Raw genomic sequence first — 226,994 nt, 5'->3', positions numbered from 1 at the left:
GCTGGTGCTGACGCCGTCGAATCCGTGAACGCGGCAGCCTGTTCGGCAAGCGCTGGCCCTTGCCCGCCGGTAAACCCATTCCCGCGCATTTTAACGAATTTTGCTCGGCAAAACTGATCTGCCGACTTTACTGGATTCTCGCGTTTGATCTCTAGTGTCGGTTCCCAGAGGAATTCGGCGTCCTGCCAGCACAAGCAGGATGGCTAACCAAGAACTGGGGTAACGAGATGAACGGGGCGAAATCGCTTCTGCAGGATCTGGACGACGCGATCGCGCGCGGCACCGACGAGAGCCGGGCGAAGGCGTTGTGGCATGCGACCGACATCCTGATCACCGGCCGCTACAGCGACGACGAGATCAGCATGTTCGGCGAGGTCATCGGGCGGCTCGCCGACGAGATCGAGGTCGCCGCGCGGGCGCAGCTCTCCGAGCTGATGTCGGCCTGCGACCACGCTCCGCTCAATGTCATCGAAAAGCTCGCCCTCGACGACGAGATCGACGTGGCCGGTCCGGTGCTGCGCGACTCCAGCCGTATCGACGAGAAGATGCTGGTCGAGAGCGCCATGACCAAGGGCCAGGCGCATCTGCTTGCGATCGCCCAGCGCAGGTCGATCGGCGAAGCCGTCACCGACGTGCTGGTCAAGCGCGGCGACCAGGAGGTCGTGACCTCCGTCGCCAAAAACGAGGGCGCGCGCTTCTCCGGCTCGGGCCTGCTGCACATGGTCCGGCGCGCCGAGGGTGACTCGATCCTCGCCGAGCAGCTCGGCCTGCGCAAGGACGTCCCGCGCCACATCTTCCAGCAGCTCATTTCCAAGGCGTCGGAAGACGTCCGCCGCCGCCTCGCGAGCGAGCGGCCCGAAATGATGTCGCAGATCCAGAGCTCGGTGACCGACGTCACCGGCGATCTCCAGTCCAAGTTCGGTCCGTCCTCGCGCAGCTATTTCGTCGCCAAGCGCGTGGTGACGACGCAGTACCGCCAGGGCAACCTCAACCAGGACTCGATCTCGAACTATGCGCGCCAGCACCGTTTCGACGAGGTGCAGATCGGCCTGTCGCTGTTGTCGTCGCTTCCGGTCGACGTGATCGAGCGCGCGATGATGGACCGCAATCGCGAGATACTTCTGGTGCTGTGCAAGGCGCTCGACTTCTCGTGGGACACGACCATGTCGCTGCTGTTCCTCGGCGCCAAGGATCATCTGATCACGGCGCGCGAGCTCCATGACAGCGAGCGCGAGTTCGGCAAGCTCAAGATCGAGACGTCGCGCAGCATTCTGAAGTTCTACCAGTCGCGCAAGACCGGCGCGGGTGCCGATACGGGCCGTCAGCCCGAACTCCAGGTGCACTGAGCGAGAGGGGAGTATTTGCAATGTTGCCTCAATTCGGCACCGCAATTCGCAAGAACAAGAGCCTGCCCGTCGATGCCGGCGGTTCGGCTCCCGAGAAGGCTTCCGTCGACGCCGCCTGGCTCGTGCTCGAAGCCGCCAACGATCTCGGCGATCACGCCGCGATCGCGGCCTGCCGCCGCGTCATCGACGCCGAACTCAACGGCACCGTGGCGGGCAGCGCGGATATCGATCTCGTGCTCGGTTATTTCAGGTAGCGACGATCACCCGCGTCTAGTGCGCCATCGCGATTTCGCCGGACACTTGCTCGCGCCTTGCATCGATGCGTAGCAGCACGACTACGACTGCGCCCACCAGCGCGCAACCCGCCAGCAACAGAAGACCTGCGGTAAAACTGCCGGTTAAATCCTTCAGGTAGCCCATTGCGTAAGGACCGGCGAAACCGGAAAGATTTCCAAGCGAGTTGATCGCGGCGATGCCGGCGGCAGCCGATGCTCCCGTTAGAAAGCTCGCCGGCAGCGGCCAAAACATCGGGGGGACCGCGGAGACGCCGATCTGTGCGAAGCAAAGCAATGCCATGACAAGGACGGAGTTGGAAACGAGACCTGCCACTCCGATCCCCACCGCTGCCATCAACAGTGCCGCGGCGACGTGACCCTTTCGTTCCATGGTCCGATCGGAATGACGACCAAGCAGCACCATGCCCGCGGCCCCGAAAATAAAGGGCAGCGCTGCGAGCAGGCCGGTCTGGGTATCGCTGACGCCAAAACCCTTGATGATGGTTGGCAGGAAGAACGCCACGCCATAACTTGCAGCATTCAGGCAGAAGTACACCAGAGCGCACAACAAAATGCGGTAATCGGTGAGCGCCTGCCCCAATGACAGGTGTTCGACCTTCTCCTTGTTCCGCTTCTCGGTGGCCTGCACGTCTTCCAGCCAGGCAATCTCGTCTTGTTGCAGCCAGCGGGCCTGGCGCGGAAAATCGGTCAGATAGAGCAGGACGCAGATGCCTACCACGACCGAGGGCAGCGCCTCGAGAATGAACAGCCACTGCCAGCCTTCCAATCCCCAACCGGTCACGCCGAGCAGAAGCCCGGAGATGGGCGATCCGATGATGGACGAAATCGGGATCGCCAGCATGAACAGGCTGATGACCCGAGCCCGGTAAACCGCCGGGAACCACAGGGTCAGATAGAAGATGATGCCTGGAAAGAATCCCGCCTCGCAGGCGCCGAGCAGCAAACGAAGAGAGTAGAAGACGCCCGTTGTCGGTAGTCCCGTTGCTGCCGATATCGATGGGATGAATGCGAAGGCCGCCGAGACGATTCCCCACGTAATCATGATGCGGGCGATCCAGACGCGCGCGCCGACTCGTTCCAGGAAGATGTTGGAGGGGACTTCAAACAGGAAATACCCGACGAAGAACAAGCCCGCGCCCAGTCCGAACGCTGCTTCACTTAAACCCAGCGCCTGGTTCATGTGCAGCTTGGCAAAGCCGACATTGACGCGGTCAAGATAGGCCACGAAATAGCAGACGATCAGGAACGGTATAAGCCGCCACATAACCTTGCCAATGACACGCTTCTCGACGTCTTGCATGGCAAGGCCTCCCGTTTGATCACCGGAACCCGCTCAACATCCGGGCGGCGTTGCGAAACAATGACGGGTACGAACGATGAGTGCAAACGGCATTTTGACGTTCAAGCCAAAGTGACAGTCGTGCTGTCATGCTCGAAGCTGGACGAGGGACGAAGCACGCGACACGCTCCATCTAACGCTCGCGGGGCGGCCGAGGCATCGGCCGCCCGCCATGATGATCGCGAACATCATCTTATTTTGCCATCGCAGTCATCGCCAGCTTCTCGACCTCCTGTTGGACGAACACCAAGCGCCGGAATGTCTACGCGTTCGCGCCGCCGTCGACGGTCAAGGTCGAGCCGGTGATGTATTTTGCCTTCGCGCTCGCCAGGAACGCCACCGCGTTCGCGATGTCATCCGTCGCGCCGTACCGGCCGAGCGCCATGAACTGCTTCAATGTCTCGGCGGTCGGGCCGTGCGCCGGATTCATGTCGGTGTCGATCGAGCCCGGTGCCACGAGGTTGACCGTGACGTCCCTCGGGCCAAGCTCCCGCGCCAGCGCCTTCGTGAATGCGGTTAGCGCCGACTTCGACGCCGCGTACACGCCGAGCGCCGGCGAGGGCACGCGGTCCGCGAAATAGCTGCCGATGGTGATGATGCGGCCGCCCTTGCCAAGGTGCGGCAGCGCCGCCTTGCTCGCGGCGATCGGCGAACGCACGTTGACGTTCAGCATCGCGTCGATGTCGGCGAGCGAGATGTCGTTGAGGCCGCCCAATCGCAGAATGCCGGCATTGTTGACCAGGATGTCGAGCCCGCCCAGCTCCTTGACGGTCTTGTCGACCGAAGCCTGAACGGCAGCGACATCGGCGCTGTCGGCCTGGATCGCTACGGCTTTCCGGCCCGTCGCCTTGATCGCGTCCACGACCTTGGCGGCGATCTCCGCCGACTTCTCGTAAGTAATCGCGACATCGGCGCCTTCCGCGGCGAGCGCCTTCGCGATGGCCGCACCGATACCCCTGCTTGCGCCCGTCACCAGGGCCCGTTTTCCTGCCAGTGTCATGTGATCTCTCCAATTCTGTAATGATCGACACAGAATATGTGGAGTCTTGATTGCCGCGGTCAAGTGAATTATGTGTTGATCATTACAGAAAGACGGGCGATGGCAGGTCGGCCACGGGAATTTGATCGCGACGCGGCGTTGGAGGCCGCCATGCTGCTGTTTTGGCGCAAGGGCTTTGCGGCAGCCTCGATGCACGACCTCTGCCACGCCATGGGCGTCAGCTCGCCCAGCCTCTATGCGGCCTTCGAAAGCAAGGAGGCACTCTACCTTGCCGCGATCGAGCATTACGTCGAGACCCAGGGCCAGCCGGTCTGGGACCGGCTTGCGGAAGGCGCGACCGCGCGCGCCGGCATCGAGAATCTGCTGATCGGGGCGGCCGAGACCCTGCCGAAATCCCGGAGAGCGCCGGCCGGCTGCATGGCCGTGCTGGGCGCCGTCAGCGACGAATGGCCGGCCACCATTGCCCGCGAGATCAAGAAGGTCCGGCTCGACATGCTTGGCAATTTGCGCGGGCGGCTGGAGGCTGCGGTCGCGAGCGGCGAACTGCCTGCCGCAACCGACATCGATGCGCTGAGCCGGTTCTACCTCAGCGTCTTCGAAGGCATGGCGATCCAGGCCAAGGACGACGCGACGCCTGAGGAGTTGAGAGGCGTAGCGAAGGCGGCCATGGCGATGTGGCCGGGCGAGCGGTAGCTCGCGGCCTGTACGATGGGTAGAGCGCAGCGAGACCCATCGTTCCATCCAGGCGTGTTGATGGGTTTCGCTCCGCTCTATCCATCGTACGAGCTGGGTCGAGAGATTGATCTATCTCAAGACCGCATCCGAAACGCGGGCCCAGCTTACATTCGGAAGGCAGCGATACGTCCAGACAGGCGGGAGGTGAAGCATGTACCGGCATATTCTCATTCCGACAGATGGGTCGGAGCTAGCGGAGCACGGAGTGGCGCATGGGTTGGCGCTGGCGAAATCCCTTGGAGCCAAGGTATCTCTAATCTTCGTTGTGGAGCCGTTTTCAGAAATGACAGGGCGGTTCCGTGAAGCAGTCGCAACATATGCCGAGCTGCGCAAGGAACAGGCCACGAGCGCGTTGGATCGCGCGGCAAATGCGGCCAAGGAGGCCGGCGTTTCCTGCGAACCGATTCAAGTGGAGAACGGGCAACCCCATCAAGCCATCATCGCAGCAGCCGAGAATAAAGGTTGCGATCTCATCGTGATGTCATCCCATGGCCGCAGCGGACTCTCCATGCTTCTCATCGGTAGCGTGACAAACAAGGTGCTGGCACAGGCGAAAACTCCCGTACTGATTTGTCCGTGAATGTGCGGATCTGCTGACAGAGTTCTCGCTCGCCGCGAGGACTAGAAAACTCAACGGCCGCATAAACCGCCTTGTCTGCTTTCGTCATCTGCGGGCCTTACCTGCCGGTCAGGCCTTGTCGGCCCGGCACCCGGGTAGCCGGTGACAGTGCACTTAACTCGAAGCAGGAGACCCCGTGCGCATCAATTGAATGCACTGTCATCGCAATTGCGGCGACGGCTAGAGCCTGTCGATCCGAAATGCGCGAGTCTCGACCGTGGCGCGGACACGCGCATTGCACGCAGCTGTGATCGTGGAACCCCGCCGCGGATGTAACGACGGACGCTCCCCTCCGAATAGCCCGTAGCGGACGCTTCGTTCGCCAATAGATGGATGCGCAATCCGGGGAGAAATCGTCGCATGATGGGATTCAACGTCGCGGAGAATGGTGGAGGCTCTTATCGTCCGCTCGCCATTCTGCGCTGGGTCATGGTGGTCATATTCGTATCGTTTGGAATGCAGAAATTCACACTGCAATCCGCACAGGGTATCGCCCAGTTCATCAGCCACAGCCCGTTCATCTCCTGGCTGTCGGTATTCGGCCTGAGGGGAGAGGCCTATGTTCTCGGTGTCGCCGAATTCGTGATCGCGGCGCTGCTCGTGGCCGGCAGCTTCAGTCCGGTCTTGTCGGCGCTGGGTTCGTTCATGGGCATGATGACCTTCGCGATCACGTGGTCGTTCTTCTTCACGACGCCGGGCGTCGTCACATGGAGCCTGTCAACCGATCCGATGGCGTGGAATCTGGCCGGCGAGTTCCTGTTCAAGGACATCGTCCTGCTGTGTGTGTGCGTTGTGCTGTTTCTCGCTTCGTTGCCGCAGTCGGTTGTCCGGCTCCGCACCGGCGGAGCCTAAAGCGGCTTTGCGATAGCCCGTAGGACGGGGAGAGCACAGCGAAACCCATCACGCTTCAACGCGCCCGGAAGCAAGGATGGGTTTCGCTTCGCTCTACCCATCCTGCGAGACGCATCTCACCGCCGAGCGCGGTAAATCACGACATCATTGCCATGACGCGTCGTACTCTTCTCGAGGATGTAATTGGCCTTCTCCAGCACGCGGCGGGATGCGCCGTTGCTGACATAGACAAGGCCGATGAGAGACGGCAGTTCGTGGTGCGACAGCCCAATGTCCGTCAGCGCGATTGCGACCTCGCTCGCAAATCCGCGGCCCCAGAACTCGCGCTTGAATGCGTAGGCAATCTCGATCTCGTCGATTTCGTCCACGAGGATGTGCCGGATGCCCGCTCGCCCGGCGAAGGCGCCGTCCTTCGTTCGCAGCACCCACAGCCCAAAACCGTGCTGGTCCCAATGCGCCATGTTGGTCGCGAGATAGGTCTTGGTGACCTCGGGTGCACGCACGCCGCCGAGATAGCGGGACACCTCGGCATCGAGATGCAGCGTGACGAGGTCGTCGAGGTGGTCTTCGCGAAGCCTCTCGGCGGTCAATCTGTCGGTGCTGAAGCGGTCCATGGAGACTGATAGCCGCTTTGGCGGCCGGTCGTCGATCGCTTTCGCGATGCGACACCGCACGCGTCAGCAGCGGCTGGACCGCTTGGACTCCATGTCGCGCCCGGGTTCTGCCTTTGCCGCGCTGAGCGCCGCGGCCAGCTCGTCGATATGGTAGGGTTTCGGCAGAATCTGCAGACCCGCCAATTCGGCGTCGTGAACTGCGGCTTCGGAGTATCCGCTGGTCAGAAGCACGGGTATGTCGCTTCGCCTTCTCTTGATCTCCCGCGCCAGCTCGACCCCATTCATGCCACCGGGCATCATGACATCGGAAAAGACGAGGTCGACGGCGCGGCCGTCGGCCAGGGCACCGAGCGCGGCCGCGCCACTCGCCGCGTGCGTGACCTCGTAACCGAGCTGGCCCAGCATCTCGCTCACCAGCGCGGCAACCTCGTCATCGTCTTCGACCAGAAGGATGCGGCCATGATTGCTCTTCTTCGGCCGCACCATGTTGAGATCGATCAGGTGTCGCTCCCTGGAAGGAGTGCTGAGCGATCGCGGCAAATAGAGTTCGATGCTGGAGCCTCGGCCGACTTCCGATCGAATGCGGACCGTCCCCCGCGACTGCGTCGCGAATCCATGGACCTGGGCGAGCCCGAGCCCCGAGCCCTTTCCGACCTCCTTGGTCGTGAAGAATGGTTCGAAAACGCGTGACAGGATCTCCGGACTCATGCCGACACCGGTATCGACGACGGACAGGCGCACATAGTCTCCGGCGATCTGCTCGTCATTCAGATCGGGCAGATTTTCCCCGCGCACGAGAATCGTGCCGCCATTGGGCATGGCGTCGCGGGCGTTGACGGCGAGGTTGAGGATCACGAGTTCGAGCTCGCCGGGATCGACCTCCACCGGCCAGAGCGTGTCCGGAAAATCGAACTCGACATGGACGTCGCCTCTCAGGCTTCGATCGAGCAGTTCGCGCATGCCGCCCATCTGCGAGGCGACGTCGACGGGCTCCGGCCGGAGCGTCTGCCGGCGGGAGAACGCGAGAAGCTGCCTGGTCAGGCTGGCCCCGCGCTGGGCGGCCTGGACCATCCCGTCCATGAGCCGGCGGCGACGGTCCGGATCGGTCTGGCGGTCGAGCATGTCGAGGCCGCCGGAGATCACCATCAGCAGATTGTTGAAGTCGTGCGCCACCCCGCCGGTCAGCTGTCCGATGGCTTCGATCTTCTGGGCTTGCCGAAGCGTCTCCTCGACCCGGGCACGCTCGTCCATCTCGACGCGCAATTGCTCGACGGCTTCCGCAAGGGCCCGCGTGCGCTCGACCACCAGCGTCTCGAGCTCCTGAGCCGCCTGTTCGCGCGCCGCGAACAGAGCCCGGATTTCGTATTGGCGCCGCCGCGCGCGCAGTGCCGATTGAACGGCGCTGGTCAGCGTCATTGGCTGAACCGGCCGCTCGAGCAGCGAGACGTTACGGAGAAGCGCGACAATGCTGCGGCGCCAGGCAAGGACGGCCGGCTGCTCGCGATGGCTGGTCAGGACGACGAAGGGCAGGTCGGACCAGGGCGGTTGGCTCTCGATCCATTGTGCCAGCGGCGAGGTGTCTTTCCCGAACAGAGCTTCCTCGGCAACGAAAACGGCGCCGACGCCGGCTGCCATCTCGCTGACGAGTTCGGGCAGACTGCGGCAGCTGGTCGCTTCCAGGTGCGAACTCCGGAACAGCTCGGCGGAGGCAAGTCCGTCGCGCCCGATCGGAGCAAAGACGAGAACATGGTGATCTCGCTCAACGCTCATTCAACCGACCCTTCGGGCTTAGGTGCCCCGGTATAATGCGGATTGCCGGAAAAGATGCCGCTGAACTCCCTCAGGGGCGGGCCGAGCGTGATGCCGGCGCTGCTAAGCCGAAATTCCCGGATGGTATGCTCGTGTCGGCCGCTGCGCTTCTTGACGACAGACAGAGCGCGCCGCACCGTTCCGCCGACCTCGAAATAGCGCAGCATGACCACGGAATCGCTGAGATAGCTGATGTCGAGAGGCGTATCCATCGGACCGACGAGGCCATGCTGGGCGAGGACCAGGATGGTCAGCACACCCTGCTGCCCCAGGTAGCTCAAGAGTTCGTGCATCTGCAGGATGAGAAATCGCTCGTCGGGCATCGCGGCCAGATAGCCGTTCAGACTGTCGATGATGACGAGACGGGCATTGTCGGCCTCGACGCTCTTTCGCACGTTTGCGGCGAACTCACCCGGCGACAGCTCGGCGGGATCGATCTGCTGAAACCGGACAAGCCCCGAATCGACGTGTTCTTGCAGGTGCAGGCCAAGTGTCCGGGCGCGCGCTTCGACCGTGCCGCGGCCTTCATCGAACGCGAAGAACACCGCGTGCTCGCCACGTTCGGCCGCCGCGATCGCGTAGGTGAGCGCAACCGATGATTTGCCCACGCCGGCGGCGCCGATGAGCAGCGCATTGGTGCCGCGCTCGAGGCCGCCTCCCAGGAGCTGGTCGAGCTCGGCGTTGCCGCTCGGGGTGAAGTCGCCGACGAAGGTCTTGTGATGTTCGGCCGCCACCAGGCGGGGGAATATCTGCAGGCCGCCTCGCTCGATCGTGAAATCGTGAAACCCGCCGCGAAACCGGATGCCGCGCATCTTGATCACGCGGAGCCGGCGCCGCTCGGCGCCGTAATCGATCGCGACCTGTTCGAGCATCACCACGCCGTGCGCAATGGAATGGAGCTGCAAATCGTCCTGAGATGACGAAAGATCGTCGAGCAGGACCACTGTGCAATTGCGGTTGGTGAAAAAATGTTTCAGGGCCAGCACCTGGCGCCTGTAACGAAGCGGGTTCTGGGCAAGCAGGCGCAGTTCGGACAGGCTGTCGAGCACGACGCGGTTGGGATTGACCCGCTCGACTTCCCTGAAGATCAGGCCGGTCGTCTCGCTCAGCTCCATTTCGGCGGGATGAAACACCGTGAGCTCGCGCTCCGGATCGAGCGTCGTCTCCGGCGGAACCAGTTCGAAGATGTCGATGCCGTCCAGCGTCCAGCCGTGCCGCTGCGCCACGACGTCCAGCTCGCGCTTGGTTTCGGACAGCGAAATATAGAGCACGCGCTCTCCGTCCCGCACCCCCCTCAGCAGGAACTGAAGCGCGATGGTGGTCTTGCCCGTGCCGGGCTGCCCCTCGTAGAGATACATCCGGTTGGCGTCGAAGCCGCCACCCAGGATGTCGTCCAGCCCGGCGCTGCCGGTCGATATTCTGGACAGCTCTCGGGGCGCACTGTCCGTAACAGTGCTGGATGGACTGCTCATTGATCCCCTTTGACGCTTCGAGAGAAGGGCGCCACCGCCCCTGCGCGAGTCCCAGGGCTCGCGCCCGGTTAAGCCGAACGGCCTTGGAACGAACTCTCAGATCGGCGCCGGGTTCCCTGCTGATGGGGTGGCGGTCGGCCCTGATCACGGCGCCGATCCAGCCCGAAGACGGTATCGCATCGCCATTCGCGGGACGGAGAAGGTCGGGAGCCGGATGTCACTGAAGCCGATGATGCCATCGTGCTCCTGTGTTGCCCGACGGGTCAACCGACCCTCAGTTCGCGACCCGGCGCGTCAAGCGTTCGCAGTCAAGTCGCTGCTTGATCTGAATCAAACAGGCGGATGACAGCCGCACCACAACGCGAGTCCAGGGACTGGTGACATGTTGGTGTGCGCAATGAGTCCGACCTGGTACGTCACCTTCGAAGTGCAACGGCGAGGCGTTCTGCCGAGACAACGAAGTCCGCGCGAGACGAAGACCTTCGCGACTGAGCATGAAGCCAAGCTGTTTGCGCGCGCCAAGCGCGATGAGGGACTTTCCGTCTTTGCAGGCACGATCAACCCGCACCTGCCGAAGCGGGTGATCCCATCCTCCGGCATCGGCGCGTGGCTTGCTGACGAACAGGACGGTGCTGGAGCGCACGGCACTTCAAAGACTGACTAAGCACTCTTCTGTGCACAGCGATGGCGTTTGAGTGTTGCCATTTTGGTACGGGCCAGGAATCCCCTCGCGCATAGACTTCAGGCTGTTCGCAGCACTTATGCACGCCAGCCTGCATAAGGGCTCGCTTTTATGACGGACGAGATTTGAGCAAAGGGGATGAGACGATGAAAAAGCTTTCGATCGCGGCGATCGGCTTCGCGGCGCTGAGCATGGCGCCTCCGGCCATGGCGGCCGATATGGCCGTCAAGGCGCCGCCGCCGGCACCGATGATGGCGGTTTACAATTGGACCGGGTTCTACATCGGCGCCAACGGAGGATGGGGGCAGAGCCACGGTTGCGTCGATTTGATAACGCCCGCAGGCAACGTCGCAAGTGGTTGCGCCGATCGCTCCGGAGGCCTCGTCGGCGGACAGATCGGGTATCGCTGGCAGACCAATCAGTTCGTGCTCGGCCTGGAAGCGCAGGGCGATTGGGCCGAGATCAAGAACACGCGCGTCAGTTTGATCGATCCGTTGATCTCGACCACGGGCAAGACCGATGCCATCGGGCTGTTCACGGCCCAGCTTGGTTGGGCATGGAACGCCTCACTGCTCTACGTGAAGGGCGGCGCCGCCGTGACGCGCAATCGCTTTGACATCTTCAACAATGTCACCGGCGTCGGCCTCGCCTCGGCGGGTCACACGCGCTGGGGCGGTGCTCTGGGTGTCGGCTGGGAGTATGGCTTCACCCCGAACTGGACGGTCGGTGTCGAATACGACCACCTCTGGATGGGGCGTGACAACACCTCCTTCGCAGGCGTGGTCACACCCGGTGGGTTCACCCTCACGGGCAGCGGAGTCACCCAGGATATCGACATGGTCACGGTTCGGGTGAACTATCGCTTCGGCGGTTACGGCGCGCCGCGCTATTGATCCAAAGTCCTCCCAGTGAACTCAGGCCCCGGCATCGACCGGGGCCTTTTTCATGGGGAGCGACCTATGGCTACAGTAGATAGTCCGATTATGCCGCGCGCAACGGCATCGGCTGCACGCCAGGCGCGCTCGTCAAGGGCGGCGACGGCATCATGTATGTTTGCCAGTAATGATGATGCACCGGAGGCGGCCTCGTGCCGCCTCCATTTGATTTGTTGATTTTGGTTCGGACCGAACGCGTCCAGTCGTGTGGTGGCGCAGTCGAGGTGGCAATCCCGGGAGGATGCCATCATCCTCCTGTTTTGCCCGACGGCGCAACCGGCACGCCGTAGTCCGTAGCCCGGATGGAGCGAAGCGCAATCCGGGAATCCTCGATCGGATGCGCTTTCCCGGATTTCGCTGCGCTCCATCCGGGCTACGTCTGTTTCCTTGGACGTATCAACGACTTCACCGGGCGCTGGCGCGGTAAACGCCGTCTACTGTGCATGGGGTTGTTCTCGCAATTTTAGTTTAGAGAGGGCGCTACCCCGCGCCGAGTGCGACCGCGACGTTGTAGGTCAGAAGGCTCGCGGCATAAGCCAGCACCAGCATGTAGAAGAAGGTCACGGCCATCCAGGTCCAGCTTCCGGTCTCGCGCCGGATCACGGCGAGCGTGGATGCGCATTGCGGGGCGAAGATGTACCAGGCCAGCATCGACAGCGCGGTCGCGAGCGACCATTTCGTCGCCAGCACCTGGCCGATCTGCTCGGCGGCTTCCTTGCCGCCTTCGATCGCGTAGACGGTGCCGAGGGCTGCGACCGCGACCTCGCGCGCCGCCATGCCCGGGATCAGCGCGACCGCGATCTGCCAGTTGAAGCCGACGGGGGCGAGCAGCGGCTCGAGCGCCTTGCCGATGATCGCGGCCAGGCTGAAGTCGATCGCGGGTTCGGTGGCGCCCGCGGGCGGTTGCGGGAACGAGGCCAGAAACCAGATCAGCACCATCATCGAGAAGATCGTGGTGCCGGCGCGATGCAGGAACATTTTCGCCCGCGTGTAGACGCCGATCGCGATCGATTTCAGCCGCGGCATCTTGTAGTCCGGCAGCTCCAGCATGAACGGTGCCGGCGCATAGTCGCGCAGCATGAAGAATTTGATCAGGAACGAGACGACCAGCGCGCTGGTGATGCCGGCGGCGTAGAGGCCGAACATCACGAGGCCCTGGAGGTTGATGAAGCCCCAGACGTCCCTGGCCGGAATGAATGCGGAGATGATCAGCGTATAGACGGGAATGCGCGCCGAGCAGGTCATCAGCGGCGCGATCAGGATCGTGGTCAGCCGGTCGCGCTTGTTGTCGATCACGCGCGTCGCCATGATGCCGGGAATGGCGCAGGCAAAGCTCGACAGCAGCGGAATGAAGGCGCGGCCGTGCAGGCCGGCGCCACCCATGATGCGGTCCATCAGGAACGCGGCGCGCGCCATGTAGCCGAAGTCTTCCAGCAGCAGGATGAACAGGAAGATGATGATGATCTGCGGCAGGAACACGATGACGCTGCCGACGCCTGATATCACGCCGTTCTGAAGGAAGCTCTGCAAGAGGCCGGCGGGCAGGGTGGCGTGCACGAATTCGCCGAGCGCGTCGAAGCCGTTGTTGAGCAGGTCCATCAGCGGCTGCGCCCAGGCGAACACCGCCTGGAACATCACGAACAGGATGAGAGCGAGCACGATCAGGCCGCCGACCGGATGCAGCACAACGGCATCGATCCGCGCGGTCCAGGTGTCGGGCCGGCTTGGCAGGCTGACGCAGTCGGCGATGATGCGGTCGGCCTCGCGCTGGGTGGCGCGCAGCTCGGCGACGCTGAGCGCGCGCCAGCTGTTCTCCCGCGGCTCCGCGGCGAGTTTCGCCGAGATCTCGTCCGTCAGCGCCAACAGGTCGGCCGTGCCGCTCTTGCGCACCGCGATCGAGGTGACCACGGGCACGCCGAGCTCCTTGGCGAGCCGCTCCACGTCGACGGTGATGCCGCGCCGGCTCGCGATGTCGAACATGTTGAGCACGAGGATCATCGGCCGGCCGGTGCGCTTCAGCTCCAGCAGCAGGCGGATGGTCAGGCGCAGATTGGTCGAGTCGGCCACGCACAGCACGAGGTCGGGCACGGTCTCGCCGGACGCCTTGCCGAGCACGAAGTCGCGGGTGATCTCCTCGTCCGGGCTGCGGCCGCGCAGCGAGTAGGTGCCGGGCAGGTCGACCACCGAGACCTGGCGTCCCAGGGGCGTGACGAAGAAGCCTTCCTTGCGCTCGACGGTGACGCCGGGATAGTTCGCGACCTTCTGTCGGCTGCCGGTCAGCGCGTTGAACAGCGATGTCTTGCCGCTGTTCGGCGTGCCCACCAGGGCGAGATGCAGCAGAGGAGCTTCCATGGGATCAGATTTCCGGTCGCTATCTAGGCGACAATGATGGCCATGGCTTCACGACGGCGGACCGCGATCGTGATGTTGTCGACACGGACGGCGATCGGGTCGCGCCCGACCAGGCCCTCGTGCAGGACCTCGACCCGGGCGCCCTCGACGAAGCCGAGCTCGATCAGCCGGCTCTCGAGCTCGATGTCCGAGAGCGCCGAGCCCGCATCCCCGGCGGAAAGATGTTGGATGACGCCGATATAGCCGCGCTGGGCCAGGCCCAGCGGCATCCGCGAACGCGTGTCATTGGTGTCGGTCATGCCCTGTATTTTCAACGCAGGGCAGTGAGGTCAAGCGCGCGGGTCGGCTGAAACTGCACCTTAGAGTGATTTTAAAGTGCAGAACCGTGAGGCGCCGTTGGGGGACGCCCAACGGCTACTGGGCCGGGACCTTTTCCGGCTGGATGGCGGCCATGGCGCGGCTCTTGAAGTAGTCGAGGACGAACAGGCGGATCGCCGAGGACAGATTGCCCTGCTGGCGGTTGCCGTCGATCTCGCCGACCAGCTCGGACAGCGTCATGTTGCGCAGGCCCGAGATCTCCTTCATGCCGTTCCAGAACGCCTCTTCCAGGCTGACGCTGGTCTTGTGGCCGGCGACCACGATCGACCGTTTCACCACGGGCGACTTCATGACTGATCCTCGCGATCGATCTGATGCTGGTCCAGATGCGCCTTCGCCTGGTCCGCGCGCGTCTCCTCCGCCGACCGCTCCGCCTTCGTGCGGCCGAACTTCGCTCGATTGGTGTCCGCCTGCTTCGCCGATGCTTCCCGCTCGGCGCGCTTCCTGAAACGATTCAGGTTGATGACGTTCCCCATGCCGCGTCTCCATCATCCGCTCCTCTTCTGGCAGGATGAAACATTCAGAAACTGGGTGCCGTGTTGCGCCCTATGAGACTTGATCGCCATTCGCTCGTCCTCGTCAATTGGCCCCTTGGGCCATCAAACGATGAATTAGCCCCGTCAAAGGGCAGAGAGGCCTGCGTAGCACGCCGCCTCGCCACAACATTGACGGTAATCAAATCCCGGCCCTTAAGCCTTATATTTATGAGCCCCAAGGCACCGTATCATTACGGATGACTATCGGAATTCGGAATTCATCCAGGCCGCGTCATTTTCTCCGGCTGCACCAGCCGGTCGAACTCGTCGGCCGAGACGAAGCCGAGCCGCAGCGCCTCCTCCTTCAGCGTGGTGCCGTTGGCATGCGCGGTCTTCGCCACCTTGGCGGCGTTGTCATAGCCGATCTTCGGGGCGAGCGCGGTCACCAGCATCAGCGAGCGCTGCATCAGCTCCCTGATGCGCTTTTCGTCGGCGCGGATGCCGCTGACGCAATGTTCGGTGAAGGAGCGCGCGGCGTCCGCCATCAGCCGGATCGAGTGCAGCATGTTGTAGGCGAGCACGGGCTTGTAGACGTTGAGCTCGAAATGGCCTTGGCTGCCGGCGACTGTGATCGCAGTGTGATTGCCGAACACCTGGCAGCACACCATCGTCATCGCCTCGCACTGCGTCGGGTTGACCTTGCCGGGCATGATCGAGGAGCCCGGCTCGTTCTCCGGCAGGATCAGCTCGCCGAGGCCCGAGCGCGGGCCCGATCCGAGCAGGCGGATGTCGTTGGCGATCTTGAACAGGCCTGTCGCGACGGAATTGATGGCGCCGTGCGCCAGCACATAGGCGTCGTTCGAGGCCAGCGCCTCGAATTTGTTGGCGGCGCTGGTGAAGGGCAGCTTCGTAATCCCGGTAACGTGCTTTGCGAACAGTCTTGCGAAGCGCGGCTTGGAGTTGAGGCCGGTGCCGACGGCGGTGCCGCCCTGGGCCAGCGGATAGAGGTCCTTCACCGCGACCTTGAGGCGGGCGATGCCGCTTTCGACCTGTGCGGCGTAGCCCGAAAATTCCTGACCGAGCGTCAGCGGTGTCGCATCCTGGGTGTGTGTCCGCCCGATCTTGACGATCTTTGCGAACTCCTTCTCCTTCTTGCGGAGCGCGCGCAGCAGCTCGCCGAGGGCAGGGACGAGATCGGCATTGATGCGGCTTGCGGCCGCGATGTGCATCGCGGTCGGGAATGAGTCGTTCGACGACTGGCTCATGTTGACGTGATCGTTGGGATGCACCGGCTTCTTGGTGCCGAGCTCGCCGCCGAGCAGCTCATTGGCGCGGTTGGCGATGACCTCGTTGAGGTTCATGTTGCTCTGCGTGCCCGAGCCGGTCTGCCACACGACCAGCGGGAAATGATCGTCCAGCTTGCCCTCGATCACCTCGCGCGCGGCGCGGATGATGGCGTTGGCCCGGCGCTGGTCGAGCAGGCCGAGCGCGAGGTTGGATTGTGCGGCGGCGAGCTTGACGATGCCGAGCGCATGCACAAGCTCGATCGGCATGCGGTCGATGCCGATACGGAAATTCTGGCGCGAACGTTCAGTCTGCGCCCCCCAATAGCGATCAGCGGGGACCTCGATGGGACCGAAACTGTCGGTCTCGGTGCGGCTGGCGGGGCGGGCAGTCTTCGAGCGAGCAGTCTTGGCCATGAGCACATCCATTCTGCGGCACGGAATGCCGTGCGGCCTCTTCATGTGCTCTTCTATATCGGCAGTTTGGCCGGGCGCGACCGTTTCGCGCCCAACCTAGATCATTTCTTGCGGAAACGATCGAGCCGCACCACCTCGGCGCCGCCCTGGTTCGGGGCGGTCGGCTCTTCGGCGCTTTCCGCCGGCTCACTGGCAGGCGCAGGCACCGCGACGGCCGACGGCGCGGGAGCGGCCGGCAATGTCTCGGATGAGACCTCGGCGACATCGGAGGTGTCGAACTGGAGGCCGAACTTCACGGACGGATCGAGGAAGCTCTTGATCGCGCTGAACGGCACGATCAGCCGCTCCGGAATGCCGCCGAAGGACAGGCCGACCTCGAAGCGGTCCTCGAGCACGGTCAGATCCCAGAACTGGTGCTGGAGGATGATCGTCATCTCTTCCGGGTATTGCGCCAGGAGCCGCGACGACAGCTTCACGCCCTCGGCCTTCGACACGAAGGTGATGAAGAAATGGTGCTCGCCCGGCAGTCCATGGGACGCGGCATCGGTCAGCACCTTCCGCAGCACGCCGCGCAGCGCGTCGCGAGCCAGCACATCGTATCGGATATGATCGGTCGCCATGGTGGTCCTGTTGCATTCCAGGAGTTGGGCCCTGCCGGCCCGACTCGCCAAGCCGCAATAGTACCGCGCCTGACGGGTCAGCAGGAGTCCCCGCCGGGAAGGAAATAAGAGGTAAGTGGAGGCTTCTGTTGCCAGGTGCCTCCGAACCCCGCCTAACGGAGCTTAACCCGTTAGGACTTTAAGATGGTCTTTCAAACTGCGTTACGCAGCCTGAGCAACCGGAGCAAAGTTGTCGTTGGCAACTATTGCAGTAGCCCGATAACGGCGGAACAATACCGGGAAAAAGCACGCCCTTTACGCCCTCGTCGATCCTATTTCGCCCCCGCCAAAACCCGCTCTGGGTGAGCCCGCTGGTGGGCTTTGGTGGAGGCGCCGGGTACCGCCCCCGGGTCCGAATGGTTTATTGCGACGACCGTTTATTTCCATAGCCGGCGAACCGGCACCCCCAATATAGGGGGCAAAGGTTTCAAATGACAGGTGTTTCGAGCGGCGATCCCACGGTTCCCTTTGGATAGGTCCCGGGCGGGCCTCGGTATGATCTTGGCCCTGGGACGGCCAGCGTTCTAAGCTCCTGACATGTCCACGGATTCAGCACCGGCCGCCCAAGAGTCGGACCATCCCGCCGCCCACGCTCCTCCGCCCGGCCTCGTTGCGCTGTTCCTGGCCTTCGCCCGGATGTCGCTGGCCGGTTTCGGCGGGGTCCTGGTGTTTGCCCGCCACGCCATCGTCGATCAGCACCGCTGGATGACGGCGGACGAGTTCAACGAGACCTTTGCGCTCTGCCATTTCCTGCCAGGGCCCAACATCGTCAACCTGTCGATGGTGTTCGGGTCGCGGCTGCGCGGCATCGCCGGCGGCGTTGCCGCCTTTACCGGGCTGCTGCTGCCGCCGACGGTGATCATGACCGTGCTTGCGATCATCTACGCCCGGTTCGGCGATGTGGAGGTGCTGCGCCGGATCCTCGCGGGCATCTCCTGCGCGGCGGTCGGGCTGCTGATCGCGGTGGTCTTCCGCATGATGATGCCATTGCTCAAGCGGATGGACGTCGTCGTGCTCATTCTCATGCTCGGCGTGTTCGTTGCGATCGGCGTGCTTCGCCTGCCGCTCCAGGCGGTGCTGCTGGTCGCGATCCCCGTCAGTATCGGCGTCACATATTGGGTGCGGCGGAAGGTAGCAGCGTGAACAGCGAAAACCCGATCTGGGCGCTGATCTCCACCTTTGGTCTAATGTCGCTGTTCGCAGTCGGCGGCGCTGCGGCGGCGGTACCGGAGATGCACCGCATCGCGGTCGACGTGCATCACTGGATGACCGAGAAGCAGTTCGCCGACGCCTATGCGATCGCGCAGCTCTCGCCAGGTCCGAACGTACTTATCGTCACGTTAATCGGCTATGCCGTCGCCGGCATCCCCGGCGCGCTGGCGGCAACGCTGGCGATGTGCCTGCCGACGGCGCTGCTTGCCTATTATGTCAGCCGTCTGCTGAGCCGGCCCAGCCAATCGCGCTGGCCCGCCTTGATTCAGACTGCACTGGTTCCGCTATCGATTGGATTGATGGCAGCCAGCGCCCTGATCCTGGCCCAGTCGACCGATCGCACCTTTGCTGCGCTGCTTCTGACCGCGGCGGTTGCAGTGCTCGCGTCCGTCTCGCGCATCAATCCACTCTGGCTTCTGCTCGCCGGAGGCCTGATTGGTTTTGCTGGCATTGTGTAATGAAAATCGCTAGGCAGTGATCCGGGCGGGGGATCCTTTTCCAGCCGATTAGAACAACAGTGCTCGTGACTTAGGAGTCGCGGAGGAGACAAGCATGGCCGACACGATGGGCCACTCGGCGACTGCCACCCGAAACACCTCGGTGGCGATTGGCTTCTGCCTGCTGGCGATCGCGCCGCAGATTTTCGAATTCATCTGGTCGATCGGGACGATCTTCGGCTGGGGTGCCGGGCGCGGCCCACTGCAGGTCGTAACCGGCCATGCGACCGCGCTGCTCGCCGGCGCGCCCAGTGCCATATTCGGATCGTTCGGTGGCGGCGCCAAGAAGGCGTCATCTGATGTGCTGCTGGCGCTGATCTACTCCTATCCGCTGTTTGCGGTGGCGATCCTCACGCTGTTCATGACGATCCGGTCGGCGCAGGACTATGTCGGCGGCGTCATCCTGATGGCGCTCGCCCTGTTCGCGCTGTGGGCGTCGAGCGATCTGCAGGGCATGCGCGGCTTCTCCTTCGGCGCCGGCACGGCACCGCGGATGTTCGGTGGATTGCTGGTGGCCTTGTCGGCCGGCATCGCCTTGACCGGCCTTCTGACCGATGGGCCGGCGATGGCCCATTATTCCTGGCGCGGGCCTCTGTTCGTGATGGTCGCGATCCTGTTTTTCGCGCTGGCGATCCGGCCGCTCGGCCTCGTGGTCACGGCCTTCGTGAGCTTCATGATTGCAGCGCTGGGCTCGCATGAGACGCGCTGGCTGGAGGCCGCCATCGTCGGCGCCTGCCTGACGCTCGGCTGCGCAATCCTGTTCCCGTACGTGCTCGGATTGCCGATGCCGATGTTCCCGCGTTTCCTGGTTCAGTGAGGGTGTAATGGAGCTCTTTGCCAACCTCGCTCACGGTTTTGCCGTCGCGTTCTCTCCGATCAACCTGCTGATGTGCCTGATCGGCGCCCTCGTGGGTACGCTGGTCGGCGTGTTGCCGGGCATCGGCACCATCGCGACGGTCGCGATGCTGCTGCCGATCACTTTCGGCCTGCCGCCGGTCGGCGCGCTGATTATGCTCGCCGGCATCTATTATGGCGCCCAGTACGGCGGCTCGACCACGTCGATCCTGGTCAACATACCCGGTGAGGCGACATCGGTCGTCACCGCCATCGACGGCCACCAGATGGCCAAGCAGGGCCGCGCCGGCCCGGCGCTGGCGATCGCCGCGATCGGCTCGTTCTTCGCCGGCTGCGTTGCGACCGTTTTGATCGCCGTCCTCGGCGCGCCGCTCACGAAGCTCGCGCTGGCGTTCGGTCCGGCCGAGTATTTCTCGCTGATGGTGCTCGGCCTGATCTTCGCGGTGGTGCTTGCCAAAGGCTCGGTGCTGAAGGCGATCGCGATGATCGTGTTCGGCCTGCTGCTCTCGATCGTCGGCTCTGACATCGAGACCGGCGCCTCGCGCATGGCCTTCAACATTCCGGAGCTCGCCGACGGCCTTGGCTTCGCGACGGTGGCGATGGGTGTATTCGGCTTCGCCGAGATCATCCGTAACCTCGACGCCGGCGCCGAGATGAACCGCGATCTGGTGCAGCAGAAGATCACCGGCCTGATGCCGACCAGGAAAGACCTGGTCGATTCGGCGCCTGCGATCCTGCGCGGCACGGTGCTCGGCTCGATCCTCGGCATCCTGCCCGGCGGCGGCGCGGTCATCGCGTCGTTTGCGGCCTATACGCTCGAGAAGAAGCTCGCCAAGAACCCGTCGCGGTTTGGCCGCGGCGCGATCGAGGGCGTGGCGGGGCCGGAAAGCGCCAACAACGCTGCGGCGCAGACATCGTTCATTCCGCTGCTGACGCTCGGCATCCCGCCGAACGCGGTGATGGCGCTGATGGTCGGCGCGATGACCATCCACGGCATCGTGCCGGGCCCGCAGGTCATGCAGAAGCAGCCGGATCTGGTCTGGGGCATGATCGCCTCGATGTGGATCGGCAATCTGATGCTGATCATCATCAACCTGCCGCTCGTCGGAATCTGGGTGCGGCTGCTGCGCGTGCCTTACCGGCTGATGTTCCCCTCGATCGTGATCTTCTGCGCGATCGGCATCTACTCGGTGAACAACGCACCGGTCGACGTCATTCTCGCGGGCGTCTTCGGTCTGGTCGGCTACTGGCTGATCAAGCACGATTTCGAGCCGGCGCCGCTGCTGCTCGGCATGGTGCTCGGACCGCTGATGGAAGAGAACCTGCGTCGTGCGCTGCTGATCTCGCGCGGCGACTGGAGCGTGTTCCTGACGCGTCCGTTGTCGGCGGTGCTGCTGGCGATCGCGGCGTTTCTGCTGATCCTCACGGTCCTGCCCGTGCTGCGCGCCAAGCGCGACGAGGTGTTCACCGAATCCGAGAACTGACCGCGCCTGCGTCGTCGCGGCGCCCTGCGTCCGCACGCCGCATTCGGAAGTCGAATCGACTTGTGTGACCGCTTCGTGAAATGAAAATGCCGGCCCTGTGGCCGGCATTTTTGTTTTACGTCCGAGGGGATCGAGATGACTTCCATTCGCGCGCTTGCGGGCGCATGTGCTGCGGCGTTCGCATCGTTGTGCGGCTTTGTCGCACCGGCGGAGGCGCAGACCTATCCGACGCGCAGCATCACCATGATCGTGCCGTTCGCGGCCGGCGGCCCGACCGACGTGATTTCGCGCATCGTCACCGGGCACATGGCGCAGACGCTCGGACAGAGCATCATCATCGAGAACGTGGTCGGCGCCGGCGGCACCACCGCGACCACGCGCGCTGCGCGCGCGGCCAATGACGGCTATACGCTCATTACCGGGCATATGGGCACGCATGCCGCCTCCGTCCCGCTCTATCCGAAACTCGCCTACCACCCGGAAAAGGATTTTGAGCCGGTCGCGCTGCTCGCGGGCACGCCGATCCTGATCCTGGCGCGCAAGGACTTTCCGCCGAAAGACCTCAAGGAGTTCGTCGCCTACGTGAAAGCGAACGCCGAGAAGGTCAATGCCGCGCATGCCGGCGTCGGCTCGGTCTCGCACGTCTCCTGCGAGCTCCTGCACTCGATCCTCGACATCAAGCCGGTCGGCGTGCCCTTCAACGGCACGGGCCCCGCGATGAATGCGCTGGTGGCCGGACAGGTCGACTACATGTGCGACCAGATCGTCAATGCGGTGCCGCAGATCAATGCCGGCACCATCAAGGCCTATGCGATCGCGACGGCCGAGCGCAATCCGTCGCTGCCGAACGTGCCGACGACGGCGGAGGCCGGCCTGCCTGCATTCCAGGCCCAGGCCTGGAACGCGATGTTCGCGCCGAAGGGAACTTCGCCCGCGATCATTGCGAGCCTGAATGCCGCCGCCATCAAGGCGCTCGACGACGAGACCGTGAAGAAGCGCCTGCTCGAGCTCGGCAGCGTCATTCCGGGTCCCAAGGACCGGACGCCGGAGGCGCTGGCGACCCTCGTCAAGAACGAGATCGCGAAGTGGACCCCGGTGCTCAAGCCGGCAACTTAACGAGCACTTTCAAGTCGATAGGCGAGGGGCGGGACGCAAGTTCCGCCCCTTGTTGTTTGCACCGGGAACAGTCACTTTTCGGGGTATAATGGGCTTAAACAGCGAATCGCTGCTGTCGTAGCGCGGGGCGCGCCGTTAAGTTCGCCGCCTCCCCAAAGGCTGCCGTCTTCTCAAAGGTTTTTGGCACATGCACCAGTATCAGGACCTGCTCGAGCGGATTCTTTCAGACGGCGCCGAGAAGACCGACCGGACCGGCACCGGCACGCTGTCGGTGTTCGGCCATCAGATGCGCTTCAACCTGTCTGCCGGCTTCCCGATGCTGACCACCAAGCGGCTGCCGCTGAAGGCGATCGTGCATGAGCTGTTGTGGTTCCTGAAGGGCGACACCAACATCAAATATCTGCGCGACAACGGCGTCACCATCTGGGACGAATGGGCCGATGCCAATGGCGATCTCGGACCGGTCTATGGCCATCAATGGCGTTCCTGGCCCACGGCCGACGGGCGCAGCATCGACCAGATCGCCAATGTCATCGACATGATCAAGCGCACCCCGGATTCGCGCCGGCTGATCGTCACCGCCTGGAATCCCGCCGACGTCGAAAAGATGGCGCTGCCGCCCTGCCACCTGCTGTTCCAGTTCTATGTCGCCAACGGCAAATTATCCTGCCAGCTCTATCAGCGCTCGGCCGACGTCTTCCTCGGCGTGCCCTTCAACATCGCGTCCTATGCGCTGCTGACGATGATGGTCGCGCAGGTCACGGGATTGAAGCCCGGCGACTTCGTGCATTCGCTCGGCGACACCCATCTCTATTCCAATCACCTGGAGCAGGCGCGGCTCCAGCTCACGCGTGCGCCGCGGACGCTGCCGGTGATGCGGATCAATCCCGATGTGAAGGACATCTTCTCATTCCGCTACGAGGATTTCGAGCTCGTCGGCTACGATCCGCATCCGCACATCAAGGCGGAAGTCGCGGTCTAGCGCAGATGTCGCTGACCATCCGCCGCGTGCGCGCCGGTGAAGCCGGGCTCGTTCTTGCCTTCATCCGCGAGCTTGCCGAATACGAAAAGCTTTCGCACGAGGTCGAGGCGACCGAGGCGATGATTGCGGAAGCGCTGTTCGGCGAGCGTCCGCAGCTCTATTGCGCCATTGCCGAGTGGAACGGCGAGCCCGTCGGCTTTGCGGTCTGGTTCGTCAATTTCTCCACTTTCAGCGGCCGTCACGGCATCTATCTCGAAGATCTCTATGTGCGGCCGTCGCATCGGGGCAAGGGCCTCGGCAAGGCGCTGCTGGTCTATCTCGCCAGGGAGTGCGTCGACAACGGCTGGTCGCGGCTGCAATGGGCGGTGCTCGACTGGAACGCGCCGTCGATCGCGTTCTACAAATCGCTCGGCGCCGTCATGATGGACGATTGGACGCTGTGCCGCGTTACCGGCCCTGCGCTGACACGGCTTGCAGGGGGCGCGTCCTGATGGAGATCGTCTTCGTCGTAGCGATCGCGGAGAACGGCGTCATCGGCGCCGGCAACGGGTTCCCGTGGCGATTGAAATCCGACATGGCGCGCTTCAAGGCGCTCACGATCGGCAAGCCCGTGATCATGGGCCGCAAGACCTTCGAAACCCTGCGCCGGCCGCTTCCTGGCCGTACCAACATCGTCATCACGCGCGATGCGGATTATCGCGCCAATGGCGCCATCGTCACGACATCGGCTGCCGATGCGGGCGCGGTTGCGCTTGGCGATGCCCTGCGGCGTTCGGTCGCCGAGATCGCGGTGATCGGTGGCGCCGAGATCTATCGGCAATGGCTCGATCGCGCCGATCGCCTCGAAATCACCGAAGTGCACGCGCGTCCCGAAGGCGACACGCATTTCGACATCGACAAGGCAGAGTGGGATGAGGTTGAGCGCATCCGGCATCCTGCCGGACCCGACGACAGCGCCGACTACTCCTATGTGACATATCGTCGGCGGGCGGGCAATTAACCGCATTCGTCAATGTTTACATTGACTTTTTCGTGCCCGAGCATAGCTCGAAGGACAGCCCGGGCCGCGTTGTAAGGGACTTGCCTGTCCCCTATAAAGCCGGACCGGACAAAGCGGGCGGGGGCGATTTTCACCTGCCGAGGAGAGCGTCGAATGCCGTGGAAGAATCAGGGCGGTGGCCCATGGGGCTCGGGTCCGAAGGGACCATGGGGCAACGGCCCGCAACCGGTCGGGCCAAGGCCGCCGGATCTGGAAGACCTTCTGCGGCGCGGCCAGGACCGCCTCCAGCAGATCATGCCGGGCGGCTATTTCTCCGGCATCGGCATCACGCTGATCGTCCTGCTCATCATCGCGTTCTGGCTGCTGTCGGGCTTCTTCCGGGTGCAATCCGAAGAGCTCGGCGTCGTGCTGCGCTTCGGCAAGCATGTCCGCACCGTGCAGCCGGGTCTGAACTATCATCTGCCCTATCCGATCGAAACCGTGCTGCTGCCGAAGGCGTTGCGCGTCAACACGATCTCCATAGGCATGACGCTGATCGACGATCCGGCGCGGCGCGGCCGCTCCATTCGTGACGTGCCGGAAGAGAGCCTGATGCTGACCGGCGACGAGAATATCGTCGACGTCGACTTCACCGTGCTCTGGCGCATCAAGCCGGACGGCGTCGGCGACTTCCTCTTCAACATCCAGAATCCCGAAGGCACCGTGAAGGCGGTCTCCGAGAGCGCGATGCGCGAGGTGATCGGCCGCTCGCAGATCCAGCCGATCCTGACCGGTGCGCGCAACGTTACCGAACAGGGCGTGCAGGAGTTGATCCAGAGGACCCTGGACAGCTACGGCGCCGGTATTCTCATCAGCCAGGTGCAGATGCAGAAGGTCGACCCGCCGGCGCAGGTGATCGACGCGTTCCGCGACGTCCAGGCGGCGCGCGCCAATCTCGAGCAGCTGCAGAACGAGGCGCAGACCTACGCCAACCAGGTCGTGCCGCAGGCCCGCGGACGTGCGGCGCAGATCACGCAGGCTGCCGAAGGCTACAGGGAGCAGACGGTCGCCGAGGCCAAGGGCCAGAGCTCCCGCTTCCTGAAGGTTTACGAAGAATACAAGAAGGCGCCCGACGTGACGCGTGAACGGATCTATCTGGAGACGATGGAGCGCGTGCTCGGCGGCGCCGACAAGCTCGTCTATGACGGCGGCCCCTCGGGCCAGGGCGTCGTGCCCTATCTGCCGCTCAGTGAGTTGACGACCAAGCGGCCGCCTACCACCGGTCAGCAGTCGAGCGGAGGCAACCGATGAGGTCTCCGGTCACAGGTATCGTCACGCTGCTCGCCCTCCTGCTCGTCGTGATCGTCGGCTACATGTCGCTGTTCACGGTGCAACAGACCGAGCAGACCATCGTGCTGCAGTTCGGCCGTCCCGTCGACGTCGTCACCGCGCCCGGCCTGCACTTCAAGGCGCCGTGGAATTCGGTGATCAACATCGACAAGCGGATCCTCGATCTGGAGAACCCGTCGCAGGAAGCGATCGCGTCCGACCAGAAGCGGCTCGTGGTCGACGCCTTCGCGCGTTACCGCATCAAGGACGCGCTGCGCTTCTACCAGAGCGTCGGCTCGATCCAGGCTGCCAACATCCAGCTCACCACGCTCCTGAACGCGGCGCTGCGCCGCGTGCTCGGCGAGGTCACCTTCATCAACGTGGTGCGCGACGACCGCGAGAAGCTGATGCAGCGCATCCGCGACCAGCTCGATCGCGAGGCCGACGGCTACGGTATCCAGGTCGTCGACGTCCGGATCCGCCGCGCCGACCTGCCGGAGCAGAACAGCCAGGCGGTCTACCAGCGCATGAAGACCGAGCGCGAGCGCGAAGCCGCCGAGTTCCGTGCGCAGGGCGGCCAGAAGGCACAGGAGATCCGCTCCAAGGCCGACCGCGAGGCGACCGTGATCGAGGCGGAAGCCAAATCGCAGGCCGAGCAGATCCGCGGCGTCGGCGACGCCGAGCGCAACCGCCTGTTCGCGGAAGCCTACGGCAAGGACGCCGACTTCTTCGCCTTCTACCGGTCGATGACAGCCTATGAGAACGGGCTGCGCGCGAACGACACCCGCTTCCTGCTGCGGCCGGACTCGGATTTCTTCCGGTTCTTTGGTAACCCGTCCGGCAAGACGGCGACCGAGACGCCGGCGAAGCCGTGAGCTAGACAGAGGGCGGCAGTTCTGCCGCCCTTCGTCCAGACAAGAACAGCACTACGGGAGGTTCCATTCCGATGAGGTCCATTGCGTTCGCCGACTTCCTCATCGGCTTAGGCATCCTGTTCGTGCTGGAAGGCTTGATGTTCGCGGCAAGTCCGAACTGGATGCGCAAGGCCATGAAAAGCGCCATCGCCACGCCGGACAATATCCTGCGGGCGGTTGGGATCGGTTCGGCCGTGGCCGGCCTGGTCTTGATCTGGGTTATGCGCCGTCCGATTTAGGCGTCACGCCAACGCCAAAGTGAAGGCGAGAGACTGGTTTTCGCCGTATTATCCGGGTCTTGAGGCCCGTTAAGCTCCGCGCTTGCGCCGTCCCCCCGTTCGAGCGCAGTCTTGGAGGCGAATCCTTGGGGCCTGATCCTTTTCTCTGGAGATACCAATGACCGCTGCCACCATTGCCCCGACCCGCTTGCGCTTAGGGCTGGCCGCGCTCGCCGTCAGTGCATTCAGCGCGTTCGGCACGCCGGCCCTTGCCCGTGGCCCGGACGGGATCGCCGACGTCGCCGAGAAGGTGATCGACGCGGTCGTCAACATCTCGACCTCGCAGACCGTCGAAGCCAAGGGCGGCGGCGGCGGCAGCAACACCATGCCGCAACTGCCGCCCGGCTCGCCCTTCGAGGAGTTCTTCGACGACTTCTTCAAGAACCGCCGCGGCCCCGGCGGCGGCAGCAAGGGCGGCGAGCGCGGTGACAACCCGCCCCGCAAGACCAACTCGCTCGGCTCCGGCTTCATCATCGACACCGCTGGCGTCGTCGTCACCAACAACCACGTCATCGCGGACGCCGACGAGATCAACGTCATCCTCAACGACGGCACCAAGATCAAGGCCGACCTGGTTGGCGTTGACAAGAAGACCGACCTCGCCGTGCTGAAGATCAAGCCGCCGAAGCCGCTGGTGGCCGTAAAGTTCGGCGACTCCGACAAGCTGCGCCTCGGCGACTGGGTGATCGCGATCGGCAATCCGTTCAGCCTCGGCGGCACGGTGACGGCCGGTATCGTCTCGGCCAAGAACCGCGACATCTCCTCGGGGCCGTATGACAGCTATATCCAGACCGACGCCTCCATCAACCGTGGCAATTCCGGTGGTCCGCTGTTCAACCTCGATGGCGACGTCATCGGCGTCAACACGCTGATCATCTCGCCCTCCGGCGGCTCGATCGGCATCGGCTTTGCCGTGCCCTCGAAGACGGTTGTCGCCGTGGTCGACCAGCTCCGCCAGTTCGGCGAACTGCGCCGCGGCTGGCTCGGCGTGCGCATCCAGAGCGTCACCGACGAGATCGCCGAGAGCCTCAACATCAAGCCCGCGCGCGGCGCGCTGGTCGCCGGCGTCGATGACAAGGGCCCGGCCAAGCCCGCCGGCATCGAGCCCGGCGACGTCGTCGTCAAGTTCGACGGCAAGGACGTCAAGGATCCCAAGGATCTCTCCCGCGTCGTCGCCGACACGGCGGTCGGCAAGGAAGTGGATGTCGTCGTCATCCGCAAGGGCCAGGAGGAGACCAAGAAGGTCACGCTCGGCCGTCTCCAGGATCCCGACAAGGTGCAGGCCGCGGTGAAGACCGACGAGCCGGCGCCCGAGAAGACGGTGACGCAGAAGGCGCTCGGTCTCGATCTTGCGGTGCTCAGCAAGGATTTGCGCACGCGCTACAAGATCAAGGACAGCGTCAAGGGCGTGGTCGTCACCAATGTCGACGCCAATTCGGACGCTGCCGAGAAGCGCCTCTCCGCCGGCGACGTCATCGTCGAGGTTGCGCAGGAGGCCGTCTCCAGCGGCGCCGACATCCAGAAGCGGATCGACCAGCTCAAGAAGGACGGCAAGAAGTCCGTGCTGCTGCTCGTCTCCAACGCCGACGGTGAGCTGCGGTTTGTGGCGCTGAGCGTGCAGTAGTCGCGGTTCAATCCAGTAGGGTGGGCAAAGCGAAGCGTGCCCACCATCTTTCCACCAGCGCAAGTGCGCCTTTGCCCACCCTACGGCCGCTGGGCGTGCCGCAAGTGCTGACGACGGGAGAGGCTAAGCCTCCACGAACTCGTCCCGCCGATACCCCTGCGCGTAGAGCAGCGCGGTGAGATCGCCATGGTCGATCCGCGCGGCAGCCGCAGCCGCGACCGCCGGCTTGGCGTGATACGCCACGCCCAGGCCCGCAGCCTGGATCATCGCGAGATCGTTGGCGCCATCGCCGACCACGACGGAATCGATGTCGTCGAGATCGAACGACTCCATCAGATCCACCAGCGTCGCAAGCTTTGCCGCGCGGCCCAAAATCGGCTCCTTGACCTCACCGGTGAACTTGCCGTCGCGGACGACGAGCTCGTTGGCGCGGTTCTCCTGGAAGCCGATCTTGGCGGCGACCGCGCGCGTGAACAGCGTGAAGCCGCCGGAGACGAGACAGGTATAGGCGCCATGGGCGCGCATGGTCGCGACCAGTTCGCGGCCGCCCGGCGTCAACGTGATGCGCTTGGCCAGCACCTCGTCGACCACGCCGGCGGGAAGGTCCTTCAGCAGCGCGACGCGCTCGCGCAGCGCCGGCTCGAACTCGATCTCGCCGCGCATCGCGCGTTCCGTAATCGCCGCCACGTGGGCCTTCATCCCGACGAGATCGGCGAGCTCGTCGATGCATTCCTGGCCGATCATGGTGGAATCCATGTCGGCGAGAAAAAGCTTCTTGCGCCGGAAGCCGACTGGCTGCACCACGATGTCGATGGGAAGGTCGCCGCGAAGCTCGCGCAACCGCTGTTCGATGGCGTGACGGTCGCCTTGGAGGTTATCCTGCGCGCCGAAGGGAATGTCGACCGCAACCCCGTCGAACAGCCAGTGCGCAGGTTGCGCCTGGGGCAGCACGGCGCGGGCGCCGTCGACGATGGTGCTGTCGAGCGCGGGATTGTCGGGATTGCAGATCAGCGTGGCGACGAGGGACATTTGAGGTTTTCGTGAGCGAGGGACAAGTCAGCAGAAGACACGTTGGCAAGGCCGTGCTTATCGCAGGCCCGACCGCCAGCGGCAAGTCGGCGCTGGCGCTCGAGCTTGCCCTGAGTACGGGCGGAATCGTCATCAATGCCGATTCCATGCAGGTCTATCGTGACCTCCGCATCATCACCGCGCGCCCCACACATGGCGAGGAAGGACGCGCGCCGCACCGTCTCTACGGCCACGTCGATGCGGCCGTGAATTTCTCGGCCGGCGCATGGGTGGTCGACGCGACGAAGGCGCTGGAAGAGGCGAAAGCCGAGGGCCGGTTGCCGATCTTCATCGGCGGCACCGGGCTCTATTTCAAGGCGCTGACGGCGGGCCTCTCGGTGGTGCCGCCGATCCCCGCCGAAGTCCGCGACGACGTGCGCGCGCGGCTGGAGCGGAACGGCGTCGAGGCGCTGCATGAGGAACTTGCACGCCGTGATCCGCGCGCCGCCGAACGATTGAACTTGCGCGACCGCACCCGGATCGCGCGCGCGCTCGAAGTGGTCGAAGCGACGGGCCGTTCGCTGCTCGACTGGCACCATGAAGGCCAGCCGCCGCTGCTGCCCAAGGACAGTTTTCGCGCGGTGTTTCTCGCCCCCGAGCGCGACGAGCTCTATGCCCGCATCGATGCCCGTTTCGATGCCATGCTCGGTGCCGGCGCGTTGAGGGAGGTGGAGTGGCTCGCCGCCAGACATCTCGATCCGCTGCTGCCGGCGATGAAAGCCCATGGCGTGCCGGCCCTGATCCGGCATCTGCGCGGTGAGATCGGCCTGGACGAGGCGGCCACGATCGGTCGTGCCGACACCCGCCACTACGCCAAGCGGCAATTCACCTGGTTCCGGCACCAACTGCCCGAGTTCGAATGGGTAAAGCCGGAGGAGGCGAGGGGGTGGCTTGCCGCCATCGTGAATGCGGCCCGAGACCCCGGCTGACGCGCTTTTGTACCCGGGTTCCCGAATTTACCTCTCGCCGAACCCTGGGAACACCGCTACATTGCCAAAATCGCGCGGGAACGGTCGCATTGCCTTGACATCCGGGCTTTGACCGTTATGTTTCGCGCAACCTTTGGGAAGGCGGGCACCTGCCATGCGTAACATTATTACCAAACTCCTTATCGCCGTCGTACCCAGGCACACCGCCGGGGGTGGCTAGCTGCCATCCACAAGACAGGCGGTGTGCATGGGCCCTCTTCGGGGCCTTTTTTATTTCCCGAACCCGACACGAACGAAGCCGCTGACAACAGCGCATCCGGAGCAAGACAATGAGCGACAAGAGCCACGATCCGAACCAGATGACCGGCGCCGCGATGATCGTTCGCGCGCTCATCGATCATGGCGTGACCGACATTTTCGGCTATCCCGGTGGCGCCGTGCTTCCGATCTATGACGAGATCTTCCAGCAGAGCGAGGTCCAGCACATCCTGGTCCGCCACGAGCAGGGCGCGGGCCACGCCGCCGAGGGCTATGCGCGCTCGACCGGCAAGCCGGGCGTTGCGCTGGTGACCTCCGGTCCCGGCGCCACCAACATGGTGACGCCGCTGACCGACGCGCTGATGGACTCGATCCCGCTGGTCTGCATCTCCGGCCAGGTGCCGACGCATCTGATCGGCAACGACGCGTTCCAGGAGTGCGACACGGTCGGTATCACGCGGCCCTGCACCAAGCACAATTGGCTGGTGCGCGACGTCAACGATCTCGCCAAGGTGCTGCACGAGGCCTTCTATGTCGCGACCTCCGGCCGTCCCGGCCCGGTGCTCGTCGACGTGCCCAAGGACGTGCAGTTCGCGACCGGCACCTATCATCCGCCGCGCAAGTCGGACGTGCACCGCTCGTACGCGCCGCGCGTGAAGGGCGACGCGACGCAGATCCGCAAGGCCGTGTCGCTGCTCGCCAACGCCAAGCGCCCGGTGATCTACAGCGGTGGCGGCGTGATCAATTCCGGCCCCGAGGCGACCAAGCTCCTGCGCGAACTGGTCGAGGTCACCGGCTTCCCGATCACCTCCACGCTGATGGGCCTGGGTGCCTATCCGGCGTCGGGCAAGAACTGGCTCGGCATGCTCGGCATGCACGGCACCTATGAAGCCAACATGACCATGCATGATTGCGACGTCATGCTGTGCGTCGGCGCGCGCTTCGACGACCGCATCACCGGCCGCGTCGATGCGTTCTCGCCGGGCTCGAAGAAGATCCACATCGACATCGATCCGTCCTCGATCAACAAGAACATCCGTGTCGACGTGCCGATCATCGGCGACTGCGGCAACATCCTCGGCGATATCCTCCAGGTGTTCAAGGCGGAAGCGAAGAAGCCCGACATCAAGGCCTGGTGGCAGCAGATCGCGCAGTGGCGCGCCCGCAACTCGCTCTATTACAAGAAGAGCAACGACGTGATCCTGCCGCAACACGCGATCCAGAGCCTGTTCGAGGCGACACGCGGCAAGGACACCTACATCACGACGGAAGTCGGCCAGCACCAGATGTGGGCGGCGCAGTTCTTCGGCTTCGAGGAGCCGCATCGCTGGATGACGTCGGGCGGTCTCGGCACCATGGGCTACGGCCTGCCGGCCGCGGTCGGCGTGCAGGTTGCCCATCCGGACAGCCTCGTCATCGACATCGCGGGCGATGCCTCGGTGCAGATGACGATGCAGGAGATGTCGACGGCGGTTCAGTACGAATTGCCGATCAAGATATTCATCCTGAACAACCAGTACATGGGCATGGTGCGGCAATGGCAGCAGCTGCTGCACGGCAACCGGCTGTCGCATTCCTATTCGGAGGCGCTGCCGGATTTCGTCAAGCTCGCGGAAGCCTATGGCGGCGTCGGCATCCAGGTGCACAAGCCCTCTGATCTCGACGGCGCCATCCAGGAGATGATCTCGGTCAAGCGCCCGGTGCTGTTCGATTGCCGCGTCGCGGCGCTCGAAAACTGCTTCCCGATGATCCCCTCCGGCAAGGCGCACAACGAGATGCTGTTGCCCGAGCAGGCGAACGACGAGGCCACGGCAAAGGCGTTCGCCGGCGGCAAGGCGCTGGTGTGACGTCATGTTCGACCTGACGGAGCTCGAGCGCGCACATGCGATCGTGGGGCAGGCGGTGCCGGCGACGCCGGCACGCGGCTGGCCGCTGCTCGCCGAGCGCCTCGGGACGCAGGTCATCGTCAAGCACGAGAACCACACGCCGATCGGCGCCTTCAAGGTGCGCGGCGGTCTCGTCTATCTCGAACGGCTGAAGCGCGAGCGGCCGAACATTCCGGGCATCATCTCGGCGACGCGCGGCAATCACGGCCAGAGCCTGGCCTTTGCCGCGAGCCGTCACGGCGTGCCGGCAGTGATCTACGTGCCGCGCGGCAACTCGGTCGAGAAGAACCGGGCGATGAAGGCGTTTGGCGCCGAGCTCGTCGAGTATGGCGAGGACTTTCAGGCGGCCGCCGAAGAGGCGCAGCGGCGCGCCCAATTTACCGGCCTGCACATGGTGCCGTCGTTCCATCCGGATCTCGTGCTCGGCGTCGCCACCTATGCGCTCGAACTGTTCCGGACGGCGCCGGATCTCGATGTTCTCTATGTGCCGATCGGGCAGGGCTCTGGAATCTCCGGCTGCATCATGGCGCGCGATCTCCTGGGCCTGAAGACCGAGATCGTCGGGGTGCAATCGACCGAAGCCCCGTCCTACGCGCTGTCGTTCGCGGCCGGCAAGGTCGTGACGACGAAGACCAGCAACACGCTGGCCGACGGCATGGCAACGCGCATTCCCGATGCAGACGCGTTCGCGTTGATCTGGAAGGGTGCCGCGCGCATCGTGCAGGTTTCCGACGACGAGGTCGCCGCCGCGATCCGCGCCTACTGGACCGACACGCACAATCTCGCCGAAGGCGCCGGCGCAGCCTCGCTCGCCGCGGCGCTTCAGGAGAAGACCAAGCTGTCAGGCAAGCGCGTCGGTCTCGTGCTGTCCGGCGGCAATATCGATTTCGATCTGTTCCGCAGTTGGGTCGGGGCAGAGGCGCCAGCGATGGCGTGACGGAGAGACAAGAGGGGACGACCATGAACCAGCCGGCATCCGCCTATTTCATCGAGGACCGCCACGATCCCAACGAGACGCATACGCTCTCGGTGCTCGTGCAGAACGAGCCGGGCGTGCTCGCGCGCGTCATCGGGCTGTTCTCCGGGCGCGGCTACAACATCGAAAGTCTCACCGTCTCGGAGACCGAGAGCCAGAAGCACCTGTCGCGCATCACCATCGTCACCACGGGCACGCCGATGGTGATCGAGCAGATCAAGCACCAACTCGACCGCATGATCCCGGTCTATCGCGTCGTCGACATGACCCTGACCAAGCGCTCGATCGAGCGCGAGCTTGCGATGGTGAAGGTGCGCGGGCAGGGCGAGCATCGTGTCGAGGCGCTGCGGCTGGCGGATGCGTTCCGCGCCCGCGTGATCGACGCCACCACCGAGAGCTTTGTGTTCGAGATCACAGGCAATACGGACAAGATCAACCAGTTTATCGACCTGATGCGCCCGCTCGGCCTTGTCGAGGTGTCGCGCACCGGCGTTGCCGCGATTGGCCGCGGGCCTGAGGGGATGTGAGCCATGCTGGCGCGCGACTGGTACTATAACGAGCGCAACCGGATGGGGATCGAGCCCGCAGTGGCTTCGATCTACGACGCCCATGACGATGCCGATCTGCGGGCGCGCGCCGCGCTGAAAATGCTCGGGGTACAGCGCGGCTGGCGCATCGCGGATATCGGCTGCGGCAACGGCGTGCTCGCGACCGAAGCGGCGCTGATGGGTGCCGAGGTGGACGCCATCGATATCTCGCCGGCGATGCTGGCGCTCGCCGAGATCTACGCCCGCGACCGCAAGGCGCCGGTGCGCACGCAGTCCGCCGGCTTGCTCAGCTTCGCCTACCGCCCGGAATCCTACGACCTGATCGTCAGCGAGTTCACGCTGCACCATCTGCCGGATTTCTGGAAGGCGGTGGCGATGTCGCGGATCTACCGTGCACTGAAGCCGGGCGCGAGCTTCTATCTGCGCGACATCGTCTACGCCTCGATGCCCGACGCCATCGAGCGCGACGTCGAGCAATGGGCCGACTTCCATATCAAGAACCACGATTTTTCGCGCGAAAGCGTCGTCACGCACATGCGTGACGAATATTCCACCTTCGGCTGGGTGATGGAGCGGATGCTGACCGATGTCGGCTTCACGCTGGTCTCGGTCGACTACCACGCGCCCATGCACGGCACTTATCTGCTGCGGAAACCGAAAGCCGGCGAGCAAGGCTAGAACAGAACAACAAACAGGGCTGCACGACAAAGCAGAACCGAGAACAACAATGAAGCCGGCCGATATCCTCATCGCCATTCTGGTGGCGGTCATCTGGGGGCTTGCCTTCGTGGCGAGCCGGATCGCGCTCGACGAATTTTCGCCGGAGCTGATGACGGCGATGCGCTTCACCATTGCCGCGGTGCCTTGCCTGTTCATTCCCAAGCCGAAGATCGCCTGGTCGCTGCTGATCGCGATCAGCTTCACGCTGTTCCTCGGCCAGTTCCTGAGCCAGGCCTATGGCATCGCGCACGGTGTGCCGGTGGGGCTCACCAGCGTCGTCGTGCAGAGCCAGGCGCTGTTCACCATCGGCTTTGCCGCGATCGCATTCGGCGAGCGGCCGACGCCGGCGCAGACGCTTGGCATCGTCGTCGCCGCAGTCGGCCTGCTCTTGATCTGCGGTACCGTCGGTTACGATTTCAGCGTTGGTGCCTTCGCGGTGCTGATGATCGCCCCGATTTGCTTTGCCGTCGGCAATCTCCTGCTGCGCGGCGCCCGTGGCGCGCCGATGTTCGACCTGTTCGCCTGGCTCTGCCTCACCGCCGCCGTGCCGCTGTTCGCGCTGGCGCTGGTCGTCAACGGGCCGGCGCCGACCTTCCAGTCGCTGATCCATATGTCGCCGACTGGCCTCGTCTGCCTGCTGGTGATCGGCGCCATCTCGACCAGCATCGCCTATTGGCTGTGGGGCCGGCTGCTGCGTGATTATCCAGCCGCTCAAGTGGTGCCGTTCGCGCTGCTGGTGCCGTTCGTCGGCTCGGCTGCTTCCAGCATCGTGTTTGGCGAGAAGTTCGGACCGTTGCGGCTGGCCGGGATGCTGACGGTCATCGGCGGCATCGCGGTGATGGTGCTGGCGAGACGCCCGCAGCCGCTGCCGAAGACCGCGTGAGGTGAGCATGTCCCAGTCGCTGCTCTATGCCTTCATCATCTTCGCCCTCGTGATGTTCTTCACGCCGGGGCCGAACAACATCATGCTGCTGTCGTCGGGACTGACTTACGGCTTCCGCCGCACCATCCCGCATATCGCCGGCATCACGATCGGCTTCGCCTTCATGGTCGGCGCCGTCGGCCTCGGGCTCGGCACGGTGTTTCTGGCCTATCCGATCCTCCAGACCATCCTGAAATATGCCGGCGCCGCCTACTTGATTTACCTCGCCGCGGTGATCGCCTTCTCGGGTCCGACCAAGCCGGGCGAGGAGGACGGCCGTGGCCCGATGACCTTCTGGGGCGCGGCGATGTTCCAGTGGATCAACGCCAAGGGCTGGGTGATCGTGATCGGCACCATCACCGCCTATGCGGCCATCGCCCAATTCCCCCTGAACATCGCGATCCAGACCCTGATTAGCCTGCTCGTCGGCACGGTCTCGACGGTGGTCTGGGCCCTGTTCGGCACTGCACTACGACCGGTACTGACCTCGGAGCGGCTGGTCCGCGCCTTCAATATCGTGATGGCGCTCCTGCTGCTCGCCTCCCTCTACCCCGTTTTCATGGATGCATGATGTCGCGGATTTCCATGCAGAAACGGGTTTCCCTAGGGGCTGAAAATGCTCTAGACAGCCCCCGAAATCCGCAAATTTCACCCTTCGGACACTGACTATCGGCCGCTTCTGGCCCTGAACGAGGAAACGACTATGCGTGTTTATTACGATCGCGACGCCGACCTGAACCTGATCAAGGGCAAGAAGGTCGCCATCGTCGGCTATGGCAGCCAGGGCCACGCCCATGCGCTCAACCTCAAGGACTCCGGCGTCAAGGAAGTCGCCATTGCGCTGCGCAAGGACTCGGGCTCGGTCAAAAAGGCGGAAGCCGCCGGCTTCAAGGTGATGGAAGTCGCCGACGCCGCCAAATGGGCCGACCTCGTCATGATGCTGACCCCGGACGAGCTCCAGGGCGACATTTATCGCGAGCACCTGCACGACAACATGAAGAAGGGCGCCGCCCTCGTGTTCGCGCACGGCCTCAACGTCCACTTCAACCTGCTCGACCCGCGCGCCGACCTCGACGTGCTCATGATCGCGCCGAAGGGCCCCGGCCACACCGTGCGTTCGGAATATCAGCGCGGCGGCGGCGTGCCCTGCCTGATCGCGATCGCCAAGGACGTCTCGGGCAACGCCCATGACCTCGGCCTCTCCTACGCCTCCGCCGTCGGCGGCGGTCGTGCCGGCATCATCGAGACCACCTTCAAGGAAGAGTGCGAGACCGACCTGTTCGGCGAGCAGGTCGTGCTCTGCGGCGGCCTGGTCGAGCTGATCAAGGCCGGCTACGAGACCCTGGTCGAAGCCGGTTACGCCCCTGAGATGGCCTATTTCGAGTGCCTGCACGAAGTGAAGCTGATCGTCGACCTGATCTATGAAGGCGGCATCGCCAACATGAACTACTCGATCTCCAACACCGCGGAGTACGGCGAGTACGTCACCGGTCCGCGCATCGTCACCGCGGAGACCAAGGCCGAGATGAAGCGCGTTCTCGCCGACATCCAGGGCGGCAAGTTCGCCCGCGACTGGATGCTCGAGAACAAGGTCAACCAGACCTCGTTCAAGGCGACCCGCGCCAAGCTCGCCGCGCATCCGATCGAGGAAGTCGGCGCGAAACTGCGCGACATGATGCCCTGGATCAAGAAGGGCGCGCTGGTCGACAAGAGCAAGAACTGACGGCTGCGCCGTCATTCCGGGTTCGCGACTTCGTCGCGCCCCGGAATGACGAGCGAAACACAAGCTTCGCTCGCCAAACCAAATTTTAAACCTTCTCGACTACATCGGAGCGAGATCGCGAACGGCGGTCTCGCTCCTTTCATCTCGCGCGAAGCATTGCTGCTTCATTCAAATTCTTCGCGAGCTGACGTGCCCTCTGAGCACGAAGAACTGACGCTTAAACCACATTCTTGGTCTCGCGTCGTTTTCATGACTTCTCCAGAAGCTCGCGATCGCCAAAACCCCAGCGTCTTCAGAGTCAAGGATTCGGCTCTTCATCCGCATCTTCAGGGCGCACTCAATCTCATGTCGCGAAGCTCGCGCGCCGCTTCATCTTAAGAATCGACACCCGCGACGTCCCTTTGAGCGTTGGGTGGCATTGCGCTGACACATCCTTCTCTCCATGATCGCGGGAACTTGAGGGGGAGGGGTCTATGCGATCTGTCGTCATCACCGGCGCGTCCACCGGCATCGGCTGGGCCATTTCGAAATTTCTGATCGGGCGCGGCTACCGCGTCTTCGGCAGCGTCCGCAAGCAGGCCGACGCCGACCGGCTCAGGGGTGAGTTCGGCGCGAACTTCACGCCGCTCCTGTTCGACGTTACCGACGAGGCCGCCGTGCTCGCCGCTGCGCGCCAGGTTCGCGAGGCGCTGGCTGGCGACACGCTGGCGGGGCTCGTCAACAATGCCGGCATTGCGGTCGCGGGGCCGGTCCTGGAATTGTCGGTCGACGATTTCCGCCGCCAGATGGACATTAACGTCATCGGCCCGGTCATCGCGACGCAAGCCTTCGGGCCGCTGCTCGGCGCGGACCCGTCGCTGAAGGGGCCGAAGGGGCGGATCGTGATGATCAGCTCGGTCGCCGGCAAGAACGGCAATCCGCTGTCGGCGCCTTACTGCACCTCCAAGCACGCCATCGAAGGCCTGTCGGAGAGCCTGCGGCGTGAGCTGATGCTGTTCGGGATCGACGTCATCATCGTCGCCCCGGGCGCAGTGAAGACGCCGATCTGGAGCAAGGCCGAAGAGATCGATCTCTCCGTCTATCAGAACTCGCCCTATCTGCCGGCGCTGAACAAGGTCATGGCGTTCATGATGGACCTCGGTGCGAAGGGTCTGCCGGCCGAGCGGATCGCCGAAATCGTGTTCGAGGCGCTGACCGCCGCGAGCCCCAAGGTGCGTTACCAGATCACACCGGACCCGCTGCGCCATCTGATCGGCGCATTGTTGCCGAAACGGACGGTCGATCGCATCATCGCCAAGCGCCTCGGGTTCCTGCCGCAGGGCTGATCGACGTTCAGCTCGCTTCGGCCGTCCGTCGGCGGGGGTGGGCGGCCATCGCGATCAGCCGCAGCGCCATCACGGCGAACAACGGAATGAGGAAGGCGGCATAGAGCGGCGTCGCCGGCACGCGCTTGCCGAACGACACCATGAACTGGAACCAGAGATAGTAGCCGCCGACGAGGTGCAGCACGCGCCAGGCCTGCGGCCCGAGCAGCGCGGCGGTGCGGTCGAACGAGGTCGCGCTCATGGCGATGATGAATGCATAGCCGATGCCGCCGAAGATGTAGGAGGCGGCCGAGGTGGTCTCCGCAAAGCCGGCCGGGTCCATTTTGGCGAAGGCAACGATCGCAACCGCGTGGATGGCGTGGGAGGCCGCAAAGCTAAGGCCCAGATAGCGGCGGTTGCGGCGCTGCCAGCGAGTCCAGGCGTTAGGCCACAGCCGTGCGAGTGCCGCAGCACTGAAGGCAAGGCAGAACAGCAGCAGCGAGCTTCGCGCCGTGAAACGGATCACCATCCGCATGCCCTCGACCTCGAACTGCCGCATCGACGCGATCCACAGGCTGAGCGCGATCAGGCTCAGGGTGAGAACGGCGAGCAGCCGCCAGCCCTCGAACCAGTTTTGGCGTTGTGACATGGCGATCTCCTCCCTAATGTAAGCATCGATTACATTTCAGCTGGCGAAATCGTCAACGGTGTAATCGGTGCTTACATTCACGTTCGGGTGATGCTAGGAAGCGCCATGCCCGCCCGACAGCCGTCCAAGCCGCGCACCCGCCGCGGCGTCCCGGAAACCCGGCCCTATCATCATGGCGACCTCCGCCGCGTGCTGATCGATGCTGCGTTGCAACTGGCTGCGGAAGGCGCCGAAGTCTCGGTGCGCGAGGCCGCGCGCCGGGCCGCGGTTTCGCCGGGGGCGCCGTTCCGGCACTTCCCCAACCGCGACGCGCTGATGGCGGCGGTGGCCGGGGAGGCGCAGCGGCGGTTTCGTGCCGAGATCGAGGTGGCGCTGGACCAGGCGCCGGCCACCGACCCGCTCGGCCGCTTCCGCGCCTTCGGGCTCGCCTACCTGCGCTGGGCCATGCGCAACCCCGCGCATTTCGAGATCATCTCCACGGGGCGCTACTTCGCCCATGGCAGCTCCGCGGAGTTGACCCGCGACAATGCCGAGCTGATCGCTCTGACCGAACGGATGCTGGCAGACGCGGCGGAGCAGGGCCTGCTGCGGTCGGCCGACCTCAAGCGCATCCAGATCGCCGGCCGCGCCCTGGTCTACGGCTTCGCCCGGATGAACCTCGACGGCCACTTTCCGCGCTGGGGCGTGGAGGAGGGCGAGACCGAGCGGATGGCGGAAGGGGTGATCGACCTGTTTATCGCGGGGATCGCGAAATCGGGCGGCGGTTCCTGAACTGACTGACCCTCATGGCGAGGAGGCGCGTAGCGCCGTCTCGAACCATGCAGGCCCACTCGGGCCTCGCCCTTCGAGACGCCTGCTTCGCAGGCTCCTCAGGGTGAGGGGATGGAGTTGGCCGTGCGGCTGTTCGCCGCCTGCTAACATTAAGCGAAGGTCGGACCGCGACACGCGTTGCTTGTCCGTGACCATTCAATTACAGTTTTATGACACGGTGCAGGCTTCCGGCTGCGCCGAACGCCGCAGGCCGGCCCGACGGCTGGGTATTCATCGCGCCGGACCAGAAGTTGCGTGCCGTCGATGGCGTCCGCGCCGAATCCAGGTCCTTCTGCCACCACCGCCGTGCTGGCGAGCGTTGCCGCGCTCGGCATCTGGCGCCTGCTTGCGGTTGCCGCGCCGCATCTTGCCGCCCTCGCTCTCATGTACGAGACCGAGACCGATTTCGGTTCGCGGCTTTCGTTCGTGCTCGCCTGGGGCATCCTCAATTTCTTCTGGATCACGCTCTTGCGGCGGCCGGCACTGTCGGGTGCGCTGTCGCTGACCATGGTCGTCGTGCTGGTGCTGCTGTCGCGTCTCAAGCACGACGTCGTGCAGATGACGGTCAACTTCATCGACCTGATGATGATCGACCGCGACACCGTGGCGTTCCTGTTCACGATCTTCCCGAACTTGCGCTGGTCGGTGATCGGGGCCGGCCTCGTCACGCTGCCGCTGATGTATGCGCTGTGGTGGCTCGATCCGTTTCGCATCCGCCGCCTGCCGGCGTTCGCGTCCACGCTCGCCTGTCTTGCCGCACTGGTCGGCTATTCGCTCTATCATCCGGACGAGGCCTGGCGCGGCTATTACGACGACGGCTATCTCTCGAAATTCTTCCGCTCCGGCGTCAGCGCGGTTTCCGACTTCGCGCAATACGGCTTCATGGAGTCGGCCGCCTCGACCAACGAACGGCTCAACATGCCGCTGGTGGATGCCTGCCACCCCGCGGGCCGCCGGCCGAACATCATCATGGTCCATGATGAATCGAGCTTCGACATCCGCGCCGCCCAGGGCATCAAGGTGCCGCCGCGCTATGGCGATCATTTCAAATCCTTTGACGGCAAGCAGCGCACGTTCCTGGCCGAGAGCAATGGCGGGCCGAGCTGGTTCACCGAATACAACGTGCTCGCTGGTCTCTCCTCGCGCTCGTTCGGCCGCTTCGCCTATTTCGTGACGCGCATCGCCTCAAACCGCGTCGAGCGCGGCCTGCCGCTGGCGCTGCGCCGCTGCGGCTATGACACGCTATCGCTCTATCCCGCCTATGGCGGCTTCATGGGCGCGCGCAGCTTTCAGGTGACGACCGGCGTCGAACGCTTCCTCGACTCGAAGGATCTCGGCGCCAAGGACGTCGAGCCGGACTCCTTCTTCTACGACAAGGCGCTCCAACTGATGGGCCAGCAGCCGCCGAACAAGCCGCTGTTCACCTTCATCTATCTCGGCGCCAATCATTTCCCCTGGGAGACGCGCTTCCGCCCCGACCTGCTGCCGAACTGGCGCGCGCCGGGCAATAATGTGGCGTCCATCGACGAATATCTGCGCCGGCAAGCGATGAGCGCCGAGCAGTACAGAGCGTTTGTCGCGGGGCTGAAGAAGAATTTTCCCGGCGAGCCCTTCCTGATCGTGCGCTACGGCGACCACCAGCCCGAGTTTGCGCCGAACCTCCTCGAGCCCGGGCTCGACGAGGGCGCGCTCGGCAAGAAGCTCGACGCCTACGATCCGCGTCTCTACGCGACCTATTACGCGATCGACGCCATCAATTTCGAGCCGGTGAAGAGCGAGGCCGTGATGGACACGGTCGACGGCCCTTATCTCCCGCTGGTGATTCAGGAAGCCGCCGGCATTCCGCTCGATCCCTCCTTCGCCGAGCAGAAGCAGATCATGCTCCGCTGCAAAGGCATCTTCTACGGCTGCAAGGACGGCGCCGAGGCGCGGCGGTTGAACCGGCTGCTGATCAATGCCGGGATCATCCGGGGGCTGTAGTCGGCCTACCGCTTGCCCACCTTCTCCCAAAGCCACTTCGCCACCGCATCCGGCGATGAATTCGCGTCGTTGCCGCTGGCGCGCAAATTGGCCTCTCGCATCGTGGCGATGTCGATCTTGCCGAGCAGCGGCTCGAGCGCGGCCTGTAGTCGCTCATCGCCGGCGCGCTTCGGCGCCAGCAGCAGGATCGCGTCGTAGGGCGGGATCGCGTGCCTGGGATCGTCCAGCACGACCAGATCGTATTTCGCGATCAGCCCGTCGCTGGTGTAGCCGGCGATCACGTCGACCTCGCCGCTGGCGACGGCCGCATACATGAAATCCGGCTGCATCTGGCGCTGGGCGCGGAACGAGAGGCCATAGGATTTTTGCAGCGCCGCCCATTCGGGGCGCGAGAAGAATTCGTAGTCGCCGGCGATGGACAGCGCCGGTGCATGTGCGGCGAGATCGGCGATGGTGCGGATGCCGAGCGCCTCGGCGCGCTTCTTCGGCATCACCAGCGCATAGGCGTTCTCGAAGCCGAGCTCGCCGAGCAGGGTGATATGGTCCTTTGCGAGCGCCGTCTTGAGCTCCGCCAACAACTCCGCGCGCGGCTTGATGTCCGTGCGGTGCAGCTGGTTGGCCCACAGCGTGCCGGAATAATCGACATAGAGATCGATGTCGCCGGCCTTGAGCGCCTCGAAGATCACGCTGGAGCCGAGACCCGACCGCGCGGTCGCGGGGAGACCGGCGGCCTGGAGGCGGTCCCTCAGCAGGGCCGACAGCACATATTGCTCGGCGAATGTCTTGGCCCCGACGACATAGCTCTGCGACGAGCGTCCCATCGTCGGCACCAGCGTTGCGAGGACCAGCGCCGCGATCCCGATGCCGCCGAGCGCGGCAGGCAGGCGGCTGCGGTGGCGCAAGCCGCTCTCGATCAGGCCGAGCAGCTGATCGACGGCGAGCGCGAGCAGGGCCGAGGCAAAGCAGCCGAACAGCACGAACACCCAGTTCTGGGTCTGAAGCCCGGCAAAAATGTAGTTGCCGAGGCTGGTCTGCCCGATCGGCGTCGACAGGGTCGCGGTGCCGATCACCCACACCGCCGCGGTGCGGATGCCGGCCATCATCACCGGCAGCGCCAGCGGCAACTCGACCATGACGAGCGACTGCCGCGCGGTCATGCCGACGCCTTTGGCGGCTTCGATCAGCGCAGGATCGATGCCGTTGAGGCCTGTGATGCCGTTGCGCAGCACCGGCAGCATCGAATAGAGCGCGAGCGCCAGCATCGCCGGCAGGAAGCCGAAAGCGGAGAAGGAGATTCCGAACCAGGCGAGTGTCAAGGACGCGGCCAGCAGCAGCAGCGGATAGAACAGCGCGAGCAGCGCCAAGCCGGGCACCGTCTGCACGATGCTTGCGAGCGCGAGCAGGATAGCGCGCGGCGCCGGGCGGTTGCGGGTCAGGATCGCCAGCGGCAGGCTGACGGCGAGGCCGAGCGCGAGCGCGGCGAGGCTGACCCGAACATGGTTGCCGAGATAGTCGGGGAGATGCGACAGCGCCTCGCCCCAGCGCGGATCGGCGAACAGGCTCATGCCGCACCGCTCGGCGGCAGTAGCGCGTTCAGCCGCTCGACCTGGCGTCGCGGCGTGCGCAGCAGCTCCAGCACATAGGCGTCGCCGCTCGTCGAGAGGTCCGCGGGCGTGCCCTGCGCCAGCAGTTGTCCGCCGCGCATCACCGCGATGCGGTCGGCGAGCAGGATCGCCTCCGTCATGTCATGGGTGATCATGACGGTGGTCAGGCCGAGCTTGCGATGCAGTTCGCGAAAATCCTCGCCGAGCGCATCGCGGGTGAGGGGATCGAGCGCGCCGAACGGCTCGTCCATCAGCACGATGCGGGGCCGTGCCGCGAGCGCCCGAGCCACCCCCACGCGCTGGCGCTGGCCGCCGGAGAGCGCCTCGGGCAGGCGATCGCGATGCGCGCGACGGTCGAGTTGCACGAGCTCGAGCAGCTCGTCGACCCGCGCGGTGATGTCCGCTGCCGGTGCGCCCAGCAGCCTTGGCGTGATTCCGATATTGTCGGCGACGCTCAGATGCGGAAACAGCCCGCCGCTCTGGAAGACGTAGCCGATCCGGCGCCGCAGCGAGACAGGATCGACGGTCTGCACATCCTCGCCCTCGACCGTGATCGTGCCGGCATCGGCCTCGATCAGCCGGTTGGCGAGCCGCAGCAGCGTGGTCTTGCCGGAGCCGGAGCCGCCGACGATGGCCAGAAATTCGCCCTCGGCGATATCGAGCGACACATCGTCGACGGCCTTGAGTGAGCCGAAGTTCTTGCTGACGTGGGAATAGCTGATGGCAGGTTTGGAAGGCATTCGACGCGGCTCACTCTTCCTTACCCTCCCCTGGAGGGGGAGGGTCGCTCGCGCGAAGCGCGGGCGGGGTGGGGTGATCTCTCAACACGGGCGGTGTTGGACGTGGAGGGACCGTCACCCCACCCCGGTCCGCATTCCGCTTCGCTTCATGCGCACCGACCCTCCCCCTCCAGGGGAGGGTGAAGGAGGCGACGGACCCCATGCGTAGCACGCTTGGCGGCTCGATTGAACTTGGCCGCGCGAGCGGCTAAGGCATCGGGCCAAGTTCGGAGGGAACACATGACGACGCCCACGGCAGTGGCGCTGGAAGACGCCAAAGTCGCGTTCCGGCTGGGGGACGACCGGGTCTATACGGCGGTGGAGAAGGCCCATCTTTCGGTCGCGCAGGGCGAGTTCGTCGCCATCGTCGGGCCGACCGGCTGCGGGAAATCGACCCTGCTCAACGTCGCGGCCGGCCTGCTCAAGCCCGCCGCCGGCAGCATCAAGATTTTCGACCGGCCGCTTGCGGGGCTGAACCGGGACGCCGGCTACCTGTTCCAGGCCGATGCGCTGTTCCCCTGGAAGACCGCGCTCGACAATGTTGCGATCGGGCTCGAGATCGCGGGCACGCCCCGCGCCGAGGCGCTGCAACGCGCGCAAAAATGGCTGACTTCCGTCGGCCTCGGCGCCTTCGCCAACCGTTATCCGCACATGCTCTCGGGCGGCCAGCGCAAGCGCGTGGCGCTGGCACAGGTGCTGATCCGCGACCCAAAGATACTCCTGATGGACGAGCCGTTCGGGCCGCTCGATGCGCAGACCCGCCAGGTGATGGGCAATCTGCTGCTCGACCTCTGGAATGCCGACCGCAAGGCCGTGCTGTTCGTGACCCATGATCTCGAAGAGGCGATCGCGCTCGCCGACCGCGTCGTGATCATGTCGGCGGGGCCGTCCTCGCGCATCATCGGCGACTGGCGCGTGAGCTTGCCGCGCCCGCGCGATATTTTCGAGGTGCGGCTGGACAAGGAGTTCCATGCGCTCCACCGCGAGATCTGGAGCGTGCTCAAGGACGAGGTGATGAAGGGCTACGCGCAATCGACCCAAGCGGCGGAGGCGATCTGATGTCGCGCGTGACGCTGCTTGCGCTGCAAGTCCTGGTCGCCGTTGTCTGCCTTGCACTGTGGCAGCTCTTTGCGACCGTGCCGGTGTTCGGAAAAATCCTGTTGCCACCGTTCTTCTTCTCCAACCCGGTCGACGTGTTCAGCCAGATCGTCAAATGGTTCTCGTCCGGCGTGATCTGGAAGCATCTCGGCATCACGTTGACGGAATCGATTCTGGCGTTCGTGATCGGATCGCTCGGCGGCGTGCTGGTCGGCTTCTGGTTCGCGCGCCAGCCGCTGGTTGCCGCGGTGTTCGATCCTTACGTCAAGATGGTCAACGCGCTGCCCCGCGTCGTGCTTGCGCCGATCTTCGCGCTGTGGCTGGGCCTCGGCATCTGGTCCAAGGTCGCGCTCGGCGTGACTCTGGTGTTCTTCATCGTGTTCTTCAACGTCTATCAGGGCGTCAAGGAGGTCAGCCGCACCGTGCTCGACAATGGCCGCATGCTCGGCATGAGCGAGCGGCAGCTGATGCAGCATGTCTATTGGCCGTCGGCGCTGTCGTGGATGTTCTCCTCGCTGCACACCTCGGTCGGCTTCGCCGTGGTCGGCGCAGTCGTCGGCGAATATCTGGGATCGGCGGCGGGGCTCGGCTATCTGATCCAGCAGGCCGAAGGCATCTTCGACGTCGCCGGTGTGTTCGCCGGCATGTTCGTGTTGTCGGCCTTCGTCATCCTGATCGACTTCGGGGTGACGCTGGTTGAGCGCAGGCTGCTGGTCTGGCGCCCGACCGTGGACGGGCGGGGGTAGTCCGCCTCGTTTGGCTGCTGACGTTTATGTGATTGACCGCCCGGAATAGAACGCCCGGCCATACGTCATACCCCCATGCAACCACCTGCATGGGAGTTCAGGATGCCCCCCTCACAGTTCCGCCGCGCCGTAGCGGTGTTCGCAGGCAGATGCCGATGGCCCAGGCCCGGCCTCGGTACGGCGTTCCTTGCCGCGCCAATTCTGGTCGCGTCCGCACTCCCGCTGCTCGTGTTCGCGCATGAATCCCATCCGGCCGCCCCGCCGGCCGCGGTGAGCACGGAGGAGCGTGCGTTTTTGGAAGAAAACGAAGCGGCGATGACCAAGATGATGAACGACATGGCGGCCAAGCCGACCGGCGACATCGATCGCGACTTCGTCGCAATGATGAGTCCGCATCATCAGGGCGCGATCGAGATGGCGGTCATCGAATTGCGCTATGGCAAGAACGAGCAGCTGCGGCGCATCGCCCAGGAAATCATCGTCGACCAGATGCAGGAGATCGCGGCCATGAAGCTCGCGATCGGCGAGCCGGCGACAGACACCACGCCCGCCCCGACCCAACCGCCCTCCGCTCCCAACACAACCGTCCATCATCATCCGGGCATGCAGATGGATATGTCCACGGGAATGAAGAAGTAGGAGTCGCAGATGACCACGTCACGAAGCACCATGATGAAGAGCATTTTCCTGGCGGCCACGATGCTTGCGACGGGTTCGGTCGCGAGGGCGGGGCAGGCGCCGGGCGCGCTGTCCGGCCCCGATATTCCGATCAGCCACCACGACCGTGTGTACGCCGCAGAGCAGTTCTCGAATACGGTCTCGGTCACCGATCCCGTCGATAACAAGCTGCTTGGCGTGATCCGGCTGGGCGACCCGCAGCCAGGCAATTTCAGCCCGCTCTACAAGGGGCAGGTGCTCGTGCACGGTATGGGCTTTTCGCCCGATCACAAGACGCTCGCCGTGGTGTCGATCGGTTCCAATTCGGTGAGCTTCATCGACACCGCGACCAACGCGGTCAAGCATATCACTTACGTCGGACGATCGCCGCACGAGGCGTTCTTCACGCCGGACGGCAAGGAAGTGTGGGTCACCGTTCGCGGCGAGAACTACGTCTCCGTCATCGATCCGATCAGCTTCAAGGAGAAGACTCGCATCACGACCCCGAACGGGCCGGGCATGCAGATTTTCTCACCCGACGGCAAATACGGCTACATCTGCTCGTCGTTCAATCCCGAGACCGACGTCGTCTCGGTGGCCGAGCACAAGATCATCGCCACGGTGAAGCAGGAGAGCCCATTCTGCCCGAACATCGCGGCGACGCCGGATGGAAACCAGGTGTGGTTCACGCTGAAGGACGTCGGCCGGACACAGGTGTTCAACGCCAGGCCACCGTTCAACGCGATCAAGACGATCGATACCGGGCCGATCACCAACCACGTCAATTTCGCGCACACCGCCAAGGGCACGTTCGCCTACGTCACCATCGGTGGCCTGAACGAAGTAAAAGTGTTCCGCACCGACGATTTCTCGCAGGTCGCGACGATCCCGGTCGGCAATCTGCCGCACGGCGTCTGGCCGTCCGGCGATGGCACGCGCATCTATGTGGGGCTGGAGAACGCGGACGCACTCGCGGCCATCGACACGGCGACCAATAAGGTGGTCGGGAACGTTCCGATCGGCCAGGCGCCGCAGGCAATCGCGTATGTTCCAAATGCTGCGCCTAACCCTGATGACCGCCAGAATTTGCAGGCCCTCGGCGTTGCCGGCCAAGTCGCTCATCTCACGCTTGCGTCGAAGGACGGTGCGAAGGACGGCACGGCGCCGACCAGCGTGTCGCTGTTCGATCAGGGCCTGATTCAGATCTTGCAGGCTTCGGTGACGGGACTTCAGCCCAAGCAGAAATATGTGCTTGCCCTGGCGGAGCATGGCGACGGCAGTGGCCCGTTGCAGCCGTTGGCGGCGTTCATGACCAATCCGGCTGGATCTGCCATCGTCAATGTGGCCGGTCCGATCCGGCAGATCGTCGACCAGTCCGCCGCTGAAGCAAGGCGGTACCTGGTGATTGCGGCCGGTGACGCGGCCATGCCTGGTGAGGCGGTCCAGATCGAGGCGCGATGACGCGCCGTCCGACGTCGGCAAAGGGCAGGTGGAGCGGCTCGTGAAGGACATGCTGGTTCAGGTCGAGCCGCTTATCCCCGCGCTCCGCCGCTACGCGCGCGCGCTTTTGCGCGATCGCGTGGCTGCCGATGATCTGGTTCAGGATTGCCTGGAGCGTGCCGTCAGCCATTGGCATCAGCGGCGCGACGGCAGCGTGCGCGCCTGGCTGTTCAGCATCCTCCACAATCTGGCGGTCACGCAATTCCGTCAGGCGACGGCGCGGGGCAGGCATATGCCGATCGACGATGCAGGCGAGCGTGAGCTTGTCAGTGCCGCCGCGCAGGAGCACAGGCTGATCTATCAGGATGTCCTGAAAAAGCTTGCGAGACTGCCGGAAGAGCAGCGTGCCGTGTTGTTGCTTGTTGCGGTTGAGGATCTATCCTACGCGGACGCCGCGGGAGTGCTGAAGATCCCGGTCGGGACCGTGATGTCACGCCTGTCGCGCGCGCGGGAGAGGCTATTGCAGGAGATGGAGGGCGTGGCTCCAGGGAACGTCGTGGCATTGCGGGGCGTGAAATGAACCGCCGGCCGATCACCGAGGATGATCTCCACGCCTATGTCGACCAGGCGCTCGAGCCTGAGCGGCGCGCGGAGGTCGCATCCTATCTGGACGATCATCAGGATGTCGCCACGCGCGTTGCGGCCTTCGCCACCCAGCGCGAGCAGCTGCGCGGGGCATTTGCGTCGATCGCCGACGAGCCGTTGCCGGCCGAGCTGAATCTGTCGCACATCATCGAAAGCCGGAGGCGGTCTCCCATGCGGGCGTGGTGGGCGATCGCTGCGATGTTGCTTCTCGGCATCGGCGGTCTCGGCGGATGGACCATGCGCGGCGTCTTGCAGGAGGGCTCGAACGGACTGTCTGCGCTGGCACAGGAGGCGGCCTATTCGTATGGCGTTTACGCACCGGACCGCGTGCGGCCGGTCGAGATAAGGGCGTCCGACAGTGCCGAGCTCACGCGATGGGTATCGAATCGGCTGAAACAGCCGGTCAAGGTGCCGGACCTCTCCGGCTCAGGTTATCGGTTGATGGGCGGTCGCCTGGTTGCGACGTCGCACGGCCCGGCCGCGATGTTCATGTACGATGACGATCGCGGCGACCGGCTTGTCGTGCTGACGCGTCCGATGAGCAACCGCAACCTGGATACGCCGATGATGCCGCAATCGACCGGCGATGTCGCGGGCTTCGTGTGGGCAGATGGCGGCATGGGTTACACGCTCGTCGGCCAGCTTCCGGGAGACACCCTCAAGCCGATCGCGAACGAGATCCGGAAGCAGACGCGCCCGATCTAGCCTCGAAACCGACGAAATGGGCCCGCACGGCAGTGCGAGCCCGAACGTTCAACCGGCCCGAGTTGCGGGGAGCCTAATCCAGCAGCTTGGTGTCATCGGGCGCCTGCGGAGGCGTCTTGATCGCGATGGCCTTGACTTGACCGCTGATCGGCTTGGTGCCGCCATGCGGCGTTCCCTTGGGGATGATGACGAGGTCGCCGGGTTTCACCGTCACCTCCTTGTCGCCGAGCCAGATCGTCCCGGTCCCGTCCAGGATGTACTGGATCTCGTTGGTGTTGGGATGCATGTGCTTGGGCACATTGCCGACCTGGATCGAGATGGTGGCGCCGTCGGCGCTGGCAAACATCTTGGAACGGTAGCCGACATTGTTGGCGGGCCCGAGCGCGTCGCCTTCCATCTCGCCGGTATGGATGATCTGCGCGGTGACGTTCTCCGCGGCCAGCGCCGGCCGGAGCAGTTGGTTTGCGCCGCATCCGGCGGCAAAGGCGGCGGCGATCGACAGCCCGATTGCAAGGCGATTCATGGATGATCCTCCCCATCAAGAATTGTTCTTGTCTGAGCATGTTATTGCGCCGAAAGGCCAATGGCCAGTGCCACTTAAGCGGTGCTTCTCAAGCCAGTCCCGCTGCTCTATGGTGCCGCCGGCCGAACGGAGGAAACCAATGAAGAACACGATTGCCAGGCTCGCCGGCGCGCTGCTCGCGCTCACGCTCACCACCGGTCTTGCCGCGGCGCAAAGCAAGGTCACCATCGCGATCGGCGGCGGCGCCTGCCTGTGCTATCTGCCGACGGTGCTGGCAAAGCAGCTCGGCGAATACGAGAAGGCGGGCCTCAATGTCGAGCTCGTGGACCTCAAGGGCGGCTCGGACGCGCTGAAGGCCGTGCTCGGCGGCAGCGCCGACGTGGTCTCCGGCTATTTCGACCATTGCGTCAACCTCGCCGCCAAGAAGCAGGAGCTTCAAGCCTTCGTGGTCTATGACCGTTATCCCGGCCTCGTGCTGGTGGTCTCGCCGTCGCACACGAACGAAATCAAGTCGATCAAGGATCTCGCCGGCAAGAAGGTCGGCGTCAGCGCGCCCGGCTCCTCGACCGACTTCTTCCTCAAATATTTGCTCAAGAAGAACGGGCTCGATCCCGCCGGCACCGCCGTGATCGGCGTCGGCCTCGGCGCCACCGCCGTGGCCGCGATGGAGCAGGGGCAGATTGACGCCGCCGTGATGCTCGATCCCTCCGTCACCGTGCTCCAAGGCAGCCACAAGGATCTGCTCATCCTCAGCGACACCCGGACCCAGAAGGACACGCTCGAGACGTTCGGCGGCGAATATCCGGGCGGCGCGCTGTACTCGACCGTGGCCTGGATCAACGGCCACGAGAAGGAAACGCAGGCGCTCACCAACGCAATGCTGGCCACGATCGGCTGGATCCATTCGCATTCGCCGGAGGAGATCATGGCGAAGATGCCGGACGAGATGGTCGGCAAGAACAAGGAGCTTTATCTCGCCGCGCTGAAGAACACGATCCCGATGTTCTCCGAAACCGGCAAGATGGACCCGAAGGGCGCGGACGCGGTGCTCGCGGTGTTCAGCGTCGGCTCGCCCGAGGTGGCCGCCGCCAAGATCGACGTCAGCAAGACCTTTACCAACAAGTATGTCGATCAGGCCAAGAAGACCACGGGGAATGCCAAATAACTGACGCGAAGGCATTGTAATCAGCTGTCATGACGTCATTGGTCATTCATCGCGTCACGACGCTTGATCTTGCCGTGCGGCCAATCGCCTGGCCGTTCGCGGAGGAACGCCGCGCCGAGATCGCGGCGCATTTCGCCGAGAAGCAGCGCGAGCGGCCGAAGATGTGGAACGGCCGCGTCCTGCTCGGGCGCGATGCCGTGTTCACGGACGGCCATCTCGCCGCGACCTATTTCGAGACGGATTTCGCGAGCTTCCTTGCCTGGCGCGACTGGGGCTTTCCCGACAGGGCCGTGTTCAACGGTTTTGGCATGGGCGCGCTGCGCGCCTCCGACGGCGCCTTCATCATGGGCGAGATGGCGCAGCACACCGCCAATGCGGGCCGCATCTATTTCCCCTCGGGCACGCCCGATCTGGACGACGTCAGTGACGGCGCGCTCGACATTCCCGGCAGTGTCATCCGCGAACTCGGGGAAGAGACCGGCTTGACCGCGGCCGACTACCGGACCCAGCCGGACTGGCACTGTGTCGTCACTGGTCCGTCGATTGCAATGATTCAAATCATCAACCTGGACATGCCGGGTGACGTGGCCCGGGCCCGGATCGAGGCCAACCTCGCCCGCGAAGCCGAACCGGAGTTGTCGGCCATTCATCTCGTGCGCGGGATGAGTGATCTCACGCCGACCATGCCGCGATTTGTCACGGCCTTTATCGAGCAGCAGTTCGCGTCGCGCTGAAGCGCGAGGCTTGACATCGCTGCCCCCAGCCCATGTGATGGGCCAAAAAGCAAAAGCAAGAAGACTGCAATGCACAATCGTCCAGGGAGGTTTTAATGCGCCTGCGCATGGCTGCCCGCTTGGTACGTGGGCTGTTGGTCGCGATATCAGCGACGGGCTTGATGGCTTCGGCCCAGGCTCAAGAGAAGAAGATCAAGATCGGCGTTGTTTTCGACCTGACCGGGCCTCTCGCGGGCGGTGGATCTGAGCTCGGCTATATCGGCGCAAAAATTATTCTCGACCATTTCGCCAAGACCGGCGTCGAGGGCTACATGATCGAGGCGGTCTACGCCGACGCGCAGAGCAAGCCCGACATCGCCATCAACGAATCCGTCCGCCTGCTCGAGCAGGAGAAGGTGGACATGGTGCTCGGCTTCTTCTCCTCGGCGCAATGCGTGCCGGTCGCCGCCCGCGTCGAGCAGCTCAAGAAGTTCATGTGGATGACGACCTGCATCTCGTCGGCCGTGTTCAACGACAAGGGCTACAAATACGTGTTCCGCCCGCAGGCGAGCGGCGACCAGTTCGGCATGATGACGATGGATTTCATCGCGCAGAATGCCAAGGCGAAGTTCGACAAGGAGCCGAAGGACCTGCGCGTCGCCATCATCCACGAGGATGGCGCCTATGGCGTCGACGTCTCCAGGGGCAATGAGGCAGGCGCGAAGAAGGCGGGCTTCAACGTCGTGATGAAGGAAGGCTATTCGGCGACGGCGCCCGATCTCTCCGCGCTGGTGACCAAGCTGAAGCGTGCCAAGCCCGATGTCATCTTCCACACCGGCTACAACCCTGACATCACGCTGTTGCTGCGCCAGGCCCGCGAGCAGGGGCTGAAGTTCGGCGCGCTGATGGGCCATGGCGCCGGCTACGGCGTCTACGAGAAGCTGAAAGAGGGGATGGGGGTCGACGCTACCTACATCTTCAACACCGACCCGATCTCGATCTGGCTCGCCAACCAGAAGACCATGGATCCCAAGCTCCCGCCCGTCATCAAGATGGTCGGCGAGGAGTTCGACAAGATCAGGCCCGGCGTTGCCATCCGCTCGGCGCATGTCGGCATCGGCGCGTCCAACACTTACGTGTTCATGAGTGATGTGCTGCCCCGCGCGATCAAAAAGTATGGCGGCGTCGATCCCGACGCGCTGCGCAAGGCCGCGCTCGACACCGACATCCCCGAAGGCGGCACGATGCTCGGCTTCGGCGTCAAGTTCTACGGCGAGGGCACGCCGATGGCCGGGCAGAACGAGCGCTCATTCCCGGTCGTGATCCAGTACATCGACGACAAATCCTCTGTGGTGTGGCCCAAGAGTCAGGCGCAGCGCGAGGCCGTGCTGCCGCTGCCGAAGGGCACCACCTACAGCAACCAGTAGCGGCGGAGCAGGGCGGTGCTGGAAGTCAGCGGGCTGGTGAAGCGGTTTGGTGGCTTCACCGCCGTCAACAACGTGTCGTTTCGGGTCGATCAGGGCGAGATCCTCGGCCTGATCGGCCCCAACGGCTCGGGCAAGAGCACGATCTTCAACATGCTCTCCGGCACGCTGGCGCCGACAACCGGCTCGATCCTGTTCGGCGGCGCCGAGATCGCAGGCCTTGCGCCGCACCGGATCATCAACAGCGGCATCGGCCGCACCTTCCAGATTCCGCGGCCGTTCCGGCGCCTGACAATCTTCGAGAATGTCGCACTGGCCGGCTTCTACGGCCAGGGCCGCCACAGCCGTGCCAGGGCGGAGGAGGCGGCCGAGCGGTCACTTGCGATGGTGGGCTTGCCGACCGATCGCCATGCCAGCGTCGATGGCCTGGGCGCAGCCGGCCTGAAGAAGCTCGAATTGGCGAAGGCGCTCGCCACCGCGCCAAAACTGCTGCTTGCCGACGAGAGCCTCGGCGGTCTCGACGAGACCGAGATGGACCAGGCGGCGGACATGCTGCGCAACATCCGCGACGAGCTCGGCATCACGATCATCTGGGTCGAGCACATCATGGGCGTGCTGATGCGCGTCGTCGACCGCGTCATGGTGCTCGATCACGGCGAGAAGATCTCGGAAGGCTTGCCGAGCGCGGTTGCCGGCGACCCGCGCGTCATCGAGGTCTATCTCGGCACCGATGCCGAGACCACGCAGGCCGCGGCGGCGGAAGCGCGCCGCCGCTCGGGAGGCTAGACGATGCTGGAGCTTCGTTCGGTCAGCGCGGGTTACGGCACGTTCCAGGCGCTGTTCGACGTCAATCTTGACGTGAAAGCGGGCGAGGCCGTCGGCGTCATCGGTCCGAACGGCGCCGGCAAGACCACCCTGATGCGCGTCATCTCCGGCCTGATCCGTCCCACGCGCGGGTCGATCAGGATGGAGGGCGTCGATGTCGTGGCGACGCCGCCGCACAAGATCGTCAGCCTCGGGATCGCCCATGTGCCGGAGAACCGGCGGCTGTTTCCGCAGCTCACGGTCGACGACAATCTCAAGATGGGCGCCTTCATGAAGGAAGCGCGCGGCCACTATGCCGAGCGGCTGGATGTCGTGTTCGACCTGTTTCCGCGCCTGAAGGAACGCCGCCACCAGATGGCCGGCACCATGTCCGGCGGCGAGCAGCAGATGTGCGCGATCGGCCGCGCGCTGATGTCGAATCCAAAACTCCTGCTGCTCGACGAGCCGTCGGCGGGGCTGGCGCCAGTCGTGGTGCAGCAGGTGTTCGAGCTGGTGAAGCGGATCCGCGCCCGTGGCCTGACGGTGCTGATCGTCGAGCAAAACGTGCAGCAGGTGCTGAAAGTGGTTGATCGCGCCTATCTGATCGAGGCGGGCACGATCCGGGCGTCCGGCACCTCGGCCGAGATGCTGGCGAGCGACACGGTCAAGGAAGCGTATCTCGGGGTATGAGGTTCATGCAGGCATGCAAGCTTTTTTGGGCATTTTCGACATCTATCTGCTGGAGGCCGTGATCAACGGCATCCTGCTCGGCGGCGTGCTGGCACTGCTCGCGCTCGGGCTCAATTTGATCTTTGGCGTCATCGACGTGACCTGGATCTGCTACGCAGAGCTGGTGATGATCGGCATGTACGCCATGTATTTCATCGTGCAGTATTACGGCCTCAGCTACTTCATCGCAGCGCCGTTCACCATTTTGCTCGTCGCGATCCTCGGCGCCGCGCTGCACTACCTCGTGATCGCGCCGCTGCTCACCGCGCCGCCGATCAACCAGCTGCTTGCGACAGGCGGGGTGCTGTTCGTGCTCCAGAGCTTTGCCACCGTCGCCTTCGGCATCGACTTCCGCAATCTCGGCATCCGCCTGCCGGTGCTCGCCTTCGGCGACATGAATTTCAGCTACGCGCGGCTGCTATCCTTTCTGGCCGCGCTGGTCGGCATGGTCGCAGTGTACCTGTTCATGACCCGCACCTTCACCGGCACCGCGATCCGCGCCATCTCCCAGGATCGGCAGATCATGGCGCTGATGGGCGTCGACACGAAGAGAATGTATCTCATCACCTCCGCGCTCGGCGGCGCGCTGGCTGGGCTCGCCGCTTGCCTGCTGGTGCTGCAATATGACGTGCATCCCTTCGTCGGCCTCTCCTTCGGACCGATCACCTTCCTGATCTGCGTGCTCGGGGGGCTCGGCAATTTCATCGGCGGCTTCATCGCCGCCTTTGTGTTCGCCGAGATCATCTCGCTCGGCGGCCTGTTCTCCGACCTCGAATGGGGCTACGTGCTCGCCTTCGCCTTCTTCATCGTCATGATGTTCATCCGGCCCGCGGGCCTGCTTGCGAGGCGCCGATGATGGGGCAGGGCCGGCTTGTGGCGTGGGCAATCGGGCTTGCAGCATTGATCGCGCTGCCCTTCCTCTATCGCGACCCCTATCATCTGCACATTCTGGTGCTGATCCTGATCTGGTCGTTCGCCTACACGTCCTGGTCGATGATGGGACGGTTCGGTCTGGTCTCGCTCGGCCATGGCGGCTTCATGGGGATCGGCGCCTATGTCACCGCGCTGCTCTGGAATCATCTGGGCTGGTCGCCCTGGATCGGCATCCCCATCAGCATGGTTGCGGCGGGTGCGCTGGCGCTAATCGTCGGCTATCCCTGCTTCCGCTTCCGTATCACCGGACATTATTTCGTGCTGGTGACGCTGGCGCTGTCAGGCATCGTGCTTCAGGTCATTACCGCGACGCGCGACTATACCGGCGGCTCGCTCGGCTATACGCCGAATCGCGCCTCCGGCAACAAGCTGCTGGCGCTGCAATTCGACGACAAGACGACCTGGTATCTGATCGCGCTCGGGGTCTGGCTTTTCGGCATCGTGGTCTGGCACTGGGTCGACCGCAGCATGGCCCGCTACGCGCTCGAGGCGATCTCGGAGGACGAGGATGCCGCGGCCGCCGCCGGCGTCGATGTCACCGCGGAGAAGCTGAAGATCACGCTGCTCAGTGCGGTGATGACGGCGCTCGCCGGCGCAATGTACTGCCAGTACCAGATGTTCATCACCCCCGACACCGTCAGCGGCATCGCGGTGTCTCTCCAGATGGTGTTCGCGGCCATCGTCGGCGGCCTGTTCGTCTCGCTCGGCCCGACCTTTGGCGCTGTCATCACCATTCTGCTGGCGGAAACCCTGCGTATCGGCTTCGGCACCAAGGCGGTCGGCTGGGACAACCTCGTCTATGGCGTGCTGCTGGTCCTTTTCATCATATTCCTTCCCAAGGGCATCCTTGGTAGCCTGCTCGACCGATTGAAGCCGCAACGCAAGGTGCCCCGCGCTCATGAGCAAGAAGCCGTCCAAATCGCTCGCCCAGGAACTTGACAGCTACATCACGCCGTTCCGTTACGACGGATCGGGCAAGTTTCACCTCAAGGATTACAAGACCAACGAGAAGGGCGATCTCGACAAGGAGAAGGCGCAGGAGATTCTCGACGCCAACAAGAAGCGGATGATCGAGTTTCAGGAGAAGCTCTACGCCCAGGACCGCTGGTCGGTGCTGATCGTGCTCCAGGCCATGGACGCCGCCGGCAAGGATTCTGCGATCAAGGCGATCTTCGAGGGCATCAATCCGCAGGGCTGCGAGGTCCATGCTTTCAAGGCGCCGAGCACCAAGGAGCTCGATCACGATTTCCTCTGGCGCCACGCGATCGCGCTGCCCGAGCGCGGCCATATCGGCATCTTCAACCGCTCCCATTACGAGGAGTGCCTGGTCACGCGGGTGCACCCGGAGATTCTTGCCAGGCAGAAGCTGCCGCAAGGGCTCGTCACCAAGAACATCTGGAAGGAGCGGTTCGAGGACATCTCCGCTTTCGAGCGCCATCTCAGCCGCAACGGCACGGTGGTTCTGAAATTCTTCCTCAATCTATCCAAGGAGGAGCAGCGCGAGCGCTTCCTTGAGCGGCTCGAGGAACCGGCCAAGCAGTGGAAGTTCTCGATGGACGACATCAAGGAGCGCGCGCTGTGGCCGCGCTACCAGGCGGTCTATCAGGACATCGTCCGGCATACGGCAACGTCGCACGCGCCCTGGTATGTCGTGCCGGCCGACCACAAATGGTTCGCGCGCGTCGTGATCGGCTCGGCGATCGTCGCGGCGCTCGAAAAGCTCGACCTGCGCTTCCCCCGCGCCGACAAGGCCTCGCTTGGCGAATTCGACGAGGTGCGCAAGGCGCTGGAGCGCGAGGGGAAGGGAGGCCGGAAGCCCGCAAAGTGACCGCCCGTGAGACCAGCAACCAGAAGAACGTCAACTTCGCGCTCCAGGGCGGCGGCGCGCACGGCGCCTTCGTCTGGGGCGTGCTGGACCACGTGCTCGAGGACGGCAGGCTCGCCATCGAGGCGATCAGCGCTACAAGCGCGGGCGCGATGAATGCGGTGGTGCTGGCCTCAGGCATGGCCATCGGTGGAGCCGAGGCGGCGCGGCAGAACCTGCATGCGTTCTGGTACGAGGTCTCGCGGATGGATCAGGTCTATGACCTGTTCTCGCCACTCAACCAGTTGATCCAGGCCCTCAAGCTGCCGCCGGAATATCACCCTGTCCATGCTTTCATCCACACGCTGACGCACACGGTGCCGCCGAACCTGCTCAACCCCCTCCACTTCAATCCGCTCCGGTCGTTGCTGCTACGCGTGGTCGATTTCGATCGGCTCAATTCATCGCCGGACGCACCGCAGCTCTTTCTCAACGCAACGAATGTCCGTACCGGCAAGATCAAGGTGTTCCAGACGCCGCTGCTCAGCGCGGAGACCGTGCTCGCCTCGGCCTGTTTGCCGCCATATTTCCAGGCGGTCGAGATCGACGGCGAGCATTATTGGGATGGCGGCTATCTCGGAAATCCCGCGATCTTTCCGCTGATCTATCGAAAAGGTAGCCAAGACGTCATCATCGTGCAGGTGACCGCGATCCGGCGTGACGAACTGCCGGCGAGCGCCGCCGACGTTCTCCATCGCATCAACGAGATCAGCTTCAATTCGTCACTGATGCGTGAGATGCGCGCGATTGCCTTCGCGACCCGGCTGATCGACAATGGCGAGCTCGATCGCAACACGCACAGCCGCATGTTCATGCACTGGATTGGAAACGACCAATTGATGTCGCAGCTCGGAACGGCCACGCAGTTCCATCCCGAATGGAGTCTGTTGTGCCGTCTGCGTGACGAGGGGCGCGAGGCCGCGCGAAGCTGGCTGACGCAAAACTTCGACTTGATCGGCAGCTCGTCGACGGTTGATTTGACTGAAATGTTTCTCTGATTTCGAGGTTGTCGTGTACAAGCCTGCTGTCGTCGTTTCCCTGTTCGCCGCGCTCTCGATCGCCGGTTCCGCGCGCGCCCAGACCTATGGGGGCGATGCGCCGGTCTGCCTGCACGTCTTCGGCGAGTTGGAGGGCGAGCGGATGGACTGCATTTTCTCCTCGTTCGCCCAGTGTCAGGCAAGCGCGCAGGGGCGTCCGGCGACATGTCTGACGAATCCGTATTTCGCGCAGGCGCCGTCGGCGAGGACAGGGCGGCGCGTTCGCTAGCGGCGATCCCTAGGGTGGGCAAAGCAAAGCGTGCCCACCAATCTTCATCCGGCGAGAGGTGGTGAGCACGGCGCAAGAGCGCCTTTGCCCACCCTACGATCTCAGCGCGAGCGAAGCTCGTCGCGTCTGAGCAAGCCGACCCTCAATACCCGCGGCCCCACCAGTAGCAGAAACGCTCGATATTGGCGGGAAGGGCGGTCTCGTAATTCGCCCATTTCTCGTATTTCGGCAGCTTCACTTCCTTCATCGCGGTGTCGAAGCATTTGCCGGCATCGGCGGCCTTCTTCACCTCCGCGGACAGATCTTCCATGTACGCGATGTCGTCCTCGACGTCCTTCTTGGTGCCAAAGCGCCCTCCGGCATAGGGATGGCCGGGGATCATCCGCTCCCAGTCGAGCGAGGCCAGCTTCTTCAGCGAGGCGATATACTCGACCGGCGAGGCGTTGTCGGGAATGTTGCGGAACTGCACGGACTCGATCGGCGCGAAGTCGACGACGAAGACGATCTTCTCCTTCGGCAGCCGCATCACCAGCGAATTGTCGGAGTGGTTGCGGCCGACATAGTTCAGCTCCAGCGTGGTGCCGCCGAGCGTGATGCTCTTCTTGTCGTCGATCACCTGGTCCGGCATCACGACATCGGCGAGCAGCGAATTCTGCTTCTTCAGCTCGAGCAGGCGCTCCTTGGTCCGCCGGTGCGCAATGAAGGTGGCACCGAGATCCTTGAAGGGCTGGCCGCCGGCGATGTGGTCGTAATGGTGGTGGCTGTAGATGACGTATTTGATCGGCTTGTCGGTGACGGCCTTGATGGCGTCGATATAGGGCTTTGCCGGACGCAAATACGAGATCGGGTCGGTCGCGATCACGCCCTGCGGCGTCACGATGAACATCGACTGATGACCGCCATAGCGGAAGACGTAGACGTTCTCGGTGCCGTCGACCTTCTTGGTCGAGGTCTGCGGCGGGGTCTGCGCGAAGGCTGATCCAGTCAGGAGGGCCGCGACAGCGGCGATGCAAAGTAATGCTTTCATGTCTTGCTTTCTGGAAATGGATGGAATGCGGAAGGCGAATGGACTCTCTGACACAAACGCGGCGGGAGGGAATTTATTCCCTGATCCACTGTGATCAATCTGTCGAGGTGGGAGGGAACACGTCCTCAAATGTGATACCGGCACCATTGATCCTGCTTGACAGTTTTATGTCACGGGAGGAGCATCGTGCTGGTCGCGAATACGCGACGCGTAACGTCCACCTCATGAGCAAGGGGAGGTCTATGACTCCACCTCCGCAGATCCAGCCGCGTTAAGTGCGATGGAGCTCGTTCGGACTATCGCATAGCGGCAGAAACCGCGAACGGCACGCCGGGTCAAGGTTTAGCGGGCTGCATCAGTGAGGCAAAGCCCCTACCTTCCCGGCGCTGTATTTTGCATCACACCGATCATGTCGGATGGCCGTGATGCGGCCGCCGCGATAGGCGCTTTGACATCCTGCTCTCTCCTCCTCCTCCTCGCCGTCATTCCGGGCCGACTCCCGGAATGACGGACGAGCTTTGCTGTGCGCATCGCACTCGGTTGATGTTCGGCCGCACGGGGCCGACGGTTCCCGTTCCTGCACCGCGGCAAATGCCAAGAGAATGTCGCCGCGTTGGCCAACTTCCGACACAGCGCCGGGGCGAATAGCGTCGATACGACATGACGCAGTGCTTCGGCGGCGACAGTCCCGACTCCGCCGGCGCATGCGCTTTTCCAGGGAATCCTCGTGTCGCACAAGCTTGCCCCGGCGTTCCTCGCCGCTCTCTTCATCGCGATCTCATCTCTTTCCACCGTTCGCGCCGAGCCGCCGGCCGCCAATAGGGCCGCCGCACTGTCGCCGGAGGAAGCCAAGCGGGCGCTGGAGACGCTCCAGGACGACAAAAAACGTGCGAAGATGATCGATACGCTGCGCGTGATCGCGAATGTGCCCGGTCAGCAGCAGCCCGTGCCCGCCGCGCCCGAGCAGAAATCGCCGATCCCGCTCTCGGCCGACGGCCTTGGCGCACAGCTCCTGCTCACGGTGTCGGAAGAGATCGGCGAGATATCGCGCGAGATCGCCGACGTGGCGCGGACGCTGACGCATTTCCCCGCCTTCTATTACTGGATCGTACGGACCGCCAACGATCCCGTCGCCTACAACCTCCTGATCGAGATCGCGTGGAAGCTCGCGCTGGTGCTCGGCTGCGCCATTGCGGCGGAGTGGGTGATCTTCCGCGCGATCCGGCGACCGGTCGCCTTCCTGGAAGGACGCGTACCCCAAACCGCGCGCCTGCCGGCGCAGGTGCTGCCCATCGCCGATCCGCCCTCATCGGTCGCCGATGTCACGCCCGCGCCCGAACTGCACAAGCGCCGCCACAGTCTCGCACGTGTCTGGCAATTGCTGCTGCGGCTGCCCTTCGTGCTCGGGCGTCTCCTGCTCGAGCTGCTTCCCGTGTTCGTTTTCATCGGTGTCGCAACCGCACTGCTCGGCACGGAGATCGGCGATCCAGCAACCGTCCGCCTCGTGATCCTGGCCGTCGTCAATGCCTATGCGTTCTCGCGCGGGCTCATCTGCGTCGTCCGCGCGCTGGCGGGGCCGTTTGGCCTGGTTCCGGTTCGGGCAGAAACCGCGGCCTATATCGAGATCTGGGCGCGGCGCATCGTCGGCGTCGGTGTCTCCGGCATCGCCTTCGCCAATGTGGCGCTGCTGCTCGGCCTGCATCGCGCCGGCTATGCCGCGCTGCTGCGCATGGTGTTGCTGGTCGTGCATCTCTTCGTCGTCGTCATCATCCTGCAATGCCGCCGCCAGGTCGCCGAAGCCATCCGCGCCCCGGCGGAGCGGCAGGGGATCGCGGCGCGCCTGCGCAACCGCATTGCCGGCGGCTGGCACTATCTCGCCATCGCGCTCGACCTTGCGCTGTGGGCGGTGTGGGCGCTCAACATCCGCAATGGCTATTCGCTGCTGCTGCAATATTTCGTCGGCACCGTCGTGGTCGCGCTGATCACGCGCGTCGCCATCATGGTGACGCTGAGCCTGATCGACCGCGGCTTCCGCATCAGGCCGGAGATCCTCCAGCGCTTTCCGGGCCTCGAGATCCGCGCCAACCGCTATCTGCCGTTGCTGCGCAAGATCGTATCCAGCGTGATCGCGTTCATCGGCTTCGTGGCCGTGCTCGAAGTCTGGGGCGTCGACGCCATCGTCTGGTTCTATGGAGGCCAGATCGGCGGCCGGCTGATTTCGGCGGTGGCGACCATCGGCATCGCCGTGCTCATTGCTGCCGCCATCTGGGAAGCCAGCAACGCGCTGCTGGACCGCCAGATCAACACGCTGTCGCGCGACGGGCACTACGCCCGCGCCGCGCGCCTGCGCACCTTCCAGCCGATGCTGCGGACGGCGCTGCTCTGCCTGATCGCCACGGTCGTCGGCCTCACGGCGCTGAGCGAGATCGGCGTCAACGTCGCGCCGCTGCTGGCCGGCGCCGGTATCGTCGGCATCGCCATCGGCTTCGGCTCGCAGAAGCTGGTGCAGGATCTCATCACCGGCCTGTTCCTGCTGCTGGAGAACACGGTCCAGGTCGGCGATAATGTCAGCGTCTCGGGGCTGTCCGGCGTGGTCGAGAACGTCTCGATCCGCACCATTCGTCTGCGCGCCGGCGACGGCGCCGTGCACATCGTGCCGTTCAGCGCGGTGACGACCATCACCAATGCCAGCCGCGGCGCCGGCAATGCATCCGTCAGCGTCAATGTCGCCTACAAGGAAGACACCGACCGCGCCGGCCAGATCCTCAAGGACATCGTCGAGGAGATGCGCCGCGAGCCGGAGTTTCGCGCGGCAATTCGCGGCGACCTCGATCTGTGGGGCATCGACAAGGTCGATGGTGCCATGGTGTCGATCGTCGGCCAGATCCGCTGCACGGAGGCCGGCCGCTGGCCGGTCCAGCGCGAATTCAACCGCCGCATGAAGCTGCGCTTCCAGCAGAACGGCATCGAGGTCGCATCCCCGGTCCAGACTATCCTGATGCAGATCGCGCCGCCGGCTGATGGCGCCACCAATCTGGCCCCGCGGCGGGCGGCTGGTTAGCGCTCGGCATAATTTCCAGCTTGCCTCTGCCCGCCCGGCAGCGTTCACTCCGGCCCCAGCCCGCTGACAACATGCGGGCGATGAAAAAGGGTGGATGGAATGCAGGGGCTGTGGGCCGGACTACGCGGTCATGTGATCGTCATTTGCGCGTTGATCGGATGTGCGGCGTGGACCGTACCGGCGGGCGCCCAGCCGTTCCCGTCGCGCCCCATCACCCTCGTGGTGCCGTTCGCGGCGGGTGGCCCGACCGACACGCTGGCGCGGATCCTGTCCGAGCGGATCGCCGCTCAGCTGCACACGACCGTCGTGGTCGAGAACGTCGCCGGTGCCTCCGGCAGCATTGCGGGCGCCCGCGTCGCGCGCGCGACGCCTGACGGCACGACGATCACCATCGGCCATTGGGGCACGCATGTGCTGAACGGCGCAATCTTCAAGCTGCCCTATGATGTGATCGCCGATTTCGAGCCGGTCGCGACGATCGCGATGGGAACGCAGCTGATCGTTGGCCGGAAGTCGCTCGAGGCCAACAATCTGAAAGAGATGATTGCGTGGCTGAAGGCCAGCCCCGGCAAGGCGACTGCTGGCACGGCTGGTGCCGGCACGGGCGCACACGTCGCGGGCGTCTTCTTCAAGGAGAAGACCGGGACCGATTTCCAGTTCGTGCCTTATCGCGGCGCCGGACCCGCCATGATCGATCTCGTCGCCGGCCAGATCGACATCATGTTCGACCAGGCCTCGAACTCGCTGCCGCAATACAAGAACGGCGCGATCAAGGCGTTCGCGGTGACGTCGCCGACGCGGCTCGCGTCCGCGCCTGATATCCCGACCGTCGACGAGGCGGGCCTGCCCGGTCTCTACATCTCCTACTGGCACGGCATCTGGGCACCGAAGAACACGCCGAAGGAGATCGTCACAAAGCTCAACGCGGCCATCGTCGCGGTGCTTGCCGATCCCGTTGTCAAGCAGCGTTTCGCCGAATTGGGGCAGGAGATTCCGCCTGCCGACCAGCAATCGCCTTCGGCGCTCGGCGCATTCCAGAAGGCGGAGACCGAGAAATGGTGGCCGATCGTGAAGGCCGCCGACATCAAGCCCGAGTAGTTCTGCTGCGTTGACCTCTTCTCGCGCGCAAATGCCGGCTTTTCACGAAATCTCGCTGCGGTGCGAGATCACAATCGAGCCTTGAGTCTCTACGTCCTTGATCTCAGGTGAGCGCTGGCCGACAATGTTTGCCCTTCAATAAGAAACTCCCTGGGGGATTTCGTGAATAGACCTGCTCGGGTCAGCGCCCAATCGACATCATCCGACCCCGCTCACGGCATGACGCTGCTGCGCGATCCCTTGCTCAACAAGGGCACCGCCTTCACGGAAGCGGAGCGCGATGCGCTCGGCCTGCGCGGCCTGCTGCCGCCCTGCGTGCTGACGATGGAGACCCAGGTCGAGCGCGTGCTGACCAATCTGCGCACGCTGCCGACGGATCTGGAGAAATACGTCGCGCTGAATGCGCTGCATGACCGCAACGAGGCGCTGTTCTTCCGCGTCGTCGTCGACAATATCGACGAGATTCAGCCGATCATCTACACCCCGACGGTCGGGCTCGCCTGCCAGAAATACGGTCTGATCTTCCAGCGGCCGCGCGGCATGTTCATCTCATCGCGCGATCGCGGCCAGATCGCGGAGATCCTGAAGAACTGGCCCTATCCGGCCAAGCTGATCGTCGTGACCGATGGCGAACGCATCCTTGGGCTGGGCGATCTCGGCGCCAACGGCATGGGCATCCCGGTCGGAAAGCTCTCGCTCTATTCCGCCTGCGCCGGCGTGCATCCCGAGCATTGCCTGCCGATCGTGCTCGACGTCGGAACCAACAACGAAGAGCTCTTGAATGATCCCTATTATCTGGGCCTGCGCGAGCGGCGGCTGACCGGCGAGGCCTATGACAGCTTCGTCGACGAGTTCATGCAGGCTGCGCGAAAGACGTTTCCGGGCGTGCTGATCCAGTTTGAGGATTTCGCCAATCACTCGGCGTTCAAGCTGCTGCACAAATATCGGGACGAGGCCTGCGTCTTCAACGACGACATCCAGGGCACCGCGGCCGTGGCGCTCGCCGGCCTGTTCTCCGCGCTGCGCGTCAATGGCGGCAAGCTCAGGGATCAGCGTATCCTGTTCCTCGGTGCGGGCGAGGCGGCAACCGGCATCGCCGATCTCGTCGTCTCCGCCATGATGGCGGAGGGGATTTCCGAGGCGGAAGCTCTCCGGCGCAACTGGCTGGTGGATTCCCGCGGCCTCGTCGTCGGCGGCCGTGATGGCCTCTCTGGCCACAAGCTGCGCTATGCCCATGCCGGCCAAGCGCCGATCGCCGATTTCCTCACCGCGATCAAGACGCTGAAGCCGACGGCGATCATCGGTGTCGCCGCGGTCGGGGGCGCCTTCACGCCCGAGGTGCTCAAGGCGATGGCCGCGCTCAACGAGCAGCCCATCGTGTTCGCGCTCTCCAACCCGACCTCGAAGGCCGAATGCTCGGCCGAGGATGCCTACCGCTATACCGAGGGCCGCGCACTGTTCGCCTGCGGCAGTCCCTATGATCCGGTGACGCTCAACGGCCGCACCTTCGTGCCGCGCCAGGGCAACAACTCCTATATCTTCCCCGGCGTCGGCCTCGGCGTCATCGCCAGCCGTTCGCGCCTGGTGACGGACGAGATGTTCATGGCGGCCGCCCATACGCTCGCCGATTGCGTCGGCAAGGAGGACCTCGCGCAGGGCAGCCTCTATCCGGCGCTGCCCCGCATCCGTGAGGTCTCGGCCCGCATCGCCGTTGCGGTGGCAGACGTCGCCTACCAGCGCGGTCTCGCCGACGGCCCCGCTCCCAACGACGTGAAGGGCCTGGTCCAGTCCCAGATGTACGAGCCGCAGTATTGAGGCTCACAACTTCAGCCGAACGTGTGGGGGCAGCCCCTCACCCCAACCCTCTCCCCGTAAGAACGGGGCGAGGGAGCGCGAGAGTGGTGCGTCCCTGACGTCGGATGGTCAGCCAGATCGTTCGCGGTGACGCTTCTTAACCTCTCCCCGCTTTTTCAGCGGGGAGAGGTCGGATCGCGTGAGCGATCCGGGTGAGGGGCAAGGCACGCTGCTGGCCAAAATCGAAAGTTTATCCGTCTCGTCAGGCCGGCCCACGACGCCATTTCAGGTGGAATCGCCGTTGCGCGGCGCGGCCGCATATGCGACGATCTGTAGCGTTACAAGAAAACTCAATCCGCAAGGTCAGATGCCATGGACGATCGTTTGCCCGAACTGGGCGACCTCGAGCACGAGGTTATGCAATTGGTTTGGGCCCATGGTCCCGTTACGGCCGAAGTCGTGCGCGAGCGGCTGTCGCGGCGTCTAAAGGAATCCACGGTCCGCACGGTGCTGCGCCGGCTGGAAGAAAAGGGCTATGCTCGGCACACCGTGGACGGACGCACCTATGTCTACCACGCTGCGGAAGAGCGCGCGCGGGTCGCGGCCAAGGCGGTGCAGCGTATCGTCGACTGGTTCTGCAACGGCTCGATGGAGGAAGTCCTCGTCGGCATGGTGGACAATGCGATGCTCGACCAGCAGCAGCTGCGTACACTGGCCGACCAGGTGGCCAAGGCGAAGAAGGCGAGGGGAGTGAAGAAAGAATGATCGCAACTCTGGCTGAGGCGGCGCTACGCTCCTTCGTGCTGGGAGGCGTCGTCTGGTTCGGTCTCAACCTGTTTCGCGTGCGCAATCCGCACGTCCACATGACGGCGTGGGTCGTCGTGCTGCTGGCATCGCTGGCGATGCCCTTCGTGATGCATTGGCCGACGCTGACGATCACCCGGATGCCTCTGCCGGTATCCGTGCCGGATGATTTCCTGCCGGCCGACATCTCGATGCTGGAGGCCCCGCAACCGGCGCTGCCAATTCCGCCGGGCGCGGCTGTCGTGGCGCCGGCAAAAGCTGCTGTATCGATCAATTGGTGGCTGGTCGCCACCATCGTCTATGCCGGCGTCGCCGGCGCGTTGCTGCTGCGGCTGGCCATCGGTCTCTGCCTGACCTGGCGTCTGGCACGCGCGGCAAGGCCGATGAGCGGCCCGCAGCTGATCGACGCCGACGTGCGCGTCAGCCGCGAGGTCGGCGGTCCCGTCACGTTCGGCTCGACCATTCTGGTGCCGCCGCAGTTCTCCGGCTGGGATGCGAAGAAGCGCCTCGCGGTGCTTGCGCATGAGGGCGCGCACGTCGCCAATCGCGATTTCTATGTCCTGCTGCTCGCCTCGCTCAACCGTGCAGTGTTCTGGTTCAGTCCGTTCTCGTGGTGGCAGCTCGCGCGCCTTGCCGAGCTCGCCGAGATCATCAGCGACGCCGAGGCGATCGAAGTCATCGACGACCGGTGGTCTTATGCCGAAATCCTGCTCGATGTCGCGACCAGCGTAAATCCGCGGCCGGTGGAGCTCGCGATGGCGCGGGTATCGACCGTACGCGCCCGCGTCGAGCGCATCATCGCGGCCGCCGCCATGCCCGTCGCGGTCGGCTGGCGCAAGCGGCTGTGGATCGCGGCCGCGATCATTCCGGCTGTGATCGTGTCCGCCGGCATGATCGCCTATCGCACCCCGGACCCCGCGCCCGTCGCTGCGGATACCGGCGAGGTGCCGGCCCAGCATTACCGCCCCTTCGTCAATTTCTACGCCATGGGTCCTGCCTCGGTGTTCGCCATCTTCCGCGAGGGCGACGACCTCTACGGCCAGCTCACCGGACAGCGCAGGCTGCGCCTGACGGTTGGCAGTGACGGCACCGCGGCCTACGCGGCCTCGTCCGGCGAGATCACGTTCCCGCTCGATGCGGAGCGCCGCTCCTCCGAGCTGACGCTGCGCATGAACGGCCGCGATATCCGCGCGGTTCGCGTCGCCGAGACGCCGACGGCGGCCGTCGCCCCCGCGTCGCTCGATCAATATGTCGGCTGGTACAGGATCGCGCCGAACCGCGTGCTCACGCTGCGGCGTGACGGCGATCGTCTCTGGTTGCGTGAGACGGGACAGGGCGCAACGCAGGTCCTCGCCGAGGGCGCTGACGCCTTCTCCTTCCGCGGCGACCATCTCTTGATCTTCCTGCGCGACGAGCAGTCGAAGGTCGCACGCGTGCTGGTCCAGAGCGCGATGTTCGGCGCGCGCCTCGCGCCTCGCGTCGATGCAGCGGTGGCCCAGGCGGTCGAGGCGGACTTCACGCGCCGCCTTGCCGAAGTTCCTGACAGGTTCAGGGAGCAGGTCCCGGTCGCGGGCGGCAAGGAGATGATCTTGCGCGGGATCGAAGACCTGCGCGCCGGCACGCCGAACTACGATCGCATGAGCGCGCCGCTTGCGGCCAAGGTCCACCGGCAGCTCAATGAAATGCGCGAGGCGTTCCAGGCGCTAGGCGTGGTGGAATCGCTCTTCTTCCGCGGCGTCGGCCCTGGCGGCTATGACATCTATGGCGCGAAGTTCGAGAACGGCACGGCAGAATTCCGCTTGATGATCGAGCCCGACGGCAAGGCCGGCGACGTCATCTTCCGGCCCGACGGCAATGACGAGCTCGGCGGTATCGTGCCTTGCTCGGAGGAAGCGCGCGTGCGCGGCCACGCCGGCACTTCGCCGATCAGGATCATGGTCTATAACGAGATGGGCGACGACATCCAGGTCTTCAATCTCGACGCCGATGGCAATCGCAGGATGCAGAGCACCGTCAGGCCCAACGTGTCCTGGGCGTCCACGACCACCGTGAACAACCCCTGGGTGATTGCCGACAAGTCCGGGCGGTGCCTCGAGGTCCTCGTGCCGGGGCGGCAGACCCGCTTCCACAATGTCGAAGCGTCGAACATCGGCGCGCGGCCGGGGCGCGCAGCGCGCCGCGCCGTTCCGGTCGCCAATGGCGAGGAGATGCTGCGCCGCTATATCGAAGGCGTCGGCAAGGGCCAGCCGGACTACGAGCGCATGACGTCGGAGGTGGCCGACATCACGCGTCAGCAGCTTCCGTTCGACCAGGCGATCCTGGCGCGGCTCGGCGCATTGCGCGCGGTTTCGTTCCGTGGCGTCACCGCGCTCGACAGCGACATCTATGTCGCCCAGTTCGCCAACGGCTCGGCGGAATGGCGCATCGGCGTCAGGAACGGCACGATCACGAAGATCGCGCTCGGACCCAATTTCTAGCGGTTCACATCTGCCGCAGGAGTGCCTGCTCAGATTTGTTGTGCTTCTGCTTCTGCGGAGACTGCGGAGTGAGACTCGTCGCATCGATGTGGGCGATTCCCGTTGTGCTTTGCCTGTCGGGGACGGCGTTCGCCGATGACCTCGCGACGCCGGGCGATGCGAAAAGCCTGGGGTTCTCGGCCGCGCGTCTGGCGCGGATCGCGCCGTGGTATCAGGCGCGCTTCGATTCTTTCTCGCCGTCGGACGGCCTTCTCCCCGGTGCCGTCGTCGCCATCGCGAAGGGCGGCAAGCTCGCCTATTTGCAAGCCATCGGATTTCAGGACCGCGCCAAGACCGTCCCGATGAAGACGAATTCCATCTTCTGGATCGCCTCGATGTCCAAGCCGGTGGCCAGTGTCGCCGCCATGATTCTGGTGGATGAGGGCAAGCTCGACCTCGACGCGCCCGTCTCGCAATATCTGCCGGAGCTTGCGAACATGCGGGTCGCTTTCCAGAAGGCGGACCCGGCGACAGGCGAAATGGAGTACGGGCTCGGTCTGCCAAAACCAGCAAAACGTGCGATGACGGTTCGCGATCTGTTGCGCCATACGTCTGGCCTGATCTATCCGGAGCTCGATTTTGCCTACCCGGAACGGGGCCTTGCCGACGCAAGCGCCGACTTCGGGATCCGGACGATCCATGGGCTCTACGGCTTGAGGGCCGTGCGGAGACGCGACACGACGTTGGCGGAATTCGTGTCGAGCCTGGCCCGCCTGCCGCTCGCGCACGAGCCCGGCGAGGTCCATGAATATGGCTGGAGCGCCGAAGTGCTGAGCCGGGTCGTTGAAGTGGCGTCCGGTCAGCCCTTCGATCAGTTCCTGGAGAGCCGCATCTTTGGTCCGCTGCATATGGTCGACACCGGCTTCTTTGTGCCGAAGGAGAAGCTCGATCGGCTGGTCGATTCTCCCATGCCGGAACGGCCGCCGATCTGGGATGTCACGACGCCGCCAAAGTTGTTTTCCGGCGACGGCGGACTCGTATCGACCGCGCCCGACTATCTCCGCTTTTGCCAGATGCTGCTCAATGGCGGCGAGCTCGATGGCGTGCGCGTGCTCAGCCAGCATGCGGTGAAGCAGATGACGACGAACGCACTGCCATCGGGTGTCACCATCTTCGGAGGTGACGAGGTTGGCGCCCGCGCGGGAACAACCTTCGGGCTTGGCTTCGCCATCCGCACCGATCCGGTCCAAAGCTGGATACCGGGAGCGGTCGGAAGCTTTTCCTGGGCTGGACATTGGAGCACGTATTTCTGGATCGATCCGGCCGAGCAATTGATCGGCGTACAGATGGTCCAGGCGACGCCCGGCAGCAAAGGGCGCCAGGCGGTGCTGTATTCGGGGATCAATCACCTCGTCTATGGCGCATTGACGATTCCCGAGTCGTCCGCCGTCCCGCCGGTTGCGCCGGTGACCCTGAGCCCGGAAGCGCTCGCCGATTATGCCGGGAGCTATGACTTCGGCGCCACGGTGAGCTCGCGTGACAGGCAGGGCCTGGCCGATGGCAAGACCGGATGGCTTGGAATCGGGAATTTCGTCGCCATGGAGCAGGAGGGGCTCAGGATCAACAAGCCGAACCCTGGCAGCAGCCCCGCAGCCAAGGCCGGTGTGACGGCGGGCGACCTCATCACTGAAATTGACGGCGCGTCGCTCAGAGGCCTCGCGCTCGCCGATGTCCTGGCCAAGCTGCGAGGGCCAGCCAACACGACGGTCAAGATGAAGCTCGTCCACAAAGGGCAAGACGGCGTGAACGACCTCAGTGTCGTGAGAGCCGACCGCCGTGTCAATTCGGTCCGGCTTCAGGTTCGCGTCGCGGAAGGCAAGCTCGTCGCGGAAGCGACGGGGGTCTGGCCGGTCCTCGAATTCGAGAAGGGCAAGGCGACCCCGTTCGTGGCGACATCAAGCAACGAATTCACCGCAGCCGACGAAGATCGTACCCGGATCGCCTTCGTCAGGGACGCCGCGGGCAAAGTCTCTGGGCTCATCTTGAATCCTGGGCCTTGGGAGCAGCACGCGGCGAAGATCGCGCTCGGGCCGAATTTCTAGGCCTCTCACGCGCGTCCGCCGGGCAGCGGATGCGCGCTTGTTCTACCGAGATAGTGCAGCGGCGTTTTCAATCCCGGCTTGCGCAAGCCGATCTCTAGTGTTACGGTCTGTAGCATTACGGTTCGTAGTCCGCACGCGGCAACATCGCGCTGCCGTCGGGTGGCTCGGAGAATTGGGCGTTCGCCATGAGCAATTCTGCAAAGGCTGAAGCGGTGCTGGCGCTTCATCGGTTCGGGATGGGGCCGCGACCGGGATCACTTGCGGCTGTCGGGACCGACCCGCGCGGCGCGTTGATCGCAGAGCTCGATCGGCCGCTCGGATTGAGCGCCGCCGCCAGCCTTCCCACCAGTGCGAAGGCCTATCGCACAGTGGCCGATGCCAATGCACGGCGAGCCGCGCGCGCCAAGCAGGCGCAGCAACAGGCCAAGAAGCAGCAGGTGGCTGCGGTGCCAACTGCTCCGGGTGACCAGGCTCAGGCTCAGGCTCAGGCGCAGACCGAGGGGCAAGCGCCAGCACAGGGCCAGGAGAAGGATGCTGCCGAGATGGCGGCCAAGCAGGCGGCCGATGCCGTTCCCGATCCCGGCCGTCCGATCTACTTGCAGGAAGCCAAGCTGCGCACCGAAGCCGCGCTCGCCACCGACATCGGCTTTGCCGAGCGGCTGGTGTGGTTCTGGTCCAATCATTTCTGCATCTCGGCCTACAAGATCCAGAGCATGTCGGGTGCTTACGAGCGCGAGGCCGTTCGTGCCAATGCGCTCGGCCACTTCGTCGATCTTCTGTTGGCGGTCGAAGGTCACCCGGCGATGCTGTTCTATCTCGATAATCTCGGCTCGATGGGCGCGAACTCGATCGCCGGCATCAACCGCAGCCGCGGCCTCAACGAAAACATTGCGCGTGAGATCATGGAATTGCACACGCTGGGTGTGCGGACCGGCTACACCCAGGACGACGTGATCAGCTTCGCCAATGTGTTGACGGGATGGACGCTTGTTCCTCCTGGAGACAATCCGGAGCACGGCGGCGAATTCACCTTCAACCCGCGGCTCCACGAGCCCGGCGGGCAGACGGTGCTCGGCAAGCGTTACGAGCAGGAGGATGCCGAGCAGGGCCGCGCCGTGCTGCGCGACCTTGCTGCACATCCGGCGACCGCGACCCATGTCGCAACCAAGCTCGCACGGCATTTCGTGGCCGACGAGCCGCCTCCGCCACTCGTCGAACAAATGGCGAAGACGTTCCGCGACACCGAGGGCGATCTCAAGCAGGTCGCGATCACGATGGTCTCGTCGGACGACGCGTGGCGCGGGTCGCCGTCAAAACTGAAGCGTCCGAGCGAATGGGGCGTTGGCATGGTGCGCGCGACGGGGATTACGGTCGTCGACCCCACGCGTTTCACGGCGGGCCAGGAGCTGCTCGGCGAAGGGCTGTGGCGGCCGTCGGCGCCCAAGGGCTATCCGGATGACGAGGCAAGCTGGATCGACGGCATTGGCCGGCGGCTCGACATCGCCAACAATTTTGCCGAGCGCGTGGCGGCCACTGCTGATCCGCAGGGGATCATCGAGGACGTCTTCGCATCGCAGATCGCGTCCGAGGTGAAGCAGGCGGTCGGCCGCGCCGAGAGCCGGCAGCAGGCGCTGGCATTGTTGTTCATGTCGGCGGATTTTCAGAGGAGGTGAGCATGGGCTTCGTCAATCATTTGCCCACGCGGCGCGAGCTTCTGGTCGGCTCCGGTGCGCTGTTCGCGTGGAGCCAGATGCCGCGGATCGCACGCGCCGAAGGGCGCGATCCGCGCCTTCTCGTCGTCGTCTTGCGTGGCGCGCTCGATGGTCTCGGTGCGGTCGCGCCGGTCGGCGATCCCGATTGGGTCGGCTTGCGCGGCGATCGCGCGCTAGTGCTGGACGGCAAGCCGCCGGCGCTGCCGCTCGATTCCTTCTTCGCGCTCAACCCGGCGATGCCGAACCTGCACCGGCTCTACAAGACCGGCAAGGCCGCAATCGTCCATGCCGCCGCGACGCCCTACCGCGAGCGCTCGCATTTCGACGGCCAGGACGTGCTGGAGAGCGGGTTCACCAAGCCCGGTGCCACCGCATCGGGATGGCTCAACCGCGCGCTGCTCGCGATGGAATCGGGTGGGCGCGTCGATCCGCGCGGCAGCCGTGCGCTCGGCATCGGCTCGGTGACGCCGCTGGTGGTGCGCGGCTCGGCGCCCGTCATGACATGGGTGCCGCAAAAACTGTTACCGGCGAGCGAGGACACGCAGAACCGCCTGCTCGATCTCTACCAGCACACCGATCCAAAGCTTGCGACCGTGCTCCAGGCACGCATGAAGCTCGCCTCGCTCGGCGGCGCGCCCGGCACGGGCGATCCGATGTCGGACGATCCGACATTGATGCCGCCCGGCATCGCGCGCGTGCGCGCCTACTTCGCCGAAGCCGCCGGAACCGCCGCGCGCTATCTCGCCAAGCCCGACGGCCCGCGCGTCGGCGCGATGGGCTTCGTCGGCTGGGATACGCACATCGCGGAAGGCGCAGCGTCAGGCCAGCTCTACAATCTGCTCGGCGCGCTCGACGGTGCGTTTGCCGCGATCGAGAGCAACATGGGCGAGGTGTGGGGCGAGACGGTCGTCGCCGTCGTCACCGAGTTCGGGCGCACCGCGCGCATCAATGGCACGCAGGGCACGGATCACGGCACGGGCACGGTCGCCTTCCTCATTGGCGGCGCGCTCGCCGGCGGCCGCGTGATCGCGGACTGGCCGGGCCTCAAGCCGGCGCAACTGTTCGAGGATCGCGACCTCAAGCCGACCACCGATCTCCGCGCCGTGCTGAAGGGCCTGCTCAGGGATCATCTGCGTGTCGAGGAGAAGGTGCTGGCGGATGCGGTCTTCCCCGGCAGTGCTGACGTCAAGCCGATGGGCGGCCTCGTCGGCTGACGGCGCGGCCTGCGCAACCGGATCGGGTCCATGATGTGCACACTGACGCAACGGGAACTCGACTTTCTCGCCAGTCTGAAAACCGGCTGGCGGCGGCTCTATCGGCGCGAGCTGATGCGGCTCCTGAAGGGTGACACCGAGGCGAGCGACGCGCAGCTGGAGACGCGCCCGATCGTCTGGCGTGTTGTATCGGGTTAGTTTTTCGCGAGTCTGGCTCGACTTAGGACACGCCACTGTGGTGGAATCGCCACAGCCGGCGCGAAACGGTCGTGGCCCTAAGCCTGCTTTCCTTCAGCCAAGGTTCTGCCCTCATTGCCCGCCGAAACTCCGGGTAGTTCGGAGGGCGCATCATGTCTCGCATTGCAAGTGCCGAAACTGCCCGAATTTCCCTCGCAAGCTCATGCCGGTTGCTGCTCGCCATCGTCGGTGCCGCATCGCTCGCCGCCTGCGCACAATCGCCGGTCGGCCGCCAGAAGGCCGATCTTGGCACCAATCGGCAGGCTGCGGTCCAGCGGCCCCATAGGGTAGCGGCCTTGCATCCGCGTCCGATCAGCCGGGTACGCGTCCCCGACCGTGACGCAAAGCAAACCGCTTCGCACGGCGTTGCCAGCTTCTATTCGGACACGGAGACCGCGAGCGGCGAGAGGTTCGACAAGAACGAATTGACCGCGGCGCATCCCAGCCTGCCGTTCGGCACCAAGCTGCGCGTCACCGATGTCTCCTCAGGCCGCTTCGTGACCGTCAGGGTCAACGATCGCGGGCCCTATGTTCGCGGGCGCGTGGTCGACATCTCGCCGTCCGCGGCCGAGGCGCTCGGCATGGTCGACAAGGGCATCACCAATGTCCGGCTCGACGTGGTGCGATAGAGCGCGATTGATTGACTTGAGCCGCCCCGCTTAACCGAGTGTTAGTCGCCCTGGCGCACCATGAGTGCCCAAACAAGTCGGGGCTCCAATTTGGAGTCCTCGGGGGAGGCGGCGTTTGAACACGATCCAGTATCTCGAAGATCAGGCCGCGCGCGCCGAGCGGCTCGCCAAACGGATCACGGATACGCTGACGATCGAAAAGCTCCTGACCTTCGCCGGCGAACGCCGCCGCGAAATCGAGGTCATCGCCGGCAAGTATCGGCGCGCCTGATAAACCATGCACTGGACGCATTCGCCCTCGCTGCGAGGCGCGGAACTTCTGTTCGTCTCTGGCGTCATGTCAATGATGAATGTGGAGGAGTAAAGTCATGGGTTTTGGACGAGGTGCTTTGCTTTGGCTGCTTGGCGTGCCGCTGCCGATCGTTCTGCTGCTGGCATTGTTCTGGCACCACTAGAGCACGATCCGGAAAAGTATGGAGCGGTTCTCCGATAAGATCACGCTCACACAATAATGCTGCCACACGAAAAGCGCCGCGGAAGCGGCGCTTTTTTTGTTGTTGCCTGCGATTTGAAGCGTATCAATGAGAACGACGCGCGGTCAGGTCAGCTATGGCTCTCGACGAAGTCGCTGAGATAGTCGGGAAGCCGGACGCCATCGATGTCGCAGCGCGCCTTGATCTCGCCGGCGATTTCGGTCGAGATGTCCTTCATCCAATGCTCGAGCGTGTTGAACGAGATCACCTTGATCGGATCGTTGAAGCAGCCGGCGACAAGCTCGCCAATCGTGGCTTCAAGATCGCTTCGTTCGATGCGGATTTCAGTCGCCTTGTCGCGGCGATCAATCACCACGAACAGGGTCTGGTCTGCGCCATAGGGCACGACCGCGGATGGTACGCCGGCTTCAAGCATCTTGGGGCTCTCGTCTCGACTTCCGATCCCGGTTAACGGGAAAATCCGGTAGAAGGTTCCTGCCTCATGAAAAGCTTGTCGCGCGCGTGCAGCTTCCGCGTCTGCACGCAATCAGAGAAATTCTCTCAACCGCGATAGCTCGATGACGTGCTCGGGCGAGAGGATATCGGTGACCAGCGGCGGCTGCGCAATCGTGTGAATCTCATAGAGATGCCTGGTCGTGGCCGGCTTCTCCATGAAGGCCGATATGCACTGGTCGAGCGTACCTTCGCTTATCGGATAAGAATCCCTGTCCGGTCGGCGCTGGTTCGCAAGCGACGGCCATTTATGCAGGGCTGCAGGCGCTCCGAAATCGACCTTTGAATCCGCAACCACGTCTCCCATCGTCTCGCCTCACGCAACAAAAATAGCCCCAACACGCGGATCTGCGTGCCAGGGCCCACACCTATCGCTGCATCTTAATGCCAAGCGCTTAACGCAGCAGCCGGGAAAAGGTTCCCGGCCGCCTTGTCGCAAATCAACTCGCGGCCGCCGCGATTCTGTGGCCCGGGCTGGCATGATCGTGGCTATCCTCATCGCCGCGGCTGACTTCCGGCGGAAGCCCGGCGAAGCGCCGCAGGGCTTCGGCCATCTGCACCCGGCCTGCTACACCGGTGATCACCACGTCGACCATCGCAAAGGACGAGTGGAAATGGCCGCGCGCCCTGAGCTGCTCGACCGGGACGCCGGCGGCCGCCATTGCCTCGGCATAGGCGATGCCCTCGTCGCGCAACGGGTCGAATTCACAGGTGACGACCAAGGCCGGCGGCAGGCCGGCGACGTTGCCGCGCAGCGGCGAGACGCGCGGATCAGTGCGGTCGGCCGGTGAGCAGTAGAGGTCCCAGAACCAGTACATTAGCGGGCGCGTCAGGAAATAGCCGGTTGCATTGTCGTTGTAGGAGGGCCGGTCGAAGGTGCAATCGGTGACCGGGCAGACCAGGAGCTGGCCGGCGATGTCAGGCCCGCCGCGATCGCGCGCAAGCTGGCAGGTGACGGCGGCGATGTTGCCGCCGGCGCTCCAGCCCGCGACCAGCACCGGGCCCGGCCTGCCGCCAAGCTCGGTCGCGTGCTCGGCGATCCAGCGCGTTGCCGCATAGCCGTCCTCGGCCGCGGTCGGGAAACGATGCTCGGGCGCATGGCGATAGCCGACGCTGACGAACATCATGCCGGTCCGCCGCACCAGATCGCGGCACAGCGGCTCGTCCGATTGCTCGTCGCCGAGCACCCAGCCGCCGCCGTGGAAATAGACCACGACCGGATGCGGCCCCGGCGTTGCCGGCTTGTAGATCCGGTAAGGCAGCGGGCCGTCCGCGCCGGGCAGCGTGCCGTCGACGATATCGCCGATCAGCCGTCCCGCGGGCCGGCCCTGGTTGAACTCGTTGACGAAGGCGCGTGCGCCGAGCGCGCCCATCGACTCGATCGGCGGCAGGTTCAGCGATGCCAGCAGGTTCAGCACCAGCCGCACATCCGGCTGCAGGCATACCACCTCGCCGTCGTTGCATTGCGCGGCGCCGTTGGGGCCGGTCAGCTTGAAGCCGAGCATGCCGCGGGCCGTGACCTCGTCGCAAATGCTGCGATAGGGGCCGACGCCGCCGGTGTAAGGCATCAGGCCCTGCACCTTGCCGGGAACGTTGGCGCCCGTGTACCAGGTGTTGGCGAGCCGGTGCAGGGTCACCATCGAACAGTCCGTCATATGCCGGCCCCAGCCGGCCTGCGCCGTCTCGGTCGGCTCGATCGTGGTGAAGCCGGCGTCGCGCAGAGCAGCGATGCGGTCGACGACCCAGTCGACATGCTGCTCGATCGACACCGCCATGTTCGACAGCACCGACGGGCTGCCGGGCCCGGTGATCATGAAGAAGTTGGGGAACCCTTCGACCGTGACCCCGAGATAGGTCTGCGGCCCCTGCGCCCAGACATCGGTCAGCGACTTGCCGCCGCGTCCGGTGATCGGATGCACGGCGCGGATCGCGCCGGTCATGGCGTCGAAGCCGGTCGCGAACACGATGACGTCGATGTCGACGTTACGTTTGCCGGTGGTGATGCCGCTGGCGGTGATCGCCTTGATCGGCTCCTGGCGCAGATTGACCAGCGTGACGTTCGGCCGGTTGTAGGTCGCGTAGTAATTGGTATCGAGGCAGGGGCGCTTTGCGCCGAAGGGATGGTCGTGCGGCATCAGCGCCGCCGCCGTCTCCGGATCCTTCACGGCAGCGCCGATCTTCTCGCGGATCAGCTCGCCGATCAGCGCATTGCCGTTGAAGTCGACGCCCTGGTCGGCCCAGAGCTGCGTCAGGATGTGGACGAGGTCGCCGGCTGCCCAGGCACGTTCGAACCGCTCACGACGCTCGGCATCGCTCAATTGCCAGCTCACGACGGTTTGCTGCGGATAGGGCACGCCGGTCATCGACTGTCGCGCTTGCTCGCGATAGGCCGCGCGGTCGCTCTGGAAAATATCCATGCGATCGGACGGCGAGGGGCCGTTATGCGCCGGCAGCGCGAAGTTTGGCGTGCGCTGGAACACGGTCAGATGCGCGGCCTGCTCGGCGATCAGCGGGATCGACTGGATGGCTGACGAGCCCGTGCCGATCACGGCGACGCGCTTGCCGGCAAGATCGACGCCGTCATGCGGCCAGCGCCCGGTGAAATAGACTTTGCCCTCGAAATCCTTGACGCCGTCGATCTCCGGCGGCTTCGGCGCGGAGAGGCAGCCTGTGGCCATGATGTAGTGGCGGCAGGAGACCGGCGTGCCGCTGCTGGTGGTGAGCTGCCAGCGCTCAGTCGCTTCGTCCCATTTGGCTTCGGTGACCTTGGTCTTGAAGCGGATGTCGCGGCGCAGATCGTAGCGATCGGCGACGAAGCCGAGATAGCGCAGGATCTCGGGCTGGGTCGCGTACTTCTCAGACCAGGTCCACGCGTTATCGAGCTCCGGATCGAAAGTGTAGCTGTAGTCGATGGTCTGGATATCGCAGCGGGCGCCGGGATAGCGGTTCCAGTACCAGGTGCCGCCGACATCGCCGGCTTCCTCGAGGGCGACCGCCGTGAGGCCGGACTTGCGCAGGCGATGGAGAAGATAAAGGCCGGCAAATCCGGCACCGACCACGGCAACGTCGACTTGTTGGGCTGTTCCACTCGCCGCTTTGGACTCACGTGCGGCGACCATTGCGTCTGGCATGGTATTCCTCCCGTGTCTTTTGTTTTGCCGGCAGGCTATCGCCGCAGGCTTGGCTTGTCATCAGGACAGGTACAATCTTCGGTAGTCGTTTGCGGCACCATCGTGACCGCGCGAAGGTTGCGGCGATACACGCACCGCGATGCACAACCGCCGGGATTGTCCGGGCTAATCAGACCACATCCTTCTGTGTATGCTTGCGGTTACAAGCCACGCGTACCCAGGGCGTCATGACAGAGCTGAGTGAGCGGACGAAAGCGAACATGGACGTCGTCCTGGAGCAGACGTGCCGCCAATTGCCGCACGGCGGCGATCACGACAGCCGCAGGTTCATCGCCGAGCGCCTGATCGAGGCGGCGCAATCGGGCCATTCCACGCTTGGTGAGCTCGGCATCGTCGCACGCCGCGCGCTGGCGGAGATCGTCGCCAAGGGCAGCTAGCTGGCGCCGCCGAGCTTGCTTCATCGCGGGCCGCAGACGTAACCTGTCGGGGAACCTTTTGGCGCATCGAGATCCTCCAGGATGCGACTCCAGTTTGCGCTCGTTGTGGCGTCTTCACTCCTCTGCTGGGACGGTGCTGCCGTCGCTCAGGCGGTCGGGCAGTTTCCGTTTGCGCTGACGCGTGAAGGACAGATGCTCGGCGCCGTCGAGGGCGAGGTGGCGTCGTTCAAGGGGCTGGCCTACGCGGCGGCTCCGGTCGGCGCACTGCGCTGGCGCCCACCGCAGGCAACGGCCGAGAACCCCGAGATGCGCACCGCCTATGAGTACGGCGCGCCGTGTCTTCAGCCCTCGCTGCCTGATACGAGCGAGGACTGCCTCACGCTCAACGTATTCCGTCCCTTCGGGGTCGATGGTCCGCTGCCGGTGATGGTCTTCATCCATGACGGCGGCTTCATCAGCGGCACCGCGAACGATCCGCTGTTCGACGGTGCAAAGCTCGCGCAAGCGGGCCTCATCGTGGTCACCGTGAATTATCGGCTCGGCGCGCTCGGCTGGCTCACTCATCCCGCGCTGTCGGAAGGTGGCTCCGGCAATTACGGCCTGATGGACCAGATCGCGGCGCTGCATTGGGTGCACGACAACATCGCGGCCTTCGGCGGCGATCCGAACAACGTCACCTTGTTCGGCGGCGGCGCAGGCGCGACGTCGATCGCGCTGCTGATGCTGTGTGCGCCATCGCGCGATCTGTTCCAGAAAGCCATTCTGCAATCGCTGCCCGGCCGCGCGCGCCTGCGCCCGGTGCAGGAGGCGGAGGCCATGGGCCGGCAATTCGTGGCGGCGCTTGGGCAGCAGGCGGATTTGCGCGTCGCCGCGCCGGCGCGGCTGCTTGCGGCCGAACAAAAACTGCTCGCCAAATCCGAGCGCAGCTTCGCGCCCGCGATGGATGGAATCCTGCTGCGCGAAGACGTGGCCGCGGGATTTGCGGCAGGACATGAAAGCCGCATTCCACTCATGATCGGCTCGAATGACGACGAGACGCGTTTCGACGGCGAGCGGGAGATCAAGGAGACGCTGGCGTCCTCGGGCGAGAGCAGCGATGAGCTGCGCCAGCTCTACCCTGACATCGCCAGGCCATCGGAGCGCGCAGCCAGATTCTACACCGACAAGGTTTTCTCCGAGCCGGTCAGGCTGCTTGCCCGCCTCCATGCGGCAACCGGTGCGCCAACGTTTCGCTATCGCTTCGCTTACGTGACCGAGGCCCGGCGCACAAATCCCGACGAAGGGCACGGGCGCGAGTTGCAATTCGTCTTCGGCGCGGAAGGCGTGCCCGGCGCGGGGCCGCTCACATGGGGGGATCGCGAGGTCGCGACCCGCATGCGCGGTTACTGGATCAACTTTGCGAAAACTGGCAATCCCAACGGCCCGGATCTGCCGCATTGGGACGCGGCCGCAGACCGCGATCGCCTGCTGCTGATCACGAACGATCGCATCGCGAGCGGAGACGACCCCTGGTCGGATCGCCTGGACCGGCTTGCAAGTGAGAGCAGAAAATGAGTTGGGCTTAGGCCGCGAGCTCGACGCGCGGCGCGGGGCTCAGCCGGTGTTCTTCCAGATGGTCCATCGCGCCGTCCTTCTCGACGGCGTAGAACTGCTGACCGTCCTTGGACCTGTAGGCGGCGCGAACGACGCCGCGGCGGCCCTTGTCACTGTTGACGACGTCCCCCAGCGCAAACTTCTTCATCTCACGTCCCGCTTGTCTTCAGGCCGACTCCTTCGGCCACGGCCGGATTGTGGGCGGCAAATCGTTAACGACTTGCTAACCATACCGGTTTGCCTATGCTCGCCGCCGTTCGCGCGGGCAGCTCGCACGCGCATGTTGTCAACGAGACGAGCCGGCATCCATGACGCGATTTCCAACCCTCTTCCTGTCGCATGGCGGCGGCCCCTGGCCCTTCATGGAGGACCGGCGGGTGCAATATGCCAAGACGGCCGCGGAGTTCGGCCGGTTGCCGCAGCTTCTCCCCGAGAAGCCCAAGGCCGTGCTCGTCATCACCGGCCATTGGGAGGCCGAAGCCTTCACCGTGTCGACCTCGGCGCATCCGCCGATGGTGTACGACTATTACGGTTTCCCCGAGCATACCTATCACCTCAAATATCCAGCGCCGGGCAAGCCCGAGCTCGCCGCGGAGGTGAGGGCGCTGCTCGAGCACGCGGGCCTCGATTGCCGAGAGGATCCCAATCAAGGTTTCGATCACGGCACCTTCGTGCCGCTCGGCCTGATGTATCCGAACGCGGACATGCCGATCGTGCTGCTGTCGCTGAAGTCGAGCTACGATGCGGCCGAGCACATCAAGGTCGGACAGGCGATCGCATCGCTCCGCGACGAAGGCATCCTGATCGTCGGCAGCGGGCTCACCTATCACAACATGCGCGGCTTCAACCGGCCTGAGTCCAAGCCGGTCTCGTATGATTTCGAGGCCTATCTGAACGAGGCGATCAGCAACCCGGATGCGGCGCGCCGCAACGCGATGCTGGTCGACTGGGAGAACGCGCCGAGCGCGCGTCTCGCGCATCCCCGCGAGGACCATCTGCTGCCGCTGATGGTGGCGGCAGGTGCCGCCGGCAGCGACGTTGGCAAGCGCGTCTTCGTCGACGAGGTCGCGAACGTCGCGATGGCGTCGTATGTGTTTGGATGAATCTTAGGGTGGATTAGCGCAGCGTAATCCACCATCGAGCCACAATGAAGGTGGTGGATTACGCTGGCGGACTGCGCTTCGCGCAGCCGCGGGCTAATCCACCCTACGGGGTTCCGACTAAAAATGTCGAAAACAACCCCATGCACAGTAGAACGGCCCAGCAAATAGAATGGCTTAGCAGAGTACTTTTGCCGGGCAGGATACGCGAGCGGTATTTCGACGGGTTTGACACGTCGGGCAAAACAGCGGCAAAATTCGATCATGGCACCGCTCTCGCTGAAGCACAGCGATTCACGGCATTTGCGAGGAGTCCGCTTTGGGTTCGTTGCGCCTTTGAAGGTGCGATTCTCCGCCGCGATCAGGCGGCAGCTGTGGTGTCAGAGGCACAGTTCTCCAACAACTGGCTTCCAATCGGGAGGCCTGTCGATTTTGTCTAGACGGACAGTGCTAGTGCCGGCTTACTCTTGATTGTCCGAGTCTGGAAATACTTCGGTTTCAGGATTATCGACGCCTCTGATGACGCTGCATGTCACGGTCAACGACGCTCAGACTGGCGCCCCCCGCTGTGACGTGAAGGCGGTCATCGCCGTAGTTGGACTTGCGATCGAGGCCAGAATAGCCGGCGCGCCAGCGATGATCGCTGAAGGTGACCGGACCGCCTTTTACTTGCGCGACGCCATCAGACATGGCGCGCGCGGCATTATAAGTTTCGGAGTGTGCGGCGGGCTAGATCCGAAGCTCCGACCAGGTAACATTGTCATCGCCTCGTCGGTATTTGCCGCGAAAGATGAAGCTTATCCAGCTGACCTCCCCTGGGCCGAGGAGCTCCTTCGGATGATCCCGGGTGCCAGCTACTCTGCGATAGCTGGTGTCGCTTCCCCGATGACAAGTCTTGAAGAGAGACGGGATTTCCATGGCATCACCGGGGCGGTTGCCGCCGATATGGAGTCGCAGATCGTCGCTCGAATTGCTTCCGAACTCAGAATTCCCTTTGCCGTCTGTCGTGTTGTTCTAAACCCCGCTCATCGAAAACTTCCGAGGGCAGCGCTCATAGATATCGGGCCAGCAGGTAAGCCTGAACTGCGCAAGATTGGACGTTCGCTTGTTCAAGACCCGGGGCAACTCCCTGGCCTTGGCCGGCTCGCCGTTGACTCCGTCATGGCGGTGATGGCTTTGCGCAGCGCCAAGCGACGGCTCGGAGCTCACTTTGGTTTCCCGCACCTGTGTTCACGAGACCGAGTCCCCATTCCGACGCGTGCACTTGAAACGATAGCCACACGCGCCTGATTCTGCAGCGGCGCGCTCCCGATCTCAGACTCCAGGCTTGTCCAGGTCCGAGATGGTGTTCGAATCTGCACGCCGGCGCAGGAAGACGTTACTCACCGAAAGAGCCGGCGCGGCCAAAATATCCGCCAGCGCGTTCCAGGAAAACGTTGGCCGAGGCGCGCCCGCGTGGCACGAAGTCGGCTCGGCCGCTCGTCCGAAGCAGCCTCGTCGTCTCATAAATCGCCAGGCGAGCGGGTTCCAGTCGCGCCAAACCTGCTCGGCCCTTTGGGATAGCAAGCCCGAGACGATTTCCGGCGCAGGTCCGAAGACCTCAGGCAGTTTGCTCGACAAACTGTTGTCCGACAGAACGTCCCACCTCGAAAATCCGCCCATGATCGGAGATGAGATGGCGAACACCACGCGACCAATCCGCGCCTCCCGTGCCGGGAAAGAACACATTGGGCAAGGTTCGACGATTGAATACAAGGTGCAATCCGGCAAACGCTTTTGTCTTAGAATCTTCTGCGCCTCTGAAAGAGCCACGAGTTCCGCGTGTCGGGTCACGTCGCATTCCGATGAAACGTGGTTGGTCGCTTCTGCGATGACCTGTCCTCGAAACGCGATTACGGCGCCGAATGGCAGCTCTCCTTGCTTCACCCCTTGCCGAGCGAGTTCGAGGCATCTTTCCATCATTCGCAGATCTTGGACGTCAGCTTCTGATCTACTCATAGGCGCCCCCTTGGGAACGCGAGATCGGTGTTGAGAATGCGTCTGTCGCTGCCCCTTCATATTACCGCGGCGTCGTAGCGACGAAGAATGTTTCCGGCGCCGCTAACGTGAGGCGGCTCCTGCGGCCTGGCATATTGGCAATTAAGCAGCGGGCTACAAACAGTCTGACTTGATCTGGATCAAGGACCGTTACCTTTCAGGTACCGCACGGACCACACGATGATCGATTGTCTATGTCCGCTCCGGGGCCCCTCGAAAACAGACATCCCGGATTTTATGGGTACACGCGCCAATCCGCTCTACGCAGCTTCAACCTCACCCATACCTCAGCTTCATGAACAGGATACCGCCGGCGAGCACCATGGTGATGGCGTTGGCCGCGACCAGCGGGGCGTCGCCAGAGAGCAGGCCGTAGATGAGCCAGAGCGCCAGGCCCAGCACCATGACCAGGAACATGCCGAGCGAAATGTCGCGCGCCGAGCGGGTCTTCCAGACCTTGATGAACTGCGGCGCGTAGGCGACGGTGGTGCAGGTTGCGGCGGCAAAGCCGATCAGCTTGATCGCGAAAGGGTCCATGCCGGCTCTATAGCATGGATTCGGTGGTGATCATGAGGTGCGGCGCGCCGTCATCAGATCGCGATAGAGCACGGCATAGTCGCCGGCGCGGTTGCGCCAGGAGACGTCGGTCGCAAGGCCGCTCAATTGCAGCCGGCGCCAGGTCGCCTTGTTGTGGAAGGCGGTGTTGGCCTTGCGCAGCGTGCCGGTGAGGGCCTCCACGGTGACGGGCGCGAACTTGAAGCCGGTCGCGTCGCGGTCCGATGTGTCGGCCTCGCCGATATCGACGATGGTGTCTTCGAGGCCGCCGACGCGCGACACGATCGGGACGGCGCCGTAGCGCAGCGCGTAGAGCTGGGTCAGGCCGCACGGCTCGAACCGCGAGGGCACGATGAGGGCGTCCGATCCGGCCTGGATCAGGTGCGCCAGAATCTCGTCATAGCCGATCACGACGCCGATACGCCCGGGGTTCGCGCGGGCGACGGCCTGATAGCGATCCTGGAGATCGCGATCGCCGCTGCCGAGCAGCGCGAGCTGCATGCCGTCGCCCAAAATGGTCGGAATGGCCTCGAGCAGGAGATCGAGCCCTTTCTGCCAGGACAAGCGGCTGATGACGCCGAGCAACGGTGCCTCGTCCGAGGAATCGAGATTGAACTGTTGCTGAAGCACCGCCTTGTTCGCGGCGCGGAACGTGAGGTCGTCCGCGCCGAAGCGGTAGGCGATGTGCGGATCGGTTTGCGGATTCCACACGTCGGTGTCGATGCCGTTGAGGATGCCGCTCAGCACATCAGCGCGCTCGCGGAGCAGGCCGCCGAGCCCCATGCCGCCTTCATCGCTCTGGATCTCCTGCGCATAGGTCGGGGATACCGTGGTGATGCGATCGGCGAGTTGAAGCCCCGCCTTGAGGAAGCTGATGCCGCCGAAATATTCGAGGCCGTGAACGTCGAACGCCGCCGCCGCGGGCAGGCCGATCTCGCTTGTCAGCGTGCGATCGAACTTGCCCTGATAGGCCATGTTGTGGATGGTCATCACGGTGCCGGGGCGCGGCCCGCCGTCGTAGTGCAGATAGGCCGGCGCGAGCCCCGCCTGCCAGTCATGGGCATGGACGACATCCGGCACGAACGCGGGCACGAGGCCGTGGCCGATATCGGCCGCGATACGCGACAGTGCCGCGAAGCGCACACCGTTGTCCGGCCAGTCGACGCCCTCAGGGGTGACGTACGGATTGCCCGGTCGCGCGTAAAGATGCGGCACGTCGAGCACGAACAGGTCGAGGCCGTCATGCGAGCCCGCGAGCAGGCGGCCCGGGCCGCCGAAATAATCCGGCCAGCGCCGGATTTCGCCGGCTCCCCCCAGCATCCGCATCACGTCGGGATAGCCCGGCATCAGCGTGCGCATCTCGACGCCGTGCGCCTTCAGCGCAAGCGGCAGCGCGCCGGCGACATCCGCGAGGCCGCCGGTCTTGACGATCGGGTAGACTTCGGAGGCGACCGCGAGGACGCGAACAGGCGTCATGTATTGAGCCTGTCGAGCATTGTCTGGGTGATGAGCGAGATGCCCTGCTCGGTGGTGCGGAAGCGCTTGGCGTCGAGCTCCGGGTCCTCGCCGACGACGAGCCCCTCGGGGATTTCGACGCCGCGGTCGATCACGACGTTCTTCAAGCGAGCGCCGCGAGCGACGTTCACGTAGGGCATGATCACGGCGTTCTCGACAGTGGCGTAGGAGTTGACGCGCACGCCGGTGAACAGCAGCGAGCGGCGCAGCGAGGCGCCGGAGATGATGCAGCCGCCCGAGACCAGCGAGCTCACGGCCTGGCCGCGCCGGCTCTCCTCGTCATGGACGAACTTGGCGGGCGGCGTGATCTCCGCATAGGACCAGATCGGCCAGGCGCGGTCGAACAGGTCGAGCTCCGGCACGACGTCGGTGAGGTCGATATTGGCCGCCCAATAGGCATCGACCGTGCCGGCATCGCGCCAGTAGGCGCGGGGATCGCTGCCCGAGCGTACGCACGAGGTCGAGAATTGATGCGCGATGGCGCGGCCGTTCTTGACGATATAGGGGATGATGTCCTTGCCGAAATCGTGACTGGAGTTCGTATCCTCGGCGTCGCGCTTGAGCTGGTCGAACAGGAATTTCGTATCGAACACGTAGATGCCCATGCTGGCGAGCGAGACGTCTGGTTTGCCCGGCATCGGCGGCGGATCCTTGGGCTTCTCGAGGAACTGCTGGATCCAGCCGTTCTCGTCGACATGCATGATGCCGAAGCCGGATGATTCCTGGCGCGGCATCTCGAGGCAGCCGACGGTGACGTCGGCGCCGCTGTCGACATGCTGGCGCAGCATCACCTCGTAGTCCATCTTGTAGATGTGATCGCCAGCGAGCACCACGATGAAGCGTGCGTTGTGCGACTCGATGATGTCGATGTTCTGATAGATCGCATCCGCCGTGCCGACATACCACATGTTCTCCGAGACGCGCTGACTGGCCGGGAGGATGTCAAAGCTCTCGTTGCGTTCGGGGCGGAAGAAGTTCCAGCCCATCTGAAGGTGCCGGATCAGGCTGTGCGCCTTGTACTGGGTCGCGACCGCGATCCGGCGGATGCCGGAGTTCACCGCATTGGACAGCGCGAAATCGATGATGCGGGACTTGCCGCCGAAATAGACCGCGGGCTTGGCGCGCCGGTCGGTCAGTTCCAGGAGCCGGCTGCCGCGTCCGCCGGCCAGGACGAACGCCAGCGCCTGACGGGCAAGCGGCTCGGGTCTCGCGGCACTCATGTCATCCTCCCACACCTCTGGCGCTTTGCGAGAAGCCTCCCGGCCGCGCACATTGGAACCGATGGTAACGGTACGAATAGTAAATCGGGAAGGTGCTTGTTGGTTGCGAACGCCCGGGAAGCTTAATGCTTTGCTGTGGCCTGTGGCTCCGTCGCACCGGTGTCATGTCCGTGCGGGCGCTGGCGTTGGCCGGACCAAAATCGAGGCATGCGCTTGTATTCTTGTGCGGTGCACGCAATGCAGGCTGTGACTTTCGGAGGCTTTGACTTGGGGCAAGGATGCCCGATCATGGCCTTGCGATCCTTTTCCAAGCAAAACGTCAGACAGGGAGCAAGACGATGAGTATCTGGAAAACGGCAATTGCCTGTTCGCTGGCGGGCGCGGTGATGGCCGGCCAAATCGAGCAGGCGGCGGCGGCTCCGCTGCCGACCAACGTCGCGACCATGAAGGCTGCCGTTGGTGACGATGTCACCCCGGTGTATTGGCGCGGCCGTGGCTGGGGATGGGGCGCAGGAGGCCTCCTCGCCGGAGCAATCATCGGCGGTGCCATCGCGAGCAGCGCGCCCTATGGTTACTATGGCGGCGGCCCGTATTACGGCGGTTATGGTGGTTATGGTTATGGCTCGGGCTACGGCTATGGCTACGCTCCGTCCTATGGCTATGCGCCGGCCTATTACGGCGGCTACGGGCCGAGCTATGGGTATGGCGGCTACTACGCGCGTCCCAGCTACTACGGCTATCGAGCCTATCGTCCATCTTACGGCCCTCGCTACGGCTACTACCGGCCGTACCGGGCCTATGATCGCGGATATTGGTAAGGACCCTGCGCGGTTAGAGCGAGAGCCACACCATCAGGCTCATGCAGGCGAAATGCGCGAGCACGATCGCGGCGAGATGCAACGGGCCGGCCTTGAGGCTGGACTTGCGCATCCCGCCGCGCCCCGCGCTAGTTTGACCCCGCGGCCGCGGCTGCAAAGCTGCGGTCGACGGCCTTGCTCACATCGAGCGTCTTCGGCAGGATGCCGTAGCGCGTCGAGCGGTCGGAGGCTTCCTGCACCTCCTTCACCACGTTCTGGTCGATCACGATCGGGCTGGTGCGCTGCGCGGTGTAGGCCGACAGCAGCACGTCCTCCGGCAGTTTTGTCAGCTCGGCTGTGCTCTTTGCGTATTCGGCAACATGATCGAGCGACCACAGCCGTGCCTTGTTCAGCCGCTGCACGAGGTCCTGCACCGCTGCGCGCTTGGTGGCGATGGCGTTGTCGGAGGCCACGATGAAGGTGATGGTCGGCGTCAGGCCTTCGCCGTCGGCGATCACGCGGGCCTTGTCCTTCAGCGTCGCGAACGAGACGTAGGGCTCCCACACGGCCCAGGCATCGATCGAGCCGGCGACGAGTGCGATCTTGGCGTCGACCGGGCCGAGCGGCGCGAAGGTCGCGTCCTCCAGCTTGATCTGCGCTTTCTCCAGCGTCGCGTCGATCAGGAACTGGCCCCAGCCGCCGCGCGTGCCGGCGAGGCGTTTTCCCTTGAGATCGGCGGCCGACTTGATCGGCGAATCCTGGCGCACAAGGATCGCTTGCGTCTTCGCATCCGACTTTGTGCCGCCGATTGCCTTGATCGGCGCGCCGGCCGCATAGACCGAGAGGAAGGAGAGATCGCCGGTGTAGCCGACGTCGAGCGCGCCGGCGTTCAGCGCCTCCAGGATCGGAGCGGCGGCAGGGAATTCCGACCATTCGATCTTGTAGGGCAGGTCCTTCGCATAGCCGGAGATTTCGAGCAGCGAGCGGTTGCCGCCCTTCTGGTCGCCGACGCGCAGCACGACGGTGTCGGCCGCGAACGAGGCGGCCGCGGTCGACAAGGTGATGGCTGCGGCGAGCAGCGATGCTGCGAGCCGCCGTGTGATCGAATGGTCGTCGGAGTTGGTGCTCATGTGGCCTGTCTTGTTGCTTTGCCCACGACGCGTGAGCGAGCGATGCAGCGAGACGATCAAGTCTATGACGGCGCGATGCGCAGTCAATGAAATGGCTATCCGTATTGGAGATGCGTCGGGCAATGACGTTTCAGCGTAGCGCCGCTTTCGAGAACGCACCGCGTGCGCGGCGGGAGATGCGCAAGAATGATGCAGGCTGCGGAGTCGCGGCGCATCCTTGCAAGATGATGCAGCAACGAAAATCGTTTCATCGCTGTCCCATGCGCTGATGGAGAGAATGACCTCGCTTCGCGCCACATTCGAAATTCCATTTCATTGACGATGCGGCGACTGCGCCGCATGATTTGCGCATCGCATCAAAGCGGCGCGGGAAGCGCCGGCGAAATTATTCTCTCAACGCAGCTCCACATGGAACATGCGCAACGCGAGACGTTGCGTGAATGGCGGAGCTGTGCCAGCGCAGAAGTGGGGACTGATGGGCAACGACAACAAGGGCAGCGGATCGGGCCTCGACCGGCGCCATTTGCTGCAGGCGGGGCTTGCGGCGGCATTCGCCGCGCCGCTTGGTGCCTTTGGTGCAGCCCAGGCCTTTGCGCCACAGGCGATCGCGCCCGGTGTCGATCTCTCTGAGTTTCCGCTGTGCCGGACGGCCGCGGATGGCCCCGTCCTCACCGGCGCGCCGCGCAAGCTGAAACTCTCCTGGAACGCCGGCGCGGTCTGTCTCGCCCCGGTGCCCGTCGCCATCGAGCACGGCTTCTTCCAGAAGCACAATCTCGACATCGAGCTCATCAACTATTCCGGCTCGACCGATCAGCTGCTCGAGGCGATCGCGACGGGAAAGAGCGATGCGGGGCTCGGCATGGCGCTGCGTTGGCTGAAGCCGCTGGAGCAGGGCTTTGACGTCAAGATCGCCGCCGGCACCCATGGCGGCTGCATGCGCGTCCTGACCCGCGCCGACTCCAACGTGAGCAAGCTCGCCGACCTCAAGGGCAAGATCGTCGCGGTCGGCGACCTCGGTGGCCCCGACAAGAACTTCTTCTCCATTCAGCTCGCCAAGCTCGGTATCGACCCGGTCAAGGATGTCGACTGGCGCGCCTATCCCGGCAACCTGCTCAACGTCGCCGTCGAGAAGGGTGAGGTGCAGGCTTTCCTGTCATCCGATCCGCTGGGCTATCTCTGGCTCAAGGACAGCCAGTACAAGGAAGTCGCCTCCAATCTCGACGGCGAATATCGCGACAAGAGCTGCTGCATCCTCGGCCTGCGCGGCAGCCTGGTGCGCGAGGAGCCGCAGGTCGCGCGCGCCCTGACGCAGGCGCTGCTCGATGCCGCGATGTTCACCGCGCAGAACCCGACCGTAACGGCGAAGTCGTTCCAGCCTTATGCGCCGAAGACGGCATCACTCGCCGATATCGAGGGCATGGTGCGCTACCACACCCACCATCATCATCCCGTGGGTGAGGTGTTGAAGCGCGAGCTGAAGTCCTATGCCGACGATTTGAAGAGCGTCCAGGTCTTCAAGCAAAGCACCGATACCGCCAAATTCGCGGAGCGCATCTATGTCGACGTATTCGCTGTCTGACGGCCTCGCCTCCGGCGCGCCGCGCCTCTCGCGCGCGCCGGTTCTTGCGAGCTGGGTCCGGGAATCCGGCGGCGGCATTCTCGCGAGCGTCGCGTGGATCGCGTTCGGCCTGTCCTGCCTGTGGTGGGAGGATGTCGGCGACTGGTCGCGGACGCACTCGCTCGGCATCGCCGCCTTCATCGTTGCCGCAATCGCCTTGTTCGGCACCGTCGGCGCCGACTACCTCGGCTCCGCCGGTAAGGCCTTGCGCCAGCGCGCGCCCTGGCTCGTGGCGCTCGGCGCATTCCTGACGTTGTGGGAGGTTGCGACCGCAAAGTTTGCGTGGCTGCCGCTGCCGTTCTTCCCGCCGCCGCAGTCGATCATCGAGGTCTATACCGACGATCTGCCAAAGCTGCTCGACAGCGTCTTCGCCTCGGTCAAGCTCCAGCTCGGCGGCTATCTGATCGGCGCCACGGTCGGCTTCCTGACCGGCGTCTCGATCGGCTGGTCGCGCGCGGTCGGCTATTGGGTGCATCCGGTGCTGCGCTTCATCGGCCCGCTGCCGGCGACCGCCTGGCTGCCGATCGCCTTCTTCACGTTCCCGTCGAGCTGGAGCGCCTCGACCTTCCTGATCGCTCTGGCGACCGGCTTCCCGGTCACCGTCTTGACCTGGTCCGGCGTCGCGAGCGTCAGCAACGCCTATTACGACGTCGCGCGCACGCTCGGTGCAAAGCCGTCCTTCCTGGTGCTGAAGGTCGCGATCCCCGCGGCACTCCCGCACGTCTTCGTCGGCCTGTTCATGGGGCTCGGCTCGTCCTTCGCCGTGCTCGTCGTGGCCGAGATGATCGGCGTCAAGGCCGGGCTCGGCTGGTACCTGCAATGGGCGCAGGGCTGGGCCGCCTACGCCAACATGTATGCGGCGCTGATCGTGATGTCGCTGCTCTGCTCCGGCGCCATCACGCTGCTGTTCGCCATCCGCGATCGCCTGCTGGTTTGGCAGAAGGGGACCGTGAAATGGTAGCCGCAACCGCACTGGCCGAGGTCACCACCCCGCCGGCCGCCGGCGCCGCGCTCGACATCGAACAGGTCAGTCACGCCTTCGACATCGATGGCACTGAGCTGCCTGTTCTCAGCGACGTCAGCATCTCCGTGGAGCCGGGCGAGTTCGTCGCGCTGCTCGGCCCCTCCGGCTGCGGCAAGTCGACCTTGCTCCGGCTCGTCGCCGGCCTCGACAAGCCCAAGGCCGGAACGCTCCGCGAGGACGAGGTGCGCATCACCCGCCCGCATCCCTCGCGCGTGGTCGTGTTCCAGGATCCGACCCTGTTTCCCTGGCGGTCGGTCTGGGACAACGTCGCCCTGGGCCTCGAGGCCCAGGGCATTTTGAAGAGCCAGCGGCAGCGTGTCGATGACGCGCTCGATCTCGTTGGGCTGTCGTCGTTCCGCAATGCCTATCCGCATCAGCTCTCCGGCGGCATGGCGCAGCGCGTCGCGCTCGCCCGCGCGCTCGTGAATGATCCAAAAATCCTGATCCTCGACGAGCCGCTCGGCAAACTCGACTCGCTGACCCGCATTACCATGCAGGCCGAGCTCGTCTCGCTCTGGCAGCGCAAGGGCTTTACCACGCTGCTGGTGACGCATGACGCCGAGGAGGCGCTGGTGCTCGCCAACCGCGTCATCGTGTTCAGCGACCGCCCGGCGCGGGTGAAGGCCGACATCCGTGTCGACCGGCCCTATCCGCGCCATCGCGGCGATCCATATCTCGCGGATCTGCGCCGCCAGATTCTCGGCTTGTTGGGATTGGACGCTACATGGTGACCTCTGTAGCCAAGGGTCGGGCGGCCCATAGCGAGCCCGACTACATCGCGCGCGCCGAGGCGCTGGCCGAAGGCTTTGCTGCGCGTGCAGCCGAGCATGATCGCGCCGGCAGCTTTCCCTTCGAGAATTTTCGCGAGCTCTCCGAGGCAGGCCTGCTGTCGCTGACGGTGCCTGCGGTTCATGGCGGGGCCGGAGCGGGCGCACGATATGCCGCGCGGGTCATCGGTATCATCGGCAAGGCCGATCCCTCGACCGCGCTGGTGCTGTCGATGCACTACATCAACCATCTGGTGATGGGGCGCAGCCCGACCTGGCCGGCGAAGCTGTCGCGCAAGCTTGCGCGTGAGAGCGTCGAGGGCCTCGCGCTCGTCAACGCGCTCCGCGTCGAGCCCGAGCTTGGCTCGCCGTCGCGCGGCGGCCTGCCGGCGACGATCGCGCGGCGCACCGAGACCGGCTGGCGCCTGACCGGTCACAAGATCTATTCGACGGGATCGCCGATCCTGAAATGGTATCTGGTCTGGGCCCGAACCGACGAAGCCGAGCCGCGCGTCGGCCAGTTCCTGGTGCCGGCTGGCCTGCCGGGCACCCGCATCGTCGAGACCTGGGATCATCACGGCCTGCGCGCCAGCGGCAGCCATGATGTCATCTTCGACGACGTCGTGATCCCGCTCGATGCCGAGGTCGATGTCCGCAATCCCCAGGAGTGGCGTGCGCCCGACGTTGCGCAGGCGACGGTCCACACGGTGTTCGTCGCGGCGATCTATGACGGAATTGCCCGCGCCGCGCGCGACTGGTTCGTCCAGTTCCTGAAGCAGCGCGTCCCCGCCAGCCTCGGCGCGCCGCTTGCGACCTTGCCGCGGGCGCAGGAGATCCTCGGTGCCATCGAGGCCAGGCTCGCAGTCAATGCACGGCTGATCGAGACGTTCGCCCGCGACTTCGACGAAGGCGTCGATCTCTCCACCGGCGAATCCAACGTGATCAAGCTGACGGTGACCAACAACGCCGTCGCCGCGGTCGAGGATGCACTATCGCTGACCGGCAATCACGGCCTGTCCCGCACCAATCCGCTGGAGCGGCACTATCGCGACGTGTTGTGCGGCCGCGTGCACACGCCGCAGGACGATGCCACCCGCACCGGCCTCGGCCGCGCCGCATTGGGCCTCTAGCTTTCAGGACAACAAACAGGGAGACGATCATGTCGATCGAGTTCATCGGCTTCATCAGCAACAACAATTCGTCCGAGATCGTCGTCCGCGAGGGGCCGGTCCTCAACCCCACCCATATCGAGACGGTGGCGAAGGCGCATGAGAATGCCGGCTTTGACCGCGCCCTGCTGGCGTTTCATTCGACGACGCCGGACGCGCTCCAAATTGCTCAGCACGTGCTGGGCGTCACCGACCGCCTCAATGTGCTGATCGCGCAGCGGCCGGGCTTCACCGCGCCGACGCTGCTGGCGCGCCAGTTCGCCGTGCTCGACCAATTTTCCCGCGGCAGGGTCGCCCTGCATGTCATCACCGGCGGCAACGCCACCGAGCTCCGGCAGGACGGCAACACGCTCGACGACAAGGACGAGCGCTACGCCCGCACCTCCGAGTTCCTCGATGTCCTCAAGCTCGAATGGACCAGCGACAAGCCGTTCACCTACAAGGGCAAGCACTACCAGGTCGAGAATGCGTTCTCGCAGGTGAAGCCGTATCGCCCCGAGGGCATCCGGATCTATTTCGGCGGCGCTTCGGATGCGGCGATCGAGGTCGCCGGCAAGCATGCCGACACCTTTGCGCTGTGGGGTGAATCCTATGCGCAGGTGCGCGACGTCACTTCCCGCGTCCACAACGCGGCGGTTCGTCAGGGACGGCCGACGCCGCGTTTCAGCCTCTCGGTGCGGCCGATCATTGCCCCGACCGAGAAGCAGGCCTGGGAGAAGGCGGAAGAGATTCTGGCACGTGCCACCGCGCTCCAGGACAAGACCGGCTACCGCAAGCCCGCCGACGGCCATGCCACGGCCGGCGCGCGGCGTCTGCTCGCGCTTGCCGACCAGGGCAGCCGCATCGACAAGCGGCTGTGGACCGAGATTGCCAAGCTCACGGGTGCCAACAGCAACACCACCGCGCTGGTCGGCACGCCCGAGCAGGTCGCCGAAGTGTTCGGCGACTATTACGATCTCGGCATCAGCCACTTCCTGATCCGCGGCTTCGATCCCCTGATCGACGCCATCGAATATGGCCGCGAGCTGATCCCGTTGACGCGCGAGCTGGTCGCCAAGCGCCAGGCCGTTCGCGGCGAGGCGGCGGAATGATCCGTCTCATGCTGGCCGGTGCGCTGCTGTTCGGCTCGTTGGAGCTCGTGGCGGCGCAAACCACCTTGCGCGTCGGCGACCAGAAGGGCAATTCGCAGGCCGTGATGGAAGCGGCAGGTGTGCTCAAGGACGTCCCGTACAAGATCGAGTGGAAGGAGTTTCCGGCAGCGGCACCGCTGCTGGAAGCGCTCAGCGCCGGCGCGATCGAGACCGGTATCGTGGGCGATGCGCCGTTCACCTTCGCCGCCGCCTCCGGCGCGCCGGTGAAGGCGATCGCCGCGATCCGTCAGACCCGCGAGGGGCTCGCGATCCTCGTGCCCGAGAATTCGCCGATCAGGAGTTTTGCCGATCTGCGCGGCAAGAAGATCGCAACCGGCCGCGGCTCGATCGGTCATCAATTGATCCTCGCTGCGCTCGAGAAGAACGGCTGGGCTGCGAGCGACGTGCAGATCGCGTTCCTGGCGCCGTCCGATGCCAAGATCGCCTACACGCAAGGCTCGGTCGATGCCTGGTCGACGTGGGAGCCGTATGTGAGCCAGGAAGAGGTGCTGTTCAAATCGCGCCGCGTCATCACCTCGGAGGGTCTGACGCCGGGGCTGAGCTTCCAGGTCGCACGGCCCGACGCGATCCGCGACAAGCGCGCGGAGCTGACGGACTTCATCCGCCGCCTCACGGCGGCGCGGGCGTGGTCGCTGAGCAACGTCGACGGCTATGCCGCGACCTGGGGCAAGCTGATGAACATCCCGACCGCCGTGCCGCAGAACTGGCTGTCGCGCGCAAAGATCCGCATCGCGCCGATCGACGACGGCGTGGTCGCGGACGAGCAGAGCACGATCGATCTCTATTTCCGCTGGGGCCTGATCAAGCAGAAGCTCGATGCGGCCGAGATCGTGGATCGCTCCTTTGCGGACGCGATCGCCAAGGCGGGGTTGTAAGCCACTCGTGAACCGGACGCGGCGCTTTCCCTCTCCCCTTGTGGGAGAGGGTGGCTCGCCGCGATAGCGGCGAGACGGGTGAGGGGTATCTCTCCGCGTACTCGCCTCTCACTATTGAGTTCGCGGAGAGATACCCCTCATCCGGCGCTTCGCGCCACCTTCTCCCACAAGGGGAGAAGGGGAGTAGCGTACGCCGGGTTACCCTCGAAACATTTCTTCTGCGTTCCTCACCGCCGACAACAGCCCCATTGCTATTTGCATCGCCTCCCTTGCACCACACCGCATCCCCGCAAAAATCATTTAGACGACCACATCGGGAGACCGGCCATGGGCCTGCAAGAAACAAAAATCGAATCGCTTCCCTTCGTCACTGCTGAACTCAACTACCTCGCGCCGGTTTCCGGCAAGCCGCGCACCTATGCTTTCGATCCGCCGCCGGGCGAGCCCAAGAGCACGTCATTGCCGGAGCCGCATCAGGTCCCGATCTTCGATGCGCGCCTGATCGCGGACAATTTCTCGCTCGATCGCGAGGGCTTTGCGCTGGTGCGTCACCCGACGCAGGTGAAGGATTTTTACAACGACGAGGAAATACGTGCGGTGTATTATCCCGCCGTCGAGGCCTTCCTGCGCGCGACGCTGAAGGCCGATCGCGTCTTCATCTTCGATCATACCGTGCGCAGGCGCGTCGAGGGGGCGGCGGATATTCGCGACGGCGGCCCGCGCCAGCCTGCGACGCGGGTCCATGTCGACCAGACCGCCGTCTCCGGCGCCAACCGCGTGCGTGAGCATCTGCCCGACGAAGCCGACGCGCTGTTGAAGGGGCGTGTGCAGGTGATCAATCTCTGGCGGCCGATCCGCGGACCCTTGCGCGATTCACCGCTGGCGATGGCCGACGGCACGACGGTCGCGCCCGACGATCTCGTCGCCTCCGATCTGATCTATCCCAACCGCCGCGGCGAGACCTATTCGGTGAAATACAATTCGAACCACCGCTGGTTCTATTTTCCGGAGATGACGCCGGACGAGGCGCTGCTGCTCAAGTGCTATGATTCCGCAACCGACGGCCGGACGCGGTTCGGGCCGCATACGGCCTTCGTCGATCCGACCACGCCGGCCGATGCGGCTCCGCGCGAAAGCATCGAGGTCCGCACGCTGGTGTTCCATAAACAGTAACAATGTGTGATGGCACTGCCGGGCGCGCCCGGCAGTGTTCCTGGAACTTACCGGAACAAATCGACGTTTGCAGCGCCGGGCAGGGCAACCGGGAGCGGTGCCGTGCGAACGCAGACGACGCTTTTCTTCAGTCTGGCCACTTTTTCGCTTTCTGCATTTTCTGTCGCGCAAGCCGAAAGCGGGCTTGCCTCATACTACGGTTACGGAAAAGCCGGTAAGGGCGGCGAACTGACCTGCGCTCACCGCACGCGCGCGTTCGGCAGCGTGCTGACGGTGTCCTACGGTGGCCGGTCGATTCAGTGCCGCGTCAATGATCGCGGCCCGTTTATCCGCGGCCGGATCGTCGATCTCTCGGTGCCGGCGGCCAAAGCGCTCGGCATGATGAGCGCCGGCGTGGTGCGGGTCTCGGTGGAATAGGCTGGCCGTCGCGCTATAGTGCCGCCCAACGCAAGGCTAAGGGGGGCGCTATGGCCAGGATTCGGGTGGGGCTTGTCGGCTGCGGCTTCGTGTCGGAGCTGCACATGTATGCGTTCCGCCGCGTCTACGGTGTGGATGTCGAGGTCGCGGCGGTCGCGGCGCGCGGCGATCATGTCGTCGAATTCGCCGGCCGCCACGGGATTCCGCGGGTCTATCGCAGCTTCGCCGAACTGATCGCGGACCGCGAGCTCGATGTCATCGACATCTGCACCCCGCCCAATCTCCATGCCGACATGATCGTCGCCAGCATGCAGGCCGGCAAGCACGTGATCTGCGAGAAGCCGTTCGCCGGCTATTTCGGCCGTGCAGGCGACGCGCAGCCGATCGGCAAGCATGTACCGAAGGCGCTGATGTATGAGCGGGTGCTGGAGGAGATGGACGCGACCCGCGCCGCAATCGAGCGCACCGGAAAGCTTTTCATGTATGCGGAGGATTGGATCTACGCGCCCGCGGTGACCAAGACCGCGGAGATCATCAGGGCGACCAAAGACAAGATCCTGTTCATGAAGGGCGAGGAGAGTCATTCCGGCTCGCACGCCGCGCATGCCGCGCAATGGGCGATGACCGGCGGCGGCTCGCTGATCCGCATGGGCTGCCATCCGCTCTCGGCCGTGCTTTATCTCAAGCAGGTAGAGGCCAGGGCGCGCGGCGAAACCATCCGCGTCGCCAGCGTCACCGGCGACGTCGGCAACGTCACGGCCGTCCTGAAGCCCGAGGAGCGCACTTATATCAAGGCCAATCCGGTCGATGTCGAAGATTGGGGCACGCTGACGGCGACCTTCTCCGACGGCACCAAGGCGACCGTGTTTTCCGGCGACATGATCATGGGCGGCGTGCGCAATCTGATCGAAACCTACACCTCCGGCGGTTCGCTGTTCGCCAACATCACCCCGAACACGCATCTGATGAGCTACCAGACCAGCGAGGAGAAGCTCGCCAGCGTCTACATCACCGAGAAGGTCGACCGCAAAACCGGCTGGCAATATGTCTGCCTCGAGGAGGAGTGGACACGCGGCTATCTCCAGGAGATCCAGGATTTCATGGAATGCGCCGCGAGCGGTAGGCAGCCGCTGTCGGACCTGGCGCTGGCGTATGAGACGATCAAGGTGAACTACGCGGGCTACTGGGCCGCGGAGGAGGGACGGCGGGTGGTGTTGTAGGGCCGCTGAAGAGACCGCAGGCACGCTGCCATCCCTTCTCCCCTTGTGGGAGAAGGTGGCGCGGAGCGCCGGATGAGGGGTCTCTCTCCGCGAGTTCGAACGTAAGAGATTTGCTTGCGGAGATAACCCCTCACCCGCCTCGCCGCTACGCGGCGAGCCACCCTCCCCCTCCAGGGGAGGGTGGCACCGTCCGCATCACCTCACGCCCCGTAGGTCGAGCCCTTCGGCAGCGGAAACACCGGGTCCTGCGTGCGGATGTTGGTCGGCCACACCACCGAGATGCGCTCGCCGGCGTTCTGCATCACCACCGGCGTCGAGCGTTCGTTCTGGCCGGACAGCGGCGTGCCCGGCGGGAAGAATTTGACGCCGTAGCCCTGGATGGTGCCGCCGGCGGGAATGTCGACGTCGAGCGCGGCCTTGCGGATGGCCTCGGGATCGAAGCTGCCGTATTTCTCCTTGGCGACCGGCAGCACGTTGTTGAGCAGCACCCAGGTCTGGTTGAAGCCCATCGAGCAATGCGGCGGCACTTCGGTTGCACCGGTCTTGGCCTTGTAGCGCGTGACCATGGCGTTGGTCAGATCGCCGATGCCCGGCGCGAGCTTTGCGGGATCGAGCAATTGCGCGGGGACCGGATCGATGTTGCAGAAATTGTCGATGTCGGCGCCGAAGGTGGCGCGCAGCTTGTCGAGCTGGCTGTAGCCGGCGCCGGCGCCGAACAGCATCTTGAAGCGCAATCCGCTCTCGCGCGCCTGGCGCAGGAACAGGGTGATGTCGGGGTTGTAACCGGCATGCGAGATCACGTCGGCCTTGGCGCGCTTGATTTTCGTAACGAGCACCGAGAGGTCGGGCGCCGAGGCGGAGTAGCCCTCGCGCAGCACCACCTGGATGCCGGCCTGCTTGGCGTAGGCCTCGTCGGCCGCCGCGACGCCGACGCCATACGGGCCGTCCTCGTGGATCAGCGCGACCTTGACGTCCTTCGGATCCATACCGAGCTTGCCTTGCGCATGCTCGGCGAGGAAGCTCGCGAAGGCCTGGCCATACTGGTCGGAATGGATCTGCGCGCGAAACACGTATTGCAGATTCTTGTCCTTGAACACGGCGGTCGAGACCGCGGTCGTGATCCAGAGGATCTTCTTCTGCTGCTCGACCTTGGCCGCGAGCGGCACCGCATGCGAGCTCGCATAGACGCCGTTGATGATGTCGATCTTCTCCTGACTGATCAGGCGTTCGGCCTCGTTGATCGCAACGTCGGGTTTGCTCTGGGAATCCGCTGCGACCGGAGCAATCTTGGTCTTGCCGCCGACACCGCCTTTCTCGTTGACGAGATCGATCGCGATCTGCGCGCCGATTGACGAGGCGACCGAGCCGCCCGCCGCGAACGGGCCGGTGAGGTCGTAGATCAGGCCGATGCGCAAATTCTCGGCTTGCGCCTGGGCCCGGGTCCAATCGAGGCTGAGTGCGGCGGCGGCAGCCGCCGAGCTCTTCAGCAACTGCCTGCGTGAAGTCGGCATCCTATCCTCCCTCAAAACCCGTCTGTTGATTGGTCTTGTTATTTTTTTACGAATTATGGGGAGCGGGACGATGGAAAGTCAACATGGCGAAAGGTCGATAGGCGGGTCATGGCGCAGAACGCAACTGCGAAGACGGACTGCATCGAGCGATTTGCCCGATCTCAGTTCGTGTCGGAGCGCATGGCCTCGAATACCGCAAAGCCTGCACCGTCGAGCAACGGCACCACCCTCGCCAATCGGAATCCGGCCTGCTCCAGCAGGGATCGATATTCGGCGTCGGTGCGCTCCATGCCGGAGACATTGACCAGCATCTCCATGTCGATATGGAGCACGCGCATGGCGTCGCGATGATCTGGCTCGATCCGTCGTTCGATCAGCAGAACCCGAGCATGTCCTGGCATTGCCGCGCGAAGATTTCGCAGGATTGCCAGCGATTGTTCGTCATCCCAATCATGGATGATCTGCTTCAGAATGTAGGCGTCTGCGTCTGCCGGAATGGTTTCGAAGAAGCTCCCGCCGATGATCTCACATCGGTTCCTGCCTCCAATCGCCTCCAGAGAAGCACCGGCTACGACATCGGGAAGGTCGAACAGCACGCCTTGCATGGTCGGGTGATCGGCCAGAATCGTTGTGAGCGTGAAGCCATGTCCGCCGCCTATGTCGACGATGCGGCCTATCCCGTGAAAATCGTAGTGCTTGAGAAGCGCGGTGGCCAACCGGGCGGAGCTGGTTGTCATCGTCGCGTTGAAAATCGCAGATAGCTCGGCGTCCTCGCGCAAATAGTCGAAGACCCCGGTCCCGTGTGCGTGATCGAAGGCATGCTGGCCGGTCTGTACAGAGTGCAGAAGATGGCTCCAGGATTGCCAGTGCGATTCGCTGAGCCATAGCCGCACCACCGGACAGATCGAAGCTGGGATATCGGCGCGGAGGGTAGACCCAAGCGGTGTCAGCGCAAACTGCTTCGGAGACGTCTCGTCGAGCAGGCCGGCACCGGCCAGGAAGCGAAGCAGCCGGTAAAGGGTCGGAGCATGGCTTCCAGTCGTTGTCGCGAGATCGTCGCAATGGCGCGGGCCTGCCGCCAGGTGATCCGGAATGCCAAGCTCGACGGCAACGCGCAGGGCCTGCGAAATGCGGTACCCACCGATCAGCCTGAAGATCTGGGCGAAATCTTGAGGTGCGGGAGATTGTCCGCGAGAGATGCCTGCGTCCATCTGAGATGCTCCGCTTCATCACCGGCGGGGTACATGGCGGAGGTTGCGGCAAAACGTCAACGTGACCCAAGGTCGCTACGGGCCGGTCGCGGCGCAGCATGCTTCCTGCAGGGCAAGGAAAAGCCCACCGCTCGCGAAGGAGCGGTGGGCCTGATGCCGGGACGAGCCGGTTACTGCGACAGCTTCACGAAGGCGGGAAACTTCAGCTTGCCTTCCGCGATCTTCTCGGGCCAGACCACGACCTGCTTGCTGTCCTGCCACTGGAAGACGAGGCCGGACACGGTCGTGGGACCGGACTTGATGCCGTGGGTGAACTCGTCGTACTTGCCGTAGAACTGGATGCGGCCGATCGTGCCCTCGTAGTCGGTCTTCTCCAGTTCAGCGACCATCTTGTCGGGATCGGTCGAGCCTGCGCGCTTGATCGCGTCGGTGATGAAGTAGACCTCGTCATAGGCGGTGTAGCCGGTATAGGCCGGCGGCGTGCCGAACTTGGCCTTGAACGCGGCCGCGAACGGTTTTGTCTTGGCGGTCACGGCGACGTCGGGTGTTGCCACCGCGAGCGACGGCACGCCGTCGGCCGCGCCATTGGTGTCCTTCCAGAAGGTCGGGCTCAGCGCCTGCGCGCTGATGCCGAACATCGGGATCGGCACCTGCTGGTTCTTCCACTGCACCGTCGGCTGCACGCCGACATGCGAGATGCCGGTCACGATCACGTCAGGCTTCTTGCCCTCGATGTTGTTGAAGATCGGCGTGAAGTCGGTGGTATCGGGCGAGAAGCGCACATGCTCCACGACCTTCAGGCCCGCCTTGGGCAGGCAGGCCTCGTAGCCGACGTCGAGCGGCTTGGTCCAGGCCGCATCCTCGCTCATGATCGCAACCGTCTTGAACTTGAGCTTGTCGACCAGAAGATCCTTGGCGGCGTCGCAGACGAGCTGGGCTTGCGCGGCCGAAGTCAGATAGCCGTGGAAGGTGTACTTGTTCTTCTCGTAGTCGTTGTGGATCGCCTTGGTGATCTCGTTAGAGGCGGCGCCGGGTGTGATCAGCGGCATCTTCAGTCGCGCCGCCCAGGGCTCGAGCGCGAGAACGACTTCGGAGATATAGCTCGCGATCACGGCGGAGACCTTGTCCTCGCTCACCGCGCGCTGGAAGGCGCGCACCGAGTCGGCCGACGAGCTCTTGTTGTCATAGGTGACGATCTCGACCTTGCGGCCGAGAATGCCGCCCTTGGCGTTGATCTCGTCGGCAGCGATCTGCGCGCCGCCCGGGGTCGCAGCGCCCGCGATCGACTGCACTTCGGCGATGACGCCGATCTTGATTGGATCGTTCGACTGCGCATAGGCGGGTGCGGCAAGACACAGCGCCAGTGCGGAGGTGAGGAGGCTGCTGCCGAGGATTGAAGGTCGCATGGTCGTTTCCCTTTCTATGCTTTTTGTTGATGTTGAGGACTCAAAGAAAATCGGCGCCGGCTTCGCTTGCGAAGCGGCCGGGATCGCCCTCCCAGACGATGCGGGCGTGCTCCAGCACATAGACGCGGTCGGCATGCGGCAGCGCGAAGGTGACGTTCTGCTCGCCAAGCAGCACCGTGATCGCGGTGGTCTGCCGCAGCTTCGTGAGCGCCTTGGACAATTGCTCGAGGATGACGGGAGCGAGGCCTAGCGTCGGCTCGTCCAGGATCAGGATCTGCGGCTGCATCATCAACGCGCGGCCGATCGCGAGCATCTGCTGCTCGCCGCCGGACAGCGTTTGTGCCATCTGGCCCTGGCGCTCCTTCAGGATCGGGAACAGCTCGAACAGCCAGGCGAGCTGCGCGGCGCGCTTGTCGTCGGAGAGATGCTGGCCGCCGAGATCGAGGTTTTCGCGCACGCTCATCTCGCCGAACAGCTCGCGCGCTTCCGGGCATTGCACGAGGCCACTGCGCGCGATCTTCGCCGGGCTCGTGCCGCGCAGTCTGTCGCCGCCGCGCACGATCTCGCCGCTATAGGGCAGGAAGCCGGAGATGGTGTTGAACAGCGTGGTCTTGCCGGCGCCGTTGAGGCCGACGACGGAGACGAACTCGCCCTCGTGGACGTGGATCGAGACGTTCTCCAGCGCCTGCGCCTTGCCGTAGAACACGCTGACATTCTCGACCTGGAGCAGCGGCACCTTGTCCTTGAAGCTGGTCTCGGGCCGCGCATGGGTCTCGATGGCGCCGCCGAGATAGACCCGGCGCACCGTCTCGTTCTTCATGACCTCGTCGGCGTTGCCGGTGACGATTTCCTCGCCGAGATACATCGCGAGCACGCGGTCGACCAGTGCGGCGACGCTCTTGACGTTGTGGTCGACCAGCATCACGGCGCGGCCCTCGTCGCGAAAGCTGCGGATCAGGTCGGAGAAGACGTCTACTTCCGCCCGCGTCAGCCCGGCAAAGGGCTCGTCCACCAGCACGACCTTTGGGTCACGCGCGATCGCCTTGGCGAGCTCGAGCCGGCGCAGATCGGCGAAAGGCAGCGTCGGCGGCCGGCGGTTCATCACGCTGCCCAACCCGACGCGGTCCGCGATCCATTTGGCGCGCTCGACCAGCGCCTTGTCCGGGAACAGCATGAACAGGCTGTCCGGCAGCAGCGCGACCATGATGTTCTCCAGCACCGTCTGCCGGTTCAGCGGGCGCGAGTGCTGGAATACCATGCCAAAGCCTTTGCGCGCGATCTTGTGCGCGGGCAGGCCGGCGACGTTCTCGCCCTCGAAGATGACTTCGCCCGATGTCGGGCGTTCGATGCCCATCACGCTCTTCATCGCGGTCGACTTGCCGGAGCCGTTCGGCCCGATCAGGCCGAAGATCTCGCCGGCGTTCACTTCGAAGCCGAGGTTCTTCACCGCCGTCAATCCACCGAAGCGTTTTGTCAGGCCGCGGACGTCGAGCACGGGCCGGTTTGCGACCATATCCATCACGAGCGCGCCTCACGTGAGAGGGCCGCTCCGAGGAAGCCGCCGGGGAAGAACAGCACGACGAGCAACGCGACCGCCGAGACGATGAAGGTCGCGAGCTCGCCGGTCGGCCTTAGGAATTCGCCGGCGACGATCAGGAAGATCGCGCCGAGCGCGGCGCCAAGCACGGTGCGCCGGCCGCCGAGCACGGCCGAGACGATGACGTTCACGCCGACCGCGACGTCGACGACGGTGCCGACCGAGGCGGTGCCGAAATAGAACACCAGCAGCGCTCCGGATAAACCAGAGAAGAACGCGCTGACGATGAAGGCGGCGAGCTTGTGCTTGACGATGTTGAAGCCGAGCGCGCCGGCCTGTACCGGATCCTGGCCGCTGGCCTGGAGCACGAGGCCAATTGGCGATTGCGACAGGCCGTAGAGGATCGCCGCCGAGATCGTCATGAAGCCGAGTGCGATCCAGTAATTGGCGCCGGCGTTGATGGTGATGACGTCGGGGATGGTCAGGCCGATCTCGCCGCCGGTGAGATCGGCGAACACCACGATGAAATTCTGCAACATCAACACCGCGACCAGCGTGGTCAGGCCGAAATACGGCCCGCGCACGCGCAAAGCCGGCAGCGCCAGCACTAGGCCCGCGATGACGGAGGCCAGCGCCCCCAGCACGATGCAGAGATAGACCGACCAGCCGAACTGGGCGTTGAGAATGCCGGCGGTGTAGGCGCCGACGCCGATCAGGAAGGTGGGCCCGAAATTCACTTCGCCCGCAAAGCCGAACAAGAGGTCCCAGGCCATCGCGAACACGCCGAAATAGAACGCGACGGTGAGCAGGCCGAGCACGTAGCCGGAGACGTAGAGCGGCAACGTCGCCGCGATGATGACGAGCGCGACCGAGATGAAGAACAGGCGGGAGGTGAAGAAGGTGGACATCTCAGCGCCTCCCCAGAAGGCCCTGGGGCCGGATATACATCACGAACACGAGCAGCAGCAGCGCCGGAATGGTGCGGTAGGCCGGCGAGACCAGATAGGCCGTCAGCGTTTCGAGATAACCGACCACGAAGGCCGCGATCAGCGAGCCGGAGACGCTGCCGAGGCCGCCGAGCACCACGATCGAGAACGCGCTCGCGGTCAGCGGTCCGACGCTGTAGGAGCTGACGCCCAGAAACATGCCGAGCAGCACGCCGGCGATGCCGGCGAGGATCCCGTAGATCCCCCACACCACGATGTAGATGTTGGTGAGCTCGAGGCCGAGTAGCGTCACGCCGCGCGGGTTCATCGACGCCGCCAGCACCGCCTTGCCGGTGCGGGTGCGGTTCACGAGCAGCCACAGCAGTGCGATGACGAGGCAGCACACGATCGCCGTGAAGATCTCGTTCTTCGGTGTACGGACGCCGAGGATCTCGACGACGCCCTCGACGATCGGCAGCACGGTCTTGGCGTTGTTGGTGAAGAAATAGGCGATCAGCTCCTGGATCATGATGCCCCAGAGCAGCGTACCCGTGAGGACGAAGATCTCCTTCTCCTCGTTGGGGATGCGCCGGGAGTCCTGAATGGGCTTCACCACCGCGAAATAGGTCGCAAAGGCGGTGAGGAGGGCGACGGCGACCCCGATCAGTGCACCGGCATAGGTGCCGACGTTGAGGATGCTGGCGGCGGCCCAAGCCGCCACCGCTGCGGCGACCATGATGGCACCGTGGGAGAGGTTGAGCACGCCGGAGACGCCGAAGATCAGGGTGAAGCCGGTGGCACCGAGAGCGTAGAGAGCGCTGATGGCAAAGCCATCGATCAATATCTGGAAAGCTCGCATCTATGATTGGCCGGGTGGCAGCCGAACTGCCGCTTTGAGGAAAGGTGCTGCGGAGAGCCGCATGTGGAAGCTCCCGGGAGGTGGTCCCGGGAGCATTTCCTGCTAGTTGCTGAGCTTGATGAAGCTCGGGAACTTGACGTCGACCTTGGCGACGTCCTTGGGCCAGACCGCGCTCTGCTTGCCGTCCTGCCATTGCAGCATCAGCCCGGTGATCAGGCCCTTGCCATATTTGATCGAGTGGGTGAACGGATCGTCCTTGCCGTAGAACTGGACGCGGCCGATCGTGCCTTCCCAGTCGGTCTTCTCCAGCGCGGCGACGAGCTTGTCGGCGTCGGTCGAGCCGGCGCGCTTCACCGCGTCGGCGATGTAGTAGACCTCGTCATAGGCGGTGTAGCCGGCATAGGAGGGATAATTGCCGAACTTCTTCTTGAAGTTCTCCGCGAACGGCACCGATTTCGGCGTCACCGCGACGCCGGGCCCGGAGACGCCCTGATAGAGCACGCCTTCGGCCGCCTGATTGGTGTCCTTGCCGAAGGTCTCGTTGGTTGCCTGCGAGGAGATGCCGAACATCGGGATCGGCACCTGCTGGTTCTTCCACTGCACCGTCGGCTGCACGCCCACATGGGAGATGCCGGTGATGATCACATCGGGCTTGGAGCCTTCGATCTTGTTGAAGATCGGCGTGAAGTCGGTCGTATCGGGCGAGAAGCGGATGTGGTCGAGCACCTTAAGCCCGATCTTGGGCAGGCACTCCTCGTAGCCGAGGTCGAGCGGCTTGGTCCAGGCGGCGTCCTCGCTCATGATGACCGCGGTCTTCATGTGCATCCTGTCGACGAGGAGGTCCTTGGCGCCGTCGCAGACCGAGAGCGCCAGCGCGGCCGAGGTCAGATAGCCGTGGAAGGTGTACTTGTTCTTCTCGTAATCGGCGTGGACGCTCTTGCTGATCTCGTTGGAGGCAGCACCCGGCGTGACGAATGGCGTCTTCAGCCGCGAGGCCCAGGGCTCCAGCGCCAGCACGACCTCGCTGATATAGCTGGCGATGACCACGTTGACCTTGTCCTCGTTCACCGCGCGCTGGAACGCACGCACTGAATCCGCCGACGAGGAGTGATTGTCGTAAGAGATGATCTCGATCTTGCGGCCGTCGACGCCGCCATCGGCGTTGATCTCGTCGGCGGCAAGCTGCGCCGCCTGTGGAATGGAGGCGCCGGCGATCGCCTGCGCTTCCGCGATCACGCCGATCCTGAGGGGATCGGCCGCCAGTGCCGCGCTTGATGCCGTCATCAGCGCGCCGACCGAGGCCGCACCGAGGGCTATTCGCAATGCAACAGAGAGTCGTTTTTTCATGTTGTTCTCTCCCTTTGAACAGGCCTCTTGTGAGCCATTATGTCGCAACTATAACGGCGACGGCATTCTCGGCAAGTGAAACCGCGTTCAGGATTGGGAGAGACGGACTAAAGTCTAGCGCTGCGCAAATTGCGGGCAGGATAGGTGCGAGACACCCATGACGCGCGCAGGCATGCAGATTCTGTCGGCGGGCATGCGTGAGCGTTGAAGCCTTGGAGTCGGAGCCTCGGAGCGTGCGGTAGCCTACAAGACGAGCAGCGATGCCGGTTCAGCGCGCTTGCAGCAGTGATGGATCGAGCGGCCTCAATCGGGCCGGATCGAATGGCGACAAGTCTACACGCGTCGCATCCTTGGCGATCAGCTGCGCCAGCGCTTCGCCGGTGGCGGGCGCATTGAGGATGCCCCAGACATTGTGCCCGGTCGCAACATAGAGGCCTTCGCTCCGCGGCACCTTGCCGATCAACGGAAAGCCGTCCTCAGTCACCGGTCGGAAGCAGGCCTGCTGCGCGATGATCTTTTCGGGACGAAACAGTGGCGACAGCCGTTCGCACATGATTTGCAGGCGCGCGATCGCATCGACGTCCGGCGTCACGGCCGCCGGATCGAGCGGCAGCGGCGCGATGTCCGAGAGTGCGGTGATATGCGTGCTGCCGTCGGCTCGCGGAAAGACCTCGATCGACACGGCGCTTCCGTCCTCGTCATACTCCAGGAACAACGCATCGGCGGGCACGTTGGGGCCGATGTCGTACACGATGCTTGGGCTGCGCTGGCCATAGACAGCGGGCAGGCGCATCCATTGCGCGGCGAGCAGCGACCATGGCCCCATCGCGATCACGACAGCGTCCGCCTCGACGAGGCTGCCTTCGACCTCGACACCCTTCGCGGTCGTGCCATTCGGGTCGCGCACGATGCCCGTGATGCGGCCGATGCGAAGCTCGGCGCCTTGCGCGACTGCGGCGTTCATCACGGCCGACGTAAATTTGCGGGGATGAACGATCGCAGTCGTCTCAGTCGTACCGATGCGCTGCGCGATGACGACGCCGTCGGCGAGCCAGCCGAGCGCGGATGGTGCATTCCGGCGCGGATCGGCGTCGGATGCAACAAAGCCGCTATACGCGGTCATCGGGCGATAGCCCCAATCGCCCGCGATCTCCTGCGCCAGCTGCGCGTGAAGCGCAAAGCTCCGCCGCGCGAGTGCGTCGAGCGGCGAGCTGGCGCACCAGTCACGCGCCAGAAAGCCGCCGGCCTTGCCGGAGGCTGCGGCCGCGACCTCGGTCCGTTCGACCACGACGACCTCGATGCCGTGGCGCCAAAGAAACAAGGCGGTGCAGGCCCCGATCACGCCGCCGCCGCAGATGATGACGCGCATGGCTTGTTCCTTGGATAGTGCTGCGCTGACGTGCGCAACATCGCCTGTTCGGCACGATCGTTCAGGCCAAGATTGCCGCTTCGCCGCTAGAGGTGCAATTCTGTCGTATATCGAATGTCGTCACTCAACGATCATGCGAGCGTCATAAAGAATCACAAAAGCGTCATGCCGCAAGCCGCCAATGGAGCAGGCGCTGGGGCGAACACTCTACGGGGAGGGTAAACCATGGCGCTCAGATTCCGCAGCATCGACGGCTCCAACAACAATCGTGCGGATCCCACCTTGAACCAGGCCGACACCGACTTTGCTCGGCTGGGGCCGGCAAATTTCGTCGATGGGGTCAATGAAATGACGCCAGGTCCGAATCCGCGCGAGATCAGCAACATTGTCGTGGCGCAGACGGATATTGGTGATGGCGAGGAAGGCCCGCATCTGGTGGATGACGCCGGCGTCGCGCTGTCAGGCATGATGTATGCGTGGGGCCAGTTCATCGATCACGATCTGGATCTGCAGAAGGAGGGCACAGGCACGGATGATATCTCGATCAAGGTCCCGGCTGATGATGAGTTTCTGCCGCCCGGCAGCATGATCGCGTTGACGCGGGTGGCGATCGATCCTGCGACGGGGGTCACCGGGCATCCGGCAGCTGCGATCAATACGGTGACGGGTTGGCTGGACGGATCGCAGATCTACGGTTCCGACGCGGCCACCGCAGCGAGCCTGCGAACGGCCGACGGCCATATGAAGGTGTCGGCGGGAGACAATCTCCCGATCGTCGAGACCGAGCACGGCAACGTCTTTGCGGCCGGTGACGTACGGGCGCAGGAGAATCCCGACCTGACCGCCTTGCAAGTCTTGTTTGTGCGCGAGCACAATTACCAGGTCGATCGACTGCACGAGGACCATCCGAACTGGAGCGGCGACAAGCTATACGAGACGGCCAAGGCCATCACCACGGCCGAGATGGTCAACATCACCTACAACGAGTTCCTGCCGCATCTGTTGGGCGAGGACGCCATCAAGCCGTACCAAGGCTATGACCGCACGGCGGACGCGCGGATCACCGAAGAGTTTGCCGGTGCGGCCTTTCGCTTCGGTCACTCCATCGTCTCCGACGAGATCAGTGCGACCAGCAATCTGGGTGCCTTTACGTCGGAGCAGACGCTGGCGCAATCGTTCTTCGAAGACACGGCGACTTTCAAGGCGACTGGTGCGGATGGCCTGCTGCGGCATCTGTCGGGGGACCTGGCCAACCCGCTGGACGCTCACATTGTCGATGGCTTGCGAAACCTCCTGTTCGATCCTCCGGACGGCATGGATCTGGCAGCGATCAATATCCAACGCGGCCATGATCTTGGGCTGGGTACACTGAACCAAACCCGGGAGGCGCTGGGGCTTGCGCCTTACACCAGCTTCGATCAGCTCAGCTCTGATCCGGCGACGGCAGCAGCGTTCGAGAAAGCCTATGGTTCGATCGATGCCGTCGATTTGTGGGCCGGTGGATTGGCTGAGGATCATGCGCCAGGAGCCGTCATCGGGCCCACCTTCGGCACAATCATCGCCGACCAGTTCGCCGCTTTGCGCGACGGCGATCGCTACTACTTCGAGAACCAGGGCTTCGATAAGCAGACCCTGAATGAGATAAAGAACACCACGCTGTCGGACCTCATTCTGCGCGACACCGATACCACTGCGATGCAGAGCGATGCCTTCGTCGCCACCGAGCGGCACAGCGGCACGCTGGGCGGCGTAGACCCGACCGGAGAAAAGGCTGCAGCAGGCATGGCGCAGCTTGTGGTCGGATCTCCCGGCAGGGATACCCTGACAGGCGGAGATCTGGATGACACGCTGGTCGCCGCGGCCGGCCGCATGACCATGACCGGAGGTGCCGGTGCCGACACATTCGAATTCGACCTTGGTCATCTCGCAGGTAAGCACAACACCGCGGTCATCACCGACTTCGATCCCAAACAGGACAAACTGCAATTTTCGAACGACGTTCACGTCACGAAATCATCTGACCATCATGGCGGAACGCTGTTGCAGGTCGGCTCCGAGACCATCGACCTGCTGGGCGTAAAGCCGCATGAGATGCATCTTCACGAATGGGGATAATGCTGGGTCGCTTCAAACGAGCAATACAGCATCATTCGGCGCCGGCGGGGCACGCCGGCGCCGTGTCGTGATCCTGCTCGTCCCGCGTCAGCCTGGGCCGGCGCCTTGCGTCGCCGTGTACACGGCGTAGAGCGACTGGCTCGCGGCCATGAACAGGCGGTTGCGCTTGGGGCCGCCGAAGCAGACATTGCCGCACACTTCCGGCAGGCGGATGCGGCCGAGCAGCTTGCCCGCCGGCGACCACACCGTCACACCGCTATAGCCGACGGCGCGCCCGGCGTTGCTGGAGGACCAGACATTGCCGTTGACGTCGCAGCGCAGGCCGTCGGGCCCGCACTTCACGCCGTCGATCACGCAGTCGCTGAACTTCTTCGCGTTGGAGAGCTTGTTGTCGGCGCCGACGTCGAACACGAAGATCTCGCCCTTGCCGCCGGGCCCGGTGTCGCCCGGTCCCTTGCCGGTCGAGGCGACGTAGAGCTTCTTGTAGTCCGGTGAGAAGCACAGGCCGTTGGGATCGGGCACCTGCTCCTCGGTGACGACGAGGTCGATGCGGCCACTTGGATCGATGCGATAGCAGTTGGTGGGCAGCTCGCGCTTGCCCGGCACGAAGCCGGCCGGCTGTCCGATCCGCGGATTGAGCTTGCCGCCTGCATTGCTCGGGCCGCCCGCCACGTCGGGCTCGCCTTCATAGAGCTGGCCGCCATAGGGCGGGTCGGTGAACCAGTAGCTGCCGTCGGGATGCGCGGCGACGTCGTTCGGCGAGTTCAGGCGTTTGCCCTGGTACGAATCCGCGAGCACGGTGGCGGTACCGTCATGCTCGTAGCGCGTCACCCGCCGGGTCAGATGTTCGCAGGAAAGCTGCCGGCCCTGGAAGTCGAACGAGTTGCCGTTGGAATTGTTGGAGGGCGTGCGGAACACGCTGACGCGGCCGTCGTCCTCGGTCCAGCGCATCTGCCGGTTGTTGGGGATGTCGCTCCAGAGGAGATAACGGCCCTGCGCGCTCCAGGCCGGGCCCTCGGCCCACAACAAGCCGGTGTAGAGGCGCTTGATCGCGGTGTTGGGCTGCGCCAGATCGTCGAAGGACGGATCGACGGTGATGATGTCGGGGTCCGAGAAATAAGTCGTCGGCGCGCCGTTGGGGCCGAAATCGCGCGGCGGGGTGGTGATCGTCGTTGGCGGGGCGGCAGGTCCGGTCTGGGCCAGCGCAGGGCCGGCCACGGTCGCCGCAGCGCCGAGCGCAAGTCCCCGCACAAGTGTTCGTCGTGAAAGCGCAGCATCCTGGTCACGCTGCTCTGGGCGTTTCATCGCGTCCTCCCGGTTATGTTCGGCTGGCCGGTTGATCCGGCCGAGCGGGCGAAGGTTAGTCCGGTCCGCGGCCGGTTGCGAGGGGCAGGTGCGCATCCTCCGCGCGATGGCAGGCTTGCGAAGGCTGGAACGCGGCGGCATTGCGGCGAGGCGAGGGCAGAAGCGGCAATTCGTCCCGGTCTCGTCGTTCGGGGCATGTCGTCGCGCTTTGCGCGGTTAACCGGTGCCGTTTTTAGGACCTGTCAAGCCTTGACCTCACGCGCGATGATGGCAGAACGTTTCCGGGGTATCAGCCGGAGTTCATTGTGTTAGCCGTTGTCGCACTGGTCATTGCGCTCGCCATCGCGTTCGCCGCCGGCTATTTCACCCGCGATCTCGCCTCCCGCAAACGACGCGCGGAGGCGCGCCGCTGGCGCGAATATACCGAGCCGGGTTGGCTCCGCGCCGCCGCACCCGCCAACACCAACGAGATCGTGCCCCCGGCCACCGGCGAGCTTGGCCAGATGCTGGATCGGTGGGAGAGCAGGGCCCGCGCCCGCCGCGCGGGATAGCCTGACCGCAACGCGGGTACGGGGTGCGACATCCGGACGACCTTCCCGTATATCGCTCCGGTCTCGTGGGTCCCTCGCGCTGCCCGGCGACACCGTCGTATTTCCAGCCTACGTAATTCGGATTTGCCGTATGAGCCGCGCGATGACGGACCGGTCGTCGCGCCGTACATTGCAGATCTGGCGGCAGGTCAGTCCTCCTGACCATCTTTTGGCGTTGCGGTTGCAGCCATTTCTCGTCTAGAAACGGCGCATCGAGCCTCCCGGCAACCAACCGTCAACGGTTTTGACCGAGGATTTGAGGGCTCAAAAGGGTCTGGCAATGCTGATTCGCGGCCAAATTGATGGGATTTCGGGGGAGGTGGCTCTGGCCGCCGCCACGATCCCGGCCGCGCTGCTGCCCACCCTCCTGATTGGCGGCCTTCTTCTTACTTGCCCCTGAGGGCCGGCTGGGCGCCATGCGCCTGGGCGCTCAGGGGTTGGTCGAGATCACCGGACACCTCAAGCGCCCAGCAGACTGACGGCGCAAAAAAGCTCAAAAGGAATTTTGCAATGGCCCCCGTGAACAAGTCCGATAAGGACCGCGTCATCATTTTCGACACCACGCTGCGCGACGGCGAGCAGTGCCCCGGCGCCACCATGACGTTCGAGGAGAAGATCGAGATCGCCGAGATGCTCGACGACATGGGCGTCGACGTCATCGAGGCCGGTTTCCCGATCACCTCCGAAGGCGACTTCCAGGCCGTCAGCGAGATCGCCCGCCGCTCCAAGAACTCGGTGATCGCCGGCCTGTCGCGTGCCAACCCGAAGGACATCGACCGCTGCGCCGAAGCGGTGAAATTCGCCAGGCGCGGCCGCGTCCACACCGTGATCGCGACCTCGCCGCTGCACATGCGCGTCAAGCTGAACATGACGCCGGAGCAGGTGATGGAGCTCTCGATCGCCAACGTGACCCGCGCCCGCAACCAGATCGACGACGTCGAATGGTCGGCCGAGGACGCCACCCGCAGCGAGATGGACTATCTCTGCCGCATCGTCGAGGCCGTGATCAAGGCCGGCGCGACCACCGTCAATATCCCCGATACCGTCGGCTACACCACGCCCGAGGAATATGCCCGTTTCATGCGCACGCTGATCGAGCGCGTGCCGAACTCCGACAAGGCGGTATTCTCGGTTCATTGCCATAACGACCTCGGGATGGCCGTGGCGAATTCGCTGGCCGGCATTGCCGGCGGCGCGCGGCAGATCGAGTGCACCGTCAACGGCATCGGCGAGCGGGCTGGCAACGCTTCCCTCGAGGAAGTCGTGATGGCCATCAACGTCCGCAACGACGTGTTTCCGTGGTGGAACAAGATCGACACCACGCAGCTGACGCGCGCCTCGAAGGTCGTGTCGGCCGCAACCTCGTTCCCGGTCCAGTACAACAAGGCGATCGTCGGCCGCAACGCCTTCGCCCATGAGAGCGGCATCCATCAGGATGGCGTGCTGAAGGACGCCTCGACCTACGAGATCATGCGGCCCGAGATGGTCGGGTTGAAGCAGTCGTCGCTGGTGCTCGGCAAGCATTCCGGCCGCCACGCCTTCGTGCACAAGCTGGAGGAGATGGGCTACAAGCTCGGCGCCAACCAGCTGGAGGATGCGTTCACGCGGATGAAGGCACTGGCCGACCGCAAGAAGGACATCTACGACGAGGACATCGAGGCGCTGGTCGACGAGGAGATGGCGGCCTCCCACGACCGCATCAAGCTGACCTCGCTGACCGTGATCGCCGGCACCCACGGCCCGCAGCGCGCGACCATGAAGCTCGACGTCGACGGCCAGATCAAGATCGAGGAAGCCGAAGGAAACGGGCCGGTCGACGCGGTCTTCAACTGCATCAAGGCGCTGGTGCCGCATGAGGCAAAGCTCGAGCTGTATCAGGTCCATGCGGTGACCGAAGGCACCGACGCGCAGGCCGAAGTCTCGGTGCGGCTGTCCCATGACGGCCGTTCCATGACGGCACGCGCAGCGGATCCGGATACGCTGGTGGCCTCGGCCAAGGCCTATCTCGGCGCGCTCAACAAGATCGTCATGAAGCGCCAGCGCGATACGGTGACGACGGCAGCGGCGAGCTGACGCTTCATCCTCTCCAGTTCATCGGCAAACGCGGCGCCCTCGGCGCCGCGTTTTTCGTTTGGCACACGATCCCGTCATGTGGGGGGGCATCGCAATAAATATGTTATTAACATGTCATGTTAACATTCCATTAACCGGCAGCGTCGCGCGCCCTTGCTGCTGGAGAATTTGGAATGCCCCTTTCCGCTGGTTCGATCGCCTTCACCGGTTTCAACGGTGACGGCAACGATAATTTATCCTTTGTCGCCCTGACCGACATCCCGCAGGGCACTGTCATCAATTTCACCGACAGCAACTGGAACGGCTCCGCCTTCGCAACCGGCAGCAACGCCGAAAGCACGATCGCCTGGACCGCGACCGGCGCGATTCCCGCTGGCACCGTCATCGACATCAACAACATCGGCAAGGGCACGTTCGGCACCAGCGCCGGCTCGGCCACCTTCACCAACGCCAACAATACCGGCCTGTCCAACGACAGCGAGGTCGTCTACGCCTATGTCGGCACCTCGACGGCGCCGACCTTTCTCGCCGCGATCTCCAATGTCGGCTATGCGACCTCAGACGGCACGCTGACCGGCACCGGCCTCGTTGCCGGCCAGACCGCGGTCAGCTTCACCGGCGGCCTCGATATCGTCGGCTATAACGGACCGCGCTCGGGCTTCGCCAGCTTCGCCGACTACCTTGCCGCGATCGGCAACACCGCCAACTGGGCCACCCAGAACGGCAGCGGCGACCAGAGCACCGACGGCACCACGCCCGACGCGCCGTTCCCGACCACCGCCTTCACCGTGGCCGCGCCCGCCACGCAGACGATCTCGTTCTCGTCGCCGAGCGTGTCGGTTGCCGAGGGGCAGAGCGGCACCAAGACCATGACTTTCACCATTGCGCGCACCGGCGGCACCACCGGCGTGCTCAGCTTCTCCGGCAGCTTCGCCGCCGGCACCACCGATGCGACCGATTTCGGCGGCACGCTGCCGGCCTCGACCTTCAGCGGCAGCTTCGCCGACGGTGCGTCCTCGGCGACCATCACCATCACGATCTCCGGCGACACCACCGCGGAGCCCGACGAGAATTTTACGCTCACGCTCACCAGCGCCAGCAATCCGGGCGCGGCGGTTACGATCGGCACCGCGACGGCGACCGGCACCATCGCCAATGACGACGGCACTCTCGTCTCCGGCAACTCGTCGAACCCGATCACGCTGGCGAACAACGATCATCTGACCGTCCTCGCCGGTGCGACCCTGTCGGGCTCGACCCCGGTCACCTGGATCGGCGGCAGCACCTCGCCCGGCGCGCTGGTCGACAATTCTGGCACCATCACCGGCACCAGCCGCGCGATCGCCACCAGCGGCTCGACTAGCGGCAGCCTCACCATCAACAACAAGGCCGGCGCCACCATCACCGCGACCAAGGACGCTGTGAAGATCTCGAACCTGGTCTCGGGCAAGAGCGGCACCTTCACCGTCAACAACGAGGGCACGATCTCGTCGACGGGGACCGGCGGCAATGCCGGCCAGGCGCTCGATCTTGACGACATCAATTCGAGCGGCGCCAATACCGTCATCAACAACGCGGCAACCGGCGTGATTTCGGCGGCCGATGCTGACGCGATCCGGCCCGGCGCCAACGCCACCATCAACAATTACGGCCAGATCGTCAGCCACAATGCCTCGTCCGGCAACGACGCGATCGACTTCCAGTCGGTCAACACCGGCGGCGTGGTCAACAACTACGCCGGCGGAATCATCGACGGCGCCCGCCACGCCATCACCGGCGACCAACCGATCACCGTCAACAATGACGGCACGATCACCGGCCGCAGCGGCTCCGGCATCAACATGGACAGCGCGCCGAACTCGACGACAACAGTGACCAACCGCGGCACCATCACCGGCACGGCGGTCGGCGGTGCTGACGCCGACGGCGTCGATGTCGACGGTCTGGTCTCGATCGACAATTTCGGGACGATCGCGGCGGTCGGCCTGACCAGCGGCGCCAACGGCCTCAACGAGGCGCTCGCGATCGGCGGCGGCTTCGTCCACAACGAGGTGGGCGGCCTGATCATCAGCGATCAGCGCGCGATCACCGTGGACGACAGCAATGACGGTAGCGCCTTCGGCGTCACGACCATCATCAACGACGGCACGATCCGCGGCAACAACGGCGAGGCGATCTCGATCGTCGGCACCTTCGGCGACACCGTCACCAACACGGGCGGCATTTTCGGCAGCGTCGCCACCGACGGCGGCAACGATACGCTCACCAACAGCGGCTCCATCATCGGTGACGTCTCGATGGGCGCGGGCGACGACAGCATCAATCTCGCCACCGCTTCGATCGTCACCGGCACGATCGACGGCGGCGACGGCGTCGACACGCTGGTGCTGTCGGGAAGTGGCTCCGGTTCGCTCCTTGGCACCGTCGTCAATGTCGAGAAGCTCGACGTCAAGAGCGGCGTCTGGCGGATCAAGGATGCGTCCGGCTATTCCGACATCCAGGTCGAGAGCGGCGCGGCGGTCGTGCTGGAGGGCTCGGCCAATGGAATGGTGGTTGCCGCGGGCGCCGCGCAGCTGGTGTTCGGTCTGGCCTCGAACTCCGTGATCTCGGGCAATCAGTACATCCAGATCGGCGGCTCGGCCGACGGCACGACGATCGAGGCCGGCGGCGACCAGGATATCCTCGGCGGTGGTATCGCGACCAACACCACCGTGGACGGCGGCACCCAGAACGTCTTCGGCGTTGCGATCCAGACCACGGTCGCGAATGGCGGCTTCCAGCACGTTCACAACAATGCTTTCAACACCATCGTCAATGCCGGGGGTGAGCAGAACGTCTACATCGACGGCAGTGCGACCGGATCCACCATCAATGCCGGCGGCATCCAGATCGATTGGGGCTTCACGATCATCACGACGATCAGCGGCGGCGGTCAGTACGTGTTCGGGTCGGCGAGCCTCACGACGATCAATTCGGGCCTGCAGGCCGTCGAGAGCGGCGGCACGGCCTCGGACACGACGATCCATGGCGGCGGGCAGGACGTCTATCTGGGTGGAACCGCGATCAACACCACCATGGATGGCGGCGTCCAGTCGGTCTATGGCGGCACGGTGGTCCAGACCACGATCAGCAATGGCGCCCTCCAGTATCTCCACGGCAACGCGTCGATGACGACGGTCAACGCCGGCGGCCAGCAGAGCGTCTACGCCGACGGCACGGCGACCGGCACCACGATCAATGCCGGCGGCGTCCAGATCGATTGGGGCGCCGCCAGCGCCACCATCGTTAACGGCGGCGTGCAATATGTGTATGGCAGCGCGACCGGCACGACGGTCCTGTCCGGGACGCAGCACGTGCAGGCCGGCGGCAGCGCTGATGACACCACGATCGGCTCGGGTGCGCTCGCCTTTGTCCATGCGGGCGGGACGATCGACGATGTGATCTTCGCCGGTCCCAATGCCTCGCTGGTGCTGGCCCAGGCGTCGGCCTTCACGGGAACGATCTCCGGCTGGCAGGGCCATGACAGTCTCGATCTCGGCGACATCCTGTTCAGCGACGGTCTGACCTCGATGGCCTATGCGCAGAATGGCGACAACACCGGCGGCACGCTGACAGTCTCCGACGGCGCCCACGTCGCGACGCTGCACTTGCTCGGTCAGTACAGCGCGGCCGATTTCGCGCTGTCCTCGGACGGGCACGGCGGCACCCTGATCACCGATCCGGCGGTCGCGCAGCAGGCCCAGCTCGCGCCGGCGCTGCACGGCTGAGGTTGCGAGAGGCGGCAGCGGCGATGGCAGGGTTTCCCTGCCATCGACCTGCGTGAGCCAGTCCAGCAGATTTCGCCTCCGGATACCGCATTTTTGCAAGCCGCCCCCTGCTAAGGGGCAATGGCGCCTGTGCCCGCTTCCCTATAATCCTGCCTTCAAGTCTTGAATCTAGGGCTTGGGGGCGACGGTTCGTGCCCCACCAAAAAACGTGCGGGAGGAAGCATGCGGAAACTCATTTGGGCTGCGGCATCGGTTGCGGTCTTGACCGGGGCGTTGGCCCTGACCGGGCCGGCATCGGCGCAATCGCCGATCATCATCAAGTTCAGCCACGTCGTCGCCACCGACACGCCGAAGGGCAAGGCGTCGGAGAAGTTCAAGGAGCTCGCCGAGAAGTACACCGGCGGCAAGGTCAAGATCGAAGTCTATCCGAACTCGACGCTCTACAAGGACAAGGAAGAGCTCGAGGCGCTCCAGCTCGGCAGCGTGCAGATGCTGGCGCCGTCCAACTCGAAGTTCGGCCCGCTCGGCATCCGCGAATTCGAGGTGTTCGATCTGCCTTACATCCTTCCGGACCTGAAGACGCTGCGGAAGGTGACGGAAGGCCCGCTCGGCCTCCGGCTGCTCAAGCTGCTGGACTCCAAGGGTATCACCGGCCTTGCCTATTGGGACAACGGCTTCAAGCAGATGAGCGCGAACAAGAAGCTGGTTACGCCCGCCGACTACCAGGGGGTCAAGTTCCGCATCCAGTCCTCGCGCGTGCTGCAGGCCCAGTTCAAGTCGCTCGGCTCGCTGCCGCAGGTGATGGCGTTCTCGGAAGTCTATCAGGCGCTGCAGACAGGTGTCGTCGACGGGCAGGAGAACACCTGGTCGAACATCTATACGCAGAAGATGCACGAGGTGCAGAAGTACATCACCGAGACCAATCACGGCTACATCGGCTACGTCGTGATCGTGAACAAGAAGTTCTGGGACGATCTGCCGGCCGACATCCGCGATCAGCTGTCGAAGGCGATGAAGGAGGCGACCGACTTCAACAACGCGCAGTCGCAGAAGGAGAACGACGACGCGCTGGCCGAGATCAAGAAGAGCGGCAAGAGCGAGATCATCAAGCTCACGCCGCAGCAGGACGAGGCGATGCGCAAGGCGATGGAGCCGGTCTACAAGGACGCCGCAGGCCGCGTCGGCCAGCCGCTGATCGACGAGTTCCTCAAGGAATCGGAGAGCACGACGAACTGATCAGGATCGACCATCAATGAAGGGGCTTCCGTGCAGCCTGCGCGGAGGCCCTTTTTGTTGCAAAACATTTCAGTCTGCATCTGAATGGACATTCAGGGGAGTTACATCTTCGTAAGAACGCTCTCTCTGTCCAAGTTGTAAGTTGCGCGTCAGCCGTCCGGCGCTCATCCTCACTGGCATCCTTCCAGAGGAGGTCCGTATGAGGAAGTTCACCATCGCCGCCATCGCCGTGCTCAGCATCGCCGGCTCGGGCGCGGTCTATGCCCAATTTCATCGCCCGTGGATGGAGCACTTCCGCCACGTCCGCATGAACCCGGAGGACCGTGCCGCCTTCGTCGACGCGCGGATCGCCGCCGTCCATGCCGGGCTGAAGCTCAACGCCGACCAGGAGAAGCTGTGGCCGCCGGTCGAGGCAGCCGTGCGCGACTTCGCCAAGCTGCGCATCGACCGCGCCAACGCACGGATGAATGCCGGCCCGGGTGACGCCGGCAAGAACGCCGACAAGCCCGAGGATCCAATCGCCCGCCTGCGCCAGCGCGCCGAGGACATGGGCGCGACCTCCGCGGCCCTGAAGAAGATCGCCGATGCCGCCGATCCGCTCTACAAGACGCTCGACGAGGGCCAGAAGCGGCGCCTTGCCGTGCTGACCCGCCACCGTGGCCCGTTCGGCGGCGGTGGGGACGGCCCGTCCCGACACTTCATGGAACGGGGCATGGACCGCATGATGGAGCGCGGCATGGACCGCTTCCACGGCGACCGTTTCGACCGTGACGGCGGCCCGGACCGGGATCGCGAGGGCCGGCTCTGAGCCACCCCGTATTTCCCGAGGAATTAACCCCGGGATTGGCCTTGGCGAAGCCGCTGGAATCCAGCGGCTTTTCGCATTTTCGGGCCTGTGGAAGAACCTTGGAAAACATGCGCCACATCGCTTGCCATACCCGGATCGCTTTGCTAAACGACCGGCCTCGCAAGGCATTGACCGCCTTTCGGGCGCATAGCTCAGTTGGTAGAGCAGCTGACTCTTAATCAGCGGGTCCCAGGTTCGAGCCCTGGTGCGCCCACCATATAAATCAAGCACTTAGCATCTGGCTTGGTAGAGTAGGCGACCTCATTTTACAGGTCGTTTTACAGTTTTGTTCTCGCTTCGAGCTTGAGTACCGCAGCTTCTGCAAGCTGAATGTCGCGACCAAGATAGTGCGCGTCCAGAATGGCCTCGACGTCCTTTAACGAGTGGCCGGTCACGGCCGCGATCTGCGGTACGCTGGCGCCAGCGATCGCCAGCCGAACCACTGCGGTGCCCCTCAAATCGTGAAACGTCAGGTCGCCAATGCCCGCCCGTTCGCAGGCCTTTGCCCACGATGTTCGAAAGCCGTCGGAAGTCCAGGGCCGGCCGAGCGTGTTCGTCAGGATAAGAGGTCCCCGACGCTGCGTGGTGTCGAGCAGAGCTCTCAAGGGAGTGCCGGCAGGCATCACTACGCGGCGCCCGCCTTTCGACTGGCGGAGACGAATATGAGGGCTCTCGTAGGCTGACCAAGGTAAGCGCAAAAGGTCGCCTTGTCGTTGACCGCTCCATAAAGCCAAGATCAGCGCCAACCTGATCTCTTGAGATGCAACTGATAGAACTGCGGCAATGTCCTGCTCGGTCCAGATCTTGTCTCGGCGGTCTGCGACGTAGAGCCGACCACCACGCTCGCAAGGATTGCTGGTGATAATGCCGCGATCTTTCGCGAAGGACAGAATGCGCGCCAACACCGTCCAGGCGAGATCAGCCTTGCGCGGCGTGTTGGCGAATTTGTCGCGCCAGCCTTTGAAGTCGCCGCGAATCCTGCGATCGGCGAGAGCGGCGATCGGCAGGTCAGCGAATTCTTCTTCAATGAGTTTGATGTACCTCAGATAATCGCGGCGAGTGGACGCTGCGATCTTGGTGAATTCCGGCGCCGCTTTGTATCGTGCGATGACTGACATGAAGGTGCCGCCGCGTGGCTGCCGTAAGTTCGAATGCGCCTCCTGGTATTGCTGGATAAAGTCTGGCGTGCCTGGCTCTGCTTTGATCTGGGGACCGCCGCGATAGGCGTAATAGTACGTCTTTGGTTCGCCGCTTGAGAGCGTCACCTTTACTTTATGAATCCCTTTGAGATTGACGCGCACGCTTTGCTCTCCACTCGTCCAGCGCGGATGTCGCAACGTCCGGAGTTTGAGTTCTGAGTAATCCACTCAGCGAGTCTAACGCGAGATCGATCGCTTTCAAGTCCCATCGCGACGTGCCAGAAAGAGCAGAGGGTAGTCTTCCGATTTTTACCCAGTTCGAGAAGGTGCTGACTGACAGACCACAGTATGAGGCAGCTTGGTCACGCGACACCAGGCGCTGGCCAATACCGCCCCGAACAGAATCCATCGGAATTATCCAGTCGTGACAGCACCACGCCGAGGTAATTGGAAGATCGCACTTTCGCTGGCTGGCGCAACTGCAAGCACCGGCACGGAGATCAAGCTGCAGCCTTGTAGGAATGCGATCACGCAAGAAGAATCAAGCCAGATCAGGCGGCTCACATTGTCTTGAGATGCGACGAAATCCGTCGATCGCCGAAGATGGCGATCCTGGATCGGCTCACTCTCCCCGCCGCTGTCTCACTGATTCTGATTTGGGTGCGCGTGCGGCTGTCGCCGCATCGGGCTCTCGTGTTGGGGTGGACGGCCCCCTTCCGCCGGTCTGCGTGGCAGGATGGGGTCGTCGATGACCTCAAACGAAGGAGCCGCCCGTGGAAACGATTGTTCGTATCGGTTTGGACACGTCAAAGAGCGTATTTCAGTTGCATGGCGTTGACGGGATGGAGCAGCCGGTCTTGCGACGCAAGTTGAGACGCGGCCAGGTTCTGGCGTTCTTCGGCCGTCTGCCGCCTACGCTTGTCGCGATGGAGGCTTGCGGAGCGTCGCACTATTGGGCGAGGGAGCTGCGTTCGCTGGGGCATGAGGTGGCGATGATCCCGCCGCAATATGTCAAACCGTACGTGCAACGTGGGAAATCCGATGCGGCGGACGCCGAGGCGATTTGCGAAGCCGCGAGTCGACCGAAATTGCAGAAGAACTTCGTGCCAATCAAAAGTCCCGAGCAGCAGGGCGCACAGATGCTGACTCGTGTACGCAACCAGTTCATTGGCAGGCGCACCCAGCTCGCCAATTCGATCCGCGGCTACGCCGCAGAGTTCGGCTTTACCGCGCCCAAGGGGCTTTCAAGGCTTCCGCAATTGCTGATCGATATTAGGGCTGATGCGACAGTCCCGGACTTGGCGATGGAGTTGATAGAGGCGTTGGCTGCAGAAATGGCGCGCGTCGATGATCAAATCGTTACGCTCGACAAGAAGCTCATGCAACTCCATCGGAGCAGCGAGATGAGCCGAAGACTTGCGACCATTCCAGGAATTGGTCCGATCGGCGCGACGCTGCTGTCAATCAAGGTCGTGGATGCGCGCGGATTCAAGTCGGCAAGAAACTTTGCCGCGTGGCTTGGCCTGACGCCAAAGAATCACTCGACGGCCGGCAAGAATCGGCTCGGGGTCATCACCCGCGCCGGCGACGGCATGTTGCGAACCGTTTTGGTAGCTGGCGCGACGGCAGTGATCGCGGATATGCGACGACGCGGGAGTCGCCCTTGGTCCTGGCTGAAAGACATGATCGCTCGCAAGCCGCCAAAGCTGGTGGCGATAGCGTTAGCAAACAAGCTGGCGCGGATTGCTTGGAAACTGATGGTCAGCGGCGAACGGTACCGGCCTGCGAGCGCCGTACCGATGCCAACGCCGACATAGACTTGAACGACAAAAAGAGCTTGGCGTCAGACGGGCAGATCTGACGCTGGGGCCGGAACTTGCAGGAAAGGAAGAGGTGGTACGTTCGGCGCGAGCCGGTCATGTGAGACACTCCGCTCGGTTTACCGGCAGCAAATGCCGCTCTCGTGTTTGGAGCTCACTGTCCGCGAAGCCCATCTTGGCCAGTGGTCGCAAGACCCGATAATAGGCCGGACATATGAGCGCAAGCGATCCGAGCATGCTGCCCGAGCCAATCCTTGCAAGTCGGGGGCCGTCCACATATGAACCGAGCGCGTTGCGTCTCGGCCATTCGGCTTCGATCCCTCACGCAAGCAGATATAATGTGTCGCTCGCCGGAGGCACTCGCACGGAGGGCTGCCGCTGCGCGGCACCGCTATCACTGCCCGTCGCGCGGGTGCCTTGTTAACCGGTCTCGCGACTGCACTCGGTCCCGGGTCCCGCCGCTACGCGTCGGCGCTATGCTGACCCTCCTGCGGGTGCCTCTTTTGATTTTCTCACTTTTGCTCTTGTTTTCGATCTCTTGTTTTGGCCTGCGCTGACTTGCTCAACGTTCTAACGCTTGAGATCTCAGGGGCTCCGCCCCTCGCGCGCGCCAGGGTAAAGCGCCGGCTGGCGCCGGCGCCGACCCGAGCGGTCTCCCCGGTCTTCCGTGCTTTCGAACGGGCGTCACCTTCTCGAACGGCCGACATGCGCCGTGCAGACCCGCTTCTAGCGAGCGGCCCTTGCGGGCGGGCGATCCCCCTCCGCTCGGGTCGCCCTGGCGCTTGCTACCCCCGGTCTCGCCGACGGGCAGGGGTGCAGGCGCGGAGTGCGCGCTGCACCCATGGAAGTAAAAGGAAGAATGATCATGTCGGCCAAATCAGTTGAAATCATTCCCGCGAGCGGGACGGAGACTTTGATCCCGCTCAATAAGCTCAAGAAGTCCCCGAACAATGCGCGCAAGACGCCGCACAGCGAGGCGGCGATCGAGGGTTATGCGGCGAGTATTGCCGCCAAGGGCATCCTGCAAAATCTGGTGGTTGAGCCCGAGTTCGACGGAGCGGGAACGGCCACGGGGTTCTATCTCGTGACCATCGGCGAGGGCAGGCGGCTTGCACAGCTGCTGCGGGTGAAGCGGAAGGAGATCAAGAAGACCGAGCCGATCCGCTGCATCATCGACACCGCGAATGACCCCCACGAAATCAGCCTGGACGAGAACGTCACCCGCGAAAACATGCATCCCGCCGACCAGTTCGAGGCGTTCAGGAGGCTTGCGGAGGAGCGTGGCTTTGGTGCGGAGGAGATCGCCGCGCGCTTCGGGGTGACGCCGCATGTGGTGCGGCAACGCCTCCGGTTGGGTGCGGTTTCACCCAAATTGGTGCAGCTGTATCGCGATGGCAATCTGACCCTTGAGCAGTTGATGGCCTTTGCCATCACCGACGATCAGGCGCGGCAGGAAGGCGTTTATGAGCGCCTGTCCTACGACCGCGATGCCAGCACGATCCGGCGTCTGCTCACCGAAACCCATGTCGCTGCAACCGATCGCCGCGCGCGGTTTGTCGGGCTCGAGGCCTATATCGAGGCAGGCGGTACGATCCTGCGCGACCTCTTTACCGAGGATCGCGGCGGCTATCTGGAAGACGTGGCACTGCTCGATCTCTTGGTGACAGCACGGCTTGGCCGGGAGGCGGACGCCTTACGGGCAGCCGAGGGATGGAAGTGGACGGAGCCCCATCTCGACTTCCCGCACGCCCACGGCATGCGTCGCGCCTACCTGCATCCAGTTAAGCTTTCGGCGGAAGATCAGACCGCGCTTCAAGTCGCTCAAACCGAGTTCGACCAGCTGACCGAACAGCATCAAACGGCCGACGAACTGCCTGATGAGGTGGATGCGCGGTTCGGTGAACTGGAGACCCAAATCGAGCAGTTTGAGACGAAACGGCAGGCCTACGATCCCGGTGACGTCGCGCGTGGCGGCGCGTTCGTCATCCTAAATCATGACGGCAGCGTCAGGATCGAACGCGGTTTCATCCGTCCCGAGGACGACAAAGCCCACCCCGAAGCGGGGGAGGATGGCGACGGACAAGCATCGGATGAGGAGGGTGGAGGGGACGGTCAAGCCACGTGCGATGGTGAAGGAGGGGAGGAAGAAAACGACGAGGAAGACGAGGAGAAGTCGCTGTCTGACACGCTCGTTCGCGACCTCTCCGCGCATCGCACCTTGGGGCTGCGCCTCAATCTGAGTGAGCAGCCAGACGTCGCCATCGTGGCGGCCACCCATGCGCTCGCCGCGCAAATCTTCTATATCGGGGCCAATGCCCATGTGGTTGGCATTCAACCGGTCAAGACGGATTTGGCCACGCATGCGGTCGGAATCGAAGATACCCCGGCCGGCAAAGCGTGGTCGGATCGCCATGCCAATTGGGCCAGGCAGATGCCACGAGACGTCGCCAAGCTGTGGGAATTCGTGGTCGAACTTGATCACGACAGCCGCATGGCGCTGTTCGCCCATTGCACGGCATTGACGGTCAATGCGGTCAAATTGCCATTTGACCTCCGGCCGCGCGCCTTGGCGGCGGCCAGCCGTTTGGCCGGGGCCGTCGCGCTCGACATGACCGGATACTGGCGGCCGACGGTGCAGAGTTATCTCGGCCGGGTCACCAAGGCGCGCATCCTTGAGGCCGTCCGCGAAGGCGTCGGCGAGGAGGCAGCCGAACGTTTGTCGGGATTGAAAAAGGTCGAGATGGCAGCTGCCGCGGAGCAACTATTGGCGGTGACCGACTGGTTGCCGCCGTTGCTCCGCACGGCCAAGATGGAGGATCAGGTCGGTGCGCCAGACAAGGCGCAGCGTAATGATTTCTGCTCGCAAGCAGCGGAGTAAAAGGTGAGCCGGGGCCGCAAGAACGGCCCCGGCGCTCATTAAATTCCGGCCGCGCACCTCACGGTGCGCAGCCGGTTCAGTTGAAGTGAAGCGGAAGATTGCTCACGCTTGCCCGTCTCCAAATGTGGGCCACGATCGGTTTGGTCTGCGCGGCAGGCAGCGGCTTGTGAGGCTGTGCTCCACCTCCCTTTCGTAGCGGCGGGGCGATCAAGTTGGGGTGCGGATCGTGCCTAGACCTCGCGTATTCACAGCGCAGTCGGGCGAATAATCCCGGCCGGAGCCGTCGCTTCCTGATCCGCAAATGCGGTCGGGTTCGCTTGATTTGTCCGGTCCATCGTTCTTGCTCTTGATACGCAGACGTTGGCTTTCTTTCTGATCGATCCCGCCGTTTTCCAATGCTGTGGGACGTCGGCAGCCATGGTCATCGCCGTCAGTTCGGTCATGGGCTCGCGTCCAACGCGCCCTCGATTGGCTGATCAGGCCCGAGGGACGGCAAGAGCCTCGATCGCCTTCCCGCAACAGCTCACGCCTGCTTTTTTCCCCTACCGCCAAGCGGCGGCATTCCTCGCGCACGACAAAAAAGCAGGCTTTCGCCGTCCTCCGCTGCGCTGCGGGCCTGAAGGCTGCGGGCCGATCGCTCCCCGGGCCAAGGATCGCCATCGAGGCTGCGATGGGCGCGGCCCGAGCAACAGACAGACGGAGATGACCATGGCGACCATCGGCACTTTTACTGCTTTGGACAACGGCTACACCGGCTCGATCAAGACACTGACGCTGAACATCAAGGCCAAGTTCGCTGCCTCCGAGAAGGACAACGACAAGGCTCCCGACTACCGGATTTTTGCAGGAGCGACCGAATTCGGCGCCGCCTGGAAGAAGACGGTTCGCGACAGCGACCGCGAATATCTCTCGGTCAAACTCGACGATCCGAGCTTCCCGGCTCCGATCTACGCCTCGCTGGTCAAGGTCGAAGGCGAGGAAGGTTTCAGCCTGATCTGGTCGCGCCGCAGCGGCGACTGATCGTCCCGGATCAACGGCCCCGCTTCCCTGGAGGCGGGGCCTCTTTGCGTTTCTGCGCCGTATTTAAGAGGAAGGACAAGAGCATTTTCTGCCTCCAAAGGGAGGCGTGTAGCCGTGAAACCGCGGCGCAACCTGAGGCGGTTCGATTCGCCGAGTGGCAAACAAATCGAGCCTTCGAGAGCGTTTTCGTCGCGCGGTTTCGCGAACTCAATCGCCGTGCGCGCGATCGATCAATAGTGTCGGATTCGACTTGATAACCGGCACCAGGACCACGCCTCAGATGCGAAACCGAGCCGCTTTCCCGGCGGGATAATCGGCTCTGAATCGCGAGAGACTCGAGACGCAGCGCATATGTCGAAACGTTGCCCAAGCGCCGTTTGTGCGGGCGAATAGCGCTCTGCGGCAAGGCCTGTCTCCTTCGTCTGAAGAGGACGATTCCCTGCTTATGGCGCTACGACCTATGGCAGCCCTCCCCCATCCGAAACCCTCGCACGCTTCCTTTTTTCCCCGCCGGCAAGCCGGCTCCTCGCGGCCGCTTCGCTGCAAAAAAGGAGCGGGCTCGGGTGCGCCGCTGCGCTTCGCCCCTAGGGTTCGGATGCTGGCCGGCCGCCATGACGGTCTCGCCATCGCAGGGCATCGGCCCTGCGGCAACGAAGGAGACAGACCATGACCGCGATCGGATTCGTCACCCGCACAACTCACGGCGGCTTCAGAGGCCAGCTCAAATTCCTGCCTATCTGCGCCGACATCGACATCGTGCCCAACCGCGATAAGTCCGGCGATGACCCGTCAGACTTCCGCATCTTCACCCAGGGGCTCGAGGTCGGATCCGGTCGGATTTTGACCGGCGAGAGCCCCGGATCGGACTACGTCAGCCTGTCACTCGCAGCACCTGGCCTTGGGGTCCGCAAGCTCTGCGCCAACCTTGGTCGAACGGTTGGCCTTTACGCTGACGGCAGCTTCTTTCTCATCTGGAATCCTATCGACTAGGTCAAATGCTGGGCTCCCGCGCATCGCGCGGGAGCCCTTCTCATGTCCCGGAAATCAGGTTTTGAATATCACCGACTAGTGTGAGAACGCTCCCAACTGGGCGCGCGTAGAAGAACGAACGCGGCTTAACAGCCTGCGGGACATCCCATTACGATCGAAGAAACGCACTTGCACGGGGCCGAATTTTGCCTGGAGCGAAGGGTCGTTCAATGGCTCTTTCTCTTCGTTCCGATGCAGAAAATCGCTCCATCGCATTGGAATTTACGCCAATCTATGGACAGACGAGAGGCTGGAATTGATGGCTTGGACGCGTGCCGAGCGGCAGATTTTTTGCGTGCCTCGTGGATCAGCAGATGCGGTTGCGGCAAGATGAGGAAGAGTTAGCGAGTAGCAACGAGCAGGGGGAGTGATGGCAAGATAAAAGCACTGTCGCCTAAGGGTGGCTAAGTCATTGTCTGCACATCCAAGAGTTATCGCCATTGGTGCAATATCTGTCGCCAACACGCACCTACGCTACTCAATGTTCTGCGCAAATTCGTCCGCAGGTTCGTTCGGCATTGTCGTGCTGCAAGTCTCCGAAGCGACAGTTGAATGGTCGACTTAGCCTCTCATCGGAAGAGCAAGCACTTCGCATCAGCGGCCCGTCAGATACTCCTTCACGACTTGTTTTTGCGCCACCGGGTTCAAGTTGCGACGACACGGTTGAACTCGGCATCACATATTGCGTGGAATAAGAGTGTGGATGCAGACGAATAGTCGGCGTTTGATCGGGGACGCCATTTTCTTGAAACGGAGACCCTCAAAGCTGCGCCAGCCGAGCAATGGCTCGTTTTACCAGGCCCACGGAACGTTCTAGGCGATGAAGCAGAGCTTCCAACTCTTCGGGTGTAGCTTCTTCCATTCGGAGGTTGTCGTCGGCGACAGTCCGAGCAACAAGACTGTCGACTTGTTCAATTGCAGAGCCCGCGCCTGACGAGGCTTCGACTTGTCCCGCGGGTGTTAGGACAATCGAGGTCTTCGATCGCCTAAGAATTGCTGATTCCGCGAGTGCGGCGGGTAGCTTGACTGCGCAGACGACTTCGCCCGTTTCGATCAGCCGATAACCAGCGCTATATGACCGACGAGCGAGAACGTCGTCGCCGTCCTCCACATCCAAGAACGCCTCTACTGATCCTGTCGAAAGGTTCACGTCGTCCGCCCGTTGAGCCCCATTCGCCTTTGGCGATGATAGCAATTTCCAATGTCGAATGTAACTTAAAAGCGGTCGTCTTAAAGGCGTCAATTTGGCCGATGTGTTCCTGTGAAACGGACACACAAAGGGCCCTTACGAGATATCCTGGCGAAGAACATGCGTCGGCTTCGGGCTGTGCGTGGTCTGAGCCAAGAGGCGCTTGCGCATGAGAGTGGGTTGAACAGGACCTATCTTAGCGGAGTCGAACGTTCCGAAAGGAATGTGTCGATCGACAACGTGGCGCGGATTGCAAATGGCCTCGGTGTCGAACCTTGGAAGTTGCTTAAAGACGACTGAGACTGTTTCCGGAACGTCTCGCACCTTTTGATTGCCGACGTGGCGGTTGACGACCCGGAACAGCGCGCTGATGGCGGCTTGGTTCGTGGTGATCGAGTAGAGATTGCACATCGTCAGGTCTCCGGAGCGGCCTGGCGCGGGCGCTGCGCCAATTGTAGCAGCGTCGCCGCCGGGCGGCGATTCGCCCTCGCGCACTTGCTGCATCGGAGCCGACTGTCAATCGGCCTGTAAATTTGGCTCTGACGCAATTTTGGTGCAGCTCCGATTATTCTGCACCGATTAGCCTGGCCTGAAGGAGATCGATTTTCCCGCGACCGTACATCTGCCTTCTCACGAGCTTGAGGCGGGTGATCTGACCTTCAGTCTGTCCGTTGGACCAGGGCGAAGTGATTGCCGCCCGAACCGCCGCTTCATCCTTCGTGACGCCGCTGGCGAAGGAAGTCACGAGACTGGCGCGGGCGCGGTCGATCCACGGCGTGAGCCCTGCTTCGGCTCTGCGCCGGATCATCAAGTGGAATTCGGCGATGATCTCGCGAGCCTCGACCAAGGATGGTACGCCAGCTTCGATTGCCGCGACCGTGACGGTCTCTGCTTTCGTGAGCAGATCTCCGCCGATTGTCATGAGGCGCGCGATCGTTCTGGCCGATGGAATCCGCTGAAGGTTTCGTGCGTCGGGCTTTTCAGCCCTTCGTCTGCGGGTCGCCCACTCGCTGATGACGCGGAGCGAGCCTCTGAAGCCACGCGCCGTTAAACGACGCCAAAGTTCAGCCCCGTTTCGGCAGCCGGACGCCCACTGATCGTCGAGCCACGGCAAGTGTAAGTCCAACGAACTTTGCCGGGTCCGGAAGACATCGTGTCGTTCGCCGCGAATCGCCTGCCGTACCAGCTGCCTGCTGTGACCAGTCTGACGCACGATCTGCTTGATAGGTATGCCATTCTTCGACAGAGCCAGGATAGCCGCATTGGTCTCCTCGCGGCGCAGATAACCCTCATACTGGATCCGCTCTGCGGCTGTTAGCAGCTTGGGATCAATCGTGGTCGCGCCGATCACTGTGCGTATCTGGCGCATCGATTTGCGAACGGCATCGAGGAAGGCCCGACTGGCGTTCTCCATCAGATGCCAACGATCTGCAACCTGTACCGCATGCGGTAAGGCTCTTGCTGTCGCTTCGCCATATCCCCCACCACGGTCACGGGCAACGATCGCGATCGTGGGATGAGCAGCGAGCCAGGCTTGGGCAGTTGCGGGCTCCCGATCCGGGAGCAGGGTGACTACTCGGCGCCGCTCCAGGTTGCAGATGATGCTGGCGTATCTGTGGTTGCGCCGCCAGGCCCAATCATCAATGCCGATAACCCTGAGCGGATCAGCTGGCGGACGGCTACGGCGTCGGACCACGCGAAGGAGCGTATCCTTGCTCACCGGCAGCATTAGCCGTTTTGCGAAGCCTGCTGCCGGTCGACCGCCAAGTGCCAGACCGAGGTGATGGACGATAGAGTCCAGCCTTGCCGTGCGTCGCGCCGACGGTGCCAGCACCCCTTCGGCGAAGCGCTCGGTGAAGATTTGGCGCCCGCATAGGACGGCGCCGCAACGGAAGCGACGAGCAATCACCAGAAGCTGTACGATCCGCCCCGAAAGGGGAAGATCAGTCACACGACGCCGGTATCGGCTATGGACGCGTCGGGAAACCGTTCCGCAAGATGGGCACAGACCAATGCTTCCCGACGCCCGGACCGCAATAACAGCCTTATCACCTTCGTAGTACGCACTCTCTACAACAAATCCACTCGGCACCAGACTGGAGCGCTGGAGTGCCTGCTGCATGGCGCTGATTCTCCCCCAAATCAAAGCGCCAGACATCCCTCGAACTGCATCAAAAGTGAGTCAGAGCCAATATTGCAGGCCGAATGACAAGCGCTCAAGCTACTCAAAATGCCGTCACCGTGGCAGCGGCCGCTTGAGCCGATCTACGAACGCATGGCTGCATTAAACTCAACAATCGATTGGCCCGGTCCTGAGAGCGAGGCAGAAGACTGGATATTTGCAATGTCCGCTCTGATGTTTGTCGAGCCGACGAAGTCGGAGCGCGCTCTGGAAGGATTGCGGCAAGCATTGGGCGCGAAGCGACTTGAGTATCTGCTCGCCTTTCTAGCTTTCATCAGAACTGCTCATTATTGGACCATGGTCCATCCCGAGCTTGAAATCGAGCACGATGCCAAGGAACTTATGGCTTTGAATGCGGAGCTCGCTTCGCTTCTTTTGCAAGGCTCAGAGTTGGGATAACCGGCGGCGATGTCCGGTTGTGGCCCTCAGCTGAACACCGCGGAAGCCAACGCCACGTCTGCTGTCGGAGGGAAGCCGGACGTCGCCCCACTGATTGGCTGGCAGCCGCTTTGACCCTAAGCGGACGCCCTAAGAAAAATTGACTGACTTGCCCTTCAGCAGTCCACAAAGATTGAGGTGTACCAGCCTCACGACCGCAGAAGCGCTCGGTCTTGAAGTGCAGCCGACATTGCTCACCCGCGCCGATCGAGACCGACCTTTGCTAGGGGACTTATCCCGCTTTCTGCTTCACCCTCGACGGATGGCACAAGGTTCGCGGCGAGAAAGTCCACGAAAGCTCTGAGTTTGGGAGCGAGTTGCCGGCTCGACGGCCACAGGACCCGTAGCGGTCCCGAACGATCGGTGTAATCGTTGAGCACGGGGACGAGCAGACCTTCGCGAAGCTGGCGGTTGATGGCGAAGTCCGGCAGGTAAGCGATGCCCATGCCCTGTTCGGCCATATAGATGAGCGGCTCAAGCGTACTCGCCACGACCGTTTTTGGCAGCTCGCTCTCGATGTCGGCATGCTCTCCCCGCAGCGGCCATCGCTCGAACCTTCGGCTGGTCGGAAACATGTGGCGTAGACAGGCGTGAGCCTTGAGGTCGTCGGGGGTCTGAGGAACGCCTTTGGCTGCCAGATAGGTCGGCGATGCCACCAGGCGTCGGCGATACATGCCCAAAGCCCGGGACATCAAGCGCGTGTCGCCGGCGTCGGCGAAGCGCACGACGGCGTCGAAGCCTTCCTCGATCACATCGACGACCCGATCGCTGAAATCGAGATCCAATGTAATCTCGGGATAGGCCCGCATGAACGCGACGAGAGTCGGCATCATCAGCATGCCAGCCAATGGCAGGCCGACACGCAGCGTGCCACGCGGGGCCTCCTGCGTCTGCGACAGCTCAAGCTCGGCCGCTTCAATCTCAGCAAAGATGCGACGGCAGCGTTCCAGAAATCGGGCACCTTCCGCCGTGAGCGTGATGCTGCGCGTGCTGCGATGGAGAAGGCGCACGCCGAGGCGTTCCTCCATCCGAGCTACCGCCTTGCCGATCGCTGACGACGACACGCCAAGCTGCCGTCCCGCGACCGTGAAATTTCGGGCTTCCGCCGCCCGTACGAAGGCATTGAGCGACCCCAGACTGTCCATACGCGAACCTCCATTTCGGACATTATAGTCCGATATGTGTGGAATTGCGGCCCAATTTTCAAAATGCTCAGGAGCGCTCATCTTCGGCCCAACGCCGCGATGTCTTTCGCCTCACTGAAGAGATGGAGACGACCGGCGACCCAGAGCGGAGAAGCCGCCTCTGCTCAAAACATCGCTTTTTCAAGGAGATAGTCATGTCATCGTCAGTCGTATTGATCACAGGGGCCCTCACTGGCATCGGCCGCGCTGCAGCAGTCGCGTTCGCAAAAGCAGGCCATCGCGTCGTTGTTTCCGGGAGAAAGCCGGATGCCGGGGAGGCTTTGATCCGCGAACTCCGTGCGTCTGGTGGCGAAGCCGAGTTCGTCCAAGCCGACGTGCGCAAGGAAGACGATGTCCGTCGCCTTGTCGACCGCACGGTTGAGCGCTTCGGGCGTCTCGATGTCGCGGTGAACAATGCCGGCACCGAAGGCAAGCCCGGCCCGATTACGGACCAGACCGCGGAAAGCTACGCCGCGACGTTCGACACCAATGTTCTCGGCGTGCTGCTGAGCATGAAGCACGAAGCGCGCGTCATGAAGGGACAGGGCAGCGGCAACATCATCAACATCTCCTCGACCTACGGGCATGAGGGCGCGGCTGGAGCGTCGATCTATGTCGGCAGCAAGCACGCCGTCGAAGGCATTACCAAGTCGGTGGCGCTCGAACTCGCAAAGTCGGGCGTCCGTGTGAACGCCGTGGCTCCCGGTCCGACCGACACCGGCATGTTGACCCGCTTCACCGGTACACCCGAGAACAAGGCGGCTCTGGTGACGACCGTGCCGATGGCCCGCCTCGGCCTCTCGGAGGAGCTTGCCAATGCGATCGTCTTCATCGCGTCGCAAGGCGCCTCATACATCACCGGCCATGTCCTCCATGTCGATGGCGGCAAGAGCCACTGACTGTCGGGGCTTTCCATGACCCAGCACAATCACCAGACCGCTCCCACGCGGTTCATCGAGGCCAACGGCATCCGCTTCGCCTATCGCCGCTTCGGCAGGGCAGGTGGCGTGCCGCTGGTCTTCAACCAGCATTTCCGCGGGACGATGGATCATTGGGACCCGGCCGTCACCGACGGTCTGGCCGGGAACCGCGAGGTGATCCTCTTCAATAATGCGGGCGTATCGAGCAGTTCAGGCCGGGTCCCGACGAGCTTTCAGGAAATGGGTGCAAATGCAATCTCGTTCATCAAGGCACTCGGGCTTACCAAGGTCGACGTGCTCGGCTTTTCCATCGGCGGCATGGTCGCCCAGGAAATTGCAATCCAGGCTCCCGATCTAGTTCGCCGGCTCATTCTTGTCGGAACCGGGCCGCGTGGGGCTGACATGGCAACGAGCAGATCAGCAGAGATATTCGCCGCCACCTACGACTCGCCGGAGTATCTCTGGCTCGCCGTTCACTTCTCGCCGTCCCCTTCGAGCCAGGCCGCAGGCCTCGCCTTTCTGGAACGCAAGCTTTCCCGCGACGATCGCGACCCAGAGGTGAGCGGAGAAGCTGCATCCGCGCAGCGCGAGGCCATCGGCAGGTACATCGCGCCGGCCGAGAGCGTCTTCGACCGTCTGAAAAATATCCGTCAGCCGACGCTGATCGTGCAGGGCAGTAACGATGTCATCATACCTACGGTGAACTCTTACATCCTGCAGCAAAACCTGCCGAATGCGCAGCTGATCCTTTATCCGGATGCAAATCACGGGTCGTTCTACCAGTACCCGGAAATCTTCGTGTCGCAAGCCGACCGGTTCCTCAGATCGTCACTTCAAGGCGACGATGCTAACCTGCAACCCGCCGAGCGGCTGCCATTCCCCTCCATCGTCTCGGAAGGAAGTTAGCTGGCTGGGACACGGAGCCAGGACATGGAAACGCCGCCCAAGACCCCGTTTCCAACTGAAAAGGATGCAAATCATGGCAGACAAAGTGGTGAAGATTCCGGGGGCTGATCACCCGATTTCGATCGAGGTGAACCCGTCGCGTATCGTGGTCAAGATCGGCGGAAAGACCGTCGCAGACACAAGCGCTGCGCTAACGCTGCGCGAGGCGTCCTATCCGCCCGTTCAGTATATCCCCCGTCGGGACGTCGATATGACCGCGCTCGCGCGGAGCGAGCATACTTCGTACTGTCCCTACAAGGGCGACGCCTCCTATTACAGCATTCCGGTTGGAGGAGATCGTTCGGTCAATGCGGTGTGGACTTATGAGACGCCGTTTGAAGCGGTGGCGCAGATCAAGGACTACGTCGCCTTTTACCCGGACCGGGTCGACGAGATAAGTTAACCGGAGCGGTCTGCTGATGTTCGGCGACAGGTTCGTAGATCGATCTTGATCGCGACAGAGCGAAGGCGGCGAGCTACACCGTGAGCGATGTGATGGAGAAAGTCACGACGACCGGTGCGAACAGGAACTAAGAAACACCCAAGGTTCGCGGCATTTATGGTGGTAAGGGGGTGCTAAAGGCATGACCGCAATTGGCCCCAAGCGGCCGACACGGCATGTCCGCTAGACGTCTGTTCTCTGGGGGTGAAGCGGACTCGACATACTCAACCTGAGTTCTTCCGCGTGTGACCCATCTCGGACATTTGGACGCAGCGACCGGGCCGATTGTTCTCATCGGCGTCCCGTCTTGAAGTGCTAGACTTCGACATGGACGAGGCGTTTTCCATTGGGGGTTCCAATGAGACGGCGCGGTTTCATCACGCTTGTCGGCGGCGCGGTGGTGGCGTTGCCGCTCGCAGCGCTGGCCCAGAAAACGGGACGGACCTATCGCCTGGGTTGCTTGTCTCCGCATCCTCGCGACATTCAGTTTAACGTACGTTTTTTTGACAACCTACGGCGCGCTGGTTTCATTGAAGGCCAAAACCTCACGATTGATTACCGCGCCTTTGCACTTCATATCGATCTGCTTTCGCAACATGCGGCGGAGCTGGTCATAGCCCAACCCGAGGTCATCTATGCTGCTGGAAACGAGGCAGTTGACGCCGTGCAGCAGGCGACCAAGAGCATTCCCATCGTTGGGATCACAGGCGATATGGTCGCGGAGGGATTGGTAAAATCATTCGCCCGGCCCAATGGGAATATCACGGGGATCAGCATTTTTGCTCCTGAGCTTGACGGCATGCGACAGGACATCCTGATCGAAGCCGTGCCTGGAATTCGCCGCATGGCGGCTCTCGCCGATACCAGCTTGACTGAGGCGAAGACGCGCGCTCTGCAAGAGGCGGCGCGCGCAAAAAACGTCGAGCTTTCAATCTATCGCGTCACCAGAGCTGAGGAGATTGCAGCGACTATCGATGGCGCAGAGGCATCGGGGGCCACAGCGCTAAATGTTCTTAGTTCCGGGATGCTCGACGGCAATGGTCCGCTGATTATGGAACGAGTTGCAGCACTGCGCCTTCCAACCATGTATCAGTGGGGAGTGCGGGCCGAGCAAGGTGGCTTTATCGGCTACGGCCCATCCTCCGATCACTTGGCAGACCTTACTGCCCGATTTGCGGCGAGCCTTTTGCGCGGCACGATGCCTGCCGATCTGCCGGTCGAACAGCCGACGAAATTCGAGCTGGTGATCAACCTCAAGACCGCTAAGGCGATGGGTGTGACGGTGCCCGAGTCTCTGCTGGCCCGCGCCGATAAGTTGATCGAATGAGATGATGGGTTTGCGGCACCGCATGAATCTGGAAATGGCCCGCTCGAGACCGATCGATGGGCCTCATGATGTCTGCTCTTGGGGTTAGACCGGAAGCTCTCGGGTAGAAGGTGAAGCCGTCGCGAATAACCCATTTCGGACGAAAATGACGTCCATTGGCGTCCGACATGACGAACGCTACCCTTCCGGTACCCCCGCCAGCCGCATTCCCTCAACGAGGCGTTCGTGGACAGCAAGAAAAATCGGATTGTCGCTCGGTACGTGAGCGCGAAACCGACAGATGGTGAAGCTTGGATCAAGCGCAAGTCCCGCTCGTACCGTGGCGCGCGCCTGGTCTAGTTCGCCAAGCCACGCAAGCACTGCCCCGAGAGGGAAGTGGGCGAACGAATGGTTGCGGTTTGCATCGAGGCCCCGACGCATCCAGATGACCGCCTCGTCATCAACACCGAGCTGCGCCTTGGCAAGGCCAACATACCCCATCCAACGAGCGGCATAGGTGTCGCGAGGAGAAAGGCGGAACGCCTCGTTTATGTGAGTTTCGGTTTCTGCGCCTCGACCAAGGAAGAACTTGGCCAGGCCGATGAGAGCATGAGCGCGGGCTAAATTGCGATCCAGCGCCAATGCCTGCTGGCACTCCGCGATGCCTTGGACTGCGCGTTTCGTAAATATTTGCGAGTTGCCCAAAGTCAAGTGAGCCAAAGCGTGGTTTGGGGCGAGGGATAGTACCCTCATTATGGTTGTCTCCGCCGCAGCAAGCCGCGCTGAATAGTCATCGGCTATAAAGGAAGCCCCTAGTGAGGTATCGACCCGCGCCAAGCCGACCATGGCCTCAATGTTTTCGGAATCGAGCACAAGGGCTCTCTCGAAAAAACTGCGCGCTCGTGTCAGGCAATCGGGGGTCTGCCCCTTGTTGAACCAGCTGCTGCCTTGGAACACCAAGTCCATCGCGTCTGGACGCAGTGAACACTCCGCCCGCCGTGCCTCCGCGGCAACAAGTTCGGCATCAAGCTCGTTAGCGAGTCTCGATACGATTTCATCCTGCATGTCAAGGAGGTCGGCAACAGGCTTGTCAAAGCGTTCGGCCCAGAGGTGATTGCCTGTATTGGCGTCAACCAACTGCACGTTCACACGGAGGCGGTTGCCGCTTCGCTGCACAGAACCTTCGAGCACATAACGGACGTTCAGCTCACGTCCCAGCTTCCTTACGTCCAGGGCTTTGCCCTTAAACGTGAACGCGGTGTTGCGCGCAATCACAAACGCGCCACCGATGCGCGATAAGTCTGTAGTGAGGGTCTCGGTCACCCCATCCACGAAGTACTCTTGCTCCGGATCACCGCTGAGGTTCGTAAAAGGAAGCACTACTATGGAAAGGTGAGGCGCTGAAGCCGTGTCCCACTTTGCGCGCATACCGTGGGTCGCGGGGCTTTGCTCTTCCCAGACGATAGCGAAGGCCCGGACCGGGCGGGCGATGTTTTTAAGGCTCTGCTCACCCATGTCGGCGAACTCGACGCCAACTTTGCCTCGGACGTGATCATACGCAGACAGCGAGATGCAGATGCCGCCGGGCTCTGCGATCGTCTCAAGCCGCGCCGCGATGTTTACGCCATCGCCGAACATGTCATTACGCTCGATGATTACGTCTCCAATGTTGACTCCCACCCGGAAGGCTATGCGACTGTCCTCCGCGTCTCCAATTGTAAGTTCTCCAACTCGGATTTGGAATCGTACAGCAGCTCGGACTGCTTCAACCGCGCTCGGAAATTCTGCCAAGAACCCATCGCCAGTGTTCTTCACGATGCGGCCACGATGCTCCGCGATCGCAGGACCGACAGCTTCCGTCAGGAGCGTCGTAAGTTTGGTATGAGTAATTTCTTCGTTGTCATGCATTAGCCGCGAATAACCAACCACATCGGCGGCCAATATTGCCGACAATCTGCGCTCAACCCGGACTGGCCGCTCTTGCACCATGGCCCGCATCCGACCCATGGTACACCGTACACCGGATCATAGTGCCAGCCAAACCCGGCTATGAACGGCTGCCCGGCTGACTATTGCTTGTTGGTCATTGAAATGTCAGCCGCGCTGACCGATGCTGCGAAGGTTTCGAGGACGTGCCCATATGTCGCTGAAGGTCCTTAGTTGACTCTCGTCTTAAGCGCGTGAACGTCGGGTTTCCGGCCGCGAGCGCACTAGGTGTGAACAGCGTCGGTAAGACCGCTTGTGACCAATTCGGACCTTCAACGCTTCGGCGCGTTGATATCATCGTGGTGTCAATTGGCTGATGCTGCTTCCGGGCAATTTACGAGTTCGGGCCGCCCATTTCACGCAGCAGTGTTTGGGCCTCCCGGAGGTCGAGGGTATCAAAGCCTTCGGTGAACCAGCCGCAGATTCCTGTGAGGAGATCCTGCGCATTGCGTCGCTCGCCGCGCTCGGCCCACAGCCGGGCGAGCGAGGTCGCGGCGCGGAGCTCGAGGGACCTGGCTTGCTGATTGCGCGCGATCGCGATCGCCGTTCGAAAGCAAGTCTCACAGGCCGAAACGTTTACAGGATTGCACCGGAGCAGCAACGCGCCCCTAAGGCGATGCAGCTCGGCCTCGTAGAAGCGTTCCGCCCGTTCCTGGACGATGCCGAGTGCCTGGTCGAGAACCGTGAGCCCCTCATCGAGGCGGTTCGCTTTGTCACATGCTTCGGCAATCAGGGCGAGGAAACATGGCTGCCAGAGTCCAGCGCCCGTCGCCCGGAGATCGGCCATCCCCTGCCGCATTTGCGCGATACATTCTTCCGGCTTCTGTCCGCTCTCGCTTAGCGCCCAACCGTGCAAAATGGTTCCCATCGCCCTCCAGAGGGGATAGCCGTGCTCGCTACAGAGCCGGATGGCTGCCTGCGCCATTTCTTCTGTGCCGGGCACTTCGCGGCGGAACTGGCGGAGCCACGCGGCCCACACCAGAGCTAAGGCGCGGCTGTGAGGATGTGAGAGTTCCTCAGCCAAAGCGAGCGCCCTCTGGCTCCTGTCGAGGGCCTGGTCGGCAAAGCCCAGAAACCACCAAGCGAGAGCTGCATAGGAGAGACACACCACGCCAGGGTCAATGCCGTAGGTATTGGCATGCGATCGCAGCAGCTTCGCATCGTATAGTGCTGTCCCTTCTTCCAGTTTGGCGCGGGCGAGAGCCACCTCTCCAAGCCAGAGCAAGGGTACCCCAAGGGCCCGGTTGGCCTCCACGAGGAGGGTCTGATCGCCCAGACTCTGCCCCAGCTCGGTGAGATGCTCCCCGACCCCCCGCGCCGCGATCAGATCGCCGCGGACGTGATAAATCCTGTACAGGCCATGCAGCACTGGGAAAAGCCGGGGTGTGAGATCGATGTGGCTACACAACGCCCTTGCCCGAACGTAGGCCTGCTCCACCTCCGGCGCGGCATAGCCCTTAGTCGCCATCAGCGCGGACCCGAGCGCCAATTGCAATTCCAGCTCGCGTTGCGCGCGTTCGGTGGTGTCTGAAGAAGCCTCGAGCAGCTCCAATCCGCGGGCCAAATGACTGATCGCCTCAAGGTAGGCCGAGCGCTCCAGGGCTCGGACGCCGGCCCTCTGGAGGTAAGCGACGGCCTGCTCTTTCAGGCCCGCCTCCGCATAGTGATGGCCGAGCAGCTCGGGCTCCGTCTCAGCAGATTCCGGAAAATGCTCTTCCAGAACGGTGGCAATCCTCGCATGAAGCTGCTGGCGACGGCTCCGGAGCAGGCTCCGATAGGCCACCTCGTGCACGAGCGCGTGCTTGAAGCGGTAGGTCGCGTTCGGCGGTGTGCCTCGGCAGAACACAAGTTCCGAAGCACACAGTCCCTTGAGTGCATCTTGCAGTATGGCCTCACTCAGAGGGGCGGTCATGGAGACCAAGTCATAGGAGAACTCCCGACCGATGCAGGAGGCGATTTGTGCCACTTGCTTGACGGGAGCGAACCGGTCGAGGCGAGCCATGAGGCTGTCGTGCAGCGTGGCTGGGATTGCGAGCGGCGGCAGGGGGCCGCCGAGAATGTAGCGGTCGCTTTCTTCCGCCAGCATCCCGGACTCCAAGATCGCCTTGGTCAGTTCCTCAACGAACAGCGGCACGCCATCGGTTCGGGCCAAGACCTGCGCGAGCACTTCTGCAGGCAGTGCCTTGCCGCCCGTGAGCTGCTCGACCATGGATGCGCCCTGCCGGCGCCCGAGGCGGCTGAGGGTCAGTAGCGTGAGATGCGCGTGGCCAGTCCAGCGCGGGGAAAACTCGGGACGGCAGGTAATGAGCACGAGAATGGGCAGGGTCTGCACGCGCTCGATCGCCGACTCCAACCATTCTAGCGTGGATGGATCAGCCCAATGCACGTCCTCATACACTGCCAACACCGGTCGGTGCGCGGCCAGTCCGGTCAGTTGATCCACGAGCGCATCGAAGGTGCGCCGCTTCTGCTGCTCGGGGCTCAACTCGAGGGGCGGGTAGCGGGGGGCGGTCGGGACCGACAACAGCGCTGCGAGCAGCGGCGCGGCCCCAGCGACGTCTCGGGTCGCTACAGCGATGAGCGCTTCCAGCTTATCGAGCTTCTGCAGTGGCCCGTCATCCCTTGCAAAGCCAGCGCCTCTTTCGAGCAGATCGATCACGGGATGGAGCGGACTCGTTTGGTGGAATGGCGAACAGAAGTGACTCAACGGCGTGTAGGTCTCTCTGGCCAGGCGCTCGCGCAGCGCGCGGACAAGGCGCGACTTGCCGATACCGGGCTCGCCAGACAACAGAACGACCTGCCCCTCGCCGTCACGGACCCGTGCCCACCGGTCGAGCAATAGCGCCAACTCCTGCTCACGACCGACGAGCGGCACCAAGCCTGTCCCGTGCAAGGCCTCGAAGCGATCCTCCGCTACGCTTGGGCCTAGGAGAAAGATGCGCAGCGGCTCGTCGAAACCATCCAGGGCTCGCTGGCCCAGGTCCTCAACCTCGAACAGCCTGCCGAGCAGTCGCCACGTGCTTTCGGCAATCACGACCTGTCCGGGTCGGGCAAGCGCCTGCAATCGAGCGGCCAGATTCGGGGTCTCTCCGATCACGTCGCGCTCCTGAGCCTCCCCCGAGCCGACCAGATCCCCGACAACGACGAGACCGGTCGCGATGCCGACGCGCGCGGCCAACGGTTGGCCGTCCGGAGATGTGAGCCCAGCTACGGACTGAGTGACGGCGAGGCCTGCCCTGGCGGCCCGCTCCGCATCGTCCTCGTGCGCCTTAGGCCAACCAAAATAGGCCAGGACCCCGTCACCCATGAACTTGGCTACATGCCCAACGTAACGCGAAATCTCGCCCGAGACCGTGTTCTGATAGGCGCGAATGACCTTGCGCATCTCCTCCGGATCGACCCGCGACACCATTGCAGTCGAACCGACCAGGTCGGCAAACATCACCGTGACCTGGCGCCGCTCCGCCTCCGAGAACGGCAGGGCTGTCCCGGGGACCGCGGCTGGTGCTGTCATGCGAGGGGTGGTCACCGGAACTGAGCCGGTGCGCAGAGCGGCGATCGCCGCGAGCAGCTTGCGGCGATGGCCGATCGAGGTGACTCCGAGCCCGATCAAATCCTCCGCCGTGAGATCGGCGAGGACCTCGGCGTCGACATCGTTCTCGCGGAACGACTGCTCGTACTGTCCCAGCCCCAGATCACGCAGCCAGGCCGCGACGTCCATGGGCTCCTCCCGGCTCCGCTGTTCTCAGAGGCGCAGGTGCTCTAGCGTACCTCAAAATGGCTCACGGGGGGCGCGGTGAAACGTCACGAGCCGACTCCGGAGGAAGGCAGCTTTTGGCCCTTAGCGGACCGTCACCATCGCCCACTGACACTTCGGCTGGCCGGCGACGTGCGGACTTCGCGCAGAGCGGCCGCCATCGGCGGCTTTTGACCCTCAAGAGACGTCGCTGGGTTGACTTTTGTCTGGCGTCGCTCCGGTTGCGGGTGCACACTGGGTCGATCACCGCACCGCACCGCACCGTGCTTTGATCAGTGATGAGAACGCCGGTTGCGCTCCCTCCCAATTCACGCAGGGAAAGGAGAGTGCCATGAGACGACACCCACAATCCCACATTAGCGACAACTTGAATGCGGAACGAGCACGCATCATAGCGGAGCTGGAAAATACGCAGCCAGAACCGCAGCGTGATCTTCTAGAACGCAGACTGCGCCAGCTCGAAACCGAGTCCAACATAGACGAATGGCTGACGTCGTCGGGTCTGCAGCCCCCTGAGCTATAAGGCCGTCTCAGGTCGACCGACCGCGTAGGGAGCAGATGCAAGAGTATCGCGCAAATATCATGGGCCTCGACGGGCATATCGAGCTTCGCATGGTTCTAATATGCAAGGACGAAACCGAAGCCAAGAAGCGCGCCAGATGCTTGGCAGACGGCTACGACGTAGAACTATGGTTTGAAGATCGAAAGATCGCGGAATTTAAGAGCGAGTAGACCAGTCTCAGCTGGCAGCCTGCTCGCCATCCCGCTACCGCACGGGAGCGTCCGTCACTCGCGGAGATTTTTGGCAAACTCGAAGCCCGGCGGATAGCCGTGTTCCTTTGCGGTTTGCGGACCCAATCCATATTTGGAGACGAATACAAGAACGCTTTTGCCGCTATGTTCTCTGGTCTTGCCAGCGAGCACAATGTGCTGTTTTACCCGGCTTTTGATGATGCGTTTGTTGACAATGCTCAGCTCAAGGCGCTGGACGGTCTGCACCCCAACGCGGCTGGAAACGAAGCAGTCGTCACGCGCATGTTGCCAACCGTCGAGGCCCTGATCGGCCGAGCACGTCGCAGAGACCGTTGAACCTGCAATCTCGGCGGACAACGGTATCGCCAATGCCGCGATGAAAATCCAACGGCCCACTTCGGCTAGTGGCCCATCAGCGAAGTGGCGACATCTTTCATTGAGGTCCGCTTGGTGGGGTAGAGCGGACTGACTTTGCTCACTCTGAGTTCTTCGCATTTTGACCCGTTGCCGACTTAGCGAGACTGTCAGCACCTGTTGTACCAAGCCTCGGCTTGGTCCGCCTGTAGATCGGACCTCCCGGCACATACCATCCGGCTTTCTTGCGAACGGTTGAATTTTCATCATCTTGCTGGGCAGCGGAGATTGCCGCAGCGGCAAGAGCATTGGTGTGAACGAATTGTCCGACCACTTCTATCGCCATTGCGCGGACGTGCGCATCGGGGTCGCGCGCAAGCAATCTCATTGCCTTGGGAAGCACTTCACCTTCCTCGGGCTTGCAGGCCCCTTCCTTACACCGGTCGCATGCTAGCGTGTGCAAAGCAGAGCACCTGACGCGCTCATCGGCATCGTTCAGCATACCCATCAGATCGGCGAGAGTGTCGGGCGATAGATATCGGTCGAGAAACCTGCAGCAATGCAAGCGAACATCAGCATTGTCATGCCGCAGCCCAGCGCGCACTGCAGGAACCGCTTGCGTCCCAATATTGAGCAACGCCCGATAGGCGTCTGGCGCCCTGTATGGGAATGCAAGCTCTTCGATGATCTTGTGAGTTCTGCCAACATGTCAGCGACCCGTTGGGTTGTTGCGCGTTGCCCATTTTAGAACGCCACCGCGTTTCTCGCCATATAGCCATTTCCGCTGATGGCCCTTAGCGGACCTGCGCGACGACCCCGGTTGATGTCCGCCTTTGACCCGTTTGCGACATCGCAGCCAGCCCTGACGGTGTCCATTCTTCTGGTCTCGCCCTATGGTTCGCACGTCGGCGTTGAGATCTAACGTGACGACCGCGTTGCAGGCTCCATGCTCACAAAGCTGAAGACCTACCGGATCTCGCTGGGCTTCTATAATCTGGCGATCTCGGCGCGGCGAACCCGGCGCGTGCGCCCACTTGCGCGCTCAGTGTTAGGGCGTGCATTCCGGGCAAGTGTCGCCAATTGATCCGAGCACGTCGCCGATCTCCGTGACGGCCTCCTCCAGTGAGACACCAGGCGGCGGATCCAGGCGGGCGATGTCAAAGACGCGTTCTCGGGCATGAGGATCGGCACGATCCTGCGCCCAGCCGTGCGCCTCGCATTCGCGGATTGCGCCGGCCTCTTGCAATACGGCGAGCGCCCAGCCTCGTAGCGTTCGGATCGCCGGGTGTCTCTGTTTCGTCGTCAGCATCTCGTCGCTCCTGCCCGGACGAATTCCTCCGCCCCTCGGTCGTTCCGGCCGGTTAGCGCGGGACAGGGATTCAGAATTGGCAGGGCGGACGACCGTCCACCTGTTCCACCCGACTGTGCATAAGCGCAGGCAATCAGCCTTCCTTGGCGGTCAGCTTCGTCGCGCCATGTTCTTTGCGGATCGGGAGATCACTTCGGACATAATTTCTCCAAAAGTTCCATCACGTACCCCTCTTGTAAGGGGCGGCGCTCCATCCATATACCATCCATACAGATGGCGAATGGATGGCGATGCCCTGGAATATTCAAGAATTGAGGCCCAAGCCTCCGGAAACCGAAAAGATCACCATCAATCTCGGCTTCGTCGATCTGGGCCACGTCGATCTGATGGTGAAGGACGGGTTCTATTCGAACCGCACGGATTTCATCCGGACGGCGATCCGCAATCAGCTCGAGCGTCACGCCGACGTGGTCAAGCAATCTACCGCCCGTAAAGGCTTGGATCTCGGCCTCCGGAATTACACGCGCGCGGATCTCGAAGCGGCGCAGCGAGCCGGCGAGATGCTGCACATCAATGTGCTTGGCCTTGCCAGCATCGCGCAGGACGTCACGGCCGAACTCGCCCGCTCAACTATCGGCTCGGTTTCCGTGCTCGGAGCCCTCCATGCCACCCCCGCGGTCAAGGCCGCTCTCGCCGACAGAACAAGGTGAACACGATGTTGAATCACGACACGCTGCGCGAAGCCACGCGGTTGACGCGAGCGGGGCAACTGACCGAAGCCACGGCGCTGCTGCAGCGCATGTTCAAAGGCGAGCATGCGCCCGCTGCGGCATCGCTCGTCCCGCAGCTCGTCGGCCTTCCAGACGGCGTTCCGCCCACCATTGACCTCAAGTCTAGCCGCCTCGGCTGGGCCGACCTCAAAGCTCCGGCTACCACGGCACGTTTGCACCGGCCGCTGTTCGATCGGGCCAAGGACGGCACCTGGCTGGGTCTGCGGGGTGCCAAGCACGCGCCTGCTTCGATCACCGACATCGCGCCGGAAGGAACGAAGTTTATCGATGGCAACTACAGCAACGAGGCCGGAAGCCGGAGCTACAAGCTGTTCATCCCCAGCGGCTACCAACGAGGTCAACCGCACCCGCTGGTCGTCATGCTGCATGGCTGCACTCAGTCGCCGGACGATTTCGCAGCCGGCACCAGAATGAACTTCATCGCAGAAGAACAGAACTGCCTGGTGGTCTATCCGGCACAGCATGGCGGCGCTAATCCGTCCAAGTGCTGGAACTGGTTTCGCGCGACTGACCAGCGCCGCGACGAAGGCGAGCCCTCGCTGATCGCCGGCATCACTCGCCAAGTCATGCGTGACTACTTAATCGATCCAAAGCGCGTCTTCGTCGCCGGCCTCTCGGCTGGAGGCGCCGCTGCAGCAATCATGGGAGCCACCTATAGCGATCTATATGCTGCGGTCGGGATCCATTCCGGCCTCCCTTGCGGAGCCGCTACCGATATGCCCTCGGCGTTCACCGCCATGCGGCAAGGGGGCAAAGGCGCTCGTCCTGCGGCGACCGGCCCGATGATCCCGACCATTGTTTTTCACGGCGATCGCGACACCACCGTGCATCCAGGCAATGGCGCCCAGGTCGTCGAACAGACTATCGGAGCGACCAAGACGCAGAAGAAAGTGCATCGCGGGCAAATTCCGGGAGGGCATGGATATACCCGAACGACCCACGTCGACGGCCAGCGGGAGATTTTGGAGCACTGGAACATCCACGGCGCCGGCCACGCTTGGTCCGGAGGGAGCCCCGCCGGATCCTATACGGACGCAGAGGGGCCGGATGCCACGAAGGAAATGCTGCGATTCTTTCTGGAGCGTCCGCACGCCGGATGAATCTTGAAGCGGAGCTACTCCGACGGCATCGTGAATGTGAAGCGCGTCTCCTTCGGCGACGACGAGACGGTCAAAGAGCCGTCGTGCGCCTTCGCGATCTGAGAAGCGATATATAGCCCCAATCCGAGTCCTTGCCTGCTTGCGCGGGCCTCGGAACGAAAGAACGGCTCGAACAGCTTCTCCATCGCCGCTTCCGGTATAGGCTGGCCGGCGTTGGCGACCCAGAGCTCGAAAGAACCGCCGTGCGTTTCGGCGTGAACGACGATCGGCTGGTCAGAGGTGCCATGCGTCAAGGCGTTGCCTAGAAGGTTGGAGAGTAGCTGACCAACACGCGTCCGGTCGCAATCAACCGGCCGGTCGATCGCGAAGTCCGCAAGGATTTCCCTCCCGGGCGATCCCATACGCAGTTCGTCTACGACCTGCTCGAGTTCAGGTTGAAGTGGCTTTCGGGTGTCGCGCCGCAGGGTGATGCCACCGCCCAGCCTGCCACGCGCGAAGTCCAGCACGTTGTCGATCATCGCGCTCATCCGGATGACGGTCGACTGCAGCATCGCGGTGACCCGGTGCTCCTGCTCGCTCTGTACCGTCCGATCGAGGATACGGGCGCCGGCGCTAATCGAGGCGAGCGGATTGCGCAGATCGTGACCGAGAACGGCGATGAATTGTTCGCGAAACCGCGACGTCTCATTTTCCAGCCGCAGCACCTCCTGCGTGGCCTTTTCCGCCGTCACGGCCAGATCCTTGGCCGACAGAAGCTCCGTTTCGTACCGGCGCCGGTCGGTCGCCTTAATCAGCGCGATGCGGATGCCCAGCGCGTTCCCGTTCGGATCGCGGCGCTCATTGGCGTTCGCGATGATCTGCAGCGGATCGCCCGCGGCCGTAAGCATGTCGATCGCGAACTCGTTGAAGAAACCCTGCATCCGGAGTAGGGGCGCGATATGGGTTTCGAAATAGATACGCCCGGGAAAGGTGAGGAAATCACTGAAGCGCTTCCCGAGCATCGCGTCCGCGTCGTGACCGGTCCATGCGAGGAACGTCCGGTTCACGTGCTCGATGCGCGTGTCGGCGCGCAGCGTGATGTAGCCGCACGGCGCATTTTCGATCATGTCGTCGAAGTCGAGACCGGCGACGCTCACTAGACGAACGTTCTCATGGCGTCGACCACCTCTTTAGGGGCGCTGAGATTCGGACAGTGTCCGGTCGCGTCGAGGACGATCATCCGGCTGCCCGGGATGTTGCGGTGGACGAACTCGCCGACCTCAAGGGACGCGATGATGTCCTCCTTGCACTGGAGGATCAGCGTTGGAACGGCGACGCCGTCCAGGTCCTTGCGGTTGTCGGAGGTGAAAGTGACTCGGGCGAACGCCTTGGCGATCTCCGGATCGGTTCGGCAGAAGCTGTTCGTCAGTTCTTCGCCGAGTTCGGGCCGGTCGGGATTGCCCATGATCGCGGGCGCCATCTGGGTCGACCAGCCCATGTGGTTGGACTCGAGGAACTGCAGCAATTCCTCGATCTGCGAGGCACTGAAGCCGCCGACGTATTCGTCATCGTCGATGTACCGGGCAGAGGGGCCGACTAGGACCAGCTTGCCGAACATGCCGGGAGCCTTCTGAGCGGCAAGTACGCCGATCATGCTGCTGACGGAGTGGCCGACGAAGATTGCATCCTCCAGTTCGAGTTCGCGCCCGATTTCGACAAGGTCGTCGGCATACCCCGATAGGCTGGAGTATTTAGTCTTATCGTAGGCGGCGAGATCCGACCCGCCTGCGCCGACCTGATCGAACGTTACCGTCTCGAAGTCGTTCTCGAACGCCGGAGCCACGAACCGCCACATGTTTTGGTCGCAGCCGAACCCGTGACCGAACACGATAGCCCGGTCCCCGGCTCCTCGAACATTCACGTTGTTCCGCTCGATTACGCCTGACATCGAATACCTCAGAAATTACGGCGCGATGCCGCATCTGCACCTTACCCGGGATCAGGTCGAGCTTGCGAGTCCTTAGCGCGGAACCCTGTCATTTATCGCTGTTCGACGGACCAGTTCGATCCGACTGACGCTGGCCAGGTCTCCTTGCCGTCGTTGAGTGCATCTACAAACCGAGTTGTGGCCCTACCGGCTGTCATCCTGGCGGCCGAGGTATGACCTTTGAAAAGTCTGGTTGTTCGAGCCCCTCGGCCTGCTGACATTCGCACGGCATTCCGGCGCCGCATTGACAGCCCTTCTCATTCCAAGCTTGGAAAGGGTGGTTCTCGCACACCCAGCCCAGCCCAAAGCAGATCTGGCAGTCGGGATCTATCAGGTGACTAACTCCAACGAACAGTCGGCACACAATCTCTTGTAATCGCTGATGGCTGTGTTCGAGAGCATCAAGACACGGTGTTCACCACGCCTAACCATTGCTTCCACCGACTCCAGCAGCACCTTGCTCGCAACCTCGGGATCACCGAGGTTGCCCGTCCGCTCCAGGTAATCCCAGGCGATCTGGATCGAGTTTTCCATGATAACGGGCAGGGGCTCACTCATGCGAGGAAACGACCCTAATAAGCTTGGCGAGTTCCTTGCGTCTCCGTGCTCTCCGATTCGTGGTGCCCGCACCGGCAATTTAGGCAGCCGCACCTATGGTGGCTCTGCGCCACGACGGCGGCCGACGCCGAATGAGGGCGTTCTTCCGAAGAACAGCGGCCGAAGTCGTCTGCGACCAAATAGACGGTCTCGTCACCGTTCGGGGCGATCGACGTAAGCCGTCGAGACTGACGCATAAGCAACTCACACGACGGAACCGGGATTCAATTTGTCGACGTCCGATTTGTCGCTGTTACAGTGCGTACGCAGTTGGAGCGCAACACAGAGTCGGCAAAACAGCGCGACGGCCTGAACAAGAGGCTTCTTTGGTTCACAGGCAGCTTTATGGGGGATGACCGGATTAGTAACCCCTCCGATTGCCCCTAGTTGGGCTGGAGAAGGCCCATGAATAGGCGAATCGAGGAAGCCGTTGCGGCCCGCGCCTACGAGTTGTGGGAGCAGGCAGGCAAGCCGGAGGGCCGAGAAGAAGACTTTTGGCGCTTGGCCGAACAGGAATTGCTCAAAGAGGATCAAGGCTCACCTCGACGCACACCGGATACGCTTTAGGCGAGGAGCTACCCGTCATACCCGCGCTTCCCGGCTATCATCTGTCCTGCGTGACGCTTAGGTAATTTGGCGGGCGGTCTTTCGAAGACACAAGGCAGAACCGGCAACGGACTGGCCGCAGACGGATCGCGTCATCCCCATCGGGAAGCCAAAGGGTTTGGAACGCTTTCCGTACAGATCTTTTGATTTAGTCGCGGTTCAAGCGCTTGTTCGGAGGGTTGCGGCACCCTGATAGAGAGAAGATCGAGTTAATGGCTTCCGTCAAAGCGGAATTGGATAGATACTTTGAATTGCTCCGGCGACGGGTGCCTACGAAGGTGTCGGCCTTCATTCTGTGGCTACGAGAACCATCCTCGTTTTGGGTCCGTGTCGTTGTCGCCGGGTTGCTCATCCTAGGAGGCGTCTTCAGCTTTCTGCCTATCTTCGGCCTCTGGATGCTGCCTCTAGGCCTTCTTCTTATCGCACAGGACATCCCTATTCTACAGAAGCCTCTTCTCATGGCTTTGAGGTGGATCGAGGCCAAGTGGGAGCAGCTGAGAGCGCTCTTTAAGAAGAAACCATCAGGCTGATGGACATGATCCGGCACGCTCACTCTATCCGGAGCGTCACCCGATAAGCGGGCGCCAAACAACTGCACGTCCTGCGTATCGGTGCCGCACAAGTCACCTTGCCGCGCGGTGAAACACCTCGCGATGACACACAATGAACTTGGAACCTGCACCGGAGTTAACGATGGCAGATCGCAGAGTGACGAGGTGATGGCAGCAGTCAGGGTCAAACCCACGAAGCCCGACGTGGTGATCGCGCGGACCGTGTCGCGCAACACCAATCATCGTACCGAGATGGTCTCGCGCGGGCTGACTTGGGGCGCCGACGAGAAAATCCTTCTGGCGCTCGCGACCGTCGGCTGGTTTGCGACGCGTGGTAGGTCGGAGCAGCTGCAGCGGGCGGGCAATCATGCGCTGCTCGTTACGGTCGTGGTCTCGCTGATGCCTCATGGTATGAAGTCGGTATTCGATCAGACCCGCCCGGACCGCAAGACTGTGCTGGGTCACATGCACGGGGTCTCATTTTCCGGAAAGCGCGATGACGCGTTTCCCTCGGGACACGCCCTCCATATGGGCGCGCTGGCATCCGCCGCCGGCACTTTAACGCCTCTCCCGCGGAGAATGATTCGAGCCTTAGCGATCGCCCTTTCCCTGACGCGGATAGTAGTGCTGGCGCACTGGGCTAGCGACGTGGTCGCGGGCTTCGCGCTGGGTGCCATCATAGAGCGGCTGCTGCGCTTGTGGACCGGCTATCCGCTTTGGACATCGGAGAAGAGCGACCGTGTCCATTTTTGAGAACGTCAAGGAATACATGCAGCGCGCGACCGGCCTGCGCCGTCCAGGCAGGAAGGAAGCTCCGGAACTCGCTTGTGCCCGAAAGCCTCACACGGTCCGCTTCAAGGATGACGGCTCGTACCCAATCACTTGCGATGGCCGTTCATCATCTACCGTGGCGCCATCGATTCTGGCGACGGGCACGACCCGGCGGCCGTGATGGAGGATCTCTTCGAGGCCAACAGCTGGGGCGACACTTGGCGCGACGGTATCTACAGCTACGTGCATTATCACTCCCGAATTCATGAGGTGCTTGGCATCGCCCGCGGCAGGGCCGGGTACGCTTCGGCGGCAACAAGGGCCGGATATTCACGCTGAAGGCTGGCGACGTCGCGATCCTGCACGCCGGTACCGACCATCAATGCCTGTTCGCCGAACAGGACTTCCTTGTCGTCGGCGCCTATCCACCGGGACTTACGACGAATGCACGAAGGTCGAGGATCGGCCGCGCGCGCCGAAGGGCTCTCGACCCGCGGAGATCGATCTGAAATGCCGGAGGATGTCGCGCCTACATCCTAGTCCCGGATGGCCTAGTTAGCAGCTTGTCGATCTCCCCTTGAAGAGGCCAAGGAGCGGGCCGAAAGGCTAGTGGACGGCCACGACGTACCGCCTGCAGGATTTGCGATCTCAAAGCCGAAGAGTAAGGCGCTGCCATTTACTCTGCCGATACTGGACTCGGGGACGACCCTTGCCGTGCACTCGACGTATCGATCGGTGGAATAATCCGGAGATGCGTTAGGCGGTGACCGAGACAGTCACGCCCATGCTCAGGAAGCTATCGCTTGGGCCAAAGAAGCTTCCTGATACTGGTATGCACTGGCTGATATCGCGGGCAACTGCGACGGGGATCAGATTTCGACCACCGACGCTGCGGTTCGTCGGGTCGAAGGTGACCCAGCCCGCACCTGGTAGGAACACCTCGGCCCAAGCATGGGTCGAGCCAGCATCGCCCGAACCTAGGAGCTGATGGCTCGGGTCGTGGAGGTAGCCGGAGACGAGCCGCGCGCCGAAGCCGAGCTTTCGTGCGGATTCGGCGAACAAGACTGCAAAGTCGCGGCACGATCCCCGCCCGCGGTCGAGTGACTCCTCGGGAGATTGCGTGCCCTCGATTTCACGGCTCTGGTACCGAACGCGCTGGGCGACTCCGGCGTTCAGGTCTTTGAGCAGTGAAAGCGTATCGGTTGGGTTGCTACGTATAAACCCTCTCGTCCAGTTTTGCAGTCGCCCGCCCGGATCAGGGTATTGGGCAATAGTTAATGCGCCGAGGTCGGTCCATTCTTCGTCGGAGTAGCGGAACGGGTATGAAATGGCCGAGGCAGCGATATCGAACACCGGCCAATCGACTGCATCGAGAAGAATATCGGCTTCGCTGCCAATAACGAGCGTCGGGGCTGTGTCTGCAAAGTTGATCAGGGCGACAGTGTTGCCAAACACATCCTGGGCCCACTTGGTCACAGCGTCCGGCGTGATCGTCAAGATGTGTGACATCAGCCGCAATTCGCGGCTTTCGCGAGGGCGTAGCATTAGGCGGTGTGGAGAGAGATGTACTGCCTCTCTAAAACGATAGGTGGTCGTATGGCGGATTCGTATCGCCGTCATCTCGGCCTCCGTTTGTCAGGCCCATGGATTCTACAGCGGCCTCGCGACCTGAGATCCCGTATCTTGCAGCAGAAAACGATGGCCGCGAGCGTGGCGCTAATCACGTTCGCGCCGACGATCATCCAATCGAATAACACCGTAGACGATCCAAAACCCGAGACCGAGGGTCAGCGCCCAGAGCATGAAGAGCGAGAGATCCTCCGTGGACCCGCGTGGCCACGCCTCATACGGCCAACTAGACCAACTCGGCGTTAGGCGCGGCCTTTGTAGGCTGCGTGCTACTCACCGGGTCAGAAGCCGGAAAGCTGTCTTTCAAGCCTCTCTCAAGTTCATCGTCTTGCTTCTTATCACTGCGCATTTCCTGCTTGGGATCGGCGGCGTGTTTGTCAGTCGGCGCCGGATTGACCTTTTCACTCATGTGATTGTCTTTCTAAATCGAAACGCAACGCTGCATTGAGAGCCGGGAAGGGCCGTCCGGAGGGCGGCGCTTCCCGATCCTTACAGGGTGGTTCAGGCTGCTTCCGCGTTGACTGCCGTCTCAGCAAGCTTTGTCAGCGCATCGTCGGTCTTCTTCTCTTCGGCCAACGTCTGATCCAACAACTTGACCGCATCCTTCATACCAAGCTTCGTGGCCCAGCTCTTAAGCGTCCCGTACCTGGATATCTCATAGTGCTCGACCGCCTGAGCGGCAGCCAAGAGCCCGGCATCAAGTGCCGGCTCACCCTTGTACTCGTCCATGATCTCGGTGCCCTCATCGAGAATGCCTTCGATCGCGTCACACTTCTTTCCGCGCGCCGGCTTTTCGAGAAGCTCGAAGATCTGTTCGAGGCGACCGATTTGACCTTCGGTCTCATCGTGATGTTTTTCAAATGCCGCCCGAAGTTGATCGGAATTGGCGGCCTTCGCCATCTTCGCCAAAGCCTTATAGATCTGTTTTTCGGCGTAGTAGATATCCTTGAGGGTATCGAGGAAAAGCGCATTTAGATCTTTGTCGGCCATCGGAACGCTCCATAAGTAAAAGGATTGATGCACGGCAACATGAGGTTGAGGCGATTGTTCCTAGCCAAAAGCAGCCCGGCCGAGTCTGGCTGCAGCGAGCCGCTCTACGTCGCAAGAATGAAAAGCCAACGATACCATTGGGTTCAAAATTCTGGCCACTTGCGCCGGAAGAGACCAGCGATGTCAAAGGCTTTTCCCGAAAGCCGCGTTGCACCACCTGGCCGTATCACTGCGATCACGCGATGACGACGCCGATGTTGAATTCATTGACGCGGAGTACTGGATGAAAGGCTGCAGTTCGCTCGGAAAGCTGCGTCTCGCGGGTCTCTGCAGCTTCGGTAACGGCAGAAAGAGGGACTTGGCATTGATGGACGTGAAAGATGCTGTCAAGCTGGCGGCCCCCCGGTATGTGACGAGAAGATGCCGAAGACAATTCGGAGCCGGTTGTCGAAGGCGCTACACACCTCTCGCCCATGCTCGGCAAACGGCGGGGCAATTCGGAGAGAACTAGGATCAGGCGGACGACGAATTCTTGAGGTTGCGCGCCTTCTCACGCAAATCGTCGATGCGATCATGTGCGCCCTGACGTGTGAGAAGCTCGCCCGACTTGTCCAGGATATCGGCCTCACGGCAGAGCTTCGTGATCTCGCCGCGCTGTTCGTCAGTCATGGGTCGTGATGGGCATTCAAGGTCATGCTGTATTATGTCCCCGTGGCCTTCCCGTGGAGGCGATTCCAGGATTGAAAGGCCAGTATAACGAGCCTGACCTTGACTGAGCTCTGACGCTCAGGATCGGGAAACTGAAGCAAGCCACCAGTCGCCGATCGCTCGCGTCAGATCGATCCAGAGGCTCGAGGGGAGATCAGGCACGGCGATGCGGACGCCGTAACGGTCGGTCGTCAGGTCGTGAAACCATTCGGTCGCGGCAAAATCAAAGCCGAAACTCCCAGCGTGACGGATTGGAAAGCCGACTTCGCTTAGCTCCTCGCTCATGGCTGCGGCCGCCTGCCGGGCTGCCGCTTCGTCGAGAGGTTCGCGAGATCCCAACGTGACGTATAGTCCGTGAACGGGCTGCAACTGCGACGGCACGCCTCGCAGCCTCAAGGCGAAATGCCGGGAGGAGAAACGACCGTTACGAAGGATCGAGGCCATACGCCTCCTCGTCAGGCGACGGTAAGCGGATGTGCCTACGAATGGCGGAAAGTGCGCGGGTAAGGCTGCGTTGCCTAGGAGCCTTATGGCGTTGCGCGTTTCCGCCATAAGCTCTTCGAGGCATGAGGAAGGAATCCGCTGTGTCGCGAAATCGCTGCGGATCAACGTAATGGAACCTAGCCGCCCGTACTCCGCACCCAACGAATCCAACTTATTGTGACTCCGGACCAGGATCAGCGGAACGCCCCGGCGCCTCGACCACCTGATTACCTGCTCAATACGTCCCGAACTTCCGGTGAAACATGTTGTGTCGAAGATGATGAGGTCGAAATGCAGCTTTCCGCAATTGACGACGTCGCCGAAATCGCGAGACGCGATGCATGAATCCAGCAACAGGACTCTGCGAGAGGTACTGTCCGTCGAGAAACTCTGGATCGACCCGATTACCAGGTGCAGTTGCTGCGCATAGCCGTCGATCAGTTCTAATGTTTCCCCGTAAGAGCCTGGCAGCGCAACGACCTCGCCACCTTTCATCGACTTGGAGAGTGCGAGGAGTAGCGAAGCAATCGCCCCCATTCCCGAAGCCGTGTAGATCGTTTGTCGAGCGTGCCGCTCATCGAGCGCATAGAATGACGGTCCTTCTACGGCCAGGTCAGCGCGTTGATAGTCGTATTGAAACTTAAAGGGCCCGCTGGATGGACGCGCGCTGCCCGCCCATGCGGTCTCGGTGGCGTTCCACTCCTGCGTCTCATGCGCGGCTCTGAGAGCTGCGGTCAGCTGAAATTTACGACGAATGACTTCGGCGACCGAATCAGGACGATCCAGTGATAGCGGTGCAGCCAGGCAGCTGTTCAGAAGCTTCAGTTCTTCCAGCTTGCGATCGAAATACGCGTCTGTGCTCTCCATCCTAATCCTGCTCGGATAGCCGACAGTCGTCAGGCTCCGAAAGGCTTCATCACAACTTTGATGCAACCGTCCTTCTTGTCCCGGAAGGTCTTGTAGAGTTCCGGCCCCTCCTCGAGTGTTGCCCGATGGGTGATGACGAAGGATGGATCGATTTCGCCTTTCTGGATGCGCTCCATAAGCTTCGGCATGTAATGCTGGACGGGGGTCTGGGCCATCCGGAAGGTGAGGCCGCGATTGATGGCGCTGCCCATAGGAATCTTGTCCAGATACCCGCCATAGACGCCGACGATCGAAACCGTGCCGAAATTTCGGCAGCACTCGATCGCCTGTCGAAGAACGTGCGGCCTGTCCGTTCCCATGAAGGTCGCGACCTTGATCCGGTCGATCACAGAGCCAATGCTGGCAGTGGTTTCAGGCTCGGTGCCGACGGCGTCGATGCAGGCATCCGCGCCGCGCCCGCCGGTCAACTCCTGGATGCGATCGTAGATGTCGTCGTTCTGGAAATCCAGTGTGATTGCACCCGATTGTCTGGCGAGTGCCAACCGTTCAGGAACGGTATCGATCGCCAGCACGCGCTCCGCCCCCAACAAAAAGGCGCTCTTGATAGCGAACTGCCCGACAGGACCGCATCCCCAGACAGCCACTGTTTCGCCGCCCTTTATGTTGCAGAACTCGGCGGCCATGTAGCCGGTCGGAAAGATGTCCGACAGGAACAGCACCTGTTCATCGGTGAGACCTTCCGGGACCTTGTAAGGACCGACATCGGCGTAGGGCACGCGCAGGTACTCCGCCTGACCGCCGGCAAAACCACCGAGCATATGCGAATAACCGAACAAACCGGCCGGAGAATGCCCCCACATCTTCTCGGCCATCTTGGCGTTGGGGTTGGACCGCTCGCATCCGGAGTAGAAGCCGTTCTTGCAGAAGAAGCATTCACCGCAGGAGATCGTGAAGGGCACCACGAGGCGGTCGCCGACGTTGAGCTTGGTATTGTCTTTGCCGACGTCGACGACCTCGCCCATCGTCTCGTGGCCCACCACGTCGCCTTTTTCCATGCTCGGCATGACGCCGTCGAGCAGATGCAGGTCCGAACCGCAGATCGCGCAGGCAGTCACCTTGATGATGGCGTCACGTCCATGCTCGATCTTGGGATCCGGCACGGTCTCGCACCGGATGTCGCCTTTGCCGTGCCAAGTGAGAGCTTTCATGTAGGGAACCCCAAGCGAATGATGACGGCTAAGCTTAATTGCGTCTCGAAGTTCCTATCGCGTTAGGAACGGCGGCTGCCTAGCGCGATTAAGGAGGCGACCTGGGAGACAAACGGAGAGCCGAGATGGTCAGGCAATTTGCAATCGTGCCCGGCGCATCTACAGGGATCGGTTACGAGTTTGCGCGCATATGCGCGCGCGAAGGGTTTGACCTTCTAGTTGCCGCAGACGAAGTGGAGATCGAAAAGGCGGCCGCCGACCTGCGACGTGAGCCTGGCGCGGAGGTCGTCGAGGCGCGCCACCTCGACCTCGCCAAGCAGGAAGACATCGACAAGCTCCACGCGGCCATCAGGGGCCGTCCGATCGACGTGCTCACGGCGCCGGGCGCGGACTTGGGCATCCGTTTCTCGATCAGGGCCTCGCCCGCATTCGTGATGTCATCGACACGAATGTAACTGGGACGACTTGTCTGCTGCATCAGCTCGGAAACGACATGCGCAGGCGCAATCAGGGGCGCATTTTGATCGCGGGCTCGATTGCCGGCTTTACGCCCGGCAGCTTTCAGGCGGTGTACAACGCGTCGAAGGCCTATCTGAATTCACTGTCGTTTGCGCTTCGCAAGGAGCTTCGCGATTCCGAAATCAGCGTGACCTGCCTCATGCAGGGCGCGACCGAGACCGAGTTTTTCAAGCGCGCCGACATGCTCGACACCAAGGTGGGCTCAGAGGACAAAGACGATCCTGCCACGGTCGCGCGCCAGGGCTTCGTCGCCATGGTGAAAGGCGAGGGCGATGTTGTCCAGTCTGCAGTGGCAAATGTGACGCCCGCGGAGATGCTCGCAAAACAGCATCGTAAAATGGCGGAACCCGGCTCCGCCAAGCATTAGCCGGCAAACAGGAGGAAATGTCATGCTTACGAAATCAATGCTGGTTGGCGCCGTCTTGGCTGTCAGCTCAACTATCGCTTTCGGCGGCCCTTGCAATACAGCTAACCGCGATGCCGGCTCTGGACCCGTCACGACGGGCCAAGCGAGTACGAGCACGGCACCCCCTCGCCAAGCGCCAAGGAGCATCCGCCAACTTCTGCCATGAACAAGTCGAGCGAGAACACCGCAACCTCGTCGCAGGACGCCCAGCGCCAGATGCAAAGCCAGCCGACGGCAGCTGAACAGTCGAAGACGACCACCGGCGCCCGCGACAACGATTGCTAGGCGGAAAAACTCCCAGGCCGAGCGCGAGAGGTTGGTGGTGGCCCTGCTTTCTCGTGCTCGACGTCTAGTAGAGGAAAGCCAGGGGATCCATATATTCTGCCGTCGCCGTATCGGCGCATAGGATCGTAGGGTTACACAGCGGTTGTCTTTCCTCGGCGTGGAGGGCGAGGAGTTCATTGATGGATGAAGCGGTGAAACGGACGGAACAACCAGTCGTGGGCCGACCGGCGCACGACTACGTGCGCGTTCGCGGTGCTCGCTGGTTCAGCTCAAGAGCTAGTTGCCAAAGGTACAGCGAGCACGCCGTGCGGCGCAGTACTTAGGATGTCGACCGACTATCAGCTATAGTCAATCGGGCCTCAGATTGGCGGCAATCGCCGTCCAAAAATGGTGATGACGGACATTGCTGGTTGAAATCCGAAGGGCCGCTGTCTCTGAGCAGCGGCCCTTGTTCATTACTAAAGCGCCCGGAGTAGTCGGTATAGTAAAGGTCGTGAACTGCTTTGCTGCACCATTACGCCTCGCATTCCACCGTGGAAGCAATCGCGGCGCCGCTGCCACTGCCTGAGGATGTTCCGAAGGCCGAGGACGCACTGGCCAGGCCGTACACTAGTTTGGTGGGTGGAGAGTGTTCGGTCAGGGACGCTGCCGAACACTCGCTCTAGGCGATCCGCCTACCGCTTGTATTGGTTCACCTGCCGCACGATCCAGCGGCGGGTGTGGCCTAGCTGTGGAATCTCAACAGGTCGTCCTTCGGGAGGCCGAGGCGCTCTGACGTGATTGCCGATCCAATGGCGATGGCGAGAGCGACAGCAGTATGACTAAAGCTGCTCGATTCGGACTCTGCTTTGCACCGCCCGAAGGATTGCCGAGCACCTCGCCAATATAGGTGACGGCAAACTTGATGCCGTTCTTGTCGAGGGGATTTGGCAGAAGGCCGAGGGTCGATTCCTGCACCGTGCTCTCGCCGGTATCGGGATCGGATGGCTTCAGATCGTCGGTCTTCTTGTCTTCCTGCGCGAAGGCGCTCTCTACAAGGCGCGCAACGAGCGTCAGTGCCAGCAGCCAAGCGCGCATCGTTCGACCTACCCCTCGGCCCGCATGTTGCAGTGTTCGGCGGGCCGCCACAAATCCTTTCGGCACCGCCGACCATCCTCGTGAGTTACAAAGTGTACACAGCCCGCAACCACCCTTTCTCAGATGCTCGTTTCGTAAGTGGAACCTTCGAGTTCCGCTCCCGTTATCTCGCGCAGGTTTTCGGAAGATCAGATGGGATTGATGATGTCGGCGGCGACCGAAAAACGCAGTGACAAAGGCTCCAGCGGTTCGGCGCGCGAGCGCGCCGGAAAGCTCTTTGGCGACATCGCCAACCGCACATCCCAGGCCGCCGGCCGCGCACTGACCTTCATGATTGCCGCCGCCGTTGTGATCATTTGGGCGATCACTGGCCCGATCTTCCATTACTCCGACACGTGGCAATTGGTGATCAATACCGGCACTACGATCGTGACGTTCCTGATGGTCTTCCTGATCCAGAATTCCCAGAACCGCGATAGCGCGGCAATCCAGGTGAAGCTGGACGAGCTCGTCAGGGTGAGTGCCGTGCACAATTCGTTCGTCGGGATCGAGCACCTGACCGACGATGAGCTCGACGAAATACGCTCGAAATGCGAGGTCCGGGCCAAGGCCGAAAAAGCCGGAGAGCAGACGGTGGAGAGTGCCAGGAAGAAGGCGCGTCGCGCCGCAGACCTCGTCACCGAATGAACGGTGAAGCCGATCATGACCGCGGTATCCGACACAGCGCGGTTTCGAGGAATATTGACTGCGTTGCCGAGCTGGAAAAGGAAGAGGAACGAAAACTATCGAGGTTTCACAGGGCTTCTCACATGGTCGGATGGTTCGTCGGGACCATTCATTTCGTGTTGCTTCAACTCCTTCTCGTCGTCGCATGGGTCGTTTGGAATACCTACGGGTCCACTCGCTTCGATCCTTACCCGTTCAATTTCCTGTCGGCGGTCCTCGCGCTCGAAGCCGTGCTTTTGACGTCCTTCGTTCTGATCCGCCAGAACGCCATGGATCAACGCTCCGAGCAGCGTAATCACCTCGATCTTCAGATCAACCTCCTGGCGGAGAAAGAGGCGACCAGCATTCTCCATAAGTTGGATGCCATCGCTACGAAGTTCGGCGTGGAATTACCACAGGATCTCGAGGCCACAGAGCTTGCGAAGGATACCCAGGTGGAAAGCATTGCGCGCGATATACGCTCCAAGAACGACAAGACGTCCTTCTAACCTTTGGGTGAGGTGAAAGTCAGCTCTCTGGAGCTAGAAAGCTGAACGTGATGCCACCTCCGCGCAGCCAAAAAAGCAGCAAGGAAATCTAGGCACTGGGGGATCTGCCAATCAGGGGCACTCCAGGCGCTCTAATCCGCAATTGGATCGGCAGCCGGGAGCATTGGGGGCTGGAAAGCGAGCCGTGCCACGTTCGCCCTCTAACTGCAATCTCGAGCTTTGCTGAGCCGGCATTTTACGGAATTCCATTTCGGTACGGGATGTTTTATTGAAACAATCGGGGCGCGGACAAATTATCCGCTAGTCAGCAAAGCCTTAGGCCGGCGCGCCGCCGCGCTCCGGGGATTTCTCCGGGGGGCGCGCGCGAACTTCGCTTCCTCGCGCCGGGCTATTTTGAGTAATCGCTTTGCCTCCACCCGGAGCGCCTCCGCACGGCGAACAAGCCGATCAGCGGCCGCGCGCAGCTCCTTGATGCGAAACTTGCGGATCTCGCTAGACGTCTCTGTGAGCTTGCCCGACAGATCGCCAGAAACCGGCCGCCGACGCCTTATTTCGCCAGGGAGGTCGTCTGACCGCGGGGTGGGGGTGTTTGAACGCATGGGCAAAGCTCCCAGCGGGTTTCTGTCGCGGTGCTGATCGCAGTTGGCGTGCTCGGGCTGTTGGCTGTCGTCATGGAGGCCCAACAGCACGAGCCGGGAGTCGAATAGGGGCGCCCAGGTTAGACCGGACTTCAGCTGGCGCGGGCCTGACCCGGCCGCCCCACTAGCCTGCTCAGAGCGCCCTCCTCTGCTCGCCTCGCATGTATCGTCCTCGGCGCGAGTTGGGTAAAGGCTCCCCTTAGGACAATAAGCATTCTGAAACTGCGTACTTATGACCACAGCTTAGAGCGTAAGGATCAGCCAGACCATTAGACCTGCCGTAGCGGCTTGAGCATGCTGGGAATGAGAATGATGGACCTGGTCATGGCTTCCCAATCACCGGCACCGTTGAACGTTCCGGAATGGGTTGTGGGTGACTGCTTGCGTTCACCTGGATTAATGCGGGTGCTCTCGATTTCCTTCATCATGCCGGTGCCTAGTCGGTTTCCACCGCGCGCCTGCAACAGGGCGAGTGTTTTTGAGAACCTGAGCATGTTCCTCCAAGAGGATGCGAAGACCGCGGTCATTGATGGCGAAAGCGCAGCGCCCAGAATGGACGCCAGTGCAACTCAGATCGATCGTCGCCTGTCACACCACTCAACGCTCGGTCTACTCGCCCCGCGCGCTGATTTCCCTTTCCGCCTCAAGCCAAAAATCAAAGTCCTTCCCAGCGGGGCGCCCAGCCTGCTCCCACAGCTCATAGGCGCGCGCCGTGATCTGGCGCCGCTGGGAAGATGGGAATAGCTTCTGCCTCAGCTGATCTGCGAAACGTCTAAGCCTGCTCGCGGTGCTCTCGTCAGCGGTGCAGGCCGCTACGCGGGTAGCCAGTGCGATCTGGTGCTCCAGTTTTTTCCGGTCGTCCATGGTCGCCGCCTCCTTCCTCCTCTCGAGGGAGACGACTCCGGGGCCGCGCAATGGTTTCGAACGCAATCGCCCCGGGCCTAAATTGCGAGGGCTGCCGATCCCGCGTGATATCGTGCGTTCACTTCTGCACACAACATGCCTGGCAAGCCGCTGAAGACCTCGTCCTGGACTTGCGTCGGAAGATCAGGCAAGTCCTAAAGCACTTCCAGCATTAGGAGTTCCCGTGTCGCGGCCAAGGAGGGCATACCGGCAAGCGGCGCTTTCAATGTCGGTCGCTTTGCTCCTTGCAGCCAACGCCATGGCGCAGGAGGACAAGAAGACCGACGACGACAAGCCCGCCGATCCCGACACGGGCGAGAGCACGGTGGAGGAGAAAACGCTCGGTCTTCTACCCAATCCGCTGCAGAGGTACGGCGTGAAATTCGCGGCGACCTACATCGGCGAGGTACTCGGCAACGCTTCCGGAGGATTAAAGCAAGGCACGATCTACGAAGGCCGCCTGAACCTTGCCGTCGATGTCGATCTGCAGAAGCTTGTCGGGATCACAAGCTCACCTTTCATGCCAACATGTTCCAAATCCATGGCGACGGGCTGTCGCGCAGTAATCTGCAAAATTTGTTCGTCGTCAGCGGAATTGAGGCTCTGCCATCGACGCGGCTGTACGAAGCCTATTTCGAGAAGCAGTGGGGCGCGAAGAAGGTCTCGCTCAAATTGGGTCAGTTCGCCGCCGACAGCGAATTCTTCAACACCAAGTACACGGATGTGCTCACCAACGCCTCGATGGGCTGGCCGGCCATCACGTCGCTCGACCTGCCCAGCGGCGGACCGTCGCCGCCTTTGGCCGCCCTGGGAGCCAGGCTGCTCGTCAACGTGACGGACCAGCTTTCCGTGCTTGGCGGAATCTTCGACGGTGCATGTCCCAGCCGTTCGGAAGCATTGAAGTCGAGAAAGGGACCGTGATTCACGCGGCCGGCGAAAACCCGACCGACGTTCAGGCGCGGTGGCTCGGCGTGACTCAAGAGATGGGAATCGACCCGGATACCATGGACGTGCATTTCATCAACGGTGTGGTGAAGATTTCGGAGAACGTCGCGAACATCGAAGCCGAGGTGGCAACGAAGAAACTGCAACCCACCCTGGTCATCGTCGACACGGTCGCCGCGTATTTCGAGGGCGACGACGACAACGACAACGTCCAAATGGGCAACTATGCGCGATTGCTGCGGTCCATGACGAACCTGCCTGGCGGGCCGTGCGTGCTCGCCCTGGCGCATCCGACAAAGCGCGCGGCCGATGACGACCTGATCCCAAAGGGCGGCGGGGCGTTTCTAAATGAGGTTGACGGCAACGTTGCCTTGCGTCGGAACGGCCAAGTGATCGCCTTCGAAGCCCTCGGCAAGTTCCGCGGCCCGTCGTTCGAGCCGGTCCATTTCGAATTAGTGACCGTACAGCACCCTAAGCTCAGGGACACCAAGGGGCGCGCCATCCCGACCGTCGTTGCGCGGCCGGTCTCGGATTTCGGCATTGTGGAGCGTGAGCGGGCGAACGAGCGTGACGAGGACACGTTGCTGCGCGCTATCGATCAGCACCCCGCAAAAGCCGCCGCGACGTGGCGAAGCTGCTCGGAATGAGCGACAGCCGCGTGTACCGGATCGCGCGGAAGCTGGAGCAGCAAAAGCTGATCCGCGCGGAGCGTAATGGCTGGACATTGACCGGTGCCGGCGAGCGGGAGCTTAACGCCATGGATTCGCGTGGTTCAGGGGTGAACCAACCACCGCTGCCGCCAGCGCGATTTCCAGGTGCAAATTGAGCGAACCAAGGGGGGAACCAAAACCGAACCAACAGAGGCTAAAACCCCTTAGATATCAAGCTGGTTCACCTGAACCACTCCGTGAACCACGGACGATACGATGGGGGGCATTTATGCCCATCATCGTCTGGTTCGGTTCAGTCATATCCCTATAGGTGAACCAGTGAACCAACGAACGTTTGTCAATGTGCAACTGAACTGGAGTGCAAGGTCACTCGTAGTGCTATATAGACGGCTCTACCGAATGGGGAATGGTGATGGCAGGGCCGAATTCCTCTACTCAGCAGACCGCTCCAGTAACCGCTGGCGATATTGAGCTCGCAAAGCTCAAGGTCGAACAGACGAAGGCTAGATGGACAGGTCTATCAGTTATCGTGCCGCTACTCAGCGCGATTGTTACAGTTGGAGTGGGGGTTTATACGAACTACCAAACAAATAAAGCCAGTTTTCAGCTTGAGGTCGCTAAGTCAATTATGCAGGCGCCCGGTCCTGAAGAGGCAACTAACCGGGCAAAATTCTTTGCTGCGATTTTTCCCGGACGGCTTCCCGCGAATTTCTTGGCGACCGATGTCGATGCCAAGAAGCTGGGGATCGGTGACTCCGAAGGGGACGACAAGAGATATTTTCTCAAAACTATGATCGAGAAAGATATTGATCTTCGCACGCTGGTGGCGTCGTGGAAGGCACTGTTTCCTAAGGACAACGATTTCCTTAACCGTCCCGAGGTCGCAGAAGTATTGTCGCAGATCCCTTCAAAGCCGGGGAAGTGACGAGACTGATGTAACCGTGCCCATTGCGCCCACTACGCCCAGCGGTACGGCGTCGTCGGTGGACGGTTGTGCTCAACGCAAGCCGAAGAATGACAGAATGATGCCAATTACGACGACAAGTCCGACCAAGTAGATAATACCGTTCATGGCGTTGTCTCCCTGTGTTGTGAGAGTTCAAATCGAAACGTTGCCTATTGTTCCCACGGCGAGCGCGAGCATCAATCCGCGCCACATTTCCCGCGCTGTCGCGGCGCTCGGACGGCGCTATAGCGGATTGCATGTCTTCTCGCGCCCAGTGTGCAAACCAAGGAGGAGAGGGCTCAAGGCTAGCGAGCCCAACGAGCAGATGCAGCGCGATGCGGACAAAGGGATCAAGACCCGCAACTCCGGAGCGTCCGGTTACGTGGCGATCAAGAGAAGCCGGGCGCTTCTGCGCATTCTCCCGGCCAACCGGGAAGGGAGCAGACCACCGGTTCGGGTAGCCAGACCGGGACACCGAAATAGAGGCGTTCTCATGAGGCCGCCCACTGAGTGGCCTTTATCCACAGCGCCCTCCAACGGCTTCTCCTTCCACTGCGCTCGAGCTTCCCACTCGATGCGCGCCTTGCCATCTACGGTCATGTAAGTGGTCCGAAAGGCCACTAGTCAGGTGCTCTGCGGACGTTTGAATATTGCGATGCGAAACTTCCAATGTCGCCCCGTGCGCCTAATTGGAGCCTCCCGGGCTTCAGGCGTGTTCATCGACAGACAACCCACAGGAGTTGCCGATGAACAGAATGCTTATGTCACTCGGGACAGCAACCTTGATGGCAATCTCAATTGGCAGCGCATCTGCGAAAGATAAGCAAAGCGAAACGTTTCTTAAGAAGGCAATCGAGGGCAATTTCGCTGAAGTGAGCATGGGAGAGCTGGCGTAGCAGAACGGTCAAAGCGACGCCGTCAAATCGTTTGGCAGAATGCTCTCTACAGACCACGCTGCCGCCAATCAGAAGGCATTAAATGCTGCCCAAGCACTGGGAATGAACTCACCAGGCGGACCGAATGCGAAGCAAAAAGCTGACCATGACAAGATGTCAAAAATGACCGGCGCAGGTTTCGATAAGATGTTCGCTACCCACATGGTCGCAGACCACCAGAAGGATATCGCCGAGTACAAGAAGGCATCAAAAAGTAAGGATGCTTCTGGAGAATATGCTTCCGGCCAGATAGATACGTTGCAAAAGCACCTGGGCACCGCAAAATCGTTGAAAGCCGGTAATTAATCGGACGCCGGAATTGCGTCGACGTGGGAGCGGCAAGACAAATAATTTGCCAGAACGCCGCAATTTCGGGCAGGACCAGCAGGTCATAATTCGAAGCACGCAGACCCTTCTTGTCGTCAAGGACGGGGCGGGCTCACGTTTATCAATTCAGTCAACGGTTCGTGCGAGCAGGCAAATTCCGTATGCCGCGATAATCAACAAACTCATCAGAAAATCTCCAACCCCGGCTCGTCGCAAGATCAGTGACTCTCAGGGGTCACGACCTGGCTCGTTCTCCACATCGAGAAAACGGGAGTGTAAAGTCATTTCATTCTGAGACCCGGCAAGCAAAACGCGAACGAGGTGGCGCGTTCCGCTAGATCCGCGAACAACGCCATGTCGGCCGGCCATTTCTGGGACCCGCCGCTGCGTTCACGATGATCCGTTACTTCACGAGATCATCAAATCGTCAACGCACGTAGTGTTGCGCGACGGAATTACGTTAGACGATCGTTTGGAGACAAATTGACCAAAGAGGATTTCAGCAGACAAAATCGGTCAGCTCAATCAAGCTTAAGCGTCAGCTCGCAACGGCGACCGAGCAGGAAGCATCAAGAGCATCAGCGAGTCGAGCGGCGGTTTGGGGGTCAAGGCGGAACAGCTTTATAGCCTTTGCGACACGGGTCGTAGGCGGCCTCATTGCTAAACTTAGGCCTTAGGCTCGTCCGGAAAATCGAAGCTGAGAAAAGTGAGGGCGACCGCTCCGACGATCAAGAGCACGACGCACAGCGCCGCGATTCCGTAGGGCCACACTTAGGTCTCCGTTGGAAAGAACGAAGCCGGCGCGCCGAGTATGATGGCACGCCGGCGTCGCCATGCTGAATCCGGACAGGGCAACTCGTCCGGTGACGACAGCGTAATCGGGCAACCGACGAGCGCAATCGAAGGCTGAAATTAAGCTTGAGCGGTAGGGTAAATGAGGGAGGAACTGCCCGACAAGCGAAGGCGTGTGCCAGAGGAAGAAGCCGATGACCTGTTCGACTAACTTTCATGTCAAGACGCGAGGATCGGACTAAATTACAAACGTCGTGCCAAGATTGAGGACCATCTTTACCATCCACTGGCCCTTGATCGTAAAGGTCATGGAGCTCGGGTTTGGTATCTCGAAATTAAAAAAGACGCTTCCGCTCTTATTAAACGCCGCGCCCGACAACGCATCAGGAAAAAATGACACGTTTTGCGTGACGTCACCTCGGTGGCCCTTGACGTCCTTCAATGACCATGGACCGCTGATGTTGCGCATAAGTTGCGAATCTAATTGGAAGTCCGTGTCCGAAACACCGCTTCCAGAGATTGGTCCGGAGCAACCTAAAAGTGCTGCGATATTAGCTACTCTACTGCCAATCTTAAACGATATCGATGCGGTGCCCGACGACGTGCGTACCCTCAGCACGTGCGCAGCAATAAACCAGTCGTCCGCCTTTGTGTCTGCTGCCACGGCCGCCTCCCGCTGTAACTGAAACCTCTCGCCAGCGACTGGAGATTAACCGTCCTGATGTCATACCCATGTGAAGAGGTTCACACGACGTAAAACGACATCCTCGGCTCGCGTACTTCCGGCGCATGAGCGCGGTTGCGACCAGCCTTTCTTTTGTCGAGATTCAGGCACTAGTTTTGGTTTTTCAAAGAATGGAGAAGCTAAGTGGCTATGGGGACGGTAAAGTGGTTCAACCCGACGAAGGGCTACGGGTTCATTCAACCTGACAACGGCGGCAAAGATGTGTTTGTCCATATCTCGGCAGTCGAGAAGGCTGGTTTCACCTCACTCGCAGAGGGAGCCAAGGTTAGTTTCGACGTCGTGAACAATCGCGGAAAGGACTCGGCGGAAAATCTGCGCGCCGGATGAGCCTGCCAAACCGCGACGCGACGGTTCCAAGTTAGCCGCTTGGGTCTATCGTCGAATATCCTCTGATTTCCTCGTCGACCATCCCGCGTTGGTTCGCTGGGTGAGTCGAATGATGAGCGAGGAGGAGGCGGATCGCTATCGAGTCGAAGCCGAGGAATGCCGCCGCATAGCCGAAAGGGCAATTAAACAGCCAGACAAGGAAGCCTGGTTAAGGCTTGCAGCTGATTGGATGAAGCTGGCCGAAGGCGCCAGCTTGGGCGATGAGCGTAAGAAGTGAGGCTTGTTGGTCAGCGCGTCTGTTTGCCAAGCATTCGTCAATGCGAAAAGGCCGCAGCGGCGAACCACTGCGGCCAGCCGGGTTAAAAATAAGACGTGAAATATTGAGTCCAGCCCCGGCGAGATAAAGCGTACAGCGCGGGTGCCTGGGCGCAATGTCGTCGATGTTACACTGTGGGACAATTAAATGCGTCAGCTCCGCTGACTGAGGTGGGACTCGCCGGGGCTGGCGAAGGCGAGCCCTCAACCCCAAGGCCGCGAAAGCTAAAAGCTCCGGCTGCCTTGACGGACGCAGTAGTCTGCACCTGATCGGCGCAGATGCGAGCGTTAAAACAATATCGAAATTTGGCGGCTCCCTCAACGAAGCCAGCGTCAATTTACCGCTGATGCCCCAGGCCGATACCCAACACGATCGCCTTCTGACGTAGCGCGCCCTCGGTTCGCTTGGTCATCTTGGCGATTTTGACGACCGGCGTGCGAGCCTTGGAGTGCGCCTTCAATTCTTTGATATTTTCCTTCGTCCACTCGCGGCGAACCAGCTTTTTCTTCTTGGCCAAAACGGCGCTCCTTCGATGTTGAAGGCGCGGTCTATCAACATGGCGCAATATACGCAACAAACGCTCTGCGCACTTACGGAGATTTAATGGCCGACAACGAACAGCTAGTTCTATCTATTTCGGCTGACACGCGGGAAAATGCAGAACCAGCAAGACAATCGAAACGGCGACTGAGGCGGTAGACGCCAAGACCACGACATCGAAGACCTTGCCGCTCGTTCTGCTCGGCACTTTGCGCCAGTGCATGGCAGTCTTCTCGCTCAGATTTTCGGCGCAGCACCAGCCCGGTCAAAGACCGGCACTTTTTCTTCGTCGTCAGGTGCTGCAGCAGATGGCGTATCTTCTGCCGCGTGCCGCAACGTTTCGGTTTGAGCGTCCAGGCCATCGACAGTTTCATTCGCCTGACTGCCGGAGTCGTGCGGTTTCGTCGGAACTTGGCCAGCGCCGGAACCAGTAACGGGATCCATTGTGCTCGACCCACGTGGCGTCCGATTTTTCTGTGTCATCGGAACCTCCCTGACGAGTCAATTTTTCGCTCGCTGCAGGTTCCAGCCAGCAGAGTCCGCTAGCAATCGCGGCTATGCCGACGCCGCCGGTTGAAGATCTACTGGCCGCGGGATGGCAAATTGGCGCGGATCGCGATGCGCGCAACGCGGAGGTGGATCTACTGCACATGATGGAAGTCCAGCAGCGCCGCCCAGCCAGCGATGGCCGGCATTACATAGGCGGCCATCGGTGCTGACGACGGTGACCGCGGATGGCGTGACGCAGCGCGCGGTGCATCGTTGGCGGGAGGATCGGGCGGGGAAGTCGGTGAGGCCGCAAGGAGAGGCGCGGAGGAGGGCGGCGTGAGGTGGATGACGCGAGCCCGTTTGCTAGCGCCGCTGTCGCACGGACCCTGTCGTTTTTGACAGGTGCGGACCTCCCGAGATGGGCGCATAATCGGGGGCTAAAGGACGGAGGACCGCGGCTATGCGTCGTTACTATTTCCTAATCTTCCACAACGGCGAGGCGCAGACGGACCAGGTTGGCGAGCTATTTGGCTCTGCTGAGCTAGGGTACGGTCGTAGTCGTGGTTGACGCCACCGGCACCGAGATCGCGCGGCAAGAGCTGATCGAGGCGTACATTGAGTTGGAGGCAAGATTCTGCCCGAGCCGGTAGAAGATTGGGCGGCTTGGCGGCGGCAGTTGAGGGGCGCGCGGAAACGGTGGAGGAGGGGCTTCGAGAAGTTCGCCTAGTTGACGAGCAAACTTCCAGACGGAAAGTTTGCTCCAAAGGATACCTGCCAGGGTTCGCGGAACGCTAGAGCGCTTCCTTTGGTGTTACGGCTCCACGCCACGCGAACGCATGCTGCGCCAGTAGTCGCGGATTGCTGCTTCAAACCAACCCTCGGCCTCGTACCGGGGATCACTACGTGATCGAAATGCCAAATAGTGATCGTAGTGCCTACTTTCGAGCCATGTCTTGAAAGCGCCAAAGGTTGGGTAGTGACCGGGCTTTTGACGATAGTTTGTTTCGTGCATCCACTCTAACGCAAGATGCCTGATCATTTGCTCGGCGTCGGCTTTTTTGTGCATAACGTAGTGCTCATTTCGCATTGTTTATGCCACGAGGGTTCTGACTTTCTCTTTCCATCCAACCGAATGCACGATGCGCGCCTTTTGGAGCGACGCATCTAAAATCTGCTTTTTTGATAGCCGAGAAGCCGTTTCCCAATCGCGTCCGAATACGTAAATCGCATTGTCACGCCGGATGCTTTCGAGCACGACCAACTCGTGAGACTTGAATTCATAAGCAATGTAATCGCTGAAGCCATTCACTCCGACGTATATTGTGGTGGGCCCAAGTGAAACTAGCGTCTCTTGCCTATCTTGAATGACCGCAGCGACGCTGTCCGATGCCTTGCGCAAGGCAAAGGTGAGGTGTGTCTTCATTCGGCCCCATGGATACTCGCCTGGTGGCAAAAATTTCCAATTGATCTGCTGGACGTGCGGAGGGGTGAGGGATTTTAGATCGCTTGCGGTTACTTCGCAGAGATACCTGAACCGCGCTCACCTCGAAGACCCGACGGGCGGATGCCCCTCGGCGGCGTTACTCCCCGAAATCGCCCGACAGGCCCGGTCCACCAGGAAAGACTACGAGAAAGGGTTGCGAAGCTACGTTGCGAGATTGGCCGCACTGCTTCCTGACGCAGATGCATCAGCGAGCCGCCGCCGTGCGACCGCCATCTTCGGCCTCATGGTGGGCACCCTTCAGTTCGCGCGGGCAGTGCCCAACGCTGCGCAGGCGGAGCAGATCCTGGAGGGCGGCGTTGAGGCCGCCTTGCGCTTGGCACGAGTTCCTTAGGAAGCCGGGAGAGGCTCAGCCTGGAGATCGTTATCCGCAAAAATCCGAGGTCAGCTTCTGGCCCCTTTGAGACATGCCGACGGCTACCGAGAATGTCTGCTTCTCGGGGGATTGTGTTGCAAAACTCGTTTCTAACTTGGGCAAGCTTGGCTTTTGAGTTTCGGCGTTTCTTTTGGTACGGGGTGCCGGCGGTTTCCATTTTACTTGTGGATTTCAGCACGCGACTGTCAGTTGTGGCGGGGGACGGCAGATTAGCTTGGCCACGGTCTGATCTCTATATTCCGCTCCCCCCCTCGGCGAACAAATTTTAGTTGTGTTCGTGTGTTCTTGCGACGCCGTATTGCGGTGTCACGCCGCTTTTGGCCCGGGGCTGAGCTGACTAGGCTTCAGAGCACCTTGAGGTAACTTTCCGGGAGATGAGCCGACAAAGCTAACGTCGGCCGCCGAGGGCGGCCATTGACCCAAAGCGGTCATGGCTGCTTGGTCCATCGATGCCCGCTTCTCAGGTCGGATCAAGTCATCAGAACCTTTTCCATACCCGCACGTCGGATGGCGGTCAGCTGCAGAAGTGTTGTCGGTCGTCAGCAGCAGCCTCTAAAGTGACCTTTCCCTATGGCATAGCGCGCTTGCTGACGTTCGCGAAAGAATTCCACATAGGTCATGATCGGCTGGTCGGGGTGCTTCTCTTGCCGGTGCGCAACATAGGTTTCATAATCGGGAACGCCGATCATGAGACGCGCAGTGCGCGTGCTCCAATAGCGGGCGGTTCGCATCGCGCTGGCGGACTGGTCGAACAAATTCTGCAGGTCAGGCATGGCTACCTCCCGCGGCTACACCAGCGAACTCTACTTCCATTGCGGTCGGCTGCGGATTGCCCAGTGCTCGCCAGATATTGATTAGACCGTAGATCACTGTCGCAACGACGACCAGCACGAATAAGGCTGCAAGCGTTGCATCGACGTAGTCGTTGAAGACGATCCGGCTCATCTCGCCAAGCGTTTTGGCCGGTGCCAGCAACTGACCTGCCGCGATCGCGTCGTCGTATTTGAGCGCGTGGCTGACGAACCCCACGTTCGGATTGGGGTTGAATACCTTTTCAAGCCCCGCGGTCGTCGTGCAGGCCACGAGCCACGCGGCGGGCACGATCGTCACCCACGCGAACCGCTCGCGCTTCATCTTGAACAGAACGACGGTGCACGTTGTCAACGCGATTGCCGCCAGCATCTGGTTGGCGGTGCCGAACAGAGGCCATAGCGTCCAGATGCCACCCAGTGGGTCGATCACGCCGACGTAAAGGAAATAGCCCCACAGCGCGCACGAAAGCGCCGAACCGATCAGGTTGTTGGTCCAAGATGCAGTTTCCTTGAACGCCGGGATAGCGTTGCCGACGAGATCCTGAATCATGAACCGGAGCACGCGCGTTCCGGCGTCGACCGTGGTGAGTATGAACAGGGCCTCGAAGAGGATCGCGAAGTGGTACCAGATGCCCATCAGGGCGCGGCCACCAAGGAACGACGACAGGATATGGGCCATGCCGACGGCAAGCGTTGGTGCGCCGCCGGTGCGCGACAGGATCGAGTTCTCTCCGACGTCCTTGGCCATTTGAGCAATCTCGTCCGGGGTCACCACGAATCCCCATGTCGAGATCACTTGCGCGGCTTGCTCAGCCGTGGTGCCGATTAGTCCTGCAGAGCTGTTCATCGCGAAATAGACGCCGGGATGGATGATGCTTGCGCCGATCATCGCCATGATCGCGACGAACGATTCCATCAACATTCCGCCGTAGCCGACGAGAGCGATCTGCTTTTCGTTCTCGATCATCTTCGGCGTCGTCCCTGACGCAATGAGAGCATGCCAACCGGAAACGGCGCCGCAGGCGATGGTAATGAACAGGAATGGGAACATGCCGCCGGCCCAAACCGGTCCGCTGCCGTCGGTGAATTTGGTGACGGCCGGCATCTGGAGATCGGGACGAACGATCATGATTCCGATAGCCAAAAGCGAGATGGTGCCGATCTTGAGGAATGTCGAAAGGTAATCGCGTGGCGCCAGAAGCAGCCAGATCGGCAACACGGATGCGACGAAACCGTATCCTATGATGATGAGCGCGAGCGTCTCTCCTTGCAGGTCGAAGTACACCGCAAGCTCGGGAGTCTCGGACACGGTCTTGCCATAGATCAGCGCTGCGAGAAGCAGCACACAGCCGACCAGTGACATCTCGCCGACCTTGCCCGGGCGGAAAAACCGGCCATAGACACCCATGAGAAGCGCGATCGGAATCGAGCAGAACACCGCGAAAGTTCCCCACGGACTGCCGATCAGTGCCTTGACGACAACGAGAGCGAGGACCGCAAGGACAATGACGCAGATCAGGAGAATGCCTACGCCTGCGATCGTGCCGGCCACTGGTCCCATCTCGGCACGCACGATGTCGCCGAGCGAGCGACCATCACGCCGCGTCGATAGAAACAGCACGGTCATGTCCTGGATCGCGCCTCCAAACACCGCGCCGGCGAGAATCCAGAGCACGCCCGGCATATAGCCCATTTGCGCGGCAAGCACCGGACCAACCAGTGGACCCGCGCCGGCGATCGCCGCGAAATGATGGCCGTAGAGCACGTACCGGTTGGTCGGAACGTAATCGAGACCGTCATTGTGGCGAACGGCAGGCGTCAGTCGCGTGCCATCGACCCCGAGCACCCGGTCCGCGACGAACAATCCATAAAACCGGTAGGCGATGAAATAGATGCAAATCGCGGCGACGACTAGCCACGCGGCGTTGACCGTTTCACCTCGATTGAGCGCCACGATCGCGAATGTCACGGCACCCAGAAGGGCGACCGCGATCCACAAGAGCTTCGTCTGGAGCCCATTGGAATTGTTGATGGCACTCATGGATGTCCTCCCGCACTGCAGGAAGCCCAACCAAACAAAATTCACCCTGGCGGGGACCTTGATCGAGGCAAGAGTGTATTGGCTGGGATCCTTCCTTTCCGTACACCAAGGTCAGGACTGGGTATTTCGCTAAGCTCAGAACTCACTATAGCTCCGCTTGACCCTATAATTCTAGGACTCGGTTTCTTCGCTGGGAAGGGTGGGATCGTGCGCAGAAGGTCTGTTGGCTGGGGTGACGAATGGGTGGTTGGCGCGTCACTGGCCGAGCGACAGCGATCCATACCGTTTTGGCTCTGCGCTTTATGATTACAATGCCCTGGTCCGCTTAGGCCGATCTGGGGAAGGGAGTCGGCCGAAGTCGGCTCCTGACCCATCTGCGACATCAGCGCGCATTTTTGCTGTAACGCACAATACCAGGACGGGACTTGGAGCATGTGCCGCATTCGGGGGCATCAAATTCCGCGAGGCATTTCTATTTCTTTTGGCCGGGCGCGAGGTTTGGCTGCCATACCGCCGCCTCGCCCTTTTGGCTTGGGGCGGGCGGCAATTGTCTTAGCCTTTTCTTCCTTAGGCTTCTTCTTCTCCCGATTGCTTCTTTGTTCGCCCCTGGCCATGTCAGCATCCTTCGGTTGACGACAGGATGCCATCTCCGGGCGACTTTGGGCTGGATATTGTTAGCGAGCAAAGGGCTGTGTCCGAAATTGGCCATCGAGTCATTTCGGGGCGATGCAGATTTGGTAGCTATCGGGGCATAGCGGACGATAACCGGACTTGCCACCAGCCCAATCCCGTCGCGAATGACCCTAAACGGAAATCGGGCGTCGCCTGATCGGATTCACAAAATCCCGCTCAATGTGGTTTGCGACAAGGTGCGTGGTTTGGTCCCTAAATCGCGCGGGCCGTTCGCCACATGGGGTCAGGCTGAAGAACCCGGTGTCGCCTTCGAAGGATGTGCAGAGGACTCAGTCGTTCAGAGATGAGCACGCGGCAATAGCCATCCCATGATCTTCTGATACGGATCGCGACGACTGCGGACGAATGCGTTCTCGTTCTGCTGAGCGGCGGTCCTGGCGAATTCAGAAATCCCCTCGATAGACTGCCGTTTATCCTTCGGAAGCTTCGCCCATTGGCGAATGATCTTCCGGCGGGCTTCGCGTTCCTTTTCCCTTACGTTAGGCATCGGGACGCTCCTTGAAGAGGATTATTCCGGTCGACCTAGTATTGTTTGGGCTCACTAGAACTTCAACGTCCAATCGAGAACTCTTGGCCCCTCTGACCGTGCAGCGCTATACACGGGAGCGAGTCTCACATTGGCTTTGTAGGCCCGCCGCCCTAGAATTGCGGCGATCGCGGACGAGCGAAATGCGGTACGTTTGCGACGCGCCGAAGGGTAAGGCCTGGTTCCGTATCGAGACGGAAGGTGAAGCGGCGCATGAGTCGCGCCTGATGGGCCACACAGTCGAGAAATATTTCCGCAATGAGTGGGAGAAGGCAGTCCAGTCCTGGCGTCCGGAGCGGCCGGACGCGATCGAGCGCGACATCGGCCTCGAGGCCTATGTACAGCGAGAGATGCCGGTTTTCCTCACGCTCCGCGACAGGGAGGGCAATGCCCTGGCTACAGCGATGCTGCCTCCGGGTGGCAAGGATCGCGGCGGGTTCCGGATCATCATCGTTGCCGCATCCAATGCCGATCCTTATCCTGAGCAGGACGCGGCCATCGCTGCGCTGGGAACGCATTTCGGCCTCACACTCGATCGCCACCGCTGCTTCCCTTACGGCCGTTAAGAAGCCCGACAAGTATCGCCGCTTGATTGGAGCGATGTCGGCTCATGATGCTGTGGACGGCTCCTCCACCGGCACGAGCGTACCAAGGAGTGGGCGCTGTTTAAGGCTCCCAAGATTCGGAGGAGCAACCTATGCAGTCAATTTCGACAATCGGTCTGGATATCGCGAAGTCGGTCTTTCAAATGCATGGCGTTGATGCGGCCGGCCAGGTGGTCATACGCCGTCAGCTGAGGCGCCAGCACGTCCTGGCGTGTTTCCAGAGGCTACAGCCATGCCTGGTGGGGATCGAGGCCGGCGCCTCGTCGCACCATTGGTCCCGCGAGTTGCAGGCGCTCGGCCATACGGTGCGGTTGATGCCGCCGGTCTATGTGAAGCCCTACGTCAAGCGGCAGAAGAACGACACCACCGACGCGGAGGCGATTTGCGAGGCAGTCACGAGGCCAAACATGCGGTTCGTGCCGACCAAGACATCTGAGCAGCAGAGTTGCCTGATGCTTCATCGTGCGCGTCATCTGTTCGTTCGCCAGCAGACCGCCGTCATCAATTCGATCCGCGCGTATCTTGCCGAGTTCGGGATCGTCGCCCCCGTCGGGCGCAAGGGTGTCGAGCAGCTGCTTGAGGTCGTCACCGATACAGCCGATCACCGGCTCCCAGAGGTCGCACGAATGTGCCTCACTGCGCTGGGCAGCCAATTGCGCTCGCTGAAGGCCCAGATACTGGAGTTCGATCGCCGCATCATCGCTTGGCATCGGTCAAATGTGACGAGCAAGCAACTTGACGCGATCCCCGGTGTCGGTCCGGCGCTGGCAACAGCTCTAGTCGCAAGCATTGCTGATCCCAAGGTTTTCCGATCGGGACGGGACTTCTCGGCCTGGGTCGGGCTCGTGCCGAAGCAGAACTCGAGGCGGGGGCAAGAACAAGCTTGGCAGTATCAGCAAACAAGGCGATCGCTATTTGCACAGCTTGTTTACAGCCGGCGCGCTCGCGGTCATCCGCTATCGGTCGATCCGGCGATCAGGACAACCCACTTGGGCCATGGCATCATCGAATGCGTGCTTTTGACCGGGACCTGATCCGCGGAGGGCATTATGGCCAGCGGTCGCGTGAACCGCGCTAACAGGCCGAACACATGGCTGCTCCGACCAATACTGCGACGTGAAGATTCTTCTTGCCAACCCGGAGCCGTCCACACATGGCCCATCGCTCCCGTTGACGCGGTGCGGTTGCGTGTCGGTTGATAGGGGCAGACCGGAAATATGCGGCTGAGAGCCAAACCGACGCGATTGACCCGATGCAGACATCGAACAAACGTCACTTGATCGCGTCGTAGGTGCCCAACAGGGACATCTCGGGCAGCGAGATCTCTTTCATGCCTATTCCGTCATGCGGGCATGTTAGTTGCGCGGAATGGGTTGAAGCATGCTTACGCGGTTGCCCTCTGTGTCAAAGAACGAGACGTACTGGCCTACGCCTTGTATCGTCAAAGGCTCGCCCAGTATCGTGCCACCAGCGTCAGTCACTTGGCTCATCGCAGCGTGAATGTCATCGACTGCGATGACGAGGGAAGGGTATTGCGCCGGCCAATCGGGCTTCCTCGGAAAAAAGCCGCCATTGATCGCGCTTGGTCGCTTGGGGCCGCTCTCGTCCGTTTGGGTTGTCGTGGCAAGGACATAGTTGTCCATTTCCTCCCCGAGCATCTGTGTCTGCCAGCCAAATACGTTTTCATAGAACTTCGCCATGCGTTCGCGGTCGTCGTAGGGCATTTCGAAGTGAACCACAGAGTTCATACTGCTCATGATGGTCCTCCTTGCTAGTTGCTGCCGTTTTGTTCGCGAATTCCGTCTGGTTCACCGCTGTACAATTTTGGGAATTGGCAAGGTTCCGGATTCCGGAACTCTGTTCATTGCCCGGATGGACTAGGCGGAAGGTGGAGGGCGTAGCCCCCTTCACTTCGAGAACATGCGGCGAACGAAGGTGTTCCGCTGCGCGAACACAAGGTGTAGAGTTCCGTAGAACTTCGGTGGCCTGAAAGGGTTTAAGCAGAGCGAACTTGGTGACAGGTGGAAGTCATGAAGCGCTTCCGGTTCACACCGAATAGAACGCTCGGAGAGCAGCTCATCAAGGAAGCCAGACTAGCGAGAGAAAAGGCAGAGCGATTGCCGCAGGGTCCAGAGCAGGAGGACCTTTTGAGGACGGCCCGCGAAGCCGATGTCGCCGCCCATATCGAGGGATGGCTGAACTCACCCGGCTTGCAGCTACCGAAGTAAGGCGCTCGAATAGAGCATGCTTCATCCGTCCAGACCAAGGAAATAGCGAGCCCGCGTTGATACCCATCAGATGTATGCCCGGATAAGTTAACGTGCATGGACGCGCACGTTTATGTCGGCTTATCGAGCAACCTGCGCAGTCGGAGAAGGCGAAAGCGTTAGCGACCCTCGTCACCTATCTATCTGCACAAGCGATCCTGCCCCCATACTCCTCGAGTGGTCGAATGCTCGGTAGTGTCTCAGTTTGAAATCTCAGCGGCTTCGCGCTTTTTATAGGGTCGAGAAATGTCAATTGCCTCGATCGGCCGAAAGCTCTTAACCGCCTGCAAGTACGCCGCATTGGCGATATTTGCCGCGTTATGGTGTTGGTTCACCGCCATTTTCGGCTCGTTCATCGGCAAAGGCATCGGCGGGAGTCTTTTCGCGGAAAATACTGGCGCGGCCATCGGAGCGCTTGTCGGTTTGGTAGTTTTCATTGGATTGCTTCAGCTAGAAGCCAGCGAGCAAAAAACCAACGAGGACTCATAAGGTCGCTCGCCAAATTACAAACTGAGACACCACCGAATGCTCACAACACCTCCGCATGAACCTGAGCCACGCCACGATCCGTAATACCCAAGCTCCGCGCCGCGGCCAACGAAAGGTCGAGGACACGACCGCGGACGAACGGACCGCGGTCATTGACTATGACGATGACGCTTCGGCTTCCGTGGGTGACGCGCAGCTTGGTACCGAAGGGCAGGCGGCGGTGCGCTGCTGTTAGCCGATTACGATCAAACGATGAACCGCTCGCTGTCTTGCCTTTGGCATAAGAATAGTAGGAGGCCGTGCCGGAGAAGACTCGATTCTGAGATTGAGCTCTTGAACGATCTTTCGAGGGCTCTTCCGAAGTCTGAGGTTGCGTTTGCTGTGTGATCGAAGGTTGCGTTTGCGTTTCGTCCTTCTTTGTCTGGTCGCTTCCTTCAGGAGCTGGCTCCGCGTGAGCTCTTGGAATGATGGACCACCTGTCATCGAAGTTTTGTCCGACAGCAGGAGTTGAGTAGATCGCCATCCAAGCTGGGATTGTTGCAATCGCGATCATTCTACAAAGAACTTGCATGATCGGCCTCACGCACAAATGAAACTGATGGACAATGCGAACTCATCGGCCTGTGTTCCTGCACGCGCATCCACGTGCAGAACAAAGGTGAATGCATACCGATGGTCCGATGGGTGGTTCCAGAGTGTTTAGACGCAGCGCACCAGGCAGCCATCGCTGCGACGCATCACGCCGTAGAAGCCGCAAAACCGAAGGCGCAAATCATATTCGCCTCCAGCAGTCGCTGCTTGGCTTCTACTCCGGTGGTGCAGTCTCTTTCGATCTCGAAATTGCTCAAGCTTCGCTATTGCATTGGCCGCCAGCACGCCCCGCTGGCGAGGTAGAGATCGATCACCTTCTGCGCCTTATCGACGCTCCAGCATAGCGCCTCGGCGATCTCCGGGGCCGTTGCGCCGGCCTCAGCCAGCAGCGTCGCGGCTGTGCCGCGGTTATCGTGGAAATTGGCCAGCGCGCTTTGACGCATTCGGCGTTCTTGCCGTTGGCTTCGGCCTCGACCTGGAAGGCCGCACGTTCATCGTCCTCGACGCCAAGAGCGGGAAGCGATCAACGGCGCGCCAATATATATCCAATCAGGAAGGCGATTCCGAGCGATGCGAGCGGAGCCTCGCGCGTTAGGTCGCTGACGATAGCCTTCCAGTGGCCAGGCGGCTCGCCGTCGCCGAGCCCCTGGCGGACATCGCGTGCGACCTCGCGGACCGTTTCGTTGGCGGCAGCGAAAGTTGAGGTTTGGGTTTGGGATGGCGTGTCAGTCATGGCGTCCTCCTCGAGCGACAATGAACCGTGGAGAGCCTGGTTCCTCCAGAACTGACGGGGTCTGCTGTGCCTTACCTGTGCGACAAGACGGCATGCTGTTCGTCTCAAGCTTTAGGAACGAGGCAATAACGCAGCGTATTGTCAGAGGAAGTGGCGGGCGGAGCCTCGCAATGATCAGCGTGTCAAGGAAAGATCTGGAGCTGATAGCACTGCAGGAGATCCGGAGCTTTCCGGGAGGCGAATTGGTCATCGCGGTCGAAATCGAATGCGACGAAGGTTATCCGAACGGCATGAATTGGCGTTTGGACGTTACTGCGGCCGATAACGCCGACATAGATCGCATCGAGTATGCCGCTCGGACGACAACCGCAAGATTAAAACGTCGATACGTTTTCCGGCGGCACCGAAGATCGATCGCGAGAACTTCTAGAGCAAGGTTTGCGCAATAGGAGGAGCGACCATGCCAAACTTAAGTCAGGAAGACATTCGTATTCGTGCCTACGAGCTTTGGCGTGCTGCGGGCGAGCCAAGCGGGGACATGGAGACCTTCTGGTTTGAAGCCGAAAAACAGCTTCTGGCGGAACGGTCGCAACCAGATGAGCTTCCTCCCGGCATGACCGATAATTTGCCGGTATAAGAGCAATCAGGGCGCGTGGCGATTACGCCACGCGCCTTCGAGCAACGAGCCGTCAACGCTTGGCGGGCGGGCCGCTCTTGTTTCCCGGCAGACCTTTGATATTCGATGAGTCCTGTTGCTGGGTCGTCGTGTTCTGACCGACAGTACCTTTAGGAGAGGGGCCGCTTGTGCTACCCGGTGCTCCGGCAATTCCTGTTCCCGAATTTTGAGCGCTTGGTGCCGTCGTCGTAGAATCGGCGCGACCCGAGCTGCTGCCCGGCATCTGCGCTGCGGAACCTGGTCTGTCCTGTTCACCGACGTAACCCGACGCACCGGAGTTTTGAGTCTTGATGCCTTTATCGGCTTCGTTTTGCATGTTTGGCGAGGTCTGTTGAGCCACCACTGGCGTCAAGCCAACGGCAACAACGATTGCTGCAAGTGCGATGCGACGCATGAGTTCCTCCTTGGGTTGTTTCCTCAACAACGTGAGAAGGGCTCACTGGCTCCTAAGTTCTTTTTGATTCTTTGAAGGCCGATCGCATTCGCGCGCATTGCGAAGCGTTCGGGCCAACCCTCATTGATTGTGTCGCCCAAATCTGATCAGGGTGATGTTCTGTCCCGATACCCAGCCGTGATCGTCACAGTTGACGCACGTCGTGGTCGTGGCACCGGCCGCCGCCGGGTTACCCTCGCTGAACATCAGGCGACCCACTGCAATGGCAGCGCTAGCTGCATGTCGAAGCGCTTTGTGGCGTTAGCGGCGATGAAGTCTTGCAGCGCAGACGAGATCTTGGCGTCGGTGTCGGTTGCGCGCTGGGCCAATGCGTCGGCGACCCCGGAAGTCGCATCCCGCGACCACCCCTCGACCGCATTGAAGGATACAATTCGGACCGGATAGGCGTACTGGCCGGACCGGAGAGTTTGCAGGATCGTCTCGAGGTCGGTGTCAGTCTCGTCGGTCTCGCGCCAGGCGCAACCGGCACGCGCGCCGAAGTCTTCAAGCACCAGATAAATGTCGCGGTCGAGGCGGTCAGCTGGCTCGGCCTGAACATCTCGGAGAGCATTCTAACACGCGCCGACGAGGTTATCGAATAAAGCCCGACTTAATCTGTCCGCTTCTGTCATTCCATTGACGTCCCTCGATGTCAGCTGTTGGCCTAGGCCCAACCTGGCCGTCCACCGTTGGCAGATATCGCAGCCATTCGCCGGATCGGATGCCCCCCGGGTCAATACCTCGGTGCGAGGCGACGTAGTCGATCTCGCCGCGCGTGGTGCCGATATCCATCAGTTCTCCGTCGCTTAGGTCGGACAAGGTGGCGCTCAATTTTTGGCGTTCGCGGCGCTCCTGAAAGGCATCCCAACATTTCGAGATGAAGCTGGTGACATGCCAGGTCGATACGGATGTCCATTCCAGCCACGTAGTGCCGTGCGTCGTGGTCATTCTGGTGTCTCCTGGACGGTGTTTTTCCCCCGACGGGAGAGTGCCGCGGGATTGGCGGGGACGCTTGACCGGCAGCTTACATTGTCCCAACCGGCGGCTTATTCTCGCGATTTTCGGCGAGGCCAAAGCGCTACCCGGTTATGGGAGCCCTCATCCAACGGGATTCGCATCTTGCGCTATCTCTTCGCGGAGTACGTATTCGACACGGACCGACGCGAGCTGCATCGCGGGGCGGACGTCGTCTCCGTCGCACCACAGGTATTTGACCTGATCGATTACCTGATCCGCAATAGGGAGCGAGTTGTCAGCACGGATGACCTCATCAAAGCCATTTGGAATGGGCGAAGCGTATCCGATGCGGCGCTGACAACCCGCTTAAACGCCGCCCGGATTGCAATTGGCGATTCTGGCGACGAACAACGCTTCATCAAGACACTACAGCGCAAGGGCTTTCGTTTCGTTGGAGCTGTTCGGGAAGCGAAGGAACCGGCAGGCGCAACAGTTGCCGACGATCAGGTAGAACTTCAAAAACTCGATCTTGCGCTCCCCGACAGACCTTCCATCGCCGTGCTGCCGTTTGAGAACATGAGCGGCGACCCTGAGCAGGAATATTTTGCGGAGGGCATGGTAGAGGAGATCATCACAGCGCTGTCGCGGTTTAAGTCTCTGTTTGTTATCGCACGTCAGGCTGAGGCTGGTAGTGACCGGTTGCGGGCATGCGCCTTCCCGCTTTGCGACGCAGCAAAGCATCTCACCGAGTACCACGACCCTTGAAATCTGATACTCTGCACTGCGTCCTCCTCAAGTTGCGATGAGGGTCGAATGAAGCGGCGAGAGTTTATAGCCGCTGCGGCGTTTCTCGCTTGGTCAGGGCGTTTGCGCGCGCAGGGTAGACGCCATCGACTTGGCTTTCTCGCCGTAGGTGACGGAGGCGGGCAGGCGCTCAATCAAGCCGAGCGGGCGTTGTTCGATGGATTGCGAAACAATGGCTGGATAGACGGAAGAAACCTGACTATTGACTATCGTTTTTCCCAACCCCCGGACCGACTGCCAGTTTCAATTGCCGATCTGATTGCTCTCCGTCCCGATGTGCTCGTCGTCGCGGCACCACAGGCAACCGAAGCCCTGAAATCGGCGACCACGACCATTCCCATTGTATTCGTAGCTGTGGCCGATCCCGTGGGACTCGGCCTCGTACAAAGCCTAGCGCGTCCGGGCGGCAACATAACGGGGCTTGCGACCTACGTGCCAGGAAGTTTCGTCGCAAAACGAATAGAAATCCTGCGGGAACTGGTGCCCGGTGCCTCGCAAATTGCGATCTTGGTCAATCCCGGCAACCCAATGCACAGGCTGTTGTTAGCCGATGAGGTACCAAGTACGGCGCGCAACCTCGGCGTGGCTCTGCCGATAGTTCAGGCGACCACGGCCGAGGAACTTGATGTTGCCTTTGCCTCGGCCGCAGCCCAGCGCGCGGATGCAATCATTGTTTTTGGCGATACTCTCACCGTTGTCGAGGCCCCCCGAGTTGTCGCGCTCGCGGCGAAACATCATCTGCCTGCGATTCATTTCTCCCGACAATTCGCTAGTGATGGATTGATCGTCTACGGCCCCGATATAGCCGATCTGTTCCGCCGCGCAGGAAGCTACGTCGATAAGATCCTCAAAGGCGCCAAGCCGTCTGATCTGCCGGTAGAGCAGCCGGTCAAATTCGACTTCGTGATCAACATGAAAACTGCCAACGCACTCGGTCTCAGCGTGCCGACCTTATTGCTCCTTCGCGCCGATGAGGTGATCGAATAGAGATGCTGTTTGCTGTGATTTCGACTTATAGGTCCCTAGCAGATATTGCCGCCTCGCGCGCCAAAGTCACCTTTTAGCTGAGTAACGAGTTAGGGCGAAGCCCGGCCCGGTCTTCGGAGACCGGGGCCGGGCTTCGCACCGGCCGGGGGGTATAAGGGGGGTGCGAAGCACATGAGTGCGAAGGGGTTCGAAGCAGTGCGAAGCGAGGGTGCGAAGGCTGCTTTCGGCAGGAGCGGGCTATCGGAAGCTTATCGAGATTTGTCCGCTGGTGACCCGGAGCGGACGTTAGATCTGAAAGATCTATTGCGGGGTACGCAGTGTGAAACTGGTCGCTGCGGCTAGGGAGATGTCGCCGTGAGCGCCTTGTAGCGATCAACCGATCCAAATTCTCCGAGCAAACAGGGCGGCGTTCATGAGCAAAGACGCACCGAAAAGTCCTATCACTCCTGCAAAAAGCCACTTCGCTCGCAATCCCAAATCAGCCAGCACTACAAAAAGTGGAAATGAGAGGAGATTAAATCGGCTCATTGAGACGAAGCCTGCCGGCCCACCGCTGAGTGTTAGATATGGCAACAACAGCACACCCATGGCAAACACTGTCCAAGTTGAGGGCAGTCGAGACCAACCCACAACAATCAGGACAAGGAACAACAATGTAAACCAGCTGGCTTGCCCCCATGGATTCCAGTCATTGAGCATCATTCGGGTGAAGGGTTCAAATTTGAGTGCTGCAATCAATCGTGTAGCCAAGGTCGTTCCTTGATGGAAAGCCGTCTGCCCATCTGAAAATGCAAACGGAGCCCCGAAAGAGCTCCAGAGATAAATCATGAACAGCCAGATACCCGATGTCGCGAGAAGGATGCATGGCAAGAGGGCAACAAGGAATGGCTTCTCATTGCGATTGCGCCACATCTCCCAGAGAAGGACCGGCAATAATACAATGCCCGTTGATCGGTCGGTAAGTGCCAAGCCTGCGAGCAGCGCTGCCGACAAATAATGTTTTCGTTTTAAAACAAGAAAAAACGAAACGATTAGAAGCAGTGCTAAGGATTCGGTATACCCGGCCGATAGCAAAACCGAAGCCGGAAAAAAGCTGAACAGCGCGATGGTGGCGAGAGCGAGTTGATCACCAGATTCTTCGCGAACCAGCTTGAAAAGAACGACGATAGCAAACAATCCTGCGACATTCGATACCAACAGCAAAGCATCCGCAGGCGTGAGGCCGCTAATCGTTGTCAGGCCCCATGCGAGAATGGGATACAGCGGGTAAAACACGATATTCTGTTGAATAGTCGGATCGCCGTTATACCGATAGCCTTCTGTGACGATCTTGAAATACCATTCCGAGTCCCATTGTAACAATTGGTGGTACCAGATCGGTCCCGCAGACCAGACATCGGCCCTCCCGATGGCCAGATATTTTTGAGAGAATACCAGCCCGAGCGCGACCACCACCCGCGAACAAGAAAATATCAAGATGGCCCAACAATAGGGAAGCCAAGAATGACTTTTCCAGTTCGGACATTGCATCTCCATGTCCATACTGTCGCTTGGTACAGGCCTAAGATCAATCGCCCTAGATGTATCGAAAACCATTCCACTTCCGGTTTTGGCCCTTAGCTGACTTCCGCTCTTGGCCTCGCACTGTCCGCTTTCGAGAGCTGAGCGAATAGCGTCGTGGAGCTGCCGAGGGCAGCCTTTGACCCTTAGCGGTCATGGCGCAACGCAGAACAGCGGATTGCCGCGCGCGACATCTTGCGCCTCCAATACCCCGACTCCCATGCCGCGATGTGGTATGCTTCCAACTGAATCTAGCGTGGTCCTGAGCCTCCTTGGAGGGCTGCATGAGACGGCGCGATTTCATCAGTCTTCTTGTTGGCGGTGCGGCGGTCGTATGGCCGCTCGCTGCGGGTGCACAGCAGATCCCCAATCGCAAGCGCCTTGCTATTTTCAGCCCAGCAGAGCCAAGCGCGGACTTGCGTGAGCATAGCAAAACCAAAGCTTGGCGAGCCTTATTCGCTGAGCTTCGGCGGTTGGGGCAGATAGAGGGACAAAACCTCGAGGTCGAACGTTACGGCCGAGAGCAGAACACGTCCGGCCTCGAAGCCCTGGCGACGGAAGTCGTTCGCGGCAACCCGGCAATCATCTACGTCATTGGCGCTGACGCCGTCATCTTCAAAAAGCTAACATCGCGTATTCCGGTTGTAGTGACCACTTCCGACCCCGTTAAGCAAGGGCTCGCCGAAAGTCTGGCTCACCCAGGCGGCAATTTCACGGGAGCCAGCATCGACGCTGGTCTATCCATTCATGGAAAGCGAATTGCACTGTTGCGCGAGATGGTTCCGACGATCTCGATACTTGGGTGTCTCGCTCTTCGAGCGTACTGGAATGGGCCAACCGCAGGCCCCGCAATTCGCGCAGCGGCCGAAGCGGCAAGCCTCGCTCTCCGGGTGTCTTTAGTGGAATTTGGTGCCAGCGAAGCAGACTATCGGGCGGCCATCGAGAGCATCTCCCGCGACGGTGCAAATGCAGTCATGGTCCTCCCTTCGCCTGAGACCTTTCAAAACAGCACTTTGATCGCCAAGTTGCTCAGCGACGTGAAGCTTCCGGCGATTTTTTCGTTTACCGAATCCGTCGAGGCCGGGGGCTTAATGGCCTATTCGTTCGACCTGATCGAATTGAATAAGCGCGTCGCCAATAATATCGACGCAATTCTCCGAGGAGCAAAGCCCGGCGACATCCCGATCTACCAAGTCACCAAATTCGAGTTGTCCATTAATATCAAGACAGCCAAGCAGCTGGGGCTTTCCGTACCTCCTGCGCTCGTCGCGATTGCCGATACGGTCATTGAGTAAACAAGCAAAGCCCCGGTTGTGGCCCCATTGGGGGCATAACAACGAGTTGGGCTGATATCGGCTTTTGACCCAACTCAGACATACTTGGTGTCGTGCTTGACCGGATAGGGGGTAGTAAACGGTACCGCCTTTCGCGTCATGAATGACCCCGGTCGCGTCGAACCCGGCGGGGCTTCACAGCAACGCCGAGATCAAAACGTCGCAGCTGAATGGCTTGCCCGGAGTTCATGGGTGAGGCAAGCTCCCCATAGCTGCCGGCCCGGACACTCGGGGAACTGAAAATGAGGATTGTTCCCGCGCTGCTCTCGTCTGTGATCGTTTGTGGCTTACTCGCGATACGGATGGCAACCGCCGCAGACGGTCCTCCCGCTTGGGCCTATACGCCGAACAATCCCGACTACAAGCCTCCCGTCGATGACGGAAAGCCAGTTCGCGTGCCAGAGAGCACGGCCGGCTATACCTGGAGCCAGTTGCGTGATCGTTTTGTTGCGCCCATTTGGCACCCCAGCGATCACGGCGCGCTGCCGGACATCGTCGCGAACGGCCGCAAACCCGGTGTGTTCGCATGCGGATTTTGTCACCGCGCCACCGGGCCTGGTGGTCCGGAAAACGCGGACGTTGCAGGGCTGCCGAAGAGCTACATCATCCAGCAAATGGCCGACTACAAGAGCGGGGCGCGTAGTACAGCCCTCCCCGAGCGAATTCCGCCAAAGCTAATGATCGAGCTTTCCAAGCCGATCACTGACGCCGAAATCGAAGCCGCGGCAGCCTACTTTTCGGCCTTGCAGCCGCGCAAACGCATCAAGGTGGTCGAGAGCGACACCGCGCCAAAGACCTATGTGGCGGGTCTGCTTTGGGCGGCGGTGGAAACCAGCGAGCGCGAGCCGATCGGAGCGCGGATCGTGGAGATCCCCGACGATCTGCTCCGCTTCGAAAGCCGCGACCCTCGATCGACCTTCACAGCGTATGCACCAATCGGGAGCCTCGCCAAAGGCGAGGCGCTAGTCATGAAAGGTGGGTCGGGCAAAACGATCCAATGCGCGTTGTGCCATGGCGCGGACCTGAAAGGGCTTGGACCGCTGCCAAGCATTGCTGGTCGTTCACCGAGCTACATGTTCCGGCAGCTCTATGACTTCCAGCATGGCGCTCGAACGGGAGAATGGAGCCCGTTAATGGCCCAAATTGTAGCCAATCTCGACGAGCAGGACCTTCTCGCGATTGTCGCGTACCTCGCATCTCGCGATCCGTGAGCAGGCACGAAACCGCGCCACGCCACACCGGGACAAGGCCATGCTCAGGAGCATCGGGCCCAACTCCTGAATGTCGCATCGCTCTCTTCATAGAAGGGCGTATGAGGTCCGGTTCTGGCCCTTCGCGTCAGTTATCGCATCGCAGCGCCACGTCTGGAGTCGGGGGTAGATCGGAAGTGACCGGCGCACGGCCACAGCAACGCTCCTGACCCGGAACGGACATTCTAAGTGTTGAAAGTCGCGCCCCAAGAGTTTCACTAATTCAGCGGGTTGCAGGTATCAGCGCTGACAATGGCAATCGTTCTGACGCACACAGTGTCTTCGTTCCATTCAACGGAGCCATCGGCATTCTTCGAATGTGCGCGAAACATTTTCGCATCCCTGTAACTTGAGTTAATCGTGGGGCCTAATAGAAAGGTCGCGATATGGAACCGACCAGTCGAATATCGGACCACATTGATCATAAGGCCGCCCGGTCGATCTATGACGAGGTGGGTGACGGATTGCAACAGAACTTATCTCTCGAAGCCTCGCCTCTGCCACCCTACCTCGAACGTCTAGTCGATGAATTGCGCAAACAGGAGCGTCATCCAATTGATGGCGCCGCAGCGCCCGCTAACCGTTTCCTTCATGCGACGCGACGGGTAGTCGCGGCCGTCTGAGCGCGTAAAGAAGAAGCCGTCGCCGCGCTCAACCCGGCGGCTGCTTTTCCGCTAATCTTGTCGCTGAGGCGTTCCAGGCTTGGCCACGCCGGACGCCATCAGGACGTGCTTGCTCAGTGAACGGTCGAGCCGCGCTGCTTCCCCTGTTGGCCCATGAGCGAAGTGGCGAGATCTCAGATCCGGTTCAATGGCCACTACCGGATCTTGGCGTCGCTCCCGTTCCGGGTGCATACTAGTTCTATCACCGCACGGCACCGTGCCTTGATCGGTGGTGAGAACGCCAGTTGCGCTCCCTCCCAATTCACGCAGGGAAAGGAGAGTGCCATGGGACGACACTCACAATCCCACATCGACGACAATCTGCACGTGGAACGAGCTCGCATCATAGCGGAAATCGAAAATACGCAGCCAGGACCGCAGCGCGATCTTCTAGAACGCAGACTGCGCCAGCTCGAAACCGCTTCTCATGTAGACGAATGGCTGACGTCCTCGGGTCTGCAACCCCCTGAGGAATAAGGCCGTCTCAGGCCGACCGAGCGCGAAGGGGGTCAGTAGATGCAGGGCATATCGAGCTTCGCATCATTCTAATGTGCAAGGACGAAACCGAAGCCAAGAAGCGCGCCAGATGCTTGGTAGATGGCTACGACGTAGAGCTATGGTGTCAAGATCGAAAGATTGCGGAATTTAAGAGTGAGTAAGGCCGCCCCAGTTGGCGGCCTTGCTCATCATTGTCGCCTGTTGGCCCATTGCCGACCTTATGCTCTGGCTCGGCGGTGTCGGTTCGTGAGGGGCAACCCGACATCGTTCAGAACAGCGGCCAGGTCTCGAAATGCCCCTAAGCGGGCTTCGCCTTAAGGCCGCCTCGGATGTCCGCGCCGCTCGCATCTCGCGCCGTCTGCGTTTGGAACCGAAACATTTTCTAGCCTGAATGATTTACTCCCCGGGCTTCGCAAGATGCGAGGCATTCATGGATCCTCTCTCGGCGAGCGACGTGTTCCTTACGGTCGCGATCATGAGCGTCACTTTCCTGACCGAGGTCGGGATTTTCATCTTGATTGGAATGTTCTGAAAGGAGCACGCGATCTGGGCAACGCGCAGCCGCGAGGTCTAGGACTCAGCAAACTTGATGGTTGAGACCGGCCATCTTCCATCATGACCAGCGATCGAAACGCGGAGCCCGTGCAGTTCATCCAGCCAAACGTGCTCGACCGTGCCTGCCTGTCCATCGGTAAGGACGACGGCCTTGCCGATCAACTCGGATCGCGCCTCACCGTACTCTCTCAAGATGTTTGATGCACGGAGCATCACTGGTGGCATTGCTCGTCCTGTTCGGCTGCGCCGTCTGTACTGTCCCGAGGCGGCTCACCGCCGAGGTTTGTCCCAGCGCTCGGCATTGGGAATGATTGATGGTGACTGCTCCTCCAATTCCCGGAGCCGGTCGATTTGCGTGCTGAGGCTCCCCGGTAGTTCCGGTTCTGCTTTCAGGAACGCGCGTAGTCTCCCTCCAATCTCTTCTACAATTGCTCGGCTGTGCTGGGGATCTATATCAATGCGGTTGTGCATAGGAAGCCTCAGTAAGAAAGCGCCAGCATCGGCGCAACCCCTCACGCAGCTCCCCGCTTGCGAGCGCGGCTGGCAATTCTGGAATGGAACCGGAGACCGCCGCTTTTGACTATCTGTGCGAGCGCTTGTTGTTGAGAACAGCGGGCCCCGCGTAGGAACCTTTGGCTATCCGCGACATGCGCCGTGTAGTTTAACGGCGAGCGACGGTCTCATGATTCCAAAGTATTGACGGAGCTTTCGTTCCCCGATTTCTGATCGCGACAGCGTCGGACGAAAGGGGGAACAATTACAGCGCCAAGCCGACGCATTGAGGGACTTGCCCACAACCGAGCAATCCGATGCTCGCATGTATCGAACCAGCCGCGCGTCAGTTGCTCAAGCGGTGCGTTTTCACGAATGAAACCGTTTTATTATTAACGGTCGACCGGGTCGAAACGGCATCGTACCAGCGTCTAAGGTAGCGCACTCGGCTTGCAGAGGCGTTTGGAAAGCCCGGCTCGCGGTCGTGTCTGGAATCAAGGCATCTAAGTCGTTCGGCAGGCTTGGCCGAGCATCTAGGCTCCCGCCACAAAGGCCGCGCGATCCCGCGTGGCTCTCGCAGGAGCGCACCAATGAAGCAACTCAAGGATTTTGCCATCGAAGCTCATGGGGGCCTCGATCGCTGGCGGCAATTCGAGCAGGTTTCCGCCGATCTCATACAGGGGGGCGCCCTGTGGTCCTTGAAGGGGCAGGCGCTCACCCTCGAGCAGACCAACGTCACGGTGGGTCTGAAGAAAGAGTGGGCTTCGCACGCCCCGTTCGGCGCCGGGAATCGACGCTCCCGCTTCGAGCCGGGCCGCGTCGCCCTGGAAGCTGCGAGCGGAACAGCTCTCGAAGAACTGCTTGAGCCGCGGGCAAGCTTCGCCGGCCACACGCTGCAAACGCCGTGGACGGAGCTGCAACTGGCTTACTTCGCCGGATGCGCCATGTGGACCTATTTGAACATGCCGTTCCTGCTTGCGTGGCCGGGCGTCGAAACCGAGGAACTGGAGCCCTGGCCGACCGATAGCGGCGACTGGCGCCGCCTCGCCGTACGGTTTCCCGGCGGGATCGCGACGCACAGCACCGTACAGACGCTCTATTTCGACGGCGAGGGGCTGCTGAAGCGCCACGACTATGACGTCGAGATCGCGGGCAACACGCCCGGCGCGCACATTATCGAAGACTATGCGGAAGTCTCGGGCATCAAATTCCCGACGAAGCGTCAGATCTATGCCCGTCAGCCGGACGGCAGCTTCAGCACCGAGCCGCTCGTCGTTTCGATCGATCTCTCCAACATCCGCCTTGGCTAGCCATGAGCCTTTTGGGGTTCGAACTCAACGGCGCAAGATCATCCGATGGAGTTCATGGCGGATGTTCCGCCGTGAACCTCCTCACGGGGCAATGGGGAGCGGAAGCCGATAGCCTTTGTCGCTGTTTGGCCAGTTCGGCGACGATCGTGTCCTGCAAGTCGGCCTCTACCTCGACCGCGAACTGGAAGCAGTGCTTCTTCGGGCCGCTGGCTAAAGCGTCGCGAGCGGTCCGGCGTCATTGCGGATGGCTCGCGGAACCTCTCCATGCACGCGGGCAAACGCCAGGCGCATCCGCTCCCGGTTCGCGAACCCCACCTCACGGGCGATGACCTCGATCGGCAACCGGCTCTGCTCCAGCATCAATTTCGCGGCTTCGACCCGCAGCGCTTCGACCGCCTTCGCCGGCGTGGTGCCCGTTTCTGACCGGAACAGTCGCGTGAACTGCCGGGGACTGAGGCATGCGGCCTCAGCAAGGTCATCAATCGTCAGGCTTTCGGCAAGGTTCTGACGCGCGTAGTTCAATGCGCGCTGAACCCTGTCTTCATTCGCGCCGAGATCCAGCAAGGTGGAATGCTGGGATTGTCCGCCGGAGCGGCGATGATACATGACCATGCCCTTTGCGACTGAACGGGCGATGTCGGACCCGTGGTCGCGCTCGATCATGCCCACGACGAGGTCCGTTCCCGCCGTCATGCCGGCTGACGTCCAAATCGGCCCATCCGCGATGAAGATCTTGTCCATATCGACCTCGCAGCTAGGGAAACGGTCCTGCAGCGCCTGCGCGTAACGCCAATGGGTCGTGGCGCGCCGGCCGTTCAGCAACCCGGAATCTCCCAGGACGAACGAGCCCAGGCAGATGGCGGCAACCCGCCGCGCGTCCCGGGCGGCGGCGCGAAGCAGCCGGACCAATCCCGGCGACGACGTCGGTATCTCAAGGCCCGCGGCGACGATCAGCGTGTCATAGGGCGCGCCGTCGAATGGGTCCGTCATGACCTGCATGCCGGCCCACGAGGCGACCAGCCCTCCTTCCTCCGAGAGGACGCGCACTTCGTAGAGCGTCTCGCCGGCTTGCTTGTTGGCCACGTCGAACGCCGCAACGGCCCCGAAGCAGACGGGTTGGAAATTCGGGCAAAGGACAAGGCCAATCTTCATGCTTTCTCCGTAACGGTTGCTACCCGCCTAGATGGTTGTTCCGGCGACGTTTCGCCATGTTCATGGCCGGAATGACGGCATCTACGTCCTGTCGGCTTCGGGAGGCCGCTGGTAGCGCTCTGATAGCTTTTCAGACGCTGGAGCTTTCATGTCGCACCATCCGACAACATACACCGCCGTCCAGGCCGTCGGGCCGGGACAGCTCGAACTGACGCAAAAGCCGCTTGTCGATCCCGCCCCGGGGCAGGTCCGCCTTCGCGTCGAGGCTTGCGGCGTCTGCCACTCCGACGCGGCGACGGTCGAAGAAGCCTTCCCAATCCAATGGCCGCGCGTGCCGGGCCATGAGGCGGTAGGCGTGATCGATGCGGTCGGCAATAACGTCGAGGGCTGGACGCTCGGGCAGCGTGTCGGCGTCGGCTTCCTCGGGGGCAGTTGCGGACATTGTGCAGAGTGCCGCGGCGGCGATCTCGTCAACTGCCGGAACCAGGAGTTCACCGGCATTCATCATGATGGGGGCTACGCGCAATACATGCTCACGCGCGCCAGCGGCCTCGTGTCGATCCCCGATGGTCTCGCCTCGGAAGACGCTGCTCCGCTGCTCTGCGCGGGACTGACGACCTTCAGCGCGCTCCGCAACTCTCCCGCACGCGCCAGCGACCTCGTCGCCGTTATCGGCATCGGGGGCCTCGGACATCTGGCCGTGCAGTTCGCGCGGCGCATGGGCTTCGAGGTCGTGGCAATCGGACGCGGGCCGGACAAGGATGGCCTCGCCGGAAAGCTCGGCGCCCATCATTATATCGACAGCTCGACCGCCCCGGTTGCTTCGGCGTTGCAAGATCTGGGGGGCGCTCATCTTGTCGTCGTCACCGCGTCGGGCGGCAAGGCCGTGGCCGACGCGGTGAAGGGGCTTAGGCCGCGCGGCCGGATCATCGCACTCGGTGCATCTCCCGAACCCGTAGAGATCGCAACCTCGGACCTTCTGTTCGGCGGGCGCTCTGTCGAGGGCGCCTTGACCGGTGACCCGGCCACCGCCGAGGCCACATTGCGCTTCAGCTCGCTCGCCGGCGTCACTGCCATGATCGAGACGATGCCGCTGGAACGCGCGCCGGAAGCCTATCGCAAGATGATGGCGGGGAAAGCCCGCTTCCGCATCGTCCTCACCATGTAGATGCGCCGCCAATCATCCGGATCGACCTTGCCTCGGGCGAGGCAGCTCACAGAGGAACAATCATGTCACTCGAAACCGCAAGAACAGAATACTTGAACGTCGGCGACGTCCGCTTTGCCTTCAGGCGGCTTGGCCCAACGGTCGGGACACCGCTCATCCTGCTGCAGCACTTTACCGGGACGATGGATTCCTGGGATCCGGAAGTGATGAACAGCCTTGCCGAAACGCGGCCGGTCATTGCGTTCAACAACCTCGGCATCGGCACTTCGACTGGCCGGACGCCCGACACGGTGGAACAGATGGCGGCCGATGCCGAGTCATTCGTGCGGGGCCTTGGTCTGTCGAAGATTGATCTTCTCGGCTTCTCCCTCGGCGGTATGCTCGCCCAAGTCCTCGCCGTGCAGTACCCCGACCTGATCGGCAAGGTCATCATCGCCGGCGCGGCACCACGGGGTGGCGAAGAACACCTTCTCGAAGTGGTCGACGACGCCTTCTCCCGAGGTGCGCCGGATGTGCGTCTGCCCTTGTTCTTCATGCCTTCCGAAGAAAGCCAGCGCGCCGGCCGTGCCTTCGTTGCCCGCGCAACGGCCCGCTCTGAAGGTCGTGATCCGGACAGCGGCGACGCTGTCAGCGAGCCTCAGGCGAGGGCAATCATCGGCTGGTGCGCGCGCAAGGATGAAGGCGACGCAACGCTACGCGCCATCGGGCAGCCGGCGCTCATCGTGCACGGCAGCGACGATACCATGTTTCCGAGCATTAACGCCTACAACATGTTCAACGCGACGAAGAACGCGCAGCTCATCATCTATCCCGACTCGGGCCACGGCGCGCTGTTCCAATATCCGGCGAGGTTCGTCGCCCATTGCCGAACCTTCCTTGACGAGTGAGGTGAAGAAACAGATTCAGCAGCACGTGATCGAGGCCCATGACGATAAGCTCCTTCGGGACACCAGCGACGTCCTCTCCCGATACCCCTCTCAATCGATCTCTGCCTTGGTCTTCAGTCCGGGCAGCACGGTGCGAACGTGCTCGGCCAGCGTTGTCGACAACAAAGACGGCTTGGCCTCCGAGAATTCAAGCGCGATGCCGATCGTCGGAAGCAGAGGCAATCCGGCCGACACGACGTGAAGATCGAACGGAACGGCGGTTCGCGTCAGGACGCTGATCGCATGACCGGACCGCGCGATCGCGATCAGGCCGGCGAGACTGTTGCTGGCGTAAGCGACCCTGTAGCGCCGATTGACCGCGTTCATCGCGGCGCAGGCTGCGCGGTAGTCCAGACTCATCGGTGCTGCCAGGGCCAGAGGCAGGACGTCTTGCGTCAGTATTTTCGGTTCGGCCTCGTTCGCCACCCAGACGAAGCGCTCCTGGCGGATCACGTCGCTCGCACCGGCATCAGACAGCGAGACCAGCGCCATGTCGATCTGGCGCCGCGCCAGCATGGGGCGCAGCTCGGAGGTCGGGGCGCAGACCATGCGCAGTTCGACATTGGGATGGAGCGCGCAGAACCCCTTCAACAGCGCCGGCAGGAAGGCGATCGAATAGTCCTCCGGGCAGCCCAGGCTCAGCGTCCCCTTGAGCCCTTCACCGCTCATGTCGGCCAGAATCTCGTCGTGCTGCGCCAGCAGCGTCTCGGCGTGGGCGAGCAGTTTCTCGCCGGCCGCAGTCAGCCTCATTCCGGACCCGCTGCGGTGAAACAGCGGCTGCGTGATCGTCTCTTCCAGCCGTTGCATCTGCATGCTGAGCGCGGACTGCGTCCGGCCGATTTGCAGGGCGGCCAGACTGATGGAACCGACCCGGGCCACGATGATGAAATTTCTCAGAAGGGTGAGATCCAGCATCCGTATCAGTCAGATTGATATCCAGGTTGAATTATATCAATTAGCCTGAAGCCAAATCATTGGCTAGAGGTCTGGCATCCCGAATGAAGGTGGCTTGTCATGACCTTGAATAGCGATCCCGATTTCTGGGCTTCCGCCAACACGCATCTGACCCGCTACGGCCCGAGTTTCGAACCCGTCATTATCGAGCGGGCGGCCGGCAGTTTCGTGTACGACGCCGATGGACGAGCCATCCTCGATTTCACCTCGGGTCAGATGAGTGCCGTGCTAGGGCACACGCATCCCGACATCGTCGCAACCGTCGCGCGGCAAATGGGTGCGGTCGCTCATCTCTTCAGCGGCATGCTCTCGCGCCCGGTGGTGAATTTGGCCGAGCGCCTCGCCGCGCTTGCTCCCGGCCTCGAGCGCGTGCAGTTGCTGACGACAGGTGCGGAAGCCAACGAAGCGGCGATCCGAATGGCGAAGCTCGTCACCGGCAGGCACGAGATCGTTGCCTTCGCGCAAAGCTGGCACGGCATGACCGGCGCTGCGGCATCAGCGACCTACAGCGCGGGCCGGCGCGGTTACGGGCCGGCTGCGGCTGGATCGTTCGTCATTCCCGCGCCAAACGCTTATCGGCCACGTTTCAAGACCGCCGATGGCAGCAACGACTGGCAGACCGAGCTGGACGATGCGTTCGCGTTGATCGACAGCCAGTCGACCGGCAATCTGGCGGCCTTCATCGCCGAGCCGATCCTGTCTAGCGGCGGCATTCTGGAGCTGCCGCTCGGCTATCTCGCCGCACTGAAGCGAAAATGTGAACAGCGCGGCATGCTGCTGATCCTCGACGAGGCCCAGACCGGAATTGGCCGCACCGGGCAGATGTTTGCCTTCGAGCGCGACGGCGTGGTGCCGGACATTCTCACGCTGTCGAAGACGCTCGGCGCGGGCCTGCCGCTCGCCGCGGTTATGACGACCCAGGCCATCGAGCAGGCCGCGTTCGAGCGCGGCTTTCTATTCTACACCACGCATGTCTCTGATCCGCTGCCCGCCGCGGTCGGCGTGACGGTGCTCGACGTGGTCGCGCGCGACGGGCTGGTCGCGCAGGCGACCGCCAGGGGCAACAGGCTCCGGGATGGATTGCTGTCGTTGCAACAAAGGTTCGAATGCGTCGGCGACGTCAGAGGCCGCGGGCTTCTGCTCGGTCTTGAAATCGTCGTCGACCGGCAGTCGAAGGCGCCGGGCTTCGAACTCGGCGCGCGGATCATGGAGGAAACCATGCGCCGTGGTCTCAGCATGAATATCGTCAAGCTGCCCAGCATGGGCGGGGTGTTCCGAATCGCGCCGCCGCTCACGGTGTCCGAGGCCGAAATCGATCGCGGTCTTGAGATCATGTCGGAGGCGATCCAGGCAGCGGCGAGCGGTCGTTGATCGCGGGGAAGCCTGAACAGGTGCAACTCGCCAGGACATATGGGCGTCCGACGCTGTTCTCGCGGCACGGCATGGTCGCTGCCGCGCATCCGCTTGCGGCGCAGGCTGGTGCACGGCTCCTGATCCAGGGCGGCAACGCTTTCGATGCGGCCGTTGCCACCGCGGCCGCCCTCAATGTGGTCGAACCGTTCATGTCGGGCCTTGCCGGGTTTGGACTGGCCACGATCTGGGTCGCAAGCGAGAAGCGCGTTCGCGTGCTCGACTTCGCGCCGCCGACGCCCGCGAGCTTCCCGGTCGGCAGATACACCAGCCGCCTCGAGCTCGAGCGCGGCGCGCAGGCGGCCTCAACGCCCGGAAATCTCGCGGGCTGGTGTGAGCTGCTCTCGCGCTTTGGACGCAAATCGCTTCCCGATGTCCTGGCTCCGGCGATGACGCTGGCGCGCGACGGCTTTGCTCTTTCGGATTTCGGTCGCGATGAGATCAACGAGCAAGTGCCGCTGCTCGAGCCCTGGCCGGAGTTACACAGCGCGCTGGTCAAGAACTACCTGCCGGACGGCATACCGGTGAAGCTCGGCAGCATCATCCCTCAGCCTGAACTCGCGCGGACGCTTGCGGAGATCTCCGAATTGGGGCCGGAGCATCTGTATGGCGGCAAGCTCGGCCGGCGGATCATAGACTATCTCCGTACGCTCGGCGGCAGCCTGACACTGGCCGATTTCGCTTCCGTCAAGCCGCATTGGCTCGATCCCCTGACCGTGTCGTATCGAGGGCTCGAGCTTCACGTCCCGGCGTCGCAATGCGGCGGTTTCCAACTGGCTCTGACCCTCAAAATTCTTGAAGGTTACGACCTTGGGCGCCTGCCGAAGGACGGCGCGGATCATCTCGACACGGTCTATCGCGCGATCCGTCTTGCAGCCGGCGAGCGGATCGCACACGGCAATCTGGGACTGGATCAAGCAGCCGGCGCCTTGTCCGACACGGTGATCGCGCGGTTGCGGCAGCGCGTGAGCGACGGCCAGCCGATCACTGGCCCCACCGAGCAATGGATGCCGCAAGATCGTGCCGATCCCGGGCATACCACCTCGTTCTCGATCGCAGACGCCGAGGGCAATCTGATCTGCATCACGCAGAGTCTCGGCAGCCCGTTCGGCAGCGGCGTTGTGGTGCCCGGGACCGGCGTTTGCCTCAACAATCATCTCCATTGGGCTGATGTGCAGCCGGGAAGCCCCAACCTGGCCAAACCAGGCGACGCATTGCCGGTGACCATGGCGCCATCGCTCGCGACGCGGAGCAACCGTCCGGTGCTCGCGCTGGGTACGCCCGGCAGCTACGGCATCCCGCAAACCCAGGCTCAGGCTTTCGTGCAGTATGTCGAGTTCGGCCTTCCGCTGCAGCAGGCTATCGAGGCGCCGCGTGCGCGGCTTTGGGATGGCCGCTTCATTCAAGCGGAGAACCGCATCGCGCCGGAGACGATCGCCGAACTGAAAGGCCGCGGCCACGAGATCGAGATCCTGGACACCGGGTGGACCATGCTTTGCGGCGGCATGCAGGCCATCGCGCTCGATCCGGAAACCGGAGTGATGACGGGTGCCGCCGATCCGAGGCGGGACGGGTATGTCGTCGCCCTGTGAACGGGACGCAATCAGAAGGGAAATTCGCTTTTTGATTTTTCGCTCGACGGCCGGAGGAGCCCCGGAGATGCGATAGCGCCCCTCTTCGTCGGCCATCGCGTCATTCGGATTCACGACCCGCCAGCGCCTCCTTGCACTTGGCTGCGAAGGCGTTGAGGTACGAGCCGATCTCGCTCGCCAGTGCATCGGACCGATCGACATTTTGCAGGCTCATGTTCAGTGCGTAGACCGGAAGCCCGTCGAGCACGATGGGCGTTGCGACGGCAAGAACGGCAGGCTGCCACGACACCGCGCAATAGCCGTCGCGTTCGACGGAGCTGATCGATGTCCTGACGTCCGCAAGCAGCGCCTTCGTGGCCGCATCGCTGCGCCGTTTGAACAGTCTTAGCAATCGCTCGCGCTCGGCCCCGGCAATGCCGGCCAGATAGGCACGACCGAGCGACGTCAACTCCATCGGCACCTGCTGCCCGGCGACCACGTTGCGCAGCGCCGCGCGGGGGCTGTAGCGGATCGATTCGAGGTAGACCATCATGGTTCGATCCGCGGTCGCAAGCCCCACGTTGAGCCGGCGCTTCGCCGATTCTGCCCGCATCATCGCGCCGATCGCGTTGAGCACGGGTGATGCTGTCCGCATCGCGTGACCGATACCGATGACGGACGCGGCCAGGCGGTAGGCCCTTTCGGTGCGGACCTGGTCGAGCATCCCGGAATTGACCAGCGTTCGTGTCAGCCGGCTGACCGTCGATCGCGGCAATCCGGTTCGTTCCGCAATCTCGCCGTTGCCCAGCGTGTCGACGCCGGGCCGGAAAGCCCGAAGGATTTCGATGCCCCTTTCGAGCGACCGGTTGCCATCAACCCCGCCCGCATATCTGCGCGCCCGCACCACATCCAGAGCCTCCCGCGGCATTTCCACTCAGTGGAATTAGGGGGATGTTCCGGAGGTTGCAAGCCGCTATAGGCACCGGGAAGAAGAACTCCAACCACGGAGCTTGCCATGTCCTATCAGCTCATCGAGTTTTCCGTCGACGCCGGTGTCGCGACGATCGCATTCAACCGGCCGGAACGGCGCAATGCCATGAGCGACGACATGCGCACCGAGTTCGTCAGTGCGCTCGAAACCGTCTCCCGCGACAGGGCGATCAAGGCCCTGGTGCTGACCGGGCGCGGCAACGCCTTCTGCGCCGGCGGCGATATCAGCGGAATGAAGCGCCGGCTAGAAGCGCCGCAGGGCGAAGTCGCATTCAACGGATGGAGCCGTCAGCAGGGCGTGCACCACGTGCAGTCGTTCCTGCTGGGCCTGCCGAAACCGACGATTGCCGCCGTCAACGGCGCCGCGGCGGGCCTCGGTGCGGACACCGCGCTTGGCTGCGACTTCGTCATGGCAACGGAACGATCGAAATTCACCTGGTCCTACATCAAGCGAGGCCTGATACCCGACGGCGGCGGCCTGTATTTCCTGCCTCGCCGGGTCGGGCTTGCGAAGGCAAAGGAGCTGATTTTCACCGGGCGCGTCGTCGAGGCCGATGAAGCGCTCTCGCTCGGCATCGTCGATCGCAAGGTGGCCTCGACCGAGCTGCTGCCGGCGGCGCAGGCCTGGGCGGCCGAATTGGCTCAGGGGTCTCCCACCGCGCTCGCGCTGGGCAAAAAGATCCTGAACGAGACCTTCGAGCACTCCGCACATGACATTTTCAGTCTCGGCAGCCAGGCGCAGGCCATCTGCTACACCAGCGCGGAGCATCGGGACGCCGTGACGGCGTTCCTCGCCCAATCCTCGTCGAAGGATTGAGCGATGGATGCCATCGAACGCCTGATCCGACCGCGCAGCGTCGCAATCATCGGCGCATCGGCGGACCAAAGCAAGACGGCGGGGCGGCCGGTCTCTTATCTCCAGAAGCACGGCTTTGCGGGTAAGATTTATCCCGTCAATCCGAAGGTCGCGGAAATCGGCGGTCTGGCCTGCTACGCCGACGTCGCTTCGCTGCCCGGCGTGCCCGATGTCGGCATTGTCCTGCTCGGTGCGGAGCGCGCGCATATCGCGGTGCGCGAATTGTCGGAGCGGGGAGCTGCCGCGGCAATCGTTCTTGCCAGCGGCTTCACCGAAACCGGGGCGGAAGGCGCCGAGCGCCAGAAGCAGCTCATGGAGGCCGCAGGATCCATGCGCATTCTCGGGCCGAACACGATCGGCCTAGTGAATCTCACCAACAGTATCGTGCTCTCGGCATCCGGCGCGCTGGCGATGGATCACTTCCCGACCGGCGCGATCGGACTGGTCTCGCAAAGCGGAGGCATTCTCGGCGCCTTGTTGTCGCGCGCCGCCGCGCGCGGGGTAGGGCTGTCCAAGCTGGTGTCGACCAGCAACGAAGCCGATCTCGAGCTCGCTGATTTCATCGACTTTTTTGCCGACGACAGCGCGACCAGGGTCATTGCGCTCTATATCGAGGCGATCCGCAATCCGGCTCGCTTTCGCCAGGCGGTCCTCAAGGCGCGACGCGCCGGCAAACCCGTCGTCGCCTTCAAGATCGGGCGATCGGAGGCGGGTGCACAGGCGGCCGTCTCGCACACCGGGGCGCTTGCGGGCTCCGACCGCATGTACGACGCCTTGTTCGGGCAGCTCGGCGTGATCCGCGCCAAGACGTTCGATGACCTGCTCGACATTCCCGCGGCCCTTGCGGCGGGACGGAAGCTGTCCGGCAGGCGTGTGGCGATCCTGACCTCGACCGGCGGCGCCGGCACAATCGTGTCCGACAGTCTCGGCGTCGCCGGCTTTGCGACACCCGCTCCCGACACTGAGACGGCCGCGCAATTGCGCGCCTTGCAGTCGGGATCGCACGCCACGCTCGATCGCAATCCGATCGACGTGACCTTGGCCGGTCTGCAGCCGGATCTGCTTCGCGCCGCAATCCGCATCCTGCTCGCAAGTCCCTCCTACGACGCACTGACCATCATTGTCGGCTCGTCAGCCGTGGGATCGCCGACTCTGATGGCCGATGCCATCCACGACTGCCTGCCGATGAGTGACAAGCCCGTCATTGCCTATGTGAGTCCCTACGCGCCCGACGTGGTCTCCGTCCTCACCCGGCGAGGCGTCCCGGCCTATACGTCCGCCGAGAGCTGCGCCGCTGCGCTCGATGGGCTCTTGCAGGCGAAAATGCCGGAACAGGTCCAGACATCCGGCTCGATCGAGCCGACGGCCGATATCAGCGACTTCCCGGCGGGATCGCTGGACGAGGCACAGGCCAAGGCCCTGTTCGCCCGTTTCGGCGTTCCGATCGTGGCGGAGAAGGTGGTCGCAACATCAGGCGAAGCGGAACAGGCGGCGCGCGACCTCGGTGGCCGGGTCGTGCTCAAGATTCTCTCGCGCGAGATTGCGCACAAAAGCGATGTCGGCGGCGTCGCGGTCAACCTGACCGCCGAGACGATTGGCGGCCGCCTGAGCGTGATGGCGGAGGAGGTCGCGGCCAGGACCGGGAAGCGAGCCGAACGGTTTCTGGTTCAGGAGATGATCTCAGGCGGCGTTGAAATCATTCTCGGGATGTATCGCGATCCCCTGGGCACCGCGATCCTTCTCGGTATGGGCGGCGTCACCGCCGAACTGTTCAAGGACACGACGATGCGTCTGCTTCCACCCGAAGGCGGCCTCGGTCTGTCCGAGGCTAGAGCGATGGCGCGCGATCTCGTCGCTTGGCCGCTGCTGGACGGTTTTCGGGGCCGGCCAAAGTGCGATGTAGAAGCGCTCGCAGGAACGATCGTCGCTTTCTCGCGCATGGTTGCGCAGCTCGGCGACCGCCTCGTCGAGGCTGAAATCAACCCGGTGTTTGTACTGCCGGCGGGCCAGGGCGTGAGGGCGGCAGACGGATTGGTTGTTCTCAATGTCTGAACAAAATCGGATGGAGTTCCAGATGGCCATTGGCGAAATCATCAATCACGACGGCGTTCGCGGGAAGGGTTTCGCCGCGCGGCGCTGGCTGAACCTCGCCATCCTCGCCTGTGCCGCCTTGCCGGTGGTCGCGGGACTGGGAGTGGCGCCGGCGCGCGCCGAATATCCCGAAAAGATCGTCAAGATCGTGGTGCCCTTCGCAGCCGGTGGCGGGACCGACATCATCGCGCGAACGACAGCGCAGGACATCCAGGCGGATCTCGGCAAATCCGTCATCGTCGAGAACAAGCCGGGCGCCGGGACCATCGTCGGAACCCAGACTGTGGCCACGAGCGAGCCCGACGGCTATTCGTTGCTGATGGCGACCTTCGCACACGCGGTCAACCCGAGCCTGTACAACAAGCTGCCGTTCGATCCGCACAAGGATTTCGCGGCGGTCTCGCTGATCGCGCGGTCGTTCAATATCGTCGTCGTCAATCCGGCATCCAAGATCAACTCGATCTCCGATCTGATCGCCGAGGCCAAGGCGAATCCGGGCAAGCTCAATTACGGTACGTTCGGCACCGGCACTTCGGCTCATCTCGCCGGCGAACTGTTCAATGCGATGGCGAAGGTCAAGATGACGGCGGTGCCCTACAAGGGCGCGGCGCCTGCGATCAGCGATCTCCTCGGTGGGCAGATCGACGTGATGTTCACCACCGTGGCAAGCGCGGCCTCGCTGGTGGCCGCGGGCCAGCTCCGCGCGCTTGCTGTCACATCCGCCGAGCGTTCGGCCGCGTTTCCGCAGTTGCCGACCGTCGCCGAGGCGGGGGTGCCCGGCTATGCTGCAGAGTCGTGGTACGGATTGTACGCTCCGGCCAAGACACCCGCTCCCGTGATTGCACGCTTGAATCAGGCGGTGGCAAAGGCCGTTCAGTCCGGTGGTTTCAAGCAACTCGAGGCGAACGAAGGCCTCATCATGGTTGGGGGCTCTCCGGAAGGGCTCGATCGCTACGTCCGGCAGGAAGAGGACCGCTGGCGCAAGCTGGTCAAGGACGCGAACATCGAGGTGCAATAAGTAGCCGGTTGATGAGCTGAATCAGTGTGCTCTCCAACTCTTCAGGAGAGCTGATGGTGATGCCTTCCTTGTAATACGGCTCGACCGGATGGCCGATGCCTATCGCCGCAAGTCTGATGTCGCCGGCCTGCTCGATCTCGCCGGTGACGCGACGCAAATGGTGGTTCAGATAGCCGTCGCCATTCGCTTGCAATGTGGAATCGTCGACCGGCGCACCGTCGGACAGCACGATCAGATGTTTCCGCCTTTCTTCGCGCCGGCGTAAACGCCACGCGGCCCATTCGATGGCCTCGCCGTCGATATTGACGAGGTCTGGCCGCAGCATCGCGGCGCAGTGTCGCGCGCTCAACGTCTCGCCGGCGCCGCAATAGATGATGTGCAGCAGGTCGTTCAATCGCCCGGGATGGGGGCGGCTGGCGGTCGCTCAGCCATTTTTTCCGGCTCCGGCCGCCCTTCCAGCGCGCGGTCGTGAAACCGAATCGGCTTTCGGCGGATCGGGCGCACGCTCGTCGCTGTGCGCCCGCAAGGGAACCGGCTGGTCGGTTCTCGACCCGTCGTCAGAGCGGGTCGCGGATCAACGGCGCGGTGGAGCAATGGATGCCGCCGCCGCCGAGCGCGACCTTGTCGTAAGCGACGACGCGGGTGGTCACGCCGGCCTTGGCGAATTTCTCCATGGTCCGCGGCGAAATTCCTTCGGGCACGATCACGTGCCCGGGACGAACCGCAAGGCAATTGATCACCCAATTCTGGTCGTCGGGGCAGACCTCGATCTGGCGGATCTTTTACTGGAAGGCGAGGAACCGCTGCGTCGCGAGAAGAACGCTGACAGTACCATTCAGGTCTCCCGTGGCTTTTTTGCGTGTCCTCATTGTAGCGAGACCTTTTTGCATCGCATTTGGCGTTTCAATGGCTGGAAGTGGTGGGAAGACCTCCGGCACATGGTCACTGAACACGGCATGAAGGTCGATGCGGAATTTGAGAAATTCATAGCGAAAGAAATCAAATGGTCGGCGCAAAAGACGGTGAAACTCGAGAAGCCTCCCGGGCGGTGAGCGAAGTTTCACACTCGGCCGACGATAAAAGGAGCGGGTATCGCAGTGAGGCGAAGCAAGGGCTGCGACGAAGATCCACGCGCGCAAGTGACCAGTTTACCAGTTCCCAGAACAAACACGCAGCGACAGCGTGTTCCCGAACTGTATAGTCAGTTAGCTTTGTATGGAATTGCGAAGGGTCCCTCCACGGCATGGTCCTTTCGGAGATTGTCTTCCTTGTCAGCGCCACGCATGACGAGGAATAAGGCCGTCTCAGGCCAACCGAGGAATCGATCAATGAATTCGACTCATCGAACGATTTGAAAACGCGAGTGTATGCATGAACGGAACACGCAGTAACTCAAAATACGGGCTTCAAGCATTGGACGGGCAGCAGAAACAAGAGCACCGCGCATATATTATGGGCCTCGACGGACATATCGAGCTTCGCATCGATCTATTGTGCGAGGACGAAATCGAAGCCAAGAAGCGCGCCAGATCCTTAGCTGACGGGTGCGACGTAGAACTATGGTGTTAAGATCGAAAGATTGCGGAATTCAAGAGTGAGTAAGGCCGCCTCAGTTGGCGGCCGCTTTCGTGCTCATCATCCTGCTACGTCACCTTCTGGCCCGTCGCTTGCGTGAATGCGGTGCAGCCGGCCTGTCCTCACGCCCAGCTCTAGTCTTCAGCCGACGATGTCACGGTCGATCGCAAAATCATCAAGTAGGAGTGAAGTGCCTCCCGAAAGCAGGGTGGCGATCAGCTCTGCCGCGAGAAAGCTGAATGTGATGCCATTCCCGCCGTAGCCGAAAGCAGCAAAGACATTCTTGCAACCAGGGACTCTCCCAATCAGGGGTAGCCCGTCACTGGTGGTATCGAAGGCGCCCGACCAGTTGAAGGCCACATCGCCGGATGCCTGCGGCCAAAGCGCTTTCAGATATGCCCTGAGCGCCTTCACCTTGTCCGGCGTCGCTGCATCGCGGGCGTGTGGCTGAATGAGCGTGTCATCATCCTCACCACCCACGATGATCCGGCCGTCCGTTGTCGTACGCGCATTATGATAGTTCTGAGACGCCTCCCAGATCAGTGCTTGCTCAGGCCAGAGATTGTGTGGCTGCGGGACCGTTGCGATCGCCCAACTGGACGCTGGTTTTTGGGCTCTGGGTCGCACAATGTCCGGCATCACATAACCGGTCGCAAGCACCACGTCGCGCGCCTCAACCGACAGTCCGGCCTCAAGACCGACAGTTACGCCTGATGCGCTGCCGTCAAACGCAATCGCATCGGCTTTGAGCAGACGAGCGCCGCGCTTGACAGAAATGCCGAGCAGGCCGCGCGTCAGTCGCACGGGATCGGCGTCGGCTGCATCGCTTGACAGGATCGCGGCAGCCCGGCCGACCGTGAAACGCTGCAGCAATCCGGCATAGTCGAGCAAGTGTGACGGCAAATCGGCGCGGGACCTGACTGCATATTCGTCGTTGATGAGTTTTGGACTATCGCCCATGGCAAGATAGAGCGAAAGACGCGGCCGCATCTCGCAGGGAATTCCATAATGCGCGACGAGCGACATCAATGCCCGCGTTGCACCGTGGCTCGCGCGATAGCAGCGAATTGCCTTTTCAAAACCGTAGAGCTGCGTGAGTTCGAGAAGCGGACGGTCGATTTCCCACAGCAGCATCGCCGTGCTTGCAACCGTGCTACCGAGGCTCGGCAGCTCACGATCGATCACCACCACTTGCCGGCCCTGCCGGGTCAGGCGTTCAGCGACCAGAGCGGCGGTGATGCCGGCGCCAACGATCAGCACATCGCAGCGGAAACTCTCGGTCACAGGCTTGATGTTCGGGGGTGGTAGATTGGCCCACGGCGAATATGGGCTTCGCAGGTCGTCCTGTTCGATGTTGTCATCTCTAAAGATAGGACGCTCCCACAAACGCTCGGGCACCGTAAGGGCAACTCATCAAAGGTTGTGGCGTTCCCTACGTGACGGCGCAGCTGAGGGATTGTGGACCTCAAATGGGATCCGGCGCCCTCGTTTAGCAACGATACTCCGCTCCGCTGGTTGAAACTGCAAAGTCGCGGAGCCCTTCATGGCACATCGAGACAAGACTTCCGTATCCCGCCGGCAAATCGTCCGCGCGGCGAGCGCGACGCTCGCCGCGGCTTCGCTGGCATCTTCAACAGCGAAAGGAAACACTGATATGGCCGAGCAGGACCTGGTCGATCCCGTCACCCGCTATCCGAAGCCACCATTCAAGAAGCAGTCACAGCCCTGGCCCGGCCTCGCCGGCAAGATGGAGCCGCGTCCCGATCACGGCGAGACCAGCTACAAGGGCTCCGGGCGGCTCGCCGGCCGCAAGGCGCTGATCACAGGCGGCGATTCCGGCGTGGGCCGCGCGGCCGCGATCGCATATGCACGCGAAGGCGCCGATGTCGCCATCAACTATCTGCCCGCGGAAGAGCCCGACGCACAGGAGGTCATCGCCCTGATCAAGAAGGAAGGCCGTACCGGCCTTGCGCTTCCCGGCGACCTCAAGGAGGAAGCCTTCTGCAAGAAGCTGGTCGAGCAGGCTATGCAGGGCCTCGGCGGTCTCGACATCATCGTCAACAACGCCGCTCGTCAACAGACGCGCACCTCCATCCTCGACGTCTCGTCGGAGGATTTCGACGCGACCATGAAAACCAACATCTACGCACCGTTCTGGATCATCAAGGCAGCACTGCCGCATCTGAAGCCCGGCTCTTGCATCATCGGCACGACGTCCGAGCAGGCTTACGATCCCTCACCCGATCTCTACGAGATCACGGGTAGACCGGGGTCGTGTTCTCGAGAATGTTCGGCGATCTTCCATCCGCCGATGCCGCCGGCAACCTGACGTCGGTGACCAGAACGTCGACAACCGGCCGCCCGCACCACGCCAATGCCTCTGCGCCATGCGCCGCGTAGTCGTATCCTTCCTCTCGCCAAGTTTCCACGACGAGCTCGCGTATGAGGCGTCGTCCTCGACGACGAGCATCGCACTGGCGGCTCCTTCAACTGACGGGTGGAGCGCTTCTGCCGACAGCAGGCGCGTTGTCCGCCGCGGCAGGCCCGCTCTCGCAAGCGGGCTCGCCGGTAACCGTCAGAACCCGGAATAGTAGTCGTTCACCGCTCTCGCGCGTCCCGGGTCGTTCCAGTCCCAGGCATTGTCGTTGCCGTACTTCGGCGCGCCCTGAAGCCTGTCGGCGGTAAGATTGGTCCGGTAGCCGCCGAGACCTGTGTCGTACTTCAGCGATTGCCAGGGCAGGGGGTAGTGGTCGTCCCCGATGCCGAGGAAGCCACCGAAGCCGAGAACCGCGTACGACACTTGGCCGCTGACCTTGTCGATCATGACGCGCTCGATCGAACCGATCTTCTGGGCGTCGGACCCATAGACCGCTGTGCCTTCGACCTTGTCGCTACCGATCAACGTACCTGTTTCACGCCTCTCCGTTTCCATCGTCATCTCCTCCTAAAAGACACTGACGCACGACAACTGTGATCGAGAGGCACTCGTTCCTACGTTTTAAAGGTCGGCGGGAGAGCTATGGAAAAGCGAGCGGCGCGGCAAAAACTGAGCTCGTACTTCGCGCGTCGCGATGAAATTCACCACCCCGACAACCGGCGCAGCACAGGGTCACAGGATTTCCAGCCTGTGACCCTGTGCGGCAAAATGAGGTTAAGGTAGTGGCCGGGGATCCGCGACGCGGCTTTTGTGCCATCGATTGGAATGAGCCATCCACTCGGAAATCGGCTCGCCATCGCGATGCCGGCCCCCAGCTTCTGCGCCAGCCCAAGCCGCCGCGGCCCCGAACAGCAACGCTGCAGCCGCCGAGAAAGCGATGATGATGCTCGCCGCGCGAGCCCTCGAGATCGCGCCCTTTGCATTTGCCAACGTCGTATCCACCCGCCTTTCAGCGTCCGATGCTGCAAGCCCGGTCACTGCCGTGACCTGCTGAACTAGATAAGTGCGATCTTCTGGGAGGACGCCGCTGTGACTCGAAGCAGTTGCTAGGATTCGCGCGGCTTCAGCACGCTCACCCGTCAGATCAACGTTCGGCGGCCGCCGGGGCGCACGGAAGAGATGATCAAGCTCGTAACTTAGGACCGACGGTTCGGTCGCGGACGGCGGTTGAGTCGCTGCGGACGGGCGGTTTGCAGCACCCGCTATCAGCGCGGTCAGAACAGCTCCGATTAAGACTGCGAGCGCCCAGGCAGCGACACCATGCAGTCCGTCACGCGTCTCGATGTCATCGGTTGCGGAAGCGTAGGGCGGCCGTACGCGCCCGGCAAAATAACCGCCGCAGCCAAAACTGATGAGGGACTGAAAGATGAGGTAAACGCCCGAGAGCAGCCATAGCGCGACGGAAGCATCTCTCCAGGTCGGCGCAGCGGAGGCCATGCCCAGTCCGAGTGCTGTTCCAAAGGAGATGAGTATCAGGGACAAGGCCGTAGCGACGAATGCTCCAACAACGATGGGTGTCCACTGCAAACCCCAGGGCCTGGTTAGGTTGGATGCGGTGACTGTCTCGGCTTCAATCCCGGAGAGCGTTTCAATGGCCATGGCGTCTACCGGAGACCGAGTAGAGACAAAATGAACATGACGATGACGATCAGGCCAACGAGATAGATGATGCCATTCATGCGAAGTCCTCCTCTTCGCCACTTCAATGCCAGGCGTGCGTGAGGGTTCCTCTATCCAGACGTTTCCCGCCAGGTCGCACACCCGCGCGACCCCGGTCGTAAAAGAACAGCCGCGTTGCCGGGGCAAGGCAACGCGGCTGGGAAGCAAATCCCCGGAGGAGCCAGGCTTACTTCCTGTTGCTTTTGGGGCCGCCCTGATCGCTGCCGGGACCAGAGCCGCCCTGGCCGGACGCGTCTCGGATGCGCAGGCATTGCCGTATCTCGGAATTGGTTATGCGCGTCCGGAGTTTGCCGAATTTTCCCAGTAACTCGGGAACTTTCGGCTTGTGTGCACTTTGTAACGTCCAGTGCTCGTGTGCCCGGGGAGACTTTTGACTAAATGCCACCGATCGTCATGGTGATTGAAGACGACGATGCGATCCAAGGCCTTGTCGAAGATCCAGAAACCCTTTGCGCCGCCGCAGCTTACGACTGCGGTCTCTCAGCCTCTTAACGGGCTCTCGGTGGCCGGTGCGAGCAGGGATTGAGGCAAGACATGACGCAAGCATCGATATTCCTTGTCGAAGATGAAGCGCTCATTCGAATGATGCTTGTCGAGATGGTTGAGGAATTGGGGCACAGAGTCATCGCCGAGGCGGGAAGCGTAGATCAAGCGCGAGCTCTTGCAGAACTTGAGGGCTATGATCTCGCGATCCTCGACATCAATTTGCAAGGCATCAACGTGCAGCCAGTTGCCGAGGTAGTGAGGGGCCGGGGGCTGCCCTTCTTTTTCTTGAGCGGTTACGGAAGTGCAGGTCTGCCCGACGGATTTGAAAAAATGCCTGTCCTCGTCAAACCCTGTACGCCGGTTGCGCTCAAGCACACAATCGATGCAGTCCTACTGAATGGAGAGCCTGAAAAAACGCAAGACAAGCCTCGGGGAGCAGCGTAAATCTTTAGCGCCTAAGGACGGCTTGCCGCCCAAGTCGTTCAGGGCACGAGGTCTGGCATAAAGCTTATGCCGGGCCTCGTTCTGAACTGTCACAAGACGCCTCAGTGTCGCCAGCCGTCCTTGTCGACCTCCACCCGAAAGCCTTCCGGCATGCGCGGCACTTCACCTTCGCCAGCAGCATTGCAGGCCGGGCAGGGTGCGCCGGCGCCGCCACAGCTGCAGGCGCGCGGGCCGTCCCAGGGGCGGTCCGGGTGGTTCTCGCAAACCCAGCCGAGATCGTCACAGTTGACGCACGTCGTGGCCGTGGCGCCGGCTGCCGCCCGGCTTATTCTCGCTGGACATCAGGCGACCCCGCTGCATGTCGAAGCGCCTTGTGGCGTTGGCGGCGATGAAGTCTTGCAGCGCAGGTGAGATCTCGGCGTCGATGTCGGCTGCGCGCTGGGCCAGTGCGTCGGCGACTTCGGAAGTAGCTTTCCGCGACCACCCCTTGACGGGATTGAAGGATACAATTCGGACCGGATAGGCGTACTGGCCGGACAGGAGATTTTGCAGGATGATATCGAGGTCGGTGTCAGCCTCGTCGGTCTCGCGCCAGGCGCAACCGGCACGCGCGCCAAAGTCTTCAAGCACCAGATAGATGTCGCGGTCGAGGCGGTCGGCCGGTACGATCGAGGGCGAGGAACGCATACGCTACTCCGATACAAGGCGAAGAGAACGACCCGGGCTGCGGGGGGACGGGCCGCAGGATCTGTCTTAAGACGGCGCCTGTGGCTTCTCATTCGGCACCTTCCGTTCGCCGCCGCATTGTCCGCGATGGGCGACGCTGATTTTGTGAGATATCTGCGCCAAGCGCAGAATTGCCTGGATGAGGCTGAGAAGGCGACGCGAGACGCCGACAAAGAGGCCTGGCTGAAGCTTGGGGAAGAATGGATGGAGATGGCGCGCAAGGCTCAAAGGCAGAGGCCGCGCGAGCAGTAGGCTCGGCGGGAGGGCGACAAAGTTCAATTCCGGGAACTGAATCTCTTTGGGACCGTTATGAGTCGTCGCTAGCCTACTCAAGGAGGCCGCTGTGCCGGAGCGCCGTAGAGTGAAACAAACCCGCTCCCTTGAAGAACGAATGGCCGATCAGGCCGCCGAACTCAAAGAACGGGCTCACCAGTTGCCCGCTGGGGCGGAGCGTGAAGCCCTGCTTAAGCGAGCCGGGATTGCCGAGACGGGCTCGCATCTAAGCGATTGGCTGCGTTCGCCGGGCCTGCAGCGGCCCAACTAGGACTTTCAGTTTGACACTTTGACACTGGCCTGTTTCCGACCTCAGCCGACCTTCCGAACCATCGCGACCAAATGAGCTTTTCAAGCTTTTCTTAATGACGGCCCTGGGCGGAAGTGGCTAAAATTGTGGGTGCAAACCCTACGGTTAGGACCCGTATGCACGAGGCCAGTCATGAAGCACCGTCGCCGGTTCAAGCAAACCCAATCCCTCGAAGAGCGCCTTGCCCAGGAAGCCGAACGCCTAAGAGAGCAAGCTAAGAAGCTCCCGCACGGTTCTGAGCGCGAAACCCTCCTACGCAAAGCCCGCCAAGCAGAGACCGGCTCGCATATGAGCGAGTGGTTGAGATCGCCCGGGCTGCAGCCGCCAACCTGATTGCTCTCGACATGAGCGAGAAGGAGCTACCCAAGAAGCTTACTGCTCAAAAGGAGCAGGAGTGGCTAAAGGAGCTGCGCAAGATGATCGGCGAGGACATTGAGGGGCTGCGCGAGCTCATCTGTAAATTTCGCCAGAAGCTGCATTGAGGCCGCCTCAGTTGGCGACCTCTCCGATGGCTCGAATATCTGCGAATAGCTCAGGTGCCCCGGGTTGCAGCCGGCAAGTGGGCGCTGACAGGGCGCCTAATGCTGTGGTAAAATCAGCCGAAGGGAAAGTACGCGCGGCGGGGAGTGCCATGCGGGACTATCAAGCGCAATTAGAAAAGCTGCGGACCGACGCGGCCGAGTGCAAGCTCATTAGCGATCTTGCCACTGACAAAGCCAAGCGCGACTTGTTCGAGAGGCTGGCCAACCATCTCACGGTTCTTGCCGATCAGGTCGAGGCGGCCATGCTCGAACGCAAGGTCCGTGACGGAACTTAAACTGGCCCAATCTGCATAGACGCTCGTTCCGGTTAAGCGCATGGTCCCGTCTCAAGATCGCGAGGATCAGCATGACCGAGCGGCTTATTCAGGCGGGCATAGTCACCGTAGGCAGCGTCAACGCTGGCCTTATCATTTGGTTGATTCTGGAGTTTTGAAGCCGCCTTTTGGCAGCTTCTAGGCTAGAGCCGACCAAATAAAACTTCGGAACAGTTGTTCACTTTGATACTTAGGAACATCGACGCGGCCGCGATGATTCGATGCTCCAAATGATTTTGATAATGGCAGGGCTTGGTAGTGCGCTGATTGCCACCATCGTCATCCTGCTCGAGTGGCGCGCCTTGGTCGGGTACTGGCGCCTCAAGAGGCGGCCGCCCGCAAATATCTCAATCGATGCAAAGTAAAGGCCGCCTCAGTTGGCGGCCTCTTTTTAGGGCGTGTACTCATAAATCCGCGATGTCCGCATATTCGCCAACAGCGGCGCACAAGCCGACATTTCACGAAGGTCCGCTAAGGGCCAAAAAGGCGAATTACACCGGGACCAGCGCAGTGATTTCCGGTCTAGGCAATATGTGCGCGGTCGCTCTCTCCCATTTGTCAACGTGGTTGACGGTAATTGCCCGGAATTGCTCTTCCGCGAACTATTGGATGGAGTCTTCCGGCAACCAGCCATGGTGCATGTGCCTGCGCAAAACTGGTCGTGGCGGTTGAAGTTCGCGCGGGTGCGACCGGCTGCATTAGCGGTGTCATGACGCGCGATATGGACTCCCGAGGTGAACGGCGCCGTTGAAGTTACCATCGCCTGCACCTCTTCCGTAATGAACCAATGGCCGGCCACAGTGCGACCGGCGACGGTGTCGTCAAGCTGGCGGATTGCAGCCGCGGCCGACGATCGTAGTGATGATCTAATCAATCGGGAAAGGCGTTATCCTACAGAGGGAGTATCCTATGAAGTTGGCTCCAACATCAGCACTAGTCATTTGTCTGCTCGGCGCGCCGGGAATTTCGTTGGCCGCGGACGCCAAGGGGGACGTGGAGAAGGCTTACGCCGCTTGGGATGCCGCATTCAATAAGCACGACGAGAAAGCCATCGGCGCCTCCTATGCCGCGACGGCAAAATTGATGCCACCCACACATCAGGTCGCGTCGGGTCCGGCCGAGATCGAGAAGTTCTTTGCCGGACTCTTCGCGAGCGGTGTGACGGATCACAAGTTGGAGATGATCGACGCCGGCGGAGACGACAAGGTTGTCTTCGGCACAGCCAAGTGGAGCGCCACGGGTAAAGACAAGGAGGGCAAGCCGTCTCCCTTCAGTGGTTTAGCGACGCACGTCTTCGAACGCCAAGCCGACGGATCGCTCAAATTGAGGCTGCAAACATTCAACTAAGGCGGTCGAAGCTTAATCGGTCCGGCGAGGCGGTCTTACTGGACACCCAAAAGGGCTACTTGTCCCCGGTGTAAGATATGTTCGGGTTGGGTCAAAACCGGCAATACTCTGGTTGAGGAGAATTCTGCTAAAATTCCAAAAGCCGACTTCGGTGCCTTTTATGAGTACACGCCCTTCTGTAATGGGCCCGATGATGTCAAGCCTCCCGAGTGAATGTCACGCCGCCGAGCTCATGCTTCTGTCCGTGGTCAACGCCTGGCCGCCACATCATGCTGTCAGAGGGAGCGGTGAGCCTATCTAGATACGCGTGGTCCGTCAGAAGACGGCCACTGGGCGTGTAACGGCTTCACCGGATCCACCGTCCCGGCGACGGGACTTCGGGCACCAGGCTCAGTTCAGCCCGGTTGCATTCCAATTCTTCTCCTCGTGTTCTATGCTGCGATCGGGGCCGCGTCGGTCCATCGGTAAGTTGTGCCGTCGACCCAGATTCGATGCAGGATCACTGCGAGCTTGCGTGCCAAGGCGACTTTTGCGCGCTTCGAGCCTCGCCGCTTGGCGACGTCCATCCCCCAGCGCTTAAGTTTTGAGAATCGCGTGATGCGCGATAGCAGAACGTTGGCGGCCTCATACAACACCGTACGCACTATCTCGTCGCCGGCCAGCGTGATCCCGCCCGTGACGTCCTTTTCTCCCGATTGGTATTTCTTTGGCGTGAGCCCGAACAGCGCGCCTGCCGCCTTCGATTTTACAATGCGATGAGGATCATCAATCGCCGATTTGTAGGTAATCGCCACTAGGGGACCAACACCTGGCACTGTCATGAGCCGGCGACAGACCGCATCGTCACGCACCGTTGCCAGCACAGCTTTGTGTAGCCTTCCGTACTCTGCCTTCAAGGCCGATCGTGCCGAAAGCATCGCTATGGCAATGCGTTCCAATGTCGCCTGACCCGCAACCAACTCTCGGATCCGCGCTTCGAAATTCTTCCGCGTCACCGGGCCAACCTTCAGCCCAAAGCCACGCAAAATCCCGCGGATACTTAACTCCACATCGATAAGTCGCCCAAGAAGCTGTTTGCGCGCAACCAGCAGCGCTCGGATCTCTTGAGCCCCTATCGACTTTGCGTGCACCGCGCGGAACCATCCCATCCGGATCAACTGGGCAATTCCGCGTGCATCCTTGCGATCCGTCTTCACTGTCATCGCCGACAATGCTGCCTTCACATGCCGTGTTTCCAGCAGAACCGTCTCGAATCCTGCTCTTTGCAGCCCCGCATGCAGCCATTGCGACAGTGGCCCAGCCTCCAGCCCGATCCGATTCACTGCAAAGCCAAGCGTCTCGAAAAATTCGACTAAGGCGTCGGGTTCGCTTGCGACCTTCGCCTCCTTCAGGATCTTACCCTGGGAATCCACAACGCATACGCTCGACAGTTCCAACGACACGTCAATTCCGGCATAATTCTCCACGGCTGTCCTCCGTCTCCAGATGCTTGGGGCCGACTCAAGTCGTGACCCCGTTTCATCATCTATCGGGGGGGACAGCCACCATCATGCCCCCTTGCACGGAGCAGGGCCCATTACGGCATCTAGCCGGTGTGCAATTTGCCAGTCAGCAGATATTCACCGGGCGGCGTCAACTTCACGTAAGTGCCGCTCTCGTGCTTCGACAGCCAGCCGCGCTCGATCGCGAATTTGAACCCGGCGCCGAACCCGCTTCCACTGCCCTTCAGCTTGAACAAGAAGGGCGCGTTGATCCTCTCGATATAGATGTGGCCGTCCTGGACGGCCTCGACGTTGGCTGCGAGCTCGACGAGCTTGCACGCCGGCGCTGATCGAGGCGAGCGGATTGCGCAGATCGTGACGCTCGGTTAAGTCTGCGATATCAGCCGAGATGGCGTGGTCGGATGAGTTCGGCTGCCAGTGTGCGGGGATGCCGTGTGAGTGTCAGGGCGATCTAATGAGATTGATGTACCCGACACCTCTCAAGTCATAGCGCAATCACCCACACCGAAAACGCAATGAGCGCCGTGAGGATGATCGCCGCTACATGACCGTCACTTCTCTTTCCGAACGCCCTTATACTTCACAGCGCTCTTCTTGACGGCCATGAACTGCCCGCCCTTCTTGTTGCCGCGCGGCTTCGTCCGTGCGATCAAGGAAAAGCATGGCGGCGGTGACTATGCGCTGATTGCTGAGATCAAGAAGGCTTCGCCATCGAAGGGCCTCATCCGCGCCGATTTCGATCCGCCGGCCCTGGCAAAGGCGTACGAGGCCGGGGGCGCGGCCTGCCTCTCGGTGCTGACCGATACTCCGTCGTTCCAGGGGCATCTCGACTTCATGGTCGCGGCGCGCGCGGCGACCAATCTGCCGGTGCTGCGCAAGGATTTCATGTTCGACATCTATCAGGTCGTCGAAGCCCGCGCTCACGGCGCGGACTGCATCCTGATCATCATGGCCGCGCTCGATGACGCCGCCGCCAAAGATATTGAGGACGCCGCCATCGCGCTTCAGATGGATGTGCTGGTCGAGATCCACGACCGAGCCGAACTCGAGCGGGCGCTGAAACTCCGCTCGCCGATGGTCGGCGTCAACAATCGCAATCTCCGTACCTTCGAGACCACGCTCGCGACCAGCGAGGCGCTAGCGCCGCTTATCCCGGAGGAGCGGCTGATGGTCGGGGAAAGCGGTATCTTCACGCCGGACGATCTGGCCAGGCTTGAGCGTGTGGGAATGTCGACCTTTCTGGTCGGCGAGAGCCTGATGCGTCAGCCCGATGTGACGGCGGCAACCCGCGCGCTGCTGGTGCGGGACACGCCGGCGACGGCGGCGGGAATACGTTCCAGTCGAGTCGCGCCATCCTCTCAATAAGCGACTGCATGACCAAATTGCGGGAAGATGCGGACCTTCAAAACGGTAGTCCAAAGGCGCCTGCGATCGCTGCACGAAGCCGTGTCGGCTCAGGCGACCTCACGCCAGCCGAAGCCGAGGTCGGCAAATGGGGGTAGAGCGGGCCAAAAGAGCTAAGTCTTTACAAGCTCAATGAGATTACAAACGACGAAAATCTAGGGGGTCTGCTGCGGGTCCCCGACTTGAGCCTACCGTTCGACGAGCTGCCGGGTTCAGGCGGACGATCGGAGGGAATATCGCAGATTTGCGTCGTGTGTGGAAAGGCGGTAGCGGTCTCCTGACTCGAACCCCGACGCTAGTCGTTGACGCACCTGCGTTAAGGCGGGTTACGCAGGGGCCGTTGTCGTTAGTAGTGCGACGAATATGAGGGGCAGGTGGAGGCGCGAAGGCGGCTAATGACTCCATGCCTTCATAGTGCCGCGAAGCCACAGCGCCGAGACTTGCCCGGTTAGCTGACCACCGATTGACCACCGAACCGCCCTGAACAAACAGCGATAAAGGTGGTCAACCAGGAGCGAAGTTCACTGTTTTTGTTGAACTTTTCGGTTGCTACTTACGTTCGGGACGCAAGGGGCGCGGGTGCTGGCGGAACGATCAAGCGATTTACATTTCGGCCATAACGTATTGATTTTGCTAGTGCTGTTCTGGTTGCCTTTTACAGCTAAGTGCCTGAAATCTCTTTTAGAGAATGAGACTCTTAATCAGCGGGTCCCAGGTTCGAGCCCTGGTGCGCCCACCATATCGAAAGCCCTATTGGCGCAGGGTTTTTCCATTTCAGGCGACAGAGCAAAGCGCGTCTCGTGCGACGCTTTTGGTGGTCGGACATCGCGCCGTGCGTCGACTTGGCGATGTTCGCGAGATGTTCTTGCTGGTTCGCATCACCGTCGCGCTCGTCATCTCGCATGGTCGCCAGTATCGTCCATGACTTGTCGCACGCCCACAAGAGCGTCGCGTTTCGTCGCAGTTGTGACGTTTCGCTGGCCGACGTCGAGGATGTCCCTGGCGAGATAGGCGCACAAAAACGCTGCCAGCGCCGTGACCATCATGCAGACCGAGACTGGCCAGCTCGCGTCGCCACTCCACTGCACCAGCAGCGTCGAAATCAGTGGCGTAAAGCCGCCGACGACAGCGCCGCTGACTTCTTTTGCGAAGACGAGACCAGTGTAGCGGATCCGCGTGTCGAACAGCTCCGAATAGAACGCCGCGATGGATCCGGAGATCGATGCGACGCCGAAAGACAAGCCGACGATGCCTCTGTTGATTTCCGAATTACGGAATTTCAAAGAGGTGGCCCGGGCGGAATATGGAAAGACGTCTTACCTAAACAGCGGCGGACTGTTCTGCGGCGCAACATCCTCGCCGGGCCGCTCGATTGCTGCCGCCGCCGTCAAGCGGGCGATGACACAGCGCGCAGATTGACGGACGCGTCTTCATAATCGCGTTTTCGCCGACCCGCATGCTGCTCCTTACCTGCAGCTCCTTGATTTGAATCAGGGAGCATCGCGCCAAATTTGGGATGCTCGGCACACGACGGGGATTGGCTGCCTAGAGGATTTCTACGTAGTGGCTTATACTGATTGCGTGGTCGGTGTGTCGCGGCGGTAGGCTAAATTTATCGGAGAGTTGTCTGCATATGCCAGGAAACTAGCGGTGCGAAAGTTAGCACTGCAGGAAGGCGAGTGTATCATGTCCCTTCAGGAGACACCGGTCAGCCGACATGTTCGAAATGCCTCCGGAGGATCGAGGCATGCGCGCAAGGCGAATTCCGAACGGCTCGCTCTGCAGGAAGAAGTTCATCGTCAAATTGCGTCGGAGCTTCACGATTCAACGTGCCAGCATCTGGTGGCGGCGAGCCTCATTCTGATGCAAGTAAGGAGTGCGCTAGGCGATCCTCTGAAGGCGACGAGACATTGCGATCAGCTCGACATCTCGATCGATCGCGCTATGAAGGAATTGCGGTCCCTCACATATCTGCTTCACCCTCAGGACCTGTTTGAAGGAGGGCTCAGGACGACAATCGAGCAATTCGCAGAAGGGCTCGCAGCCCGAACGCCGCTGAATATTGAGGTCTCGATATCGTCCGCGGTCGACGGCCTGCCATACGGGGCGCAGCGAGCGTTGCTGAGAATTGTTCAGGAGGCCCTCACGAACGTTTACCGTCACGCCAAGGCGACACAGGTCGTCATAACTATCGGGACGAGGGACAGGAAGTTCAAGCTCGAGGTCCGAGACGACGGACAAGGCATGGTCGCTGCAGATGGCGCATGCCGCTTTCGTCCGTGGGCACCCGGAGCGGGAATCCGTATCATGCGAGCTCGATTGCAAGAGATGGGAGGGCAGCTTGAGATATTATCGGCACCCACAACGCTGCGGCGCGGTACCATCCTGCGCGCGACCTTTCCATGCGCTCTTGCGCGCGAGTGAGATGGCCCGGTTGGAGATGCTGCTGAAACGCAGCGCCCATAGCTCGTCCAGGTTCTCTTGCGACAAGATCATCGAGGCAGCCCTCTCATGAAACGAATTCTCATTGCTGATGATCATGATGCTGTTCGATCCGGGCTACGGGCGGTCCTCGAGCAGCGGCCGGGTTGGATGATTGTCGCCGAGGCGTCCGACGGAAGATCGGCATTTGAGGCCGCTCTCAAAGAGCGGCCCGATGTTGCGATCGTCGACTTCTTCATGCCGCGCATGACGGGACTGGAAATAACTCGAGGAATAAAAAAACATCTCCGCGAAACTGAGGTGCTGATCTTTACCGCGCACGAATCCGGAGTGCTGGCTCAAGAGGCGCTTCAGGCGGGTGCGCGCGCGTTCCTGGTCAAGTCGGACGCAAACAAGCTGCTGTTGGCTGCCGTTGAAGCGCTAATGGCACGTAAGCCATTCGTTGGCGGACGATTTTGTGGTCAGTCGGGTCGAGAAGACGAAGCTGGCGAGGGGCATGTGAAGCTGTCTCCGCGAGAGCGGCTCGTTGTCAAGCTCGTGGCCGAGGGGTACAGCAACAAGGGTATCAGCGCGATGCTGAGCTCAAGCGTGAAGACCACGGAAACGCATCGGGCGTCGGCCATGGGAAAACTGGGGGTCAATTCGATAGCTGGACTGGTCCGCTACGCGATCCGAGCCAAATTGATTGAAGAGTGAACGAAATCAGCGACTGCCGGCCCGCCGCGCTTCGCAACCGATCGCGGCGGTGAAGCAGAGCTGATCGCTGCGGAAGTGCAGCTCTGTCCCTTCCCGTCCGCAGAGGGATCGCGGACGGTCACCTCCACCGCCACCCGCAATGGCGGCGACCGCGATGCCACCAGCAAACCCAACGGCGCCTGCGCGGTCGCGACCGCCCCCAACCGGGGCCATGCGGAGGACCCCACTGCGCCTGCGTCGCGAGATCCGTGGTTATCGCGGCCCGTCCCAGATTTGCGGCGACCGGCATAGCCTCCGCTGTCGCAATGAAACGAACGCCGATTGCGCCGACAGCTGCGGCGGCGACGGCGCCCTGCGCAAGACCAAGGAAGACACGACGTGTGGGAGCGTTCATTGTTCTTCTCCTCTCTTCTTGTTACGTCTTCTTGTTACGCAGTTTCAAGCACGGACAACGGTAGCGGGGAACGGCAACGCCGGCATCCAACGAAACCCTGAGCAACAGGCTCGGCGTATTCCCGCCGTCCTGGATACTCGGGTCATGTGGTTCGCGCCGGGACCGGTCGTGCCTTCGCGCGCTCGCGCAGGCGCTGAAACGTGACGTAGAGCATCGGCACCATAAAAATCCCGATTGAGCTTGCGGCGAGCATGCCGGCAAAGACAGCGGTCCCGACCGCCCTGCGGCTCAGCTCGGCGGCGCCGGTTGCGAGTACGAGCGGGAGGAGTCCGAGAATGAAGGCAACCGAGGTCATCATCACCGCGCGGAACCGCATATGCGCCCCCTGGATCGCGGCCTCCGCAAGCTCTGTGCCGGCTTCCCGTCGTTCCTTCGCGAATTCCACGATCAGGATGCCGTTCTTGGCGGCAAGCGCGATCAGCACCACGAGGCCAATCTGGCCGTACAGATCGAGATTGAGGCCGGCGATTTTAATACCGATATATGATCCTAGAACGCCGACAACGACGGAGAGCAGCACCGGGATCGGGATCACCGTGCTCTCATACAGCGCCACCAGGAACAGATAGGCGAACAGCACGGCGAGCGCGAGCACCATCCCGGTTTGTCCTGCTGCCTGTTGCTCCTGATAGGCGGTGCCGGTCCACTCGAAACTGTAACCTGCAGGCAGCACGTTGTTGGAGATCTCTGCCATCGCTGCCATCGCGGTGCCGGACGAGACGCCTGGCGCCGGGCTGCCGTTCACCGTCACTGAACGATAATTGTTGTAGCGGGTAATGACCTGAGGCCCGGTTACGATCTTGATGCCGGCGAGCGACCGCATCGGAACCATCTGACCCGTGCTATTGCGGACATAGATGCGCCAGATATCGGAAAGGTCGGCGCGATCGAGCGCCTCCCCCTGAACGTTGACCTGCCAGGTACGTCCATAGAGGTTGAAATTGTTGACGTAGATGCCGCCCAGCGTCGCCTGAAGGGCCGTGAAGATATCGCTGATGGTCACGCCAAGCGCCTGCGCCTTACGTCGATCGATGTCGAGATAGATCGATGGATTGGTCGCGGTGAAGGTCGAGAACACTCGCGTCAGCCGCGGATCGGCATTGGCCGCTCCGATCAACGCACCCGTGACACTGGAGATCGCGGCGGGGCTCTGTCCTTCCAGCGCCTGGAGCTGGTACTCGAACCCGCCTGAGGTGGAGAGTCCGATGATCGGCGGCATATTGAACGGCAGTACATTGGCCTGCCGGATTTGTGCGCCGGCTGCGTAAGTCTGCCGGATCAACGCCTGCACCGAATCCGCGGCCGCCTTGCGATCGGCAAACGGCTTGAGGCGCGTCACCACCAGCGCGCTGTTGGGCTCGGACGCCCCGTCAAGCAGGGAGAAACCGATGATGGCCAGAACATGGTCGACGGCCGGCATCTCCTTCAGGACGTCCTCGATCTGTTTGGTGACTTCACTGGTCCGCGCAACGGATGCACCGTCCGGCAACTGCACCGAAGTGAAGAAAGCGCCCTGGTCTTCCTCGGGGAGGAACCCTGTCGGCGTCAGGTGCGACATCCCGAAAATGCCGGCTGCGAGCACGGCGACCAGGATGAGGGAGAGACTGGCCACGCGCAGCAGCCGTCGTACGCCGCTGCTATAGCGATCGCGGATCCAGTCAATGCCGCCAAGAACGTAGCCGATCATGCCGCGCCGGGGTCCAGTATGCCGCAGGAACAGCGCGCACAAGGCGGGCGACAAGGTCAGCGCATTCAGTGCCGAAATCATCATGGCGGCGCTGATCGTCACCGCAAATTGCCGAAACAGCGTGCCGGAAATGCCAGGAATGAAGGCGATCGGAACAAAGACGGAGAGCAGCACCAACGTGATCGCGATGATCGGTGCCGTGATCTGCGTCATCGCCTTCTTGCTTGCCTCGACTGGCGAAAGATCCGGTTCCTCCTCCATCACTCGCTCGACGTTCTCCACGACGACGATGGCGTCATCCACGACGATGCCGATGGCGAGCACCATCGCGAGCAGTGACACGGTATTCGCGGAATAGCCAAGCATCAGCAGCACCGCGAAGGTGCCGACCAGGCTGACCGGTACGGCAATGGCTGGTATCACCGTGGCCCGAAGATTACCGAGGAACAAATAAACCACGATCACGACCAGGACGAAGGCCTCTCCCAGTGTCCGCAGAACCTCCGAGATGGTGTCCCGTACGAAGCTCGTGGAATCGTACTGCACGAGATAGCTCAACCCCGTCGGGAATCGCTTCGATAGCCGCTGCATCGTCGCCGCGACCGCCTGCGCCGTCGTCACGGCATTGGCGCCCGGCGCCAGATAGATCGCGAGAGGCACCGCGGCGCGCCCGTCGATCCGCGCTTCGCTGTCGAGGTTCTGCGCGCCAATCTCGACCCGGGCGACGTCCTTGACGAGCAGCGTCGAACCATCCGGGTTGGCGCGCAGCACGATATTGGCGAACTGGTCGACCGTCGCGAGCCGTCCCAGGGTCTGGACGTTGAACTGGAATTGCTGGTCGTCGCTGATTGGACGCGCGCCGATGCGGCCGACCGGCGCCTGGACGCTTTGCGTTCGAATTGCCGCGATCACGTCCGAGGGCGTGAGATTGAGGCTGGTCAGCCGCTGCGTATCGAACCAAATCCGCATCGAGTAGTTCATCTTGGCGAACAGGTGAGCTTGGCCGACACCGGGCGTGCTGGAGATCGCATCGAGTATGTTGATGATCGCGTAGTTGGTGATGAACAGCGGATCTTGCTGGCCGTCGGCACTGTAAAGCACCAGAAATTGCAGGATCGCCGACGATTTCTTTTGCACGGTCACGCCCTGCTGCTGCACCTCGGTGGGCAATTGCGACAGCGCGCTCTGCACCCGGTTGTTAACATTGACGGTGTTGATGTCGGGATCGGTGCCAAGTGCAAATGACACCGTCAGGGTGTAGCTGCCGTCGTTGCCGCTCGTCGATTTCATATAGAGAGCTCGGTCGACGCCGATCACTTGCGCTTCGAGCGGTTGAGCGACGCTGGCCTCCACGACCTCGGCAGAGGCGCCGGGAAAGGTCCCGGCAACCGTGACCTGCGGTGGCACAATGTCCGGAAATTGCGCCACCGGGATCCGTGTCAGCGCGAGCGCACCTGCAATGGTGATGATGAAGGCCACGACCATCGCAAGTCGCGGGCGATCGATGAACACGGCGGACATCATGGCTTTTTGTCCCCCGGGCGCGGTTCAGTTGAACCGCCATGGTCTGGCTGCGAAGGCGCGTCGCCTGTGCCGGCCTTCATGCTCGACTGGATCAGCGCGCTCGCCGGGCCCGGAGAAACCGCCTGACCCGGACGAACTCTTTGCAGGCCTTCGACGATGACCTTGTCGCCTGCCGCGAGGCCGCTGATGACGGAGGCGATGGTGGGCGTCGATTGCCCCAGCTTGATGCGGCGTTGTTCGGCCTTATCGCCGGCGCCAACGGCGAGGACATAGTCACCCTGCTGGTCGGACAGCACCGCCGAACGCGGGACCGCCAACACTTCGATGGGCTGGACACCTTCCAGCAAGACCGTGACGAACTCGCCGTCAGTCAGTTCGTGAACGGTTACGCCCGCGGCGGACGGCGCGCGCAGGATCGGGTTGGCGATCTCGCCGCGCACGGTGATCGTGTCCGTGTTCTGGGCGATGGTGTTGTCGACAAAATCCAGCTTGCCGGACTTGCCATACATGCGGCCATTGGGCAGCCGCAGCCGGATCACCACGGCTTCCAAGCCGCCCTGCGGACCATAGCGTTCACGTAGTTCAAGCCCCTGGCGCAACGGCACCGGGAAGGTGACGTACATCGGATCCTGGCTGACGATCGTGGTCAGGACGCCCGAGCTGGGACCGACGACATTGCCTTCGGTCACGGCCGTTCGTCCGATCTTGCCGTCGATCGGCGCGCTGATCATGGTGTAATCGAGGTTGATCTGTGACGCATCGACTTGTGCCTGCGCGGCCTGGACCTGGGCTTCCAGGCTGCGTTGGTTGGCGATCGCCGCGTCGTAGGTCGATTGCTGACCGGCCGGCCCGCTGAGCAGCGTACGCGCCCGGTCGGTCGTCAGCTTGGCGTTCTCGAGCATTGCTCGGAGCTGGGCCACCTGCGCCTGCTTTGACGCGAGATCGGCCTCGAACGGACCGCGCTCAAGCCGGTAAAGCGGGTCGCCCTTCTTGAGCTCGGCACCCTCGACGAACAACCGCTGCTCCAGGAATGCGGTGACGCGAGCCACGACATTGACGCGATTGACCGCCTCGATCCGCCCGAGAAATTCGTTGGTCTCGGTGATCGGTCGTCTGGTCGCTTCCACGATGCCGACAGCGGGCGGAGGGCCTGCGGCTGGCTGTGTCCAGCCCGTGCCGCCAGCGATGAATGTCAGGAAACCCGCCGCCAGCATCCTGACCGAGACGTCCGCAAGGTCCATTTTCCGCTCCTTGCTCCGGGGGGCGGGACAAGCCGCTATCCCGGTCCGCGCGGGCCGAGTGTCAGGTTCGTAACGCCTGCCGCAAGGTTCAATCCGATCGATCGCTCGATCGACAGAGGCTGGAGCGTAATCGTCCGGCGAGAGCCTCCGATCAGAACGTTCGCTCCGAGACCGGGGCCGAACGCGACATTGCCGCTCGCCCCCACGTAGTTCCCGCGCAGCGTGCCGGGGCCGACGCGCGAGTTCCTGGCGAAGACGGCCCACGAGAGGGTTCCTGCGCTGGTCACGCCGATGTCGAGACCAACGCGCCTGATCCGTCCGTCGTAGACGTACTGCCGGGCCGGGCGTCTCGTGATGAATATACAACGAAGCTCCTGCGCGGAGCCAAGCACCAGCCCAACGCGCGGAGTGCTGGTGCATACGAGCCGGCCGACCCTGAACGCCTCGGCGCGTGCGGGCAGGGCGTCGGCGCACATCAAGGCGGATCCAGAGATGATCGCAAGAAGCAGGTTAATGCGCATTCAGGCCTCCATTTGACTTCCGGTGTCGGTGGGCGAACTCCCTGGGCTGCGATCCTGGCGAAGCCAGAACGTGATGCCGAGGCCGATCAGCAGGACGGCGCCCAACAGGAAGAAGATGATGGATTGCTGTAACCAGGATATCGCCGGAACCGTGACGCCCATCGCAAGGCCGAGGAAGGCAATTTGCGGCGACAGAAGACTGACGCCCGCGAGGAAGGTGCCGAGCGCAAGTAACGTGAGAAGGACGAGGCTGGTTGCCGGCGTCGGCAACAATTGCTGAACGCCTGACACCAGCATGATGTTCATCGTGACCAGGACGGCAACCCAGTGCAGCGCCTGGGTCCAGATCAGTCGCCACCGGGCCTCCTTGCCATCGACCTCCGGCCATTTGTTGATGACGCACACAACGCCGATGGCGAGCGCGAGAAATTCCCAATAACCAACGAGAGGCTGGTGAGAGGCGTTGGTATAGGCGACGCCCGCGACGGCGAGCACCAGTGCAATGATGTAGGGAAGTTGCTGCCACAGAAAATGTGTCATCCGCGTGTGCGCCGGGGA

Annotated in this window: 221 protein-coding genes, 1 tRNA gene, 1 other RNA gene and 7 pseudogenes (2 of these 230 only partly in view); 136 read left to right on the top strand and 94 right to left on the bottom strand. The window is 62.3% G+C overall.

The window, feature by feature from the left end:
• The 3 genes from AB7245_RS34670 to AB7245_RS34660 all read left to right on the top strand — a co-directional run.
• Positions 1-28 carry the final stretch of an AsmA family protein gene (locus AB7245_RS34670; RefSeq protein ID WP_135214119.1) on the top strand. 3,617 nt of this gene lie to the left of the window's left edge, so 28 of the gene's 3,645 nt are visible here — the last part of the coding sequence; its start codon lies off the left edge, out of view; its stop codon occupies positions 26-28.
• A 199-nt stretch (positions 29-227) separates the two neighbouring features.
• Entirely contained in the window at positions 228-1,346 is a 1,119-nt protein-coding gene (locus tag AB7245_RS34665) for a DUF2336 domain-containing protein (RefSeq protein ID WP_085399743.1), read from the top strand.
• Between the two features lie 20 nt (positions 1,347-1,366).
• Positions 1,367-1,600, top strand: a complete 234-nt coding sequence (locus AB7245_RS34660) for a hypothetical protein (RefSeq protein WP_063981598.1) — start codon at positions 1,367-1,369, stop codon at positions 1,598-1,600.
• Positions 1,601-1,616: 16 nt separating this feature from the next.
• On the opposite strand, the gene AB7245_RS34655 is transcribed toward AB7245_RS34660, so the two are convergent.
• Both AB7245_RS34655 and AB7245_RS34650 read right to left on the bottom strand, forming a co-directional pair.
• Positions 1,617-2,942, bottom strand: a complete 1,326-nt coding sequence (locus tag AB7245_RS34655; RefSeq protein ID WP_085399742.1) for an MFS transporter — start codon at positions 2,940-2,942, stop codon at positions 1,617-1,619.
• A gap of 301 nt (positions 2,943-3,243) precedes the next feature.
• A complete protein-coding gene (locus AB7245_RS34650) occupies positions 3,244-3,981 on the bottom strand; it encodes a 3-oxoacyl-ACP reductase family protein (RefSeq protein ID WP_085399741.1) in 738 nt (245 codons plus the stop codon).
• A gap of 150 nt (positions 3,982-4,131) precedes the next feature.
• Here AB7245_RS34650 and AB7245_RS34645 point away from each other — a divergent pair, with 150 nt between their 5' ends.
• The 3 genes from AB7245_RS34645 to AB7245_RS34635 all read left to right on the top strand — a co-directional run bounded on the left by AB7245_RS34645 (position 4,132) and on the right by AB7245_RS34635 (position 6,187).
• Entirely contained in the window at positions 4,132-4,674 is a 543-nt protein-coding gene (locus AB7245_RS34645) for a TetR/AcrR family transcriptional regulator (protein WP_244623078.1), read from the top strand.
• Between the two features lie 193 nt (positions 4,675-4,867).
• Positions 4,868-5,296, top strand: coding sequence for a universal stress protein (locus AB7245_RS34640; RefSeq protein WP_063981602.1), 429 nt, complete (start codon positions 4,868-4,870; stop codon positions 5,294-5,296).
• A 399-nt stretch (positions 5,297-5,695) separates the two neighbouring features.
• The gene (locus tag AB7245_RS34635) at positions 5,696-6,187 is read left to right on the top strand and encodes a YkgB family protein (RefSeq protein ID WP_084794996.1); all 492 of its coding nucleotides are present in this window, start codon (positions 5,696-5,698) and stop codon (positions 6,185-6,187) included.
• 116 nt (positions 6,188-6,303) lie between these two features.
• Here AB7245_RS34635 and AB7245_RS34630 read toward each other — a convergent pair whose 3' ends face one another.
• The 3 genes from AB7245_RS34630 to AB7245_RS34620 form a co-directional block, all read right to left on the bottom strand.
• Positions 6,304-6,801 carry a GNAT family N-acetyltransferase gene (locus AB7245_RS34630; protein ID WP_283017496.1) on the bottom strand — a complete coding sequence of 166 codons (498 nt, stop codon included), beginning with the start codon at positions 6,799-6,801 and terminating at the stop codon, positions 6,304-6,306.
• Positions 6,802-6,864: 63 nt separating this feature from the next.
• A complete protein-coding gene (locus tag AB7245_RS34625; protein WP_063981605.1) occupies positions 6,865-8,571 on the bottom strand; it encodes an ATP-binding protein in 1,707 nt (568 codons plus the stop codon).
• Positions 8,568-10,082, bottom strand: coding sequence for an ATPase domain-containing protein (locus AB7245_RS34620; protein ID WP_063981606.1), 1,515 nt, complete (start codon positions 10,080-10,082; stop codon positions 8,568-8,570). The genes AB7245_RS34625 and AB7245_RS34620 overlap by 4 nt, the downstream gene beginning before the upstream one ends.
• Before the next feature lie 397 nt (positions 10,083-10,479).
• Here AB7245_RS34620 and AB7245_RS34615 point away from each other — a divergent pair, with 397 nt between their 5' ends.
• Together AB7245_RS34615 and AB7245_RS34610 are read left to right on the top strand one after the other, a co-directional pair.
• Positions 10,480-10,746, top strand: coding sequence for a hypothetical protein (locus AB7245_RS34615; protein WP_063981607.1), 267 nt, complete (start codon positions 10,480-10,482; stop codon positions 10,744-10,746).
• Positions 10,747-10,910: 164 nt separating this feature from the next.
• Entirely contained in the window at positions 10,911-11,657 is a 747-nt protein-coding gene (locus AB7245_RS34610) for an outer membrane protein (protein ID WP_439035483.1), read from the top strand.
• Between the two features lie 522 nt (positions 11,658-12,179).
• On the opposite strand, the gene feoB is transcribed toward AB7245_RS34610, so the two are convergent.
• The 7 genes from feoB to ssrA form a co-directional block, all read right to left on the bottom strand.
• Positions 12,180-14,051, bottom strand: coding sequence for a ferrous iron transporter B (gene feoB, locus AB7245_RS34605; RefSeq protein ID WP_085399734.1), 1,872 nt, complete (start codon positions 14,049-14,051; stop codon positions 12,180-12,182).
• A 23-nt stretch (positions 14,052-14,074) separates the two neighbouring features.
• Entirely contained in the window at positions 14,075-14,350 is a 276-nt protein-coding gene (locus AB7245_RS34600) for a FeoA family protein (RefSeq protein WP_014493043.1), read from the bottom strand.
• Between the two features lie 115 nt (positions 14,351-14,465).
• Positions 14,466-14,720: a ribbon-helix-helix domain-containing protein gene (locus AB7245_RS34595; protein ID WP_014493044.1), complete on the bottom strand. Its 255-nt coding sequence runs from the start codon at positions 14,718-14,720 to the stop codon at positions 14,466-14,468.
• The gene (locus AB7245_RS34590) at positions 14,717-14,905 is read right to left on the bottom strand and encodes a DUF4169 family protein (RefSeq protein WP_439035482.1); all 189 of its coding nucleotides are present in this window, start codon (positions 14,903-14,905) and stop codon (positions 14,717-14,719) included. Before AB7245_RS34590 ends, AB7245_RS34595 begins: the two co-directional genes overlap by 4 nt.
• A 278-nt stretch (positions 14,906-15,183) precedes the next feature.
• Positions 15,184-16,617 (bottom strand): class II fumarate hydratase, encoded by a 1,434-nt coding sequence (gene fumC / locus AB7245_RS34585; RefSeq protein WP_439035775.1) that lies wholly within the window; start codon positions 16,615-16,617, stop codon positions 15,184-15,186.
• Positions 16,618-16,706: 89 nt separating this feature from the next.
• On the bottom strand, positions 16,707-17,225 hold the full coding sequence (locus AB7245_RS34580; protein ID WP_063981612.1) for an SspB family protein: 519 nt from the start codon (positions 17,223-17,225) through the stop codon (positions 16,707-16,709).
• 114 nt (positions 17,226-17,339) lie between these two features.
• Positions 17,340-17,705, bottom strand: a transfer-messenger RNA (tmRNA) gene (ssrA, locus tag AB7245_RS34575).
• Between the two features lie 96 nt (positions 17,706-17,801).
• On the opposite strand from ssrA, the gene AB7245_RS34570 reads away from it, so the two are divergent.
• The 12 genes from AB7245_RS34570 (at position 17,802) to AB7245_RS34515 (ending at position 28,534) form a co-directional block, all read left to right on the top strand.
• Positions 17,802-18,407, top strand: a complete 606-nt coding sequence (locus tag AB7245_RS34570) for a chromate transporter (RefSeq protein ID WP_439035481.1) — start codon at positions 17,802-17,804, stop codon at positions 18,405-18,407.
• Positions 18,404-18,934 (top strand): chromate transporter, encoded by a 531-nt coding sequence (locus tag AB7245_RS34565; RefSeq protein WP_063981614.1) that lies wholly within the window; start codon positions 18,404-18,406, stop codon positions 18,932-18,934. Before AB7245_RS34570 ends, AB7245_RS34565 begins: the two co-directional genes overlap by 4 nt.
• A 94-nt stretch (positions 18,935-19,028) precedes the next feature.
• On the top strand, positions 19,029-19,790 hold the full coding sequence (locus tag AB7245_RS34560) for a tripartite tricarboxylate transporter TctB family protein (protein WP_071910507.1): 762 nt from the start codon (positions 19,029-19,031) through the stop codon (positions 19,788-19,790).
• A gap of 7 nt (positions 19,791-19,797) precedes the next feature.
• A complete protein-coding gene (locus AB7245_RS34555) occupies positions 19,798-21,312 on the top strand; it encodes a tripartite tricarboxylate transporter permease (RefSeq protein ID WP_085399731.1) in 1,515 nt (504 codons plus the stop codon).
• Between the two features lie 135 nt (positions 21,313-21,447).
• Positions 21,448-22,428 (top strand): tripartite tricarboxylate transporter substrate binding protein BugD, encoded by a 981-nt coding sequence (locus AB7245_RS34550; RefSeq protein WP_071910509.1) that lies wholly within the window; start codon positions 21,448-21,450, stop codon positions 22,426-22,428.
• Positions 22,429-22,615: 187 nt separating this feature from the next.
• Complete coding sequence (locus tag AB7245_RS34545; protein WP_166101661.1) at positions 22,616-23,410, top strand: thymidylate synthase; 795 nt, start codon at positions 22,616-22,618, stop codon at positions 23,408-23,410.
• A 5-nt stretch (positions 23,411-23,415) separates the two neighbouring features.
• Positions 23,416-23,901: a GNAT family N-acetyltransferase gene (locus tag AB7245_RS34540; protein ID WP_439035480.1), complete on the top strand. Its 486-nt coding sequence runs from the start codon at positions 23,416-23,418 to the stop codon at positions 23,899-23,901.
• Positions 23,901-24,410: a dihydrofolate reductase gene (locus AB7245_RS34535; RefSeq protein ID WP_081369153.1), complete on the top strand. Its 510-nt coding sequence runs from the start codon at positions 23,901-23,903 to the stop codon at positions 24,408-24,410. The genes AB7245_RS34540 and AB7245_RS34535 overlap by 1 nt, the downstream gene beginning before the upstream one ends.
• 153 nt (positions 24,411-24,563) lie before the next feature.
• Positions 24,564-25,700 carry an FtsH protease activity modulator HflK gene (hflK, locus tag AB7245_RS34530; protein ID WP_063981619.1) on the top strand — a complete coding sequence of 379 codons (1,137 nt, stop codon included), beginning with the start codon at positions 24,564-24,566 and terminating at the stop codon, positions 25,698-25,700.
• Positions 25,697-26,593: a protease modulator HflC gene (gene hflC, locus AB7245_RS34525; protein WP_063981620.1), complete on the top strand. Its 897-nt coding sequence runs from the start codon at positions 25,697-25,699 to the stop codon at positions 26,591-26,593. Before hflK ends, hflC begins: the two co-directional genes overlap by 4 nt.
• A gap of 71 nt (positions 26,594-26,664) precedes the next feature.
• On the top strand, positions 26,665-26,871 hold the full coding sequence (locus AB7245_RS34520) for a DUF2065 domain-containing protein (RefSeq protein WP_025038031.1): 207 nt from the start codon (positions 26,665-26,667) through the stop codon (positions 26,869-26,871).
• Between the two features lie 157 nt (positions 26,872-27,028).
• Positions 27,029-28,534: a Do family serine endopeptidase gene (locus tag AB7245_RS34515; RefSeq protein WP_439035479.1), complete on the top strand. Its 1,506-nt coding sequence runs from the start codon at positions 27,029-27,031 to the stop codon at positions 28,532-28,534.
• 123 nt (positions 28,535-28,657) lie between these two features.
• On the opposite strand, the gene serB is transcribed toward AB7245_RS34515, so the two are convergent.
• Positions 28,658-29,563, bottom strand: coding sequence for a phosphoserine phosphatase SerB (gene serB / locus AB7245_RS34510; protein ID WP_439035478.1), 906 nt, complete (start codon positions 29,561-29,563; stop codon positions 28,658-28,660).
• 11 nt (positions 29,564-29,574) lie between these two features.
• Between serB and miaA the strand changes: the two genes are divergently transcribed.
• The 9 genes from miaA (at position 29,575) to AB7245_RS34465 (ending at position 38,889) form a co-directional block, all read left to right on the top strand.
• The gene (gene miaA / locus AB7245_RS34505) at positions 29,575-30,531 is read left to right on the top strand and encodes a tRNA (adenosine(37)-N6)-dimethylallyltransferase MiaA (RefSeq protein WP_439035477.1); all 957 of its coding nucleotides are present in this window, start codon (positions 29,575-29,577) and stop codon (positions 30,529-30,531) included.
• A gap of 329 nt (positions 30,532-30,860) precedes the next feature.
• Positions 30,861-32,636, top strand: coding sequence for an acetolactate synthase 3 large subunit (locus AB7245_RS34500; RefSeq protein WP_063981624.1), 1,776 nt, complete (start codon positions 30,861-30,863; stop codon positions 32,634-32,636).
• Between the two features lie 4 nt (positions 32,637-32,640).
• Positions 32,641-33,612, top strand: a complete 972-nt coding sequence (locus AB7245_RS34495) for a threonine dehydratase (protein WP_439035476.1) — start codon at positions 32,641-32,643, stop codon at positions 33,610-33,612.
• A 23-nt stretch (positions 33,613-33,635) separates the two neighbouring features.
• Complete coding sequence (ilvN, locus tag AB7245_RS34490) at positions 33,636-34,178, top strand: acetolactate synthase small subunit (protein ID WP_014493064.1); 543 nt, start codon at positions 33,636-33,638, stop codon at positions 34,176-34,178.
• Between the two features lie 3 nt (positions 34,179-34,181).
• Positions 34,182-34,877, top strand: coding sequence for a class I SAM-dependent methyltransferase (locus tag AB7245_RS34485; protein WP_014493065.1), 696 nt, complete (start codon positions 34,182-34,184; stop codon positions 34,875-34,877).
• A 49-nt stretch (positions 34,878-34,926) separates the two neighbouring features.
• Complete coding sequence (locus AB7245_RS34480) at positions 34,927-35,802, top strand: EamA family transporter (RefSeq protein WP_439035475.1); 876 nt, start codon at positions 34,927-34,929, stop codon at positions 35,800-35,802.
• A 7-nt stretch (positions 35,803-35,809) separates the two neighbouring features.
• On the top strand, positions 35,810-36,412 hold the full coding sequence (locus tag AB7245_RS34475) for a LysE family translocator (RefSeq protein WP_439035474.1): 603 nt from the start codon (positions 35,810-35,812) through the stop codon (positions 36,410-36,412).
• Between the two features lie 132 nt (positions 36,413-36,544).
• Positions 36,545-37,564, top strand: coding sequence for a ketol-acid reductoisomerase (gene ilvC / locus AB7245_RS34470; RefSeq protein WP_063981628.1), 1,020 nt, complete (start codon positions 36,545-36,547; stop codon positions 37,562-37,564).
• 473 nt (positions 37,565-38,037) lie between these two features.
• Positions 38,038-38,889: an SDR family oxidoreductase gene (locus AB7245_RS34465; RefSeq protein WP_439035473.1), complete on the top strand. Its 852-nt coding sequence runs from the start codon at positions 38,038-38,040 to the stop codon at positions 38,887-38,889.
• 7 nt (positions 38,890-38,896) lie between these two features.
• On the opposite strand, the gene AB7245_RS34460 is transcribed toward AB7245_RS34465, so the two are convergent.
• Positions 38,897-39,517 (bottom strand): hypothetical protein, encoded by a 621-nt coding sequence (locus AB7245_RS34460; protein ID WP_439035472.1) that lies wholly within the window; start codon positions 39,515-39,517, stop codon positions 38,897-38,899.
• A 105-nt stretch (positions 39,518-39,622) separates the two neighbouring features.
• Between AB7245_RS34460 and AB7245_RS34455 the strand changes: the two genes are divergently transcribed.
• Both AB7245_RS34455 and AB7245_RS34450 read left to right on the top strand, forming a co-directional pair.
• Positions 39,623-40,288, top strand: a complete 666-nt coding sequence (locus AB7245_RS34455) for a TetR/AcrR family transcriptional regulator (RefSeq protein WP_439035471.1) — start codon at positions 39,623-39,625, stop codon at positions 40,286-40,288.
• A gap of 303 nt (positions 40,289-40,591) precedes the next feature.
• Positions 40,592-42,307, top strand: coding sequence for a sulfatase-like hydrolase/transferase (locus tag AB7245_RS34450; protein ID WP_071910536.1), 1,716 nt, complete (start codon positions 40,592-40,594; stop codon positions 42,305-42,307).
• Between the two features lie 5 nt (positions 42,308-42,312).
• On the opposite strand, the gene AB7245_RS34445 is transcribed toward AB7245_RS34450, so the two are convergent.
• A complete protein-coding gene (locus AB7245_RS34445; protein WP_063981633.1) occupies positions 42,313-43,872 on the bottom strand; it encodes a glycine betaine ABC transporter substrate-binding protein in 1,560 nt (519 codons plus the stop codon).
• The gene (locus AB7245_RS34440) at positions 43,869-44,651 is read right to left on the bottom strand and encodes an ATP-binding cassette domain-containing protein (protein ID WP_063981634.1); all 783 of its coding nucleotides are present in this window, start codon (positions 44,649-44,651) and stop codon (positions 43,869-43,871) included. Before AB7245_RS34440 ends, AB7245_RS34445 begins: the two co-directional genes overlap by 4 nt.
• Before the next feature lie 279 nt (positions 44,652-44,930).
• Here AB7245_RS34440 and AB7245_RS34435 point away from each other — a divergent pair, with 279 nt between their 5' ends.
• The 6 genes from AB7245_RS34435 (at position 44,931) to AB7245_RS34410 (ending at position 49,981) form a co-directional block, all read left to right on the top strand.
• On the top strand, positions 44,931-45,749 hold the full coding sequence (locus tag AB7245_RS34435) for an ABC transporter ATP-binding protein (protein WP_014493075.1): 819 nt from the start codon (positions 44,931-44,933) through the stop codon (positions 45,747-45,749).
• Positions 45,749-46,534 (top strand): ABC transporter permease, encoded by a 786-nt coding sequence (locus AB7245_RS34430; RefSeq protein WP_063981635.1) that lies wholly within the window; start codon positions 45,749-45,751, stop codon positions 46,532-46,534. The genes AB7245_RS34435 and AB7245_RS34430 overlap by 1 nt, the downstream gene beginning before the upstream one ends.
• A gap of 102 nt (positions 46,535-46,636) precedes the next feature.
• The gene (locus AB7245_RS34425; RefSeq protein WP_063981636.1) at positions 46,637-47,173 is read left to right on the top strand and encodes a DUF305 domain-containing protein; all 537 of its coding nucleotides are present in this window, start codon (positions 46,637-46,639) and stop codon (positions 47,171-47,173) included.
• Positions 47,174-47,182: 9 nt separating this feature from the next.
• Complete coding sequence (locus AB7245_RS34420) at positions 47,183-48,652, top strand: YncE family protein (RefSeq protein WP_063981637.1); 1,470 nt, start codon at positions 47,183-47,185, stop codon at positions 48,650-48,652.
• Positions 48,653-48,701: 49 nt separating this feature from the next.
• Entirely contained in the window at positions 48,702-49,211 is a 510-nt protein-coding gene (locus AB7245_RS34415) for a sigma-70 family RNA polymerase sigma factor (RefSeq protein WP_210387729.1), read from the top strand.
• Complete coding sequence (locus AB7245_RS34410; RefSeq protein ID WP_063981638.1) at positions 49,208-49,981, top strand: anti-sigma factor family protein; 774 nt, start codon at positions 49,208-49,210, stop codon at positions 49,979-49,981. The genes AB7245_RS34415 and AB7245_RS34410 overlap by 4 nt, the downstream gene beginning before the upstream one ends.
• 73 nt (positions 49,982-50,054) lie before the next feature.
• Here the strand turns inward: AB7245_RS34410 and AB7245_RS34405 are convergent, their stop codons facing one another.
• Positions 50,055-50,504: a cupin domain-containing protein gene (locus tag AB7245_RS34405; RefSeq protein WP_015684397.1), complete on the bottom strand. Its 450-nt coding sequence runs from the start codon at positions 50,502-50,504 to the stop codon at positions 50,055-50,057.
• Positions 50,505-50,643: 139 nt separating this feature from the next.
• Between AB7245_RS34405 and AB7245_RS34400 the strand changes: the two genes are divergently transcribed.
• From AB7245_RS34400 to AB7245_RS34355, 10 genes are all read left to right on the top strand, one after another.
• A complete protein-coding gene (locus AB7245_RS34400) occupies positions 50,644-51,669 on the top strand; it encodes an ABC transporter substrate-binding protein (protein ID WP_063981639.1) in 1,026 nt (341 codons plus the stop codon).
• Between the two features lie 29 nt (positions 51,670-51,698).
• Positions 51,699-52,403: a hypothetical protein gene (locus AB7245_RS34395; protein ID WP_063981640.1), complete on the top strand. Its 705-nt coding sequence runs from the start codon at positions 51,699-51,701 to the stop codon at positions 52,401-52,403.
• A 95-nt stretch (positions 52,404-52,498) separates the two neighbouring features.
• Positions 52,499-53,809 (top strand): ABC transporter substrate-binding protein, encoded by a 1,311-nt coding sequence (locus AB7245_RS34390; protein ID WP_063981641.1) that lies wholly within the window; start codon positions 52,499-52,501, stop codon positions 53,807-53,809.
• A gap of 15 nt (positions 53,810-53,824) precedes the next feature.
• Positions 53,825-54,592, top strand: coding sequence for an ABC transporter ATP-binding protein (locus AB7245_RS34385; protein ID WP_063981642.1), 768 nt, complete (start codon positions 53,825-53,827; stop codon positions 54,590-54,592).
• A gap of 3 nt (positions 54,593-54,595) precedes the next feature.
• On the top strand, positions 54,596-55,300 hold the full coding sequence (locus AB7245_RS34380) for an ABC transporter ATP-binding protein (RefSeq protein WP_028150400.1): 705 nt from the start codon (positions 54,596-54,598) through the stop codon (positions 55,298-55,300).
• Positions 55,301-55,313: 13 nt separating this feature from the next.
• Entirely contained in the window at positions 55,314-56,195 is an 882-nt protein-coding gene (locus AB7245_RS34375; protein WP_063981643.1) for a branched-chain amino acid ABC transporter permease, read from the top strand.
• Entirely contained in the window at positions 56,192-57,211 is a 1,020-nt protein-coding gene (locus AB7245_RS34370) for a branched-chain amino acid ABC transporter permease (protein WP_063981644.1), read from the top strand. Before AB7245_RS34375 ends, AB7245_RS34370 begins: the two co-directional genes overlap by 4 nt.
• Complete coding sequence (locus tag AB7245_RS34365) at positions 57,171-58,100, top strand: polyphosphate kinase 2 family protein (RefSeq protein ID WP_063981645.1); 930 nt, start codon at positions 57,171-57,173, stop codon at positions 58,098-58,100. The genes AB7245_RS34370 and AB7245_RS34365 overlap by 41 nt, the downstream gene beginning before the upstream one ends.
• Positions 58,097-59,134 carry a patatin-like phospholipase family protein gene (locus AB7245_RS34360; protein WP_063981646.1) on the top strand — a complete coding sequence of 346 codons (1,038 nt, stop codon included), beginning with the start codon at positions 58,097-58,099 and terminating at the stop codon, positions 59,132-59,134. Before AB7245_RS34365 ends, AB7245_RS34360 begins: the two co-directional genes overlap by 4 nt.
• 13 nt (positions 59,135-59,147) lie before the next feature.
• Positions 59,148-59,402 (top strand): DUF3551 domain-containing protein, encoded by a 255-nt coding sequence (locus tag AB7245_RS34355; protein WP_063981647.1) that lies wholly within the window; start codon positions 59,148-59,150, stop codon positions 59,400-59,402.
• Positions 59,403-59,544: 142 nt separating this feature from the next.
• Here the strand turns inward: AB7245_RS34355 and AB7245_RS34350 are convergent, their stop codons facing one another.
• Complete coding sequence (locus tag AB7245_RS34350; RefSeq protein ID WP_063981648.1) at positions 59,545-60,429, bottom strand: MBL fold metallo-hydrolase; 885 nt, start codon at positions 60,427-60,429, stop codon at positions 59,545-59,547.
• A gap of 727 nt (positions 60,430-61,156) precedes the next feature.
• Between AB7245_RS34350 and AB7245_RS34345 the strand changes: the two genes are divergently transcribed.
• The 11 genes from AB7245_RS34345 to AB7245_RS34295 all read left to right on the top strand — a co-directional run bounded on the left by AB7245_RS34345 (position 61,157) and on the right by AB7245_RS34295 (position 75,807).
• The gene (locus AB7245_RS34345; RefSeq protein ID WP_063981649.1) at positions 61,157-63,490 is read left to right on the top strand and encodes a mechanosensitive ion channel domain-containing protein; all 2,334 of its coding nucleotides are present in this window, start codon (positions 61,157-61,159) and stop codon (positions 63,488-63,490) included.
• Between the two features lie 99 nt (positions 63,491-63,589).
• Positions 63,590-64,588: a tripartite tricarboxylate transporter substrate-binding protein gene (locus AB7245_RS34340; protein ID WP_354102693.1), complete on the top strand. Its 999-nt coding sequence runs from the start codon at positions 63,590-63,592 to the stop codon at positions 64,586-64,588.
• A 162-nt stretch (positions 64,589-64,750) separates the two neighbouring features.
• Complete coding sequence (locus tag AB7245_RS34335; RefSeq protein ID WP_354102694.1) at positions 64,751-66,403, top strand: NAD-dependent malic enzyme; 1,653 nt, start codon at positions 64,751-64,753, stop codon at positions 66,401-66,403.
• A 351-nt stretch (positions 66,404-66,754) separates the two neighbouring features.
• The gene (locus AB7245_RS34330) at positions 66,755-67,147 is read left to right on the top strand and encodes a BlaI/MecI/CopY family transcriptional regulator (protein ID WP_014493096.1); all 393 of its coding nucleotides are present in this window, start codon (positions 66,755-66,757) and stop codon (positions 67,145-67,147) included.
• Positions 67,144-69,663 carry a M56 family metallopeptidase gene (locus AB7245_RS34325; RefSeq protein WP_354102695.1) on the top strand — a complete coding sequence of 840 codons (2,520 nt, stop codon included), beginning with the start codon at positions 67,144-67,146 and terminating at the stop codon, positions 69,661-69,663. The genes AB7245_RS34330 and AB7245_RS34325 overlap by 4 nt, the downstream gene beginning before the upstream one ends.
• Before the next feature lie 68 nt (positions 69,664-69,731).
• A complete protein-coding gene (locus AB7245_RS34320; RefSeq protein ID WP_354102696.1) occupies positions 69,732-71,744 on the top strand; it encodes a serine hydrolase in 2,013 nt (670 codons plus the stop codon).
• Positions 71,745-71,929: 185 nt separating this feature from the next.
• The gene (locus tag AB7245_RS34315) at positions 71,930-73,417 is read left to right on the top strand and encodes a DUF1800 domain-containing protein (RefSeq protein ID WP_354102697.1); all 1,488 of its coding nucleotides are present in this window, start codon (positions 71,930-71,932) and stop codon (positions 73,415-73,417) included.
• A 2-nt stretch (positions 73,418-73,419) separates the two neighbouring features.
• Entirely contained in the window at positions 73,420-74,670 is a 1,251-nt protein-coding gene (locus AB7245_RS34310; protein WP_259256473.1) for a DUF1501 domain-containing protein, read from the top strand.
• A gap of 30 nt (positions 74,671-74,700) precedes the next feature.
• Positions 74,701-74,868 carry a hypothetical protein gene (locus AB7245_RS34305; RefSeq protein WP_166101541.1) on the top strand — a complete coding sequence of 56 codons (168 nt, stop codon included), beginning with the start codon at positions 74,701-74,703 and terminating at the stop codon, positions 74,866-74,868.
• 152 nt (positions 74,869-75,020) lie between these two features.
• A complete protein-coding gene (locus AB7245_RS34300; RefSeq protein ID WP_283017471.1) occupies positions 75,021-75,536 on the top strand; it encodes a septal ring lytic transglycosylase RlpA family protein in 516 nt (171 codons plus the stop codon).
• 115 nt (positions 75,537-75,651) lie between these two features.
• Positions 75,652-75,807 (top strand): hypothetical protein, encoded by a 156-nt coding sequence (locus tag AB7245_RS34295; RefSeq protein ID WP_014493103.1) that lies wholly within the window; start codon positions 75,652-75,654, stop codon positions 75,805-75,807.
• 332 nt (positions 75,808-76,139) lie between these two features.
• On the opposite strand, the gene AB7245_RS34290 is transcribed toward AB7245_RS34295, so the two are convergent.
• The 3 genes from AB7245_RS34290 to AB7245_RS34280 all read right to left on the bottom strand — a co-directional run bounded on the left by AB7245_RS34290 (position 76,140) and on the right by AB7245_RS34280 (position 79,653).
• A complete protein-coding gene (locus tag AB7245_RS34290) occupies positions 76,140-76,445 on the bottom strand; it encodes a hypothetical protein (RefSeq protein ID WP_014493104.1) in 306 nt (101 codons plus the stop codon).
• A 111-nt stretch (positions 76,446-76,556) separates the two neighbouring features.
• Positions 76,557-76,829: a hypothetical protein gene (locus AB7245_RS34285; RefSeq protein WP_028156484.1), complete on the bottom strand. Its 273-nt coding sequence runs from the start codon at positions 76,827-76,829 to the stop codon at positions 76,557-76,559.
• Positions 76,830-76,962: 133 nt separating this feature from the next.
• Entirely contained in the window at positions 76,963-79,653 is a 2,691-nt protein-coding gene (locus AB7245_RS34280; RefSeq protein ID WP_354102698.1) for a flavin-containing monooxygenase, read from the bottom strand.
• 260 nt (positions 79,654-79,913) lie between these two features.
• Between AB7245_RS34280 and AB7245_RS34275 the strand changes: the two genes are divergently transcribed.
• Together AB7245_RS34275 and AB7245_RS34270 are read left to right on the top strand one after the other, a co-directional pair.
• Complete coding sequence (locus AB7245_RS34275) at positions 79,914-80,090, top strand: hypothetical protein (protein ID WP_354102699.1); 177 nt, start codon at positions 79,914-79,916, stop codon at positions 80,088-80,090.
• A gap of 81 nt (positions 80,091-80,171) precedes the next feature.
• Complete coding sequence (locus AB7245_RS34270) at positions 80,172-81,644, top strand: carboxylesterase/lipase family protein (RefSeq protein WP_354102700.1); 1,473 nt, start codon at positions 80,172-80,174, stop codon at positions 81,642-81,644.
• Between the two features lie 7 nt (positions 81,645-81,651).
• Here AB7245_RS34270 and AB7245_RS34265 read toward each other — a convergent pair whose 3' ends face one another.
• The gene (locus AB7245_RS34265) at positions 81,652-81,831 is read right to left on the bottom strand and encodes a hypothetical protein (RefSeq protein WP_014493109.1); all 180 of its coding nucleotides are present in this window, start codon (positions 81,829-81,831) and stop codon (positions 81,652-81,654) included.
• A gap of 160 nt (positions 81,832-81,991) precedes the next feature.
• Between AB7245_RS34265 and AB7245_RS34260 the strand changes: the two genes are divergently transcribed.
• The 3 genes from AB7245_RS34260 to AB7245_RS34250 all read left to right on the top strand — a co-directional run bounded on the left by AB7245_RS34260 (position 81,992) and on the right by AB7245_RS34250 (position 84,073).
• Positions 81,992-82,786 carry a DODA-type extradiol aromatic ring-opening family dioxygenase gene (locus AB7245_RS34260; protein WP_354102701.1) on the top strand — a complete coding sequence of 265 codons (795 nt, stop codon included), beginning with the start codon at positions 81,992-81,994 and terminating at the stop codon, positions 82,784-82,786.
• A 44-nt stretch (positions 82,787-82,830) separates the two neighbouring features.
• Complete coding sequence (locus AB7245_RS34255; protein ID WP_354131787.1) at positions 82,831-83,223, top strand: hypothetical protein; 393 nt, start codon at positions 82,831-82,833, stop codon at positions 83,221-83,223.
• Positions 83,224-83,302: 79 nt separating this feature from the next.
• The gene (locus AB7245_RS34250) at positions 83,303-84,073 is read left to right on the top strand and encodes a phosphorylase family protein (protein WP_354102702.1); all 771 of its coding nucleotides are present in this window, start codon (positions 83,303-83,305) and stop codon (positions 84,071-84,073) included.
• Between the two features lie 24 nt (positions 84,074-84,097).
• Here the strand turns inward: AB7245_RS34250 and AB7245_RS34245 are convergent, their stop codons facing one another.
• The 4 genes from AB7245_RS34245 to glgC all read right to left on the bottom strand — a co-directional run bounded on the left by AB7245_RS34245 (position 84,098) and on the right by glgC (position 88,110).
• Positions 84,098-84,781 carry a nucleoside deaminase gene (locus AB7245_RS34245; protein WP_167767964.1) on the bottom strand — a complete coding sequence of 228 codons (684 nt, stop codon included), beginning with the start codon at positions 84,779-84,781 and terminating at the stop codon, positions 84,098-84,100.
• 315 nt (positions 84,782-85,096) lie between these two features.
• Complete coding sequence (locus tag AB7245_RS34240; protein WP_028150382.1) at positions 85,097-85,357, bottom strand: SemiSWEET transporter; 261 nt, start codon at positions 85,355-85,357, stop codon at positions 85,097-85,099.
• Positions 85,358-85,387: 30 nt separating this feature from the next.
• On the bottom strand, positions 85,388-86,851 hold the full coding sequence (gene glgA / locus AB7245_RS34235) for a glycogen synthase GlgA (protein WP_354102703.1): 1,464 nt from the start codon (positions 86,849-86,851) through the stop codon (positions 85,388-85,390).
• Positions 86,848-88,110 carry a glucose-1-phosphate adenylyltransferase gene (gene glgC, locus AB7245_RS34230; RefSeq protein WP_063981659.1) on the bottom strand — a complete coding sequence of 421 codons (1,263 nt, stop codon included), beginning with the start codon at positions 88,108-88,110 and terminating at the stop codon, positions 86,848-86,850. The genes glgA and glgC overlap by 4 nt, the downstream gene beginning before the upstream one ends.
• A gap of 338 nt (positions 88,111-88,448) precedes the next feature.
• Here glgC and AB7245_RS34225 point away from each other — a divergent pair, with 338 nt between their 5' ends.
• Positions 88,449-88,928 (top strand): hypothetical protein, encoded by a 480-nt coding sequence (locus AB7245_RS34225; RefSeq protein ID WP_354102704.1) that lies wholly within the window; start codon positions 88,449-88,451, stop codon positions 88,926-88,928.
• A 128-nt stretch (positions 88,929-89,056) separates the two neighbouring features.
• Here the strand turns inward: AB7245_RS34225 and AB7245_RS34220 are convergent, their stop codons facing one another.
• Positions 89,057-90,037: an ABC transporter substrate-binding protein gene (locus AB7245_RS34220; protein WP_354102705.1), complete on the bottom strand. Its 981-nt coding sequence runs from the start codon at positions 90,035-90,037 to the stop codon at positions 89,057-89,059.
• A 475-nt stretch (positions 90,038-90,512) separates the two neighbouring features.
• On the opposite strand from AB7245_RS34220, the gene AB7245_RS34215 reads away from it, so the two are divergent.
• The 9 genes from AB7245_RS34215 to AB7245_RS34175 all read left to right on the top strand — a co-directional run bounded on the left by AB7245_RS34215 (position 90,513) and on the right by AB7245_RS34175 (position 99,451).
• Entirely contained in the window at positions 90,513-91,616 is a 1,104-nt protein-coding gene (locus tag AB7245_RS34215; protein WP_354102706.1) for an ABC transporter substrate-binding protein, read from the top strand.
• Positions 91,594-92,616, top strand: coding sequence for an ABC transporter permease (locus AB7245_RS34210; RefSeq protein WP_439035470.1), 1,023 nt, complete (start codon positions 91,594-91,596; stop codon positions 92,614-92,616). Before AB7245_RS34215 ends, AB7245_RS34210 begins: the two co-directional genes overlap by 23 nt.
• Positions 92,610-93,410 carry an ABC transporter ATP-binding protein gene (locus AB7245_RS34205; RefSeq protein WP_014493120.1) on the top strand — a complete coding sequence of 267 codons (801 nt, stop codon included), beginning with the start codon at positions 92,610-92,612 and terminating at the stop codon, positions 93,408-93,410. Before AB7245_RS34210 ends, AB7245_RS34205 begins: the two co-directional genes overlap by 7 nt.
• Entirely contained in the window at positions 93,404-94,576 is a 1,173-nt protein-coding gene (locus tag AB7245_RS34200; protein ID WP_354102707.1) for an acyl-CoA dehydrogenase family protein, read from the top strand. The genes AB7245_RS34205 and AB7245_RS34200 overlap by 7 nt, the downstream gene beginning before the upstream one ends.
• Positions 94,577-94,605: 29 nt before the next feature.
• Entirely contained in the window at positions 94,606-95,706 is a 1,101-nt protein-coding gene (locus AB7245_RS34195) for an LLM class flavin-dependent oxidoreductase (protein ID WP_354102708.1), read from the top strand.
• The gene (locus AB7245_RS34190) at positions 95,703-96,641 is read left to right on the top strand and encodes an ABC transporter substrate-binding protein (protein ID WP_354102709.1); all 939 of its coding nucleotides are present in this window, start codon (positions 95,703-95,705) and stop codon (positions 96,639-96,641) included. The genes AB7245_RS34195 and AB7245_RS34190 overlap by 4 nt, the downstream gene beginning before the upstream one ends.
• Before the next feature lie 327 nt (positions 96,642-96,968).
• Positions 96,969-97,814 (top strand): CmcJ/NvfI family oxidoreductase, encoded by an 846-nt coding sequence (locus AB7245_RS34185; RefSeq protein ID WP_439035469.1) that lies wholly within the window; start codon positions 96,969-96,971, stop codon positions 97,812-97,814.
• A 102-nt stretch (positions 97,815-97,916) separates the two neighbouring features.
• Positions 97,917-98,231, top strand: coding sequence for a septal ring lytic transglycosylase RlpA family protein (locus tag AB7245_RS34180; protein WP_071910599.1), 315 nt, complete (start codon positions 97,917-97,919; stop codon positions 98,229-98,231).
• A 50-nt stretch (positions 98,232-98,281) separates the two neighbouring features.
• Positions 98,282-99,451 carry a Gfo/Idh/MocA family protein gene (locus tag AB7245_RS34175; RefSeq protein ID WP_354248862.1) on the top strand — a complete coding sequence of 390 codons (1,170 nt, stop codon included), beginning with the start codon at positions 98,282-98,284 and terminating at the stop codon, positions 99,449-99,451.
• 200 nt (positions 99,452-99,651) lie between these two features.
• Here the strand turns inward: AB7245_RS34175 and AB7245_RS34170 are convergent, their stop codons facing one another.
• The 8 genes from AB7245_RS34170 to AB7245_RS34135 all read right to left on the bottom strand — a co-directional run bounded on the left by AB7245_RS34170 (position 99,652) and on the right by AB7245_RS34135 (position 109,617).
• Complete coding sequence (locus AB7245_RS34170) at positions 99,652-100,962, bottom strand: ABC transporter substrate-binding protein (RefSeq protein WP_208088083.1); 1,311 nt, start codon at positions 100,960-100,962, stop codon at positions 99,652-99,654.
• Positions 100,963-101,123: 161 nt separating this feature from the next.
• The gene (locus AB7245_RS34165; protein WP_439035468.1) at positions 101,124-102,173 is read right to left on the bottom strand and encodes a methyltransferase; all 1,050 of its coding nucleotides are present in this window, start codon (positions 102,171-102,173) and stop codon (positions 101,124-101,126) included.
• A 170-nt stretch (positions 102,174-102,343) separates the two neighbouring features.
• Positions 102,344-103,579: an ABC transporter substrate-binding protein gene (locus tag AB7245_RS34160; protein WP_439035467.1), complete on the bottom strand. Its 1,236-nt coding sequence runs from the start codon at positions 103,577-103,579 to the stop codon at positions 102,344-102,346.
• 40 nt (positions 103,580-103,619) lie between these two features.
• Complete coding sequence (locus tag AB7245_RS34155) at positions 103,620-105,098, bottom strand: ATP-binding cassette domain-containing protein (protein WP_439035466.1); 1,479 nt, start codon at positions 105,096-105,098, stop codon at positions 103,620-103,622.
• Positions 105,098-106,024: a branched-chain amino acid ABC transporter permease gene (locus AB7245_RS34150; RefSeq protein ID WP_014493139.1), complete on the bottom strand. Its 927-nt coding sequence runs from the start codon at positions 106,022-106,024 to the stop codon at positions 105,098-105,100. Before AB7245_RS34150 ends, AB7245_RS34155 begins: the two co-directional genes overlap by 1 nt.
• Before the next feature lies 1 nt (position 106,025).
• Entirely contained in the window at positions 106,026-106,901 is an 876-nt protein-coding gene (locus AB7245_RS34145) for a branched-chain amino acid ABC transporter permease (RefSeq protein WP_063981675.1), read from the bottom strand.
• Between the two features lie 102 nt (positions 106,902-107,003).
• The gene (locus AB7245_RS34140) at positions 107,004-108,248 is read right to left on the bottom strand and encodes an ABC transporter substrate-binding protein (protein ID WP_439035465.1); all 1,245 of its coding nucleotides are present in this window, start codon (positions 108,246-108,248) and stop codon (positions 107,004-107,006) included.
• A 268-nt stretch (positions 108,249-108,516) separates the two neighbouring features.
• Entirely contained in the window at positions 108,517-109,617 is a 1,101-nt protein-coding gene (locus AB7245_RS34135) for an NAD(P)/FAD-dependent oxidoreductase (RefSeq protein WP_439035464.1), read from the bottom strand.
• Positions 109,618-109,842: 225 nt separating this feature from the next.
• On the opposite strand from AB7245_RS34135, the gene AB7245_RS34130 reads away from it, so the two are divergent.
• Positions 109,843-111,732, top strand: a complete 1,890-nt coding sequence (locus tag AB7245_RS34130) for a peroxidase family protein (protein WP_439035463.1) — start codon at positions 109,843-109,845, stop codon at positions 111,730-111,732.
• Positions 111,733-111,819: 87 nt separating this feature from the next.
• Here the strand turns inward: AB7245_RS34130 and AB7245_RS34125 are convergent, their stop codons facing one another.
• Entirely contained in the window at positions 111,820-113,037 is a 1,218-nt protein-coding gene (locus AB7245_RS34125; RefSeq protein ID WP_439035462.1) for an SMP-30/gluconolactonase/LRE family protein, read from the bottom strand.
• Positions 113,038-113,342: 305 nt separating this feature from the next.
• Here AB7245_RS34125 and AB7245_RS34120 point away from each other — a divergent pair, with 305 nt between their 5' ends.
• The 6 genes from AB7245_RS34120 (at position 113,343) to AB7245_RS34095 (ending at position 121,767) form a co-directional block, all read left to right on the top strand.
• Entirely contained in the window at positions 113,343-113,588 is a 246-nt protein-coding gene (locus AB7245_RS34120; protein WP_063981680.1) for a hypothetical protein, read from the top strand.
• Between the two features lie 549 nt (positions 113,589-114,137).
• Positions 114,138-115,700, top strand: coding sequence for a 2-isopropylmalate synthase (locus AB7245_RS34115; protein ID WP_085401585.1), 1,563 nt, complete (start codon positions 114,138-114,140; stop codon positions 115,698-115,700).
• A 173-nt stretch (positions 115,701-115,873) separates the two neighbouring features.
• Entirely contained in the window at positions 115,874-119,467 is a 3,594-nt protein-coding gene (locus AB7245_RS34110; RefSeq protein ID WP_439035461.1) for a beta strand repeat-containing protein, read from the top strand.
• Between the two features lie 222 nt (positions 119,468-119,689).
• Entirely contained in the window at positions 119,690-120,703 is a 1,014-nt protein-coding gene (locus tag AB7245_RS34105; RefSeq protein ID WP_439035460.1) for a TRAP transporter substrate-binding protein, read from the top strand.
• 199 nt (positions 120,704-120,902) lie between these two features.
• Positions 120,903-121,511 carry a Spy/CpxP family protein refolding chaperone gene (locus tag AB7245_RS34100; RefSeq protein WP_094184102.1) on the top strand — a complete coding sequence of 203 codons (609 nt, stop codon included), beginning with the start codon at positions 120,903-120,905 and terminating at the stop codon, positions 121,509-121,511.
• Positions 121,512-121,691: 180 nt separating this feature from the next.
• Positions 121,692-121,767 (top strand) — tRNA-Lys (locus tag AB7245_RS34095).
• A gap of 61 nt (positions 121,768-121,828) precedes the next feature.
• Here the strand turns inward: AB7245_RS34095 and AB7245_RS34090 are convergent.
• Positions 121,829-122,851: a tyrosine-type recombinase/integrase gene (locus tag AB7245_RS34090; RefSeq protein ID WP_439035459.1), complete on the bottom strand. Its 1,023-nt coding sequence runs from the start codon at positions 122,849-122,851 to the stop codon at positions 121,829-121,831.
• Between the two features lie 611 nt (positions 122,852-123,462).
• On the opposite strand from AB7245_RS34090, the gene AB7245_RS34085 reads away from it, so the two are divergent.
• Both AB7245_RS34085 and AB7245_RS34080 read left to right on the top strand, forming a co-directional pair.
• Positions 123,463-124,506, top strand: a complete 1,044-nt coding sequence (locus tag AB7245_RS34085) for an IS110 family transposase (RefSeq protein ID WP_007594558.1) — start codon at positions 123,463-123,465, stop codon at positions 124,504-124,506.
• A gap of 868 nt (positions 124,507-125,374) precedes the next feature.
• Positions 125,375-127,387 (top strand): ParB/RepB/Spo0J family partition protein, encoded by a 2,013-nt coding sequence (locus tag AB7245_RS34080; RefSeq protein WP_439035458.1) that lies wholly within the window; start codon positions 125,375-125,377, stop codon positions 127,385-127,387.
• Positions 127,388-127,632: 245 nt separating this feature from the next.
• On the opposite strand, the gene AB7245_RS34075 is transcribed toward AB7245_RS34080, so the two are convergent.
• Complete coding sequence (locus AB7245_RS34075) at positions 127,633-127,830, bottom strand: hypothetical protein (RefSeq protein WP_439035457.1); 198 nt, start codon at positions 127,828-127,830, stop codon at positions 127,633-127,635.
• A 265-nt stretch (positions 127,831-128,095) separates the two neighbouring features.
• Between AB7245_RS34075 and AB7245_RS34070 the strand changes: the two genes are divergently transcribed.
• Together AB7245_RS34070 and AB7245_RS34065 are read left to right on the top strand one after the other, a co-directional pair.
• On the top strand, positions 128,096-128,407 hold the full coding sequence (locus AB7245_RS34070) for a DUF736 domain-containing protein (RefSeq protein WP_439035774.1): 312 nt from the start codon (positions 128,096-128,098) through the stop codon (positions 128,405-128,407).
• Between the two features lie 666 nt (positions 128,408-129,073).
• Positions 129,074-129,397, top strand: coding sequence for a DUF736 domain-containing protein (locus AB7245_RS34065; RefSeq protein WP_439035456.1), 324 nt, complete (start codon positions 129,074-129,076; stop codon positions 129,395-129,397).
• 799 nt (positions 129,398-130,196) lie between these two features.
• Here the strand turns inward: AB7245_RS34065 and AB7245_RS34060 are convergent.
• The gene (locus tag AB7245_RS34060; protein WP_439035455.1) at positions 130,197-130,586 is read right to left on the bottom strand and encodes a hypothetical protein; all 390 of its coding nucleotides are present in this window, start codon (positions 130,584-130,586) and stop codon (positions 130,197-130,199) included.
• Positions 130,587-130,745: 159 nt separating this feature from the next.
• Here AB7245_RS34060 and AB7245_RS34055 point away from each other — a divergent pair, with 159 nt between their 5' ends.
• Positions 130,746-130,925, top strand: coding sequence for a helix-turn-helix domain-containing protein (locus AB7245_RS34055; protein ID WP_199877133.1), 180 nt, complete (start codon positions 130,746-130,748; stop codon positions 130,923-130,925).
• Between the two features lie 30 nt (positions 130,926-130,955).
• Here AB7245_RS34055 and AB7245_RS34050 read toward each other — a convergent pair.
• A pseudogene (locus tag AB7245_RS34050) lies at positions 130,956-131,036 on the bottom strand (SOS response-associated peptidase); the annotation flags it as partial.
• A gap of 154 nt (positions 131,037-131,190) precedes the next feature.
• Complete coding sequence (locus AB7245_RS34045) at positions 131,191-132,747, bottom strand: ISL3 family transposase (RefSeq protein WP_135217323.1); 1,557 nt, start codon at positions 132,745-132,747, stop codon at positions 131,191-131,193.
• 222 nt (positions 132,748-132,969) lie between these two features.
• Between AB7245_RS34045 and AB7245_RS34040 the strand changes: the two genes are divergently transcribed.
• Entirely contained in the window at positions 132,970-133,206 is a 237-nt protein-coding gene (locus tag AB7245_RS34040) for a hypothetical protein (RefSeq protein WP_439035454.1), read from the top strand.
• Positions 133,207-133,439: 233 nt separating this feature from the next.
• On the opposite strand, the gene AB7245_RS34035 is transcribed toward AB7245_RS34040, so the two are convergent.
• Entirely contained in the window at positions 133,440-134,390 is a 951-nt protein-coding gene (locus AB7245_RS34035) for a LysR family transcriptional regulator (RefSeq protein ID WP_439035453.1), read from the bottom strand.
• A gap of 194 nt (positions 134,391-134,584) precedes the next feature.
• Here AB7245_RS34035 and AB7245_RS34030 point away from each other — a divergent pair, with 194 nt between their 5' ends.
• The 4 genes from AB7245_RS34030 (at position 134,585) to AB7245_RS34015 (ending at position 138,063) form a co-directional block, all read left to right on the top strand.
• Complete coding sequence (locus AB7245_RS34030; protein WP_354112606.1) at positions 134,585-135,328, top strand: SDR family NAD(P)-dependent oxidoreductase; 744 nt, start codon at positions 134,585-134,587, stop codon at positions 135,326-135,328.
• A gap of 15 nt (positions 135,329-135,343) precedes the next feature.
• Complete coding sequence (locus tag AB7245_RS34025; RefSeq protein ID WP_439035452.1) at positions 135,344-136,255, top strand: alpha/beta fold hydrolase; 912 nt, start codon at positions 135,344-135,346, stop codon at positions 136,253-136,255.
• Positions 136,256-136,328: 73 nt separating this feature from the next.
• A complete protein-coding gene (locus tag AB7245_RS34020) occupies positions 136,329-136,697 on the top strand; it encodes a DUF427 domain-containing protein (protein ID WP_354112608.1) in 369 nt (122 codons plus the stop codon).
• 397 nt (positions 136,698-137,094) lie between these two features.
• Positions 137,095-138,063 (top strand): ABC transporter substrate-binding protein, encoded by a 969-nt coding sequence (locus AB7245_RS34015; protein ID WP_354112609.1) that lies wholly within the window; start codon positions 137,095-137,097, stop codon positions 138,061-138,063.
• Between the two features lie 177 nt (positions 138,064-138,240).
• Here AB7245_RS34015 and AB7245_RS34010 read toward each other — a convergent pair whose 3' ends face one another.
• The 6 genes and pseudogenes from AB7245_RS34010 to AB7245_RS33985 form a co-directional block, all read right to left on the bottom strand.
• The gene (locus AB7245_RS34010) at positions 138,241-140,031 is read right to left on the bottom strand and encodes an adenylate/guanylate cyclase domain-containing protein (RefSeq protein ID WP_354112610.1); all 1,791 of its coding nucleotides are present in this window, start codon (positions 140,029-140,031) and stop codon (positions 138,241-138,243) included.
• Between the two features lie 331 nt (positions 140,032-140,362).
• The gene (locus AB7245_RS34005) at positions 140,363-143,749 is read right to left on the bottom strand and encodes an AAA family ATPase (RefSeq protein ID WP_439035451.1); all 3,387 of its coding nucleotides are present in this window, start codon (positions 143,747-143,749) and stop codon (positions 140,363-140,365) included.
• A gap of 822 nt (positions 143,750-144,571) precedes the next feature.
• On the bottom strand, positions 144,572-144,895 hold the full coding sequence (locus tag AB7245_RS34000) for a hypothetical protein (protein WP_354112613.1): 324 nt from the start codon (positions 144,893-144,895) through the stop codon (positions 144,572-144,574).
• Between the two features lie 118 nt (positions 144,896-145,013).
• Positions 145,014-145,295 carry a hypothetical protein gene (locus AB7245_RS33995; protein ID WP_354112656.1) on the bottom strand — a complete coding sequence of 94 codons (282 nt, stop codon included), beginning with the start codon at positions 145,293-145,295 and terminating at the stop codon, positions 145,014-145,016.
• Between the two features lie 60 nt (positions 145,296-145,355).
• Positions 145,356-145,529 (bottom strand): annotated as a pseudogene (locus tag AB7245_RS33990) (HEAT repeat domain-containing protein); the annotation flags it as partial.
• A gap of 411 nt (positions 145,530-145,940) precedes the next feature.
• Positions 145,941-146,201, bottom strand: coding sequence for a hypothetical protein (locus tag AB7245_RS33985; protein WP_354112614.1), 261 nt, complete (start codon positions 146,199-146,201; stop codon positions 145,941-145,943).
• 290 nt (positions 146,202-146,491) lie between these two features.
• On the opposite strand from AB7245_RS33985, the gene AB7245_RS33980 reads away from it, so the two are divergent.
• On the top strand, positions 146,492-146,911 hold the full coding sequence (locus AB7245_RS33980; RefSeq protein WP_135217238.1) for a CopG family transcriptional regulator: 420 nt from the start codon (positions 146,492-146,494) through the stop codon (positions 146,909-146,911).
• 5 nt (positions 146,912-146,916) lie between these two features.
• A complete protein-coding gene (locus AB7245_RS33975) occupies positions 146,917-148,092 on the top strand; it encodes an extracellular catalytic domain type 1 short-chain-length polyhydroxyalkanoate depolymerase (protein WP_354112615.1) in 1,176 nt (391 codons plus the stop codon).
• Positions 148,093-148,106: 14 nt separating this feature from the next.
• On the opposite strand, the gene AB7245_RS33970 is transcribed toward AB7245_RS33975, so the two are convergent.
• From AB7245_RS33970 to AB7245_RS33960, 3 genes are all read right to left on the bottom strand, one after another.
• Positions 148,107-149,198 carry a sensor histidine kinase gene (locus AB7245_RS33970; RefSeq protein WP_439035773.1) on the bottom strand — a complete coding sequence of 364 codons (1,092 nt, stop codon included), beginning with the start codon at positions 149,196-149,198 and terminating at the stop codon, positions 148,107-148,109.
• A gap of 29 nt (positions 149,199-149,227) precedes the next feature.
• Positions 149,228-150,019 carry an alpha/beta fold hydrolase gene (locus AB7245_RS33965; protein ID WP_354112616.1) on the bottom strand — a complete coding sequence of 264 codons (792 nt, stop codon included), beginning with the start codon at positions 150,017-150,019 and terminating at the stop codon, positions 149,228-149,230.
• A 369-nt stretch (positions 150,020-150,388) separates the two neighbouring features.
• Positions 150,389-150,616, bottom strand: a complete 228-nt coding sequence (locus AB7245_RS33960) for a hypothetical protein (protein WP_041959901.1) — start codon at positions 150,614-150,616, stop codon at positions 150,389-150,391.
• 444 nt (positions 150,617-151,060) lie between these two features.
• Between AB7245_RS33960 and AB7245_RS33955 the strand changes: the two genes are divergently transcribed.
• From AB7245_RS33955 to AB7245_RS33945, 3 genes are all read left to right on the top strand, one after another.
• Positions 151,061-151,222, top strand: a complete 162-nt coding sequence (locus tag AB7245_RS33955; RefSeq protein WP_439035450.1) for a DUF2934 domain-containing protein — start codon at positions 151,061-151,063, stop codon at positions 151,220-151,222.
• A gap of 758 nt (positions 151,223-151,980) precedes the next feature.
• Positions 151,981-152,565 (top strand): phosphatase PAP2 family protein, encoded by a 585-nt coding sequence (locus tag AB7245_RS33950; protein ID WP_041959903.1) that lies wholly within the window; start codon positions 151,981-151,983, stop codon positions 152,563-152,565.
• 198 nt (positions 152,566-152,763) lie between these two features.
• Entirely contained in the window at positions 152,764-152,922 is a 159-nt protein-coding gene (locus AB7245_RS33945) for a hypothetical protein (RefSeq protein WP_439035449.1), read from the top strand.
• 417 nt (positions 152,923-153,339) lie between these two features.
• On the opposite strand, the gene AB7245_RS33940 is transcribed toward AB7245_RS33945, so the two are convergent.
• The 3 genes from AB7245_RS33940 to AB7245_RS33930 form a co-directional block, all read right to left on the bottom strand.
• Positions 153,340-154,203: a transglutaminase family protein gene (locus AB7245_RS33940; protein ID WP_439035448.1), complete on the bottom strand. Its 864-nt coding sequence runs from the start codon at positions 154,201-154,203 to the stop codon at positions 153,340-153,342.
• A 235-nt stretch (positions 154,204-154,438) separates the two neighbouring features.
• On the bottom strand, positions 154,439-154,621 hold the full coding sequence (locus AB7245_RS33935) for a hypothetical protein (protein ID WP_354134858.1): 183 nt from the start codon (positions 154,619-154,621) through the stop codon (positions 154,439-154,441).
• 92 nt (positions 154,622-154,713) lie between these two features.
• Positions 154,714-155,202 (bottom strand): YciE/YciF ferroxidase family protein, encoded by a 489-nt coding sequence (locus AB7245_RS33930; protein ID WP_439034294.1) that lies wholly within the window; start codon positions 155,200-155,202, stop codon positions 154,714-154,716.
• 208 nt (positions 155,203-155,410) lie between these two features.
• On the opposite strand from AB7245_RS33930, the gene AB7245_RS33925 reads away from it, so the two are divergent.
• Entirely contained in the window at positions 155,411-155,713 is a 303-nt protein-coding gene (locus tag AB7245_RS33925) for a DUF2252 family protein (RefSeq protein ID WP_439034295.1), read from the top strand.
• 2 nt (positions 155,714-155,715) lie between these two features.
• On the opposite strand, the gene AB7245_RS33920 is transcribed toward AB7245_RS33925, so the two are convergent.
• The 3 genes from AB7245_RS33920 to AB7245_RS33910 form a co-directional block, all read right to left on the bottom strand.
• Positions 155,716-155,871 (bottom strand): hypothetical protein, encoded by a 156-nt coding sequence (locus AB7245_RS33920; protein ID WP_439034296.1) that lies wholly within the window; start codon positions 155,869-155,871, stop codon positions 155,716-155,718.
• Between the two features lie 117 nt (positions 155,872-155,988).
• Positions 155,989-157,260, bottom strand: coding sequence for a hypothetical protein (locus tag AB7245_RS33915; protein WP_439034297.1), 1,272 nt, complete (start codon positions 157,258-157,260; stop codon positions 155,989-155,991).
• 29 nt (positions 157,261-157,289) lie between these two features.
• A complete protein-coding gene (locus tag AB7245_RS33910; protein ID WP_439035447.1) occupies positions 157,290-158,468 on the bottom strand; it encodes a zinc-dependent alcohol dehydrogenase in 1,179 nt (392 codons plus the stop codon).
• Positions 158,469-158,593: 125 nt separating this feature from the next.
• Between AB7245_RS33910 and AB7245_RS33905 the strand changes: the two are divergent.
• A pseudogene (locus AB7245_RS33905) lies at positions 158,594-159,354 on the top strand (SDR family NAD(P)-dependent oxidoreductase).
• A 201-nt stretch (positions 159,355-159,555) separates the two neighbouring features.
• Positions 159,556-159,678, top strand: a complete 123-nt coding sequence (locus AB7245_RS33900) for a hypothetical protein (RefSeq protein WP_354112623.1) — start codon at positions 159,556-159,558, stop codon at positions 159,676-159,678.
• 738 nt (positions 159,679-160,416) lie between these two features.
• Here the strand turns inward: AB7245_RS33900 and AB7245_RS33895 are convergent.
• On the bottom strand, positions 160,417-160,755 hold the full coding sequence (locus tag AB7245_RS33895) for a hypothetical protein (protein WP_439035446.1): 339 nt from the start codon (positions 160,753-160,755) through the stop codon (positions 160,417-160,419).
• 204 nt (positions 160,756-160,959) lie between these two features.
• On the opposite strand from AB7245_RS33895, the gene AB7245_RS33890 reads away from it, so the two are divergent.
• Positions 160,960-161,442, top strand: a complete 483-nt coding sequence (locus AB7245_RS33890) for a low affinity iron permease family protein (protein WP_085971541.1) — start codon at positions 160,960-160,962, stop codon at positions 161,440-161,442.
• Positions 161,439-161,969 (top strand): DUF1003 domain-containing protein, encoded by a 531-nt coding sequence (locus AB7245_RS33885; RefSeq protein WP_439035445.1) that lies wholly within the window; start codon positions 161,439-161,441, stop codon positions 161,967-161,969. Before AB7245_RS33890 ends, AB7245_RS33885 begins: the two co-directional genes overlap by 4 nt.
• A 907-nt stretch (positions 161,970-162,876) precedes the next feature.
• Here the strand turns inward: AB7245_RS33885 and AB7245_RS33880 are convergent.
• Both AB7245_RS33880 and AB7245_RS33875 read right to left on the bottom strand, forming a co-directional pair.
• Complete coding sequence (locus AB7245_RS33880) at positions 162,877-163,101, bottom strand: hypothetical protein (protein WP_259258560.1); 225 nt, start codon at positions 163,099-163,101, stop codon at positions 162,877-162,879.
• A gap of 115 nt (positions 163,102-163,216) precedes the next feature.
• Positions 163,217-163,471 (bottom strand): DUF2934 domain-containing protein, encoded by a 255-nt coding sequence (locus tag AB7245_RS33875; RefSeq protein WP_354112632.1) that lies wholly within the window; start codon positions 163,469-163,471, stop codon positions 163,217-163,219.
• 567 nt (positions 163,472-164,038) lie between these two features.
• Between AB7245_RS33875 and AB7245_RS33870 the strand changes: the two genes are divergently transcribed.
• The 6 genes and pseudogenes from AB7245_RS33870 to AB7245_RS33845 form a co-directional block, all read left to right on the top strand.
• Entirely contained in the window at positions 164,039-164,431 is a 393-nt protein-coding gene (locus AB7245_RS33870; protein ID WP_354112633.1) for a carbohydrate porin, read from the top strand.
• On the top strand, positions 164,386-165,102 hold the full coding sequence (locus AB7245_RS33865) for an AAA family ATPase (RefSeq protein ID WP_354112634.1): 717 nt from the start codon (positions 164,386-164,388) through the stop codon (positions 165,100-165,102). The genes AB7245_RS33870 and AB7245_RS33865 overlap by 46 nt, the downstream gene beginning before the upstream one ends.
• A complete protein-coding gene (locus AB7245_RS33860) occupies positions 165,099-165,281 on the top strand; it encodes a hypothetical protein (RefSeq protein WP_354112635.1) in 183 nt (60 codons plus the stop codon). Before AB7245_RS33865 ends, AB7245_RS33860 begins: the two co-directional genes overlap by 4 nt.
• 257 nt (positions 165,282-165,538) lie before the next feature.
• Entirely contained in the window at positions 165,539-166,051 is a 513-nt protein-coding gene (locus AB7245_RS33855) for a hypothetical protein (protein ID WP_354112636.1), read from the top strand.
• A gap of 767 nt (positions 166,052-166,818) precedes the next feature.
• Positions 166,819-166,968, top strand: a complete 150-nt coding sequence (locus AB7245_RS33850) for a hypothetical protein (RefSeq protein WP_354112637.1) — start codon at positions 166,819-166,821, stop codon at positions 166,966-166,968.
• 12 nt (positions 166,969-166,980) lie between these two features.
• Positions 166,981-167,313: pseudogene (locus tag AB7245_RS33845) on the top strand (DUF4142 domain-containing protein); the annotation flags it as partial.
• Positions 167,314-168,364: 1,051 nt separating this feature from the next.
• Here the strand turns inward: AB7245_RS33845 and AB7245_RS33840 are convergent.
• The gene (locus tag AB7245_RS33840; RefSeq protein WP_028154089.1) at positions 168,365-168,790 is read right to left on the bottom strand and encodes a hypothetical protein; all 426 of its coding nucleotides are present in this window, start codon (positions 168,788-168,790) and stop codon (positions 168,365-168,367) included.
• A 204-nt stretch (positions 168,791-168,994) separates the two neighbouring features.
• On the opposite strand from AB7245_RS33840, the gene AB7245_RS33835 reads away from it, so the two are divergent.
• Together AB7245_RS33835 and AB7245_RS33830 are read left to right on the top strand one after the other, a co-directional pair.
• Entirely contained in the window at positions 168,995-169,198 is a 204-nt protein-coding gene (locus AB7245_RS33835; protein ID WP_354112638.1) for a cold-shock protein, read from the top strand.
• A gap of 109 nt (positions 169,199-169,307) precedes the next feature.
• Positions 169,308-169,475, top strand: a complete 168-nt coding sequence (locus AB7245_RS33830; protein ID WP_247458048.1) for a hypothetical protein — start codon at positions 169,308-169,310, stop codon at positions 169,473-169,475.
• Between the two features lie 376 nt (positions 169,476-169,851).
• Here AB7245_RS33830 and AB7245_RS33825 read toward each other — a convergent pair whose 3' ends face one another.
• The 8 genes from AB7245_RS33825 to AB7245_RS33790 form a co-directional block, all read right to left on the bottom strand.
• On the bottom strand, positions 169,852-170,031 hold the full coding sequence (locus AB7245_RS33825; protein ID WP_038960078.1) for a hypothetical protein: 180 nt from the start codon (positions 170,029-170,031) through the stop codon (positions 169,852-169,854).
• Between the two features lie 260 nt (positions 170,032-170,291).
• Complete coding sequence (locus AB7245_RS33820) at positions 170,292-170,537, bottom strand: hypothetical protein (protein WP_439035444.1); 246 nt, start codon at positions 170,535-170,537, stop codon at positions 170,292-170,294.
• An 817-nt stretch (positions 170,538-171,354) separates the two neighbouring features.
• Positions 171,355-171,609, bottom strand: a complete 255-nt coding sequence (locus AB7245_RS33815; protein ID WP_439035443.1) for a hypothetical protein — start codon at positions 171,607-171,609, stop codon at positions 171,355-171,357.
• Between the two features lie 24 nt (positions 171,610-171,633).
• Positions 171,634-171,966, bottom strand: coding sequence for a hypothetical protein (locus tag AB7245_RS33810; RefSeq protein WP_354112640.1), 333 nt, complete (start codon positions 171,964-171,966; stop codon positions 171,634-171,636).
• A 993-nt stretch (positions 171,967-172,959) separates the two neighbouring features.
• Positions 172,960-173,193: a YbdD/YjiX family protein gene (locus AB7245_RS33805; protein ID WP_439035442.1), complete on the bottom strand. Its 234-nt coding sequence runs from the start codon at positions 173,191-173,193 to the stop codon at positions 172,960-172,962.
• Complete coding sequence (locus tag AB7245_RS33800) at positions 173,186-175,273, bottom strand: carbon starvation CstA family protein (RefSeq protein ID WP_354112641.1); 2,088 nt, start codon at positions 175,271-175,273, stop codon at positions 173,186-173,188. The genes AB7245_RS33805 and AB7245_RS33800 overlap by 8 nt, the downstream gene beginning before the upstream one ends.
• 452 nt (positions 175,274-175,725) lie before the next feature.
• The gene (locus tag AB7245_RS33795) at positions 175,726-175,887 is read right to left on the bottom strand and encodes a hypothetical protein (protein WP_259258546.1); all 162 of its coding nucleotides are present in this window, start codon (positions 175,885-175,887) and stop codon (positions 175,726-175,728) included.
• A gap of 356 nt (positions 175,888-176,243) precedes the next feature.
• The gene (locus tag AB7245_RS33790; RefSeq protein WP_247458042.1) at positions 176,244-176,453 is read right to left on the bottom strand and encodes a hypothetical protein; all 210 of its coding nucleotides are present in this window, start codon (positions 176,451-176,453) and stop codon (positions 176,244-176,246) included.
• 182 nt (positions 176,454-176,635) lie between these two features.
• On the opposite strand from AB7245_RS33790, the gene AB7245_RS33785 reads away from it, so the two are divergent.
• Positions 176,636-177,058, top strand: a complete 423-nt coding sequence (locus AB7245_RS33785; protein ID WP_354112642.1) for a hypothetical protein — start codon at positions 176,636-176,638, stop codon at positions 177,056-177,058.
• A 131-nt stretch (positions 177,059-177,189) separates the two neighbouring features.
• Positions 177,190-178,131, top strand: coding sequence for an IS110 family transposase (locus AB7245_RS33780; RefSeq protein WP_439035441.1), 942 nt, complete (start codon positions 177,190-177,192; stop codon positions 178,129-178,131).
• A gap of 321 nt (positions 178,132-178,452) precedes the next feature.
• On the opposite strand, the gene AB7245_RS33775 is transcribed toward AB7245_RS33780, so the two are convergent.
• Entirely contained in the window at positions 178,453-178,854 is a 402-nt protein-coding gene (locus tag AB7245_RS33775; protein ID WP_247458040.1) for a VOC family protein, read from the bottom strand.
• A gap of 756 nt (positions 178,855-179,610) precedes the next feature.
• Between AB7245_RS33775 and AB7245_RS33770 the strand changes: the two genes are divergently transcribed.
• Positions 179,611-179,853 (top strand): hypothetical protein, encoded by a 243-nt coding sequence (locus AB7245_RS33770; RefSeq protein ID WP_247458038.1) that lies wholly within the window; start codon positions 179,611-179,613, stop codon positions 179,851-179,853.
• A 40-nt stretch (positions 179,854-179,893) separates the two neighbouring features.
• Here AB7245_RS33770 and AB7245_RS33765 read toward each other — a convergent pair whose 3' ends face one another.
• The 3 genes from AB7245_RS33765 to AB7245_RS33755 all read right to left on the bottom strand — a co-directional run bounded on the left by AB7245_RS33765 (position 179,894) and on the right by AB7245_RS33755 (position 181,177).
• Entirely contained in the window at positions 179,894-180,424 is a 531-nt protein-coding gene (locus AB7245_RS33765) for a septal ring lytic transglycosylase RlpA family protein (RefSeq protein ID WP_439035440.1), read from the bottom strand.
• Positions 180,425-180,707: 283 nt separating this feature from the next.
• Positions 180,708-180,887, bottom strand: coding sequence for a helix-turn-helix domain-containing protein (locus tag AB7245_RS33760; RefSeq protein ID WP_439035439.1), 180 nt, complete (start codon positions 180,885-180,887; stop codon positions 180,708-180,710).
• Positions 180,888-180,967: 80 nt separating this feature from the next.
• Positions 180,968-181,177, bottom strand: a complete 210-nt coding sequence (locus AB7245_RS33755) for a hypothetical protein (RefSeq protein ID WP_439035438.1) — start codon at positions 181,175-181,177, stop codon at positions 180,968-180,970.
• A 460-nt stretch (positions 181,178-181,637) separates the two neighbouring features.
• Here AB7245_RS33755 and AB7245_RS33750 point away from each other — a divergent pair, with 460 nt between their 5' ends.
• The gene (locus AB7245_RS33750) at positions 181,638-181,814 is read left to right on the top strand and encodes a DUF2934 domain-containing protein (protein ID WP_208088293.1); all 177 of its coding nucleotides are present in this window, start codon (positions 181,638-181,640) and stop codon (positions 181,812-181,814) included.
• Between the two features lie 52 nt (positions 181,815-181,866).
• Here the strand turns inward: AB7245_RS33750 and AB7245_RS33745 are convergent, their stop codons facing one another.
• From AB7245_RS33745 to AB7245_RS33735, 3 genes are all read right to left on the bottom strand, one after another.
• Complete coding sequence (locus AB7245_RS33745) at positions 181,867-182,247, bottom strand: hypothetical protein (RefSeq protein ID WP_208088292.1); 381 nt, start codon at positions 182,245-182,247, stop codon at positions 181,867-181,869.
• A gap of 245 nt (positions 182,248-182,492) precedes the next feature.
• Positions 182,493-182,798 (bottom strand): hypothetical protein, encoded by a 306-nt coding sequence (locus AB7245_RS33740; protein ID WP_439035437.1) that lies wholly within the window; start codon positions 182,796-182,798, stop codon positions 182,493-182,495.
• A 79-nt stretch (positions 182,799-182,877) separates the two neighbouring features.
• Entirely contained in the window at positions 182,878-183,234 is a 357-nt protein-coding gene (locus AB7245_RS33735) for a DUF1127 domain-containing protein (protein ID WP_439035436.1), read from the bottom strand.
• Positions 183,235-183,405: 171 nt separating this feature from the next.
• Between AB7245_RS33735 and AB7245_RS33730 the strand changes: the two are divergent.
• Positions 183,406-183,924: pseudogene (locus AB7245_RS33730) on the top strand (winged helix-turn-helix domain-containing protein); the annotation flags it as partial.
• Between the two features lie 132 nt (positions 183,925-184,056).
• Complete coding sequence (locus AB7245_RS33725) at positions 184,057-185,034, top strand: ABC transporter substrate-binding protein (protein ID WP_247458032.1); 978 nt, start codon at positions 184,057-184,059, stop codon at positions 185,032-185,034.
• Positions 185,035-185,406: 372 nt separating this feature from the next.
• Here AB7245_RS33725 and AB7245_RS33720 read toward each other — a convergent pair whose 3' ends face one another.
• Positions 185,407-186,630: a mannosyltransferase family protein gene (locus AB7245_RS33720; protein WP_439035435.1), complete on the bottom strand. Its 1,224-nt coding sequence runs from the start codon at positions 186,628-186,630 to the stop codon at positions 185,407-185,409.
• 248 nt (positions 186,631-186,878) lie between these two features.
• On the opposite strand from AB7245_RS33720, the gene AB7245_RS33715 reads away from it, so the two are divergent.
• On the top strand, positions 186,879-187,889 hold the full coding sequence (locus AB7245_RS33715; protein WP_247345241.1) for an ABC transporter substrate-binding protein: 1,011 nt from the start codon (positions 186,879-186,881) through the stop codon (positions 187,887-187,889).
• 281 nt (positions 187,890-188,170) lie between these two features.
• Positions 188,171-189,139 carry a c-type cytochrome gene (locus tag AB7245_RS33710; protein WP_439035434.1) on the top strand — a complete coding sequence of 323 codons (969 nt, stop codon included), beginning with the start codon at positions 188,171-188,173 and terminating at the stop codon, positions 189,137-189,139.
• Between the two features lie 1,769 nt (positions 189,140-190,908).
• Here the strand turns inward: AB7245_RS33710 and AB7245_RS33705 are convergent.
• A complete protein-coding gene (locus AB7245_RS33705; protein WP_225005375.1) occupies positions 190,909-191,118 on the bottom strand; it encodes a PRC-barrel domain-containing protein in 210 nt (69 codons plus the stop codon).
• Positions 191,119-191,975: 857 nt separating this feature from the next.
• On the opposite strand from AB7245_RS33705, the gene AB7245_RS33700 reads away from it, so the two are divergent.
• Positions 191,976-192,695: a hypothetical protein gene (locus tag AB7245_RS33700; RefSeq protein ID WP_439035433.1), complete on the top strand. Its 720-nt coding sequence runs from the start codon at positions 191,976-191,978 to the stop codon at positions 192,693-192,695.
• Positions 192,696-192,905: 210 nt separating this feature from the next.
• Here the strand turns inward: AB7245_RS33700 and AB7245_RS33695 are convergent, their stop codons facing one another.
• Complete coding sequence (locus AB7245_RS33695) at positions 192,906-193,847, bottom strand: GlxA family transcriptional regulator (RefSeq protein WP_208088285.1); 942 nt, start codon at positions 193,845-193,847, stop codon at positions 192,906-192,908.
• Between the two features lie 148 nt (positions 193,848-193,995).
• Here AB7245_RS33695 and AB7245_RS33690 point away from each other — a divergent pair, with 148 nt between their 5' ends.
• A complete protein-coding gene (locus AB7245_RS33690) occupies positions 193,996-195,015 on the top strand; it encodes an alcohol dehydrogenase (RefSeq protein ID WP_439035432.1) in 1,020 nt (339 codons plus the stop codon).
• A 62-nt stretch (positions 195,016-195,077) separates the two neighbouring features.
• Positions 195,078-195,902 (top strand): alpha/beta fold hydrolase, encoded by an 825-nt coding sequence (locus AB7245_RS33685; protein ID WP_439035431.1) that lies wholly within the window; start codon positions 195,078-195,080, stop codon positions 195,900-195,902.
• Between the two features lie 90 nt (positions 195,903-195,992).
• On the opposite strand, the gene AB7245_RS33680 is transcribed toward AB7245_RS33685, so the two are convergent.
• Positions 195,993-196,856 (bottom strand): LysR substrate-binding domain-containing protein, encoded by an 864-nt coding sequence (locus AB7245_RS33680; protein WP_208088282.1) that lies wholly within the window; start codon positions 196,854-196,856, stop codon positions 195,993-195,995.
• A gap of 99 nt (positions 196,857-196,955) precedes the next feature.
• On the opposite strand from AB7245_RS33680, the gene AB7245_RS33675 reads away from it, so the two are divergent.
• Complete coding sequence (locus AB7245_RS33675; protein ID WP_439035430.1) at positions 196,956-198,266, top strand: aspartate aminotransferase family protein; 1,311 nt, start codon at positions 196,956-196,958, stop codon at positions 198,264-198,266.
• Positions 198,263-199,897 (top strand): gamma-glutamyltransferase family protein, encoded by a 1,635-nt coding sequence (locus AB7245_RS33670; protein ID WP_439035429.1) that lies wholly within the window; start codon positions 198,263-198,265, stop codon positions 199,895-199,897. The genes AB7245_RS33675 and AB7245_RS33670 overlap by 4 nt, the downstream gene beginning before the upstream one ends.
• A gap of 100 nt (positions 199,898-199,997) precedes the next feature.
• On the opposite strand, the gene AB7245_RS33665 is transcribed toward AB7245_RS33670, so the two are convergent.
• Entirely contained in the window at positions 199,998-200,783 is a 786-nt protein-coding gene (locus AB7245_RS33665) for an IclR family transcriptional regulator (protein ID WP_439035428.1), read from the bottom strand.
• Between the two features lie 108 nt (positions 200,784-200,891).
• Between AB7245_RS33665 and AB7245_RS33660 the strand changes: the two genes are divergently transcribed.
• Genes AB7245_RS33660 through AB7245_RS33650 form a run of 3 tightly spaced genes read left to right on the top strand, consistent with a single transcriptional unit; the run spans position 200,892 to position 204,831 of the window.
• A complete protein-coding gene (locus AB7245_RS33660; RefSeq protein ID WP_439035427.1) occupies positions 200,892-201,683 on the top strand; it encodes an enoyl-CoA hydratase/isomerase family protein in 792 nt (263 codons plus the stop codon).
• Between the two features lie 3 nt (positions 201,684-201,686).
• The gene (locus AB7245_RS33655) at positions 201,687-203,774 is read left to right on the top strand and encodes an acetate--CoA ligase family protein (RefSeq protein WP_439035426.1); all 2,088 of its coding nucleotides are present in this window, start codon (positions 201,687-201,689) and stop codon (positions 203,772-203,774) included.
• A gap of 22 nt (positions 203,775-203,796) precedes the next feature.
• The gene (locus tag AB7245_RS33650; RefSeq protein WP_439035425.1) at positions 203,797-204,831 is read left to right on the top strand and encodes a tripartite tricarboxylate transporter substrate binding protein; all 1,035 of its coding nucleotides are present in this window, start codon (positions 203,797-203,799) and stop codon (positions 204,829-204,831) included.
• Here AB7245_RS33650 and AB7245_RS33645 read toward each other — a convergent pair.
• Positions 204,803-205,225: a cobaltochelatase CobT-related protein gene (locus AB7245_RS33645; protein WP_439035424.1), complete on the bottom strand. Its 423-nt coding sequence runs from the start codon at positions 205,223-205,225 to the stop codon at positions 204,803-204,805. The two genes, AB7245_RS33650 and AB7245_RS33645, sit on opposite strands and share 29 nt — an antisense overlap.
• Before the next feature lie 163 nt (positions 205,226-205,388).
• Positions 205,389-205,532 (bottom strand): hypothetical protein, encoded by a 144-nt coding sequence (locus AB7245_RS33640; protein WP_439035423.1) that lies wholly within the window; start codon positions 205,530-205,532, stop codon positions 205,389-205,391.
• A 6-nt stretch (positions 205,533-205,538) separates the two neighbouring features.
• Here AB7245_RS33640 and AB7245_RS33635 point away from each other — a divergent pair, with 6 nt between their 5' ends.
• Positions 205,539-205,883: a hypothetical protein gene (locus AB7245_RS33635; RefSeq protein WP_439035422.1), complete on the top strand. Its 345-nt coding sequence runs from the start codon at positions 205,539-205,541 to the stop codon at positions 205,881-205,883.
• Between the two features lie 664 nt (positions 205,884-206,547).
• Here the strand turns inward: AB7245_RS33635 and AB7245_RS33630 are convergent.
• On the bottom strand, positions 206,548-207,666 hold the full coding sequence (locus AB7245_RS33630) for an NAD(P)/FAD-dependent oxidoreductase (protein ID WP_439035772.1): 1,119 nt from the start codon (positions 207,664-207,666) through the stop codon (positions 206,548-206,550).
• A gap of 394 nt (positions 207,667-208,060) precedes the next feature.
• Between AB7245_RS33630 and AB7245_RS33625 the strand changes: the two are divergent.
• Positions 208,061-208,660: pseudogene (locus AB7245_RS33625) on the top strand (SDR family NAD(P)-dependent oxidoreductase); the annotation flags it as partial.
• Positions 208,661-208,981: 321 nt separating this feature from the next.
• Here the strand turns inward: AB7245_RS33625 and AB7245_RS33620 are convergent.
• Both AB7245_RS33620 and AB7245_RS33615 read right to left on the bottom strand, forming a co-directional pair.
• On the bottom strand, positions 208,982-209,338 hold the full coding sequence (locus AB7245_RS33620) for a PRC-barrel domain-containing protein (protein ID WP_028160059.1): 357 nt from the start codon (positions 209,336-209,338) through the stop codon (positions 208,982-208,984).
• Positions 209,339-209,557: 219 nt separating this feature from the next.
• Positions 209,558-210,442, bottom strand: a complete 885-nt coding sequence (locus AB7245_RS33615; RefSeq protein ID WP_439035421.1) for a hypothetical protein — start codon at positions 210,440-210,442, stop codon at positions 209,558-209,560.
• Positions 210,443-211,057: 615 nt separating this feature from the next.
• Here AB7245_RS33615 and AB7245_RS33610 point away from each other — a divergent pair.
• A complete protein-coding gene (locus AB7245_RS33610; RefSeq protein ID WP_439035420.1) occupies positions 211,058-211,453 on the top strand; it encodes a response regulator in 396 nt (131 codons plus the stop codon).
• Positions 211,454-211,732: 279 nt separating this feature from the next.
• Here the strand turns inward: AB7245_RS33610 and AB7245_RS33605 are convergent, their stop codons facing one another.
• Positions 211,733-212,140, bottom strand: coding sequence for a hypothetical protein (locus AB7245_RS33605; RefSeq protein ID WP_439035419.1), 408 nt, complete (start codon positions 212,138-212,140; stop codon positions 211,733-211,735).
• A 400-nt stretch (positions 212,141-212,540) separates the two neighbouring features.
• Between AB7245_RS33605 and AB7245_RS33600 the strand changes: the two genes are divergently transcribed.
• The 5 genes from AB7245_RS33600 (at position 212,541) to AB7245_RS33580 (ending at position 214,965) form a co-directional block, all read left to right on the top strand.
• On the top strand, positions 212,541-212,723 hold the full coding sequence (locus AB7245_RS33600; RefSeq protein WP_439035418.1) for a hypothetical protein: 183 nt from the start codon (positions 212,541-212,543) through the stop codon (positions 212,721-212,723).
• 171 nt (positions 212,724-212,894) lie between these two features.
• Complete coding sequence (locus AB7245_RS33595; RefSeq protein WP_354112643.1) at positions 212,895-213,095, top strand: hypothetical protein; 201 nt, start codon at positions 212,895-212,897, stop codon at positions 213,093-213,095.
• Positions 213,059-213,244, top strand: a complete 186-nt coding sequence (locus tag AB7245_RS33590) for a hypothetical protein (protein WP_354112659.1) — start codon at positions 213,059-213,061, stop codon at positions 213,242-213,244. The genes AB7245_RS33595 and AB7245_RS33590 overlap by 37 nt, the downstream gene beginning before the upstream one ends.
• A 149-nt stretch (positions 213,245-213,393) precedes the next feature.
• On the top strand, positions 213,394-213,579 hold the full coding sequence (locus AB7245_RS33585; RefSeq protein ID WP_038934634.1) for a hypothetical protein: 186 nt from the start codon (positions 213,394-213,396) through the stop codon (positions 213,577-213,579).
• Positions 213,580-214,527: 948 nt separating this feature from the next.
• A complete protein-coding gene (locus AB7245_RS33580; protein WP_439035417.1) occupies positions 214,528-214,965 on the top strand; it encodes a YybH family protein in 438 nt (145 codons plus the stop codon).
• Positions 214,966-215,396: 431 nt separating this feature from the next.
• On the opposite strand, the gene AB7245_RS33575 is transcribed toward AB7245_RS33580, so the two are convergent.
• Together AB7245_RS33575 and AB7245_RS33570 are read right to left on the bottom strand one after the other, a co-directional pair.
• Entirely contained in the window at positions 215,397-216,431 is a 1,035-nt protein-coding gene (locus AB7245_RS33575) for an IS110 family transposase (protein WP_439035416.1), read from the bottom strand.
• A 119-nt stretch (positions 216,432-216,550) separates the two neighbouring features.
• Positions 216,551-216,703 (bottom strand): hypothetical protein, encoded by a 153-nt coding sequence (locus AB7245_RS33570; RefSeq protein WP_439035415.1) that lies wholly within the window; start codon positions 216,701-216,703, stop codon positions 216,551-216,553.
• 391 nt (positions 216,704-217,094) lie between these two features.
• Here AB7245_RS33570 and trpC point away from each other — a divergent pair.
• A pseudogene (gene trpC, locus AB7245_RS33565) lies at positions 217,095-217,832 on the top strand (indole-3-glycerol phosphate synthase TrpC); the annotation flags it as partial.
• A gap of 932 nt (positions 217,833-218,764) precedes the next feature.
• On the opposite strand, the gene AB7245_RS33560 reads toward trpC, so the two are convergent.
• Positions 218,765-219,112 (bottom strand): hypothetical protein, encoded by a 348-nt coding sequence (locus AB7245_RS33560; protein WP_354077005.1) that lies wholly within the window; start codon positions 219,110-219,112, stop codon positions 218,765-218,767.
• Here AB7245_RS33560 and AB7245_RS33555 point away from each other — a divergent pair.
• From AB7245_RS33555 to AB7245_RS33545, 3 genes are all read left to right on the top strand, one after another.
• Positions 219,078-219,290, top strand: coding sequence for a hypothetical protein (locus tag AB7245_RS33555; RefSeq protein WP_354077003.1), 213 nt, complete (start codon positions 219,078-219,080; stop codon positions 219,288-219,290). The genes AB7245_RS33560 and AB7245_RS33555 overlap by 35 nt on opposite strands.
• A 267-nt stretch (positions 219,291-219,557) precedes the next feature.
• On the top strand, positions 219,558-220,295 hold the full coding sequence (locus tag AB7245_RS33550; RefSeq protein WP_354115939.1) for a sensor histidine kinase: 738 nt from the start codon (positions 219,558-219,560) through the stop codon (positions 220,293-220,295).
• Positions 220,296-220,382: 87 nt separating this feature from the next.
• A complete protein-coding gene (locus tag AB7245_RS33545; RefSeq protein ID WP_063981767.1) occupies positions 220,383-221,009 on the top strand; it encodes a response regulator in 627 nt (208 codons plus the stop codon).
• A gap of 536 nt (positions 221,010-221,545) precedes the next feature.
• Here the strand turns inward: AB7245_RS33545 and AB7245_RS33540 are convergent.
• The 4 genes in view from AB7245_RS33540 to AB7245_RS33525 are tightly spaced (at most 35 nt apart) and all read right to left on the bottom strand, a layout consistent with a single transcriptional unit that may run on beyond the window.
• Complete coding sequence (locus AB7245_RS33540; RefSeq protein WP_439035414.1) at positions 221,546-224,674, bottom strand: efflux RND transporter permease subunit; 3,129 nt, start codon at positions 224,672-224,674, stop codon at positions 221,546-221,548.
• Positions 224,671-225,915: an efflux RND transporter periplasmic adaptor subunit gene (locus AB7245_RS33535; RefSeq protein ID WP_354115937.1), complete on the bottom strand. Its 1,245-nt coding sequence runs from the start codon at positions 225,913-225,915 to the stop codon at positions 224,671-224,673. The genes AB7245_RS33540 and AB7245_RS33535 overlap by 4 nt, the downstream gene beginning before the upstream one ends.
• 35 nt (positions 225,916-225,950) lie before the next feature.
• Entirely contained in the window at positions 225,951-226,436 is a 486-nt protein-coding gene (locus AB7245_RS33530) for a DUF992 domain-containing protein (protein ID WP_071911293.1), read from the bottom strand.
• Positions 226,437-226,994: the 3' portion of a hypothetical protein gene (locus AB7245_RS33525; RefSeq protein WP_354076996.1), read on the bottom strand. It continues 42 nt past the right edge of the window; the window shows 558 of its 600 coding nt (coding positions 43-600); its start codon lies off the right edge, out of view; its stop codon occupies positions 226,437-226,439.

Source organism: Bradyrhizobium sp. 604_D8_N2_3 (assembly GCF_051810765.1).
Lineage (GTDB): Bacteria > Pseudomonadota > Alphaproteobacteria > Rhizobiales > Xanthobacteraceae > Bradyrhizobium > Bradyrhizobium barranii.
The sequence above is the reverse complement of the archived record's forward strand: the minus strand, read 5'-3'. Positions and strand labels throughout refer to the sequence as shown.

Coding starts and splice junctions, on each gene's coding strand:
- AB7245_RS34665 (WP_085399743.1), top strand. CDS start 228: ATGAACGGGGCGAAATCGCTTCTGCAGGATCTGGACGACGCGATCGCG.
- AB7245_RS34660 (WP_063981598.1), top strand. CDS start 1,367: ATGTTGCCTCAATTCGGCACCGCAATTCGCAAGAACAAGAGCCTGCCC.
- AB7245_RS34655 (WP_085399742.1), bottom strand. CDS start 2,942: ATGCAAGACGTCGAGAAGCGTGTCATTGGCAAGGTTATGTGGCGGCTT.
- AB7245_RS34650 (WP_085399741.1), bottom strand. CDS start 3,981: ATGACACTGGCAGGAAAACGGGCCCTGGTGACGGGCGCAAGCAGGGGT.
- AB7245_RS34645 (WP_244623078.1), top strand. CDS start 4,132: ATGCTGCTGTTTTGGCGCAAGGGCTTTGCGGCAGCCTCGATGCACGAC.
- AB7245_RS34640 (WP_063981602.1), top strand. CDS start 4,868: ATGTACCGGCATATTCTCATTCCGACAGATGGGTCGGAGCTAGCGGAG.
- AB7245_RS34635 (WP_084794996.1), top strand. CDS start 5,696: ATGATGGGATTCAACGTCGCGGAGAATGGTGGAGGCTCTTATCGTCCG.
- AB7245_RS34630 (WP_283017496.1), bottom strand. CDS start 6,801: ATGGACCGCTTCAGCACCGACAGATTGACCGCCGAGAGGCTTCGCGAA.
- AB7245_RS34625 (WP_063981605.1), bottom strand. CDS start 8,571: ATGAGCGTTGAGCGAGATCACCATGTTCTCGTCTTTGCTCCGATCGGG.
- AB7245_RS34620 (WP_063981606.1), bottom strand. CDS start 10,082: ATGAGCAGTCCATCCAGCACTGTTACGGACAGTGCGCCCCGAGAGCTG.
- AB7245_RS34615 (WP_063981607.1), top strand. CDS start 10,480: ATGAGTCCGACCTGGTACGTCACCTTCGAAGTGCAACGGCGAGGCGTT.
- AB7245_RS34610 (WP_439035483.1), top strand. CDS start 10,911: ATGAAAAAGCTTTCGATCGCGGCGATCGGCTTCGCGGCGCTGAGCATG.
- feoB (WP_085399734.1), bottom strand. CDS start 14,051: ATGGAAGCTCCTCTGCTGCATCTCGCCCTGGTGGGCACGCCGAACAGC.
- AB7245_RS34600 (WP_014493043.1), bottom strand. CDS start 14,350: ATGACCGACACCAATGACACGCGTTCGCGGATGCCGCTGGGCCTGGCC.
- AB7245_RS34595 (WP_014493044.1), bottom strand. CDS start 14,720: ATGAAGTCGCCCGTGGTGAAACGGTCGATCGTGGTCGCCGGCCACAAG.
- AB7245_RS34590 (WP_439035482.1), bottom strand. CDS start 14,905: ATGGGGAACGTCATCAACCTGAATCGTTTCAGGAAGCGCGCCGAGCGG.
- fumC (WP_439035775.1), bottom strand. CDS start 16,617: ATGGATGTGCTCATGGCCAAGACTGCTCGCTCGAAGACTGCCCGCCCC.
- AB7245_RS34580 (WP_063981612.1), bottom strand. CDS start 17,225: ATGGCGACCGATCATATCCGATACGATGTGCTGGCTCGCGACGCGCTG.
- AB7245_RS34570 (WP_439035481.1), top strand. CDS start 17,802: ATGTCCACGGATTCAGCACCGGCCGCCCAAGAGTCGGACCATCCCGCC.
- AB7245_RS34560 (WP_071910507.1), top strand. CDS start 19,029: ATGGCCGACACGATGGGCCACTCGGCGACTGCCACCCGAAACACCTCG.
- AB7245_RS34555 (WP_085399731.1), top strand. CDS start 19,798: ATGGAGCTCTTTGCCAACCTCGCTCACGGTTTTGCCGTCGCGTTCTCT.
- AB7245_RS34550 (WP_071910509.1), top strand. CDS start 21,448: ATGACTTCCATTCGCGCGCTTGCGGGCGCATGTGCTGCGGCGTTCGCA.
- AB7245_RS34545 (WP_166101661.1), top strand. CDS start 22,616: ATGCACCAGTATCAGGACCTGCTCGAGCGGATTCTTTCAGACGGCGCC.
- AB7245_RS34540 (WP_439035480.1), top strand. CDS start 23,416: ATGTCGCTGACCATCCGCCGCGTGCGCGCCGGTGAAGCCGGGCTCGTT.
- AB7245_RS34535 (WP_081369153.1), top strand. CDS start 23,901: ATGGAGATCGTCTTCGTCGTAGCGATCGCGGAGAACGGCGTCATCGGC.
- hflK (WP_063981619.1), top strand. CDS start 24,564: ATGCCGTGGAAGAATCAGGGCGGTGGCCCATGGGGCTCGGGTCCGAAG.
- hflC (WP_063981620.1), top strand. CDS start 25,697: ATGAGGTCTCCGGTCACAGGTATCGTCACGCTGCTCGCCCTCCTGCTC.
- AB7245_RS34520 (WP_025038031.1), top strand. CDS start 26,665: ATGAGGTCCATTGCGTTCGCCGACTTCCTCATCGGCTTAGGCATCCTG.
- AB7245_RS34515 (WP_439035479.1), top strand. CDS start 27,029: ATGACCGCTGCCACCATTGCCCCGACCCGCTTGCGCTTAGGGCTGGCC.
- serB (WP_439035478.1), bottom strand. CDS start 29,563: ATGTCCCTCGTCGCCACGCTGATCTGCAATCCCGACAATCCCGCGCTC.
- AB7245_RS34500 (WP_063981624.1), top strand. CDS start 30,861: ATGAGCGACAAGAGCCACGATCCGAACCAGATGACCGGCGCCGCGATG.
- AB7245_RS34495 (WP_439035476.1), top strand. CDS start 32,641: ATGTTCGACCTGACGGAGCTCGAGCGCGCACATGCGATCGTGGGGCAG.
- ilvN (WP_014493064.1), top strand. CDS start 33,636: ATGAACCAGCCGGCATCCGCCTATTTCATCGAGGACCGCCACGATCCC.
- AB7245_RS34485 (WP_014493065.1), top strand. CDS start 34,182: ATGCTGGCGCGCGACTGGTACTATAACGAGCGCAACCGGATGGGGATC.
- AB7245_RS34480 (WP_439035475.1), top strand. CDS start 34,927: ATGAAGCCGGCCGATATCCTCATCGCCATTCTGGTGGCGGTCATCTGG.
- AB7245_RS34475 (WP_439035474.1), top strand. CDS start 35,810: ATGTCCCAGTCGCTGCTCTATGCCTTCATCATCTTCGCCCTCGTGATG.
- ilvC (WP_063981628.1), top strand. CDS start 36,545: ATGCGTGTTTATTACGATCGCGACGCCGACCTGAACCTGATCAAGGGC.
- AB7245_RS34465 (WP_439035473.1), top strand. CDS start 38,038: ATGCGATCTGTCGTCATCACCGGCGCGTCCACCGGCATCGGCTGGGCC.
- AB7245_RS34460 (WP_439035472.1), bottom strand. CDS start 39,517: ATGTCACAACGCCAAAACTGGTTCGAGGGCTGGCGGCTGCTCGCCGTT.
- AB7245_RS34455 (WP_439035471.1), top strand. CDS start 39,623: ATGCCCGCCCGACAGCCGTCCAAGCCGCGCACCCGCCGCGGCGTCCCG.
- AB7245_RS34450 (WP_071910536.1), top strand. CDS start 40,592: ATGGCGTCCGCGCCGAATCCAGGTCCTTCTGCCACCACCGCCGTGCTG.
- AB7245_RS34445 (WP_063981633.1), bottom strand. CDS start 43,872: ATGAGCCTGTTCGCCGATCCGCGCTGGGGCGAGGCGCTGTCGCATCTC.
- AB7245_RS34440 (WP_063981634.1), bottom strand. CDS start 44,651: ATGCCTTCCAAACCTGCCATCAGCTATTCCCACGTCAGCAAGAACTTC.
- AB7245_RS34435 (WP_014493075.1), top strand. CDS start 44,931: ATGACGACGCCCACGGCAGTGGCGCTGGAAGACGCCAAAGTCGCGTTC.
- AB7245_RS34430 (WP_063981635.1), top strand. CDS start 45,749: ATGTCGCGCGTGACGCTGCTTGCGCTGCAAGTCCTGGTCGCCGTTGTC.
- AB7245_RS34425 (WP_063981636.1), top strand. CDS start 46,637: ATGCCCCCCTCACAGTTCCGCCGCGCCGTAGCGGTGTTCGCAGGCAGA.
- AB7245_RS34420 (WP_063981637.1), top strand. CDS start 47,183: ATGACCACGTCACGAAGCACCATGATGAAGAGCATTTTCCTGGCGGCC.
- AB7245_RS34415 (WP_210387729.1), top strand. CDS start 48,702: ATGCTGGTTCAGGTCGAGCCGCTTATCCCCGCGCTCCGCCGCTACGCG.
- AB7245_RS34410 (WP_063981638.1), top strand. CDS start 49,208: ATGAACCGCCGGCCGATCACCGAGGATGATCTCCACGCCTATGTCGAC.
- AB7245_RS34405 (WP_015684397.1), bottom strand. CDS start 50,504: ATGAATCGCCTTGCAATCGGGCTGTCGATCGCCGCCGCCTTTGCCGCC.
- AB7245_RS34400 (WP_063981639.1), top strand. CDS start 50,644: ATGAAGAACACGATTGCCAGGCTCGCCGGCGCGCTGCTCGCGCTCACG.
- AB7245_RS34395 (WP_063981640.1), top strand. CDS start 51,699: ATGACGTCATTGGTCATTCATCGCGTCACGACGCTTGATCTTGCCGTG.
- AB7245_RS34390 (WP_063981641.1), top strand. CDS start 52,499: ATGCGCCTGCGCATGGCTGCCCGCTTGGTACGTGGGCTGTTGGTCGCG.
- AB7245_RS34380 (WP_028150400.1), top strand. CDS start 54,596: ATGCTGGAGCTTCGTTCGGTCAGCGCGGGTTACGGCACGTTCCAGGCG.
- AB7245_RS34375 (WP_063981643.1), top strand. CDS start 55,314: ATGCAAGCTTTTTTGGGCATTTTCGACATCTATCTGCTGGAGGCCGTG.
- AB7245_RS34370 (WP_063981644.1), top strand. CDS start 56,192: ATGATGGGGCAGGGCCGGCTTGTGGCGTGGGCAATCGGGCTTGCAGCA.
- AB7245_RS34365 (WP_063981645.1), top strand. CDS start 57,171: ATGAGCAAGAAGCCGTCCAAATCGCTCGCCCAGGAACTTGACAGCTAC.
- AB7245_RS34350 (WP_063981648.1), bottom strand. CDS start 60,429: ATGAAAGCATTACTTTGCATCGCCGCTGTCGCGGCCCTCCTGACTGGA.
- AB7245_RS34340 (WP_354102693.1), top strand. CDS start 63,590: ATGCAGGGGCTGTGGGCCGGACTACGCGGTCATGTGATCGTCATTTGC.
- AB7245_RS34330 (WP_014493096.1), top strand. CDS start 66,755: ATGGACGATCGTTTGCCCGAACTGGGCGACCTCGAGCACGAGGTTATG.
- AB7245_RS34325 (WP_354102695.1), top strand. CDS start 67,144: ATGATCGCAACTCTGGCTGAGGCGGCGCTACGCTCCTTCGTGCTGGGA.
- AB7245_RS34315 (WP_354102697.1), top strand. CDS start 71,930: ATGAGCAATTCTGCAAAGGCTGAAGCGGTGCTGGCGCTTCATCGGTTC.
- AB7245_RS34310 (WP_259256473.1), top strand. CDS start 73,420: ATGGGCTTCGTCAATCATTTGCCCACGCGGCGCGAGCTTCTGGTCGGC.
- AB7245_RS34305 (WP_166101541.1), top strand. CDS start 74,701: ATGATGTGCACACTGACGCAACGGGAACTCGACTTTCTCGCCAGTCTG.
- AB7245_RS34300 (WP_283017471.1), top strand. CDS start 75,021: ATGTCTCGCATTGCAAGTGCCGAAACTGCCCGAATTTCCCTCGCAAGC.
- AB7245_RS34290 (WP_014493104.1), bottom strand. CDS start 76,445: ATGCTTGAAGCCGGCGTACCATCCGCGGTCGTGCCCTATGGCGCAGAC.
- AB7245_RS34285 (WP_028156484.1), bottom strand. CDS start 76,829: ATGGGAGACGTGGTTGCGGATTCAAAGGTCGATTTCGGAGCGCCTGCA.
- AB7245_RS34280 (WP_354102698.1), bottom strand. CDS start 79,653: ATGCCAGACGCAATGGTCGCCGCACGTGAGTCCAAAGCGGCGAGTGGA.
- AB7245_RS34275 (WP_354102699.1), top strand. CDS start 79,914: ATGGACGTCGTCCTGGAGCAGACGTGCCGCCAATTGCCGCACGGCGGC.
- AB7245_RS34270 (WP_354102700.1), top strand. CDS start 80,172: ATGCGACTCCAGTTTGCGCTCGTTGTGGCGTCTTCACTCCTCTGCTGG.
- AB7245_RS34265 (WP_014493109.1), bottom strand. CDS start 81,831: ATGAAGAAGTTTGCGCTGGGGGACGTCGTCAACAGTGACAAGGGCCGC.
- AB7245_RS34260 (WP_354102701.1), top strand. CDS start 81,992: ATGACGCGATTTCCAACCCTCTTCCTGTCGCATGGCGGCGGCCCCTGG.
- AB7245_RS34255 (WP_354131787.1), top strand. CDS start 82,831: ATGAAGGTGGTGGATTACGCTGGCGGACTGCGCTTCGCGCAGCCGCGG.
- AB7245_RS34250 (WP_354102702.1), top strand. CDS start 83,303: ATGACGCTGCATGTCACGGTCAACGACGCTCAGACTGGCGCCCCCCGC.
- AB7245_RS34245 (WP_167767964.1), bottom strand. CDS start 84,781: ATGAGTAGATCAGAAGCTGACGTCCAAGATCTGCGAATGATGGAAAGA.
- AB7245_RS34240 (WP_028150382.1), bottom strand. CDS start 85,357: ATGGACCCTTTCGCGATCAAGCTGATCGGCTTTGCCGCCGCAACCTGC.
- glgA (WP_354102703.1), bottom strand. CDS start 86,851: ATGACGCCTGTTCGCGTCCTCGCGGTCGCCTCCGAAGTCTACCCGATC.
- glgC (WP_063981659.1), bottom strand. CDS start 88,110: ATGAGTGCCGCGAGACCCGAGCCGCTTGCCCGTCAGGCGCTGGCGTTC.
- AB7245_RS34225 (WP_354102704.1), top strand. CDS start 88,449: ATGAGTATCTGGAAAACGGCAATTGCCTGTTCGCTGGCGGGCGCGGTG.
- AB7245_RS34220 (WP_354102705.1), bottom strand. CDS start 90,037: ATGAGCACCAACTCCGACGACCATTCGATCACACGGCGGCTCGCAGCA.
- AB7245_RS34215 (WP_354102706.1), top strand. CDS start 90,513: ATGGGCAACGACAACAAGGGCAGCGGATCGGGCCTCGACCGGCGCCAT.
- AB7245_RS34210 (WP_439035470.1), top strand. CDS start 91,594: ATGTCGACGTATTCGCTGTCTGACGGCCTCGCCTCCGGCGCGCCGCGC.
- AB7245_RS34205 (WP_014493120.1), top strand. CDS start 92,610: ATGGTAGCCGCAACCGCACTGGCCGAGGTCACCACCCCGCCGGCCGCC.
- AB7245_RS34200 (WP_354102707.1), top strand. CDS start 93,404: ATGGTGACCTCTGTAGCCAAGGGTCGGGCGGCCCATAGCGAGCCCGAC.
- AB7245_RS34195 (WP_354102708.1), top strand. CDS start 94,606: ATGTCGATCGAGTTCATCGGCTTCATCAGCAACAACAATTCGTCCGAG.
- AB7245_RS34190 (WP_354102709.1), top strand. CDS start 95,703: ATGATCCGTCTCATGCTGGCCGGTGCGCTGCTGTTCGGCTCGTTGGAG.
- AB7245_RS34185 (WP_439035469.1), top strand. CDS start 96,969: ATGGGCCTGCAAGAAACAAAAATCGAATCGCTTCCCTTCGTCACTGCT.
- AB7245_RS34175 (WP_354248862.1), top strand. CDS start 98,282: ATGGCCAGGATTCGGGTGGGGCTTGTCGGCTGCGGCTTCGTGTCGGAG.
- AB7245_RS34170 (WP_208088083.1), bottom strand. CDS start 100,962: ATGCCGACTTCACGCAGGCAGTTGCTGAAGAGCTCGGCGGCTGCCGCC.
- AB7245_RS34165 (WP_439035468.1), bottom strand. CDS start 102,173: ATGGACGCAGGCATCTCTCGCGGACAATCTCCCGCACCTCAAGATTTC.
- AB7245_RS34160 (WP_439035467.1), bottom strand. CDS start 103,579: ATGCGACCTTCAATCCTCGGCAGCAGCCTCCTCACCTCCGCACTGGCG.
- AB7245_RS34155 (WP_439035466.1), bottom strand. CDS start 105,098: ATGGATATGGTCGCAAACCGGCCCGTGCTCGACGTCCGCGGCCTGACA.
- AB7245_RS34150 (WP_014493139.1), bottom strand. CDS start 106,024: ATGTCCACCTTCTTCACCTCCCGCCTGTTCTTCATCTCGGTCGCGCTC.
- AB7245_RS34145 (WP_063981675.1), bottom strand. CDS start 106,901: ATGCGAGCTTTCCAGATATTGATCGATGGCTTTGCCATCAGCGCTCTC.
- AB7245_RS34140 (WP_439035465.1), bottom strand. CDS start 108,248: ATGAAAAAACGACTCTCTGTTGCATTGCGAATAGCCCTCGGTGCGGCC.
- AB7245_RS34135 (WP_439035464.1), bottom strand. CDS start 109,617: ATGCGCGTCATCATCTGCGGCGGCGGCGTGATCGGGGCCTGCACCGCC.
- AB7245_RS34130 (WP_439035463.1), top strand. CDS start 109,843: ATGGCGCTCAGATTCCGCAGCATCGACGGCTCCAACAACAATCGTGCG.
- AB7245_RS34125 (WP_439035462.1), bottom strand. CDS start 113,037: ATGAAACGCCCAGAGCAGCGTGACCAGGATGCTGCGCTTTCACGACGA.
- AB7245_RS34115 (WP_085401585.1), top strand. CDS start 114,138: ATGGCCCCCGTGAACAAGTCCGATAAGGACCGCGTCATCATTTTCGAC.
- AB7245_RS34110 (WP_439035461.1), top strand. CDS start 115,874: ATGCCCCTTTCCGCTGGTTCGATCGCCTTCACCGGTTTCAACGGTGAC.
- AB7245_RS34105 (WP_439035460.1), top strand. CDS start 119,690: ATGCGGAAACTCATTTGGGCTGCGGCATCGGTTGCGGTCTTGACCGGG.
- AB7245_RS34100 (WP_094184102.1), top strand. CDS start 120,903: ATGAGGAAGTTCACCATCGCCGCCATCGCCGTGCTCAGCATCGCCGGC.
- AB7245_RS34080 (WP_439035458.1), top strand. CDS start 125,375: ATGTCGGCCAAATCAGTTGAAATCATTCCCGCGAGCGGGACGGAGACT.
- AB7245_RS34075 (WP_439035457.1), bottom strand. CDS start 127,830: ATGACCGAACTGACGGCGATGACCATGGCTGCCGACGTCCCACAGCAT.
- AB7245_RS34070 (WP_439035774.1), top strand. CDS start 128,096: ATGGCGACCATCGGCACTTTTACTGCTTTGGACAACGGCTACACCGGC.
- AB7245_RS34065 (WP_439035456.1), top strand. CDS start 129,074: ATGACCGCGATCGGATTCGTCACCCGCACAACTCACGGCGGCTTCAGA.
- AB7245_RS34055 (WP_199877133.1), top strand. CDS start 130,746: ATGCGTCGGCTTCGGGCTGTGCGTGGTCTGAGCCAAGAGGCGCTTGCG.
- AB7245_RS34045 (WP_135217323.1), bottom strand. CDS start 132,747: ATGCAGCAGGCACTCCAGCGCTCCAGTCTGGTGCCGAGTGGATTTGTT.
- AB7245_RS34040 (WP_439035454.1), top strand. CDS start 132,970: ATGTCCGCTCTGATGTTTGTCGAGCCGACGAAGTCGGAGCGCGCTCTG.
- AB7245_RS34035 (WP_439035453.1), bottom strand. CDS start 134,390: ATGGACAGTCTGGGGTCGCTCAATGCCTTCGTACGGGCGGCGGAAGCC.
- AB7245_RS34030 (WP_354112606.1), top strand. CDS start 134,585: ATGTCATCGTCAGTCGTATTGATCACAGGGGCCCTCACTGGCATCGGC.
- AB7245_RS34025 (WP_439035452.1), top strand. CDS start 135,344: ATGACCCAGCACAATCACCAGACCGCTCCCACGCGGTTCATCGAGGCC.
- AB7245_RS34020 (WP_354112608.1), top strand. CDS start 136,329: ATGGCAGACAAAGTGGTGAAGATTCCGGGGGCTGATCACCCGATTTCG.
- AB7245_RS34015 (WP_354112609.1), top strand. CDS start 137,095: ATGAGACGGCGCGGTTTCATCACGCTTGTCGGCGGCGCGGTGGTGGCG.
- AB7245_RS34010 (WP_354112610.1), bottom strand. CDS start 140,031: ATGGTGCAAGAGCGGCCAGTCCGGGTTGAGCGCAGATTGTCGGCAATA.
- AB7245_RS34005 (WP_439035451.1), bottom strand. CDS start 143,749: ATGGACGTCGCGGCCTGGCTGCGTGATCTGGGGCTGGGACAGTACGAG.
- AB7245_RS33985 (WP_354112614.1), bottom strand. CDS start 146,201: ATGCTGACGACGAAACAGAGACACCCGGCGATCCGAACGCTACGAGGC.
- AB7245_RS33980 (WP_135217238.1), top strand. CDS start 146,492: ATGCCCTGGAATATTCAAGAATTGAGGCCCAAGCCTCCGGAAACCGAA.
- AB7245_RS33975 (WP_354112615.1), top strand. CDS start 146,917: ATGTTGAATCACGACACGCTGCGCGAAGCCACGCGGTTGACGCGAGCG.
- AB7245_RS33970 (WP_439035773.1), bottom strand. CDS start 149,198: ATGATCGAAAATGCGCCGTGCGGCTACATCACGCTGCGCGCCGACACG.
- AB7245_RS33965 (WP_354112616.1), bottom strand. CDS start 150,019: ATGTCAGGCGTAATCGAGCGGAACAACGTGAATGTTCGAGGAGCCGGG.
- AB7245_RS33960 (WP_041959901.1), bottom strand. CDS start 150,616: ATGAGTGAGCCCCTGCCCGTTATCATGGAAAACTCGATCCAGATCGCC.
- AB7245_RS33955 (WP_439035450.1), top strand. CDS start 151,061: ATGAATAGGCGAATCGAGGAAGCCGTTGCGGCCCGCGCCTACGAGTTG.
- AB7245_RS33950 (WP_041959903.1), top strand. CDS start 151,981: ATGGCAGCAGTCAGGGTCAAACCCACGAAGCCCGACGTGGTGATCGCG.
- AB7245_RS33945 (WP_439035449.1), top strand. CDS start 152,764: ATGGAGGATCTCTTCGAGGCCAACAGCTGGGGCGACACTTGGCGCGAC.
- AB7245_RS33940 (WP_439035448.1), bottom strand. CDS start 154,203: ATGACGGCGATACGAATCCGCCATACGACCACCTATCGTTTTAGAGAG.
- AB7245_RS33935 (WP_354134858.1), bottom strand. CDS start 154,621: ATGAGTGAAAAGGTCAATCCGGCGCCGACTGACAAACACGCCGCCGAT.
- AB7245_RS33930 (WP_439034294.1), bottom strand. CDS start 155,202: ATGGCCGACAAAGATCTAAATGCGCTTTTCCTCGATACCCTCAAGGAT.
- AB7245_RS33920 (WP_439034296.1), bottom strand. CDS start 155,871: ATGACTGACGAACAGCGCGGCGAGATCACGAAGCTCTGCCGTGAGGCC.
- AB7245_RS33915 (WP_439034297.1), bottom strand. CDS start 157,260: ATGGAGAGCACAGACGCGTATTTCGATCGCAAGCTGGAAGAACTGAAG.
- AB7245_RS33910 (WP_439035447.1), bottom strand. CDS start 158,468: ATGAAAGCTCTCACTTGGCACGGCAAAGGCGACATCCGGTGCGAGACC.
- AB7245_RS33900 (WP_354112623.1), top strand. CDS start 159,556: ATGAACAAGTCGAGCGAGAACACCGCAACCTCGTCGCAGGACGCCCAG.
- AB7245_RS33895 (WP_439035446.1), bottom strand. CDS start 160,755: ATGCGCGCTTGGCTGCTGGCACTGACGCTCGTTGCGCGCCTTGTAGAG.
- AB7245_RS33890 (WP_085971541.1), top strand. CDS start 160,960: ATGTCGGCGGCGACCGAAAAACGCAGTGACAAAGGCTCCAGCGGTTCG.
- AB7245_RS33885 (WP_439035445.1), top strand. CDS start 161,439: ATGAACGGTGAAGCCGATCATGACCGCGGTATCCGACACAGCGCGGTT.
- AB7245_RS33880 (WP_259258560.1), bottom strand. CDS start 163,101: ATGCTCAGGTTCTCAAAAACACTCGCCCTGTTGCAGGCGCGCGGTGGA.
- AB7245_RS33875 (WP_354112632.1), bottom strand. CDS start 163,471: ATGGACGACCGGAAAAAACTGGAGCACCAGATCGCACTGGCTACCCGC.
- AB7245_RS33870 (WP_354112633.1), top strand. CDS start 164,039: ATGTTCCAAATCCATGGCGACGGGCTGTCGCGCAGTAATCTGCAAAAT.
- AB7245_RS33865 (WP_354112634.1), top strand. CDS start 164,386: ATGTCCCAGCCGTTCGGAAGCATTGAAGTCGAGAAAGGGACCGTGATT.
- AB7245_RS33860 (WP_354112635.1), top strand. CDS start 165,099: ATGAGCGACAGCCGCGTGTACCGGATCGCGCGGAAGCTGGAGCAGCAA.
- AB7245_RS33855 (WP_354112636.1), top strand. CDS start 165,539: ATGGCAGGGCCGAATTCCTCTACTCAGCAGACCGCTCCAGTAACCGCT.
- AB7245_RS33850 (WP_354112637.1), top strand. CDS start 166,819: ATGAACAGAATGCTTATGTCACTCGGGACAGCAACCTTGATGGCAATC.
- AB7245_RS33830 (WP_247458048.1), top strand. CDS start 169,308: ATGATGAGCGAGGAGGAGGCGGATCGCTATCGAGTCGAAGCCGAGGAA.
- AB7245_RS33820 (WP_439035444.1), bottom strand. CDS start 170,537: ATGACACAGAAAAATCGGACGCCACGTGGGTCGAGCACAATGGATCCC.
- AB7245_RS33815 (WP_439035443.1), bottom strand. CDS start 171,609: ATGCACAAAAAAGCCGACGCCGAGCAAATGATCAGGCATCTTGCGTTA.
- AB7245_RS33810 (WP_354112640.1), bottom strand. CDS start 171,966: ATGAAGACACACCTCACCTTTGCCTTGCGCAAGGCATCGGACAGCGTC.
- AB7245_RS33805 (WP_439035442.1), bottom strand. CDS start 173,193: ATGCCTGACCTGCAGAATTTGTTCGACCAGTCCGCCAGCGCGATGCGA.
- AB7245_RS33800 (WP_354112641.1), bottom strand. CDS start 175,273: ATGAGTGCCATCAACAATTCCAATGGGCTCCAGACGAAGCTCTTGTGG.
- AB7245_RS33795 (WP_259258546.1), bottom strand. CDS start 175,887: ATGGCCAGGGGCGAACAAAGAAGCAATCGGGAGAAGAAGAAGCCTAAG.
- AB7245_RS33790 (WP_247458042.1), bottom strand. CDS start 176,453: ATGCCTAACGTAAGGGAAAAGGAACGCGAAGCCCGCCGGAAGATCATT.
- AB7245_RS33785 (WP_354112642.1), top strand. CDS start 176,636: ATGCGGTACGTTTGCGACGCGCCGAAGGGTAAGGCCTGGTTCCGTATC.
- AB7245_RS33780 (WP_439035441.1), top strand. CDS start 177,190: ATGCAGTCAATTTCGACAATCGGTCTGGATATCGCGAAGTCGGTCTTT.
- AB7245_RS33775 (WP_247458040.1), bottom strand. CDS start 178,854: ATGAGCAGTATGAACTCTGTGGTTCACTTCGAAATGCCCTACGACGAC.
- AB7245_RS33770 (WP_247458038.1), top strand. CDS start 179,611: ATGTCAATTGCCTCGATCGGCCGAAAGCTCTTAACCGCCTGCAAGTAC.
- AB7245_RS33765 (WP_439035440.1), bottom strand. CDS start 180,424: ATGCAAGTTCTTTGTAGAATGATCGCGATTGCAACAATCCCAGCTTGG.
- AB7245_RS33760 (WP_439035439.1), bottom strand. CDS start 180,887: ATGCGTCAAAGCGCGCTGGCCAATTTCCACGATAACCGCGGCACAGCC.
- AB7245_RS33755 (WP_439035438.1), bottom strand. CDS start 181,177: ATGACTGACACGCCATCCCAAACCCAAACCTCAACTTTCGCTGCCGCC.
- AB7245_RS33750 (WP_208088293.1), top strand. CDS start 181,638: ATGCCAAACTTAAGTCAGGAAGACATTCGTATTCGTGCCTACGAGCTT.
- AB7245_RS33745 (WP_208088292.1), bottom strand. CDS start 182,247: ATGCGTCGCATCGCACTTGCAGCAATCGTTGTTGCCGTTGGCTTGACG.
- AB7245_RS33735 (WP_439035436.1), bottom strand. CDS start 183,234: ATGACCACGACGCACGGCACTACGTGGCTGGAATGGACATCCGTATCG.
- AB7245_RS33725 (WP_247458032.1), top strand. CDS start 184,057: ATGAAGCGGCGAGAGTTTATAGCCGCTGCGGCGTTTCTCGCTTGGTCA.
- AB7245_RS33720 (WP_439035435.1), bottom strand. CDS start 186,630: ATGGTTTTCGATACATCTAGGGCGATTGATCTTAGGCCTGTACCAAGC.
- AB7245_RS33715 (WP_247345241.1), top strand. CDS start 186,879: ATGAGACGGCGCGATTTCATCAGTCTTCTTGTTGGCGGTGCGGCGGTC.
- AB7245_RS33710 (WP_439035434.1), top strand. CDS start 188,171: ATGAGGATTGTTCCCGCGCTGCTCTCGTCTGTGATCGTTTGTGGCTTA.
- AB7245_RS33705 (WP_225005375.1), bottom strand. CDS start 191,118: ATGCCACCAGTGATGCTCCGTGCATCAAACATCTTGAGAGAGTACGGT.
- AB7245_RS33700 (WP_439035433.1), top strand. CDS start 191,976: ATGAAGCAACTCAAGGATTTTGCCATCGAAGCTCATGGGGGCCTCGAT.
- AB7245_RS33695 (WP_208088285.1), bottom strand. CDS start 193,847: ATGAAGATTGGCCTTGTCCTTTGCCCGAATTTCCAACCCGTCTGCTTC.
- AB7245_RS33690 (WP_439035432.1), top strand. CDS start 193,996: ATGTCGCACCATCCGACAACATACACCGCCGTCCAGGCCGTCGGGCCG.
- AB7245_RS33685 (WP_439035431.1), top strand. CDS start 195,078: ATGTCACTCGAAACCGCAAGAACAGAATACTTGAACGTCGGCGACGTC.
- AB7245_RS33680 (WP_208088282.1), bottom strand. CDS start 196,856: ATGCTGGATCTCACCCTTCTGAGAAATTTCATCATCGTGGCCCGGGTC.
- AB7245_RS33675 (WP_439035430.1), top strand. CDS start 196,956: ATGACCTTGAATAGCGATCCCGATTTCTGGGCTTCCGCCAACACGCAT.
- AB7245_RS33660 (WP_439035427.1), top strand. CDS start 200,892: ATGTCCTATCAGCTCATCGAGTTTTCCGTCGACGCCGGTGTCGCGACG.
- AB7245_RS33655 (WP_439035426.1), top strand. CDS start 201,687: ATGGATGCCATCGAACGCCTGATCCGACCGCGCAGCGTCGCAATCATC.
- AB7245_RS33650 (WP_439035425.1), top strand. CDS start 203,797: ATGGCCATTGGCGAAATCATCAATCACGACGGCGTTCGCGGGAAGGGT.
- AB7245_RS33620 (WP_028160059.1), bottom strand. CDS start 209,338: ATGGAAACGGAGAGGCGTGAAACAGGTACGTTGATCGGTAGCGACAAG.
- AB7245_RS33615 (WP_439035421.1), bottom strand. CDS start 210,442: ATGGCCATTGAAACGCTCTCCGGGATTGAAGCCGAGACAGTCACCGCA.
- AB7245_RS33610 (WP_439035420.1), top strand. CDS start 211,058: ATGACGCAAGCATCGATATTCCTTGTCGAAGATGAAGCGCTCATTCGA.
- AB7245_RS33605 (WP_439035419.1), bottom strand. CDS start 212,140: ATGCGTTCCTCGCCCTCGATCGTACCGGCCGACCGCCTCGACCGCGAC.
- AB7245_RS33595 (WP_354112643.1), top strand. CDS start 212,895: ATGAAGCACCGTCGCCGGTTCAAGCAAACCCAATCCCTCGAAGAGCGC.
- AB7245_RS33585 (WP_038934634.1), top strand. CDS start 213,394: ATGCGGGACTATCAAGCGCAATTAGAAAAGCTGCGGACCGACGCGGCC.
- AB7245_RS33580 (WP_439035417.1), top strand. CDS start 214,528: ATGAAGTTGGCTCCAACATCAGCACTAGTCATTTGTCTGCTCGGCGCG.
- AB7245_RS33555 (WP_354077003.1), top strand. CDS start 219,078: ATGGATCCGGAGATCGATGCGACGCCGAAAGACAAGCCGACGATGCCT.
- AB7245_RS33550 (WP_354115939.1), top strand. CDS start 219,558: ATGTCCCTTCAGGAGACACCGGTCAGCCGACATGTTCGAAATGCCTCC.
- AB7245_RS33545 (WP_063981767.1), top strand. CDS start 220,383: ATGAAACGAATTCTCATTGCTGATGATCATGATGCTGTTCGATCCGGG.
- AB7245_RS33540 (WP_439035414.1), bottom strand. CDS start 224,674: ATGATGTCCGCCGTGTTCATCGATCGCCCGCGACTTGCGATGGTCGTG.
- AB7245_RS33535 (WP_354115937.1), bottom strand. CDS start 225,915: ATGGACCTTGCGGACGTCTCGGTCAGGATGCTGGCGGCGGGTTTCCTG.
- AB7245_RS33530 (WP_071911293.1), bottom strand. CDS start 226,436: ATGCGCATTAACCTGCTTCTTGCGATCATCTCTGGATCCGCCTTGATG.